This is a genomic window from Phytopseudomonas daroniae, assembly GCF_004327275.1.
Taxonomy (GTDB): domain Bacteria; phylum Pseudomonadota; class Gammaproteobacteria; order Pseudomonadales; family Pseudomonadaceae; genus Aquipseudomonas; species Aquipseudomonas daroniae.
This window is the reverse complement of record NZ_QJUJ01000003.1, coordinates 227,860-458,545: the sequence shown is the minus strand read 5'-3', so window position 1 is coordinate 458,545 and position 230,686 is coordinate 227,860. Positions and strand designations below refer to the sequence as shown.

General features: G+C 63.0%; 205 protein-coding genes, 1 other RNA gene, 1 pseudogene and 1 riboswitch (2 of these 208 running past the window's edge). Of the genes and pseudogenes, 111 read left to right on the top strand and 96 right to left on the bottom strand.

Features of this window, described 5'->3' with window-relative positions:
- The 6 genes from DNK10_RS10070 to DNK10_RS10045 form a co-directional block, all read right to left on the bottom strand.
- On the bottom strand, positions 1-113 hold the 5' end (the start) of the coding sequence (locus DNK10_RS10070; protein ID WP_131191446.1) for an FMN-dependent NADH-azoreductase. Its footprint begins 511 nt before the window's first position; only the first 113 of its 624 coding nucleotides appear in the window; its start codon is at positions 111-113; the stop codon falls past the left edge of the window.
- Positions 110-559, bottom strand: coding sequence for a GNAT family N-acetyltransferase (locus DNK10_RS10065; RefSeq protein ID WP_131191445.1), 450 nt, complete (start codon positions 557-559; stop codon positions 110-112). The genes DNK10_RS10070 and DNK10_RS10065 overlap by 4 nt, the downstream gene beginning before the upstream one ends.
- Before the next feature lie 345 nt (positions 560-904).
- Positions 905-2,818 carry an arginine decarboxylase gene (speA, locus tag DNK10_RS10060; protein WP_131191444.1) on the bottom strand — a complete coding sequence of 638 codons (1,914 nt, stop codon included), beginning with the start codon at positions 2,816-2,818 and terminating at the stop codon, positions 905-907.
- Positions 2,819-3,096: 278 nt separating this feature from the next.
- Positions 3,097-3,468 carry a translation initiation factor Sui1 gene (locus DNK10_RS10055; RefSeq protein WP_131191443.1) on the bottom strand — a complete coding sequence of 124 codons (372 nt, stop codon included), beginning with the start codon at positions 3,466-3,468 and terminating at the stop codon, positions 3,097-3,099.
- 111 nt (positions 3,469-3,579) lie between these two features.
- Complete coding sequence (locus DNK10_RS10050) at positions 3,580-4,119, bottom strand: NUDIX hydrolase (RefSeq protein WP_131191442.1); 540 nt, start codon at positions 4,117-4,119, stop codon at positions 3,580-3,582.
- A 3-nt stretch (positions 4,120-4,122) separates the two neighbouring features.
- A complete protein-coding gene (locus tag DNK10_RS10045) occupies positions 4,123-5,190 on the bottom strand; it encodes a DUF2333 family protein (RefSeq protein WP_131180925.1) in 1,068 nt (355 codons plus the stop codon).
- A gap of 350 nt (positions 5,191-5,540) precedes the next feature.
- Between DNK10_RS10045 and DNK10_RS10040 the strand changes: the two genes are divergently transcribed.
- The 14 genes from DNK10_RS10040 (at position 5,541) to DNK10_RS09975 (ending at position 25,157) form a co-directional block, all read left to right on the top strand.
- On the top strand, positions 5,541-7,154 hold the full coding sequence (locus DNK10_RS10040; protein ID WP_131191441.1) for a diguanylate cyclase: 1,614 nt from the start codon (positions 5,541-5,543) through the stop codon (positions 7,152-7,154).
- A 258-nt stretch (positions 7,155-7,412) separates the two neighbouring features.
- The gene (locus DNK10_RS10035) at positions 7,413-9,377 is read left to right on the top strand and encodes a methyl-accepting chemotaxis protein (protein ID WP_131191440.1); all 1,965 of its coding nucleotides are present in this window, start codon (positions 7,413-7,415) and stop codon (positions 9,375-9,377) included.
- 349 nt (positions 9,378-9,726) lie between these two features.
- Positions 9,727-11,502 (top strand): protein-disulfide reductase DsbD, encoded by a 1,776-nt coding sequence (locus DNK10_RS10030; RefSeq protein ID WP_165495980.1) that lies wholly within the window; start codon positions 9,727-9,729, stop codon positions 11,500-11,502.
- A gap of 120 nt (positions 11,503-11,622) precedes the next feature.
- On the top strand, positions 11,623-12,072 hold the full coding sequence (aroQ, locus tag DNK10_RS10025) for a type II 3-dehydroquinate dehydratase (protein ID WP_131180921.1): 450 nt from the start codon (positions 11,623-11,625) through the stop codon (positions 12,070-12,072).
- A 72-nt stretch (positions 12,073-12,144) separates the two neighbouring features.
- A complete protein-coding gene (gene accB, locus DNK10_RS10020; RefSeq protein WP_131191438.1) occupies positions 12,145-12,597 on the top strand; it encodes an acetyl-CoA carboxylase biotin carboxyl carrier protein in 453 nt (150 codons plus the stop codon).
- 17 nt (positions 12,598-12,614) lie between these two features.
- Positions 12,615-13,970, top strand: coding sequence for an acetyl-CoA carboxylase biotin carboxylase subunit (gene accC, locus DNK10_RS10015; protein ID WP_131180919.1), 1,356 nt, complete (start codon positions 12,615-12,617; stop codon positions 13,968-13,970).
- 148 nt (positions 13,971-14,118) lie between these two features.
- Positions 14,119-14,997: a 50S ribosomal protein L11 methyltransferase gene (gene prmA, locus DNK10_RS10010; protein WP_131191437.1), complete on the top strand. Its 879-nt coding sequence runs from the start codon at positions 14,119-14,121 to the stop codon at positions 14,995-14,997.
- 160 nt (positions 14,998-15,157) lie between these two features.
- Positions 15,158-16,549: a DUF3426 domain-containing protein gene (locus DNK10_RS10005; RefSeq protein WP_131191436.1), complete on the top strand. Its 1,392-nt coding sequence runs from the start codon at positions 15,158-15,160 to the stop codon at positions 16,547-16,549.
- A 202-nt stretch (positions 16,550-16,751) separates the two neighbouring features.
- Complete coding sequence (gene dusB / locus DNK10_RS10000) at positions 16,752-17,750, top strand: tRNA dihydrouridine synthase DusB (protein WP_131191435.1); 999 nt, start codon at positions 16,752-16,754, stop codon at positions 17,748-17,750.
- Positions 17,747-18,067, top strand: coding sequence for a DNA-binding transcriptional regulator Fis (gene fis / locus DNK10_RS09995; RefSeq protein ID WP_131180915.1), 321 nt, complete (start codon positions 17,747-17,749; stop codon positions 18,065-18,067). Before dusB ends, fis begins: the two co-directional genes overlap by 4 nt.
- Before the next feature lie 74 nt (positions 18,068-18,141).
- On the top strand, positions 18,142-19,746 hold the full coding sequence (purH, locus tag DNK10_RS09990) for a bifunctional phosphoribosylaminoimidazolecarboxamide formyltransferase/IMP cyclohydrolase (RefSeq protein WP_131191434.1): 1,605 nt from the start codon (positions 18,142-18,144) through the stop codon (positions 19,744-19,746).
- Between the two features lie 199 nt (positions 19,747-19,945).
- Complete coding sequence (purD, locus tag DNK10_RS09985; protein ID WP_131191433.1) at positions 19,946-21,235, top strand: phosphoribosylamine--glycine ligase; 1,290 nt, start codon at positions 19,946-19,948, stop codon at positions 21,233-21,235.
- 159 nt (positions 21,236-21,394) lie between these two features.
- Positions 21,395-24,184, top strand: coding sequence for a hybrid sensor histidine kinase/response regulator (locus DNK10_RS09980; RefSeq protein WP_131180912.1), 2,790 nt, complete (start codon positions 21,395-21,397; stop codon positions 24,182-24,184).
- Between the two features lie 88 nt (positions 24,185-24,272).
- Positions 24,273-25,157: a LysR family transcriptional regulator gene (locus DNK10_RS09975; RefSeq protein ID WP_131180911.1), complete on the top strand. Its 885-nt coding sequence runs from the start codon at positions 24,273-24,275 to the stop codon at positions 25,155-25,157.
- On the opposite strand, the gene DNK10_RS09970 is transcribed toward DNK10_RS09975, so the two are convergent.
- Both DNK10_RS09970 and DNK10_RS09965 read right to left on the bottom strand, forming a co-directional pair.
- A complete protein-coding gene (locus DNK10_RS09970) occupies positions 25,147-26,481 on the bottom strand; it encodes an NTP/NDP exchange transporter (protein ID WP_131191432.1) in 1,335 nt (444 codons plus the stop codon). The genes DNK10_RS09975 and DNK10_RS09970 overlap by 11 nt on opposite strands.
- A gap of 94 nt (positions 26,482-26,575) precedes the next feature.
- Positions 26,576-27,496, bottom strand: coding sequence for an aldo/keto reductase (locus DNK10_RS09965; RefSeq protein ID WP_131191431.1), 921 nt, complete (start codon positions 27,494-27,496; stop codon positions 26,576-26,578).
- Positions 27,497-27,625: 129 nt separating this feature from the next.
- On the opposite strand from DNK10_RS09965, the gene DNK10_RS09960 reads away from it, so the two are divergent.
- Entirely contained in the window at positions 27,626-28,579 is a 954-nt protein-coding gene (locus tag DNK10_RS09960) for a LysR family transcriptional regulator (RefSeq protein WP_131191430.1), read from the top strand.
- Here the strand turns inward: DNK10_RS09960 and DNK10_RS09955 are convergent.
- From DNK10_RS09955 to hslO, 3 genes are all read right to left on the bottom strand, one after another.
- Positions 28,543-30,468, bottom strand: coding sequence for a RecQ family ATP-dependent DNA helicase (locus DNK10_RS09955; RefSeq protein ID WP_131191429.1), 1,926 nt, complete (start codon positions 30,466-30,468; stop codon positions 28,543-28,545). The two genes, DNK10_RS09960 and DNK10_RS09955, sit on opposite strands and share 37 nt — an antisense overlap.
- 173 nt (positions 30,469-30,641) lie before the next feature.
- Positions 30,642-32,183 (bottom strand): phosphoenolpyruvate carboxykinase, encoded by a 1,542-nt coding sequence (locus DNK10_RS09950; RefSeq protein ID WP_131191428.1) that lies wholly within the window; start codon positions 32,181-32,183, stop codon positions 30,642-30,644.
- A 159-nt stretch (positions 32,184-32,342) separates the two neighbouring features.
- Complete coding sequence (gene hslO / locus DNK10_RS09945; RefSeq protein ID WP_131191427.1) at positions 32,343-33,230, bottom strand: Hsp33 family molecular chaperone HslO; 888 nt, start codon at positions 33,228-33,230, stop codon at positions 32,343-32,345.
- A 218-nt stretch (positions 33,231-33,448) separates the two neighbouring features.
- Here hslO and DNK10_RS09940 point away from each other — a divergent pair, with 218 nt between their 5' ends.
- The gene (locus DNK10_RS09940; protein ID WP_131191426.1) at positions 33,449-34,273 is read left to right on the top strand and encodes a phosphatase PAP2 family protein; all 825 of its coding nucleotides are present in this window, start codon (positions 33,449-33,451) and stop codon (positions 34,271-34,273) included.
- On the opposite strand, the gene DNK10_RS09935 is transcribed toward DNK10_RS09940, so the two are convergent.
- Positions 34,237-34,644 carry an RNA-binding S4 domain-containing protein gene (locus DNK10_RS09935; protein ID WP_131180903.1) on the bottom strand — a complete coding sequence of 136 codons (408 nt, stop codon included), beginning with the start codon at positions 34,642-34,644 and terminating at the stop codon, positions 34,237-34,239. The genes DNK10_RS09940 and DNK10_RS09935 overlap by 37 nt on opposite strands.
- Positions 34,645-34,778: 134 nt before the next feature.
- Here DNK10_RS09935 and rimB point away from each other — a divergent pair, with 134 nt between their 5' ends.
- The 3 genes from rimB to DNK10_RS09920 are packed head-to-tail and all read left to right on the top strand — an operon-like array spanning position 34,779 to position 37,041.
- Positions 34,779-35,246, top strand: coding sequence for a retropepsin-like aspartic endopeptidase RimB (gene rimB / locus DNK10_RS09930; RefSeq protein WP_131180902.1), 468 nt, complete (start codon positions 34,779-34,781; stop codon positions 35,244-35,246).
- The gene (gene rimK, locus DNK10_RS09925; protein ID WP_042554499.1) at positions 35,243-36,148 is read left to right on the top strand and encodes a 30S ribosomal protein S6--L-glutamate ligase; all 906 of its coding nucleotides are present in this window, start codon (positions 35,243-35,245) and stop codon (positions 36,146-36,148) included. The genes rimB and rimK overlap by 4 nt, the downstream gene beginning before the upstream one ends.
- The gene (locus tag DNK10_RS09920; protein WP_131191425.1) at positions 36,145-37,041 is read left to right on the top strand and encodes a S66 peptidase family protein; all 897 of its coding nucleotides are present in this window, start codon (positions 36,145-36,147) and stop codon (positions 37,039-37,041) included. The genes rimK and DNK10_RS09920 overlap by 4 nt, the downstream gene beginning before the upstream one ends.
- Positions 37,042-37,152: 111 nt before the next feature.
- Here DNK10_RS09920 and DNK10_RS09915 read toward each other — a convergent pair whose 3' ends face one another.
- Together DNK10_RS09915 and ompR are read right to left on the bottom strand one after the other, a co-directional pair.
- The gene (locus DNK10_RS09915; RefSeq protein ID WP_131180900.1) at positions 37,153-38,466 is read right to left on the bottom strand and encodes an ATP-binding protein; all 1,314 of its coding nucleotides are present in this window, start codon (positions 38,464-38,466) and stop codon (positions 37,153-37,155) included.
- Positions 38,467-38,545: 79 nt separating this feature from the next.
- A complete protein-coding gene (gene ompR / locus DNK10_RS09910) occupies positions 38,546-39,283 on the bottom strand; it encodes an osmolarity response regulator transcription factor OmpR (protein WP_131180899.1) in 738 nt (245 codons plus the stop codon).
- A 332-nt stretch (positions 39,284-39,615) separates the two neighbouring features.
- Between ompR and DNK10_RS09905 the strand changes: the two genes are divergently transcribed.
- The 4 genes from DNK10_RS09905 (at position 39,616) to rmf (ending at position 44,556) form a co-directional block, all read left to right on the top strand.
- Positions 39,616-41,955: a Tex family protein gene (locus DNK10_RS09905; RefSeq protein ID WP_131191424.1), complete on the top strand. Its 2,340-nt coding sequence runs from the start codon at positions 39,616-39,618 to the stop codon at positions 41,953-41,955.
- A 3-nt stretch (positions 41,956-41,958) separates the two neighbouring features.
- The gene (locus DNK10_RS09900; protein WP_131180897.1) at positions 41,959-42,348 is read left to right on the top strand and encodes a PaaI family thioesterase; all 390 of its coding nucleotides are present in this window, start codon (positions 41,959-41,961) and stop codon (positions 42,346-42,348) included.
- 231 nt (positions 42,349-42,579) lie between these two features.
- Positions 42,580-44,160, top strand: a complete 1,581-nt coding sequence (gene gshA / locus DNK10_RS09895) for a glutamate--cysteine ligase (RefSeq protein ID WP_131191423.1) — start codon at positions 42,580-42,582, stop codon at positions 44,158-44,160.
- A 153-nt stretch (positions 44,161-44,313) separates the two neighbouring features.
- Positions 44,314-44,556 carry a ribosome modulation factor gene (rmf, locus tag DNK10_RS09890; RefSeq protein WP_131191422.1) on the top strand — a complete coding sequence of 81 codons (243 nt, stop codon included), beginning with the start codon at positions 44,314-44,316 and terminating at the stop codon, positions 44,554-44,556.
- Positions 44,557-44,692: 136 nt separating this feature from the next.
- Here rmf and argA read toward each other — a convergent pair whose 3' ends face one another.
- The 4 genes from argA to DNK10_RS09870 form a co-directional block, all read right to left on the bottom strand.
- Positions 44,693-45,991, bottom strand: a complete 1,299-nt coding sequence (argA, locus tag DNK10_RS09885; RefSeq protein ID WP_131191421.1) for an amino-acid N-acetyltransferase — start codon at positions 45,989-45,991, stop codon at positions 44,693-44,695.
- Between the two features lie 117 nt (positions 45,992-46,108).
- Positions 46,109-47,257: an acetylornithine deacetylase gene (argE, locus tag DNK10_RS09880; RefSeq protein WP_131191420.1), complete on the bottom strand. Its 1,149-nt coding sequence runs from the start codon at positions 47,255-47,257 to the stop codon at positions 46,109-46,111.
- Positions 47,258-47,378: 121 nt separating this feature from the next.
- Positions 47,379-48,644: an inorganic phosphate transporter gene (locus DNK10_RS09875; protein WP_131191419.1), complete on the bottom strand. Its 1,266-nt coding sequence runs from the start codon at positions 48,642-48,644 to the stop codon at positions 47,379-47,381.
- A 37-nt stretch (positions 48,645-48,681) separates the two neighbouring features.
- Positions 48,682-49,362: a TIGR00153 family protein gene (locus DNK10_RS09870; protein ID WP_131182193.1), complete on the bottom strand. Its 681-nt coding sequence runs from the start codon at positions 49,360-49,362 to the stop codon at positions 48,682-48,684.
- Positions 49,363-49,661: 299 nt separating this feature from the next.
- On the opposite strand from DNK10_RS09870, the gene DNK10_RS09865 reads away from it, so the two are divergent.
- The 6 genes from DNK10_RS09865 (at position 49,662) to DNK10_RS09840 (ending at position 55,751) form a co-directional block, all read left to right on the top strand.
- Complete coding sequence (locus DNK10_RS09865) at positions 49,662-51,032, top strand: CYTH domain-containing protein (protein ID WP_131191418.1); 1,371 nt, start codon at positions 49,662-49,664, stop codon at positions 51,030-51,032.
- A 99-nt stretch (positions 51,033-51,131) separates the two neighbouring features.
- Entirely contained in the window at positions 51,132-51,869 is a 738-nt protein-coding gene (locus DNK10_RS09860) for a DUF502 domain-containing protein (RefSeq protein WP_131191417.1), read from the top strand.
- Positions 51,870-52,077: 208 nt separating this feature from the next.
- Positions 52,078-53,862, top strand: a complete 1,785-nt coding sequence (gene tfpB / locus DNK10_RS09855) for a type IV pilus assembly ATPase TfpB (RefSeq protein ID WP_131191416.1) — start codon at positions 52,078-52,080, stop codon at positions 53,860-53,862.
- Between the two features lie 92 nt (positions 53,863-53,954).
- Positions 53,955-54,878: an SPFH domain-containing protein gene (locus DNK10_RS09850; RefSeq protein ID WP_131191415.1), complete on the top strand. Its 924-nt coding sequence runs from the start codon at positions 53,955-53,957 to the stop codon at positions 54,876-54,878.
- A 3-nt stretch (positions 54,879-54,881) separates the two neighbouring features.
- Positions 54,882-55,334, top strand: coding sequence for an NfeD family protein (locus DNK10_RS09845; protein WP_131182189.1), 453 nt, complete (start codon positions 54,882-54,884; stop codon positions 55,332-55,334).
- A 114-nt stretch (positions 55,335-55,448) separates the two neighbouring features.
- Positions 55,449-55,751 (top strand): DUF2388 domain-containing protein, encoded by a 303-nt coding sequence (locus DNK10_RS09840; RefSeq protein WP_131182188.1) that lies wholly within the window; start codon positions 55,449-55,451, stop codon positions 55,749-55,751.
- A gap of 48 nt (positions 55,752-55,799) precedes the next feature.
- On the opposite strand, the gene gcvH is transcribed toward DNK10_RS09840, so the two are convergent.
- The 12 genes from gcvH to DNK10_RS09780 form a co-directional block, all read right to left on the bottom strand.
- A complete protein-coding gene (gcvH, locus tag DNK10_RS09835) occupies positions 55,800-56,183 on the bottom strand; it encodes a glycine cleavage system protein GcvH (protein WP_131182187.1) in 384 nt (127 codons plus the stop codon).
- Between the two features lie 113 nt (positions 56,184-56,296).
- A complete protein-coding gene (gene gcvT, locus DNK10_RS09830; RefSeq protein ID WP_131191414.1) occupies positions 56,297-57,391 on the bottom strand; it encodes a glycine cleavage system aminomethyltransferase GcvT in 1,095 nt (364 codons plus the stop codon).
- A 209-nt stretch (positions 57,392-57,600) separates the two neighbouring features.
- The gene (locus DNK10_RS09825) at positions 57,601-59,214 is read right to left on the bottom strand and encodes an ABC transporter permease (RefSeq protein WP_131191413.1); all 1,614 of its coding nucleotides are present in this window, start codon (positions 59,212-59,214) and stop codon (positions 57,601-57,603) included.
- A 108-nt stretch (positions 59,215-59,322) separates the two neighbouring features.
- Complete coding sequence (locus DNK10_RS09820; protein WP_131191412.1) at positions 59,323-60,324, bottom strand: extracellular solute-binding protein; 1,002 nt, start codon at positions 60,322-60,324, stop codon at positions 59,323-59,325.
- A gap of 139 nt (positions 60,325-60,463) precedes the next feature.
- The gene (locus tag DNK10_RS09815; protein ID WP_131191411.1) at positions 60,464-62,899 is read right to left on the bottom strand and encodes a TonB-dependent siderophore receptor; all 2,436 of its coding nucleotides are present in this window, start codon (positions 62,897-62,899) and stop codon (positions 60,464-60,466) included.
- Between the two features lie 116 nt (positions 62,900-63,015).
- Positions 63,016-63,951 (bottom strand): FecR domain-containing protein, encoded by a 936-nt coding sequence (locus DNK10_RS09810; RefSeq protein WP_131191410.1) that lies wholly within the window; start codon positions 63,949-63,951, stop codon positions 63,016-63,018.
- A gap of 3 nt (positions 63,952-63,954) precedes the next feature.
- The gene (locus DNK10_RS09805; RefSeq protein WP_131191409.1) at positions 63,955-64,455 is read right to left on the bottom strand and encodes a sigma-70 family RNA polymerase sigma factor; all 501 of its coding nucleotides are present in this window, start codon (positions 64,453-64,455) and stop codon (positions 63,955-63,957) included.
- A 434-nt stretch (positions 64,456-64,889) separates the two neighbouring features.
- Complete coding sequence (locus DNK10_RS09800) at positions 64,890-66,107, bottom strand: 2-octaprenyl-3-methyl-6-methoxy-1,4-benzoquinol hydroxylase (protein WP_165495973.1); 1,218 nt, start codon at positions 66,105-66,107, stop codon at positions 64,890-64,892.
- Positions 66,108-66,120: 13 nt separating this feature from the next.
- Positions 66,121-66,603: a DUF4442 domain-containing protein gene (locus tag DNK10_RS09795; RefSeq protein ID WP_131191407.1), complete on the bottom strand. Its 483-nt coding sequence runs from the start codon at positions 66,601-66,603 to the stop codon at positions 66,121-66,123.
- Positions 66,600-67,790, bottom strand: coding sequence for a 2-octaprenyl-6-methoxyphenyl hydroxylase (gene ubiH / locus DNK10_RS09790; protein ID WP_131191406.1), 1,191 nt, complete (start codon positions 67,788-67,790; stop codon positions 66,600-66,602). Before ubiH ends, DNK10_RS09795 begins: the two co-directional genes overlap by 4 nt.
- 4 nt (positions 67,791-67,794) lie before the next feature.
- Positions 67,795-69,129, bottom strand: a complete 1,335-nt coding sequence (gene pepP / locus DNK10_RS09785) for a Xaa-Pro aminopeptidase (protein WP_131191405.1) — start codon at positions 69,127-69,129, stop codon at positions 67,795-67,797.
- 39 nt (positions 69,130-69,168) lie between these two features.
- On the bottom strand, positions 69,169-69,723 hold the full coding sequence (locus tag DNK10_RS09780) for a YecA/YgfB family protein (RefSeq protein WP_131191404.1): 555 nt from the start codon (positions 69,721-69,723) through the stop codon (positions 69,169-69,171).
- Between the two features lie 145 nt (positions 69,724-69,868).
- Between DNK10_RS09780 and DNK10_RS09775 the strand changes: the two genes are divergently transcribed.
- The 4 genes from DNK10_RS09775 (at position 69,869) to DNK10_RS09760 (ending at position 71,313) form a co-directional block, all read left to right on the top strand.
- On the top strand, positions 69,869-70,078 hold the full coding sequence (locus DNK10_RS09775; protein ID WP_131182175.1) for a TIGR02449 family protein: 210 nt from the start codon (positions 69,869-69,871) through the stop codon (positions 70,076-70,078).
- Positions 70,075-70,389, top strand: coding sequence for a cell division protein ZapA (locus tag DNK10_RS09770; protein WP_131182174.1), 315 nt, complete (start codon positions 70,075-70,077; stop codon positions 70,387-70,389). Before DNK10_RS09775 ends, DNK10_RS09770 begins: the two co-directional genes overlap by 4 nt.
- Before the next feature lie 33 nt (positions 70,390-70,422).
- A non-coding RNA gene (gene ssrS, locus DNK10_RS09765) (6S RNA) lies at positions 70,423-70,601 on the top strand.
- 115 nt (positions 70,602-70,716) lie between these two features.
- Complete coding sequence (locus DNK10_RS09760; RefSeq protein ID WP_131182173.1) at positions 70,717-71,313, top strand: 5-formyltetrahydrofolate cyclo-ligase; 597 nt, start codon at positions 70,717-70,719, stop codon at positions 71,311-71,313.
- On the opposite strand, the gene DNK10_RS25850 is transcribed toward DNK10_RS09760, so the two are convergent.
- Positions 71,310-71,450, bottom strand: a complete 141-nt coding sequence (locus DNK10_RS25850) for a hypothetical protein (RefSeq protein WP_165493695.1) — start codon at positions 71,448-71,450, stop codon at positions 71,310-71,312. The two genes, DNK10_RS09760 and DNK10_RS25850, sit on opposite strands and share 4 nt — an antisense overlap.
- Before the next feature lie 124 nt (positions 71,451-71,574).
- Between DNK10_RS25850 and DNK10_RS09755 the strand changes: the two genes are divergently transcribed.
- Positions 71,575-72,024, top strand: coding sequence for an EVE domain-containing protein (locus tag DNK10_RS09755; protein WP_131182172.1), 450 nt, complete (start codon positions 71,575-71,577; stop codon positions 72,022-72,024).
- On the opposite strand, the gene DNK10_RS09750 is transcribed toward DNK10_RS09755, so the two are convergent.
- A complete protein-coding gene (locus tag DNK10_RS09750) occupies positions 72,025-72,438 on the bottom strand; it encodes a flagellar basal body-associated protein FliL (protein ID WP_131191403.1) in 414 nt (137 codons plus the stop codon).
- A gap of 142 nt (positions 72,439-72,580) precedes the next feature.
- On the opposite strand from DNK10_RS09750, the gene DNK10_RS09745 reads away from it, so the two are divergent.
- On the top strand, positions 72,581-73,558 hold the full coding sequence (locus DNK10_RS09745; RefSeq protein WP_131191402.1) for an NADPH:quinone oxidoreductase family protein: 978 nt from the start codon (positions 72,581-72,583) through the stop codon (positions 73,556-73,558).
- A gap of 82 nt (positions 73,559-73,640) precedes the next feature.
- Here the strand turns inward: DNK10_RS09745 and DNK10_RS09740 are convergent, their stop codons facing one another.
- The 4 genes from DNK10_RS09740 to trxA all read right to left on the bottom strand — a co-directional run bounded on the left by DNK10_RS09740 (position 73,641) and on the right by trxA (position 78,007).
- Positions 73,641-74,606: a CDP-6-deoxy-delta-3,4-glucoseen reductase gene (locus DNK10_RS09740; RefSeq protein WP_131191401.1), complete on the bottom strand. Its 966-nt coding sequence runs from the start codon at positions 74,604-74,606 to the stop codon at positions 73,641-73,643.
- Entirely contained in the window at positions 74,606-76,072 is a 1,467-nt protein-coding gene (gene ubiD / locus DNK10_RS09735) for a 4-hydroxy-3-polyprenylbenzoate decarboxylase (protein WP_131191400.1), read from the bottom strand. The genes DNK10_RS09740 and ubiD overlap by 1 nt, the downstream gene beginning before the upstream one ends.
- Positions 76,073-76,181: 109 nt before the next feature.
- Entirely contained in the window at positions 76,182-77,441 is a 1,260-nt protein-coding gene (gene rho, locus DNK10_RS09730; RefSeq protein ID WP_131182167.1) for a transcription termination factor Rho, read from the bottom strand.
- Between the two features lie 239 nt (positions 77,442-77,680).
- Positions 77,681-78,007, bottom strand: coding sequence for a thioredoxin TrxA (gene trxA / locus DNK10_RS09725; RefSeq protein WP_042552299.1), 327 nt, complete (start codon positions 78,005-78,007; stop codon positions 77,681-77,683).
- Between the two features lie 267 nt (positions 78,008-78,274).
- On the opposite strand from trxA, the gene ppx reads away from it, so the two are divergent.
- Positions 78,275-79,777, top strand: coding sequence for an exopolyphosphatase (gene ppx / locus DNK10_RS09720; protein WP_131182166.1), 1,503 nt, complete (start codon positions 78,275-78,277; stop codon positions 79,775-79,777).
- 34 nt (positions 79,778-79,811) lie between these two features.
- Here the strand turns inward: ppx and DNK10_RS09715 are convergent, their stop codons facing one another.
- Positions 79,812-80,111 carry a DUF2218 domain-containing protein gene (locus DNK10_RS09715; RefSeq protein ID WP_131191399.1) on the bottom strand — a complete coding sequence of 100 codons (300 nt, stop codon included), beginning with the start codon at positions 80,109-80,111 and terminating at the stop codon, positions 79,812-79,814.
- A gap of 95 nt (positions 80,112-80,206) precedes the next feature.
- Entirely contained in the window at positions 80,207-82,384 is a 2,178-nt protein-coding gene (locus DNK10_RS09710; RefSeq protein ID WP_279635832.1) for a TonB-dependent siderophore receptor, read from the bottom strand.
- Between the two features lie 404 nt (positions 82,385-82,788).
- Between DNK10_RS09710 and DNK10_RS09705 the strand changes: the two genes are divergently transcribed.
- The 5 genes from DNK10_RS09705 to DNK10_RS09685 all read left to right on the top strand — a co-directional run bounded on the left by DNK10_RS09705 (position 82,789) and on the right by DNK10_RS09685 (position 90,803).
- Positions 82,789-83,760: a helix-turn-helix transcriptional regulator gene (locus tag DNK10_RS09705; RefSeq protein WP_131182163.1), complete on the top strand. Its 972-nt coding sequence runs from the start codon at positions 82,789-82,791 to the stop codon at positions 83,758-83,760.
- A gap of 171 nt (positions 83,761-83,931) precedes the next feature.
- The gene (locus DNK10_RS09700) at positions 83,932-85,674 is read left to right on the top strand and encodes a potassium/proton antiporter (RefSeq protein ID WP_131191397.1); all 1,743 of its coding nucleotides are present in this window, start codon (positions 83,932-83,934) and stop codon (positions 85,672-85,674) included.
- Positions 85,675-85,742: 68 nt separating this feature from the next.
- Entirely contained in the window at positions 85,743-89,075 is a 3,333-nt protein-coding gene (gene mscK, locus DNK10_RS09695) for a mechanosensitive channel MscK (protein WP_165495972.1), read from the top strand.
- On the top strand, positions 89,072-90,535 hold the full coding sequence (gene selO / locus DNK10_RS09690) for a protein adenylyltransferase SelO (protein ID WP_131191395.1): 1,464 nt from the start codon (positions 89,072-89,074) through the stop codon (positions 90,533-90,535). The genes mscK and selO overlap by 4 nt, the downstream gene beginning before the upstream one ends.
- Positions 90,536-90,557: 22 nt before the next feature.
- The gene (locus DNK10_RS09685) at positions 90,558-90,803 is read left to right on the top strand and encodes a DUF6429 family protein (protein ID WP_131182159.1); all 246 of its coding nucleotides are present in this window, start codon (positions 90,558-90,560) and stop codon (positions 90,801-90,803) included.
- A gap of 253 nt (positions 90,804-91,056) precedes the next feature.
- Here the strand turns inward: DNK10_RS09685 and DNK10_RS09680 are convergent, their stop codons facing one another.
- Complete coding sequence (locus tag DNK10_RS09680) at positions 91,057-91,656, bottom strand: hypothetical protein (RefSeq protein ID WP_131191394.1); 600 nt, start codon at positions 91,654-91,656, stop codon at positions 91,057-91,059.
- A gap of 257 nt (positions 91,657-91,913) precedes the next feature.
- Entirely contained in the window at positions 91,914-92,159 is a 246-nt protein-coding gene (locus DNK10_RS09675; protein ID WP_131191393.1) for a type II toxin-antitoxin system CcdA family antitoxin, read from the bottom strand.
- Between the two features lie 168 nt (positions 92,160-92,327).
- Between DNK10_RS09675 and DNK10_RS09670 the strand changes: the two genes are divergently transcribed.
- Positions 92,328-94,547 (top strand): OsmC domain/YcaO domain-containing protein, encoded by a 2,220-nt coding sequence (locus DNK10_RS09670; protein WP_131191392.1) that lies wholly within the window; start codon positions 92,328-92,330, stop codon positions 94,545-94,547.
- 82 nt (positions 94,548-94,629) lie between these two features.
- Here the strand turns inward: DNK10_RS09670 and DNK10_RS09665 are convergent, their stop codons facing one another.
- Positions 94,630-96,102, bottom strand: coding sequence for an alpha/beta hydrolase (locus DNK10_RS09665; protein WP_131191391.1), 1,473 nt, complete (start codon positions 96,100-96,102; stop codon positions 94,630-94,632).
- Positions 96,103-96,326: 224 nt separating this feature from the next.
- On the opposite strand from DNK10_RS09665, the gene DNK10_RS09660 reads away from it, so the two are divergent.
- From DNK10_RS09660 to DNK10_RS09650, 3 genes are all read left to right on the top strand, one after another.
- Positions 96,327-97,304, top strand: a complete 978-nt coding sequence (locus tag DNK10_RS09660) for a sulfite exporter TauE/SafE family protein (RefSeq protein WP_131180112.1) — start codon at positions 96,327-96,329, stop codon at positions 97,302-97,304.
- A gap of 71 nt (positions 97,305-97,375) precedes the next feature.
- Entirely contained in the window at positions 97,376-97,810 is a 435-nt protein-coding gene (gene trxC / locus DNK10_RS09655; protein WP_131191390.1) for a thioredoxin TrxC, read from the top strand.
- 123 nt (positions 97,811-97,933) lie between these two features.
- The gene (locus DNK10_RS09650; protein ID WP_131191389.1) at positions 97,934-98,731 is read left to right on the top strand and encodes a universal stress protein; all 798 of its coding nucleotides are present in this window, start codon (positions 97,934-97,936) and stop codon (positions 98,729-98,731) included.
- 79 nt (positions 98,732-98,810) lie between these two features.
- On the opposite strand, the gene DNK10_RS09645 is transcribed toward DNK10_RS09650, so the two are convergent.
- Entirely contained in the window at positions 98,811-99,581 is a 771-nt protein-coding gene (locus DNK10_RS09645; RefSeq protein WP_131191388.1) for a ParA family protein, read from the bottom strand.
- Between the two features lie 284 nt (positions 99,582-99,865).
- Here DNK10_RS09645 and DNK10_RS09640 point away from each other — a divergent pair, with 284 nt between their 5' ends.
- From DNK10_RS09640 to DNK10_RS09535, 22 genes are all read left to right on the top strand, one after another.
- Complete coding sequence (locus tag DNK10_RS09640) at positions 99,866-100,579, top strand: beta-ketoacyl synthase chain length factor (RefSeq protein WP_131191387.1); 714 nt, start codon at positions 99,866-99,868, stop codon at positions 100,577-100,579.
- Positions 100,552-101,361 carry a lysophospholipid acyltransferase family protein gene (locus DNK10_RS09635; protein WP_131180107.1) on the top strand — a complete coding sequence of 270 codons (810 nt, stop codon included), beginning with the start codon at positions 100,552-100,554 and terminating at the stop codon, positions 101,359-101,361. Before DNK10_RS09640 ends, DNK10_RS09635 begins: the two co-directional genes overlap by 28 nt.
- Positions 101,342-101,602: a phosphopantetheine-binding protein gene (locus DNK10_RS09630; protein WP_131180106.1), complete on the top strand. Its 261-nt coding sequence runs from the start codon at positions 101,342-101,344 to the stop codon at positions 101,600-101,602. Before DNK10_RS09635 ends, DNK10_RS09630 begins: the two co-directional genes overlap by 20 nt.
- Positions 101,603-101,613: 11 nt before the next feature.
- Complete coding sequence (locus tag DNK10_RS09625; protein ID WP_131191386.1) at positions 101,614-101,871, top strand: acyl carrier protein; 258 nt, start codon at positions 101,614-101,616, stop codon at positions 101,869-101,871.
- Positions 101,868-102,413: a COG4648 family protein gene (locus DNK10_RS09620; RefSeq protein ID WP_131174380.1), complete on the top strand. Its 546-nt coding sequence runs from the start codon at positions 101,868-101,870 to the stop codon at positions 102,411-102,413. The genes DNK10_RS09625 and DNK10_RS09620 overlap by 4 nt, the downstream gene beginning before the upstream one ends.
- Entirely contained in the window at positions 102,410-104,068 is a 1,659-nt protein-coding gene (locus tag DNK10_RS09615; RefSeq protein WP_131191385.1) for an acyl-CoA synthetase family protein, read from the top strand. The genes DNK10_RS09620 and DNK10_RS09615 overlap by 4 nt, the downstream gene beginning before the upstream one ends.
- Positions 104,065-104,814 (top strand): glycosyltransferase family 2 protein, encoded by a 750-nt coding sequence (locus DNK10_RS09610; RefSeq protein ID WP_131191384.1) that lies wholly within the window; start codon positions 104,065-104,067, stop codon positions 104,812-104,814. Before DNK10_RS09615 ends, DNK10_RS09610 begins: the two co-directional genes overlap by 4 nt.
- A complete protein-coding gene (locus tag DNK10_RS09605; protein WP_131191383.1) occupies positions 104,814-105,749 on the top strand; it encodes an LpxL/LpxP family acyltransferase in 936 nt (311 codons plus the stop codon). The genes DNK10_RS09610 and DNK10_RS09605 overlap by 1 nt, the downstream gene beginning before the upstream one ends.
- Entirely contained in the window at positions 105,730-107,271 is a 1,542-nt protein-coding gene (locus DNK10_RS09600) for an HAL/PAL/TAL family ammonia-lyase (RefSeq protein ID WP_131191382.1), read from the top strand. The genes DNK10_RS09605 and DNK10_RS09600 overlap by 20 nt, the downstream gene beginning before the upstream one ends.
- 233 nt (positions 107,272-107,504) lie before the next feature.
- Positions 107,505-107,930, top strand: coding sequence for an acyl-CoA thioesterase (locus DNK10_RS09595; protein WP_131191381.1), 426 nt, complete (start codon positions 107,505-107,507; stop codon positions 107,928-107,930).
- Positions 107,927-108,535 (top strand): outer membrane lipoprotein carrier protein LolA, encoded by a 609-nt coding sequence (locus tag DNK10_RS09590; RefSeq protein ID WP_131180099.1) that lies wholly within the window; start codon positions 107,927-107,929, stop codon positions 108,533-108,535. Before DNK10_RS09595 ends, DNK10_RS09590 begins: the two co-directional genes overlap by 4 nt.
- Positions 108,525-110,867, top strand: coding sequence for an MMPL family transporter (locus tag DNK10_RS09585; protein ID WP_244216232.1), 2,343 nt, complete (start codon positions 108,525-108,527; stop codon positions 110,865-110,867). Before DNK10_RS09590 ends, DNK10_RS09585 begins: the two co-directional genes overlap by 11 nt.
- Positions 110,864-112,012, top strand: a complete 1,149-nt coding sequence (locus DNK10_RS09580; protein ID WP_131191380.1) for a sodium:proton antiporter — start codon at positions 110,864-110,866, stop codon at positions 112,010-112,012. Before DNK10_RS09585 ends, DNK10_RS09580 begins: the two co-directional genes overlap by 4 nt.
- Entirely contained in the window at positions 111,999-113,243 is a 1,245-nt protein-coding gene (locus DNK10_RS09575; RefSeq protein WP_131191379.1) for an NAD(P)/FAD-dependent oxidoreductase, read from the top strand. The genes DNK10_RS09580 and DNK10_RS09575 overlap by 14 nt, the downstream gene beginning before the upstream one ends.
- Before the next feature lie 10 nt (positions 113,244-113,253).
- On the top strand, positions 113,254-113,982 hold the full coding sequence (locus DNK10_RS09570; protein WP_131191539.1) for a class I SAM-dependent methyltransferase: 729 nt from the start codon (positions 113,254-113,256) through the stop codon (positions 113,980-113,982).
- Positions 113,979-114,461 (top strand): DUF3261 domain-containing protein, encoded by a 483-nt coding sequence (locus DNK10_RS09565; protein ID WP_131191378.1) that lies wholly within the window; start codon positions 113,979-113,981, stop codon positions 114,459-114,461. The genes DNK10_RS09570 and DNK10_RS09565 overlap by 4 nt, the downstream gene beginning before the upstream one ends.
- Positions 114,458-115,666, top strand: a complete 1,209-nt coding sequence (locus DNK10_RS09560; RefSeq protein ID WP_131191377.1) for a beta-ketoacyl-[acyl-carrier-protein] synthase family protein — start codon at positions 114,458-114,460, stop codon at positions 115,664-115,666. Before DNK10_RS09565 ends, DNK10_RS09560 begins: the two co-directional genes overlap by 4 nt.
- The gene (locus DNK10_RS09555; protein ID WP_131191376.1) at positions 115,663-116,133 is read left to right on the top strand and encodes a hotdog family protein; all 471 of its coding nucleotides are present in this window, start codon (positions 115,663-115,665) and stop codon (positions 116,131-116,133) included. Before DNK10_RS09560 ends, DNK10_RS09555 begins: the two co-directional genes overlap by 4 nt.
- Positions 116,130-116,858, top strand: coding sequence for a 3-oxoacyl-ACP reductase FabG (gene fabG / locus DNK10_RS09550; protein WP_131191375.1), 729 nt, complete (start codon positions 116,130-116,132; stop codon positions 116,856-116,858). Before DNK10_RS09555 ends, fabG begins: the two co-directional genes overlap by 4 nt.
- A gap of 19 nt (positions 116,859-116,877) precedes the next feature.
- The gene (locus DNK10_RS09545; RefSeq protein ID WP_131191374.1) at positions 116,878-118,104 is read left to right on the top strand and encodes a beta-ketoacyl-ACP synthase; all 1,227 of its coding nucleotides are present in this window, start codon (positions 116,878-116,880) and stop codon (positions 118,102-118,104) included.
- A 31-nt stretch (positions 118,105-118,135) separates the two neighbouring features.
- Complete coding sequence (locus tag DNK10_RS09540) at positions 118,136-118,537, top strand: hypothetical protein (protein ID WP_208738804.1); 402 nt, start codon at positions 118,136-118,138, stop codon at positions 118,535-118,537.
- A gap of 16 nt (positions 118,538-118,553) precedes the next feature.
- Positions 118,554-118,994 (top strand): excinuclease, encoded by a 441-nt coding sequence (locus tag DNK10_RS09535; RefSeq protein WP_131191372.1) that lies wholly within the window; start codon positions 118,554-118,556, stop codon positions 118,992-118,994.
- 568 nt (positions 118,995-119,562) lie between these two features.
- Here the strand turns inward: DNK10_RS09535 and DNK10_RS09530 are convergent.
- Entirely contained in the window at positions 119,563-120,117 is a 555-nt protein-coding gene (locus DNK10_RS09530) for a methyltransferase family protein (protein WP_131191371.1), read from the bottom strand.
- Between the two features lie 60 nt (positions 120,118-120,177).
- On the opposite strand from DNK10_RS09530, the gene DNK10_RS09525 reads away from it, so the two are divergent.
- The 6 genes from DNK10_RS09525 to DNK10_RS09500 are packed head-to-tail and all read left to right on the top strand — an operon-like array spanning position 120,178 to position 124,545.
- Positions 120,178-120,585 (top strand): hotdog family protein, encoded by a 408-nt coding sequence (locus DNK10_RS09525; protein ID WP_131191370.1) that lies wholly within the window; start codon positions 120,178-120,180, stop codon positions 120,583-120,585.
- Complete coding sequence (locus DNK10_RS09520) at positions 120,578-121,462, top strand: ABC transporter ATP-binding protein (RefSeq protein ID WP_131180090.1); 885 nt, start codon at positions 120,578-120,580, stop codon at positions 121,460-121,462. Before DNK10_RS09525 ends, DNK10_RS09520 begins: the two co-directional genes overlap by 8 nt.
- Entirely contained in the window at positions 121,459-122,646 is a 1,188-nt protein-coding gene (locus DNK10_RS09515; protein WP_131191369.1) for an ABC transporter permease, read from the top strand. Before DNK10_RS09520 ends, DNK10_RS09515 begins: the two co-directional genes overlap by 4 nt.
- Positions 122,628-122,894 carry an acyl carrier protein gene (locus tag DNK10_RS09510; RefSeq protein ID WP_131180088.1) on the top strand — a complete coding sequence of 89 codons (267 nt, stop codon included), beginning with the start codon at positions 122,628-122,630 and terminating at the stop codon, positions 122,892-122,894. Before DNK10_RS09515 ends, DNK10_RS09510 begins: the two co-directional genes overlap by 19 nt.
- On the top strand, positions 122,891-123,997 hold the full coding sequence (locus DNK10_RS09505; RefSeq protein WP_131191368.1) for a beta-ketoacyl synthase N-terminal-like domain-containing protein: 1,107 nt from the start codon (positions 122,891-122,893) through the stop codon (positions 123,995-123,997). Before DNK10_RS09510 ends, DNK10_RS09505 begins: the two co-directional genes overlap by 4 nt.
- On the top strand, positions 123,994-124,545 hold the full coding sequence (locus tag DNK10_RS09500; RefSeq protein WP_131191367.1) for a hypothetical protein: 552 nt from the start codon (positions 123,994-123,996) through the stop codon (positions 124,543-124,545). Before DNK10_RS09505 ends, DNK10_RS09500 begins: the two co-directional genes overlap by 4 nt.
- Before the next feature lie 146 nt (positions 124,546-124,691).
- Here the strand turns inward: DNK10_RS09500 and darH are convergent, their stop codons facing one another.
- The 4 genes from darH to DNK10_RS09480 are packed head-to-tail and all read right to left on the bottom strand — an operon-like array spanning position 124,692 to position 128,181.
- On the bottom strand, positions 124,692-125,693 hold the full coding sequence (gene darH / locus DNK10_RS09495; RefSeq protein ID WP_131191366.1) for a BtrH-related acyltransferase DarH: 1,002 nt from the start codon (positions 125,691-125,693) through the stop codon (positions 124,692-124,694).
- Positions 125,690-126,097 carry a DarG family dialkylresorcinol biosynthesis protein gene (locus DNK10_RS09490; protein WP_131191365.1) on the bottom strand — a complete coding sequence of 136 codons (408 nt, stop codon included), beginning with the start codon at positions 126,095-126,097 and terminating at the stop codon, positions 125,690-125,692. Before DNK10_RS09490 ends, darH begins: the two co-directional genes overlap by 4 nt.
- Positions 126,087-127,244, bottom strand: coding sequence for a beta-ketoacyl-ACP synthase III (locus tag DNK10_RS09485; protein WP_131191364.1), 1,158 nt, complete (start codon positions 127,242-127,244; stop codon positions 126,087-126,089). The genes DNK10_RS09490 and DNK10_RS09485 overlap by 11 nt, the downstream gene beginning before the upstream one ends.
- Before the next feature lie 19 nt (positions 127,245-127,263).
- Positions 127,264-128,181, bottom strand: coding sequence for a dialkylrecorsinol condensing enzyme (locus DNK10_RS09480; protein ID WP_131191363.1), 918 nt, complete (start codon positions 128,179-128,181; stop codon positions 127,264-127,266).
- Between the two features lie 82 nt (positions 128,182-128,263).
- On the opposite strand from DNK10_RS09480, the gene DNK10_RS09475 reads away from it, so the two are divergent.
- Both DNK10_RS09475 and DNK10_RS09470 read left to right on the top strand, forming a co-directional pair.
- Positions 128,264-128,671: a DUF2141 domain-containing protein gene (locus tag DNK10_RS09475; RefSeq protein WP_131191362.1), complete on the top strand. Its 408-nt coding sequence runs from the start codon at positions 128,264-128,266 to the stop codon at positions 128,669-128,671.
- Positions 128,672-128,726: 55 nt separating this feature from the next.
- Positions 128,727-129,008 (top strand): hypothetical protein, encoded by a 282-nt coding sequence (locus DNK10_RS09470; protein ID WP_131191361.1) that lies wholly within the window; start codon positions 128,727-128,729, stop codon positions 129,006-129,008.
- 96 nt (positions 129,009-129,104) lie between these two features.
- On the opposite strand, the gene DNK10_RS09465 is transcribed toward DNK10_RS09470, so the two are convergent.
- The 6 genes from DNK10_RS09465 to DNK10_RS09440 form a co-directional block, all read right to left on the bottom strand.
- On the bottom strand, positions 129,105-129,623 hold the full coding sequence (locus tag DNK10_RS09465) for a hypothetical protein (protein WP_131191360.1): 519 nt from the start codon (positions 129,621-129,623) through the stop codon (positions 129,105-129,107).
- A 22-nt stretch (positions 129,624-129,645) separates the two neighbouring features.
- Positions 129,646-130,713, bottom strand: coding sequence for a uroporphyrinogen decarboxylase (gene hemE, locus DNK10_RS09460; protein ID WP_131191359.1), 1,068 nt, complete (start codon positions 130,711-130,713; stop codon positions 129,646-129,648).
- A 118-nt stretch (positions 130,714-130,831) separates the two neighbouring features.
- A complete protein-coding gene (gene cynS / locus DNK10_RS09455; protein ID WP_131191358.1) occupies positions 130,832-131,272 on the bottom strand; it encodes a cyanase in 441 nt (146 codons plus the stop codon).
- Positions 131,265-132,173 carry an ABC transporter ATP-binding protein gene (locus tag DNK10_RS09450; protein ID WP_131191357.1) on the bottom strand — a complete coding sequence of 303 codons (909 nt, stop codon included), beginning with the start codon at positions 132,171-132,173 and terminating at the stop codon, positions 131,265-131,267. Before DNK10_RS09450 ends, cynS begins: the two co-directional genes overlap by 8 nt.
- A gap of 4 nt (positions 132,174-132,177) precedes the next feature.
- Entirely contained in the window at positions 132,178-133,014 is an 837-nt protein-coding gene (gene ntrB / locus DNK10_RS09445) for a nitrate ABC transporter permease (RefSeq protein ID WP_131191356.1), read from the bottom strand.
- A complete protein-coding gene (locus tag DNK10_RS09440) occupies positions 133,014-134,381 on the bottom strand; it encodes a CmpA/NrtA family ABC transporter substrate-binding protein (protein ID WP_131191355.1) in 1,368 nt (455 codons plus the stop codon). The genes ntrB and DNK10_RS09440 overlap by 1 nt, the downstream gene beginning before the upstream one ends.
- Positions 134,382-134,650: 269 nt before the next feature.
- On the opposite strand from DNK10_RS09440, the gene DNK10_RS09435 reads away from it, so the two are divergent.
- Entirely contained in the window at positions 134,651-136,579 is a 1,929-nt protein-coding gene (locus DNK10_RS09435; RefSeq protein WP_131191354.1) for a sigma 54-interacting transcriptional regulator, read from the top strand.
- On the opposite strand, the gene DNK10_RS09430 is transcribed toward DNK10_RS09435, so the two are convergent.
- The 11 genes from DNK10_RS09430 to DNK10_RS09380 all read right to left on the bottom strand — a co-directional run bounded on the left by DNK10_RS09430 (position 136,576) and on the right by DNK10_RS09380 (position 152,320).
- On the bottom strand, positions 136,576-137,676 hold the full coding sequence (locus DNK10_RS09430) for a glycerol dehydrogenase (protein ID WP_131191353.1): 1,101 nt from the start codon (positions 137,674-137,676) through the stop codon (positions 136,576-136,578). The two genes, DNK10_RS09435 and DNK10_RS09430, sit on opposite strands and share 4 nt — an antisense overlap.
- Positions 137,677-137,861: 185 nt before the next feature.
- On the bottom strand, positions 137,862-139,280 hold the full coding sequence (locus DNK10_RS09425; RefSeq protein ID WP_131191352.1) for an FAD-dependent oxidoreductase: 1,419 nt from the start codon (positions 139,278-139,280) through the stop codon (positions 137,862-137,864).
- A gap of 117 nt (positions 139,281-139,397) precedes the next feature.
- On the bottom strand, positions 139,398-143,846 hold the full coding sequence (gene gltB, locus DNK10_RS09420; RefSeq protein ID WP_131191351.1) for a glutamate synthase large subunit: 4,449 nt from the start codon (positions 143,844-143,846) through the stop codon (positions 139,398-139,400).
- Positions 143,847-144,078: 232 nt separating this feature from the next.
- Positions 144,079-145,665, bottom strand: coding sequence for an SPOR domain-containing protein (locus DNK10_RS09415; RefSeq protein ID WP_131191350.1), 1,587 nt, complete (start codon positions 145,663-145,665; stop codon positions 144,079-144,081).
- A gap of 7 nt (positions 145,666-145,672) precedes the next feature.
- The gene (aroB, locus tag DNK10_RS09410) at positions 145,673-146,779 is read right to left on the bottom strand and encodes a 3-dehydroquinate synthase (protein WP_131191349.1); all 1,107 of its coding nucleotides are present in this window, start codon (positions 146,777-146,779) and stop codon (positions 145,673-145,675) included.
- Between the two features lie 51 nt (positions 146,780-146,830).
- Entirely contained in the window at positions 146,831-147,349 is a 519-nt protein-coding gene (gene aroK / locus DNK10_RS09405; protein ID WP_131180067.1) for a shikimate kinase AroK, read from the bottom strand.
- A 3-nt stretch (positions 147,350-147,352) separates the two neighbouring features.
- Positions 147,353-149,494: a type IV pilus secretin PilQ gene (locus tag DNK10_RS09400; RefSeq protein ID WP_131191348.1), complete on the bottom strand. Its 2,142-nt coding sequence runs from the start codon at positions 149,492-149,494 to the stop codon at positions 147,353-147,355.
- Positions 149,495-149,548: 54 nt separating this feature from the next.
- Positions 149,549-150,067 (bottom strand): type 4a pilus biogenesis lipoprotein PilP, encoded by a 519-nt coding sequence (pilP, locus tag DNK10_RS09395; protein ID WP_131180065.1) that lies wholly within the window; start codon positions 150,065-150,067, stop codon positions 149,549-149,551.
- Positions 150,064-150,687 (bottom strand): type 4a pilus biogenesis protein PilO, encoded by a 624-nt coding sequence (gene pilO, locus DNK10_RS09390; RefSeq protein WP_131191347.1) that lies wholly within the window; start codon positions 150,685-150,687, stop codon positions 150,064-150,066. Before pilO ends, pilP begins: the two co-directional genes overlap by 4 nt.
- Positions 150,684-151,256, bottom strand: a complete 573-nt coding sequence (locus tag DNK10_RS09385) for a PilN domain-containing protein (RefSeq protein WP_131191346.1) — start codon at positions 151,254-151,256, stop codon at positions 150,684-150,686. Before DNK10_RS09385 ends, pilO begins: the two co-directional genes overlap by 4 nt.
- Positions 151,256-152,320, bottom strand: a complete 1,065-nt coding sequence (locus DNK10_RS09380) for a pilus assembly protein PilM (protein WP_131180062.1) — start codon at positions 152,318-152,320, stop codon at positions 151,256-151,258. The genes DNK10_RS09385 and DNK10_RS09380 overlap by 1 nt, the downstream gene beginning before the upstream one ends.
- 182 nt (positions 152,321-152,502) lie before the next feature.
- On the opposite strand from DNK10_RS09380, the gene DNK10_RS09375 reads away from it, so the two are divergent.
- Positions 152,503-154,941: a penicillin-binding protein 1A gene (locus tag DNK10_RS09375; protein WP_131191345.1), complete on the top strand. Its 2,439-nt coding sequence runs from the start codon at positions 152,503-152,505 to the stop codon at positions 154,939-154,941.
- 124 nt (positions 154,942-155,065) lie between these two features.
- Here DNK10_RS09375 and DNK10_RS09370 read toward each other — a convergent pair whose 3' ends face one another.
- The 4 genes from DNK10_RS09370 to rpmE form a co-directional block, all read right to left on the bottom strand.
- On the bottom strand, positions 155,066-156,334 hold the full coding sequence (locus tag DNK10_RS09370; RefSeq protein WP_131180060.1) for a malic enzyme-like NAD(P)-binding protein: 1,269 nt from the start codon (positions 156,332-156,334) through the stop codon (positions 155,066-155,068).
- A gap of 102 nt (positions 156,335-156,436) precedes the next feature.
- Entirely contained in the window at positions 156,437-157,873 is a 1,437-nt protein-coding gene (locus tag DNK10_RS09365) for a M48 family metalloprotease (RefSeq protein ID WP_131191538.1), read from the bottom strand.
- Entirely contained in the window at positions 157,873-158,670 is a 798-nt protein-coding gene (locus DNK10_RS09360) for a thermonuclease family protein (RefSeq protein ID WP_208738802.1), read from the bottom strand. Before DNK10_RS09360 ends, DNK10_RS09365 begins: the two co-directional genes overlap by 1 nt.
- Before the next feature lie 26 nt (positions 158,671-158,696).
- Positions 158,697-158,909 carry a 50S ribosomal protein L31 gene (gene rpmE / locus DNK10_RS09355; protein WP_042552353.1) on the bottom strand — a complete coding sequence of 71 codons (213 nt, stop codon included), beginning with the start codon at positions 158,907-158,909 and terminating at the stop codon, positions 158,697-158,699.
- A 166-nt stretch (positions 158,910-159,075) separates the two neighbouring features.
- Between rpmE and DNK10_RS09350 the strand changes: the two genes are divergently transcribed.
- From DNK10_RS09350 to DNK10_RS09340, 3 genes are all read left to right on the top strand, one after another.
- Positions 159,076-161,295 carry a primosomal protein N' gene (locus tag DNK10_RS09350; RefSeq protein WP_131191344.1) on the top strand — a complete coding sequence of 740 codons (2,220 nt, stop codon included), beginning with the start codon at positions 159,076-159,078 and terminating at the stop codon, positions 161,293-161,295.
- Positions 161,296-161,427: 132 nt separating this feature from the next.
- Positions 161,428-163,167 carry an arginine--tRNA ligase gene (argS, locus tag DNK10_RS09345; protein ID WP_131191343.1) on the top strand — a complete coding sequence of 580 codons (1,740 nt, stop codon included), beginning with the start codon at positions 161,428-161,430 and terminating at the stop codon, positions 163,165-163,167.
- On the top strand, positions 163,168-163,863 hold the full coding sequence (locus DNK10_RS09340) for an SPOR domain-containing protein (RefSeq protein WP_131180056.1): 696 nt from the start codon (positions 163,168-163,170) through the stop codon (positions 163,861-163,863). It abuts the gene before it with no gap.
- 299 nt (positions 163,864-164,162) lie between these two features.
- Here DNK10_RS09340 and fba read toward each other — a convergent pair whose 3' ends face one another.
- The 6 genes from fba to tkt all read right to left on the bottom strand — a co-directional run bounded on the left by fba (position 164,163) and on the right by tkt (position 170,374).
- Positions 164,163-165,227: a class II fructose-bisphosphate aldolase gene (gene fba / locus DNK10_RS09335; protein ID WP_131191342.1), complete on the bottom strand. Its 1,065-nt coding sequence runs from the start codon at positions 165,225-165,227 to the stop codon at positions 164,163-164,165.
- 165 nt (positions 165,228-165,392) lie between these two features.
- A complete protein-coding gene (locus DNK10_RS09330) occupies positions 165,393-165,722 on the bottom strand; it encodes an MliC family protein (RefSeq protein WP_131191341.1) in 330 nt (109 codons plus the stop codon).
- Positions 165,723-165,739: 17 nt separating this feature from the next.
- Positions 165,740-165,934 carry a hypothetical protein gene (locus DNK10_RS09325; RefSeq protein WP_131180053.1) on the bottom strand — a complete coding sequence of 65 codons (195 nt, stop codon included), beginning with the start codon at positions 165,932-165,934 and terminating at the stop codon, positions 165,740-165,742.
- Between the two features lie 75 nt (positions 165,935-166,009).
- Positions 166,010-167,188 (bottom strand): phosphoglycerate kinase, encoded by a 1,179-nt coding sequence (locus tag DNK10_RS09320; protein ID WP_131191340.1) that lies wholly within the window; start codon positions 167,186-167,188, stop codon positions 166,010-166,012.
- Positions 167,189-167,192: 4 nt separating this feature from the next.
- Positions 167,193-168,257 (bottom strand): erythrose-4-phosphate dehydrogenase, encoded by a 1,065-nt coding sequence (epd, locus tag DNK10_RS09315; protein ID WP_131180051.1) that lies wholly within the window; start codon positions 168,255-168,257, stop codon positions 167,193-167,195.
- 119 nt (positions 168,258-168,376) lie between these two features.
- Positions 168,377-170,374 (bottom strand): transketolase, encoded by a 1,998-nt coding sequence (gene tkt / locus DNK10_RS09310; RefSeq protein WP_131191339.1) that lies wholly within the window; start codon positions 170,372-170,374, stop codon positions 168,377-168,379.
- A gap of 270 nt (positions 170,375-170,644) precedes the next feature.
- Between tkt and DNK10_RS09305 the strand changes: the two genes are divergently transcribed.
- Together DNK10_RS09305 and metK are read left to right on the top strand one after the other, a co-directional pair.
- The gene (locus DNK10_RS09305; protein WP_131191338.1) at positions 170,645-171,673 is read left to right on the top strand and encodes an ArsR/SmtB family transcription factor; all 1,029 of its coding nucleotides are present in this window, start codon (positions 170,645-170,647) and stop codon (positions 171,671-171,673) included.
- On the top strand, positions 171,670-172,860 hold the full coding sequence (gene metK, locus DNK10_RS09300; RefSeq protein WP_131191337.1) for a methionine adenosyltransferase: 1,191 nt from the start codon (positions 171,670-171,672) through the stop codon (positions 172,858-172,860). Before DNK10_RS09305 ends, metK begins: the two co-directional genes overlap by 4 nt.
- Positions 172,861-172,960: 100 nt before the next feature.
- Here metK and DNK10_RS09295 read toward each other — a convergent pair whose 3' ends face one another.
- On the bottom strand, positions 172,961-173,293 hold the full coding sequence (locus DNK10_RS09295; RefSeq protein ID WP_131191336.1) for a hypothetical protein: 333 nt from the start codon (positions 173,291-173,293) through the stop codon (positions 172,961-172,963).
- 231 nt (positions 173,294-173,524) lie between these two features.
- Between DNK10_RS09295 and ligB the strand changes: the two genes are divergently transcribed.
- Positions 173,525-175,192: an NAD-dependent DNA ligase LigB gene (gene ligB, locus DNK10_RS09290; RefSeq protein WP_131191335.1), complete on the top strand. Its 1,668-nt coding sequence runs from the start codon at positions 173,525-173,527 to the stop codon at positions 175,190-175,192.
- A gap of 229 nt (positions 175,193-175,421) precedes the next feature.
- On the opposite strand, the gene DNK10_RS09285 is transcribed toward ligB, so the two are convergent.
- Positions 175,422-175,811 carry an acyl-CoA thioesterase gene (locus DNK10_RS09285; protein WP_131180045.1) on the bottom strand — a complete coding sequence of 130 codons (390 nt, stop codon included), beginning with the start codon at positions 175,809-175,811 and terminating at the stop codon, positions 175,422-175,424.
- 118 nt (positions 175,812-175,929) lie between these two features.
- Positions 175,930-176,316, bottom strand: coding sequence for an MAPEG family protein (locus tag DNK10_RS09280; RefSeq protein WP_131191334.1), 387 nt, complete (start codon positions 176,314-176,316; stop codon positions 175,930-175,932).
- Between the two features lie 157 nt (positions 176,317-176,473).
- Positions 176,474-176,556: riboswitch (S-adenosyl-L-homocysteine riboswitch) on the top strand.
- A gap of 22 nt (positions 176,557-176,578) precedes the next feature.
- Between DNK10_RS09280 and ahcY the strand changes: the two genes are divergently transcribed.
- From ahcY to ppnN, 3 genes are all read left to right on the top strand, one after another.
- Positions 176,579-177,973: an adenosylhomocysteinase gene (gene ahcY, locus DNK10_RS09275; RefSeq protein WP_131191333.1), complete on the top strand. Its 1,395-nt coding sequence runs from the start codon at positions 176,579-176,581 to the stop codon at positions 177,971-177,973.
- A gap of 56 nt (positions 177,974-178,029) precedes the next feature.
- The gene (metF, locus tag DNK10_RS09270; RefSeq protein WP_131191332.1) at positions 178,030-178,872 is read left to right on the top strand and encodes a methylenetetrahydrofolate reductase [NAD(P)H]; all 843 of its coding nucleotides are present in this window, start codon (positions 178,030-178,032) and stop codon (positions 178,870-178,872) included.
- A gap of 405 nt (positions 178,873-179,277) precedes the next feature.
- Complete coding sequence (gene ppnN, locus DNK10_RS09260; protein WP_131180041.1) at positions 179,278-180,651, top strand: nucleotide 5'-monophosphate nucleosidase PpnN; 1,374 nt, start codon at positions 179,278-179,280, stop codon at positions 180,649-180,651.
- 119 nt (positions 180,652-180,770) lie between these two features.
- On the opposite strand, the gene DNK10_RS09255 is transcribed toward ppnN, so the two are convergent.
- From DNK10_RS09255 to DNK10_RS09245, 3 genes are all read right to left on the bottom strand, one after another.
- On the bottom strand, positions 180,771-183,167 hold the full coding sequence (locus DNK10_RS09255) for a TonB-dependent siderophore receptor (protein WP_131191331.1): 2,397 nt from the start codon (positions 183,165-183,167) through the stop codon (positions 180,771-180,773).
- Between the two features lie 95 nt (positions 183,168-183,262).
- Positions 183,263-184,210, bottom strand: a complete 948-nt coding sequence (locus DNK10_RS09250) for a FecR domain-containing protein (RefSeq protein ID WP_131191330.1) — start codon at positions 184,208-184,210, stop codon at positions 183,263-183,265.
- Between the two features lie 2 nt (positions 184,211-184,212).
- A complete protein-coding gene (locus DNK10_RS09245) occupies positions 184,213-184,713 on the bottom strand; it encodes a sigma-70 family RNA polymerase sigma factor (protein ID WP_131180038.1) in 501 nt (166 codons plus the stop codon).
- A gap of 93 nt (positions 184,714-184,806) precedes the next feature.
- Between DNK10_RS09245 and DNK10_RS09240 the strand changes: the two genes are divergently transcribed.
- Positions 184,807-185,553 (top strand): siderophore-interacting protein, encoded by a 747-nt coding sequence (locus DNK10_RS09240; RefSeq protein WP_131191329.1) that lies wholly within the window; start codon positions 184,807-184,809, stop codon positions 185,551-185,553.
- Between the two features lie 252 nt (positions 185,554-185,805).
- Entirely contained in the window at positions 185,806-187,650 is a 1,845-nt protein-coding gene (gene rhlE2, locus DNK10_RS09235) for an RNA helicase RhlE2 (RefSeq protein ID WP_131191328.1), read from the top strand.
- Between the two features lie 332 nt (positions 187,651-187,982).
- Here rhlE2 and DNK10_RS09230 read toward each other — a convergent pair whose 3' ends face one another.
- Entirely contained in the window at positions 187,983-188,561 is a 579-nt protein-coding gene (locus DNK10_RS09230) for a YceI family protein (RefSeq protein ID WP_131180035.1), read from the bottom strand.
- Positions 188,562-188,622: 61 nt separating this feature from the next.
- Complete coding sequence (locus DNK10_RS09225; RefSeq protein ID WP_131180034.1) at positions 188,623-189,168, bottom strand: cytochrome b; 546 nt, start codon at positions 189,166-189,168, stop codon at positions 188,623-188,625.
- Between the two features lie 263 nt (positions 189,169-189,431).
- Between DNK10_RS09225 and DNK10_RS09220 the strand changes: the two genes are divergently transcribed.
- The 3 genes from DNK10_RS09220 (at position 189,432) to DNK10_RS09210 (ending at position 193,292) form a co-directional block, all read left to right on the top strand.
- Positions 189,432-190,838: an adenosylmethionine--8-amino-7-oxononanoate transaminase gene (locus tag DNK10_RS09220; protein WP_131180033.1), complete on the top strand. Its 1,407-nt coding sequence runs from the start codon at positions 189,432-189,434 to the stop codon at positions 190,836-190,838.
- 300 nt (positions 190,839-191,138) lie between these two features.
- Positions 191,139-192,443: an OprD family porin gene (locus DNK10_RS09215; protein ID WP_131180032.1), complete on the top strand. Its 1,305-nt coding sequence runs from the start codon at positions 191,139-191,141 to the stop codon at positions 192,441-192,443.
- 129 nt (positions 192,444-192,572) lie between these two features.
- A complete protein-coding gene (locus DNK10_RS09210) occupies positions 192,573-193,292 on the top strand; it encodes a 16S rRNA (uracil(1498)-N(3))-methyltransferase (RefSeq protein ID WP_131191327.1) in 720 nt (239 codons plus the stop codon).
- An 81-nt stretch (positions 193,293-193,373) separates the two neighbouring features.
- On the opposite strand, the pseudogene DNK10_RS09205 reads toward DNK10_RS09210, so the two are convergent.
- From DNK10_RS09205 to pilG, 9 genes and pseudogenes are all read right to left on the bottom strand, one after another.
- Positions 193,374-193,733 (bottom strand): annotated as a pseudogene (locus tag DNK10_RS09205) (ferritin-like domain-containing protein); the annotation flags it as partial.
- A gap of 184 nt (positions 193,734-193,917) precedes the next feature.
- The gene (locus DNK10_RS09200) at positions 193,918-194,388 is read right to left on the bottom strand and encodes a chemotaxis protein CheW (RefSeq protein ID WP_131180030.1); all 471 of its coding nucleotides are present in this window, start codon (positions 194,386-194,388) and stop codon (positions 193,918-193,920) included.
- Positions 194,389-194,434: 46 nt separating this feature from the next.
- Positions 194,435-195,454, bottom strand: a complete 1,020-nt coding sequence (locus DNK10_RS09195) for a chemotaxis protein CheB (RefSeq protein ID WP_131191326.1) — start codon at positions 195,452-195,454, stop codon at positions 194,435-194,437.
- Positions 195,451-202,854, bottom strand: a complete 7,404-nt coding sequence (locus DNK10_RS09190; RefSeq protein ID WP_131191325.1) for an Hpt domain-containing protein — start codon at positions 202,852-202,854, stop codon at positions 195,451-195,453. The genes DNK10_RS09195 and DNK10_RS09190 overlap by 4 nt, the downstream gene beginning before the upstream one ends.
- Before the next feature lie 14 nt (positions 202,855-202,868).
- Positions 202,869-203,717 (bottom strand): CheR family methyltransferase, encoded by an 849-nt coding sequence (locus DNK10_RS09185; RefSeq protein WP_131180116.1) that lies wholly within the window; start codon positions 203,715-203,717, stop codon positions 202,869-202,871.
- Between the two features lie 68 nt (positions 203,718-203,785).
- On the bottom strand, positions 203,786-205,834 hold the full coding sequence (locus DNK10_RS09180; protein ID WP_131191324.1) for a methyl-accepting chemotaxis protein: 2,049 nt from the start codon (positions 205,832-205,834) through the stop codon (positions 203,786-203,788).
- Between the two features lie 85 nt (positions 205,835-205,919).
- Positions 205,920-206,456: a chemotaxis protein CheW gene (locus DNK10_RS09175; protein WP_131191323.1), complete on the bottom strand. Its 537-nt coding sequence runs from the start codon at positions 206,454-206,456 to the stop codon at positions 205,920-205,922.
- A gap of 41 nt (positions 206,457-206,497) precedes the next feature.
- A complete protein-coding gene (gene pilH, locus DNK10_RS09170) occupies positions 206,498-206,863 on the bottom strand; it encodes a twitching motility response regulator PilH (protein ID WP_042552451.1) in 366 nt (121 codons plus the stop codon).
- Between the two features lie 49 nt (positions 206,864-206,912).
- On the bottom strand, positions 206,913-207,320 hold the full coding sequence (gene pilG, locus DNK10_RS09165) for a twitching motility response regulator PilG (protein WP_131180025.1): 408 nt from the start codon (positions 207,318-207,320) through the stop codon (positions 206,913-206,915).
- Between the two features lie 231 nt (positions 207,321-207,551).
- On the opposite strand from pilG, the gene gshB reads away from it, so the two are divergent.
- From gshB to DNK10_RS09130, 7 genes are all read left to right on the top strand, one after another.
- Positions 207,552-208,514 (top strand): glutathione synthase, encoded by a 963-nt coding sequence (gene gshB, locus DNK10_RS09160; RefSeq protein ID WP_131191322.1) that lies wholly within the window; start codon positions 207,552-207,554, stop codon positions 208,512-208,514.
- Between the two features lie 56 nt (positions 208,515-208,570).
- Positions 208,571-209,467: an energy transducer TonB gene (locus DNK10_RS09155; protein ID WP_131180023.1), complete on the top strand. Its 897-nt coding sequence runs from the start codon at positions 208,571-208,573 to the stop codon at positions 209,465-209,467.
- Between the two features lie 130 nt (positions 209,468-209,597).
- Positions 209,598-210,167 (top strand): YqgE/AlgH family protein, encoded by a 570-nt coding sequence (locus tag DNK10_RS09150; RefSeq protein WP_131191321.1) that lies wholly within the window; start codon positions 209,598-209,600, stop codon positions 210,165-210,167.
- A complete protein-coding gene (gene ruvX, locus DNK10_RS09145; protein WP_042552456.1) occupies positions 210,167-210,610 on the top strand; it encodes a Holliday junction resolvase RuvX in 444 nt (147 codons plus the stop codon). The genes DNK10_RS09150 and ruvX overlap by 1 nt, the downstream gene beginning before the upstream one ends.
- Before the next feature lie 27 nt (positions 210,611-210,637).
- The gene (gene pyrR / locus DNK10_RS09140; RefSeq protein ID WP_131180020.1) at positions 210,638-211,159 is read left to right on the top strand and encodes a bifunctional pyr operon transcriptional regulator/uracil phosphoribosyltransferase PyrR; all 522 of its coding nucleotides are present in this window, start codon (positions 210,638-210,640) and stop codon (positions 211,157-211,159) included.
- The gene (locus DNK10_RS09135; protein ID WP_131191320.1) at positions 211,156-212,160 is read left to right on the top strand and encodes an aspartate carbamoyltransferase catalytic subunit; all 1,005 of its coding nucleotides are present in this window, start codon (positions 211,156-211,158) and stop codon (positions 212,158-212,160) included. The genes pyrR and DNK10_RS09135 overlap by 4 nt, the downstream gene beginning before the upstream one ends.
- On the top strand, positions 212,160-213,431 hold the full coding sequence (locus DNK10_RS09130) for a dihydroorotase (RefSeq protein WP_131191319.1): 1,272 nt from the start codon (positions 212,160-212,162) through the stop codon (positions 213,429-213,431). The genes DNK10_RS09135 and DNK10_RS09130 overlap by 1 nt, the downstream gene beginning before the upstream one ends.
- A gap of 202 nt (positions 213,432-213,633) precedes the next feature.
- Here the strand turns inward: DNK10_RS09130 and DNK10_RS09125 are convergent, their stop codons facing one another.
- Positions 213,634-214,032 carry an NINE protein gene (locus DNK10_RS09125; protein WP_131180017.1) on the bottom strand — a complete coding sequence of 133 codons (399 nt, stop codon included), beginning with the start codon at positions 214,030-214,032 and terminating at the stop codon, positions 213,634-213,636.
- 138 nt (positions 214,033-214,170) lie between these two features.
- Here DNK10_RS09125 and DNK10_RS09120 point away from each other — a divergent pair, with 138 nt between their 5' ends.
- Positions 214,171-215,382 carry a putative DNA modification/repair radical SAM protein gene (locus tag DNK10_RS09120; RefSeq protein WP_131191318.1) on the top strand — a complete coding sequence of 404 codons (1,212 nt, stop codon included), beginning with the start codon at positions 214,171-214,173 and terminating at the stop codon, positions 215,380-215,382.
- Positions 215,382-216,263: a TIGR03915 family putative DNA repair protein gene (locus DNK10_RS09115; RefSeq protein ID WP_131191317.1), complete on the top strand. Its 882-nt coding sequence runs from the start codon at positions 215,382-215,384 to the stop codon at positions 216,261-216,263. The genes DNK10_RS09120 and DNK10_RS09115 overlap by 1 nt, the downstream gene beginning before the upstream one ends.
- On the opposite strand, the gene DNK10_RS09110 is transcribed toward DNK10_RS09115, so the two are convergent.
- Together DNK10_RS09110 and DNK10_RS09105 are read right to left on the bottom strand one after the other, a co-directional pair.
- Entirely contained in the window at positions 216,229-217,374 is a 1,146-nt protein-coding gene (locus tag DNK10_RS09110; protein WP_131180014.1) for a PilT/PilU family type 4a pilus ATPase, read from the bottom strand. The two genes, DNK10_RS09115 and DNK10_RS09110, sit on opposite strands and share 35 nt — an antisense overlap.
- A 99-nt stretch (positions 217,375-217,473) precedes the next feature.
- Positions 217,474-218,508 (bottom strand): type IV pilus twitching motility protein PilT, encoded by a 1,035-nt coding sequence (locus DNK10_RS09105; RefSeq protein ID WP_131180013.1) that lies wholly within the window; start codon positions 218,506-218,508, stop codon positions 217,474-217,476.
- Positions 218,509-218,644: 136 nt separating this feature from the next.
- Here DNK10_RS09105 and DNK10_RS09100 point away from each other — a divergent pair, with 136 nt between their 5' ends.
- From DNK10_RS09100 to DNK10_RS09050, 11 genes are all read left to right on the top strand, one after another.
- The gene (locus DNK10_RS09100) at positions 218,645-219,331 is read left to right on the top strand and encodes a YggS family pyridoxal phosphate-dependent enzyme (protein WP_131191316.1); all 687 of its coding nucleotides are present in this window, start codon (positions 218,645-218,647) and stop codon (positions 219,329-219,331) included.
- A gap of 37 nt (positions 219,332-219,368) precedes the next feature.
- The gene (gene proC, locus DNK10_RS09095; protein ID WP_131191315.1) at positions 219,369-220,187 is read left to right on the top strand and encodes a pyrroline-5-carboxylate reductase; all 819 of its coding nucleotides are present in this window, start codon (positions 219,369-219,371) and stop codon (positions 220,185-220,187) included.
- Positions 220,188-220,198: 11 nt separating this feature from the next.
- Positions 220,199-220,789: a YggT family protein gene (locus tag DNK10_RS09090; protein ID WP_131180010.1), complete on the top strand. Its 591-nt coding sequence runs from the start codon at positions 220,199-220,201 to the stop codon at positions 220,787-220,789.
- A gap of 291 nt (positions 220,790-221,080) precedes the next feature.
- Positions 221,081-221,377, top strand: coding sequence for a DUF167 domain-containing protein (locus DNK10_RS09085; RefSeq protein ID WP_131180009.1), 297 nt, complete (start codon positions 221,081-221,083; stop codon positions 221,375-221,377).
- A 108-nt stretch (positions 221,378-221,485) separates the two neighbouring features.
- On the top strand, positions 221,486-223,468 hold the full coding sequence (locus DNK10_RS09080) for a dynamin-like GTPase family protein (protein WP_131191314.1): 1,983 nt from the start codon (positions 221,486-221,488) through the stop codon (positions 223,466-223,468).
- A 139-nt stretch (positions 223,469-223,607) separates the two neighbouring features.
- A complete protein-coding gene (gene metX / locus DNK10_RS09075) occupies positions 223,608-224,747 on the top strand; it encodes a homoserine O-succinyltransferase MetX (protein ID WP_131180007.1) in 1,140 nt (379 codons plus the stop codon).
- A gap of 2 nt (positions 224,748-224,749) precedes the next feature.
- Entirely contained in the window at positions 224,750-225,370 is a 621-nt protein-coding gene (gene metW, locus DNK10_RS09070) for a methionine biosynthesis protein MetW (RefSeq protein ID WP_131180006.1), read from the top strand.
- A gap of 15 nt (positions 225,371-225,385) precedes the next feature.
- Positions 225,386-225,796, top strand: coding sequence for a DUF4426 domain-containing protein (locus tag DNK10_RS09065; RefSeq protein ID WP_131191313.1), 411 nt, complete (start codon positions 225,386-225,388; stop codon positions 225,794-225,796).
- Complete coding sequence (rdgB, locus tag DNK10_RS09060; protein ID WP_131191312.1) at positions 225,793-226,386, top strand: RdgB/HAM1 family non-canonical purine NTP pyrophosphatase; 594 nt, start codon at positions 225,793-225,795, stop codon at positions 226,384-226,386. Before DNK10_RS09065 ends, rdgB begins: the two co-directional genes overlap by 4 nt.
- A gap of 99 nt (positions 226,387-226,485) precedes the next feature.
- Positions 226,486-227,625 carry a radical SAM family heme chaperone HemW gene (hemW, locus tag DNK10_RS09055; protein ID WP_131191311.1) on the top strand — a complete coding sequence of 380 codons (1,140 nt, stop codon included), beginning with the start codon at positions 226,486-226,488 and terminating at the stop codon, positions 227,623-227,625.
- A 54-nt stretch (positions 227,626-227,679) separates the two neighbouring features.
- Positions 227,680-228,003, top strand: coding sequence for a DUF3392 domain-containing protein (locus DNK10_RS09050; RefSeq protein WP_131180002.1), 324 nt, complete (start codon positions 227,680-227,682; stop codon positions 228,001-228,003).
- A 260-nt stretch (positions 228,004-228,263) separates the two neighbouring features.
- On the opposite strand, the gene DNK10_RS09045 is transcribed toward DNK10_RS09050, so the two are convergent.
- Both DNK10_RS09045 and DNK10_RS09040 read right to left on the bottom strand, forming a co-directional pair.
- A complete protein-coding gene (locus DNK10_RS09045; protein ID WP_131191310.1) occupies positions 228,264-228,947 on the bottom strand; it encodes a TSCPD domain-containing protein in 684 nt (227 codons plus the stop codon).
- 10 nt (positions 228,948-228,957) lie between these two features.
- A protein-coding gene (locus tag DNK10_RS09040) for an adenosylcobalamin-dependent ribonucleoside-diphosphate reductase (RefSeq protein ID WP_131191309.1) crosses the window boundary here: on the bottom strand, positions 228,958-230,686 show its 3' portion. 413 nt of this gene lie beyond the right edge of the window; 1,729 of the gene's 2,142 nt are visible here — the last part of the coding sequence; its start codon lies off the right edge, out of view; its stop codon occupies positions 228,958-228,960.

Sequence of the window (230,686 nt, the reverse complement as noted above, 5' to 3'; positions counted from 1 at the left end):
CGCTCGATCACCTCGGCCGCGGGCCAGCGCCGGGCCACCAACTGACGGGCCAGCCGACTGCCGCTGGCGTTCTGCCGGTGCGGGCTGCATTCGAGCAACAGGATATGCTTCATGCGCGAACTCCCTTGAGCGATTGAACGAAGTGCATGCCGCGAGCCAGCAAGCCCTGTCGAAAATAGAAGCGCTGGGCCAGGGCATTGCCCAAACCGGTATCCAGAACCAGATGGGCATACCCCATATCGGTCGCCTCGGCGCGCACCGCCTCGATCAGCTGTTGGCCGACGCCGCTACGCTGCTCATCGGCGCGGGTGACCAGATCGTCGATATATACGAAGCGCCCGTAGAGGGTGTTTTCCTGCAGCCGGTAACCGGCCAGTGCGACCACCTCATCACCTCGCCAGGCGGCGAGCAGACGGTAGCCCTGATCGGCCTGGCGCAGCACCTGACGGACGAATGCCTGAGCGTCTTCGAGATGGGGACGGAGTTCACGCATGACCGGGAAACAGCCAAGGCATTGAACCTCGTCTTCCACGGCACGAAGGGTGATAGGGCTAGACATGTTGGCGTCCTCGAGAAGAGATGGACGCTACTTTAAAGCGGTGATGGCTCTGCCTATAGAGCCAAGATTGGTAAAAGCCACTGATCCATTAGTGAGATCCGGCAAACATGGCATTGCAAGACGACTACAGGTTGCAGGAGGCGCGGGACGCCTGGCCTTGCCGGCGATTGGCAACGCAATTTGCAGAACTGCCACCAGCGCATCGCTGGCAAGCGAAGTCGCGACGGTGTTCACGCGACCCCGTAGAAGCCGCGCCCTCGCGGCGATGCGTGACCATGACGCGGTTTCGCGGCATGGCCACAACCTCACCACCTCAAGGGCGGCGCTCCCATGGCTCAGCGGTTCTCAGTACGACAGGTACGAGGAGCGTGTCAGGCCCAGACGCAGGGCATCGAGGAACTGGGTACGCTCGCGCACGGTGATCCTGGCGCTGGCCACCTTGTCGCGGTAGTGGGTCATCAGCTCCTCGGGCGACAGGTGCACGTAGCGCAGCATGTCCTCGATGGTGTCGTGGGTTTCGATACCGGCGTGGTAGATGCTGCCGTCCTGGTTCTGGTAGATGTTCACCGAATCGGTGTCACCGAACAGGTTGTGCATGTCGCCGAGAATTTCCTGGTAGGCACCGACCAGGAAGATGCCCAGCACGTAGTCCTCGCCGTCGCGCAGCTCGTGCACCGGCAGGCTGGTCTCGATGGACTGCTCGTCGACGTACTGGTTGATCTTGCCGTCCGAGTCGCAGGTCAGATCCTGCAGCACGGCGCGGCGCAGCGGTTCTTCATCCAGGCGATTGAGCGGCAGGATCGGCAGGATCTGGCCGATGGCCCAGGTATCCGGCAGGCTCTGGAATACCGAAAAGTTGCAGATGTACTTGTCGGCCAGCTTGTCGTTGAGTTCGTCGAGCACCTGACGATGGGAGCGCTGGCGGGCCTTGAGCTGGTTGTACAGGCGGCGGCAGATGGCGAAGTAGCATTGCTCGGCCAGGGCCTTCTGCGGCAGATCGAGCTTGCCGGCGGAATACTGCGCAGCCACTTCGCTGACATAGTGGGTGGCGCGCCAGTAGGTTTCGGCGACCATTTCCGGGTCGCTGTCGTCGAGCAGGTCGATCAGTACCTGCAGCACTTCCGGGCGTTCCTGACCTGGATCGATGACGGGCACGTCATCGTTGTGACGCTCGACATCGGTCACCTGCACCAGCAGCACCGCATGGTGCGCGGTCATTGCCCGGCCGCTTTCCGAGAAGATGTGCGGGTGCGGGATTTCCTGGCGGTCGCAGAACTCCTTGAGCATGTCGACCACAGCGTCGGCGTAGTCTTCCATGTCGTAGTTGATGGAGCTGGCGTTGCGCGAGTGGGTGCCGTCGTAGTCCACCCCGAGGCCGCCGCCGACGTCGATGTGGTCGACCGGCAGGCCGAGCGCGCGCAGCTCACCGTAATAACGGATGGCTTCACGGAAGCCCTTGCGGTAGTCGGCGATGTTGGCGATCTGCGAGCCCATATGGAAATGCAGCAGACGGATGCCCTGATCCAGACCGGCCTTGCGGAAGCGCTCGACCACCGACAGCAGTTGCGCCGCCGACAGGCCGAACTTGGATTTCTCGCCACCGGTGTCGGCCCACTTGGAGGACGCCAGGGACGACAGGCGCACGCGCAGGCCGATTTGCGGTGCGACCTTGAGCTCCGCCGCCTCCTCGATCACCAAGGCGACTTCCGATTCCTTCTCGATCACGATGAACACGTTATGGCCGAGTTTCTGGCCGATCAGCGCAAGGCGGATGAACTCGCGATCCTTGTAACCGTTGCAGACGATGGTGCCACCCTTCGGCGCCAAGGCCAGCACGGCCAGCAGCTCCGGCTTGGAACCGGCTTCCAGACCGATGGAGACGTTCTCGGTGGCGATGATGTTTTCCACCACCGCTTCCTGCTGATTGACCTTGATCGGGTACAGCGCGGTGTAGCGATTGCCGTATTCCAGGCGCGCGATACTGGCGTCGAAGGCGCCGGTCAGCTTGCGCACGCGATCCTGCAGAATGTCCGGAAAGCGCACCAGCAAGGGCAGCGACAGGCCGCTCTGGCGCAGCTCGGCAACCTGTTCAAAGAGGTCGATGGGCGTGCTATCCGGCCCGTTGGGACGTACTTCGACGCGGCCCGCATCGTTGATCGAGAAATAACCCGCGCCCCAATGGCGGATGCCATAGACACTGCGGCTGTCGGCCACTGTCCATTGGCTTCCATCGTCCTTGCGTGTGCGTCGTGCGGCCATCGAGGTTTCCCCTGTAGCGAATGGGCTGATGCGGTCGAATAAGGTCGACCGAGCATAGAGCCTGGAAATGACGATTGCTCGGCAGTGGACTGGCCGAGCCATCGGTAAGTTTAGAAAGTTGCCTTTCCAGGCTGTGTGAAAACTACTGCGCTCGGTCATGCAGCGTTAAAAACCGGCTCAAAATGCTCATTTACAGCTCGTAAACTGCGCTTTTTCGCCGTTTTTTGCCTTGCCTGACCTTCGCTCGCTACGTTTTCACACAACCTGCTCGGCGGCAATCAGCCGCCGGATTTCTTGGCCTTGAAACCGCGTTTGAGCAGCTCGGCGAGCAGCAACTCCACGTGGTCACCCTGGATCTCGATCACCCCGTCCTTCAGAGAGCCGCCACAACCGCAGCGCTTCTTCAGCACCGATGCCAGCTCCTTGAGCGGCTCTTCGGCCAGCGGCACGCCGCTGATGGTGGTCACCGTCTTGCCACCGCGGCCTTTGGTCTCGCGGCGCACCCGGGCAATGCCATCGCCTTCCGGGATGGCCGTGCCCGAGCAGGTGCAGGCATCCACTGGCTGCCCACAATCAGGACAATGTCGCCCGGCGTCAGTGGAATACACCAGGCCACCGAGACCGGCGAATGAGGAGGTTTTCTTGGCCACCGCGTTTTTCCTCAGTGGATTGGCGAAGCGGCGCAGTTTAACGACAAAGCCGAGCCATGCTAAGAACCCAAATGCGCCATGGCCTGACGAATTGGCGACCGGCTGGTTCGATCAGGACGGGGAACTCGCCAGGTAAAGCTGCAGCGCCTGCAACGAATCCGGGCAATAGTCCCTGTGTCCGCTGTCCTGCAAGACCGCCTGGAGACTGATGAAGCGAGCGCTCGACACTTCTTCCGGCTGCAGAACCAGCGGCGCATCGGACACGGCGGAGAACACCGCGCCCCATAGCTGATTGTCCGCCCGGGCGAAACGAAAGCGCCCATGTTCACGCAGCGCAACCCCGAAGATCCCCAGTTCCTCAGCCAGCTCGCGAGCTGCCGAAGTGGCGTAATCCTCCCCCGCCGCCACCATGCCGCCCGCGGCCACGTCCCAGTAACCGGGGTAGATCGCCTTGCTCAGGGTGCGTTGGTGCACGCACAACTCACCAAGGCTGTTGAATAGCAGAATGAAGGTACCCCGGCCGATCAGACCACGGGCACGCAGCTCGGCACGGGGCAATTGGCCGAGCAGGCGATCCTGTTCGTCGACCCAGGCAACCAGTTCGGCGTCCGAGGCGGCGCGATGCGCCACCTCTGCGGCACTGATCGACATGCCTCAGCCCTGGGACAGCAGCTGACGCAGGTCGATCACCGCGGCGTTGGCACGCGAGATGTAGTTGGCCATGACCAGCGAGTGGTTGGCGAGGATGCCGTAACCACTGCCATTGAGCACCATGGGGCTCCACAGGGTGGCCTGGGCCGCCTCCAACTCACGGATGATCTGCCGTACGCTGACGGTGGCGTTCTTCTTCGCCAGCACATCGGCGAAGTCCACCTCGACGGCACGCAGCAGATGCGACAGTGCCCAGGCCTGACCGCGCGCTTCGTAGAACACGTTGTCGATCTGCAGCCACGGCGTTTCGTAGGCGCGCTCGGTGACTTCCGGCACTTCGCCCTGTCCCAGCTGATCGGCCTCGGTGACTTCGGTATTCAGGCGTACCTGGCCAACGCTGGCCGACAGCCGCTGCGACAGCGAGCCGAGGCGGGTGGCGACATCGCCGAACCAGTTGTTCAGGTTGTCGGCACGGGTATAGAAGCGCGCACCGCTCTGGCCAGGTTCGGACAGACGAGCCAGGTAGCGATCCAGGGATTTGAGGCCCTCGCGATACTCCGATTCGGCGGCCGGCAGCGCCCAGCTGCGATGGTCGAAGTTGAAACGCGGCTCGGCCCGGGCCAGATCGCCATCCTCGGTCGACTGCGACTGCGAACGGGCGAAGTCCTTGCGCAATGCACGGGAGAAATCACGCACCTGCACCAGCACGCCGTATTCCCAGCTCGGCATGTTGTCGAGCCACAGGCCCGGCGGAGCCAGATCGTTGGACAGATAACCGCCCGGCTTGTCGAGCAGGGTCTCGGCGACCTGCTTGAGCGTTTCCACCGTGGTGTAACCGCTGACCACCTGGCGCTGGCTGCTTTCGGCTGCCGCCTGCACGCGCTGCTGCACCGGGAACATGTCCGGCTCCTGACTCCAGTACCAGCCGACGATCAGCGCCACCAGCAGGTAAATACCCAGCAAGCCGGCAATGATCCCGCCGAGCCGACCTCCGGTGCGACGGCGTGATCCAACTGATGCGCCATCGTCAGCACTGTGCGTGCCAGAGGTGCGGTTCTTCCAATCGAGCATGGCGATTATCCTTTGATCTGCGACATACAGGGCTTCGACCACAGGGCGGTAGCAGGGTTGCGCTAATACTTGCGATCCAGCGAGTCCGTTATCGAGCCTACGCCGTTCACTATAAGGGAAGGCTGCCCCGCTGCGCAGCGTGACAACCTGTTCACGACGTGACAGTGGATGACAGGCTCCGGAACCATCACCTTGCCGGCCGGTCGGCATAAGGCTGCCTGGGCACCATCCCCCGGCGTGCGGGACGATTCACAGCATTGAGGGCAAAGGAATGGCAAAATAATCATCCGGTGATAGCATGGCGCCACCACTCGGTAGCGATTCGCCGCCACACGCAGATTAAAGGCCAAATGACCGAGCACGAAGATCCCAGCCGCGACCGGCTCAAGCAGCATTTTGCCCAGCGCGTCATCCACCAGGCCCGCCAGGTTCTGGAAGTCTGGCAGCGCCTGCAGCGCGCCGAATGGAACGACGCCGGCATGCAGGAGCTGCACGAGGCGGCGCAACTGCTGCAGCGCTATGCCGAGCGCTTCGATCAGACCGAGCACCGTGACCTGGCTCAGCGCATCGTCGCCTGCCTGAGCGCTGTGGTTGCCAACCGCGGGCGCCTCAACAGCGAGGTGATCAGCGAGCTCAATCAACAGATGCAGCGCCTGTCGCGTACCGGCCTGCGCCATGGCGACCGCTTCGAACAGACCGCCCTGCCGCCACTGCGCAAACCGGTTTATCTGGCCCTGCAACACCTGGAGCGCGCCGAGCGCCTGGCTCAGCAGCTGGAGTTCTTCGGCATGAACGCCCTGCCGCTGGACACCGCCAACGCCTTTCGCGCCGCCATGCTCGAACGCCACCCGGCGGCCATCCTCATGGAAATCGACTTTGCCGGCAGGGGCAACGGCCTGCTTCTGGCCCAAGGCGTACAGGAAGGGCTGCAGGAAAAAATCCCGCTGTTGTTCTACAGCCATGAAGACACCGACACCCCGACCCGCCTGGCCGCCGTGCGCGCCGGCGGCCGCGAGTTCTTCACCGGGACGCTGGACGCTTCCAGCCTGCTGGAACGCATCGAGGTGCTGACTCATGTCGCCCAGTACGAGCCCTATCGCGTGCTGATCGTCGATGACTCTCGTGCCCAGGCCACCCATACCGAGCGAGTGCTGAACAGTGCCGGCATCGTCACCCGCACCCTTACCGAACCGATCCAGGCCATGGCCGAACTGGCCGAGTTCCAGCCGGATCTGATCATCCTCGACATGTACATGCCCGCCTGTAGCGGCACCGAGCTGGCCAAGGTGATTCGCCACAACGACCGCTATGTCAGCGTGCCGATCATCTACCTGTCCGCCGAGGACGACCTCGACAAGCAGCTCGACGCCATGAGCGAAGGCGGCGACGACTTCCTCACCAAACCGATCAAGCCGCGCCACCTGATCGCCACCGTGCGCAACCGCGCCGACCGTGCACGCAACCTCAAGGCGCGCATGGTGCGCGACAGCCTCACCGGTCTGTTCAACCACACCCACACCCTGCAGTTGCTCGAAGATGCCCGTTTCCGTGCCCAGCGCGACGGACAACCGTTGAGCTTCGCCATGCTCGATATCGACTTCTTCAAGAAGGTCAATGACAACTATGGCCACCCCATGGGCGACCGGGTGATCAAGAGCCTGGCGCTATTTCTCAAGCAGCGGCTGCGCAAGAGCGACTGCATCGGCCGTTATGGCGGTGAGGAATTCGCCGTGGTGATGCCCAACACTGACGCACGCACGGCCGCCAAAGTGCTCGACGAAGTGCGCAGACGCTTCGCCGAAATCCATTACCCCGCACAGCCCCAGGATCTCAGTTGCACATTTAGCTGTGGCATCGCCGAACTGCGCGACGGCCTGGACAACAAGCACCTGTCACAGCGTGCTGACGAGGCGCTGTACCGCGCCAAGAATGGCGGCCGCAATCGTGTCGAGGTCTACGGCTGAGGTAACGGATCCGTCCTCAACAAGGCGGTAGCGGCCCTTCGTAGGGTGGATCGGGGCGCGTAGCTGACGCTCTACCTACGCGGCCCGACCCGTCCACCACTCCGCAATCGCAATGGTGGACAAAAAGAGCGTTGTCCACCCTACGGCCTGGCTTGATTCCCACAGCGTCATACCACTGTCATGAAGTCGCAATAACGTACCGACACCGCCGCACTGCATGGCGCAGTGCCATCACCGTTCAGTCGTCGGTCGAGTCCCATGCGCCTTAAATCGCTCACCAATCTCAATACCCTGCTGCTGGTCGGCGTCGGTATCGCCCTGGCCTGCACGCTATGGTGGTCACAACGGGCACTGGAGCGCCCTTATGTACTGATGGAGCAGTACCTGGGCCTTTCCCAACACTTTCAGCGTGAAGCCGCGGGCAACATCCTCGGTTACCTGGACAGCGGCGACGCCTTGCGCCACAGCGCCGCTCTGCAGAGCCTCGATGCCCTGCAGCAGAACGTCGCGCAGTTGCCTGCCGACCTCGCTGGTGACCTCGTGAACAGCCTGGGTGAGTTGAAAACCTTTGCCGCAGACGAATTGCTCGCCGCCGGCAAGCTGTCCGGTGATCCTCAGGGCCTGCTGATTCAGGCGGAGCGGGAGATGGCCGGCGTCCTGTCGCAGATCGCCCGATACGCCGACGAGGGTCAGGGCGAGACGGCGCAAGCCTATCGCCACCCACTGTTCGAAGCGTCCCAACATCTCGCACGCCTGGCTCTGGCCCGAGACAAGCTGGTCAGCAGCGGGCGTAGCGAACTGGCAGCGGACGTGGAACGTGAAGTGCAGTCATTGCAGGAGCAGGCAAAGGCTCTCGACGGCCTGGCGCTGCTCGGTGTCGCCGATGAAGCCACGTCTGGCGGCAGTGCCTTCGCCTCGCTGCTGGGCCTGGACAGCGATAGCCAGGAGGCCGAGGCGGAAGATCGCGGCATCGCCTTGAAACGTGAACTCAACAGCCTGCTTGGCCGCTACCCGGGGGAACTGGCGCGCACCCGTACCCTGATCGAACAGCGCGGCCAGCTGGCGGCCGCCACCCGCGCACGGCTGGATGCGGTGCAGCAGTCCTTCACCACGCTGGAACCGCAAGTGCGTGCCGAGCATGGCCGCATCCAAGGCGAAGTGCGCCTGATCCTCGGTGCCATGGTTGCGCTGATCCTGCTCATCGCGCTGATCATCGACACCCTGCAGCGCCGCCTCAGCCGCCTGCTCGAACGACTGGTGCCGGCACTCTCGGCCTGGGCCTCGGGCGACTTCAGCCGCGAGGTTCACCTGGCCACCAATACCCGCGAGCTGCGTGATATCGAGGAATCGCTGAATCGCCTGCGCGCCTATCTGGTCGATCTGGTCGGCACCATCCACCAGCACGCCGGGCAGGTCTCGGCCTCCAGCCGCACCCTGGCCGACCTCAGCGGCGGCCTGCACGACGGCGCCGAACGCCAGGCCAGCGATACCGCACAGATTCGCGACGCGCTCGGCGAACTGGAAGCGACCATCCTTCAGGTCGCCGACGATGCCAGCCAGACGGCAACCGCCAGCCGCGACGCCGACCGCGCCCTGGCGCAGGGCCAGCAGGTCATCGGCAACAGCCTGACCGGCCTGCATGCGCTGGTCGAGGAAGTACAGGGTAACGCCCAGGCCATCGAGCGCCTGGCCGAAGAGACGGGCACCATTGGCAGCGTGCTGACGGTTATCCACAGCATCGCCGAACAGACCAACCTGCTCGCCCTCAATGCCGCCATCGAAGCAGCTCGTGCTGGCGAGGCCGGTCGCGGCTTTGCCGTGGTGGCGGACGAAGTACGTTCGCTGTCACTGCGCACCAGCTCGGCCACTACACAGATTCAGGACGTGATCGGCCGCCTTCAGAAAGCCGCCAACGGATCCTTGGTGGCGATGCGCAGCCAGGTCGAACACGCCGAAGCCACGGCTGACCAGGCCCGCACTGCCGACGGCGCCCTGGATGAAATCGTCAGCGCGATCCGCACCATCACCAGCATGGCCGGGCGAATCGCCGACGCCACCGCCTACCAGGGCAGCGCGGTCAGCGAAATCCGTGACCATAGCGAACGCATCCACCAACTGGGCGGCGACAACCTGCAACGCATCGGCCAGGGCCGCGCCCAGAGCGGCGAATTGCAGGAATTGAGTGGGCAGTTGAATCAGGCGGTACAGGCGTTTCGCGTGTAGGGGGAGAAAAAAGCGATAGCGGCCGGTCGATGATTCGCGTTACACGAAGGATCAGGCCTTCGGCCCCGGATTACGCCTGCGGCTAATCCAGGCTACGTTCGCGCCATGGATCCCGTAAGCTGGATCGGGGCGCGTAGCCTAGCGAAGCGTAATCCGACATTTGGCCGGCACATCCGATACAAATTTCGACCGGCCGCTTCCTCCTTGAACCTTCCGCCTACGCGGCCTTATGCCGCAGCAGTCATCCGCCAGGCCAAGCATCTTCCGGCCAGCGCAACGGCCTCTTACAGCACGCCCCATGGCATGGCTCGCCGGCTCCGTTATCATGACGCGATTCACGCCGCACGAGATGCCCATGTCACGTTTCCTCTGCCTGCTGCTGTTGCTCGTCGTCCTGCCCGCCGGCGCTGGCGTTTTCGACAGCCGCCCGAACGCCGCACCTCTCGGCCAGCCGCTGAACAACAGCGCGGATTTTCTGCCCGTACGCGAGGCGTTCAAACTGAGCCTGGTGGACAGCTCGCCGAACTCGGCGACCCTGCGCTTCGTCGCGGCCGAGGGCTATTACCTGTATCGCCACCAGTTCAAGTTCAAGGTCGAGCCCGCCGAGCTGGCTGGCGTTCCCGTGGAACTGCCGGACGGCCTGCACAAGACCGACGAGTATTTCGGCGACGTGCAGGTGTTCTACGAAGTACTGGATATCGAGGTACCACTCAACAACCCGGACAATCGCCCGCTCAATCTGACCGTCACCTACCAGGGCTGCGCCGACAAGGGCCTGTGCTATCCGCCGGAAACCGAGACGCTGGCGATCAATGGTGGCGTTGCCAGCGCCGAAAGCGGCACGGTGCAGGCCAAGGCGGGCTGGAGCTGGGTCGATCTGGCGCTGATGTTCGCTGCGGGCCTGACGCTGACCTTCACCCCCTGCGTACTGCCCATGCTGCCGATCCTCTCCAGTGTAGTGCTGCGCGGACGCCCGAGCAAGGGACGTGGGCTGGCGCTGTCGCTGGCTTACGTACTGCCAATGGCCGCCTGCTATGCCGCACTCGGCGCGTTGATGGGCCTGTTCGGCGCCAAGCTCAACTTGCAGGCGATGCTGCAATCGCCGTGGATTCTGGTGCCGTTCGCGCTGTTCTTCGCGCTCTTCGCCGTGGCCATGTTCGGCGTATTCGAACTGCGCCTGCCAGCCTTCATCCGCGAGCGTCTGGATCGCAAGGCGGCGCAGACCCAGGGCGGCACTCTGGCAGGCGCCGCGACTCTGGGCGTGCTCTCCAGCCTGATCGTTTCACCGTGCATCACCGCACCGTTCACCGCCCTGCTGCTCTATATAAGCAGTACCGGCGATGCCGTGGGTGGCGCGCTGCAACTGTTCGCGCTGGGCCTGGGAATGGGCACCCCGCTGGTGATCTTTGCCGCGGGCGGTGGTGCGCTGCTACCCAAATCCGGCACCTGGATGATCGCTGTGCGCAATGCCTTTGGCGTGATGCTGCTGGCGGTGTCGGTCTGGCTGCTCGAGCGGGTGCTGCCCGGCAGCCTGGCATTGGCGCTCTGGGGGCTGCTGGCGGCGGGCGTCGCGCTGTTCCTCGGTGCCCTGGAATTCACCTCGAAAACCCCACGGGGCAAACTGGCGCAACTCGCCGGCCTGGCCTTGCTAGTCTATGCCCTGGCCGCCTGGACAGGCGCCCTGCAAGGCCGCGACGATCCGCTGCGCCCACTCGGCAGCGGCCCCACAGGCGGCCAGGCGAGCGCAGCCACAGCCGGCAGTTGGCAAACCGTCAGCACCCCGGCCGAGCTGGATGCTGCCCTGGCGCAGGCCAAAGGCACGGGCCAACCGCTGCTGCTGGACTGGTACGCCGACTGGTGCATCAGTTGCAAGAAGATCGAACGTGAAGTCTTCAACTCACCCCAGGTTGGCCCGCAATTGGCCGACTATCACCTGGTGCGTTTCGACATGACCGACAGCACCGCAGCCCAACGCGCGCTGCTCGACCGCTACCAGCTGTTCGGCCCGCCAGCGATCCAGCTGTTCGACGGCAGCGGCAAGGAATTGCAGGATCTGCGGGTGGTCGGCGAGATCGACGCCGCGGCGTTTTCCGAACGCCTGACCCTGGCACGAGAACGATTTTAGGCAATTCGGTCACATCTTCGGCGAAAGATGCGGACATCGTGCCGACTACTCCCGAAAACTGGACATCCCTACGGCAACTCTGGCAGAGTCCGCGCAGCTAAAAAGAAGGAAGCCCGGATCATGTCGACCCTACTGGTTTTGCACGGCCCCAATTTGAACCTGCTCGGTACCCGAGAGCCCGGCACCTATGGTGCCACGACCCTCGAGCAGATCAATCTCGACCTGGAGCAACGTGCTCGCGAGGCCGGCCATCATCTGCTGCATCTGCAGAGCAATGCCGAGTATGAGCTGATCGACCGTATTCACGCCGCCAGAGTCGAGGGCGTCGACTTCATCATCATCAACCCTGCCGCCTTCACTCACACCAGCGTCGCATTACGTGACGCGTTGCTGGCGGTGAGCATCCCATTCATCGAAGTACACCTCTCCAACGTGCACAAGCGCGAACCTTTCCGGCATCACTCCTATTTTTCCGACGTGGCGGTGGGCGTGATCTGCGGTCTCGGCGCCAGCGGTTATCGGCTGGCCCTTGAGGCGGCACTGGAAGGCCTGGCGAGCAAAAACACCTGAAACCGGCGCCATGACGCGGCGGTTCATTCGCACAACTTGAACGACCCTGACCAGACTGGGAGTTGAACACCTATGGATATTCGCAAAGTCAAAAAACTGATCGAGCTGCTGGAAGAGTCCGGCATCGACGAACTGGAAATCAAGGAAGGCGAAGAGTCCGTACGCATCAGCCGTCACGGCAAGCAACCGGCCTACGTCCAGCCTACCTATGCGCCAGCCCCTGCTCCAGTCGCTGCCGCTGCCGCCCCGGTTGCTGCCGAAGCCGCTGCACCGGCCGCTGCCAAGCTGAACGGCACCGTGGTGCGTTCGCCAATGGTCGGCACCTTCTACCGTGCCGCTTCGCCAACTTCGGGCAATTTCGTTGAAATCGGTTCGAGCGTGAAGAAAGGCGACATCCTCTGCATCGTCGAAGCGATGAAGATGATGAACCACATCGAGGCCGAAACCAGCGGCACGATCGAATCCATCCTGGTCGAGAACGGCCAGCCGGTGGAATACGATCAACCGCTGTTCACCATCGTCTGATGCGCGGGGAACCCGTAATGCAGAAGCTGGAAAAAGTCCTGATCGCCAACCGCGGCGAGATTGCCCTGCGCATCCTGCGTGCCTGCAAGGAACTGGGCATCAAGACCGTAGCGGTACATTCCACCGCCGACCGCGAACTGATGCACCTGGCCCTGGCCGACGAATCGGTATGCATCGGCCCGGCCCCCGGTAACCTGTCGTACCTGAACATCCCGGCGATCATCAGTGCCGCGGAAGTCACCGGCGCGACCGCCATCCACCCCGGTTACGGCTTCCTCGCGGAAAACGCCGATTTCGCCGAGCAGGTGGAAAACTCCGGTTTCGCCTTCATCGGCCCGAAAGCCGACACCATTCGCCTGATGGGCGACAAGGTCTCGGCCAAGCACGCCATGATCAAGGCCGGCGTACCGGTGGTTCCCGGCTCCGACGGCCCGCTGCCGGAAGACGAAGCGACCGCCCTGGCGATCGCCCGTGAGGTCGGATACCCGGTGATCATCAAGGCCGCTGGCGGCGGTGGTGGTCGCGGCATGCGCGTGGTGTGGAAAGAAGAAGACCTGATCAAGTCGGCCCGCCTGACACGCAGCGAAGCCGGTTCGGTGTTCGGCAACCCGATGGTTTACCTGGAGAAATTCCTCGGCAATCCGCGTCACGTGGAAGTCCAGGTACTCTCCGACGGCCAGGGCAACGCCATCCACCTCTATGACCGCGACTGCTCGCTGCAGCGCCGTCACCAGAAGGTGCTGGAAGAAGCCCCGGCCCCGCTGATCGACGAGCAGGCCCGCGCCGAAGTGCTGCAGCGCTGCGTCGATGCCTGCATCGAGATCGGTTACCGCGGCGCCGGCACCTTCGAGTTCCTCTACGAAGACGGTCGTTTCTACTTCATCGAGATGAACACCCGCGTGCAGGTCGAGCACCCGGTCACCGAAATGGTCACCGGTATCGACATCGTCAAGGAGATGCTCAGCATCGCCGCCGGCAACAAGCTGTCGTACAAGCAGGAAGATGTGAAGCTCCTCGGCCACGCCCTGGAGTGCCGCATCAACGCCGAGGATCCGGACAACTTCATGCCCTGCCCCGGCAAGGTGAAGCACTTCCACGCGCCAGGCGGTTTCGGCGTGCGGGTCGATTCGCACCTGTACAGCGGTTACACCGTGCCGCCGAACTACGACTCGCTGATCGGCAAGCTGATCACCTACGGCACCACCCGTGACGAGGCCCTGGCCCGCATGCGCAATGCCCTGGAAGAAATCGTGGTCGACGGCATCAAGACCAACGTGCCCCTGCACCGTGACCTGGTCGTGGACAAGGGTTTCTGCGAAGGCGGCGTGAATATCCACTACCTGGAAAAGAAACTGGGTATGGATAAGCACTAAAATCGAGCGGCAAGCTGCAAGTCTCAAGCAGCAAGCTGTACGATATGCGACACAAGAGAGCGGCCTAGGCCGCTCTTTCTTTTTCTTGCAGCTTGAAGGGGGCGGCCATCCGCCTTGAACTTGAAGCTGCTCCCGAAGAGAGCTTCCCATGCCCTGGTTACAACTGCGCCTCGCCATCACCCCCGAGCAGGCGCCGACCTATGAAGACGCCCTGCTGGAAGTCGGCGCGGTATCGGTGACCTTCATGGACGCCGAAGACCAGCCGATCTTCGAACCGGATCTGGGCACCACTCCGTTGTGGAGCAATACCCACCTGCTGGCGCTGTTCGAAGCGGATACCGATGCCGACGCCCTGAGCGCTCACCTGCAGTTGCTGACCGGCGGTGAATTGCCCGAGCATCATTTCGAGGCGATTGCCGACCAGGACTGGGAGCGCAGCTGGATGGACGGCTTCGCGCCGATGCGCTTCGGCCAGCGCCTATGGATCGTACCCAGCTGGCACGAAGCGCCCGAGCCGGACGCAGTGAACCTGCTGCTCGACCCGGGCCTGGCGTTCGGCACCGGCACCCACCCGACCACCTCGCTGTGCCTGCAGTGGCTCGACGGCCAGGAGCTGGACGGCTGCAGCGTACTCGACTTCGGCTGCGGCTCAGGGATTCTCGCCATCGCCGCCCTGCTGCTCGGCGCGCCACGGGCTGTCGGCACCGATATCGACCCTCAGGCTCTTGAAGCTTCGCGCGACAACGCCGGGCGCAACGGCATCGCCGACGCGCGCTTCCCGGTCTATCTGCCGGCCGACCTGCCTCAGGAGCCGGCGGATGTCGTGGTGGCCAACATTCTTGCCGGCCCGCTGGTCAGCCTGGCAGCGCAGATCACCCGCCTGGTGAAAAGCGGCGGCCGCCTGGCGCTGTCCGGCATCCTTGCCGAACAGGCCGAGGAAGTCCGCGCCGCCTACGAGGCCGACTTCCTGCTCGACCCGACCGCGACGCAGGATGGCTGGGTACGCATCAGCGGTGTACGCCGCTGATCAGAGAAGGTGACTGACTGGCCTCCCCCGGATTACGCGCCAATCCAGACTACGCAGGTCGCAACTGCCCGACGCCGCTGACGCCGAGTATTGGCTCGTCAGGCAGTTGAGTTAGACTACTCGCCCTGTTTTCGCCGCCATACCGGCCGCCGGACTCCGCATGACCGAAAGTTTCGTCACCCAATGCCCGAACTGCAGCACCAGCTTCCGCGTGAATCTGGCCCAGCTCGGTATTGCCCAGGGATCGGTGCGCTGCGGTGCCTGCCTGCAAGTGTTCAATGCGGCACGCCAGTTGCGCGAGCAGGGTCATAACATCCCGGACATGCGTGCAGCCGCGCCTGCGGCGCCCAAGGCACCACCTGCACCTGCACCTGCACCTGCACCTGCACCTGCACCTGCACCTGCACCGAGTATTGCGCCAGAAGCAGCCGTGCCGGCAAAGCCTGCCAGCAAGCTCGATGACGAAACCCTGTGGATTCATGACGACCTCGATCTCGACGATCTGGATCTCGATGAAGAACTGGCCAAGCTCGAAGCCCAGGAACAGCAGCTGTCTCGCCAGTTTCTGGAACTCGATCAACCATCGCGACAGACGCCACGTTTCGACCAGCCAGAAGAGGATGATGAGCCGGCTGATGACGAACGCTGGGCCGAAGCGCTGCTGCGCGACGATTCACCGGCCAGCAAACTGGAGCTCGAACCGCTCGTCGAGCAGCCGCCTCTGGACTCGTCAGACTTCGGTCAACCACCACCGCCAAGCACCAGCGAACCTGACGACGTGCCACCGATCCCGAAGACACCCGGCATTCGCGATCTGATCGACGCACCGAAAAAACGTACTGCCCCGCGCGAAGACGCCGAACCGACCTTCGGTCTCAGCGCGCAGCGCGATGGCGAACCCGTTGCCACCGAGCCCGCCAGCGAAGATGACGACCTGGATGAGCCGCAGCCGCCCAAGCAGAAGAATGCCGCGCGCGCGCGCTCACGCAGCGAACCGAACCTGCGCGACGACGCACTGTTCGAACTCGAAGAAGAGCCACTGCAGCTGGACTGGCGCCCACAGCGCAAACCCTGGGGGCGCTGGCTCGGCTGGGGCCTGCTCAACCTGCTGGCGGCTACCGCGCTGGTCGGTCAGTACGTGATTTATCACTACGCCGAGTTGGCACGTCAGGATCAGTACCGCCCGTGGTTCGAACAAGTCTGCCCGGTGATCGGCTGCAGCCTGCCGTCCAAGGTCGATATCGGGCAGATCAAGAGCAGTAACCTGGTGGTGCGCAGCCACCCGGAATTCAGCGGGGCGCTGGTCGTCGACGCGATCCTTTACAACCGCGCGCCCTTCTCCCAGCCATTTCCGCTGCTGGAGATGCGTTTCGCCGATCTTAATGGCCAGTTGATCGCCAGTCGCCGCTTCAAGCCCAGCGAGTACCTGGCGGGTGAGCTAGCCGGCCAGGCGGAAATGCCGCCGCAAACGCCGATCCATATCGCCCTCGACATCCTCGATCCCGGCGCCCGCGCCGTGAACTACAGCCTCAACTTCCACTCGCCGGAGTAGCCGCAGCCAGCCGATAGACGGCTGCCAGAAGGCAGCCGTCTGCAACGCACTCAGCAGACCGAGCGACCGGAGACCACAGGTCAACTGTTCAGATTTTGTTCAAAACGACCTTTATCCGGTCATTCAGAGCGGGTATGATCTCTACCCTTTTTCGCACTCTCCTACTGGCCTCAACAGCACGTCTCTTGAGCAGGGAAGCCCTATGTCGACGCTAAGCATCGGCCCCTATACATTGCCCAATCGACTGATCCTGGCCCCCATGGCCGGCGTCACCGATCAGCCGTTCCGACAGCTCTGCCGCCGTCTCGGCGCCGGCATGGTGGTGTCGGAAATGGTCACCAGCGATGTGCGCCTGTGGAATACGCGTAAATCGAGTCTGCGCATGATGCACAGCGGCGATCCAGAGCCCCGCTCCGTACAGATCGCCGGCGGTGATCCGCAGATGCTCGCCGAGGCAGCCCGCGCCAACGTGCAACTGGGCGCCCAGATCATCGACATCAACATGGGGTGTCCGGCCAAGAAGGTCTGCAACAAGGCCGCCGGCTCCGCCCTGCTCAAGGATCAACCACTGGTGCAGGCGATCCTCGAAGCGGTGGTGGCCGCGGTCGACGTCCCGGTCACGCTGAAGATCCGCACCGGCTGGGACAGACAGAACAAGAATGGTATCGAAGTGGCACGCATCGCCGAGCAATCCGGTATCGTCGCCCTCGCCGTACACGGCCGCACCCGCGCCGATCTGTACACTGGCGACGCCGAATACGACACCATCGCCACGATCAAGCAGGCCGTATCCATCCCGGTACTGGCCAATGGCGACATCGACTCACCGGAAAAGGCCGCCCATGTGCTGGCCGCTACCGGCGTCGATGGCCTGCTGATCGGCCGGGCGGCCCAGGGCCGCCCATGGATTTTCAGAGAAATAGAGCATTACCTGCGCACCGGTGCCCATTGCCCCGCCCCGGCGCTGACCGAAATTGAACGCATTCTGCTCGAGCACCTGGCCGCCCTGCATGCCTTCTATGGCGATGTGATGGGTGTGCGCATCGCCCGCAAGCACGTCGGCTGGTACCTCGCGACGCTGCCCGGCGCCCGCGAATTCCGAGCCGAGTTCAATCGTTTGGACAGCCAGGAGGCGCAGTGTGCAAGCGTTCGCCAGTTCTTCGGTGATCGCTACAACGACGACGAGGGGGTGGCCGCATGACAATGTTGAACGAGACTTTAGGAAGTGGGATTGCACCCGTGAGCGACAGCACCAGTTTGAAACAACACCTCAACACACCGAGCGAAGAAGGCCAGACCCTGCGCGGCAATGTCGAGAAAGCCCTGCACAACTACTTCGCTCACCTTGAAGGTGCGGACGTCACCGACGTCTACAACCTGGTGCTCACCGAAGTGGAAGCCCCGCTGCTGGAAACCGTCATGAATTACGTGAAGGGTAACCAGACCAAAGCCTCCGAGCTGCTCGGCCTGAACCGCGGCACCCTGCGCAAGAAGCTCAAGCAGTACGACCTGCTCTGACCCTGCATTCCCGAAAAGGGCGGCTCTAACGAAGCCGCCTTTTTTGCTAATACTCTGCTCTGATGGACTCTGAAATGACCGACCAGACCACCCGCCTCCCCATCCGCCGTGCGCTGATCAGCGTGTCTGACAAGACCGGCATCCTTGAATTCGCCCGCGAGCTCGTTGCCCTCAACGTGGAAATTCTCTCCACCGGCGGCACCTACAAGCTGCTCAAGGACAATGGCGTGGCGGCAGTGGAAGTGGCCGACTACACCGGTTTCCCGGAAATGATGGACGGCCGGGTGAAGACCCTGCACCCGAAAATCCACGGTGGCATCCTTGGCCGTCGCGCCCTCGACGGTGCGGTGATGGACGAGCACGGCATCAAGCCGATCGATCTGGTGGCAGTCAACCTGTACCCCTTCGCCGCCACCGTGGCCAAGCCTGGCTGTGACCTGGCCGATGCCATCGAGAACATCGACATCGGTGGCCCGACCATGGTGCGTTCCGCCGCCAAGAACCACAAAGACGTGGCCATCGTGGTCAATGCCGGCGACTACGCCGGTATCGTCGAGTCCCTGAAAGCCGGCGGCCTGAGCTACGCCCAGCGCTTCGACCTGGCCCTCAAGGCCTTCGAGCATACCGCCGCCTACGATGGCATGATCGCCAACTACCTGGGCACCATCGAGCAGAGCCGCGACACCCTGAGTACCTCCGACCGCAACCTGTTCCCACGCACGTTCAACACGCAGTTCATCAAGGCGCAAGACATGCGCTACGGCGAAAACCCGCACCAGAAAGCCGCTTTCTACGTCGAGCATGCCGACGAAGCCTGCGTGGCCACCGCCGTGCAGCTGCAGGGCAAGGAGCTGTCGTTCAACAACGTGGCCGACACCGACGCTGCGCTGGAATGCGTGAAGAGCTTCGTCAAACCGGCCTGTGTGATCGTCAAGCACGCCAACCCGTGCGGCGTGGCCGTGGTACCGGAAAACGAAGGCGGCATCCGCAAGGCCTACGACCTGGCTTATGCCACCGATACCGAATCGGCGTTCGGCGGCATCATCGCCTTCAACCGCGAGCTGGATGGCGAAACCGCCAAGGCCATCGTCGAACGTCAGTTCGTCGAAGTGATCATCGCCCCGAAAATCAGCGCCGCGGCCCGAGAAGTGGTTGCCGCCAAAGCCAACGTGCGTCTGCTCGAATGCGGTGAGTGGCCGGCCGAGCGCGCCGCGGGCTGGGACTACAAACGCGTCAACGGCGGCCTGCTGGTGCAGAGCCGTGATATCGGCATGATCTCGGCATCCGATCTGAAGATCGTCACCCAGCGCGCGCCGAGCGAGCAGGAAGTGCATGACCTGATCTTCGCCTGGAAAGTGGCCAAGTTCGTCAAATCCAACGCTATCGTCTACGCCAAGAATCGCCAGACCGTCGGTGTCGGCGCCGGCCAGATGAGCCGCGTCAACTCCGCCCGTATCGCCGCGATCAAGGCCGAACACGCCGGCCTGCCGGTTCCCGGCGCGGTGATGGCCTCCGACGCCTTCTTCCCGTTCCGCGACGGCATCGACAACGCCGCCAAGGCCGGTATCACCGCAGTGATCCAGCCAGGTGGTTCGATGCGTGACAACGAAGTGATCGCTGCCGCCGACGAGGCAGGGATTGCCATGGTGTTCACCGGCATGCGCCATTTCCGGCACTAAAATCGGCCGCACTGAAACCGGCATCTGCGTCGTTGCCCTGAGGTTCGCCAATGCTCATTGCCACTAGGCAACTCCGCTTGTCGAACCCCAGGGCGCCTAGCATCTACCGGCTTCATCGCGACCTCGAAATTCGTAGGGTGGATAACGCTTCGCTTATCCACCGCGCGGGCTCAAGGCCCGCCTCCAATGGGAGAGAGACATGAATGTACTGATCATCGGCAGCGGCGGTCGTGAACACGCCCTGGCCTGGAAAGTGGCACAGGACAAGCGCGTAGAGAAAGTCTTCGTCGCCCCGGGTAACGCCGGCACCGCCACCGAAGCCAAATGCGAGAACGTCGCCATCGACGTGTTGGACATCCAGGCACTGGCCGATTTCGCCGAAAAGAACGTGCAACTGACCATCGTTGGCCCGGAAGCGCCACTGGTCAAAGGCGTGGTCGACCTGTTCCGCACCCGCAAGCTGGATATCTTCGGCCCGACCGCCGCCGCGGCCCAGTTGGAAGGTTCCAAGGCCTTCACCAAGGATTTCCTGGCCCGCCAGAAGATTCCCACCGCCGACTACCAGAACTTCACCGAAGTAGAGCCAGCCCTGGCCTATCTGCGTGAGAAAGGCGCCCCTATCGTGATCAAGGCCGACGGCCTGGCCGCGGGCAAGGGCGTGATCGTCGCCATGACTCTGCAAGAGGCCGAAGACGCCGTGCGCGACATGCTCGCTGGCAACGCTTTCGGTGAAGCGGGCTCGCGCGTGGTGATCGAGGAGTTCCTCGACGGCGAGGAAGCCAGCTTCATCGTCATGGTCGACGGCGAGAACGTGCTGCCGATGGCCACCAGCCAGGATCACAAGCGTGTCGGCGACGCCGACAGCGGCCCGAACACCGGTGGCATGGGCGCCTACTCGCCAGCGCCAGTGGTCACTGCTGAAGTGCACAAGCGAGTGATGGACGAAGTCATCTATCCGACCGTGCGCGGCATGGCGAATGAAGGCAACGTATACACCGGCTTCCTGTATGCCGGCCTGATGATCGACAAAGCCGGCAAGCCCAAGGTCATCGAATTCAACTGCCGTTTCGGCGACCCGGAAACCCAGCCGATCATGGTACGTCTGGAGTCTTCCCTGGTGCTGCTGGTCGAAGCCGCGCTGGCCAAGGCGCTGGACAAGGTCGAAGCGACCTGGGATCCACGCCCGACCGTAGGCGTGGTACTGGCTGCCGGCGGTTACCCGGGCGATTACGCCAAAGGTGACGTGATCGAAGGCCTGGACGAAGCCGCCACGCTCGAAGGCAAGGTATTCCATGCCGGCACCGCGCTGAAAGATGGCCAGGTCGTCACTGCCGGCGGCCGCGTACTCTGTGCGACGGCCATCGGCGCCAGCGTCGCCGACGCCCAGCGGCAGGCTTATCAGCTGGCCGAGAAGATCCGCTGGAATGGCATGTTCCACCGCAACGATATCGGCTACCGCGCGATCGCCCGCGAGCGCGGCGAAAACTGATGTAACAAGACGGCGGCATCAATCGATGCCGCCTGTCGGCAATACCCAGAGGATCGCTGACCATCAGGGTGCTCTGGCTGTCAGGATAGCGTCTCGGTTCATAGTCTGCGCCACCACGGCTGGCTATAATTCAGCCGTATCACTCAAAGGGATTGCCACGTGCGACGGCTCAGGATTGCCATAGGTTTACTCGTTGGCCTGCTGTTGGCCGGTGCCTGCCTGTCGAGCACTGCAGCACCACAGCGGGTTACGACGCCTTATGCCAGTGGCTGGTCGGTATTCATCGACGACGGCGCACAGATGGATCTGAACGACGTGCGCAGCCGGCGCAACCAGTTCCTCCCCCTCGATAACCTCGCCTTTACCTATCCCCAGAGCCAGAAAGCCGTCTGGCTGCGTTTCGACGTGCCCGAACACCAGGCACCGTATTGGCTGTGGGTGTTCGCTCCGCGGGTGCAGTTCCTCGATTACTACCTGCTGCAAGGCACGCAAGTCGAGCAGAGCGTACATACCGGCGAGTCGATGCCGCTGAATTCACGGCCGCTGCCCTCGCGCGCCTACCTGATGTCCTTGCCCAACGACGGGCAGGCACGAGAAGTCTATGTGCGGATGACTTCCAACCACCCGCTGATGGCCTGGTTCAAGGTCATCGACGAGAGTGAACTGGTCAGCCTGGAAAAACCCGCCTACCTGTTTGGTGCGCTGCTCGGCGCCCTGCTGCTGGTGGTGGTCTACAACCTGATCCGCTTCGCCTACATGCGTTCGGCGTGCAGCCTCTGGCTGGCCGGCCTGCATGCCGGCCTGGCGGTCTGTGCGGCGGCGAATCTGGGCATGCTGGCGGCCTGGGTACCGAGCCTCGGTTACAACCAGTCGCTGATCGCCGATATCAGTGCTCTGATCGCCGCATTCTGCCTGTCATCGTTCGCCCTTGGCTTCTTCCGCAGTACGCCGATGCAGCGCAGCAAGCTCAACTGGGTGCTGCAGGGACATGCGCTGCTGACCCTGGGGCTGGGCCTGATCATTCTGATCAGCGGCCTGCTCTGGTACAGCGTGCTGGTGTACCTGACGGTGTTCCTCGGCACCCTGAGCGTGCTGCTGGTCAGCGGCGTGCACTGGCATAACGGTTACCAGTCGGCACGGTTGGTCGTCGGCGGCATGCTGGTATTCAACGTCGGCTTTGGCCTGTTCATCCCGATCCTGCTCGGCTTCGACCAGCTCGATCCCGGTTGGCTGGTAATCGGCGTCTTCACCATCGCCACCCTCAGCGGCGTGGTGCTCAGCGCAGCGCTGGCCGAGCATCAGCGGCAACTGCAGCGAGCCGCCTCGCGAGCGCGAACCGCACTGGCCGCCAATGATGCCGAACTGAGGGCCAAGGCCGAGTTCCTGGCCAAGATCAGCCACGAGATCCGTACCCCCATGAACGGCGTGCTGGGCATGACCGAGCTGCTGCTCGGTACGCCACTGTCGGCGAAGCAGCGCGACTACGTGCAGACCATTCACAGCTCCGGCAACGAACTGCTCAACCTGATCAACGAAATTCTCGACATCTCCAAACTGGAGTCCGGGCAGATCGAACTGGATGACGTGCAGTTCGACCTCAACGCCCTGACCGAAGACTGCCTGGACATCTTCCGCGCCAAGGCCGAACTACAAAAGATCGAGCTGATCAGCTTCATCCAGCCCCAGGTGCCGCGCATCGTCAGCGGCGACCCGACACGTCTGCGCCAGACCCTGCTGAGCCTGCTCGAAAACGCCTTCAAGCAGACCAGCGAAGGCGAGATTCTGCTGGTGGTGGCGCTCGATACCAGTGGCGAACAACCGCGCCTGCGCTTCGCCGTGCAGGACAGCGGTCACCCGCTCAATGCCAGCGAGCGCGACGCACTGCTCAACACGGAATTGCAGAGCCATGATTTCCTGTCTGCGACGCGCCTTGGCGGTCGCCTGGGCCTGATCATCGCCCGCCAGCTGATCCGCCTGATGGGCGGCGAGTTCGGTATCCAGAGCGGCGGCAACCAGGGCTCGACCCTGTGGCTGACCCTGCCGCTGGACAACGCCCGCCTGCAACAACCGGGCACCGATATCGACGGCACGCTGCAGGGCACCCGCCTGCTGGTGGTGGACGACAACGACACCTGCCGCAAGGTACTGCTGCAGCAGTGCAACGCCTGGGGCATGAACGTCAGCAGCGTGCCTTCGGGCAAGGAAGCCCTGGCGCTGCTGCGCACCAAGGCGCATATGCGCGAATACTTCGACGTGGTGCTGCTCGATCAGGAAATGCCCGGCATGAGCGGCATGCAACTGGCTGCGAAGATCAAGGAAGACCCGAGCCTGAACAACGACATCCTGATCATCATGCTGACCGGCATCAGCCATGCGCCGAGCAAGATCATCGCGCGCAATGCCGGTATCAAGCGTATCCTCGCCAAGCCTGTGGCGGGCTACACCCTCAAGGCCACTCTGGCTGATGAACTGGCCCAGCGTCGGCGTGGGCAAAGTGCCCCCATGGCTGCCAGCACCACGCCGCTGCTGGTGCCGGAAGACTTCCGCATCCTCGTCGCCGAAGACAACAGCATTTCCACCAAGGTGATCCGCGGCATGCTCGGCAAGCTCAACGTGCAGCCCGATACGGCGAGCAACGGTGAAGAAGCCCTGAGCGCGATGAAGGCGCAACGCTATGACCTGGTGCTGATGGACTGCGAAATGCCGGTGCTCGACGGCTTCTCCGCGACCGAACAACTGCGTGCCTGGGAAATCACCGAGCGCCGCCAGCGCACCCCGGTGGTGGCGCTGACCGCGCATATCCTCAATGAGCACAAGGAACGCGCACGGCTGGTCGGCATGGACGGCCACATGGCCAAGCCGGTGGAACTGTCGCAGCTGCGCAATCTGATCGAGTACTGGGTAAGCGAGCGCCAGGCCCAGCCTGAAGACGACACCATCCCGTCCTGAGCGGCCTGCTAGAATCCCGCTCGCGCCCTGACTGAAGAGCGCTCTCCGCGTGCCGCGACAGCGCCGCCTATGCCCCGACGAAGCGCCCATGGATATCAAGCAGCTCAAGTTTCTGATCGCCCTCGACGAGACCCGGCACTTCGGCCAGGCGGCCGCCCGCTGCCACGTTACACAGCCGACGCTGTCGATGCGCCTGCGCAACCTGGAAGACGAACTGGGCCTGGAACTGGTGCGGCGCGGGCAGCGTTTCGAAGGGTTCAGTGCCGAAGGAGAACGCATTCTCGCTTGGGCACGCAGCCTGATGGCTGCCCATGACGGCCTGTACGCCGAAGCGGCGGCCTGTCGCGGGCAACTGGTCGGCACCTTGCGCCTCGGCGTGGTGCCGCTATCCGGTTTCGATCCGATGGATCTGGTGCAGTTGTTCGCTGAGCAACATCCCGGGCTGCGCTTCCAGCTGTTCGCCCTGAGCAGCGACCAGATCCTCGAGCGCCTCGGCAGTAATCAGCTCGACCTCGGGCTGTCGTACCTCGACCGCCTCGACCGCGAGCATTTCGACAGCCTGGAACTGGCGGCGACGCGCATGGGCCTGCTGTACGACCGTCGGCACTACCAGTTCACGGAAACCACCCTGCGCTGGGAAAACCTGATCGACCTGCCACTGGGCCTGCTCTCTGCCGGCATGCACTTTCGCCAGTCGATCGACCACAGCTTCCGTTCACGCGGGCTGACGCCGCTGCCGAAACTGGAAACCGATGCCGTGCACCAGCTGCTGCAGGCCGTCAGTGCCGGCCTGTGCTGCTCGATCATGCCGCTGCAGAACGGCCTCGCCGAGTTCACCAACGACCTGGTGCTGACGCCCATCGAGGACGCCCACACACTGGCGCCCCTGGGCCTGATCATGCGTCGCAGCGCGCCACGCTCGGCACTGGCAGAGGCCTGCTTCGCCGAGGCACGCACGCTGATCAACGCGTGAGCGCAGGCTCGCTGTCCTCGCGTGGCGGCTGAACGCCGGTTTCACCGCGATCGGCACGACCGCCCAGGTACCAGCCGAGCACACCCCAGATGGCCGCACACAGCGCACCGATCACGGCGATCAACGCTACACCGTAACCGAGCATGTCGATCAGGCTCTTGGCCCAACCGCTGACGGCATCACCGCCGCGATAGACCACGGTGTCGATGAAGTTCTTGGCCTTGTACTTGCTCTCGGCATCCAGCGGCGCGAAGAGCATCTCCCGCCCCGGCCGCACGAATGCGTACTCACCGATGCGCCGCACGATCATCAACCCGGCCAGCACCGCGAAGGTCGGCGCCATGGCCAGGGCGAGAAAACCCACGCACACCAGTATCGGCACAGCTGCCAGCAGGGTGCGCACACCCAGGCGCTGGGCGACCCGGCCAGTGATGAACAGCTGTGCCAGCAGCGCGCCAACCTGCACCACGAAGTCGATCAAACCGAACACCCGCACCTGCTCGCTGCGATCTGGGAACAGCTCGGCCACAAGCCGCGCCTGCTCGAAATAGAGAAAGGTGGTGACCGTGGCGAGCAGGATGACGAAAGCGGAAATCCCCAGCAGGTAGGACGACCTGAACACCCGCGTCATGCCGCTGAACGGATTACCCGCTACCGGCCACCGCGGATTCTCCGCCCGGCTGGCACCCGGGCGCCCGGCACCAGCGCGCTCGCGCCAGCCCATCAGGTAATGCTTGAGCGCCAGAGCCCCGGCCAGCAGCAACGCGGCCAGCAACGCCAGGCCGCTGGCACCGATAGCGCCCACCAGCAGCGCACTGAATGCCGGCCCGGCCAGGCCTCCGACGCTGGCGCCTGCGGCGATGAAGGCGAACAGCCGCTTGGCCTGGGGCGAGTCGAACACATCGGCCATCAGGCTCCAGGCCACCGACACCACGAACAGGTTGTAGACCGAGATCCACACGTAGAACACCCGTGCCAACCATAGGCTCTCGGACATGACGCTGAACGCCACGGCGAAAGCCAGCAGGTTGAGACAGAAGAAGCCATAGACCCAGTCGATGAAATGGATGCGCGGCACCCTGGAATTGAGCCAGGCGAACAACGGCACGGCCAGCAGCATCACCACGAAGGTCGCGGTGAACAGCCACTGCAGGTTTTCCACGCCGGCCTGGATACCCATCGATTCACGGATCGGCCGCAGCATGAAATAGCCGCAGAACAGACAGAAAAACAGCGCGAAGCCCGACAGAGCGGCGACCAGCTCACCGGGCTGTGCATTGATCGCGCGGGTCACGCGCTGTGATAGAGAGGTGGCAAGGGTCATTAGTACTCCTCGGCAAGGCGGGAACGACGGCGCAGCCCAGGGAAACGCCAGCGTTTGCTATGGGGGCAGCATAGCCGCCCCGTTCCATGACGCCTCAGGCAAACAGCTCGACGATCCGCGCACGCTGTGCGGCATCCGGCAGTTGCCCTTGGCCTGCCAGCAGGTTGTCGAGCACATAGCGCGGGTTGGACGTGGCCGGGATCACCGTGGTGACCGCCGGGTTGGCCAGTACGAACTTGAGCATCACCTGGGCCCAGGAGGTCGCCCCCAACTCGCTCTGCAACCATTGCGGCACTTCCTTGCCGCGCACCTTGGCGAACAGTTCGCCGGCCTGGTAGGTGCGGTTGATCAGCGTGGCGATGCCCTTGTCGGCGCAATAGGGCAGCAGCCGCTGTTCGGCATTGCGCGCACCGATGGAGTAATTGAACTGGACGAAGTCCACCGGTTCCTTTTCCAGCGTCGCGAGCAGGTCATCGTGGGCCGACTCCAGGTAATGGGTCACGCCGACATAACGAATCCGCCCCTGCTCCTTGAGCTCGCGCAGCAGCCCCAGCTGGGTGGCGGTGTCCTGCAGGTTGTGTACCTGGATCAGGTCGATGCGCTCGGTCTGCAGGGCCTTGAAGCCGGCCTCGATCTGCTGCAGGCCGGCCTCGCGCCCGGTGGACGAGACCTTGGTCGCGAGAAACACCCGATCGCCGGTGCCGGTACGCTTGACCAGTTCGCCGGTGACCGCTTCCGAACGGCCATAGCTCGGCGCCGTATCGATCAGTGTGGCGCCGCCGTCGACGAAGGCCTTGACCACTTCCTGCAGCGGCGCCATGTCCGCCGATGCCGGATCGACGTCGAAGGTACGTGAGGTGCCCAGGCCGATTACCGGCAGGGTTTCGCCGGTCGCCGGAATGGCCCGCTTGAGCAGGGTGTCCGCGGCGAAACTGAACGAGGGAAACAAGGGCGCCATGCTGGCCATGGCGGCGAGGGCGCTGCTGCGCTGGATGAACTGGCGACGTGTTGGCATAGGGCCTCCTGGCGGGACAAGGATGCGGCCGGACTGGCCGCAACGGGTGAAAGGCGAGTATGGTCAGGGCTGCCCGCCCCATTCTCTCCAGAAACGATATGCATTGTTTCCCCATGGTTGACTAAGCCCATGCTCGAAGACCTCAGTGATCTGCGCCTGTTCGAACGTATCCTGCGTGCGGGCAACCTGTCGGCGGCCGCTCGGGAACTGGATCTTTCCCTTGCCGTGGTGAGCAAGCGCCTGGCGCGCCTGGAGGCCCGCGTCGGCGTGCGCCTGCTGCAGCGCACCACGCGGCGCCTGGCCCCGACGGAAGAAGGCCGGCTGTTCCATGCCCACTGTCGGCGCATTCTCGACGAGGTGGATGTCGCGGAAGCGATGCTCCTGCAACGCCGCGAACAGGTCGACGGATTGCTGCGCATCAGCGCGCCGTTCGGCTTCGGCCGTCGCCAGTTGATCCCGCTGATCGCAACATTCCGCAAACAATATCCGGAGCTGCGCATCCAGCTGAATTTCGGCGATGCCCTGGTCGACCTGCTCGAGCACGAGGTGGACATCGCTATCCGCTTCGGTATGCCTGCCGATTCCAGCCTGATCGCCCGGCAACTGGCGCCGAACAACCGGGTGCTCTGCGCCTCGCCGTCCTACCTGGACTGGCACGGCCGCCCGACGCATCCCGAGCAGTTGCACAAACACAGTTGCCTGCTGATCGGTGATCAGGAACGCATGCACTGGCGTTTCGAACAGGACGGCGTCCCGCTGCAGGTGCGGGTTCAGGCCAGCATTCTGTGCAACGACGGCGAAGCGGCCCACGCCTTGGCACTGCAGGGCCAGGGCATCGTCAGCAAATCCATCTGGGATGTGGCGGCCGACCTCAGGGCCGGGCGTCTGGAACGGGTGCTGCCACGCTACCGGCTACCGGACGCCCCTTTGCATGCGCTCTATCCGACCAGCCGCCAGCAGGTACCACGCGTACGGCGCTTCGTCGAGTTCCTCGGCGAGCGCCTGGAACAGAGCTGGCAGCAGGACATCGCCGAGTTGGCGGAGCGTCAGCTCGCGGCCAACCAGTCCCGCACGTCGGCGTAGGGATAATCCTCGAGCGCCGCGAAGCCGCTGATCTGCCGGGCCCTGAGCCGGGTGAACAGCGGGACGCTGATGCCGCACAGAAAACGCGCCAGACATTCGTTACTGGGCAATTCATCGCCACGGGCGCTCTGATACTTGCCGATGAACGCCCCACACAACTCATTGCGATCGCGGCCTGCCAGCGGCGCGAGCACAGGGGGTTCGGGCAAATGGGCGACCTGGCCGCGACAGACCGAACAATGCCCGCACTGGCGTGGCGCACGCTCATCACCGAAGTAGACCGCCAGGCGGTGACTCAGGCATTGCTCACTGGCGAACAGCTCGAGCATGGCCTGGATACGACGGATTTCGCTGGCTTCCTGGGCCAGGAAGTAATCATGCAGCTCGGTGGCCAACGCCTGAGTCTCGAAACCGGGCTGCAGTACGGCATAGACATCGGTCATCTGCTTGCTTTCCAGTTCGATCCAGCCGCGCTCCTGAAAGAAATCCAGCGCCTTGACCACTCTCGCCCGCTCCGCCTGATGACCGCGATACAACGCCTCGAAATCCACCGTGCACCAGGTACGCGCCCGCGTCGAGGCGTTGACTATGGCCTCGACGAACTGCCGCCGCTCCCCCTCGAAGCGCTCCAGCAAGGCCGTGGGTTCGATCAGGTACTTGAAGCGGTATTCAGCGAAGTACGCATAGCGCGGCGCGATGATGCCGCGCAGTTCCAGCTGCACGAGCAGCGTCTTGAGCGGCAGCTGGCGGATATTGCTGTGGTCGCTCAGCGCATTGATGGTCAGTTCCCACTGGCCATCCTCGGCGTTTGCACGAATCTCTTCGAGCACGCGGATGATGCCGTCGCGTTCCGGCGTATCGCCGTAGACGAAGTTTTCCAGCACATTGAGGCTGTCGCGATTGGCCAGTACCAGGCAGTCGGATGCCTCGCCATCGCGGCCGGCGCGACCGATCTCCTGGCTGTAGTTCTCCACCGACTTGGGCAGATCGAAATGCACCACGTTGCGAATGTCGCGTTTGTCGATGCCCATGCCGAAGGCGATGGTGGCGACGATGCAGTTGATGCGCCCGTCCATGAACTGACGCTGAATCGCCTCGCGCGCCTCATGCCCCATACCGGCGTGATAGGCGCTGGCGGTGATGCCACGCTGGCTAAGCTGCTCAGCCACTTGTTCCGCGGTCTTCTGCTGGGTGACGTAGACGATGCTCGGCTGGCCTTGTTTGGCGCCGAGCCACTCGACCAGCCGGCGCTGCTTGTCACGGCCAGCCACCGGCTCGACCAGCAGGTTCAAGTTGGCGCGATAGAAACCAGTGGTGACCACGTCATCCGCGGCGATGGAGAATTTCTTCTGCATATCGGCAATCACTGGCGGCGTCGCCGTGGCCGTCAGTAGCAGCACCTGGGCGATGCCGAACTGGCGCTGATAGTCCGGCAGCTTCAGGTAATCCGGGCGGAAGTTGTGGCCCCATTCGGAGATACAGTGGGCCTCGTCGACCACCAGCAGGGAAATCGGTACGCCGGCGATGAAATTGCGGAAACGCTCGTTCTTCAGGCGCTCGACCGAAATCATCAGGATTTTCAGCTCACCGGACTTGGCCTTGGCCATGGTTTCGCTGACCTGCTCCCGACTCTGCGCCGAATCGATACTGGCCGCACTGATGCCGTGCCGATGCAGGAAAGCGAGCTGATCCTGCATCAGCGCCAGCAGCGGCGAGACCACCACGGTCAGGTGCGGCAAATGCAACGCCGGCAACTGGTAGCACAGGGACTTGCCCGAGCCGGTTGGGAAGATCGCTGCGGCTGATCGGCCGGCAAGCACGGCACTGATCACCGCTTCCTGGCCAGGCCGCAATTGATTGAAACCGAAGACGCGCTGCAGGGTAGTCATAGCTGTCACTCCTTTGAATCAGCTGCAAGCTGCAAGCCTCAAGCTGCAAGAGAAAAGCCTGCGGCGTCGGCTTCGAGAGTGTAGCCAAGCCGCCCTTACTTGTGGCTTGCGGCTTGAAGCTTGCGGCTAAAAAAAGAAACCGCCCGAAGGCGGTTTCTTTTGCTCTGGCTCGCTTAGAGCTGCGGGCCGGCGTTCTTGATGGCATCGCTGACATCGAACTTGGTGAAGTTGTCGATGAACAGCTTGGCCAGGCCTTTGGCAGCCTCGTCGTAGGCATTCTGGTCAGCCCAGGTGTTGCGTGGGTTGAGCAGGTTGGTCTCGACGCCCGGAACGGCCTTCGGCACGCTCAGGTTGATGATCGGCAGTTGCTCGGTTTCGGTACCGATCAGTGCGCCGCTCTGGATCGCTGCGATCACACCACGAGTGGTCGGGATGTTGAAACGCTTGCCGACGCCGTAACCACCACCGGTCCAGCCGGTGTTGACCAGATAGACCTTGGAGCCGAACGCCTGGATGCGCTTGATCAGCAGCTCGGCGTAGACGCCAGCCGGACGCGGGAAGAACGGTGCGCCGAAGCAGGTGGAGAAGGTCGACTTGATGCCGCTGCCCGAACCCATTTCGGTGGAACCGACCAGTGCGGTGTAACCCGACAGGAAGTGATAGGCCGCCTGCTCTTCGTTGAGGATCGACACCGGCGGCAGTACGCCAGTCAGGTCACAGGTCAGGAAGATCACCGCATTCGGCTCGCCGCCGAGGTTCTTCTCGCTGCGCTTCTCGACGAATTCCAGCGGGTAGGCGGCACGGCTGTTCTGGGTCAGGCTGTCGTCGCTGTAGTCCGGCGAGCGCTGCTCGTCGAGCACCACGTTTTCCAGCACGGTACCGAACTTGATGGCTTTCCAGATCACCGGCTCGTTCTTCTCGGACAGGTCGATGCACTTGGCATAGCAACCGCCTTCGATGTTGAACACCACGCCGGTGCCCCAGCCGTGCTCGTCGTCACCGATCAGGTAACGGCTTTCATCGGCGGACAGGGTGGTCTTGCCAGTGCCGGACAGACCGAAGAACAGGGTCACGTCGCCTTCTTCGCCGATGTTGGCAGCGCAGTGCATCGGCAGCACGTCGGCGGCCGGCAGCAGGAAGTTCTGCACGCTGAACATGGCTTTCTTCATTTCACCGGCGTAGCGCATGCCAGCGATCAGCACCTTCTTCTTGGCGAAGTTGATGATCACGCAACCGTCGGAGTTGGTGCCGTCACGCTCAGGCACGCACTCGAAGTTGGCGACGTTGAGCACTTGCCATTCCTGCTTGGAGGACGGGTTGTACTGGGTCGGCTCGATGAACAGCTGACGGCCGAAGAGGTTCTGCCAGGCAGTGGCAGTGGTCATCTTGACGGGCAGGTAGTGAGCTTCGGCGGAGCCTACATGAACGTGGGAAACGAAGCTGTCCTGGGCATCGGAGAACGCCTGAACACGATCCCACAGGGCATCGAACTTGTCGGCCGGGAACTTGCGGTTGATCGGCCCCCAGCCGATGTCGGCCGAGGTGCTCGGCTCATCGACGATGAAGCGATCGACCGGAGAACGCCCGGTACGGTGGCCGGTGCGTACAACCAGAGCACCAGTGGACGCCAGTTCGCCCTCACCGCGACGAAGGGCTTCTTCGACCAGTTGAGCGGTGCTGATGTCGGTGTACACAGCGTTGTTGGCTTGCGTCATGTGAGTCCCCGTCGGCCGAACGGCCGAGTCTTCCAAACGTTTGTAGTCATGCACTGAGCAGGACTACAGCTAAAAAAGTGCGCGGATTATGCCAGAAAAGCGGACTGCGGGTGCAGCCCCCCAATCCAATCAGAACACCCTGCGCGTTGCTGGCGGCCCTCAGTGACGGGTGTCAGAGGGCTGCTGACTGCCTCCACCGGCGAACAACTGGGCGATGTCGGCGGCATCGAACCCATAGCGTTCGTTGCAGAATTGGCAGTCTATTTCCACGCGGCCGTGATGCTCGCCGAGCAGTAGCTCGGCATCGGCCTGCCCTAAACTGACCAGCGCTTTGGCCGAGCGTTCACGAGAGCAGCTACAACGGAACTGGATGAGGCGCGGATCGAACAGACGAACCGTCTCCTGGTGGTACAGGCGATGCAGCAGGGTTTCGTTGTCCAGGCCCAGCAATTCCTCGCTCTGCAGGGTATCGGCCAGGGTCACCAGGTGCTCCCAGCTGGCAGCGCGTTCTTCGTCATCGGTCAGACGATCGGCTGGCAGCTGCTGTAGCAGGAACCCGCGGGCACGCAGGCCGTCGGCACATAGCCAGAAGCGTGTGGCCAATTGCTCGGAGGTGGCGAAATAGTTGGTCAGGCAGTCGGCCAGAGTATCGCCGTCCAGGGAGACGATCCCCTGATAACGCTGGCCCTGTTTAGGATCCACGGTCATGGCCATCACGCCTTCGGGCATCAGTTGCAGCAGGCCGTCACCCTCGGTGATGCGCTCGGCTTCGTAGCGGGCGATGCCACGCACTTCGCCGTCACTGGAGCATTCCACCATCAGCAGCGGCACCGGACCTTCGGAACGCACCTGCAGCACCAGCAAACCGTCGAACTTCAGCGTACCGACCAGCAACGATGCGGCGGCCAGCAACTCCCCGAGCAATTGCGCCACCGGACGCGGATAATCGTGCTTGGCCAGCACCTGCCTGTAGCTGCCGGACAGCCCGACCAGTTCACCGCGCACATCGGTGTCGTCGAAAAGAAAGCGTTGGGTGAAGTCGGACATAACGAATCGCCTGCAGAAAGATGCGAGACAGGCCAAGGATTAGCGCCGGTTGGCCTGGGGGCCGGCAATTTTAGGCGCAAACGCGACGCTGACCAAGCTGAATGCGAAGAACGGCCAAGCCGCAGCCTCCTGAACACTGCCTGAACAAGAGCCTGAAAGGCACCAAGGCAGCGCGCAGGCTGCCTAGAATCGGTGGTTTTCTTCGAAAGCTCCCTGCCATGCATCTCGCTCTCAATGCCCAATGGCGCCCCCGCGCCCTGATCATCAGCCACCTGCTCATCGCCCTGCTGTTCGCCAGTTGGCTATGGCCGGTGACCCGCATCTACTGGAATCAGTTCGATCTGTGGCTGTTCCACCTGCTCAACGACCCGGTGCATGCCGGCGGCCTGTGGGCGCATATCTGGGCCATCGGCAGCATGCGCCCGGTGGACGCCGGCGTGGGCCTGGTGATGCTGGCAATCATGCTGCGCGCCGGCCTGGTGTTCCCGGCGGCCCAGGTGCGCACCGGGCTCTACGCCTTTCTGGTAGCACTGATCGTGATGCTGCTGATGCGCGTGCTGTTCGCCGACCTGGTCGAGTACATGGGCTGGCAACACGCCAGCCCCTCGCTGCTGGTGGAAGGCAGCGCCCGGCTCACCGAGCTGTTCCCGGCCTGGGAAGAACGCTGGGATCTGAAAGACAGTGCCAGCCGCAGCTTCCCTGGCGATCACGCTTCGGTGCTGATGATCTGGGCGATGTTCTGCAGTTTCTTCGTCAGCGGCTGGCGCCGGGCGCTGGTCTGGACGGTCGCGGTGATCGGCATGCTGCCACGCCTGGTGGCCGGCGCACACTGGGGTGCGGATGCCTTCGTCGGCGGCGTGCTGCTCAGCGTGCTGGGCATCGCCTGGAGCTGCTACACACCGCTGGCTTTCCGTGCCAGCGCGGTCATCGAGCGATTGACCTCCCCGCTGACACGCTGCCTGGCAAAGGTGCCATTGCTGAGGTCATTCAGCGTGATCGGCGGGAATCACTCCACCCAATCGCCGGAGCCGCCGCGCAGGTAGAACAACTGCCGGCGCTGCTTCTTGCTGGGTCGCCCGTCGGTCTGTACACCCAGGGCGCCAGCCTTGCGCTGCTCGGCGGCCCGCTCGCGGCGCACGATGCTCTCCCCGGTCTCGGCATACAGCGCCTGGGCCTCTGACGCGCCGCGACGCACCACCGACAGCGCCTGCACGATCACGGTACGCTCGTCGAAACCGGTACGAATCACATACTCATCGCCTACCTTCGGTTCCTTGCCCGGCTTGCAGCGCTCGCCACGGCAATGCACCTTGCCGCCCTCGATCGCAGCCTTGGCCAGCGCTCGCGTCTTGAAGAAGCGCGCGGCCCACAGCCATTTATCCAGGCGCACCTTGTTGTCGTCTTTGTCGCTCAAACATCTCTCCACAATGAATTCGCTACGCTTGCATGACATGGTAAAACGCATCTTCGCCAGGATGCGCTTGTCACATGCCATCACTACAATGCCGACCTTTATAGGCTCTGCGGGTCTGTTACGGAAGCCTCACCTTGAAGACATTCGACCACCTCAACGTGATCGGCCTGCGCGAATGGGTCAACCTGCCGGAGCTGGGCATCATCGGCCTGCGCGCCAAGATCGACACCGGCGCCAGCACCTCGAGCCTGCATGCCAGCGATATCCAGCCCTTCGAGCGCGACGGTGAACGCTGGGTAAGATTCACGGCCTATATTGGCACCCAGGTGCAGCGTCGCCATCGCTGCGAGGCGCGCCTGGTGGCGTTCAAGAGCATCAAGAGTTCCAATGGCCAGGCGCAGAGCCGCTACGTGATCCGCACCAGCCTGATGCTGGGCGATCTACTGTGGCCGGTGGAGTTCACCCTGGCCAGCCGCAAGACCATGCGTTATCGCATGTTGCTCGGTTCCAAGGCGCTGGTGGATGGCCAACTGGTGGTCAATCCGGCGCTCACTTACGTCCAAGACAAACCCGTGCTTCCCGACCCGAGCGTTGCCCAATGAAAATCGCTGTGCTGTCGCGCAATCCGCGCCTGTATTCCACCCGCCGCCTGGTCGAAGCCGGGCAGCAACGCGGCCATGAAATGGTGGTGATCGACACCCTGCGCGCCTACATGAACATCGCCAGCCACAAGCCGCAGATCCACTACCGCGGCAAACCGCTGGAAGGCTTCGATGCGGTGATCCCGCGTATCGGCGCCTCGGTGACCTTCTACGGCTGCGCCGTGCTGCGCCAGTTCGAGATGATGGGCGTGGTGCCGCTCAACGAATCGGTGGCCATCGCCCGTTCACGGGACAAGCTGCGTTCGCTGCAGTTGCTGTCGCGCCGCGGTATCGGCCTGCCGGTGACCGGTTTCGCCCACTCGCCGGACGATATTCCCGACCTGATCGACATGGTCAACGGCGCCCCGCTGGTGATCAAGGTGCTGGAAGGCACCCAGGGTATCGGCGTGGTGCTCTGTGAAACGGAAAAGGCCGCCGAATCGGTGATCGAGGCCTTCATGGGCCTCAAGCAGAACATCATGGTGCAGGAGTACATCAAGGAAGCAGGCGGCGCCGACATCCGCTGCTTCGTGGTAGGCGACAAGGTCATCGCCGCGATGAAGCGCCAGGCCAAACCGGGTGAATTCCGCTCCAACCTGCACCGCGGCGGCACCGCCAGCCTGATCAAGATCACACCGGAAGAGCGCATGACTGCCATCCGCGCGGCCAAGGTCATGGGCCTGTCGGTGGCCGGCGTCGACATCCTGCGCTCCAATCATGGCCCGCTGGTGATGGAAGTGAACTCCTCGCCCGGTCTGGAAGGCATCGAGGTGACCACCGGCAAGGACGTCGCCGGGATGATCATCCAGTTTCTGGAAAAGAACGGCGGCCCGAACCTGACTCGCACCAAGGGTAAAGGATGAGTACGCCATTCGCAGGCCGCCTGGCCCTGATCGCCCCCGCCTCGGCCATCGCCGAAGACGTATTCGAAGCGACCCTGGCGCAGCTCGAGGCGCTCGGCATCGACTACCATCTGGGCCGCCACGTGCGGGCTCGCCATCGCTACCTGGCCGGCACGCCGGCGCAGCGCCTGGAAGATCTGCACCAGGCCTTCACCCTAGCGGATATCGATGCGGTTTGGTGCCTGCGCGGCGGCTACGGCTGCGCGCAGTTGCTGCCGGGCATCGACTGGGCGCTGCTGCAGAACGCCAGCCCGCGCCCGCTGATCGGCTACTCCGACCTGTCGCTGCTGCTCGACGCCTTCGGGCGCCATGGCCTGCCGGCCATCCACGGCCCGGTCACCACCGCGCTGGGCCTGCAAACGCTGTCAGCGCCGACCGGCCAGCGCGAGCGCCTGGCCTCTATACGCTCGCTGTGGGATCTGCTGCAGGATCGCAGTCAGCCATTGCCGGTGCGGCATATCAGCGGCCCCGAGTCGCCCGTCGAGGGCACGCTGGTTGGCGGCAACCTCACCGCCCTGGCCAGCGGCTGCGGCACCATTGCCGGCATGCAACTGCCGGACAACGCCATCCTGATCCTCGAAGATGTCGGCGAACCTTACTACCGCCTGGAACGCAGCTTCTGGCAGCTGTTCGAAAGCTTCGGCGAGCAGCGCCCGGCGGCGGTATGCCTGGGCAGCTTCACCGATTGCCCACGGCGCGGCGTACAACACAGCATCGAGGAGATCATCGGCGGATACCTGGCACCGTTCGATATCCCGTTGTACGGCGATCTAGCCAGCGGCCACGGTGACGCCAACTTCGCCTGGCCCTATGGCCGGCTCGCACGGCTGCAGGGTGCAACCCTCAGCTGGTAGCGCTCGCCAGGAACAAACACGCGACGGTGTATCTATCCGCATCGGCAAGTCCGCCTCGCCCATGGGCATGTCCATGGGTAGTCCAGCCCGTGCGGGCTGGGCAACTGCATGTCATGCTGCGTCGCGCGGCAATAGCAGCCCCAACGGCAGACAGATACGTGCTTCCAACCCACCGCCAGTGCGGTTGCGCAATTCGACGCTGCCACCATGCAAGGAGGCGATGCGCTTGACGATGGCCAGGCCAAGCCCGGCACCCTGGCCGCCGCGGGCACGGTCGCCGCGGATGAACGGGTTGACGATATTACCCAGCTCGCTCGGGTCGATGCCGGTACCGCGATCCAGCACGCTGAGCACCACGTAGGGTGCGCTGTGGTCATCGGCCACCGATAGAACGATTTCCACGGCACTGCCGCCGTAACGCAGGGCGTTCTCGATCAGGTTGACGATCAGCCGCTTGATCGACACCCGGCGCAGCGGAAACGCCGGCACCGCTTCCAGAAACAGACTCACCTGCTCCTGTTTCTGGTTGTAGGGCGCCACCACTTCGCGGATCAGCTCGGGCAGATTCAATTCCTCCACCGGCTCGTCACGCCCGTCGCGTATGAAGGCCAGGAACTGATCGAGGATGGCGTCCATATCCTCGATATCGCGCACCATGTCGTCGGTCAGCTCGGAGTCATGATTGAGGAACTCCAGCGACAGGCGCAGCCGCGTCAGTGGTGTGCGCAGATCATGGGAAACACCGGCCAGCATCAGCTCACGCTCGCGCGCCGCCTGCTCGACATCCTCGGCCATCTGGTTGAAGGCGCGATACACCTCGGTCATCTCGCTCGGCGTATCGCTGACTGGCAAGCGCACGCTGCGCCCCTGGCCAAACTGCCGGGCCGCGAATACCAGTCGCTTGAGCGGTTCGCTGAGCTGACGCACGAAAATCCAGGCGGCCGCGGTGGACAGCAAGCCGATACCGAGGAACCAACCCAACACGCTCCAGATGCGCTGACCGCGCAGCGGATGGGGATAGAGCGGCACCCGCAGCCAGTCATCGCCCAATGTCGGCGCATGCACCCACAAGGCGGGTGGGCTCTTGGCCCGCACACGGGTTTCGGTATCCGGGCCGAGCTCGGACTGCATCTGCCGCTGGAAAATCTCGCTGTACGGCCAGTGTTCCTCGCTGGCCGGCACCTCGGTGCGCGGTACCCGCTTGAGCCCGGCGGCCGCGGCGATATTGGCCCGATCCTCCGCATCAGCCGCCCAGTAGGCACGCAACGTCAACGCTGCACCATGGCTGTACTGACGGTCGACCAGCACGTCCTCGTTCATCATCAGATAAACCAGGGTCAGCGCCTTGGAGAACAGCACGACGATCAGCACCAACCAGAGGGTGCGCGAGAAGAAACTTTGCGGGAACCACAGCGGAGCTTTCACCAGCGGCAAGCCTCAAGCGGCAAGCCACAAGAGGACTCAGAGCGGCTAGCTTGAAGCTTGAAGCTTGAAGCTTGAAGCTTCATTTGTTGCCGTCCGGCACGAACACGTAGCCCACGCCCCAGACGGTCTGGATGTAACGCGGCTTGGACGGATCCGGCTCGATCAGCCGACGCAGGCGGGATATCTGCACGTCGATGGAACGCTCCAGCGCATCCCACTCGCGGCCGCGGGCCAGGTTCATCAGCTTGTCGCGGGTCAGCGGTTCGCGGGCATGTTGCACCAACGCCTTGAGCACGGCGAACTCACCAGTGGTGAGCATGTGCACTTCCTCGCCCTTCTTCAGCTCGCGGGTTGCCAGAGACAGTTCGTAGTCACCGAAGGTGACGCTCTCGTCCTCGCTGCCCGGTGCGCCCGGCACCACCGGCGCCTGACGACGCAGTACGGCCTTGATCCGCGCCAACAGTTCACGCGGGTTGAACGGCTTGGCCAGGTAATCGTCGGCACCCAGTTCCAGACCCTGGATACGACTGCTCTCGTCACCCTTGGCGGTGAGCATGATGATCGGTACCTGGTTGTTCGAAGCACGCAGGCGACGGCAGGCGCTCAGGCCATCTTCGCCGGGTAGCATCAGGTCGAGTACCACCAGATTGAACAGTTCGCGCGACAGCAGACGATCCATCTGTTCGACGTTCTCCACCGCGCGTACGCGGTAGCCTTGTTCGTCGAAGAAACGCTCGAGCAGACGCCGCAGACGGGCATCGTCGTCGACAATCAGGATTTTCTCACCTTCGACCGGTTGTGCTGCAGTGCTGCTCATAGGGGCTCCTTGATCGAGAATCCGCGACGCGACGCGCCCGACTTCAACGCGGCATTATGGCTCAGAGGCCGTATAGACCACGTATTGTCCATTGTTAGCAGATTTTTCGCTGCTCGAAGTGCACTTCGCTCTCCTTTACGGTCTGACTGCAACTTGCGGCGGGTGGCATGCGCGTATCTTTGCGTGGCTATAATGCGCCGCTTTATAGTCCGGCCGATCATGAGCGAGGCCGGTTTTTATAGTGAAAGAACGTGTTCAGGATGCTGCGAGTCAGCCTTTATAGAGGGCTCAGCGGATCATGGACAGGTTTCTCAGGGTGGATTCTTCTTTCTATGCTCAGCATCAACAACCGTATCGCCGAAGAACTGGGCGTACGCCCGCAACAGGTCGCCGCCGCCGTCGCACTGCTCGACGAAGGCTCCACCGTGCCGTTCATCGCACGTTATCGCAAGGAAGTCACCGGTAGCCTCGACGATACCCAGCTGCGTAATCTGGAAGAGCGCCTGCGCTACCTGCGCGAACTCGACGATCGCCGCGCCAGCATCCTCGCCAGCATCGAGGAGCAGGGCAAACTGACTCCCGAGCTGACCCGCGAAATCAACCTCGCCGACACCAAGACCCGCCTCGAAGACCTTTACCTGCCCTACAAGCAGAAGCGTCGCACCAAGGGCCAGATCGCCCTGGAAGCCGGCCTTGGCGAGTTGGCCGATGCACTGTTCAACGACCCGAACCTGACCCCGGAAAGCGAAGCTGCCCGTTTCATCGACGCGGAAAAGGGCTTCGCCGACACCAAGGCGGTACTCGAAGGTGCCAAGTACATCCTCATGGAGCGCTTTGCCGAAGACGCCAGCCTGCTCAGCAGCCTGCGCGGTTTCCTCAAGGACAACGCCACTCTCAGCGCCCGCGTGATCGCCGGCAAGGAAGCGGAAGGCGCCAAGTTCCGCGACTACTTCGAGCATGACGAGAAACTCAAGAGCGCCCCTTCGCACCGCGCCCTGGCAATTTTCCGCGGTCGCAACGAAGGCATCCTCAGCGCCAGCCTCAAGATCGGCGAAGAACTTCCCGGCACCCTGCACCCTTGCGAGGGCATGATCGCCGAGCGTTTCGGCATTTCCAACCAGGGCCGCGCCGCTGACAAATGGCTCGGCGAAGTGGTGCGTTGGACCTGGAAGGTCAAGCTCTACACCCACCTGGAAACCGATCTGCTGGGTGAATTGCGTGAAGGCGCCGAGGACGAAGCCATCAGCGTTTTCGCCCGCAACCTGCATGACCTGCTGCTGGCCGCCCCGGCCGGCCCGCGCGCGACCCTTGGCCTCGACCCTGGCCTGCGCACCGGCTGCAAGGTCGCCGTGGTCGATGCCACCGGCAAGGTGCTGGATACCGCCACCGTCTACCCTCACGCGCCGCGCAACGACTGGGACGGCACCCTCAACGTGCTGGCCAGGCTGTGCGCCAAGCACGGTGTGGATCTGATCGCCATCGGCAACGGCACCGCCAGCCGCGAGACCGACAAGCTGGCCATCGAGCTGATCAAGAAATACCCGGGCCTGAAGATGACCAAGATCATGGTCAGCGAAGCCGGCGCTTCGGTGTACTCGGCTTCGGAACTGGCCGCCAGGGAATTCCCTGATCTCGATGTCTCCCTGCGTGGCGCCGTATCCATCGCCCGCCGCCTGCAGGATCCGCTGGCCGAGCTGGTCAAGATCGACCCGAAATCCATCGGCGTGGGCCAGTACCAGCACGACGTTTCCCAGCTGAAACTGGCACGCAGCCTGGACGCCGTGGTGGAAGACTGCGTGAACGCCGTTGGCGTGGACGTGAACACCGCCTCCAGCGCCCTGCTCGCGCGCATCTCCGGGCTCAATGCCACTCTCGCGCAGAACATCGTCGCCCACCGCGATGCCCACGGCGCGTTCAAGACCCGTGACGCGCTGAAGAAAGTCCCGCGCCTGGGCGACAAGACTTTCGAGCAGGCCGCCGGCTTCCTGCGCGTGATGAATGGCGACAACCCGCTGGATGCCTCCGCGGTGCACCCGGAAACCTACCCGCTGGTGCAGCGCATCGCCGTCGACACCGGTCGCGATATTCGCTCGCTGATCGGCGATGCCGGCTTCCTCAAGCGTCTGGATCCTAAGAAATTCACCGACGAGACGTTCGGCCTGGTAACCATCGGCGACATCCTCAGCGAACTGGAAAAGCCCGGCCGCGACCCGCGCCCCGAATTCAAGACCGCTGAGTTCCAGGAAGGCGTGGAAACCCTCAAGGATCTCGAGTTGGGGATGATCCTCGAAGGCGTGGTCACCAACGTGACCAACTTCGGCGCCTTCGTCGATATCGGCGTTCATCAGGACGGCCTGGTGCACATTTCCGCGCTGTCCGAGAAATTCATCAAGGATCCCCACGAAGCGGTCAAGGCTGGCGACGTGGTCAAGGTCAAGGTCATGGAAGTGGACATCCCGCGTAACCGCATCGCCCTGTCGATGCGCATGGGCGACACGCCCGGCGAGAAGGTAGAAGGCGTACGCAGTGGCGCACGCAGTAGTGGTCGCCAGGGTGGCGGCAAAGGTGGACAAACGCCACGCAGCGAACGTCACTCCGGGCAGGAAAAGCCAGCCCCGGCCAATGCCGCCATGGCGTCGCTATTCGCCAACGCCAAACAGTTGAGGAAATAAGCCATGAGCGAGCCCGTGGAAGAAATCGGCAAGAGCAGCGCCTTCGGGCGTCTGCTGGGCCTGCAGATCGTCAAGGCCGAAGGCGGCGAAGCGGTGATCGAGCTGAGCATGCACGACGGCCTGCGTAACCTGCACGGCAAGCTGCACGGCGGCGCGCTGTTCTCGCTGATCGACACCGCCATGGGCCAGGCCAGCCACAGCCTCAGTGACGGCGAGCCGACCAGCGTTACTCTGGAATGCAAGGTCAACTATATCCGCGGCGTCACCGAGGGCGGCCTGAGCTGCCGCGCCTGGGTGGTGCACGCCGGGCGCCGCACCCAGGTGATCGAAGCCGAAGTGCATCAGCACGACAAGCTGGTCGCCAAGGCTCAGGCCACCTTCGCCTGCCTGTGAGAGAGCCGCTGACGGCGTAGCGCACCGGTCTCGCCGGCAAACAGCCTGCCGGGCCGACAAGTCGATCTGGTATGACGCCATCACGCAAGACCCTGGGCATGACTGCAGCCCTTCGCCAAAGCTAGAATGCGCGCTCTTTCCGCCAGACGACCAACGTCAGCAATTCGCCCCCTTGTAGAGTGCAGAGTCCACCCCCATATTGGGGCGACCGCTGCGTGAAGGAATGCAATCTTGAGCGACCTGTTCTCCCGCCGTCTGGCCCTGCTCGGCGAGCACGCCAACCTTTCCCTGCTGTCCCAGTGCCTGCACGGCATCGAACGCGAGTGCCTGCGCGTCGATAGCGAAGGCGAGCTGGCGCTGAGCGGACATCCGGCCGCCCTGGGCTCGGCGCTCACCAATGCACAGATCACCACGGACTACTCCGAGTCGCTGCTCGAGTTCATCACCTCGACCGCCGTCGATCCGAGCGACACCCTGGCCGAGCTCGATCGCATCCATCGCTTCGTCTACAGCAAGCTCGACGGCGAGTACCTGTGGAGCCCATCGATGCCCGGCCCGCTGCCGGACGAAGAGAACATTCCGATCGCACGCTATGGTCACTCGCACATCGGTCAGCTCAAGTACGTCTACCGCCAGGGCCTGGCCCTGCGCTACGGCAAGACCATGCAGTGCATCGCCGGTATCCACTACAACTTCTCCCTGCCGGAGCAGTTGTGGGCGGTGCTGCAACAGGCCGAAGGCGATCAGCGCAGTGCCCGCGACTATCAGTCGTCGCGCTACATCGCACTGATCCGCAACTTCCGTCGTTACAGCTGGCTGCTGATGTACCTGTTCGGCGCATCACCCGCGCTGGACAAGAACTTCATGCGCGGCCGCCCGCACCAGTTGCAGGAGCTGGATGCCGACACCCTGTACCTGCCGTACGCCACCAGCCTGCGCATGAGCGACCTGGGTTACCAGAGCGAGGCCCAGGCCGGGCTGACGCCCTGCTACAACGACCTGGCCAGCTACACCGACAGCCTGCGCCAGGCGGTCGGCACGCCCTACCCGCCCTATGTCGACATCGGCACCAAGAAGGACGGTGAGTGGCTGCAGCTCAACACCAACATCCTGCAGATCGAAAACGAGTACTACTCCAACATCCGCCCGAAACGCGTGACCTACAGCGGCGAGCGTCCGATCCAGGCGCTGATGGCCCGAGGCGTGCAATACGTGGAAGCCCGCTGCCTGGACATCAACCCGTTCCTGCCGCTGGGTATCGACCTCACCGAGTCGCGCTTCCTCGACGCCTTCCTGCTGTTCTGCGCATTGCAGGACAGCCCGCAACTGAGCAATGGCGAGTGTGGCAGTTGCTCCGACAACTTCCTCAAGGTGGTCAAGGAAGGTCGTCGCCCCGGTCTGCATCTGCACCGCCAGGGCGGGCCGGTGGTACTGCAGAGCTGGGCTCATGAGCTGCTCGATGGCATCGAGGCCATCACCACGCTGCTCGACAGCAGCCAGGGCAGCGACGCACATGCCCACGCCCTGCAGGCGCAACGCGCGAAGATCGATGACGCCAGCCTGACGCCGTCGGCCCAGGTGCTGGCAGAGCTGCAAAAAGGCGAAAGCTTCGCGGCCTTCTCCTTGCGGCAGAGCAAGCGCCACGCCGAGCACTTCCGTGGGCAACCGTTGAGCGCCGAGCAACAGGGCGAATTCGAGCAGGCCGCACAGCGTTCGCTGCAGGAACAGGCAGAGCTCGAGGTTCATGAAGACGGCGACTTCGACAGCTTCGCCGCTGCCTATCAGGCGAGCATCCTGGCGCTGGCGGTCTGAAAAACGGCCGAGATCGGCCGGGATAGACCAGCCGCTCACGTCAACTGCGTCACAAAAAAAGCCAACGGTCATAAATCCGAGACCGGCGGCCCGGTTCTCTCGAGCGGATTTGGCTAGCATTGTTTGCAGGCACCCAATGCGAATCCAGCCCCCATGACCCACAGCGAAAAAGACCAGCACTGGAGCCTGGAAAGCCTCACCAAGGCTTACCAACAGGGCTACATGGCTGGTCTGGCAGGCCACTCGTCACAGACACAGCCTTTCGACGCCAGCGTTCCCGCTGCCGCCTGGGAAGCCGGCTGGGTGGATGGCGAAGGCCAGCGCCGGCTCAGCGAAGAGAAACTCAACCGAACACCCTCCGCCGACAATCCCTCCGCCAACAGAAAGCGCGCCTGATTCGACCCAGCGCGTAGGATGGGTACAACCCATCGGCGATTGATGAGTCGCACCTACGCGGCCCGCCCATCCACGGATTGCCTCGCTTGTGGCTTGTAGCTAATGGCTGCCCATTTAAAGCGACCCCGCACACTGCTCAGAGCGCCTTCTCGAATATCTTCGAATTACGCTGGAAGTTGTACAGCGATGCTCGCGCAGCAGGCATGCGTTCGACGCTGCTCGGCTCGAAACCGCGCTCGCGGAACCAGTGGGCCGTGCGGGTGGTGAGCACGAACAGGGTGTTGATGCCCAGTGCCTTGGCTCGTTCTTCGATGTGTTCGAGCAGTTCATCGCCGCGCCCGCCGTGACGGTACTCGGGGTTGACGGCCAGGCAGGCCAGCTCGCCACAGGTCGAATCGGGGATAGGGTAAAGCGCGGCGCAGGCGATGATCATGCCGTCGCGTTCGACGATGCTGAACTGGCCGATCTCGCGCTCCAGCACTTCCCGTGAACGGCGTACCAGAATGCCCTGTTCTTCCAGCGGGCTGATCAGCTCGATCAAGCCACCGACGTCGCCGATGTTGGCTTCGCGCAGCGATTCGAACTGTTCGGGGTCGACCAGGGTGCCGCCACCGTCGCGGGTGAACAGCTCGGTGAGCAGCGAGCCATCGCCCGTATAGCTGACGATATGGCTGCGCTTGACTCCACTGCGGCAGGCCTGCGCCGCGGCATCCAGCAGCTCGCCCTGATAATCGCTGCCCAGGCGCGAGACATGTGCCGGCACCTGCTGTGGCCGCAGTTCGCGGATCAGCTTGCCGTCGTCATCGAGCAGGCCCTGCTGGCTGCTGAACAGGATCAGCTTGTCGGCGGCCAGGTCGATGGCTGCGCGCATGGCCACGTCTTCGCAGGCCAGGTTGAAGATCTCGCCGGTCGGCGAATAGCCCAGCGGCGACAACAGCACGATATTGCGCTCATCGAGCTGGCGATTGATGCCCTTGCGATCGATGCGCCGCACTTCGCCGGTGTGGTGGTAATCGACGCCATCCAGCACGCCGATCGGTCGTGCGGTGACGTAATTACCGCTGCTTACCCGCAACCGCGAGCCCTGCATCGGCGAGGCGGCGATGTCCATGGACAGGCGCGCCTCGATGGCGATGCGCAACTGGCCGACCGCGTCGATCACACACTCCAGGGTCGGGCTGTCGGTGATACGCAGGTCACGATGGTAGTGCGGCGTCAGCCCACGGCCGAGCAGACGCGCCTCGATCTGCGGGCGCGAGCCATGTACCAGCACCAGACGCACGCCGAGGCTGTGCAACAGCACCAGGTCGTGAACGATATTGCCGAAATTGGGATGAGCGACCCCTTCGCCCGGCAGCATGACCACGAAGGTGCAGTCACGGTGAGCATTGATATAGGGCGAAGCGTGGCGAAGCCAGTTGACGTAGTCGTGCATGTGCAGCGGAACCCTGTGAAAACGAAGGAAGCATCAATGGGCGCGAAGCATCGGGCTTCGCAGACGGACTCGGTGCGTTATCGTCGTCGCAACGGCATCAGGGGGACGCTCCTCGTATCAGCTCGGGGTCAGGCAGTAATGCTGGATCAGCTGGCGCAGCAACTGCACTGTCGGTATCAGGCGGTCGGTGTCCAGGTATTCACCTGGCTGGTGCGCACAGTCGATATCGCCAGGGCCGAGCACCAGGGTCTCGCAACCAAGCTGCTGAAAATACGGTGCTTCGGTGCCAAAGGCTACCGCGGCTGCAGTATGCCCGGTCAGACGCTCGGCGAGACGCACGAGCTCCGCGTCGGCATTCTGCTCGTAGGGCGGCACGCTGGGGAACAAGGGCGCGAAGTCGATGCTCACCTGGTGCTGCTCGGCCAGGGGCTGCAGCTTCTGGCGAATCGCCGCACGCAACGCTTCCGGCTGCATGCCCGGCAGCGGGCGCAGATCGAACTCCAGGGAACACTGGCCACAAATGCGGTTGGGGTTGTCACCACCATGGATGCAGCCGAAATTGAGGGTCGGCTGCGGCACGCTGAATTGCGGATTGCGATATTCCTGCTGCCACTGCCGGCGCAGCTGCATCAGCTCGCCCATGACGTCGTGCATGGCATCCAGCGCACTGTGGCCCAGCGCCGGGTTGGAGGAATGACCGCTCTGCCCGAGGATGTCTATGCGCTCCATCATCACGCCTTTATGCAGACGGATCGGTTTGAGCCCGGTCGGCTCACCGATCACCGCAGCCCGCCCGAGTGGACGTCCAGCCTCGGCCAGGGCACGCGCACCGGACATCGAACTTTCTTCGTCGCAGGTGGCGAGAATGATCAGCGGCTGCTTGAACGGTTGATCCAGCAGGCCTTGCAGGGCCTCGATGATCAGCGCGAAAAAGCCCTTCATGTCGCACACGCCCAGGCCTATCCAGCGATCACCGGTATCGGTGAGCTTGAGCGGGTCGCTTTGCCACAAGGCTTCGTCGAAGGGAACGGTGTCGCTGTGCCCGGCCAGCACCAGGCCACCGGGGCCGCTGCCGTAGGTAGCGATCAGGTTGAACTTGCCTGGCTCGACCTGCTGCTTCTCACAGGTGAAACCCAGGTCACTCAGCCAGCCGGCCAACAGGTCGATGACCTGCAGGTTGGATTGATCCAGAGCGGGCTGCGTGCAACTGACCGATGGCGCGGCAATCAGCGCCGCGAAGCGATCCTTGAGGGTGAGAAATGACATGGCGGATCTCTCGGGTCGGTCGCCTCATCATAAACCAAGAGCAGCTTCAAGCTTCAAGCTTCAAGCCAGAGCATGCAGCGCTTCGGCTCCTACTTGCAGCTTGAAGCTTGCCGCTTGCAGCTCAAAGAAAGATCAGCATGAAGATTTCCAGATAGATGATCGCCAGCGCCGCACCGATGGGCAGCGTCACCACCCAGGAGGTGAAGATGCGACCGACCACTGCCAGGTTGAGGGCACCGATGCCCCGGGCCATGCCGATACCCAGTACCGCACCGACCAGCGTATGGGTGGTGGAGATCGGCAGACCGATACCCGATGCCGCGACCACGGTAGCGGCAGTGGCCAGCTCGGCGGCGAAACCACGGCTAGGCGTCAGCTCGGTGATGCCCTTGCCGATGGTGGCGATCACCTTCCAGCCGTAGGTGGCCAGACCGATAACGATACCCACGGCGCCCATCAGCAGCACCCAGCCAGGTACCGCGGACTGGCCACCGATGGCCATGTCGCCACCAGCCTCGATCACGCCGACCACCGCAGCCAGCGGGCCGACCGCGTTGGATACGTCACTGGCACCGTGGGCAAAGGCCATGGAGCAGGCGGTGAAGATCATCAGCACGGCGAATACACGCTCGACACTGGCGAAGTGGAAGTCCTTGTCGGCCTCCGGGTCGAGCCTGATGCGCCGCAGCAGGAGCATGCCGAGACCGGCCACCAGAATGCCGACCCCCGCCGAGAGCAGAATGCCCTCGCCGGTGGTGAAGTTCAGACCAACATGCTTGAGGCCCTTGGTGAAGGTCATCAGCGCCAGCATGAAGCCGGTGAGGAACATGTACACCGGCACCCAGCGCTTGGCGTTGCGAAACGGATCGTCGGTGTCGATGATCAGCCACTGCACGCTCATGAACAGGCCGAAGGCAAGCAGACCGGAAATGAACGGGGTGACCACCCAGCTGGAAACGATCGGTACCAGGCCACCCCAGTTGACCGCGTCGACCGACACGCTGACCGACGCGAAACCGATGATGGCGCCGACGATCGAGTGGGTGGTCGATACCGGCCAGCCACGCAGCGAGGCGATCAGCAGCCAGGTACCCGCGGACAACAGCGACGCCATCATGCCCAACACGAACATGTCGGCGGGAATCACCGATGCATCGACGATGCCGTTCTTGATGGTTTCGGTAACCTGGCCACCAGCCAGGTAGGCACCGCAGAATTCGAAGACCATGGCGACGAGGATCGCCTGTTTGATGGTCAGTGCCTTGGCGCCTACCGAGGTGCCCATGGCATTGGACACATCATTTGCACCGACACCCCACGCCATGAACAAACCAAAGCAGCAGGCCATCACGAGGAGTACGAAACCGTAGTCCGCGACAAGAGTCATAAAGAATTACCTGTAAACCCAGAAAGGATGCTGGCGCTTAGCGCGCCAGCAGTTGTTCCAGCCGGTTACCGACGCGCTCGGCGCGATCAGCGATATCACCGACCCAGTCGATGATCCGATAGAGGAACATCACATCGACTGCGGGAAGATCCTTTTCCAGTTTGAACAAGGTGCGGCGCACCTCGATCTGCTGGCGATCGGTTTCGTGCTCGATTTCCTCGAGTTCCTCGACCATGCGCTCGACCAGGGTGGCCTCACGACCGGCGAAACCGGCCTCGAGCAGCGAATCCAGCTCCTTCATTGCCTTCAGCGCCTGGGCGCTGGCATCCACGCAACGACTCACATACGCCAGCATCAGCGGCTGCAGATCGACAGGAATGGTCATACTGCGCCCGAGCATCAGCCCGGCGATATCCTTGGCCCGGTTGGCCACTTTGTCCTGGGTGCTGAGCAACTCCAGCAAGTCGGAACGAGGTACCGGCAGGAACAGACTCTTGGGCAGGTGCATGCGCACACTTTTCTTGAGCTTGTCCGCATCACGCTCCAGACGCACCATTTCCTGTTGCACCTGTTCGACCCGCGCCCAGTCCTCTGCCATCACGGCTTCGAAGAAGGGCACCAGGTTGGCCGCACACTCATGGGCCTTGGCGATGTGCTGCTGCATCGGCCCGATGGGTGAGCGGCCGAACAGGCTGCTGATGAACGGATTGCTTGGCATAGGGGTAACCCCTGTCTGTCAAAGAGGCGGCAAGTATACGGATGACACCTCAGGCAAGCCAGAGCGCGTCATCGTTCGGTCACAATGTCGTATTTCGTCACTTATTTTCTGCGAACGCCGGGGAAATACGCGAGAAGCTATGGACATGCATAGAGTAACTGCCCCGCTGTCGACAGCCAGAAGTCATCGCCGACCTGCATCCGCGGCGCTTTTCCACTACCCTGTACGGCCTAACGTGCCGGGCAGTGTCCCGCACCGTGCAACCCCCGCCGCCGTCGCCGCTTCGCCGAGCCCTCGCAATGAATAAAGAAACCGAAATCAAACTGCGCGCCAGTCGCGAAACCCTGGCCGCACTGCAAACCCACCCACTGCTGAAGAAACGCAGCAAGACTGGCTGGGAGACAAGCGAGCTGTTCAACCAGTATTTCGATACCGAGGCGCGCGACCTCGCCGGTGCCAAGGTCGCCCTGCGCCTGCGCAAGGATGGCGAGCAGATCATCCAGACGCTCAAGAGCCGTGGCCAGAGTGTGGCCGGGTTGTCCGAACGTAACGAGTGGGACTGGCACCTGGCCAAGGCCAAGCTGGATCTATCGAAACTCGATGACAGCTGCTGGCCGGCCAGCCTGGCGGAACTGGACAAGAAGCAGTTGAAGCCGCTCTTCACCACCGACTTCGTTCGTCAGCGCGCCGAAATCGCCTGGGGCCGCGGCAAGGCCCGGGTGGTTATCGAGGCTGCTCTGGATCTGGGCAAGGTGATTGCCGGCAAGCAGCAGGAAGAAATCTGCGAGCTGGAGCTGGAATTACGCCAGGGCGAACCTGAAGCGCTGCTGGAGCTGGCCGCCGAACTGGCTGCCGACCTGCCATTGATGCCCTGCGACATCAGCAAGGCCGAGCGTGGCTACCGCCTGTTCGACGAGGGCAGCTACAGCCTGCACCTGCCCACGCCGGAGCTGCAGCCCGAGCAGAGCCTGGACGATGCCGTCGCCGCCATTGGCTGGTTCCTGCTCGGCAGCAGCCAACGCCTGGCCGAGCAATACCGCCACAACGGCCACTGGCGTCTGCTGGTCGACTGGCTGAACTGCCTGGTGGATCTGCGCGCCCTGCTCGCTAGCCTCGGTCAGGCCGCACCACGCGCCAGCAGCAGCGAACTGCGCAAAGTACTCGACGCCCTCCTGGAGGACTGGCGCCCACGGGTGCTCGCCGGCCAGCAGGACGACGCCGCCCGCCAGGACGCCCCCGCGCAATTCGCTGCCGAACTGGCCCAGACCCGCTGGGGCCTGCTCTCGCTGAACGCTTCGCGCTGGTTGCTGGCCCGCAGTTGGACGGCATCGCGCAACAAGCGTGGTGATCGCCAGGGCGCCGCTGCCCTGCAAAGCTGGCTGCCCACCTTTATCGCGGAAGAAGGACGGGATCTGCAGCTCAAGCGCTATCAACAGCAACCTGAAGATCTCTCCGAGCAACTGCCACGCCTGGAACGCCTGCTGCTCTGGCTGCACCTGGCGCGCGATGTGCTCGAGGTTGCCGAGACCGACCGCCTGTTCGGCGAGCTGAACAAACTGGCCGAGCTGGCCAAGCGCCCGCTGGGCCCAGAAGAACTGGAGCCGCGCATGACCCAGGCGCAGATCATCATGAGCCTGAAGCCATGGAAGACTCTGCTGAAAAACGGCTGAGAACCTATCCACGATCTGCTGCGCGTTAAAAATAGGCTCTGATAAAATCCGGCAGGTAGCCCGCCTACCTGCCCCGCTCGAAGACAGGACGCCCCCTCGATGTTCAAACTCAGCCTGAAATCCGTCATCGCGACCTGGCTCACCGGTCTGCTGGCCTTGCTGCCACTGGCGTTGACCATGGTGGTGCTGGCCTGGATCGTCAGCCTGCTGAACAACCTGATCGGCCCTTCCACCGCCATCGGCCGGTTGTTCGCCACCCTCGGTACACCGTTCGCCAGCAACCCCTTCCTGGCCTACCTGCTCGGCAGCCTGGTACTGCTGATCAGTCTCTACCCGCTGGGCCTGGCGGTGAAGCTGGGCCTGCGCCGGCCACTCGGCTGGCTGATCGACGTGACCCTGCGTCGCACGCCACTGATCGGCAACTTCTACAACCTGGCCGACCGTTTCGTCGGGCTGCTGGACAAGAAGAACACCGACATCACCAGCATGCGACCCGTGTGGTGCTTCTTCGGTGGCGATGGTGTGGCCGTTCTGGCCTTGCAGCCCAGTTCGCAGCCGGTCGTGCTGGAAGGCCGCCCGCACTTCGCGATTCTCGTGCCTACCGCACCGATTCCCATCGGCGGCGGCTTGCTCTATGTCCCGGCTGAATGGGTGAAACCGGCCAATATGGGCGTGGACGCGCTGACCAGCATCTACGTTTCCATGGGCCTGACACCGCCGCCAGCACTGCCGGTGCAGAGCCTGGAAGACGACAGTGAAAAAGTTGACGATAAAGACGAGGCACCCAGACAGGAAGCGCTGGCGGTGACCACCGAACAGCAACCGCCGCGCGTATAGAGCCCGGCCAACTCGCGAACAAAGTCGAGTTTACTCGTAGGATGGGTGAAACCCATCGGCATATTGATGGGTTTCACCCATCCTACCTTCTCGGTCGAATATGAAACGCCTGCAAGCGATCCTCGGCAGAACGTGAATAGGGCCTTAGCCAGCACTCGCACAATCAGGCATGCTGACTTTCACCGCCGTCGACTATCCAGGAGCCCGCATGTCCAGCCTCTCCCCCAACGTCCCTGATCGCCTGCTGGATCTCAACGATCTGCTGCGCGAACTGGTCGCCCAGGGTAGAACCGCCCAGGAAAGTGCCGAACAGTGCCTGGCGATCCGCCGCAGTGGCGGCAACAACGAGCTGCATCCGCTGGAGTTCCTCGCCGCGCAACAGCTCGACGACCTGTCACGGCCGGGCAAGAAGCTCGATCTGGAAAGCCTGACCCAGTGGTTGGCGCAGCACGTGGGCCAGCCCTACCTGCGCATCGACCCGCTGAAGATCGACGCAGCGGCCGTGACCCCGCTGATGTCCTACGCCTTCGCCCAGCGCCACAAGATTCTGGCCGTCGCGGTGAATGCCGACTCGGTGACCATCGCCAGCGCCCAGCCTTTTCTGCACAGTTGGGAAGCCAATCTCACCCACGTGCTGAAGCGCTCGATCAAGCGCGTGGTGGCCAACCCGGCGGACATCCAGCGCTTTACCGTGGAGTTCTATCGCCTGGCCCGCTCGGTCAGCGGCGCCACCAACACGGACGCCAAGATCAGCAATGTCGGCAACTTCGAACAGTTGCTCAACCTCGGCGCCCAGGATCAGGAGCCGGACGCCAACGACGCCCACGTGGTCAATATCGTCGACTGGCTATTCCAGTACGCCTTCCAGCAGCGCGCCAGCGATATCCACATCGAGCCGCGCCGCGAACAGGGCAGCGTACGCTTTCGCATCGACGGCGTGCTGCACACCGTCTACCAGTTCCCCGCCCAGGTCACCATGGCCATCGTCAGCCGTCTGAAAACCCTGGGGAGGATGAACGTCGCCGAAAAGCGCAAACCCCAGGACGGTCGAGTGAAGACCAAGACGCCTGCGGGCAACGAGGTCGAGCTGCGCCTGTCGACCCTGCCGACCGCCTTCGGCGAGAAGATGGTGATGCGCATCTTCGACCCGGACGTGCTGCTGCGCGGCTTCGATCAACTGGGTTTCAGCCCGGACGACCTCAAGCGCTGGGAGAGCATGACCAGCCAGCCCAACGGCATCATCCTGGTCACCGGCCCTACCGGTTCGGGCAAGACCACCACGCTGTACACCACGCTCAAGCAGCTTGCGACCCCGGAAGTGAACGTCTGCACCATCGAAGACCCCATCGAAATGATCGAAGGCGCCTTCAACCAGATGCAGGTACAGCACAACATCGACCTGACTTTCGCCAGCGGCGTGCGTGCGCTGATGCGTCAGGATCCGGACATCATCATGGTCGGCGAGATCCGTGATCTGGAGACCGCCGAGATGGCCATCCAGGCCGCCCTCACCGGCCACCTGGTGCTGTCGACCCTGCACACCAACGACGCCCCCAGCGCCATCACCCGCCTGCTCGAACTGGGCGTGCCGCATTACCTGCTCAAGGCCACCCTGCTCGGCGTCATGGCCCAGCGCCTGGTACGTACGCTGTGTCCGCACTGCAAGGCACCTCTGGAGCTCGACGAGGCAGACTGGCAGGAACTGACCCGCCCCTGGAACGCACCGCTGCCAAGCGGCGCCCACCGTGCCGTGGGCTGCGTGGAATGCCGGGAAACCGGTTACCGCGGGCGCGCCGGGGTGTACGAGATCATGCTGCTGAACGACAGCCTCAAGCCATTGATCAGCGCCGACACCGACCTCACCCCTCTGCGCCGCCAGGCCTTCAAGGACGGCATGCGCAGCCTGCGCCTGTCCGGCGCGCAGAAAATCGCCGCTGGGCAGACTACCATTGAGGAAGTCCTGCGCGTCACTCCGCAGAGCGAACAGAAATAATACTCGCCACAACGTACACCTGCATCCAGGGCCAGCAGACACTGGCTTCTTCCGCTCACTGAGCGGTATCACCCAACAGGGATCTCGTTTTCATGGAAATCGGTACAGCAGTCATCTTTCTCTTCGTCGGCCTGGCATTCGCCGTCGTATTCATGGGCTTCAAGGTGGTGCCGCAAGGTTCCCAGTGGACGGTGGAACGCTTCGGCCGCTACACCACCACGCTCAAACCCGGCTTGAACATCATCGTCCCGGTGATGGATCGCATCGGCCGCAAGCTCAATGTCATGGAGAGCGTGCTGGATATTCCGCCCCAGGAAGTCATCACCGCCGACAACGCCACGGTGCAGATCGACGCAGTGTGCTTCTTTCAGGTGATCAATTCCGCCCAGGCCGCCTACGAGGTGAACAACCTCGAACATGCCATTCGCAATCTGCTGCAGACCAACATCCGTACCGTGCTCGGCTCCATGGAACTGGACGCCATGCTCAGCCAGCGTGATGGCATCAACGAGAAGCTGCTGAAAACCGTCGACGAAGCCACCGCGCCCTGGGGTATCAAGATCACCCGGATCGAGATCAAGGACATCAGCCCGCCTGCCGACCTGATGGCGGCCATGTCCGGGCAGATGAAAGCCGAGCGTATCAAGCGTGCACAAATTCTCGAGGCCGAAGGTCTGCGTGCCGCCGCCATTCTCACCGCGGAAGGCAAGAAGCAGGCGCAGATCCTCGAGGCCGAGGGCGAGCGGCAGGCGGCGTTTCTCGAGGCCGAAGCGCGCGAGCGTGCCGCCGCCGCGGAAGCCGAGGCGACCCGCGTGGTTTCGGTGGCCATCGCCGAAGGCAACGTGCAGGCGATCAACTACTTCGTCGCCCAGAAGTACATCGACGCCCTCGGCCGCCTGGCCAGCGCCGACAACAGCAAGGTCATCCTGATGCCACTGGAAGCCAGCCAGATGATCGGCGCGGTCGGTGGTATCGGCGAGATCGTCAAGGCCACTTTCACCGACAAGAAGGCCTGAGTCATGCTGGCTTATCTGCAGAACCTGACGTTCTGGGACTGGCTGGCACTCGGTACCGTGCTGCTGATTCTCGAGGTGTTCGGTGCCGGCGGTTACCTGCTGTGGATTGGCGTGGCCGCGGCCAGTGTCGGCGTATTGACCTACGTGATCCCCGATACGCCATGGGCACTGCAATTCATCCTGTTTGGCAGCCTGTCTGTATTGACCGCGGTGTTCTGGTGGAAGCGCCAGCGCAGTGCCGGCCAGAACTCCGAGCAGCCGGGCCTGAACAGCCGCGGCCAGGAGCTGCTGGGACGGCAGTTCGTGCTGCACGAAGCCATCGCGGGTGGTCGTGGCAAAATCAAGGCCGGAGACTCACTGTGGCTGGTGGTTGGCCCGGATATGCCGGTCGGCACCCTGGTCGAGGTCGTTGGCCAGGACGGTGTCCTGCTGAAAGTACGCGCGGCAGCCACCTAAACTGACTCACTCGCGGCATCTGCGCTGCATGCAGGCCGCTATCCGAGAATACGTGGAACCAGTCACGTGGCGACACACTCCTAAGCAGTAGGAAAATCAACAGGAGTTACTGCTATGCGCCGTTTAAGTTCCTTGCTGTTCGCTGGCCTGTTCCTGGCAGCATCCTCCCAGGCATTCTCCGCCAACCTGCGCGATATCCTGTCCTCGGGTGCGACCACTGCGTCGACCTATCTGACGTTCAAGGACAACAAGATGGTCATCCCCGCGCAGGATGATGCCAGCAGCTATATCGCCAGCAATGGCGAGATCCGTGGCCCGTATCTGGAAGCCGCATTGCAGAAGATCCGTGCGGATCATCCCGATCTGCAAGCCAGCGACCTGGAACTGGCGACTGCGATTCTCACTGCCCAGCAGTGATGAAGAAGCCGGCCCTCGGGCCGGCTTCTTCTATGCCGCGTCGACGGTTCAGCCGTCGATGCTCGCCTCGTAGCCGGCGCTGTCGAGCAGCTTCTCCAACTGGGCAGCATCGCTAGGCTGCAACTTGAAAAACCAACTGCCGTACGGGTCGTTGTTGACGCTTTCAGGGCTGTCAGCGAGCGCTTCATTGATAGCGATCACTTCACCACCGACCGGTGCGTAGATGTCGGAAGCGGCTTTTACCGATTCCACAACACCCGCTTCCTGGCCAGCGTCCAGTACCTTGCCGACTTCCGGCAACTCGATGAACACCACATCGCCCAGTGCTTCCTGAGCATGATCGGAAATGCCCACGGTTACGCTGCCGTCGGCCTCCAGGCGCGCCCACTCGTGGCTGGTGGCGTAACGCAGATCGGCGGGGATAGAGCTCATGTTGTCGTTCCTCATCAGACAGGACGGCGACCGCGCCGTCAGGGAAATTTACCAGGTGCGCGCAGGTCGCATCCAGTCAATCGCATCTGGCCGACCGCATCTGGCCGACCGCATCAGATCAGCACTTTGCCATGGCGTACGAAACTCGGCTGCACGATACGAAGCGGGTACCACTTGCCGCGGATTTCCACTTCGGCTCGATCACCCGTCTTGGCCGGTACACGAGCCAGCGCGATCGACTTGCCCAGTGTGGGAGAGAAGCTGCCACTGGTGATCTCGCCCTCGCCCACACCATCGACCCGCACCACCTGATGAGCGCGCAGCACGCCGCGTTCCTCGAGCACCACGCCAACCAGACGCGAGTGCGAACCTTCGTCGTACTGGCGCTGCAGCGCTTCGCGACCGATAAAGGCGCGCTCGGCCGGCTCCCAGGCCACCGTCCAGGCCAGGTTGGAGGCCAGCGGGGAAACCTGCTCGCTCATGTCCTGGCCATAGAGATTCATGCCGGCTTCCAGACGCAGGGTGTCACGCGCGCCCAGGCCGATCGGTGAAATGCCGGCGCCTACCAGGTCATTGAAAAAGGCCACCGCTTCACCAGCCGGCAACATGATTTCCAAACCGTCTTCACCGGTATAACCGGTACGAGCGATAAACCACTCGCCGTCAGGCAGCCCCTGGAAGGGCTTGAGTTCGTGGATCAGGCTGGCACGGGCCTGACTCACCAGTTCGGAGGTCTTGGCACGTGCCTTGGGGCCCTGGATGGCGAACATCGCCAGGTCGCTGCGCTCGCGCAGTTCCACACCGAACTCTGTGCTGTGCGCACGCATCCAGGCCAAGTCCTTGTCACGGGTGGCAGCGTTGACCACCAGCCGATAGGTCGGCGCACTGGATGCGTCGAGAAGGTAGACGATCAGATCGTCGATCACGCCGCCTTCCTCATTGAGCATGGCGCTGTACAGCGCCTTGCCCGGCACCTGCAGACGCGCCACATCGTTAGCGAGCAGATGCTGCAGGTAGCCCTGCGCTTCGCCACCCAGCACATCGATGACGGTCATGTGCGAGACATCGAAAACGCCGCAATCGCGACGCACCTGATGGTGCTCCTCGACTTGCGAGCCATAGTGCAGCGGCATGTCCCAGCCGCCGAAATCGACCATCTTCGCGCCGAGCGCGAGGTGTAGATCGTAAAGAGGTGTGCGCTGTCCCATGGGATCTCCTTCCGGGCGTTGCAAGGCTGTGGCGCGCACGGATAGGGCCATTCCAGATGACATGGAAGTGGCTGCATGGCGGGCCGCAGCGAATGGCGCGCATTGTAGCCGCATGGTCGGGGTCGGTCATCTTGGACATTGACAGGCCTTGTAACAAACCCGGCGGGATAGCCCACGGGACGGCCGGGCGCCTGCCTGGCGACCGTCTATCAGATTCGCTGAGCGGAGCGACGGATGAGAAAAATTACCGGCAACAGGCCGACCAGTATCAGCGTCAGAGCCGGCAACGCGGCGCGCGCCCACTCGCCTTCGCTGGTCATCTCGAAAATGCGCACGGCCAGGGTGTCCCAGCCGAACGGCCGCATCAGCAATGTGGCGGGCATTTCCTTGAGCACATCGACGAACACCAGCAGCGCCGCGGACAGGACGCCAGGCATCAGCAGCGGCAGATAAACGCGCAGGAACAGCAGCACACCACCAATCCCCAGACTGCGCGAAGCCTGTGGCAGCGACGGGCGAATCCGCGCCAGACTGTTTTCCAGCGGGCCATAGGCCACGGCAAGAAAGCGGATCAGGTAGGCCAGCAGCAACGCACCGAGGCTGCCGAGCAGCAGCGCCTTGCCGGAGCCGCCGAGCCATTTCGACAGTGGGATGACCACGCCATTATCCAGGGTGCTGAAGGCCAGCATGATCGCCACCGCCAGCATCGAGCCCGGCAAGGCGTAGCCGAGGTTGGCCAGGCCGACAGTGGCGCCCATCAACCGGGTCGGAGCCAGACGCCGGGCGAACGCCAGCAACAACGCCACAGCGACCGTGATCAGCGCCGCCATCGCGCCCAGGTACAGGGTGTGCAGAATCAACGCCAGGTAACGCTCATCCAGGTCAAAGCGCCCGCGCTGCCAGAACCACACCAGCAGTTGCAGCACCGGAATGACGAACGCACAGACGTATACCAGCAGGCACCAGCCGCTGGCCGCCAAGGCGCGCAATCCGGTGAGGCGATACAGCGCCCCGCTACGCGGTCGCTCGACGGAAGGCCGTACGGCCCCACGGGCGCGGCGCTCGCCATAGAGCACCAGCATCACCGCGAACAGCAGCAGGCAGGCCAGTTGCGCGGCGCTGGTCAGACTGTAGAAGCCGTACCAGGTCTTGTAGATGGCCGTGGTGAAGGTGTCGAAGTTGAATACCGACACGGCTCCGAAGTCGGCCAGGGTTTCCATCAGCGCCAGCGCCAGCCCCGCACCGATGGCGGGTCGCGCCATCGGCAGCGCGACACGCCAGAAGGCTTGCCAGGGCGTGTGCCCGAGCGTGCGAGCCGCTTCCATCAGCCCCTTGCCCTGGGCCAGAAAGGCGTTGCGCGCCAGCAGGTAGACGTAGGGGTAGAACACCAGCACCAGGACGATGATCACCCCAGCCGTTGAACGCACCCGCGGAAATCGCACAGCACTGCCAAACCACTCACGTAGCAGCGTCTGCACCGGGCCGGAGAAGTCCAGCAGGCCGACGAACACGAAGGCCAATACGTAGGCGGGAATGGCAAAGGGCAGCATCAGCGCCCAGTCCAGCCAGCGCCGGCCGGGAAATTCGCAGAGGCTGGTGAGCCAGGCCAGGCTCACCCCCAGCAAGGTCACCCCGACGCCCACGCCAAGCACCAACGTCAGGGTATTGCCGATCAACCGTGGCATCTGCGTCTGCCACAGATGCGACCAGATCTGCCGATCCACTTCGTGCCAGCTCGCCAACAGAACCAGCAATGGCATGAGCACCAACAGGGCCACGGCAAAGGCGATGGGATACCAGCGACGCTGGACTGAATGGGCCACGCAGACTCCTAGAAAGCGCAAAGCACGACGCCCCGGACAAGCCGGGGCGTCGGATTACAGGCACCTGGCAAGCGGATCAGCAGCTCGCTCAGACGCAGCGGTCAGCGATCAATTCCAGCCGGCGCGATCCATCAGCCGAATGGCTTCGGCCTGGCGCTTGCCCGCCACTTCCACGGCGATGCTGTCGGCCTTGAACTCACCCCAGGAAGCGACTTCCGCAGACGGTTTCACCGCCGGATTGGCCGGAAATTCCTTGTTGGCATCGGCGAAGATGTTCTGCGCCTCGGCACTGGTCATCCACTCGACCAGCTTCTGGGCGGCTTGCGGGTTCGGCGCGTTCTTGGTCAGGCCGATACCCGACAGGTTGACGTGCACACCGCGGTCTTCCTGGTTCGGCCAGAACAGCTTGGCCTTGAGATCCGGGTTCTGCTGGTGCAGGCGGCCGAAGTAGTAGGTATTGACCATGCCCACGTCACACTGGCCGGCGGCAACGGCATTGATCACCGAGTTGTCATCGGGGAATACGTCGGTGGCCAGGTTGTTGACCCAACCCTTGACGATCTCTTCGGCCTTGGCTTCGCCATGGGTATCGATCAGGGTCGCGGTGAGCGACTGGTTGTAGACCTTCTTGCTGGTACGCAGGCACAGACGGCCTTCCCAGTTCTTGTCGGCCAACGCTTCGTAGGTGGTCAGTTCGCCTTCCTTGACCCGCTCCGGCGCGAACACGATGGTTCGCGCGCGCAGCGACAACCCCGTCCAGGCACCGCTGCTGGCGCGGTACTGAGCGGGAATGTTGTCTTCGACGATGCTGGATTTCAGCGGCTGCAGAATGCCCATCTGCTCTGCCTGCCAGAGGTTGCCCGCGTCCACGGTGAGCAGCAAGTCCGCCGGCGTGTTCTCGCCCTCGGCCTTGATGCGTTCCATCAGCGGCGCTTCCTTGTCGGTGATGAACTTGACCGCGACGCCGGTCTTGGCGGTGTAGGCATCGAACACCGGCTTGATCAGTTCATCGATCCGAGAGGAATACACCACGACTTCATCGGCCGCCTGAACGGCGCTGGAAAGAGCACTCAGAGTGAATACGGCAAGCAGCGCGCGACGTACCGACATGGCAAAGACCTTATGGAAGTTGAAGGAGAGAGGATGATAGTGACTCTCATCTACAACGCCCATCGTAAGGTCATTGCCAGATATTACCGCTGCCGCTGAAGAGCATGCCACACGGGCCGCGTGGGCGCTCGCCGCGACATCAGTAGTTGTATTGCAGGCTGGTCATGACATTGCGCGGCGCACCATACAAACCTGCCGCCGTGGTGGTGAGATACTCCTTGTCGAACAGGTTATTGAGGTTCACCGATGCCGAGAGCGCTGGCGTGAGCTGGTACTTCGCCATGAGGTTGACCAGGGCGTAGCTGCTCTGCGTGGTGGCATAACTGAGGTCGTACCCGGTCTCGCTCTGCCAGTTCAGACCGCCGCCGACGGTGAGCTTGTCCAGTGCGCCCGGTAGCCGATAGCTGGTGAACAGCTTGACGCTGTTGCGCGGGATCTCGGTGACGATACGTTTGTCGTCGGCGTTGAAGCTGACGCTATAGGAGTAGCCACCCGTCAGTTGCCAGCCTTCGCTGAGCTCACCATTGACCTCCAACTCCACACCTTCGCTGGTCGTGCCATTTTCTGCCTTGTAGGCCTGGAAGCCATTGGGCTGCAGCAGGCTGCCGTCGGCCACCGCGAGGTTATCCTGCTCGACGCGGAATACCGCCAGGCTGCCATTGAGCCGCCCCTCGTAGAAGCCGGCCTTCAGGCCAAGCTCATACCCGGTGCCTTCCTGAGGATCCAGCGGCGTGCCGCTGACGTCGCGAATGTTCGCGTTCTGCGGATTGAAGATCTGCGTATAGCTGGCGTAGGCCGTCCAGGTGTCATTCAGGTCATAGACGAAGCCGGCATAGGGAATGACGATGCCGGTTTCGGTACGCTCCGCCTTGCTGCTGGCGCCCCCGTACAGCCAGCTTTTGCTTTCGCGATTCCAGTCCACCACCCGCGCGCCGAGGATCAGGCTGGCCGAATCGGTCAGGTGCCAGCGGGACGTCAGGTAGGCGGCGTACTGGGTTTCGGTCAGGTCGCTCTCACCGATCTTGTCGAACAGCGGTTTCGGCGCCTGACCGTTCCACCCGTAGATGTTGTCGATGCTGCCGGCATAACCGGAGCCCGGGCGCTGCCAGCCGCCGTAGTTGGCCGTTCCCCGCTCCTCGAGGCGCGACAGGGTCACCCCGCCGATCAATTCGTGCTCGCGGCCCAGCAGTGGGAAGAAGCCGGTGAGGTAGGCGTCGACATTGTCCTGTTCAGGCGTTGCCTGCCAGCGGGTCGGCATGATGTAGGCACCTGCGCCGGTGGCTCGCTCGATCTCACCATCCATGTAGCTGACCACGGTGTCGTAGTCGTTGCGCGCATGGCTATACTCCAGCTTGCCGCTCCAGCCATTGGCGAACTGCTGCTCGACGGAGGTGAACAGCGTGCTCTGCTGGCGATCGTAGTACGTCCAGTCAGGCGAGCTGTTGAACGAGCGCTTGATATCAGTTCTTCCGCCGTCGGTGGTGAACAGCGGAAAGCCGGTACGCATCGGTGCGTTGCTGTGGGTGGTCTGATGGCTGAAGCCCAGGGTCAGCAGGGTCGAGTCGCTCAAATCCAGCTCGGTGATGCCATAGACGGTGCTCAGCTCCTGGCTGAAGCGGTCGATCCAGGCGTGCTGATCCTTGTGATCGACGACGAAGCGCGCCCGCACGTTGCCACTCTCGGTCAGCGCACCGCCGACATCCACACCCAGACCATAACGATCCCAGCTACCGGCCTCTGCCGACAACTGAACCTGGGGTTCGATGCCGGGACGCTTGCGGATCAGGTTGATGGTCGCGGAAGGGTTGCCCAGGCCACTGACCAGCCCGGTGGCGCCACGCACCACCTCTACGCGGTCGTACATGGCGGTGTTCTGGGTGTAATTGTCCATGCTTGCCGACGTCGGCACCCCGTCGATCGCGAAGTTCCGGATGGGAAAACCACGCGACAGATAGGTAGTACTGTCTGCCCCCAGGCTTTCGCGGATCACGGTGATGCCCGTGGTGGCATCCAGGGCGTCGGTCAGGCTGTCGAGATTCTGGTCGTCCAGACGCTGACGGGTCAGCACCGTGACCGATTGTGGCGTCTCCTTGGGCGACAGGTTCAGGCGTGTCGAGCTGCTGGACGACTCGGTGGTGTAGGAGCCCGTGCCCTCGGTGGTCGCCCCCGGCGCCTTGCCGGAAATGCTCAGTGCGGACAGTTGCAGTCCTTGGCTCTGGCTGGTCGGCACCAACACATAGCTGCCGTTACCCTGACGCTGGGCCTGCAAACCACTGCCCTGAAGCAGACGGGCCAGCCCATCGTCCACGCCGTAATCGCCCTGCAGGCCCGGCGAGTCGAGCCCCTCGGTCTGCATGGCAGCGAATGAAAGCGTCACCCCAGCTACCGTCGCGAACTGGCTCAGGGCGGTACCCAGCGAGCCGGGAGCGATGCGGTAGCTCTGTACGGCGGCCTCCTGCGCCAGGGCGTGGCTCGGTAAAGCGCAGAGCAACGGCAGCGAGGCACAGGTCAAACCGAACAGGGCCAGGTGAACGGCGCGGGCCATCGGCTTGGCCGGCGAGAGAAAGCGGGGCATGGTCATTTCCTTGTCATGGGCTGGGCAGATCCGCGGTATTGCAAACCGCTTCATGTGCTTGGCCGAATGAGAATGAAAATCGGCAACCCAAAATGACTATTTTTTTGCTGACTGGATCAGACCGGCTCGATGCGCGCCCAATAGCGGCTCAGGTAACGCACCCGAATCGGCAGCGAAGCACCCAGGTTTTCCAGGATGATGTCGGTGTCGTCGATTCGAAAAGCCCCAGACAAGCGCAGGCTCGCCACCGTATCGGCGCAGCCCAGATAGCCGGGACGGTAGCGCCCCAGCTCGGCGACGAAGGCATCCAGGCGCCAGTCGATCACTGTCAGCATGCCTTGCGCCCAGGCGCCCGCTCCCGGCAGTAGGGCGCTGGGCGTACCGACCGCTGCAGCCTCGACATCGACCTGTTGGTTGGCAGCGAGACGTATGGCCCGATTCGGTTGCCCCGCCGCACGCACTTCGACCACATCCTCCAGCACCGCAATCTGAGTTCTGTCGCCCTCGCAGCGCACACTGAAACAAGTACCCAACGCCCGCACACTGCCTTGCGCGGTATGCACGACGAAGGGCCGTCCAGCCGGATCGGCAGCGGTGCGGACGAGTATCTCGCCGCGATGCAGCTGCACTTGACGCAGACGGGCGTCGAAGCGGATATCCACCGCCGTCGCGGTATTCAGATCCAGCACGCTGCCATCGCTCAGGTGCAGGTTTCGACGCTCACCGGTGGCCGTGCGCTGATCGGCGAGCCAGGCCTGCGTCGGCGCCAGGTCGAGGGACGCCCAACCCGCCGCCCCGGAGGCGAGCAGCAAGCCCAACGTTTTGAGTACCACGCGCCGCCGCGCACGCACGCCATCCAGCGCGGGTAGCGCAACGTCCGCCGGCAAGCCGCCGAGCTGATGCTGCAGGCGCTCTACCCGTGCCCACGCCTGGCGATGCCCAGGGTGCTGCGCCAGCCACTCACGGTGCGCCTGACGCTCGGCCTCGCTCGGCGGCGTGGCGTTGAGTTGCACGTACCAGGTAGCGGCGGCTTCCAGGGTCTGGCGATCCATCGCTCAGTCGTCCATCAGCAACAGACAGTGGGTCATGGCACAGATCATGTGTTTCTTCACCGTGGTCACCGACACGCCCAGGCGCTCGCCGGTAGCGACATAGCTGAGCCCTTCCAGTTGCACCGCCAGAAAAATGCGCCGCGTGCGCTCGCCAAGACCGTCGAGCATGGCGTCGACCGCCATCAGGGTTTCCAGGATCAGCAGGCGGGTTTCCGGCGAGATGTCCATCGGCTCGGGCCGTAACGCCAGCACATCGAGATAAGCCTGCTCGACGGCCTGGCGCCGGAACTTGTCGATCATCAGCGCACGGGCGATGGCGCTCAGGTAGGTACGTGGCTCGCGGATGGCCTGCACGTCCCGGGCGCTGAGCACGCGCAGGAAGGTATCCTGGGCCAGATCGGCGGCATCGCTGGCATTGCCCAGGCGTGCGCGCAGCCAGCCCTTGAGCCAGCCGTTGTGTTCGCTGTAGAGAAGATGCAACGCGGAATGATCCGGGCCGGACATGGCAGCACCAGGGCGCAAGATGATAATGCATCGCATTGTCTTGCAAGCCTTCCGCTGGATGCAAGCCGGGCATGGAGATTAACCCGTAGTAATAGACGGAGACGGCTCGAACAAAGGCAGCTCTGCGGCGGTGTAGCCAATTCCGCGATCGAATTTTGCTGGTAAAGCGAGGGGGACGGCGGCGATGACGATTACAAGACAGTAGCGGACGTTCGATGATCCGCGTCATAACGAAGGTTCAGGCCTTCGGCCCCGGATTACGCCTGCGGCTAATCCAGGCTACGTTCGTGCCATGGCCCCGTAGCGGACGTAGGGTGGATGACGCTCTTTTCATCCACCATCGCGATCGTAGAGCGGTGGACGGGTCGGGCCGCGTAGGTGAAGCGTCGTCCACAAATGGCCGCTACCGCTCTCCTTTCTCGCCGTTGCGCCACTCAGGCCCTGGCCAGATCCGGCAGATCGCCGCTCAGGCCCAATGCCTGGCGCACGAACAGCGCCTTGGCCTCATCCAGGCCATCGACCAGCCCCAGACCGGTATTACGCAGCCAGCGCAGCGCCAGGGCATCGCTCTGGAACAGGCGCTGGAAGCCTTCCATCGCCGCCATCATCGCCAGGTTGTGAGGCATACGTCGGCGCTCGTAGCGGCTCAGCACGCGCTCGTCGGCAAGCCGCTCGCCACGCCCGGCGGCCTGCCCCAGTACTTCGGCCAGCACCGCGGCGTCGAGAAAGCCGAGATTGACGCCCTGCCCGGCCAGCGGGTGGATGGTATGGGCGGCATCCCCGATCAGCGCCAGCCCAGGCTCGACATAACGCTTGGCGTGGCGCTGCCGCAGCGGAATGCACAGGCGTCGATCCACCTGCAGCACCTGGCCCAGGCGATACTCGAAAGCCTGCCCCAGGGCTGTGGAAAACTCATCGTCGCCCAGCGCCATCAGATGGGCCGCCTGCTCCGGCGTGGTCGACCAGACGATCGAGCACCAATGCTCGCCGTCGCGCTCGCCCAGGGGTAGAAAAGCCAGCGGGCCTTCGTCGGTGAAACGCTGCCAGGCGGTAGCCTGATGGGCACCGGCACAACGCACACTGGTGACGATGGCATGGTGCAGGTAATCCCATTCGCGGGTTTCGCAGCCCGCCAGGCGACGCACTGCCGAATTGGCACCGTCAGCCGCGATCAACAGCGGTGTACGCAATTCGCGGCCATCGGCCAGGGTCAGCAGCCAGTCATCCCCGGAGTGACGCAAGCGCTCCAGGCGCGCATTGGCGAGCAGACCGATATCGCTGTCATGCAGACGCTCGAGCAGGGCGTCCTGTACCACGCGGTTCTCGACGATATGGCCGAGGGTATCGGCATGCACACTGGCAGCACTGAAATGGATGCTGCCGGTGCCGCTGCCATCCCATACGCGCATCTCGCTGTAGGGGCAACTGCGCCGCGCCAGCACGCCCGGCCAGGCGCCGAGGCGCTCGAGAATACGCTGGCTGGCCATCGACAACGCGCTGACCCTTGGCTCGTACGCCAGACGGCCATCGAACGGCTCGACGCTCATCGGCCCGCCATCCAGCACCAGGCATTCCAGGCCCTGTTCGCGCAAGGCCAGGGCCAGGGCACTGCCGACCATTCCGGCACCGACGATGATCAGATCTGCACGCATTTCGTCCATTTCCTCAGGCTGCCTGCCGCAGGCGCGGCTTGAGCCGCACGTAGAGAGTCTTGTGTACCCGCGCCACCAGGGTGCCGTCGCCATCACGCACTTCCACCTGCAACTCGGGCAGGTACTTTTCACCCGCTGCGGTGCGCTCACGCACTTCGTCGATGAAGGCCTGGTCGATGGCGAACGACGCGAATACCGGGCCTTTGCCAGGCGCGATGAAATCGATGCTGGCAGCCTTGTCCCAGACCACATAATCGCGGCCCAGATTCTCCATCAGCATCAACATGTAGAACGGATCGGTCATCGAATACAGGCTGCCGCCGAACTGGGTGCCCACGTAATTGCGGTTGTACCAGCGCAGACGCATCTTCACCTCGACCTGGCGAAAGTCGGGCGCGATGCGCCGAACCCATACCCCAGCGCCCAGATAGGGCGGGTAGCAATTCATGACCCAGCGCAGCAGGCGAGCCTTGCGCGCCAGCCGGCGGGCATTCATTGCGACGTACCGCGAGTACCCATGCCCATGGCCTGACGCGCGAACCAGCGTTTGGCCGGCGGCAGCAACTCCAGACCGAGCAGGCCCAGGTTGCGGCCCGCGGCGAGCAACGGCTGGTCGGTGCTGAACAGCCGGGTGACCTGATCCGAGAAACCCACGGTGAAGGCCTGATCGCCAGCCTGAGCACTGGCATAACGCTGCAGAGTGGCCAGGTCGCCAAGCGGGGCGGAACTCGCCAGCACGGTATCGGCCAGGGCACGGACATCACGCAACGACAGGTTGAAGCCCTGCCCGGCAATCGGGTGCAGGCTATGAGCGGCGTTGCCCAGCACCACCAGATTGGCGCGCACCTGCTCGGCCGCTTCGACCAGCACCAGTGGATACGGTACCCGCGCCCCGACCTGGCGCAGCGCACCGAGGCGGTAACCGAAGGCTTCCTGCAATTGCGCGAGGAACGCTCGTTCATCCAGCTTCAGCAGCCGCTCGGCATCGCGGCTCGGGTGCGTCCACACCAGCGCACAACGATTGTCGGACAGCGGCAGCAGCGCCAGCGGCCCGGATTCGGTAAAACGTTCGAACGCTTCGCCATCATGGGGGCGCGCAGGTGTGATATTGGCGATCAGCGCGGTCTGGTCGTAGGGTCGCTGCTGCACCGTGATGCCCAACTGCTCGCGCAGCGACGAGCGCCCGCCATCGGCGAGTACGGCCAGGGAGCAGTCGATCAGGGTTTCGTCATCGAGGGTCAGGCGATAGCCATCCGGCAGCGCTTCCATCCGCTCGACATGGGCCGGGCAACGCCACTGGATCACCTCGGCATCCAGCGCCTGCCACAGGCAGTGGCCGAGCCAGGCGTTTTCCACCACGTAGCCCAGGGCAGGAACGCCCTCTTCCTCGGCACTCAGTCGTGCGGCAGCGAAGCGCCCGCGATCCGATACATGTATCTGGCGAATGGCCGTAGCCTGCTCGGCGAGCGCCGGCCACAGGCCGAGGCCTTCGTAGATCAGCCGCGAGCCGTAGGAAAGCGCCGTGGAGCGGGCATCGTAGCTTGGCTGGTAGCCTTCGCCGGGAGCGAATGGCTCGATCAGGGCAATTCGCCAACCGCGTTTACGCGCCTCGCCCTGCAGCGCCAGCGCCAGGCTGGCACCGACCAGTCCGCCGCCGATGATCGCCAGATCGACCCGCTGCATGGCCTCAGGCTACCTGCGCGCGGGCGGCAGCCATCAGTGCCTCGATCTCGTCGACGGCCTTGGGCACGTCGCCGGTGAGAATCTCGCAGCCCGTCTTGGTCACCACGACATCATCCTCGATGCGTACACCGATGCCGCGCCATTTCTTGGCGACGCTCTGGTTATCCACGGCGATGTAGATGCCCGGCTCGACGGTCATGGCCATGCCCACTTCGAGCACGCGCCATTCGCCGCCGACCTTGTATTCACCGACATCGTGCACGTCCATGCCCAGCCAGTGACCGGCGCGGTGCATGTAGAACGGCTTGTAGGCTTCCGCGGCGATCAGCTCATCGACATTGCCCTTGAGCAGGCCCAACTCGACCAGACCAGCGGTGATCACCCGTACCGTGGCTTCGTGGGCTTCGTTCCAGTGGCGGCCAGGGGCGATGTGCTTGAAGGCTTCCATATTGGCCGCCAACACGATCTCGTAGATGGCCTTCTGCTCGGGCGTGAACACGCCACTGACCGGGAAGGTACGGGTGATATCGCTGGCGTAGCAGTCGATCTCGCAACCGGCGTCGATCAACACCACGTCGCCGTCCTTGAGCAGGGCGTCGTTCTCGCGGTAATGCAGGATGCAGGCATTCCTGCCCGCCGCGACGATGGAGCCGTAGGCCGGCATCTTCGCGCCACCTTTGCGGAACTCGTAATCCAGCTCGGCTTCCAGGTGATATTCGTACAATCCGGCGCGGCTGGCCTGCATGGCGCGCACGTGGGCGCGGGCGGAAATCTGCGCCGCTTCGCGCATCACCTTCACTTCCCCGGCGGACTTGTACAGGCGCAGATCGTGCAACAGGTGATTGAGGGCGACGAATTCCTTCGGCGGCGTGGCGCCCTGGCGGGCCTTGGAGCGGATCACGTTGACCCACTCCATCAGGTGTCGGTCGAACTCCGGGTTGGTGCCCACCGCGTAGTAGACACGCTCACGACCTTCGATCAGGCCCGGCAGAATGTCGTCGATATCACCGATGGGAAAGGCATCGTCCGCGCCAAAGCGACTGATGGCCCCTTCCTGGCCGGCACGCAGGCCATCCCACAGCTCACGCTCGGGATCACGCTCGCGGCAGAACAGCACATATTCGCCGTGCTCGCGGCCCGGGATCAGGGCGATAACCGCCTCGGGCTCGGGGAAACCGGAAAGGTACTGGAAGTCGCTGTCCTGGCGGTATACGTGCTCAACATCGCGGTTACGGATGAACACCGGCGCCGCCGGCAGGATGGCGATGCTGTTGGGTTCCATCTGCGCCATCAGCGTCTTGCGTCGACGGGCGTATTCCGCTTTGGAGATGCTGGTCATGGGCAAGCTAGGTTCCGATCAGTCGAATGGAAGGCGGGATCAGTGCAGCGAGGGCTTTGGCGTTGGGGCAGCCGGCTTGGTGCACTCGGTGAACAGCAGCAAGGGCGCCACGCGCAGGTACTCCGTGACCTCCATGTAATCGTTCTCACCGTCCTCGGATTCGTCCAGCGCATTCTGCACCTGGGCGATGGCGGACAAATCCTGCAGCACTTCCATGGCTTCGGCGCTCAGCGCGGCGTCACCGGCGGTCAGACCGAAGCCACCGAGAAAGCCCTGGCACCACTGGCCCAGAGCCGCCGCTCGCTCGGCCAGCGGGGCCTCGTCGGAAGGCAGCAGCAAGACCACGGTGACATCGTCACCGGTCAATTCGCCGCGTACCATCTCCTGCAGGCCAATCAGCGCCTGACGGACGTTGTCCGGGGGCTCTGCACCGAGCAGCTCGGTGGCATCGGCCAGCCAGGGGCCGGCCTCGAAGCCGGCACCAGCACAACTGCGGCCCAGCAGCAGGCCGTGCAGTTCGGCAGGAGAAACAGAAGAGCCACCACTGGCAAGCAAGGTGGCGAATGCAGCGTAGGGAGAACTGGAAGTCGGCATCGATCACTAGGCGCCAAGAGGCGCAATCACTAGAATGGAGGCCTTGTATCCTAGCACCGGCAGACGCGCCAAGACCATCAGCGGGTTTGCACCTATCTGCCGCCGAGCCTATATATCCTGGACAACCCTGCCAAAGCGAGAGCCAATGGAAGACGCCGATCTACACGCCCTAACGGCCAAGCTGGAGTTGCTGATCCAGCGCGTCGAGCGACTCAAGGCACACAACCGCCTCTTGTTGGAGAGCGAACAGGCTTGGCGTGAAGAACGCGCTCATCTGATCGAAAAGAACGAAATGGCCCGGCATAAGGTCGAATCGATGATTTCGCGCCTCAAAGCCCTGGAGCAGGACTCATGACCCAATCGAATACCGTTACCGTCCAGATTCTGGACAAAGAATATTGCATCGCCTGTCCTGCAGATGAGCGGAGCAACCTGCAGAATGCCGCCCGTTACCTGGACGGCAAGATGCGTGAGATCCGCAGCGGCGGCAAAGTGATCGGTGCCGACCGCGTTGCCGTGATGGCCGCGCTGAACATCACCCATGATTTGCTGCACAAACAGCAGCACCTGGATCAGCAGGCCACCACGACCCGTGATCATGTGCGTGATCTGCTTGGCCGTGTCGACAATGCCCTGGCCGATGATGCCGATGGCCGTGGCGTCTGACCAACGGTCGTCACTTTGCGTTATACTGGCCGCGGCTCCCTGGAGTGTGCGCCAGTTGGTGATGTCCCTGAGCCGATACGCACAACCCTGGGGGTTGTCAGTTGAGGCCGGTGTGCATGTCCGCTCGACGGAAAGCCTTAAGGTTTCCTGCAACCTCCACCTTGAACTTTCGGGTTCAAGGGCTAAACCGACAGCGGCATGCTGGGGAGTCACAATTCATAGCCCGTTGCTGGCTTACGCTGGCAGTGGGCTTTTTATTGCCTGCCATTGCCGCGGGGCGTCGCAGGCGATGTCGGAAGTCGCTGCCGACAACTTTTCTGCCTGCCCATGATCGACGCCAACGACCTAACACGCCCCCAGCTGCGCCGCAAACTGCGCCAGCAACGTCGGGCGCTGACGCCAGCGGCACAGCGCAACGCCGCCCAGGCGCTGTATCGCCAGTTGGCCCAGCATCCGCTGTTTCGCCGCGCCCGACATATTGCACTGTACCTGGCCAACGACGGGGAAATCGATCCGCACCTGCTGATCGCTGCTGCTCACGCCCGCGGCAAGCAGGTCTATCTGCCCGTACTGAAATCCTGGCCGCGCACCAGCATGGTGTTTCAGCGCATCGACGTGCACGAGGGGCTGGCAGGCAACCGCTTCGGCATCCCTGAACCTCGGCGCGACAACAAGCGCCAGCGCAAGGTCTGGGCACTGGATCTGATTCTCCTGCCACTGGTGGGTTTCGATCGCCACGGCGGCCGACTCGGGATGGGCGGCGGTTTCTACGACCGCAGCCTTGCCTATCGCGCAAGGCGCAATAATTGGCACAAACCGACACTGCTGGGGCTGGCTCACGGTTGTCAGCAAGTCGATCGACTGCCCATGGCAAGCTGGGACATACCGCTGGATGCCACGGTTACCGATAGAGGCTGGTACTAACGCCCGCTGATACCCGGCTGAACGCTGGTCGACAGCTGAGAGCCTTGCTGCCACTGGCTTTGTGTATACCCGGTGGTCACCATGCCCAGGGTGAACACCACCACCAGCACCCACAATAGATCCGGTTTTCGCCTCATGTAACAACTCCCCACCGGAACAATCGTCCGGGACTGACAAGGTATATTTCAGCGATTATCCCTTCGCATTCGAGCGCAGCCGACAGGCACACGCTCACCGCCCTGATCCGAGAGAGCAAAGTTCATGCCCTATTGGCTGATGAAATCCGAACCCGACGAACTTTCCATCCACGACCTGCAGCAGCTAGGCAAGACGCGCTGGGATGGTGTGCGCAACTACCAGGCACGCAACTTCATCCGCAGCATGCAGGACGGTGATCAATTTCTTTTCTATCATTCGAGCTGCCCGCAGCCTGGGGTAGCCGGAATCGCCCGCATCGAAGGCAGCCCCTATCCAGACCCAGCCGCGCTGGATTCAAAGAGTCACTATTTCGATGCCAAGGCCAGCGCGGAAAAGAATCCCTGGACGGCCATCGACGTGGCATTCGTCGAGGCCTTCACGCGCGTCATCCCACTGGCCGAGTTGAAAGCTCAGGGTGCGTTACAGGAGTTGGCGTTGGTACAGAAGGGCAGCCGCTTATCGGTGATGCCCGTTACCGAAGCGCAGTGGACAGCGATCCTGCTGCTGCGCTGATCAGCCCTGCAGAATCAGGTTGTTGAACAGCAGATCCTCGACCAGCGGCCGGCCTTCTTCATCGCTGAGCACCTGCTGTACCTGCTTGAGGGCTTCCTGGCGCAGCGTTTCCTTGGCGTCGGGCGTAGCCAGGCTCTCTTCGGTCTGCTGGGAAAACAGCATCACCAGTTGATTACGGATCAGCGGCTCATGGTGGGTGACCTTGGCCTCGGCCTCGGCGCCGCTCACACGCAGAGAAATATCGGCCTTGTAGAACTTGAGTTTGGGGCCGACGCCGAAATTGCCGACCAGCGCTGGCGTCAGGCTGTGGTAGATCACCTGAGAGGCAGCGCCCTCACCTTCCTTCCTTTCCTCATTGGCGAAAGCCGGGATCGACAGCGCGCAGGCAAGCAAAAGCGTGATGAGGGTTTTCACAAGGCAATCTCCATTGGATTACCGACAAGCATAGCAACGCCTGCGACGGATCCCAATGCTTATGGAAGCCCATCAGGGCCAGCGATGCTCGTTGACCCTGGCGCCCCTCCTCCTAGACTGCGGGAAACAGGAGGTGATCACGATGAAAGCATTGCTGTGCAAGGCCTTCGGCCCCGCCGGAACCCTGGTACTGGAAGACATCGATAGCCCGTACCCGAAGGGTAACGAAGTATTGATCGAGGTTCAGGCCGCTGGCGTGAATTTTCCCGACACCCTGATCATCGAAGGCAAATACCAGTTCAAGCCGCCTTTGCCCTTTGCGCCCGGTGGCGAAGTGGCCGGCGTGATCAGTGCGGTTGGCGACAAGGTTACCCATCTGCAGGCCGGCGATCGGGTCATGGCGCTGACCGGCTGGGGCGGCTTCGCCGAGCAGGTCGCGGTGCCCGCCTACAACGTACTGCCGATGCCCGACAGCATGGATTTCATCAGCGCAGCAGCCTTCGGCATGACCTACGGCACCTCGATGCATGCACTCAAGCAGCGCGCCGGGCTGCTAGCAGGCGAAACCCTGTTGGTACTCGGTGCATCCGGGGGTGTTGGCCTGGCTGCGATCGAGATCGGCAAGGCCATGGGCGCCCGGGTAATCGCCGCCGCAAGCAGCGCCGCCAAGCTGGAAATCGCCAAACAGGCTGGCGCCGATGAGCTGATCGACTACGGCACGCAGAACCTCAAGGAGGAAGTGAAGCGCCTGACCAATGGCCAGGGCGCCGATGTGATCGTTGACCCGGTCGGCGGCGACCTGTTCGACCAGGCAGCGCGCAGCATCGCCTGGAACGGCCGCCTGCTGGTCGTCGGTTTCGCCAGCGGGCGCATCCCGGAGCTGCCGGTGAACCTGATGTTGCTCAAGGGCGCCGCGGTGGTTGGCGTGTTCTGGGGCGCCTTCGCGCAACGCCAGCCAGCCGAAAACGCCGCCAATTTCGGCCAGTTGTTCGCCTGGCATGCCGAGGGCAAGGTCAAGCCGCTGGTGTCGCAGACCTACCCCCTGGAGCGGGCCGGTGAGGCGATCACCGCCCTGTCCGAACGCCGGGCAGTGGGCAAGCTAGTGATCCAGGTGCGCTAAAGCAGCTACAAGCTACAAGCTACAAGCTACAAGACAAAGCATAGGTGCTCTTACTTGCAGCTTGTAGCTTGTGGCTTGCCGCTTATCTAGGCGCATAGGCGAATACGTCGGCGCGCATCTGGTGGGCATCCATCCCGGCCTCGACCAGTGCGTCCAGCGTTGCATATACCATGTTCGGCGAACCGCTGGCATAAACGTGCAGCGCGCCAAGATCGTCGAAATCTTCGCGGATCGCTTCGTGCAGCAGACCACAGCGGCCCTTCCAGCCACACTGGTCGCTGACCACTTGGTGCAGGAACAGATTGGGCAGCGCCTGCCACTCCTGCCAATGCGGCAAACTGTAGAAATCCTCCGGACGACGAGCCCCCCAGTACAGGTGTACCGGGTGTTCGAAGCCTCGGGAACGGCATTCCTCGATCAGGCTGTGCATCTGCGCCATGCCGGTGCCTGCGGCGATCAGCACCAGCGGGCCGTCCGGCAACTCGGCCAGGTGGGCATCGCCGAACGGCAGTTGCACCCGCGCCACACTCTCCTCGCGCAGTTGCTGCAGCAGGTTCAGGGCACTCGCTTCGCGGCCGAGGATATGCAGTTCGAGATCGCGACCTTCCTGGGACGCAGACGCCATGGAAAACGCCGACTTCTCGCCATCCCGACGCTCGATCAGCAGATACTGACCGGCGTGGTAGCGCGGCGGCTTGCCGGCCGGTGCACGCAGGCGCACGCGCCAGACGTCGCCACCAGCATCGATGCACGCCAGCACCTGACAGCCCAGGCTGCGTACCGCGAGTTCACCAGGCGCCAGCACGCCATCCCAATGCAGCACGCAGTCTTCCAGCGGTTCGGCGATGCAGGTGTACAGTTCGCCATGGTCGAGCTCGGCGCCGTCCTGGCGCACGCGCCCTTCGACCAGCAGCGCCATACACACGTGACAATTGCCATTACGGCAGCTTTGCGGGCAGGTGTAGCCGAGGCGTCGGGCGGCATCGAGGATGCGTTCGCCCGCTTCGACATCAAGAACCGCGCCGGACGGTTGCAGGGTGACCTTCATCAATCGATTCCCAACTGGCTCCAGATTTCATCGACACGATGCGTGACCGCATCGTCCTTGACGATCGCCCGTCCCCACTCGCGACTGGTCTCGCCCGGCCACTTGTGGGTGGCGTCGAGGCCCATCTTCGAGCCAAGACCGGAGATCGGCGAGGCGAAATCCAGATAGTCGATCGGCGTGTTCTCGATCATCACCGTGTCGCGTTTGGGATCCATGCGCGTGGTGATGGCCCAGATCACGTCGTTCCAGTCGCGGGCATCGATGTCGTCGTCGGTGACGATAACGAACTTGGTGTACATGAACTGTCGCAGGAACGACCACACGCCGAGCATCACGCGCTTGGCATGGCCGGGGTACTGCTTCTTCATGGTCACCACCGCCATGCGGTAGGAGCAGCCTTCCGGCGGCAGGTAGAAGTCGGTGATCTCGGGGAACTGCTTCTGCAGGATCGGCACGAACACTTCGTTCAGCGCCACGCCGAGAATCGCCGGCTCGTCCGGCGGTCGGCCGGTGTAGGTCGAGTGGTAGATCGGATCGCGACGGCGGGTGATGCGCTCGATGGTGAACACCGGGAAGGTGTCGACCTCGTTGTAGTAGCCGGTGTGATCGCCGTAAGGCCCTTCCGGCGCAGTCTCGCCCGGATGGATAACGCCTTCGAGGACGATTTCGGCACTGGCCGGCACCTGCAGGTCATTGCCGATGGCCTTGACCAGTTCGGTGCGATGGCCGCGCAGCAGGCCGGCGAAGGCGTATTCGGACAGGCTGTCGGGCACCGGCGTCACCGCGCCGAGAATGGTCGCCGGGTCAGCGCCCAAGGCCACGCAAACGGGATAGGGCTTACCCGGATGCTTCTCGCACCACTCGCGATAATCCAGCGCACCGCCACGATGGCTGAGCCAGCGCATGATCACCTTGTTGCGGCCAATGACCTGCTGGCGGTAGATACCGAGGTTCTGGCGTTCCTTGTTCGGCCCCTTGGTAATCGTCAGGCCCCAAGTGATCAGCGGCGCCACATCACCCGGCCAGCAATGCTGGATCGGCAGCTTACCGAGGTCGACGTCGTCGCCCTCCTCGATCACTTCGTGGCAGGGCGCATCCTTGAGTACCTTGGGCGCCATGCTGATGACCTTCTTGAAGATCGGCAGTTTGCTCCAGGCATCTTTCAGGCCCTTCGGCGGTTCGGGCTCCTTGAGGAACGCCAGCAGCTTGCCGATCTCACGCAGCTCCGACACCTCCTCCGCGCCCATGCCCAGCGCCACGCGCTTCGGCGTACCGAACAGGTTGCCGAGTACCGGCACGTCGTGGCCAGTGGGGTTCTCGAACAACAGAGCCGGGCCACCCTTGCGCAGGGTGCGGTCGCAGATCTCGGTCATTTCCAGGATCGGCGACACCGGCGCCTGAATGCGCTTGAGCTCGCCGCGCTCTTCCAGGCCGCGGATAAAGTCGCGCAGGTCGCGATACTGCATGCTGGAACCTCTCGAATCGGGGCGCAAAGTTTAGCGCCGAAGTCGGTCTTGCAGATACTACAGACAGACAAAAGCCGGGTTTCCCCGGCTTTTGGACTGCTACCAGACCTTACTTGCGCTTCATGGACATGAAGAACTCGTCGTTGGTTTTAGTAGCCTTGAGCTTGTCGATCAGGAACTCGATGGCGGCGATCTCGTCCATCGGGTGCAGCAGCTTGCGCAGAATCCACATGCGCTGCAGCTCGTCTTCGGCGGTCAGCAACTCTTCGCGACGGGTACCGGCGCGGTTGATGTTGATGGCCGGGAACACGCGCTTCTCGGCGATACGACGATCCAGGGGCAGCTCCATGTTGCCGGTACCCTTGAATTCTTCGTAGATCACTTCGTCCATCTTCGAGCCGGTTTCGACCAGCGCGGTAGCGATGATGGTCAGCGAACCACCTTCTTCGATGTTACGCGCGGCACCGAAGAAACGCTTCGGTTTCTCCAGGGCGTGGGCGTCGACACCACCGGTCAGTACCTTGCCGGAGCTCGGGATCACGGTGTTGTAGGCACGCGCCAGGCGGGTGATGGAGTCGAGCAGGATGACCACGTCCTTCTTGTGCTCGACCAGACGCTTGGCCTTTTCGATCACCATCTCGGCGACCTGCACGTGACGGGTCGGCGGCTCGTCGAAGGTCGACGCAACCACTTCGCCACGCACGGTGCGCTGCATCTCGGTCACTTCTTCCGGGCGCTCGTCGATCAGCAGAACGATCAGATGGCAATCGGGGTTGTTACGCGTGATGTTCGAGGCGATGTTCTGCAGCATGATGGTCTTGCCCGCTTTCGGCGGAGCGACGATCAGGCCGCGCTGGCCCTTGCCAATAGGTGCGCAGAGGTCGATCACACGGCCGGTGATGTCCTCGGTGGAGCCATTACCGGCCTCCATGACCAGGCGCTCGTTGGGGAACAGCGGCGTCAGGTTTTCGAACAGGATCTTGTTCTTGGCGTTCTCCGGACGGTCGTAGTTGATCGTATCGACCTTGAGCAACGCGAAGTAACGCTCGCCTTCTTTCGGCGGGCGGATCTTGCCGACGATGGTGTCACCGGTACGCAGGTTGAAGCGGCGGATCTGGCTCGGCGAGACGTAGATGTCATCCGGGCCGGCCAGGTAGGAGGCGTCCGCGCTGCGCAAAAAGCCGAAGCCGTCCTGGAGGATCTCCAGTACGCCATCACCGGAAATTTCCTCACCGCCTTTGGAATGTTTTTTCAACAGCGAGAAGATCACGTCCTGCTTGCGCGAACGGGCCATGTTCTCGATGCCCATTTGTTCGGCCATTTCCAGCAGTTCGGTAATTGGCTTTTGCTTGAGTTCAGTCAGATTCATATAGGAATGACGTAATCATATAAGGAGGGAATGGTAAGCATTGAGCTTGAGAGGCCGCAGCGCAGATAGGCGACAGGCGCCCGCTTTATTGTCGAATGTTCGATTAGGATGCGTTGGCAGCGGCGTGCAGGGGGTTGCTTAGGGAAAGCAACGGGCCTGAATGTAACATCGGCTTTACGAATGCGTCTAGCCTTTAGACAGAAAAAAGCCCCGTTGTCTACGGGGCTTTTCAGACGACCTTACAGGTTGGCGTCGATGAAAGCGGCCAACTGCGACTTGGACAGGGCGCCGACCTTGGTGGCCTCGACACTGCCGTTCTTGAACAGCATCAGGGTCGGGATGCCACGCACGCCGTACTTCGGCGGGGTGTCCTGGTTTTCGTCGATGTTCAGTTTGCAGATCTTCAGCTTGCCCTGGTATTCCTTGGAAATTTCGTCCAGAACCGGTGCAATCATCTTGCACGGGCCGCACCACTCAGCCCAGTAGTCGACCAGTACCGGGCCTTCTGCCTGGATGACATCCTGGTCAAAGCTGGCATCGCTGACGTTGGTGATGAATTCACTCATGGGAAGTCTCCGTGTTCGCAGGCAATAACGATAAAAGTGGCGACCATCATAGCCCGGCTAGCCTGACACAGGAAGGCGCTCGCCATTGAGCGTAACTATATCGGCTATCGATGGCGACGATGGAAAATGCCGCCTGGCAGACGGCTTGCCAGGCTTTGTCAGCTCTGCCTGTCAGCCTGGATCGGCATGCCTGCGACGGCGGTATGCGTTGGCGTGCGCGCCCTATCGTGGCACGATGACGGGGTTCTGCCTCGAGATTGATTGATCATGCCGCACTCCCATGCCGAGTCCTTTCCCCTGGTCGCCGCCATCGACCTGGGTTCCAACAGCTTCCACATGGTGCTGGCCAAAGCCGATCATGGCGAAATCCGCATCCTCGAGCGACTTGGCGACAAGGTGCAGTTGGCAGCCGGTATCGACGAGCATCGCCAGCTCAGCGAAGAGGCCATGCAACGCGGCCTCGACTGCCTGAGCCGCTTCGCCCAGTTGACCAACAGCCTGCCCCAGGGCGCGGTGCGCATCGTCGGCACCAACGCGTTGCGCGAAGCCCGCAACCGGGCCGAGTTCATCCGTCGCGCCGAGGCATTGCTCGGTCATCAGGTAGAAGTCATTTCCGGTCGCGAGGAAGCACGCCTGATCTACCTGGGCGTGTCGCACAGCATTGCCGATACGTCCGGTAAACGCCTGGTCACCGATATCGGCGGTGGCAGTACCGAGTTCATCATCGGTCAGCGTTTCGAGCCGTTGCTGCGCGAAAGCCTGCAGATGGGCTGCGTGAGTTACACCCAGCGTTATTTCAAGGACGGCAAGATCACCCCCGCACGCTACGCCCAGGCCTATACCGCCGCGCGTCTGGAAATCATGGGCATCGAGCACGCTCTACGCCGCATCGGCTGGCAGGATGCGGTGGGCGCATCAGGCACCATCAAGGCCATCGGCCTGACCATCCAGTCCGCGGGCTTGAGCAATGGCGAGGTCAATAGCGAAGGCCTGGCCTGGCTCAAACGCAAGGTATTCAAATGCGGCGATATCGAAAAGCTCGATCTGGACGGCCTCAAACCTGATCGTCGACCGATCTTCCCGGCAGGCCTGGCGATTCTCGAAGCCATCTTCGACGCCTGTGAGCTGAACCGCATGAGCCATTCCGAAGGTGCCCTGCGCGAAGGCGTACTCTACGACCTGCTTGGCCGCCACCAGCATGAAGACGTGCGCGAACGCACCCTGTCAGCCTTTATGGAGCGCTATCACGTCGACCAGGAACAGGCTGCCCGCGTCGAAGCCAAAGCGCTGTCCGCACTGGATAGAGTGGCCAAGGATTGGGAGCTGACCGACGACTGGCACCGCGAACTGCTCAGCTGGGCTGCCAAGGTGCATGAGGTTGGCCTGGACATCGCCCACTATCAGTACCACAAGCATGGCGCCTACCTGATCGAGCACTCGGACTTGTCCGGCTTCTCGCGCCAGGATCAGCAGATGCTCGCGCTGCTGGTGCGCGGCCACCGCCGCAATATCCCCAAGGACAAGCTCGCCGAATTCGGCGAGGAAGGTATAAAGCTGGTTCGCCTGTGCGTGCTGCTGCGTTTCGCCATCCTGTTCCACCACATTCGCGGCAGCCAGAACATGCCCACCGTGCGCTTGAAAGCCGGCCCCACCAGCCTGGCGATCCAGTTTCCCGATGGCTGGCTGGCCGCCAACCCGCTGACCCAGGCAGATTTCGAGAGCGAAGCCGAATGGCTCAAGCGTATCGATATAGCGCTGACCGTTCGCTGATTCCGTAGACGGGCAGCGCATCTGCGGTGCCCGCTCAGGCGTTTTCCTGCGGCCCCGCTCGCCAGTCGATCTGCAACGCTTCCTTGCTCGCAAAGCGCACCAGGTGGTCATCCACCACCGCGCGCATCTTCGCGACAGCCTCATCGTCCCGGGCCTGGCACTCGAAGCTGAGCGCCTGTTCATCGGCATACATCAGGCACAAACCGTAGGGAAATTCTGCCCGTGCCTCCCGGGCATCGAACTCGACAGTGATCTTGTGGCGGAAATGCTTGCACAGCTTGGTCATGTACAGGGAGGCCGAGGTCGTAGCCACGGTGCCGTGTAATCGGATCATGCAGAACTCTCACGCAATGGTGGTAGGCCGCTGGGCGGCGCTTATTGGGAATTGCGGACACGGCCCATGACCGTGCCCGCAAAGGCGAGTCGCCCTTAGAACGACGTACTTACACTGGTGTAAAACGTACGTCCTGGCTCGTTATAGGTATGGGCTCCAGCACCGTAGATGACGTTTGGCGAGTCGCCTGTGGATTGCGAATTGCCTTCGCGGTAGAGGCGCTTGTCGAACAGGTTGCTCACCCCGGCCGTAAGGCTGAGATGATCACTGAACGCATAGGTACCGCTGACGCCGGCAATCGCATAGGGAGAAATTTCACGGGTTTCCGACCCTGTGGCTGGCAGCCCCTGATAGGTCAGCTTCTTAGGCTGCTGCTTGCCGTAGTACACCGTGCTGGCCTGCAACGACAGCTTCTCGGTAGCCTGCCAGTCCAACGTGGAATTGATGGTATAGCGGGGAATGATCGACAGTCGGTCGCCAGTGTCCTTGTTCTGCGACTTGAGCATGTAGGTGAAGTTGTTGCTCCAGCTCAGGTCGCTCGACAAGGGTAACGTCAACGTGCCTTCAAGCCCTTCGACCACGGCACGGTCGACGTTGTGCCACTGAAAGATATCGGAGCCGGCGTAACTACCAGTACCACCACTGGCGGAGCCGATGGCGGTGGTACCCGCTTCGATCTTGTTGCGGTAGTCGTTACGGAACCAGGTAAGCCCGGCGATCAGACCGTCTTGCGAAAACTCCAGTCCCAGCTCTTTGTTCACGCTGGTTTCCGCCTTGAGATTTTCGTTGCCCATCAGGTAGCAGCTACCCCCCGCGCCCCAGCAGCCTTGCCCACGACTATAGAGCAGATAATCAGGGTTGCTCTGGTACAGGTTCGGCGCCTTGTAGGCTCGCGCGATACCTGCCTTGAAGGCCAGCGTATCTGTCAGCTTGTGCGACAGATTCAGCGCAGGGCTCCAGTTGCTGCCCGACTGACTGTGATGATCGAAGCGCAACCCCGGGGTCAACGTCGTTCCTGGGCGCACTTCGATGTTGTCCTCCCAGAACAGCGAGGCGATCCGCGCGGAAGAGTCGACACTGCGATCGGTTCCAGCTAGCCCTGGAACACTACCGCCTTCCGTGACCGTCTGAGTGTTGGAACTGGGGTCTTCCATGCGCTGCTCTGTCCATTCGGCGCCAAGCGTGAGCACATGCTCGAACATCCCCGAGAGTGGCAGATTCACTTCGCTGTGAGCCGTTAGGTTTTTCAGTTCGATGGTGTTACTGCCGACATTCGCAAAAATCCCTTCCGTCCCCCCTGCCAACCCTTCATTGAGGCGATCATTGCGAGTGTTCTCGTACTGCAGATAATTCAGCGTAGAGCCAAACGCCCAGTCACCTTCATGGGTAATGGAATAGCTCTGCCGATACAGCGTGTTGGTTTCGCGCGCCAACATGCTGCTCACCGTGCCGTTGGTATTGGTGTTCTGAGTGTCGCCGGTATAAATGTTGCCCTGGCGACTGAAGCCGGCTTCCAGCTTGACCGTCTGCTCGGGGGTCATGCGCCACTCGAGCAGACCGTTGACATCCCGATTCCGGGTACCTTCGCGTCCGGCTGGCAGGCTGCCGACATGCACCCCGGTGCGTAGCGACTCATGGCCTTCATTGATGTCCTGGTCATCCGAATCGGTCTTGTTGACGTTGCCGTACAGGCGGTAGGAGAGATTTTCCGCCAGCGGGCCACTGAGCCCGAACGTCATGCGGCGTGTCGCGCCTTCCTCCGAATGTTGCGGCATGTTGGCGTAGATCGTCGCCGTACCGGAGTGTTTGTCGGTCGGCTGCTTGGTAATGATATTGACGACCCCACCCGCTGCACCGCTGCCGTAGCGTGCCGCTGCCGGGCCACGCAAGACTTCTATGCGTTCGATCTGATCCGCAGGCACCCAATTGGTGTCACCGCGACTGTCACGCTCGCCGCGCCAACCCATACGCACGGAGTTGCGCGATGCAACGGGTTTGCCATCGATCAGGATCAGTGTGTTCTCCGGGCCCATGCCACGAATATCGATCTGTCGGTTATTGCCGCGCTGTCCACTGGTCGAGTTGCCGGTCAGATTGACGCCCGGCATGGTGCGGATGATCTCCGAAATATCATTGGTTGGCGGGCGCTTGCGGATGTCCTCGGCACTGATCACCGAGACGCCGGGCGCCTGCTTGAGTTCCTCCTGGGCGGTGGCGATGACCTTGGTTTCTTCCAGTTCCACGGCCTCATCGGCCTGCACGACGCCGGTCAACCCACTGGCCAGCAGCACCGCAGCGGCTAGCTGATTGCACGGCCAAGCTCCATAACGACGATTTCCCACGTATTTCTCCCCGAAACTGACGATGGCAGACAAAGACTATCGATTCTCATTTACAGAAGAGAATTTTTACATGTCGTTACAGGGAAAAGGTTTGCGCAAGCGAGAATGATGTTTGCGCAAACGCTGCTGCGACAAACGATCACTTAAGAATCATTTGCATTTAAGGACTGTACAGCAGTAGGCTTGCCCGGCGTTTCCGGCATGGGCGCCCGTGAATCCATCCCGTGTTCGCCGGATTGCCCCAGAGCATCCGCCAGTGCCTGGCTCGCCAAAAGCGAGCTGCCGGATTCGCGCCATTCTTCTGATGCCGCAGACACGCTCGCGCAGGTATGCACATGACCAGCCCGGATACCGTCGTACATCCCCAGGAATTGATCCGCCAGGTCAGCCCTGATCTGCGTCTGATCGAGAGCGAGCCCTGCAGGGGCGATCTGTTTCGCGGCAAGCTGCGCTGGCTACGCTTGCGCTCCGGGCTATCGCTGCACAGTTCCGACTGCCACGAGCTGCATAACTTCAGCACGCAGTTGCAGATCGAGCCGCGCCTGAATTTCGTCCTGTTTCTCGAAGGCCGCAGCGACGTACGTTACGGCGACCGCGACGTCAGCTTCGGCTCGGACAGATCGAGCGGCTGCGAGGGCGTCGCCGTTTCCCTGGCCGAGCCCGTGCTGTTTTCCCGCAAGGCGCGACGCGGCGCCCATATCCGCAAACTGGTGGTCAGCCTTTCGCCGGAATGGCTGGATAGCGGCGGGCTGGACGGCCAGCCCGAGCATGCCGCCATCACTCGTTTCAGTAACCAGCACATGGCCATGCGCCGCTGGCAACCGTCGGCGCGCCTGCAGACCCTGGCCGAGCAGATTCTCAACCCACCCGGTTATGGCGCGCTGCTCGACAACCTCTATCTGGAAAGCCGCAGCCTGGAGATCGCCAGCGAAGCCCTGGCCATGCTCAGCCAGCATCCGGTGACGCTGGCATCGGGCCTGCGCCCCCTGGAACATCAGCGCATCCGCCGGGTGATCGAACTGCTCGACAGTGGCCAGGCCGATGACTGGACGCTGGAAGCCATCGCCCGGGATGTCGGCGTCAATATCAACACCCTGCAGCGCCAGTTCCAGACGAGCCAGGGCATGACGCTGTTCGAATACCAGCGCGTGCGCAAACTGACCCAGGCCCGTGAAGCGCTGGAGCGCGAAGGTATCAGCGTCGCCCAGGCGGCCTGGCTGGCGGGCTATGGCAGCGCAGCGAACTTCGCCACCGCCTTCAAGCGCCAGTTCGGCCTCACCCCAAAGCAGGTTCGCTCGCGGCTCTGATCGCGCCCCTTCGCAGGCGTTACGCCCTGAAATGGCTGCGATCACTGCGCACGAAGCACCCGTTTTGCGTAGACGATGTCGATGCACATTGGAGTTGTAACTATTTTTGACAGCGGCGCCAGCGTGCAGGCTAGAATCGGGTTCGCCTCATGACCCGGGAGTCATACCGCCTTGGATGCCAGTACGATCAACAGCCTGCTTCTGGTCGGTGCCCTGATGGTCGGAGCGAGCATCATGGTCAGCTCGCTGTCCTCGCGCCTCGGCATCCCGATCCTAGTCATCATTCTCGCCGTTGGCATGGTGGCGGGCGTCGATGGTGGCGGCATCATCTTCAACAACTATCCGACCGCCTACCTGGTAGGCAATCTGGCCCTGGCCATCATCCTGCTCGACGGCGGCGTACGCACCCGTGTCGGCAGCTTCCGGGTGGCCTTGTGGCCGGCGTTGTCGCTGGCCACGGTCGGCGTGCTGATCACCACCGGGCTGACCGGCATGGCCGCGGCCTGGCTGTTCGACCTGAACCTGATGCAGGGCCTGCTGATCGGTGCCATCGTTGGCTCCACCGACGCTGCGGCAGTGTTCTCGCTGCTTGGCGGCAAGGGCCTCAACGAGCGGGTCAGCGCGACCCTGGAAATCGAATCCGGCAGTAACGACCCGATGGCGGTGTTCCTCACCGTGACCCTGATCGACATGCTCGCCAAGGGTCAGGGCGAATTCCACCTGAGCTTCCTCGGCCACCTGCTGCAGGAGTTCGGCATCGGTTCAGTGCTCGGCCTGGGCGGCGGCTGGCTGCTGCTGAAAATCATCAATCGCCTGCATCTTGCCCATGGCCTTTATCCGCTGTTGGTGGTCAGTGGCGGCCTGCTGGTCTTCGCGCTGACCAACACCCTGCATGGCAGTGGCTTCCTGGCCGTGTACCTGTGCGGCCTGGTGCTCGGTAACCGACCGATTCGTTCACGCCACGGCATTCTGCACATGCTCGACGGCATGGCCTGGCTGGCGCAGATCGGCATGTTCCTGGTGCTTGGCCTGCTGGTCACGCCTCACGATCTGCTGCCCATCGCCCTGCCCGCTCTGGGCCTGGCGCTGTGGATGATTCTCTTCGCTCGCCCGCTGTCGGTGATGGTCGGTCTGATCCCGTTCCGCGCCTTCCACAGCCGCGAGAAGGTGTTCATCGCCTGGGTCGGCCTGCGCGGTGCGGTGCCGATCATTCTTGCCGTATTCCCGATGATGGCCGGCCTGCCGAATGCCCAGCTGTACTTCAACCTGGCGTTCTTCATCGTGCTGGTCTCGCTGCTGCTGCAGGGCGCCAGCCTGCCGTGGGTGGCCAAGCTATTGAAAGTCACGGTGCCGCCGGATCCGGCACCGATTTCCCGCGCCGGCCTGGAGGTGCATCCAACCAGCCAGTGGGAGCTGTTCGTCTATCGCCTGGGCGCGGAGAAGTGGTGCATCGGCGCGCATCTGCGTGATTTGAAGATGCCCGAAGCCACTCGTGTCGCCGCCCTGTTCCGCAACCATCAATTGCTGCACCCGTCCGGCAGCACCGTGCTGGAAGCCGGCGACATGCTCTGTGTGATCGGCCATGAACATGACCTGCCAGTCCTCGGCAAATTGTTCAGCCAGGCGCCACAGCGCGGCATGGATCTGCGCTTCTTCGGCGATTTCGTGCTCGAAGGCGATGCGCAGCTGGAAGCGATTGCAGCGCTTTATGGTCTGTCCACAGAGGCGCTGGATCGCTCACTGCAGCTGGGCCGCTTTATCGCCCAGCAGATCGGCGGCGGGCCGGTGGTAGGCGACCAGGTCCAGTGGCAAGGGCTGACCTGGACAGTGGCCGAGATGGAGGGGAACAAGATCCGCAAGGTCGGCGTCAGATTCCCCGAAGGCGCCCGCCCGGGGCCAGGTCTATCGTTCTGACAGATCGCCGCGCGGGACTCTCTACCAGTCTGTAGACTCAGCAGGACTCCTCCCCCGCGATCATGACCATGCTCTCATTCCGTCGTTTTCTTGCCGTTTCCTTGCTGGGCCTCTGTCTGGCCCAGTCGCCCGTATGGGCCGATGCCAGCCCAACCAGCGCAGACGTCCAGCACAGCCTGGATACTCTCGCCGATCGCAAGCTGGTGGAACCGGAACAGTCGCTGGTGCGCCAGGCGCTGGAGAAAACCCTGGCATCACTCAACGCCGAAGCGGAAAGCCGGCAGAAACTGGTGGCCCTGGACAAGCAACTGGCCCAGGCGCCGCGCCAGACCCAGGACGCGCACCGCGAGCTGGAAAAGCTCAAGGCCAGCGAAGTGGTGCCCGTGGCCCAGCGCTACGCCAACAGCAGCGTTGCTCAGCTGGAGCAGATTCTCAGTGAGCGCAGCGCGCAGTTGAGCGACTGGCAGAAGCAGATCAACGACGCCAACACCCTGATCATCACCGCCCAGACGCGCCCGGAACGGGCCCAGGCGGAGATCAGCAGCAACCAGACGCGCACCCAGCAGATCAACAACCTGCTCAAGAACGGCCGCGAGGATGGCAAGCCGCTGACCGCCGAGCGCAGCAACCAACTCAAGGCCGAGCTGGCCCAGCTCGGCGCCCAGACCCAGTTGCGTCGCCAGGAAATGGCCGGCAACAGCGTGCTGCAGGATCTGGGCACGGCACAACGCGACTTGCTCGACGAACAGATCAAGCGCCTGGACGTCGAGCTGCAGGATCTGCAGACGCTGATCAACGAGAAGCGCCGCGACCAGTCCGAGCGCACCGTTGCCGAACAGTCCATCGAAGCCCAGAAGGTTGGTGGCTCGGACACCCTGCTGTCGCGGGAAAGTACGCTCAACGTCAAACTGTCCGACTACCTGCTGCGCGGCACCGACCGCCTCAACGAGCTGACCCAGCTCAACCTGCGCACCCAGCAGCAGCTCGACACCCTGAACCAGACGGATCAGGCCCTCGATGAGCAGATCAGCGTGCTGCAGGGTAGTTTGCTGCTGTCGAAAATTCTTTATAAACAGAAGCAGGCGCTACCCAAGCTCAAGCTCGATTCCGGGTTGGCCGATGAAATCGCCGATATCCGCCTCTATCAGTTCGAGCTCAACCAGCAACGCGAGCAGATCGCCAACCCCGGCGCCTATGTCGACAAGGTGTTGGCTACCCAACCGCCGGAAAGCGTGACACCGGAGCTGCGCAAATCCCTGCTGGATCTGATCGAGACGCGCCGCGCCCTGCACGACCGCCTCAACAATGAGCTCAACGCCCTACTCAACGAATCGATCACCCTGCAACTGAACCAGAAACAGCTGCAGGACACCGCCTCGGCACTGCGCGCGACCCTCGACGAGCAGATGTTCTGGATCCCCAGCAACAACCCGCTCGACCTCGACTGGTTCAAGAGCGTACCCACCCAGTTGCAGCGGCAGATCGCCGACCTGCCCTGGCTCGACAACCTGAGCCAGCTCGGCGCCGGGCTGATCGAGCGGCCACTGCTGTTCCTGCCGCTGCTGCTGGTGATAGGCCTGCTGCTGTACAAGCGCCGTTACCTGAGCCAGAAGCTCACCGACCTGCACAAGGACATCGGCCACTTCAAGCGCGACAGCCAGTTGCACACACCGGTGGCGATCTTCCTCAACGTATTGCTGGCATTGCCCGGCGCGCTGTTTCTGGCGCTGTGCGGTTTCGCCCTGCAGATGGACGCCCGCGGGCTCAACGTCAACCTCGGTTCGGCGTTCCTCGGTATGGCCCAGGCGTGGCTGGTGTTCTATACCGTTTACCGCATTTTCACGCCAGGCGGCGTGGCCGAACTGCACTTCCACTGGGCACGCTCTCACGTCGCCTACCTGCACCGGCAAATCCGCTGGCTCGGCTTGGTGGTCATGGCACTGGTGGCGGTGGTCACCGTGGCCGAGCACCAGCCGTCGAGCCTGTCCGACGACGTCATCGGCATCGCCGTGGTACTGACCTGCTACGGCCTGATGATCTGGCTGCTGCAGAAACTGCTGCTACGCGGCCCGGCGCGGGAAAACGCCTCGACCTTCCGCATGTTCATCGGCGTGCTGTTCAGCATGCTGCCCCTGGCGCTGTTTCTCGCCGTGTGCTTCGGCTACTACTACACCGCATTGAAACTCAGTGACCGCCTGATCGACACGCTGTACCTGCTGCTCATCTGGCTGGTGGTGGAGGCGGTGTTCGTGCGCGGCCTGGCCGTCGCCGCGCGGCGCCTGGCCTACCAGCGCGCCACCGCCAAACGCGAGGCGCAGACCGCAGAAGACAGCGAAGGCACGGAGATTCAGCTCGAGGTGCCGACCCTGGATATCGAACAGGTCAACCAGCAGTCCCTGCGTCTGATCCGCCTGGCTCTGCTTGGCACCTTCATCGCCGTCATGTACTGGGTATGGGCCGACCTGATCTCGGTGTTCGCCTACCTCGACAACATCACCCTCTACGAATACAACGGCAGCACCATCGTCGGCAGCGCCGCCTCGCTGATCCCGATCAGCCTGCTCGACGCCCTGTATGCGCTGATCATCGCGGCCATCACCATGGCGCTTGGGCGCAACCTGCCGGGCCTGCTGGAGGTGCTGGTACTGTCTCGCCTGCGCCTGGCCCAGGGCAGCGCCTACGCCACCACCACGCTGCTGTCCTACGTGATCTTCGGCACCGGCATCGTCGTCACCCTGTCGACCCTGGGAGTGAGCTGGAACAAGCTGCAGTGGCTGGTCGCGGCGTTGTCGGTGGGGATTGGTTTCGGCATGCAGGAAATCTTCGCCAACTTCATCTCCGGCCTGATCATCCTCTTCGAACGCCCGGTGCGCATCGGCGACCTGGTGACCATCGGCGGCGTCACCGGCACGGTGAAACGTATCCACATCCGCGCCACGCATATCATCGACAGCGATCGCAAGGAAGTGATCGTGCCGAACAAGACCTTCGTCACCAGCCAGTTGATCAACTGGACGCTGACCGATACGGTAACCCGCATCGTACTGACCTTCGTGGTCAACCGCGGTGCCGACCTGGAAAAGGTACGCACCCTGCTGCTGCAGGCCGCCCAGGAGAACTCGCGGGTAATGCGCGACCCGGCGCCTACCGCGCAACTGAGCCTGTACGCCCCCGGCGGCCTGACCCACGAGCTGAAGTTCTACGTCAAGGAACTCGGTGACCGCGGCGCCGCCACCGACGAACTCAACCGGCGCATCGACCAGCTGTTCGCCGATAACGAGATCAACCTGTCCAGCACGCCGAAGATGGACGTGGTTCTGAGCCGCGCCCAGGTACCTCATGACACCCTGAAGATCGAGGAGGCACAGCCGGTCGCAAAAGACAACGAGGCCAAACAGTGAAAACCCTCGACACCCTGACCTTCGACAACCGTTTCGCCGGGCTCGGCGACAGCTTTTCAACCCATGTGCTGCCCGAGCCCATCGCCGAGCCGCGCCTGGTAGTGGTCAGCCACGACGCCCTGGCGCTCCTCGACCTCGACCCGCAGGAAGCGCAGCGCGAGGTGTTCGCCGAGCTGTTCTCCGGCAACCAGCTGTGGAGCGATGCCGAGCCGCGGGCCATGGTCTATTCCGGCCACCAGTTCGGCGGCTACAGCCCGCGCCTCGGCGATGGCCGTGGCCTGCTGCTGGGTGAAGTGCTCAACCACGCGGGCGAGCACTGGGATCTGCACCTCAAGGGCGCCGGCATGACGCCGTACTCGCGCATGGGCGACGGCCGCGCCGTGCTGCGCAGCTCGATCCGCGAGTTCCTCGCCAGTGAAGCCCTGCATGCCCTCGGCGTACCCAGCTCACGCGCGCTGTGCGTTACCGGCTCCAGCACGCCAGTCTGGCGCGAGAAGCAGGAAACCGCGGCCATGCTGGTACGCCTGGCGCAGAGCCATATTCGCTTCGGCCATTTCGAATATTTCTATTACACGCGCCAGCACGACCAGCTCAAACAGCTCGCCGACCACGTGCTCGCCTGTCATTACCCGCAATGCCTGGAACAGCCACAGCCCTACGAAGCCTTGTTCCGCGCCGTGCTGGAGCGCACCGCCGAGTTGATCGCCCGCTGGCAGGCCTACGGTTTCTGCCACGGGGTGATGAACACCGACAACATGTCGATCCTCGGCATCACCTTCGACTTCGGCCCCTACGCCTTCCTCGACGACTTCGATGCCAACCACATCTGCAATCACTCCGACGACACCGGCCGCTACAGCTTCAGCAACCAGGTACCCATCGCCCACTGGAACCTCTCGGCTCTGGCCCAGGCACTGACGCCGCTGGTCGAAGTCGACACCCTGCGCGAAAACCTCGACCTGTTCCTGCCCCTGTACCAGGCTCACTACAACGACCTGATGCGCAAGCGCCTGGGCTTCACTACGGCCGAGGACGGAGACGAAGAACTGATCCAGCGCCTGCTGACATTGATGCAGGCAGGCAAATCCACGGACTACCACCTGTTCTTCCGCCACCTCGGCGAACAGGCACCAACCGATGCTCTCAACGTGGTACGTGATGACTTCGTCGACCTCAAGGGCTTCGATGCCTGGGGCGCCGACTACCTGGCCCGCTGCGCACGCGAAGGCAACGACCAGACTGCTCGCCAGGCACGCATGCACGCCGTCAACCCGCTCTACGTGCTACGCAACTACCTCGCCCAGGAAGCCATCGCCGCCGCCGAACAGGGCGACTATGCGCCCGTGCGCGAACTGCACGAAGTGCTGAACCGACCGTTCGAACAGCAGACTGGCAAGGAACGCTACGCCCAGCGCCCGCCGGACTGGGGCAAGCACCTGGAGATCAGTTGCTCATCGTGAAACCTGCAAAGGAGACAGAACCGTGGAATACGACCCAAAACGTATCGAAGAAACCGTACTGGCACTTCTTGCCACCTTCAGTTTCGACGGTGGACGATCTTGGAAAGGCTTCGATTTCGACGTGATGAACGCCCTGCACCAACAAGGTTTGATCGACGACCCACGAGGAAAAAACAAATCAGTATGGCTAACCGCAGAAGGCCTGGAAAAAGGCACCGCCATCGCTGACCGCTTGTTCGCAGCAGACGGCAAAGCAGATCGTCAATAGATGGCGGATCAACTCCGTAGGATGGATCGGGGCGCGAAGCGTAATCCGTCGTTTACCGCGAATCGGCTATATACGCTGATAGGCTGAACGCCTCACCTCGTGTGGGCCGCTCTGCTGTTCGGGGCGCGGTGATGCCACTTTCTTTCGGCGGATTACGCCTGCGGCTAATACGCCCTACGGGCTTCGGCGAGGCTGCGCCCCCTGTTCCATCCTACAAAAGCCACCCGTCATACTGGGATTATTGGAGACGAGGTTATTTTTTGCTTTTCAGTGCTTCCCGCAAGAATACCTGTTGAGCTCTTCTCAGCTGATCCTTAACACTAAGGGCAGCCTGTTCTTGCTGGTAAGGTGCAGCATTCTTGAAGATCGTGTCCGTGTAGCTTTCCCACTTGAGATATGCCTCATCAACTGCTGCCTTTACGACATCAGTGCTGGATGAAGGGATGTAGGATTGGTAGTAGTAACTTGAAATTATTCGACTGGTATTAGAGATGCATTCGACTAATTCCCTTTGGGTCTTCATGGTGTAATCGAAGGAAATGGGGATCTTGAGACTTCCACGCTTAAGCTCGCAGTAAAACAACCCTCCGTCTACCAACGATACGAGGTTTTCAGATGGCGTTGAATTGGAGCTTATCCTGCCCTTCAACTGATCTTCGTACGATAGTTTTGAGTGCGCGACCAGTCCGTCAATGTCGTCTTGCGTAGCTCCCCGTGCCTTCATATCTGCCACGGTTCGATCAAGAGCCTCCTGCTTGACCTGCTCATCCGTTTTGGGAATGTATGCTGGTTGTGAAACGCATCCAGTTAGCAAAGCTAAGGTAAAGGCTGCGCAAATCCATTTAGTTCGCATGACATTACTATCCAAAGCCGTTTCTAGGTGGGAGCAGTGGCTCAATGGCCTTCTGTAGTGGCAAAGATACATCAGACACCCACTTTCAGCGAGAGAAAGCCCCGTGCTAGAGCTAAGACGCAACATCATTGGGTTAGCTCACGAAGGCAAGGAGTTCTGCTATTTGAGGGCGCGGTGATGCCACTTTCTTTCGGCGGATTACGCCTGCGCCTGGGCTAACTCAGGTCTTACCGGGTTGTAGGCAACGAACAGAAGCGTCAGAAGCTCCGCAAATCGTCGCTGAACACGCCATTCGATTCCACGTGCCGATTGTAAGCAGCAATAGCCTGGCGATTCTCTGCCAGCCATCGCCCACGCTGCTTGTCCCTAAAAGCCTCGATCAGCGCCTCCTCCAGAACCGCAGATAAGTCGATGCTCAGGCCCCTGGCTTTGTTGAGTAAATCCCCATTTATTCTGACGCTAGCAGCTCGCTTGGCGGCATGAGAATCATAGATAGCGGACATAAGACTCCCCCGATGGTTTGTGACGCAGGCCAGTATGCGCGCTGGCAGCCCTGATTCCAGCAGACAGATCCTCGGAAGCCACTCAGCCGCCATCCCCACCCCGCACAAGACTTCCCACTGAAAACCCGGATAATGCCGGCCATTCGTTTTACTCGCTGGTGCTCGCGCATGGAAATCAAGGTCAACTTTCTCGACAACCTTCGACTTGAAGCCAAGTTCGATGACTTCACGGTGATCGCCGATCAGCCTATCCGCTACAAGGGCGATGGCTCGGCGCCGGGGCCGTTCGACTACTTCCTGGCTTCGTCGGCCTTGTGTGCGGCCTACTTCGTCAAGCTGTACTGCCAGACCCGTGACATTCCCACCGACAACATCCGCCTGTCGCAGAACAACATCGTCGACCCGGAAAACCGCTACGCGCAGATTTTCAAGATCCAGGTCGAGCTGCCCGCCGATATCTCCGACAAGGATCGCCAGGGCATCCTGCGCTCCATCGACCGCTGCACCGTGAAGAAGGTGGTGCAGGCCGGGCCGGAGTTCATCATCGAGGAAGTGGAGAATCTGGATGCCGATGCCCAGGCGCTGCTGATTCCGAGCAACGGTGCGCAAACCAGTACCTTCATTGCCGGCAAGGATCTGCCACTGGAGCAGACCATCGCCAATATGTCGGGCATCCTGGCCGACCTGGGCATGAAGATCGAGATCGCCTCGTGGCGCAATATCGTGCCCAACGTATGGTCGCTGCACATCCGCGATGCCAGCTCACCGATGTGCTTTACCAATGGCAAGGGTGCCACCAAGGAAGGCGCATTGGCGTCGGCACTGGGCGAATTCATCGAGCGGCTGCACTGCAACTTCTTCTACAACGATCAGTTCTGGGGCGAAGACATCGCCAGTGCGCCGTTCGTGCATTACCCGAACGAGCGCTGGTTCCAGCCGGGCCGCAAGGACGCACTGCCGGCGGAGATCCTCGACGAGTACTGCCTGAATATCTACAACCGCGATGGCGAATTGCGTGGCTCGCATCTGTTCGATACCAATTCCGGCAATGAAGAGCGCGGCATCGTTTCACTGCCGTTCGTGCGCCAGTCGGATGGCGAGGTGGTGTATTTCCCCTCCAACCTGATCGAGAACCTGTACCTCAGCAACGGCATGAGCGCCGGTAATACCCTGGCCGAAGCTCAGGTGCAGTGCCTGTCGGAGATCTTCGAGCGGGCGGTGAAGCGCGAGATCATCGAAGGTGAATTCGCGCTGCCGGATGTACCGGCGGATGTGCTGGCGAAATATCCCGCGATCCTCGCCGGTATCCAGGGCCTGGAAGCCCAGGGCTTTCCGGTGCTGGTGAAGGACGCGTCCCTGGGAGGCGAATTCCCGGTGATGTGCGTGACCCTGATGAACCCGCGCACCGGCGGCGTGTTCGCCTCGTTCGGCGCGCACCCCAGCTTTGAAGTCGCATTGGAACGCAGCCTCACCGAATTGCTGCAGGGTCGCAGTTTCGAAGGCCTCAACGATCTGCCCCAGCCTACTTTCGAAGGCCACGCGGTCACCGAGCCGAACAACTTCGTCGAGCACTTCATCGATTCCAGCGGCGTGGTCTCGTGGCGCTTCTTCAGTGCCAGGTCGGAGTATGAGTTCGTCGAGTGGGACTTCTCCGGCCAGGGCGGCTCCAGTGAAAAAGAAAGCGCCAATGCCCAGGAGGCCGCGACCCTGTTCGGCATCCTCGAAGGCATGGGCAAGGAGGCGTACATGGCGGTGTACGACGACCTGGGCGCCACGGCCTGCCGCATCCTGGTGCCGGGCTACTCGGAAATCTATCCGGTGGACGATCTGATCTGGGATAACACCAACAAGGCACTGTTCTTCCGCGCCGACATTCTCAACCTGCACCGTCTCGACGACGCCGAGCTGGAGTCGCTGGCCGAGCGTCTGGTGGAAAGCGAGCTGGATGATTACACCGATATCGCCACCCTGATCGGCATCGAGTTCGACGACAACACGGCCTGGGGCCAGTTGACGATCCTCGAGTTGAAGCTGCTGATCTATCTCGCCTTGCAGAAGACCGACGAGGCGAAAGAGGCGGTGGAAATGTTCCTGCAGTACAACGACAACACCGTCGAGCGCGGCCTGTTCTACCAGGCCGTCAATGCAGTGCTGGAAATGCAGCTCGATGAAGACCTGGAGCTGGCGGACTACGAAGCCAACTTCCGCCGCATGTTCGGCAACGAGCGGATGGACGCCGCCATCGGCTCGGTGGACGGCAGCGTACGCTTCTACGGCCTGACGCCGACGAGCATGAAGCTGGAAGGCCTCGACAGGCATCTGCGCCTGATCGATAGCTACAAGAAGCTGCATGCGGCCAGAGCCAGGGTAGCGGCGTTATCCAGCTAATCGTGTAGGGCTACTCGCGGGGCGAAGCGTAATCTGCGGTTTACTGCGTAATGGCTGGAACAGGTGGCGGATACGCCTTCGGCTAATACGCCCTACGCCTGGCCGCCTCAAGCCCCGCATGCTCGCGCAGGCGCTCGACCATATAGGGATAGAAGGGATTGGACGTCACCCGCTGTAGCGCCTCCATGCTGACCAGCAGCACGCCTCGTTCGCCGCGCACTGACAATGCACCGAGGTGCACGCCATAGTCTTCCGGTTCATCGGGCTGCAAACCGTACAACGAGTCGCTCAGCGGAAATGGCAGGGCGACGTGGGACAGGGAGAACACTTCACGGGGAAACGCCAGGCCGAGCGGCGTCACCTGCTCGTCCGACGCGCCGGCCTCGGTGATGCGGGCAGCAGCGCCCAGCGTTTGCGGCGAGGCATTGCCGACCAGCGTGGTTCGGTAATCGCGGGGCGCGGGTGGCAGCAGGTCGGTGGGCGACTTGGCGTGGGCACCGAGCAACGGCCCGAAGTCGACGAAACGATTGAGGTCGAACAGCACCAGCTCGCTGCCATTGTCGGACAGGTGACCATACAAGGCACCGACCACTGCGGGTGTGCTGACGGTGTAATCGACCAGCGACTGGAACGTCAGCAGCGGCGGCAGATCCTGCAGCGCTCCACGTTCGCTCAGCGTAGCGATCTGTTCCTGCAGCACCGTGGTGAACAGGTAGGACTGGCGCGCGGCGTTGAGGGCGAAGGAGTTGTACTTGAACGGGTTGTACTCGGGCAGCACGTCCAGCCAGGCGGCCTTGGCAAAAGCCGGGAAGACCGCCGGCAGCCCCGCCAGCCCGGCGAAGCGGGCATAGCCGGCCACGCCGATCATCGGCGAGATCAGCGTCAGGCGATCCGGCCGCGCCAGCTCATCGTTGCCGAGTGCATCGAGGGCGTACTTGAGGGCCAGGCCACCGCCTGCCGAATAGCCGACCAGATGCAGCGGATCACCGACGTCGGTCAGGCGCCTGGCTTCACGAACGGCCAGGCGCGTAGCCGCCAGCCAGTCCTGCCAGGTCACATCGGTCAGCGCGCCGGGCGTGGTGCCATGCCCCGGCAGACGCAGGCCTACGACGATGAAGCCGGCGTCGCGATACACCTTGGCGATATGCCGCAGGCTATAGGGTGAATCGCTCAGCCCGTGCAGCATGACCACCGCGCCTTTTGGCTTGCCACCGGGCTCCAGCACGTAGGAACGGTTCCAGTCCCACTCGAAGCGCGAGGCGTTCAGCGGACTGTCGGCGAAGTAGCGGTTATCCGGCACACGCTCGGCATCATCGAGGCGCTGGTAGACCTTGTCCGGTAGCGAGGCGAACAGTGCCTGCTCGGCCAGCAGATAATCCTGCCAACTCCCGGCATCCAGCTCGTCGGCGCTCAGCTCGTGGGGCACGAAGGTGTGCCAGGGGCTCAGGTCGGGCTTGCTCTGGGCATCGTAAATCCGCAAGGCGAAAAAGGTCAGGGCAGTCACAGCGACAACCAACCCGGTCAGGCGCACCCACTTCTTCACCACCGCCTTCATGCTTCAATCTCCCGAACCACAAACGATCCATGATAACCCTCGTTACGCACGAACGTTGGTGCGCAGTCTTGCTATAGCCGACCATTCAACATTTGCTTATCTATTAAACCGAATAGGCATATAGACCTTTCCAAAGGTTCTTAGACTCATCGACAAAAGCCGTCTATCGTCGGCGCCGCTTCAATACGCCTGTTCTACCACCCGCTGTCAGGCCTTTACACCGCATGAAAATTCGCAATCTCGATCTCAGCAACAGCCCGGTCAACGATGAACACCAGGCGCTGGGATTACCCCCCGTGGAAGACTTCGTTTCCCACCCGGACAACCACCCGATCCTGCGTGCCGCCATGTGGTTCGCCATCCTCACCCTGGCTGGCCTGCTGCTGTTTCTCGCCTGGCGCCTGTTCTTCGGCAATCATGAAAGCACCGGCCTGGAAATCATCGAGGATGCCCTGACCAGCCGCGCCTTCTGGAGCGCCGTGGCGGTCGGTTTCTTCGCTCAGGTCATCGACGGCGCACTGGGCATGGCCTATGGCATCACCGCCACGACCTTCCTGCTCAGCACCGGCGCCACACCTGCGGCGGCCAGTGCCAGCGTGCATATCGCCGAGGTGTTCACTACCGGCCTGTCGGGGATTTCCCATGCCAAGCTGGGTAACGTCAACAAGGCGCTTTTTCTGCGCCTGCTGCTGCCGGGCATGATCGGGGCGATTCTCGGCGCGGTGCTGATCACCACCTTTGACGGCGACGTGATGAAGCCTTTCATCTCCGCCTACCTGTTGCTGATGGGCCTGTACATCCTGCGCAAGGCCTATCGCCACGTGCGGTTGGTCAAGAAGGAGCCCAAACACGTCGGCAAGCTGGCCTTGTTCGGCGGCTTCGTCGACGCCGCCGGTGGCGGTGGCTGGGGCCCGGTGGTCACCAGCAGCCTGCTCGGCTCGGGCAGCGACCCGCGTACCACCATCGGCTCGGTCAATTTCGCCGAATTCTTCCTGACCATCACCAGCGCCACCTCCTTCATCCTCCTGGCCGGTCAGCCGGATACCTGGCTGATGGTCGCCGGCCTGGTCTTCGGCGGCATGTTCGCCGCGCCGCTGGCCGCGCTGCTGTGCAAGACGCTGTCGGCACGCACCCTGCTGACCATCGTCGGCTGCCTGATCACGCTGATCAGTGGGTACAACATCTACGCCAGTCTGACGTAACCTGCGCCTTGCGATGACGGGCCGCAGCCCATAGGCTGCCGGAAAGTTGCACGACTTTTCCGGAGCCTGTCATGAGCGATTCACCGATCATCCCCTGCCCCAGCTGCAGCAGCCTCAACCGCATACCCGCCGCACGCCTGGGCGAGGCGCCGCGCTGTGGCCATTGCAAGGCCGAGGTGTTGCCGGGGGTACCGTTCGACCTGAGCCAGGGCAACTTCGCCGCGCAGCTCAAGGGCGATCTGCCCTTGCTGGTGGATGTCTGGGCCTCATGGTGCGGGCCCTGTCGCAGCTTCGCGCCGACCTTCACGCAAGCGGCCAGCGAACTGCGCACCCGCTGCCGGCTGGGCAAACTGGACAGCGAAGCCAACCCGCAGTTGTCCACCCAGTTGGGTATCCGCTCGATTCCCAGCCTGATTCTGTTTCGTGACGGCAAGGAGGTGGCCCGGCAAAGCGGTGCTCTGCCCTTGCCGCAGTTGCTCGCCTGGCTGAACACCCAGGGAGTCTGATGAATCGCGAGCGAGCCGACTGACACCTGACCTTGCAAGAGGTCAAAAAGCAGGCTAATCCATGGAACACGATAGCCAGGCAAGCCACCGCATCGGTGGGGCATCGCCAGGCAGGAGAGCGCCATGTTCAAGCACATTCTGATTGCCCATGATCTGCGTGGTACCGCTGAACTGGCGCTACGCCGGGCCGCTCAACTGGCGCAGCAGCATGGCGCCCGCCTGAGCGTGCTGCATGTGCTCGATCCGGGCCAGAATGAACAGGCGCACGACCAGACCAGGCAGGCGCTGGACAGCAGCATCAGCCAATCTGCGCCGCCGGGCAGCACCCTGCACCTGCGCAGCGGCAAACCGTCGGAGGTGGTGCTCCAGCACCTGCAGGAAGGCGATTACGACCTGCTGGTACTCGGCGGTCACCTGGAACGCCACGAGTTCTTTTCCGGCACCAGCCTCGACCGCATCGCCCGCCATTGCCCGGTGCCACTCCTGCTGGTCGCCCATCCGAGCAAAGGCCCCTATCAGAAGGCCGTGGCTGCCATCGACTTTTCCTTGTGCGCCTGCAGCGCGCTGGCCGGAGCCTATGAACTGTTGCCCCAGGACGCCGAGCTGCACGCGGTACATGTTTTCGAGCCGGACAAGGGCACACCCGATCAGGTACGCAGCCAGGTGGAAATCCAGCATGCGCTGATCGACCAGTTGCTGCAGGACGAAGCGCAAAATCTGCCGCCGTCAGGGCCGCAGTTGAGCCATACGGTTCACGAGGGTGGCATCCTGCGTTGCCTGCAGGAACAGTTGAAAAGTCGCGACAGCGATCTGCTGGTGCTGGGCAGCCACGGCCGAGGTGCGCTGTCCCAGGCACTGCTCGGCAGCCTGGCCCAGCACTTCCTGCACAAGGCGCCCTGCGACGTGTTCGTGGTTCGCTAGCCTCGCAACCCGGGTATCGCTTCGCTCAACACCGGGTTACCCAAGCAAGCAGCAGCGCCCTAGCCCGGCAGCGCGGCAATCAAGCCTGCTGCAGCAGGTCGTGCAGTTCGACGTATTGCAGGGTCAGCTTGTGCCGCGGATCGAGGTAGATCAGCGGCGTGCAGGCCTGGTGTGATTCACGCATCTTCACCGAGCTCATCAGGTTCACCGGCAACACCGGCAAGCCTTCGGCGACCAGTTCGTCGAGCAGTTGCTGCGGCAGCGTAGCGCGCGGCTGGAACTGGTTGACCACGATGCCCTCCACTTCCAGCGCTTCGTTGTGATCCTCTTTCAACTCCTCGATTTCCCGCAGCAGGCCATACAGGGCATTGCGCGAGAAGGTATCGCAGTCGAAGGGAATCAATACGCGTTCGGCAGCGATCAACGCCGAAACCGTATAGAAATTCAGTGCTGGCGGGGTATCCAGGTAAATCTGCTCGTAGTCTTCGGAGAGTTCTTCGAGCAGTTTGCGCAGCTTGTTGATCTTGTGCTTCTGCTCCAGCTTGGGCTGCAGTTCTGCCAGCTCGGCAGTGGCGGTGATCACGTGCAGGTTGTCGAAGGGGGTTTCGTAGATATCGACCTTGCCCTTCTTGGAAAACGGCCCGCTGGAAAGCGTCTGCTTGAAGAAGTCGGCAATACCCATCGGGATGTCCTCACCGGTCAGACCGGTCAGGTAATGGGACGAGTTGGCCTGAGCATCCAGGTCGACCAGCAGCGTCCGGTAACCCTGAGAGGCGCTCACCGCCGCCAGGTTGCAGGCGATACTGGATTTACCCACTCCGCCCTTCTGATTGAAAATCACGCGCCGCATCCGTACCTCCTCTTTAGGTCTGTTGACGCTTCAACAACGCGGGTTGCGCTGAAAATATCAACAGGCCCCTAGTACATTGATACTAGGCATAGCCTGATGACAGTAGCGCGAAGCCGGGGAAACGCGTCATCCATCAGAAAACCGCTACTTAATGTTTGCGAGGCCAAGTCATCCCCCGGATAATGCCCGCGCAGCATCGCTTCCCATCGACAAGGCTCTTGTCGCACAGGACAGTCGCATAGACAAGGAAATGCCCGGCGGGCCAAGCAGAGTTTCATCTAGACATGCATTTCAGGATCGATCAATGGCGTGCCTGGGCTCCTGGCCTGGACAGTACGGATGACTGGCTCGCCTGGAGCAAGGCCCCCGAACGCCTGCACGATTGCGGCGAACAACCCGATGTCAGCTTCCTTCCGGCCCTGCAGCGCCGCCGTTTGAGCCGCCTGGCGCGCATGGTTTTCCAGGTCGCCTGGCCGCTTGCCGAGGGGCACCCGGCGCTGCCCCTGGTGTTCGTTTCGCGGCATGGCGAAACCCCGCGCAGCCTGGCCATTCTTCAAGACCTTGCAGTAGCAGAACCACTGTCGCCGACACAGTTCAGTCTTTCCGTGCACAACGCGATCATCGGCCAATGGTCGATCCTGCGCGGCGACACCAGCGAGATGACCGCCCTGGCCGGCGAAGGCGATGGCCTGGAGATGGCCATGCTGGAAGCCGCCACGCTCCTCGCCGATGGCGCCCCGGCGGTGTTGCTGGTGATCGGCGAAGAAGCACAGCCGGCGCTTTATGCGCCGTTCATCGACGACGTTCCGTTCCCCTACGCGCTGGCCTTGTTGCTGGTACCTGGTGACGATTGGAATTTGCAGCTACGCCCGGGCACAGGGCCACGCACCCAGTGGCCGCACCCGCTGAGCCTGATACAAGGTCTCTGCAACGGATGCACCACCCTCGAACACACCTGGAAAGAACGCCAATGGATCTGGTCACACAAAACCCCGTGAAGCGCTACAGCGCGCCCTACTGGTGGCGGCTGATCGCGACAGCGGCGAGCTTTACCCTGTTCGGCATCGGCGGCCTGTTGCTGCGTGTGCTGGTGTTCCCCGTGCTGTCGCTGCTGCCGGGCGATGCCGCAGCCCATCAGCGCCGTGCCAGGCAAGTGGTGAGCTGGAATTTCCGCACCTTCGTCAAATTCATGCACCGCAGCGGCGTACTCACCTATGAAGTCGAAGGCGCCGAACGCCTGGGCCGCCCCGGCCAGATGATCATCGCCAACCATCCCTCGCTGATCGATGTGGTGGTGACGATTGCCTTCACCCGCAACGCCAATTGCGTGGTGAAGCAAAGTCTGTGGAACAACCCCTGCATGCGCGGGCCGATCCGTGCCGCGGGCTACATCAGCAACAGCGGCAGCATGGACATGCTCGACGAAGCCGCCGATGCGCTTCAGCAGGGCCAGACCCTGATCATCTTTCCGGAAGGCACGCGCACCACGCCCGGCCGTGCGCCGGAGTTCCACCGTGGCGCCGCGGCCATCGCCTTGCGCGGCGCCAATGTGATCACCCCCGTGGTGATCAGCGTCACACCTACCACGCTGACCAAAGCGGAGCCCTGGTACCGGATTCCAGCGCGGCGTTTTCACGTCCGTCTGCGCGTGGGCCAGGACATCGATCCAGCGCGATTCGCTGCCATGGGCGCGGCACCGGTCGCATCGCGCAAACTCAACGACTATCTGCATCAGCACTTCATAAAGGAGCTCGCAAGAGATGAGCGCTCTACAGCTTGAGATCAAACAACTGATCATCGATTCCCTGGGACTCGAAGACACCACGCCTCAGGACATCGGCGACGACCTCACCCTGTTCGGTGAAGGCCTCGGCCTGGACTCGGTCGATGCTCTGGAGTTGGGCCTGGCGATCCAGAAGCGTTTCGGCATCAAGATCGACGCCGAATCCAAGGACACCCGCACCCACTTCGCCAACGTGACCAGCCTGGCAGCCTTCGTTGCCAGCCGCCAGGCAGCCTGAGGACGACCACCATGCAAACCCGTGACGAAATTTTCGCCACCTTGCACGACGCCTTGGTGGAGTTGTTCGAGCTGAGCCCCGAGCAGATCAGCCTGGACGCCAACCTCTACGAAGATCTGGAAATCGACAGCATCGACGCCGTCGACCTGATCGACCATATCAAGCGCCAGACCGGCAAGAAGATTGCCGCCGAAGCGTTCAAATCGGTGCGTACCGTCGGCGACGTGGTCGAAGCGGTGTATCAGTTGGTCAACGCGGATCCCGCATGAGCCGTTTGCTCGGCCTGCTGGTAGCCCTGGTCAGCGTGGCGTATCCGTTCGCCGTATATTTCGGCGCGGGCCACCTTTCACCTGGGTTGTTCGCCGGGCTGCTCGGTGGCTTGTGGCTGGCCCGCCTGCTCGCCAACCCGCGCGACAGCAATAGCCGCAGGATGACCGGCGTGGTTCTGGTCTTCTGCCTGCTGCTTGCCCTGGCTGACGAGCCGGCGTTGCTGCGCTGGTACCCGGTGCTGGTCAGCGCGCTGTTGCTGGCGCTGTTCGCCAGCAGCCTGAAGATCGGCATGCCGATGGCCGAGCGCCTGGCACGCCTGCGCGAGCCCGAGCTACCTGAAGTGGCCGTGCGCTACACCCGCCGAGTGACCGAGGTGTGGGCACTGTTTCTGCTCGCCAACGGCCTGGTGGTGGTCGCGCTGAATCTGTGGGCACCGCTGTCCTGGTGGGCGCTCTACACCGGGCTGATTTCCTACTGCCTGATGGGCCTGCTATTCGCCGGCGAATGGCTGGTACGTCAACGTGTAAGGAGATTCGCATGAACTGGCTGAGCCTCGAGAACCTACTGCTGGAGGCGGATGCCAGCCGTCAGATAACGCCGCAACTGAGCCACGCGCAACTGTGCCAGCGCGCGTTGAGCCTGGCCGGCCACTGGCAGGCCGCGGGCGTGCAGCGCGTTGCCCTGCATCTGGAGGATGCCGCCGAGCTGGCCATCGCCCTGCTCGCTGCCTGGCAGGCCGATATCCATGTGCTGCTACCGGCCGATGCCCAGCCGCAGACCCGCCAGCGCCTGGGCGCCCAGGTCGATCTGTGGCTGGAGCGGCTCGATGAGTCGATGACGGCAGTACCACTGGCTGCCCGCTCGCTCGACCTGGAGCGCTGCCGCCTGACCCTGTGCACATCCGGCTCCAGTGGCGAGCCCAAGCTTATCGACAAGAGCCTCGGGCAGCTGACCAACGAAGTGCAGGCGCTGGAAAATCTTTGGGGTGAAAGGCTCGGCGATGCACTGATCATCGGCAGTGTGGCCGCCCAGCACATCTACGGGCTGCTGTTCCGCGTGCTCTGGCCGCTGTGCGCGGGGCGCGCCTTTCTACCCAAGACGTTGCCCTTCCCCGAAGACCTGCAACTGGCCAGCCTGCCCCACCCGGCGTTTGCCTGGGTCACCAGCCCGGCGCTGCTCAAGCGCATGGGCGACAACCTCGACTGGTCGGCGCTGAGCCGCGTGCGTCAGGTGTTTTCCTCCGGCGGCGCCCTGCCGGCCGAGGCCGCTGCTTCGCTGCAACAGCGCCTGGATCAGTGGCCGACGGAAATCTACGGCAGCTCGGAAACCGGCGGCATCGCCTGGCGCCAGGGCGGCGAGCACTGGCAGCCGTTCGCTGACGTGCAGCTCGAGCTGAACGACGAGGGCGCGTTGCGCCTGAGCTCGCCCTATCTGCCTGCTGGCCACTGGGAACAGATGGCCGACGCCGTGCAGATCGAGGCCGAGGGCCGCTTCATCCTCGGCGCGCGCCTGGATCGCATCGTCAAGCTGGAAGAGAAACGTATCTCCCTGCCCCTGCTGGAACAGGCCCTGGCCCTGCACGGCTGGGTCAGCGAGGCGCGTCTCGGCGTGCTGCAGCAGGGCCGTGCCTTTCTCGGTGCGCTGGTCGCGCTGTCTCCCGAAGGCCTGCACGTGCTGCGTAATCAGGGCCGTCGCCACCTGACCGAGGGCCTGCGCCAGCACCTTGCCGACCATTGCGAGAGCATCGCCCTGCCGCGCCGCTGGCGCCTGCTGCCCCATTTGCCCTACAGCAGCCAGGGCAAACTGGGCCAGGCGCAGGTCAACGACCTGCTGGCCGCCGCCCGCCCCACACGAGTCGAGCCGAGCTGCGCGCGGGAAGAAGACGGCGAATGGCACCTGGAGCTGGACGTGCCTCTGGATCTGGCCCATTTCAGCGGCCACTTTCCAGGCACCCCGGTGCTACCGGGGGTGGTGCAGATCGACTGGGCCCAGCAGTTCGCGCGCGCCTTGATCAGCGACCTGCCGCCGCTGTTCGGCGGCATGGAAGTGCTCAAGTTCCAGCAACTGGTGCGTCCCGGCGACCGCCTGCAACTGACCCTGCGTTTCGACCGCGAGCGCAACAAGTTGTATTTCACCTTCCGCAACGGCGAGGCCAACTGCTCCTCCGGGCGCATCCTGCTCAAGGCCGCGCCATGACTGCGATTGCAGCCGTTCATCGCCCCTGCGCACTGATCCCGGTGTACAACCATGAGCACGCCCTGCCCGCGGTGGTCGCCGCCTTGCTCGAGGCCGGCCTGCCTTGCGTGCTGGTCGACGATGCCTCCAGCCCGGGCTGCGCGGCGGTGATCGACAGGCTCGCCAGCGAGGCCGGTACCTATTTGCTGCGCCTGCCCCACAATCAGGGCAAGGGTGGTGCGGTAATGGCCGGCCTGCGCGAGGCGCAGCGCCTGGGCTTCAGTCATGCGCTGCAGGTGGATGCCGATGGCCAGCACGATCTGCAGGCGGTTCAGGCCTTCCTCGACGAGTCCCGCGATCATCCCGAGGCGATCGTCTGCGGCTACCCGCAGTACGACGCCAGCGTGCCCAAGGGCCGCCTGTATGCGCGCTACCTGACTCACGTCTGGGTGTGGATCAACAGCCTGTCGCTGCAGATCCGCGACTCCATGTGCGGCTTCCGGGTCTACCCGCTGGCCGCCAGCGTGGCGCTGATCGACTCGGCGAAACTGGGCACGCGCATGGACTTCGATTCGGAGATTCTCGTGCGTCTGTCCTGGCGCGGGCAGCCCATGCGCTGGCTACCGACCTGCGTGCATTACCCTGCGGACGGCGTCTCGCATTTCCGCCTGTGGCAGGACAACGTGCTGATCTCGAAAATGCATGCGCGGCTGTTCTTCGGCATGCTTTGCCGCGCGCCCTGGCTGCTCTATCGGCGGTGGCGCTGATGAATCGGAGCAGGCACTGGGCCGAGCAGCGCGAGCGCGGCAGTTTCGCCCTGATGAAATTCACCGCCCTGGCCTCGCGCTACCTGGGGCGCCGTGCCCTGAGCCCGTTGCTGTACCTGATCGTCGGCTATTTCTTCCTGTTCGGCGCCAGGGCACGGCGCAGCGTTCGCCAGTACCAGAACAACCTGGCGAGATGGAGCGCCCGCCCGGCATTGCGCCCGACTCACCGCTCGGTGTTCGCCCAGTTCATGGCCTTCGCCGACAGCCTGCTGGACAAGCTGGACGTGTGGAGCGGCCGCCTGCACTTCGCCGACATCGAGCTGATCGACCCCCACGGCCTGCACGGCCAGATGAGCGGCAGCCGTGGGCAACTGCTGGTCGGCGCCCACCTGGGCAATCTCGAAGTGTGCCGCGCTCTGGCCGAACTGGGCGCCCAGGTACGCATGAACGTGCTCGTTCATACCCGGCATGCCGAGCAGTTCAATCGCCTGCTCAAGGAAACCGGTGCCGACAACCTGCGGCTGATTCAGGTCAGCGAATTGGATCCGGCGGTGATGATGCGTCTGGCCGATCACCTGGAGCGCGGCGAATGGCTGGCGATTGCCGGCGATCGCGTGCCGCTGCACGGCGAGCGCACCGTCAACGTGGAGTTTCTCGGCCAGTCGGCGCCCCTGCCCCAGGGCCCCTGGCTGCTCGCCGGGCTGTTGCAGTGCCCGGTCAACCTGATCGACTGCCTGAAGATCGATGGCCGCTACCAGATCATGCTGCAACCCTTTACCGACTCCGTGCAGTGGAAACGCAGCGAGCGCGAGGCGGTGATCCAGGGCTGGGCGCAACGCTACGCCGATCACCTTGCCCAACGCTGCCTGCAAGCCCCGCAGCAGTGGTTCAACTTCTATCCGTTCTGGAACGAACATGACAACCCATCAGCCTGAAACGGTGACCTTCGGCGCTCAGCCGCTGCGTCTTGAACAGATCGTCGGCCTGGCCCAGCGCACGGCGCGTGGCGCCCTGGACACGAGTGCCGAATGGCGTGAGCGCATCGGCCGCGGCGCACGCTTCGTCGACAGCCTGCTGGATCGTGAAGGCATGATCTACGGCATCACCACCGGCTACGGCGACTCCTGCGTGGTGGCAGTGCCGCTGCACCAGGTCGAGGCGCTGCCCCGTCATCTGTACACCTTCCACGGCTGCGGCCTGGGCAAGCTGCTCGACGAGCCGGCCACCCGCGCGGTGCTGGCGGCTCGCTTGCAGTCGCTGTGCCAGGGCATGTCCGGGGTTCGCCTGGAACTGCTGGAGCGCCTGCAGGCATTCATCGAACACGACGTGCTGCCGCTGATCCCGGAAGAAGGTTCGGTAGGCGCCAGCGGCGACCTGACGCCACTGTCCTACATTGCCGCGACGCTGTGCGGCGAGCGCGAGGTGATGTACCGCGGCGAGCGGCGCAGTGCCGCTGACGTGCACGCCGAACTGGGCTGGACGCCGCTGGTGCTGCGCCCCAAGGAAGCCCTGGCACTGATGAACGGCACTGCGGTAATGACCGCCCTGGCCTGCCAGGCTTATGCCCGCGCCGATTACCTGCTCAAGCTGGCGACGCGCATTACCGCGCTCAATGTGATCGCCCTGCAGGGCAATCCCGAACACTTCGACGAGCGCCTGTTCGCCGCCAAACCGCATCCGGGCCAGAATCAGGTCGCCGCCTGGATTCGCCAGGATCTGGCCATCGACGCGCCGACCGCGCCGCTGCATCGCCTGCAGGATCGCTACTCCATCCGCTGCGCACCGCACGTGCTTGGCGTGCTGGCCGACAGCCTGGGGCTGCTGCGCCAGTTCATCGAAACCGAGCTGAACAGCGCCAACGACAACCCGCTGATCGACCCCGATGAGGAGCGCGTGCTGCACGGCGGGCACTTCTACGGCGGGCATATCGCCTTCGCCATGGACAGCCTGAAGAACCTGATCGGCAACCTCGCCGACCTGCTCGACCGCCAGCTCGCCCTGCTGGTCGACACCCGCTACAACCACGGCCTGCCGAGCAACCTGTCCGGCGCCCCGGCCGAAACGGCGATGATCAACCATGGTTTCAAGGCCGTGCAGATCGGCGCCAGCGCCTGGACCGCCGAGGCGTTGAAGAACACCATGCCGGCCAGCGTGTTCTCGCGCTCCACCGAATGCCACAACCAGGACAAGGTGAGCATGGGCACCATCGCCGCCCGCGACGCCCTGCGCAGCCTGGAACTGGCCGAGCAGGTCGCCGCGGCCACGTTGCTCGCTGCCAACCAGGGCGTGTGGCTGCGCCAGCGCGCCGAAGCGACCGTCCTGCCGGCAGCCCTGGCGGACATGCACGGGCAACTCGCCGAAGACTTCCCGCCGCTGATCGAAGATCGCGCCCTGGAAGGCGAGCTGCGCCTGTGCCTGCAACGTATCCGTGCCCAGCACTGGAGCCTCTATGCGTAACCCATGCTTTGCAGGAGCCATGCTGGCGATAACGACGTTGAAATCTGCTTCGGTGTTGCCGCGCGAATCGCTTTCGCTGGCAAGCCAGCTCCTACAAGGTGCGCAACGCGACCGTACACACCTGACACGTGTAGGAGCCGGCTTGCCGGCGATAACGACGTTGAAATCCGCTTCGGTGTTGCCGCGCGAATCGCTTTCGCTGGCAAGCCAGCGCCTACAGGGACGAAGCCATCATGCGTAGCAAAGGCGTGCTGCAGGCCGAGGTGGAAATCCTCGTGCCGTTCTTCGACGTGGACATGATGGAAATCGTCTGGCACGGCCACTACGTCAAGTACTTCGAACAGGCACGCTGTGCCCTGCTCGACCGCCTCGACCACGGCTACCCGCAGATGCGTGACAGCGGTTACGCCTGGCCGGTGATCGATCTGCAGCTGCGCTACATCCGCGGCGCCCAATTCGGCCAGCGCATCACCGTGTGCGCGGATCTGGTCGAATGGGAAAACCGCCTGAAGATCCACTACCTGATCAGCGACAGCACCAGTGGCGAACGCATGACCCGCGGCAGCAGTGTGCAGGTAGCCGTGGAAATCGCCAGCCGGGAAATGCAGTTGGCTTCACCGCAGGTATTCATCGATGCCGTGCAACGGGTGATCGGATGATCGCCATGGCGCGCTTCGCCCTGCTGCTCGGCCTGGCGCTGGCGACCCTGAACAGCCAGGCCGAGACACTGACCCTCGACGGGCTCAGCAAGCAGCTGTCGCAGCACGCCGTGGTGCGTGGGCCGTTCATCCAGGAAAAACACCTGCGCGCCCTGCCCCAGCCGCTGGCCAGCAGTGGCGACTTCGTGCTCGCCGCCGATGCCGGCCTGCTCTGGAAGCTGCGCAAACCACTTCAGCAGGACTACCGCATCGACGCCACCGGCATCGCCCGGCGCACCGTCGACGGTTGGCAGATGCAACCGGGACGCGACGTCGCCGCGCAGCAGAGCCGCCTGTTTCTCGACGTGCTCAAGGGCAACCACAGCGGCCTGGCGCGGGATTTCGACCTGCAGCTGAGCGGCGACGCCAAGGCCTGGACGCTGAGCCTGTCGCCGACCTCGCTGCTGCTCAAGCAGGTGTTCAGCCGCATCGACATCAGCGGTGGCGAGCTGGTCGAGCGTATCGAATTACACGAAACCCAGGGCGACCGCACGCTGATGCGCATGCCCGCGAGTGTCGTGGATGATGCCCTGAGCGAGCAGGAGCGTAGCGACTTTGCCCGCTGAACCGAGAAACGCGCTCATCGAGCGCCGACTGCCGCGGCTGTTCGCCGTATTGCTGTTGGCGCTGCTGGCGCTGACCGCCTGGCAGTGGCGCAATGGCCCGCCGGTGGCTGCCAGCATGCTCGCCCTGCTGCCCAGCGGCGCCGGCGATGCGCGGCTGCAACAGGCCGAAGCGCGTATGCAGGAGCCGATTCAGCACGACGTGCTGGTGCTGGTCGGCCACCCCGAGCGCGAGCGTGCCGTCGACCTGGCTGCCACCCTGGGTCAGCAATGGCGCGACAGCGGCCACTTCGAACAGGTGCGCTGGAGACTCGACAGCGACCTCGACGCCCTGCGCCAGCATCTGCGCGACAACCGCCTGAACCTGCTCCCCGCGGCCGACCGTCAGTTGCTGATCGAGCAGCCGGAAATCTTCATCCAGCAACGCGCTGCCGGGCTGTTCGATCCGTTCGCGTCCTTCAGCCTGCTACCGCCGGAACAGGACTGGTTCGGCCTGGGCGGACGTGCTCAGCAGGCGCTCAATTTTGGCGGCCGGGTACAGCCGGATCTGGCCAGTGGCACCCTGCTGGTTCAGGAATCCGGCATGAGCTGGGCCGTGCTGCACCTGCGCAGCCACGGCGACGCCTTCGATATGCAGGCACCACTGGCCATCGCACACAGTATCGAAGCCGCGCGTTCCACTGCCGAGGCAGCCGGCGGCCAGTTGCTTGCCACCGGCGGCGTACTGTACGCCGCGGCGGGCCAGAACAAAGCCATGAGCGAGATGACCCTGATTGGCGGTGCCGCCAGCCTCGGCACCCTGCTGCTATTGCTGCTGGCCTTCCGGCGCCCGCGGGTGCTGCTCAGCCTGCTGCCGATCGGCGTGGCCCTGCTCACTGGTTCTGCCGCCTGCGTACTGCTGTTCGGCCAGATCAACGCCTTGACCCTGGTGCTTGGCGCCAGCCTGATCGGCGTTGCCGCCGACTACCCGCTGCATTACCTGAGCAAGAGCTGGGGCCACACCGAGTGGCGCAGCTGGAGCGCGTTGCGCAGTACCCTGCCGGGCCTCAGCCTGAGCCTGGGTACCAACCTGATCGGTTACCTGGCGCTGGCCTTCACGCCGTTCCCGGCCCTGACGCAGATCGCTGCGTTCTCCGCTGCCGGCCTGATCGGTGCCTATCTCTGCTCGGTCTGCCTGCTCCCCGCCTGGCTGGATGGCATGCAGCTGCGCCCGGCTCCGCGCCTGCTGGCCGTGGCCACGCGCCTGCTGAGCTGGCACAGCCGCATACAGAAAGGCAGCGGCAATTTCTGGCTACTCGGCCTGTTCCTGCTGTTCTGCGCGGGCGGTATCTGGCAGTTGCACAGCCAGAACGATCTGCGCCAGTGGCTGGGCAAGGATCCGGCGCTGTTCGCCCAGTCGCAGCGCATCGTGCAGCTCACCGGGCAGCAGCCCACCAGCCAGTTCTTTCTGGTACGTGCGGCCGATGAGGCGCAACTGCTGCAGCGTCAGCACGCCCTCGGCATACGTCTCGACACACTGGTGAAGAGCGATCAGCTGCGCAGCTACCTGTCGCTCAACCAACTGATAGTGCCCGCCGCCCAGTTGCAGTCGCTACGCACTGCCCTGGCAGAACTGCCAACGCATTGGCAAGCGCTGCTCGACCTGGGCGTACCGGCCGCCGCGTTGCAGACCGAGCTGCAGCAACTGCTGGAACAGCCACAAGCGGATCTGGATCAAGCCCTCGCCAACCCGCTGGCCGAGCCCTGGCGCACACTATGGCTGGGCCGCGATGAAAATGGCGTTGCCGCCATCGTCAGCCTGCAGGGGCAGACCGACAGCGCACTGCTGCAAACCGCCGCCGACGGGCTCGACGGCGTGCAACTGGTCGACCGCCTGGGCGAGTTGAACAACCTGTTCGCCGCCACCCAGATCAGCGCCGCCGAACTCAAGCTGGTGTCGTGCCTGGCGATCGTGCTGCTGCTGTGCATACCCTTCGGCATCGGCGGTGCCTTGCGTGTGGTCTGCCTGCCGCTGCTGGCAGCACTCGCCGCGCTGGCCTGCCTGGGCTGGCTGGGCCAGCCGCTGACCCTGTTCAGCCTGTTCGGCCTGCTGCTGATCACCGCCATCGGCGTCGATTACGCCATCCTGATGCGCGAGAATATCGGCGGCCCCGCCGTCAGCCTGCTCGGCACGCTGCTCTCGGCAGTCTCCAGCTGGCTGTCGTTCGGCCTGCTGCTGATCAGCCAGACGCCCGCCATCGCCAACTTCGGCCTGGCCATCAGCCTTGGCCTGATGTTCTGTTTCCTGCTGTCGCCCTGGGCCGCCACGCGGCCTGACAAGGAGGTCATCGCGTGACCGTGCTCGGTTTCTGGCTGCTGGCTCTGGCGGTCTACGCCCTCGTGGGCATCGTCGCCGGTCGCCGGCTGATTCCCATCGTCGGCCAGTTGCTGGTCGCCAGCCTGGCGATACCCGCGCTGCTGCTCGGCTGGGTCGAGCCGCACCTGCAACTGGGCGCCGCGGATCTGCTCGCGCCGACCTGGCTGAACCTGCTCTACGGCCTGTGCTTCGCCCTGCTGCTGGGCTACATCCTCAGCGACGTGATCGACCTCGAACTCAGCCCGGCGTGCCTGAAGATCGCCCTGCCGAGCTTTCTGATTCCGATGCTCGCGGGCCTGGTCTGCGCGCTGTGGGTGTTGCCTGGGGAGCGTAGCTGGCTGAGCGCCGTGGGCATCGGCCTGCTGTTTTCCATCACGGCGATCCCGGTGCTCTATCTGTTCCTGCAGAGCATCGACTATCCGCCCGCAGCGACCAAACGCCTGCTGCACGCGGCGATCCTGATGGACTTCATGTGCTGGAGCCTGTTCGGCCTGGCCCAGGGCAGCAGCCATCCGGAAAGCCTGCTGTGGCCGCTGCTGGCCGCCGCCCTGCCGCTGCTGTTGCAGGTGATGAAGTTGCGTCATCCGCTGTTCTACAGCCTGCCGTTCTTTGCCCTGATGCTGCTGTTGCACAGCCTCAAGCTCAACGCCCTGGTGTTCGGCATCGCCTACATGTTGTGCCTGTCCTGGATCGGCCAGCCATTGCGCCTGCCACTGCCGGAGCACCTGTGGAAACTGCTGATGAACGGCCTGGCCGTTCCGCTGATCCTCACCTGCGGCGTTTTGCGCGTGGACTTCCACGGCATCGATGAGCACTACTCCTGGCTGTCGGTCGGCGTGCTGCTGGTGGTACCGGTGGTCAGCAAAGTGCTGGGAAGCTGGCTTGGCCTGCACTGGGCGGAGCCGGCCGCCTCGGCGCAGATCAAGTGGCGCGAAAGCCTGCTGCTGAATATTCGTGGCCTGACCGAAATCGTGTTTCTCAACCTGCTCCTGCAATTGCAGCTGATCGATGCAATGGTCTATTTCGGCCTGCTGCTGATGAGCCTGTTCTCCACTCTGCTGCCAGCCCTGCTGGGCCGGCGCGCTTATACAAGCGAGGCGAAAAGCCGCTATGAAGTCTCCTGAAGTCCAACAGCATCAGATCGTCGTAGTCGGTGCCGGCCCATCCGGTGCCATCGCCGCCGCCATCCTCAAGCGCAAGGGCCACGAGGTGCTGATTCTCGAACGCCAGCGTTTCCCGCGCTTCTCGATCGGCGAGAGTCTGCTGTCGCATTGCCTGGACTTCGTCGAAGAGGCCGGCATGCTCGACGCTGTGCGCGCCGCAGGCTTTCAGATCAAGCACGGCGCGGCCTTCGCCTGGGGCGACCGCTACACCGACTTCGACTTCCGCGAGACCTTCACGCCGAGCTTCGGCTCGACCTTCCAGGTGCAACGCGCCACCTTCGACAAGGTGCTGGCCGACGAAGCCGAGCGCCAGGGCGTGACCATCCGCTACGAAGAAGAAATCGTCGCGGTGGACTTCAGCGGCGAACAACCCTTGCTGTCGGTGCGTCGTCTCGCGGACGGCCACGAGTACCAGGTGTGCTGCACCTTCGTGCTCGACGCCAGTGGCTATGGCCGCCTGCTGCCGCGCCTGCTCGACCTCGAACTGCCGTCCAACCTGCCGATGCGCAAGGCGCTGTTCACGCATATCGAAGACCGTATCGATCACCCGGACTTCGACCGCGAGAAGATCCTCATCACCACCCACCCGACGCTGCGCGATGTGTGGTTCTGGACGATCCCGTTCAGCAACGGCCGCTGCTCCCTCGGCGTGGTCGGCCTGGCCGAGCGCTTCGACGGCTACCCGCAAGACATGGACGCCGCCCTCAAGCAGTTCGTCGAGGAAACCCCGAGCCTGACCAAGGTACTGGGCAATGCCGTGTGGGATACCCCGGTGCGCGAAATCAAGGGCTACTCGGCCAACGTCAAGACCCTGCATGGCCCCGGCTTCGCCCTGCTGGGCAACGCCGCCGAGTTCCTCGACCCGGTGTTCTCCTCCGGCGTGACCATCGCCATGCGCTCGGCGAGCATGGCCGCCAACCTGCTGCACCGCCAGTTGAGCGGCGAAAGCGTGGACTGGGAACTGGACTTCGCCACCCCGCTCAAACGCGGCGTCGACACCTTCCGTGTCTACGTGGAAGGCTGGTACGACGGCAGCTTCCAGGACGTGATCTATTACCCCAATGCCTCACCCGAGATCCGTAGCATGATCAGCTCCATCCTCGCCGGCTATGCCTGGGACGAGCGCAACCCCTACGTGGCCGAACCTCGGCGACGCCTGCGGGTACTGGCGGAGTTGTGCGCCAGTGTCTGAGAACGCTTCGATGAACCGCGCCGCGGCCACCTATGTCGAGGAAACCGGTTTCGGTTTCTGGTTCCTGCGCAGCCATGTGTGGCAGCACCATGTGCTACGCGTGGCCGTCGAAGATCTGCACAAGCTGATCAGCGGCCCGCTGCCGAGCGCTTCGCTGGTGCTGGATGCCGGTTGTGGCCAGGGCAAATCGTTCTCCCTGCTGCAGCGGGCCTTTCAGCCCGCACGCATCATCGGCCTGGATGCCGACCCGCACAGCCTCGACTGCTCGCGCGCCGAAGCGCAGCGGCTGGGACTGGACGTGCAGCTGATCGCCAGTGATTGCGCGGCGATCCAGCTGCCCGACGCCTGCGTCGACATCCTCTTCTGTCACCAGACCTTCCATCATCTGGTCGAACAGGAGCAGGCCCTGGCCGAATTCTGGCGCGTGCTCAAGCCCGGCGGCCTGCTGCTGTTCGCCGAGTCGACCAAGTACTACATCGATACCTGGGTGATCCGCTGGCTGTTCCGCCACCCGATGGAGGTGCAGAAGAGCGCCGAACAATACCTGGGCATGCTGCGTGACCAAGGCTTCGAGTTCAGCGAACGCAACGTGTCCTATCCCTACCTGTGGTGGAGCCGTTCGCAGGATTTCGGCCTGCTGGAACGCTGGGGCATTCGCCGGCCCAAGCCCTTTGGCCAGCGCAATGAGACCCTGGTCAATGCGGCGGTGCGCAAACCCTTCGAGCAGACGCCGACATGAACAAGCTGTTGCTGCTCGCCTGCGTGCTGTTGCTGACGGCCTGTGCCGCCCACACGCCGCTGCCCGCGTCTTCGCCAACGCTGGTTCAGCCGCTACCGATATCGCTGCAGGTAAGCACGGCCGATGGTCAAGTCTGGCTGCTGGTGATCCAGGCCGAAGGCAGCGCACTGCGCTGGTCGCTGTTCGACCCGCTCGGCGTGCCCCTGGCTCGACAGTCCCTGATCGCCGGCGCCTGGCACAATGACGGCCTGCTGCCGCCCAACGGCGACGCCCGCGAACTGTTCGCCGCCCTGCTGTTCGCCCTCACCCCGACCGATGAATTGGCGCGCAACTACGATCAGGCTAACTGGCAGCAGCAAGGCACTGACAATCGCCAGCTCGCGCCGCACTGGCGTATCCATTACCAGGCGCCGCTGGTCATCGAACTGGATAACGGCAAGCAGCACTACCGGGTGAGCCCACTGGAGATGCAACCATGATCGCTCGACTCGACGCCCTCGGCGTGGTCTGCGCCCTCGGTCAGGGCAAGCAGGCGGTGGCTGATGCCCTGTTCGCCGGCGACACCAGTGGCATGCGGAGCCAGGCCGGCTGGATACCCGAGCGCAGCGTGACCGTCGGCGCTGTCGAGGCGCCTCTACCGGAGATGCCCGCCGGCCAGGAACACGCCCTCAGCCGCAACAACCGGCTGCTGCTGGCCGCGGCCCTGGAAATCCACGACGAGATCCAGGCTGCCATTGCCCGCCATGGCGCCGGGCGCATCGCCGTGATGCTCGGCACCAGCACCTCGGGTATCGCCGAGGCGGGCGAGCATATCGCCGAATACGTGAACAGCGGCGTCCTGCCTGCCGAGTACCACTACAGCCGTCAGGAAATCGTGGCGCCTGCCACTTTTCTCGCCGACTGGCTGGGGCTGAGCGGGCCGGTGTATTGCCAATCCACCGCCTGCACCTCCAGCGCCCGCGCCCTGCTCAGCGCCCAACGCCTGCTGCAACTGGGTGCTTGCGATGCGGTGCTGTGCGGCGGCGTCGACAGCCTCTGCAAGCTGACCCTGAACGGCTTCGCCAGCCTCGAAGCGGTATCCGACGAACGCTGCAATCCGTTCTCGGTCAACCGCCACGGGATCAATATTGGCGAAGCGGCGGCACTGTTTCTGATGACCCGCGCGGACTCGGGCGATAATGCCCCAGGCATCGCCCTGCTCGGCGGCGGCGCCAGCTCCGACGCCCACCATATCTCTGCGCCGCACCCCCAGGGCATCGGCGCCCAGCAGGCCATGCACAAGGCGCTGAGCGCTGCGGGCCTCGCGGCCGAGCAGATCAGCTATCTGAACCTGCATGGCACCGCCACCACCCATAACGACGCCATGGAAAGCCTGGCGGTGCAGGCGCTGTTCCCCGAGGGCGTGGCCTGTTCGTCGAGCAAAGCCCTGACCGGCCACACCCTCGGTGCCGCCGGGGCGCTGGAAGCGGCGTTCTGCTGGCTGACCCTGAGCCACTACAATACCGCCGGTAAGCTGCCCGTGCATGTCTGGGATGGCCAGGCAGACCCGCAGCTGCCACGCCTGAACCTGGTCGAGGCGAACGTCCATGACCAGCTACCAACGGGTGGCCGCCGTTACCTGATGAGCAATTCGTTCGCCTTTGGCGGCAACAACCTGTCATTGATTCTGGGAGACCTGCCGTGAGTGTCTGGCCCGTCGCCGAGCTGGTGCCCCACGCTGGCGACATGATTCTGATCGACGAGGTGCTGGCGTTCAGCGCCGAGCATATCGAGACCTGCCTGGTGGTACGCCCGGGCGGGCTGTTCAGCGATGCGGACGGCAGCCTGCCCGCGTCGGTCGGCATCGAGCTGATGGCCCAGAGCGTAGCCGCCTTCGCCGGTTGTCACGCACGCCGGGAAGGCCGTCCGGTGGAACTCGGCTTCCTGCTCGGCACGCGCAATTTCACCTGCAACGTGGATCGCTTTCCGGCCGGCAGTACCCTGCACATCAACGCCACACGCTCGCTGCAGGACGACAACGGCATGTGCGTGTTCGAATGCCGCCTGCAAGGCCCGGACATTCTCGTCGAGGCCCGCCTGAACGTGTTTCAGCCCCGCGATGTGGCCACCTATATTCAGGAACCCCCCATTTCTCAGGAGCCGTCCGCATGAGCGAGACCATTCTGGTCACCGGATCGAGCCGCGGTATCGGCCGCGCCATCGCCCTGCGCCTGGCGCGCGCCGGTTTCGACCTCGTACTGCACTGCCGTTCGCGCCGCGATGAAGCCGAAGCCGTGCAGGCACAGATCGAAGCCCTTGGGCAGAGCGCCCGCATCCTGCAGTTCGACGTGGCCGACCGCGATGCCTGCCGCAACGCCCTGGAGGCTGACGTGGAAACCCACGGCGCCTACTACGGTGTCGTATGCAACGCCGGCCTGACCCGCGATGGCGCCTTCCCGGCGCTCAGCGGAGAGGACTGGGATGTGGTGCTGCGCACAAATCTGGATGGTTTCTACAACGTCCTGCAGCCGCTGACCATGCCCATGGTGCGCCGCCGCCAGCCAGGGCGTATCGTCTGCATCACCTCGGTTTCCGGGTTGATCGGCAATCGCGGCCAGGTCAATTACAGCGCCTCCAAAGCCGGTATCATCGGCGCCGCCAAGGCGCTGGCCATCGAGCTGGGCAAGCGCAGGATCACCGTCAACTGCGTGGCGCCGGGGCTGATCGATACGGAGATTCTCGACGAGCACGTACCGCTCGAGGAGATTCTCAAGATGATTCCCGCCGCGCGCATGGGCACCCCGGAAGAAGTGGCTGGCGCGGTGAATTTTCTGATGTCCGAAGAGGCGGCTTATATCACCCGCCAGGTAATCGCCGTGAATGGCGGTCTGTGTTGATCAAGAGCGAAGTGGCACGATGAAGCGCGTAGTCGTTACCGGCATGGCCGGCATTACCTCCCTGGGCGATAGCTGGGACAGTATCTCGGCGAATTTCCGCGCCAATCGCAGCGGCATTCGCGTCATGCACGAGTGGGATCGTTTCAGCGAACTGAACACCCGCCTGGGCGGCCCGGTGGACGACTTCGTCGTGCCCGGCCACTGGACGCGCAAGCAACTGCGCAGCATGGGCCGCGTATCACGGCTGTCGGTCTACGCCGCCGAGCGCGCCCTGGCGCATGCCGGACTGCTCGGCGACGCGACTATCGGTGACGGACGCATGGGCGTGGCCTGCGGTTCGTCCACCGGCAGTACCGAGGAAATCAAGGCGTTCGGCAACATGCTGCTCAACTCGGTCGCCGACGGCCTCAATGCCAACTCCTACATACGCATGATGCCGCACACCACGGCAGCCAATATCAGCATCTTCTTCGGTCTTACCGGTCGATTGATTCCGACCTCCAGCGCCTGCACCAGCGGCAGCCAGGGCATCGGCTATGCCTACGAGGCGATCAAGTTCGGGCGCCTGCCGCTGATGCTCGCCGGTGGCGCCGAGGAGCTGTGCCCGACCGAGGCCATGGTCTTCGATGCGCTCTACGCCACCAGCCTGAAGAACGACGCGCCGCACACCAGCCCGCGCCCCTACGACAACGGTCGCGACGGCCTGGTGATCGGTGAGGGCGCCGGCATGCTGGTACTCGAAGAACTCGAGCATGCGCTCGCCCGCGGTGCCACCATCCATGCCGAAATCGTCGGCTTCGGCTGCAACGCCGACGGCCAGCACGCCACCAAGCCGGTACAGGCCACCATGCGCCGCGCCATGGAACTCGCGCTGGAAGATGCCGCGCTGGCAGCGGACGCCATCGGTTACGTCAATGGCCATGGCACCGCTACCGAGCAGGGTGACGTGGCGGAAACCCAGGCCACCAGCAACCTGTTCGGCGCGAAGATGCCGATCAGCTCGCAGAAGAGCTACCTCGGCCATACCCTCGGCGCCTGCGGCGCGCTGGAATCCTGGTTCAGCATCGAAATGCTCAACAGCGACAGCTACGTGCATACGCTCAACCTGGATCAGGTCGACCCGGCGTGCGGCGAACTGGACTATCTGCGCGGCGAATTCCGCGAGATGAGCCATGAATACGTGATGAACAACAATTTCGCCTTCGGCGGGGTCAATACATCGCTGATTTTCCGCCGCTGGCACTAAGCAGATTTTTCACTGACAAGGACCATGGATGATGTCTCGTTTCAACCGCCTTGCCCTGCTCGCCCTTCTGCTGCTGGGCATCGCCGCCTGCACCTCGAAGCCTGTGGTGAACATCGAAAACAGCGCACCGCCTGCTGCGGCCAAGAGCCAGGATGACATGCGTCGGGCGATCTTCACCGCCCTGCAACGCCGTCAGTGGACGGTCGAACGCGCCGATCAGGGGCAGATCCTGGCATCGATCACCCGTCGCAGCCACCAGGCGCAAATCACCATTCCCTATACCGCATCGACTTACTCGATCCGCTACCGCGACAGTCACAACCTCGACTACCGCAAAGGCAAGATCCATCGCAATTACAACAAGTGGATCCAGAATCTGGATCTCAGCATCCAGCAGGAATTGAGCAGCCCCTCACCCTATTTGCCCCAGTGAACTCAAGGAGATACCCATGAAAGCGAAAGTCTGGACCACTGCTGCACTTCTCACCGTCGCCCTGCTGCCTGCCATCAGCCAGGCCCGTGACACCGCCCATTTCCTGGACTTCCAGTCGGTGATCAATGAAGCCACCCAAGCCGGCCGTCTGGACGGTTCGGTGAAGTTCTACCTGAACAAAACGCCGGCTGGCGCCAAGATCATCAATGCCAACGTCACCACCAACCAGAAGACCAATGCCTTCGGTAAAAGTGACGAGGAAGCCTGCAGCTGGGTTCTGCAATCGGCGCTGATCAAGTTGCAGAATTCCGCCAAGGCCGCTGGCGCCAACGCCGTGGTCGACCTGGCCAGCTACTACAAGAGCAAGGAATACCGCGACAACAGCAAATACGAATGCCACGCTGGTGCCATCATGGCCGGCGTGGCGTTGAAGGGTAAGTACGCCAGCGTCAAGTAAGCGCTGCCCGGTCGTAGCAAACCAAGCCGCCTGTGGGCGGCTTTTTCATATCAACCTGGACTACGAGGCTTATCAACGCGTCTACCGCCGGCCCATGATCGAAAGCCAGCCACCAGGCCGTTGAGCGCCAAGCTCAGAGCCTGTTCACTATCTAGCGAGCTAGAGCCATACAAGGACTAGTGTCGCATCACGGATCAAGTGTCGTATCCAAGCGAACGGGCTGAGCAGGCGTAGGGTGGATGACGCTCTTTTCATCCACCATTGTGATCGCAAAACGGTGGACGGGTCGGGCCGCGTAGGCAAAGCGTCAGCTACGCGCCCCGATCCACCCTACGAGTGGCCGCATCGCCTTATGGCTACCATCGCCCATCACGCGTGTTCCGTTCACCACCTCACGGACATCGAACACCTAGGCCGACACATAACCGTTGCCGCGACACTAGGCGTCCCCGCAAAACAGGCGAGGACGCGGAGTTTACGAGCTGTAAATGGGCAGTCCGACCGGGCTGGCGATCCAGCCTGTTTTTAACGCGATAAGGCCGACTCGCAGCAGATCGTGAACAAGCCCTCAGAAAATGAACGGAATGAACATCCGACTGCGCGCCATGTAGTCGCGGTAGGCATCGCCGAAATAAGCCTGGCACTCGCGCTCTTCACACCTGGCGGCCAGCCATAGCAGCACGCTGGACAGCACTCCCAGCACCAGAGTCACGGCCGTCGGCTGCTTCCAGGCGATGCCCCAGGCCAGTAGCAGCAACGAGCAATACATCGGATGGCGGATGTAGCGGAAGATGCCGCTGGTGACCAGCCTCGACGTGCGCTCGAAGGCGAACAGCTCATCATCCTGACGCCGCTCGTCGGCACGCCCGAAGCGACGCATCTGGTACACGCCCGCGAACAACACCAGCAGTGAAGCCGTCAGCAGCACCCAGGAAATACGCTGATGGGTGGCGGCGCGGTTCTCGAACCAGAACGGCGCATTGAGCACCAGCAATACCAGCATCACCTCCCAGGCGATGAAGCGATAAAAACCATGGCTGCGCGGGTTACCCAGCGACCGCCAGGAAATACCCGTCAGGACGATGCTCAGCACCACGAAAACCAGTAATTGCCAGACCCCCACCACATTCCTCCCCAATCGCCCTCTGTTACACTGCTGCGCTCGCACGCCCAGATGCTCGCCATGGATCGCACCCAACTGCACACACTGCTGCCGCACCAGGGCAAGGCGCTCTGGCTGGACTCGCTGCTCGAACACGACGCCAGCAGCATCCGCGGCCTGAGTGGCTGGCACCACCTCGACAGCCTGGGCGAAAACGCTTCGCCTTGCCTGCTGTTCGAAGCCGCCGCGCAACTGTGCGCTGCACATGGTGCCCTATACGGCGACGATGACGCCATCGAAATGGCCCTCGTCGGCAAGCTCTCGCACCTGCAATTGCATCACCAGCCGACACAGCGCGACGGCCAATTGCTGATCAGCGCGGCCCAGGAAACGCTGAGCCCGGCGGGCGCCCTGTATGGTTTCAGCGTGCACGCCGATGGATGCCTGCTGCTCGATGGCAAACTCCTGCTGGTGCTCGTCCGTGCTTGAGCTCAACGACCTCGGCTATTGCTACCCCGAAGCCCGCCAGCCGGCGCTGCAAGGTATCGATCTGCACCTGCAGGCAGGGCAATGCCTGGGCCTGCTCGGCAGCAACGGCGCCGGAAAGACCACCCTGCTGTCGCTGCTCAGTGGCGTGCTGCAGCCGCTGAGCGGGCAGATCGTCTGGCAAGGCGAGCGGCGCCTCGGTCTGGTGCCGCAGCAACTGGCGTTCTATGCCGGGCTGAAGGTGAAGGAAAACCTCGAACTGTTTGCCGATCTTTATGAACTGCGCGGCCCTGAACGTCGCCAGCGTCTGGATCGCTGCATCGCCAGTACGGCCCTGGAAGACAAGCTCGAACGCCGCGCCGAACGCCTGTCTGGCGGCGAACAGCGGCGCCTCAACTTCGCCATCGGCCTGCTGCAACCAGCAGAGCTGTATCTGTTCGATGAAGCCACCGTGGGCGTCGACGCCACTAGCCGACAGATGCTGCTCGAGGCCGTCCAGCAGTTGGTCGCCGAAGGCAAGACCGTGATCTACACCAGCCATTACCTCGACGAGGTGGAGCGTGTGGCGGATCGCATCCTGCTGCTCCATGAAGGCCGCGTGCAACTGGATATCGACAAGCACCAACTGCTCGGCGATCAACCGGGCCTGCTCCTGGAATGGCCCGAACGCGCACCTGAAGCGCTGCTGCCGCTGCTCGATGGGCTGGGCCTGAATGTCGAGCATTTGCCCAACGGCGTACGCATCGCCTCGCTGAACGTGGTGCAGTTGCTGGCGATCATCCGCTGCATCGCCGAGCAAGCGCAGGCGCCAAGTCTGCTGCGCTTTGGGCGCCCGTCTCTGGAGCAGCTCTACCTGCACCTCAATGGAGGTCGGCTATGAGACTGCGCGCCCTGGTTCGCAAGGAAATCCTCCTGTTGCTGCGCGATCCACACGCGCTGGCGGTGCTGTTCATCATGCCGACGCTGTTTCTGGTGATCATGGCCGGGGCCATGTCCAGCTACCTGCAGGATCGCCTCCCACCCCTGCAGTTGGTGCTCGAAGCAGCACAGCAGAGCGATTCCAGCCGCTTCTTCCAGAGTGCGCTGCAGGCGCAATTACCCGACAGCCAGTTGCTTGCCAGCGGCCCGCCGGAGATGGCACGCATCAGCCTGGCCGCCGACTTCGACGACAGGCTGCTGGATACGCCTCACCAAGGCCCGGCGCTGAGCTTCCCCGCCCAGTTCGATCGCCTCTCGCGCCAGCGCCTGCACGGCGCCGTGACCATCGCCCTCGCGCAAACCCGACTGCTCGCCTACTTGCAGGACAGCGGCGCGCTGGATGAAAACCTTACTCCGGCCGAACAGCTCGAACTGATCCAGCAACGTACCGAGAGCCATATCGACGAGCAGGAGCGCCTGGCCAGCGGCGACCTGAGCAACCAGGCCAATGCCACGCAGATGAGCGTACCGGCCTGGCTGATCTTCGGCATGTTCTTCGTCGTGCTGCCAATGGCCGGCAGCTTCCAGCGCGAGCAACAGAGCGGCGCGCTGCTGCGTTTTCGTTGCCTGGGCCTGGGACTCGGAACCCTGGCGCTGAGCAAGATGCTGCCTTACCTGGCCATCAACCTGTTGCAGTTCGTGCTGCTCCTGGGCATCGGCATGCACGGCCTGCCGCTGCTCGGGCTGCCAGCGCTGGAACTGAATGGCAGCCTGGCGGCTTACGCACTTGTGGCGGCAAGCATCGCCCTGGCCACCAGTTGCCTCGGCCTGCTGCTGGCGGCACTGGCACGCAGCAGTGAACAAGCGCTTTTGCTTGGCGGCGGGATCAATATAATCCTCGCGGCCATCGGCGGCATCATGGTGCCCAAGAGCGTGATGCCGGAGGCCATGCGCCAACTGGCGGAAGTATCCCCGATGAGCTGGGCGCTCGACGCCTTTCTCACTCTGCTGGTGGGCCACGGCTCACTCAACGACGTAGCCCCCTGGTGCGGGCGCCTGCTGCTGTTCGCAGCACTGGCGGGCGCCAGCGGCTTGTTCCTGTTCCACAAACGAGTACAGCAAACGCAATGGACGACACACTACTAGAAGAAAAGCTCAAGCAATTGCTGATTCGAGAGTGCGACAAGGAAGACGACATCGACTGGCAGAGCATCGACAACGACGAGCCGCTGTTCGGCCAGCAGAGCCGTATCCAGATGGATAGCCTGGACGCGCTGCAGGTCTCGCTGGCACTGCAACAGCATTATGGCGTGCGCATCGAAGGTGCCAAGGACGGCCGACGCATCCTGGGCAGCATCGCCAGCATCGCGGCCTTCATCAGGCAGAAGCAGTGACGCCCGTCTATCTTCAGCATGGCGCTCTGCACAGTGCACTCGGCGCCGATCTGCGCGCGGCCAGTGAGGCTCTGCAGCGTGGCGTGCTACCTGACGCGGATACCTTCGTATTGCACGAACTGCAGCAGCCGCGCCCTTACCTGAGCGTGCCGGCGGGCGAGAGCCGGGATCAGCATTTCGACCGTTTGATCCGCGAGACACTTGGCGAGGATGCCAGTGCGCTGGACGACTGCCTGCTGATCGTCGCCAGCACCAGCCTGGATATCAACGAGCTGGAAGAGCGCGTGGGCCAGGACGGCGGCTTCCACCCCGATCACTCGACCTCCCTCGACCTGATCGCCGAGCAACTCCGCGAGCGCTGGGGCTTCGCCGATACCTTTACCCTGAACACCGCGTGCACCAGCGCCGCCAACGGCCTGCTGTATGGCGCCCGCCTGCTCGGCGCGAACCTTTACCGCCGCGCCCTGGTGCTGGCCTTCGAGACGCCCAGCGCGGTAGCTCAGCAAGGCTTCGGCGCACTGGATCTGATCTCCGCCAGTGGCCACTATCGTCCCTTCCACCCTCAGCGCGATGGCCTGATTCTCGGCGAGGCCTACGTGGCCACGCTGCTGGCGCTGGAGCCTGGCCCTGCTCCTTTGGCCAGGCTGCTCGGCGGTTTCAGCGCCTGCGACACCAGCAATCTGACCACCACCCGCGAAGATGGCAGCCATATCGACTGGGTGATGCGCGAAGCCCTGCGCAGTGCTGGCACGAGCGCCGAGCGGATCGGTCTGGTGAAACTGCACGGCACCGCCACCGGCGCCAACGATCGCGCCGAGAGCAACGGCGTGCGCCTGCTGTTCGGCGCTGCGCTGCCGCCGATGTGCGTGCTCAAGCCCTGGCTCGGCCATACCCTGGGCGCCTGCGGCCTCGCTGAAACCCTGCTGCTGGTGCACAACCTCGCGCATCTGCCGACGTGCGATTACACCGACGAAGCCCTGCTTCCACTGCCGGCCGGGCCGCTCGCCATCGCCAATGACAGCCTGCTGCTGGCCAACTTCTTCGGCTTCGGCGGCAACAACGCCAGTCTGGTGCTGCAGCGCTGCACGGGAGAAGCATCATGAGCGCAGCCATCGCCGCCTGCAGCGTTCGCGGCAACGCCAGCTGCTCCGATAAGGATCTGAAAGCCGCCCTGGGTGAATGGCTGAACAGCCCGCCGCGGCGCATCGATCGGCTGATTCTCCAGGCCCTGCTGTGCACCGCCCCTCTCAAGGCGCAGGTGCGTCGAGATTGCGGTCTGTATCTCGCATCACGCTACCCGGCACGGGTAACCATGGGTTCACTGCTCGACGCGGTGTGCGTCCGCCAGCTTCAGCCCAAGCCCTTCGAATTCGTCAACAGCGTCAGCAATGCTGCCGGCTTCCATGTCGCGGCCCAACTGGGGCTGGAGGGGCCGAACCTGTTTATCGGCGCCGGCCCACGCGCCTGGAAACAGCTGCAGGCATTGGCCGGACTGGATCTGGCCGACGGCCTGGTCAGCCAGGCGCTGCTGGTGCTGATCGACGAGAACGACGAGTTCGTAGCCCAGGCGGTGCTGATCAATGGGCTGAGCAAAGCGGCAGATTTTGCCGAGCTAACGGCGGGGATCGACGTGCTGCTGTTGCAGCTATAAAAAGCGACTGCTGTGTGGCGCAAGCGGACGGTCGTAGGATGGGTGAAACCCATCGGAAATTGATGGGTTTCACCCATCCTACGGGCTGGTGGATGAAAAGAGCGTCATCCACCCTACGTCCGCTTACGCCTTACTGCAGCCCTGGCTCAACCCTTGCGCCTGGCCCAGGCCCCGAGTTCTTTCATCAAGACACGTTCCTGGCTGGCAATGCCGCGCAGCCTGTCGGCGATCGGCCTGAAATCCGGCGCTTCTCCTTTGCTACGGCTGGCCCGCACGCACGCCGAGGCGAACTGGCGCCAGTCATCGCCCACCGCAGTCATGCGCACCGAGGCCTCTTGCAGCGTGGCATCACCGATCTTCTCGCCGGCCTCTTGCAGAAAGCTCGCGTACATGAAGCGGAAGCCCGCGCCACCGGTGCCGATTTCTTCCTGCATGCGCACGATATGGGTGAGGTACAAACGATTGTACTTGGCCTGCGCCGGATCGAGCGCCTCGACGCGCTTGGCCAGGTGCCCGATGCCGCGAATGCCGATCCACGGCAATGGCATGCCATCGAGAATGCGCGAGGTGGACAACACACTCTTGCGAATCAGCCGCTCCCAATCCTGATCGGGCGACACATCGTCCAGGTAATACATCAGTCCCTTGGCCGCCAGTGCACCCTTGGCGAAACGCGCCTTCTGCAGATCCTCGGCAGCGCAACGCACCGGCGTCTCGAACACCGGATCGCTGAGCAAGTATTCGTTACCCTCGCGCCCATAGGCCAGCAGGTTGTGGGCATTGAAGTGAAAGCGCATCTCTGGTGGGAAATACGGCAGCCAGAACACCGAGCTTTGCAAACCGGCCAGACGGCCACTGTCGAGCGCAGCGTCCAGGGCAACGCGCCCTTGCTCGGGATTGGAGAAGGTACGACTGGTCAGGCGCACGCCCAGACGCTTGCTCAGGGTCTTGATCAGGTGACGGGGCGGCATGCGGTAGGCAATCAGCGGCATGCCGCCGAGCTTGACGATCGGCAGGTAGGCAAAAGCCAGGCCGGATGCCAGGCCGAACGCCATGGGCTCACTCATCGGCAGGCCGGCATGGGTCAGCAGGCTGGCCATGACGCCGCTTTCGCAGTGGGCGCTCTGGCGGTGCTCGAACGCGCTCATGGCAGTTCTCTCTGGTAGCGACGCAACTCGTCGACGGACAGGCCGAAGGCTTCGGCATAACGAGCCAGCAGCGCGGTGCTCAGGCGCCGGTAGATCTCCGGACGAAAATGCCGGCGCACGCGCCATTGCCAGAGCCCGGCTATCTGCGCCAGCGCCGGCTCATCCATGCGGTAGTGGTACATCAGGTGTTTCAGCGGCGACAGCTCGCCGCGACGCCAGGCCGCTTCGGCCTCGGCCGCCTGGGCCTCGAGCTCGGCCACCGCCAGCTGCGTGGCATAGGCTTCGGGCTCCCAGCCATCGCTCTGGGTACCCTGGTAATGGCCGCTGGCATCCACGGCATAGACCAGTTTGCTGTGGCCGCCATAGGTGGAGCTGTGATCCTGAGGAACCTCGTCAAGCTTCATGGCCGACCACCGTGAGATGCATGAAGGCACTGGAGAAACGCCCGCTTTCCGGCACGTAGCACAGCAGCTTCTGGCCGCTGCGCAGGCGCCCGCCGTTGAACAGCTCGTCGAGGATGATGAAGATCGACGCCGCGCCGGTGTTGCCCTTGCTGGTCAGGTTGGTGAACCAGCGCTCAGTGGGAATCGGCAGGTCGACATTGGCCAGGCCCACGGCCAGGCGTTCGCGGAAGAATTCCGAAGAGTAATGCGGCAGGAACCAGTCGATATCCGCCACGCGCAGCTCACGGCGCGTCATGATCCGCCGCAGCGCCTCTTCCACGGTGTACTTGACGATGTTTTCGTTGAGCAGTTTGACGTCCTGCTTGATCGCCATTACCGACTGCCGCGCGCGCTCATCGGCGTCGTAACGGCTCCAGCCACGCAGGCTGCCGTCTTGCATATCGGCGCCGGCGTACATGCAGGCCGGCATCCGGTCGGCGAACGAGAGGATATCCAGCCAGTCGATGCGCAGGCTCAACCCGCTGGTGTTGGGACGATCCTGCAACAGCACGGCGCCAGCGCCGTCAGACAGCATCCAGCGCAGGAAATCCTTCTCGAAGGCGATTTCCGGATGCGTCTCCAGCTCGTCGACGCGGCTCTCATACTCGGCATTGAAGTTGCGCGCCTGCATCAGCGTCGACGCCACTTCGGAGCCGCAAGCCACGGCGTTGCGGCTTTCGCCACTGGCCACGCTCATCCAGGCGTACTTCAGCGCGGTCATCCCGCACAGGCAGATGCCCGCCGTGGTCACCACCTCGCAAGGCGGGTTGCCCAGTTCGCCGTGCACCATCACGCCGTGGCCGGGCATCATCTGGTCGGGCGAGGAGGTGCTGGCGACCAGGCAATCCAGGCTGTCCAGCGCGAAGCCCGCGCCTGCCAGCCCACGAATCGCCTCGGCGCTGAGCTGCGCATTGCTCATGCTCGGCTCGCCGCTGCGTGGGTCGATGACGTAGTGGCGCTGCTGGATGCCGTTACGGCGCAAAACCAGCTTGCGCGCGCGCGACGGCTTGCCACCGACCATGCCGAGACGAGCTTCCATTTGCTCGTTGTCGACCGGGTCATGGGGCAGGCAAGCACTGATGCGGTTGATGAATACGGGGGTTACCACGGAATTACCTCGAACCACTTCACTCGCCGGACGGGCCGGCGAAGTAGGCCTTTTCACGCTGGATTCGCGCCTTGAACAGCGGGGCCAACACTTTTTTCAACAGGGCACTGATCGGCACCACGGTCAGAATCAGGCAGATCAGGAACACGATGTACACCACCAGCCCGGCGCCACGGCGCTTGCTCTGCTGCGGGCCGAGGGCGGAAAGCAGCCGGCTCCACAGGGTGAAGCTGCGATTGCCGACCTTTTCGCTGGCGATCAGCTTTTCATCCACCTTCACCGCACCCAGGCCGCTGAGCATCGGCTGCTCGATGGGCTGCTCGTCAGCCAGCAGGCGGCGCGCCATGGCATCGCCGAAGCGGCTGGCATCGGCCATTTCCGTCTCGTCGATACCGGCGCGCGGCACCCAGCTGTAAGGTTTCTGTCGACCGGTGAACATCCACAACGGAGTGGCCAGGAAACTCGCCGCCGTGCCGCAGGCATCGGTCAGCACCACATTGTCGACCAGTTTTGCGCCCAACGCCTGCAGGCGCGTCTTGACCTTTTCCTGGGCCATCAGCCACATATTGCGGCAGCCGATCAGGGTCACCACGGGCGTATCCTGCAACAGCCGCGCGGCCTCGGGCGTCGCGAGAAAACTGGTGAACGGCAACGACGGCGACAGAAACCACACCTGATAGGCGAGAATCACCAGGTCGTAATCCTTGTCGGCATCGATTGCCAGCGGCAACAGGGGCTGCGGCTGCATCAGCACGGTTTCCGGGAAGATCCGGAAGAAGCCGAGAAAGGGCCACGGAAAGGGAAAAGGCTTGGCCGGCTCCAGCGCCAGGAAATCCACCTGGATGCCGTCACTCGCCTGCAGGGGCGCACAGACCGATTGCACCAGGCGGTTCAATTGGCCAGTCTGTGAGAAGTGAACGACTAGAACCTGACGCATTTAAAGCGAATCCCTGCAAAATGGGCGGATTATGCCACAGAGAATTCTTCAAATCGTAACCAAAGGCTGTACGGTCTGCGTAGTGGTTCTCCTGCTCGGGTCTTTATCGGCACAGGCGGGCGATCTGCTGATACGCGTGGAGGACAACCAGAGCGCCGCCACGCTGTACCTGGCCTTGGTGGCCGCCGATCAGGAAAGCTGGGAGCCGATGCTGCGTGAGCTGCAGGGCGAAGGGGAGCAACTGATCCTCAAGGACGTGCCGCCCGGACGCTTCGCCCTGCAATTGTTTCAGGACAGCAACGGTAACGGTCGCCTCGACCTCAGCCCACGAGGAATTCCCCTCGAGCCAGTCGGGTTTTCCAGCAACCCGTCACTGTTCAAGGGCAAGCCCAAGCCAAAGGACGCTCAGTTCGAGCACGGTGAAGACGACACCCTGATCAGCGTACGCCTACGCCAGCCCCGGGCAGACAGCAGACCTGCCGCCCTGTGAGCGAGCAGCCTTAGCGGCGCATGCGAGGCGCACTCTGCTACCCCGCCGCCGAGGGATGCCTTCAACGACCAGCGTTGCACCGAAGCGCTGGAGCAGGTGCGACTGCACGGCTGCCGGCAAACTGGCGCACAGCGACCACTGGGAAAACGCCTGCCGCCCCGGCGAACAGCAACGCCTGGCCTTCGCCCACCTGCTGCTGCACCGCCCCGACTACCGGTTCCTCGACGAAGCCACCTTGGCACTGGACAACGCCAACGAAGACAACCTCTGCCTGCTGCTGGCCGAACACCACGATCATCAGCGTGGCGCACCACCAGAACCAGGAGCGTTACCATGACAGAACGTTGTGGTTGGAAGGAAAGTGGACGGCATGGGTCAAGCCAATGGACTTGCGAAAAGATCGGGATCTCGGCTGGGAATCGGCCAAATCCGACTACGAGATCAACCGCGCAATGTTCTTCCTGGAACCCTTGACGAAATAGCGGCGCCCCTGGACATCCTCGACATAGAGCTTCTCGGCTTCCAGCACACTATCTCCAGAGCAATTGCATAAGTGGAAACCATAATCTTCCCGATGGATCAGCATCTCGAATACCTCTCCTTCGGCAAGACGCAGGGCGGAATGCTGAGCCAGCATAGCCTTATCGATCCACACGCCAAGCTGACCTCCACTCTCCTCAGGCGGTTGTATCGGCCGCAATGTGCTGGCCCACTCCCCCTCTCGGCTTGACTTCACCAGGTAGGCGAGCATCACCGGCCGCCTTCCTACATTGACGACACGAATACGCAGGCTTGGATCGGGCTCCAGGCTTCGGGAGTGGTCGTAGTAGATGGACGAATAGGCCTTTATCCGAGCCCGATCCCGCACGACGTTGTATAGGCTGACTCCCATGCTGACGCAGGAAACCAGCAAGGCCAGAAGCGCGATGAAGATACCGGTATCGAAGGACATGCAAGCGCCCCCTCTCGAACGGTCAGCGGTGATACGCCGCCGACAGCTCGTGCACGGCCTCGAGGAAGGCGCCGGCATGGGCCGGATCGACTTCCGGGGTGATGCCGTGCCCCAGGTTGAACACGTGACCGCTGCCAGTGCCGTAACTGGCGAGAATGCGCGCGACCTCGGCGCGAATCGCCGCAGGCTTGGCATACAGCACCGTGGGATCCATGTTGCCTTGCAGCGCCACCTGGGCGCCGACGCGGCTGCGCGCTTCGCCGATGTCACAGCTCCAGTCCAGCCCCAGCGCGTCGGCACCGGTAGCCGCCATCGACTCCAGCCACAACCCGCCATTCTTGGTGAACAGGATCACCGGGATCTTGCGCCCGTCATGCTCGCGGATCAGGCCGTCGACGATCTTCTGCATGTAAGCCAGGGAGAACGTCTGGTAAGCCGCTGACGACAGGTTGCCGCCCCAGGTGTCGAAGATCTGCACTGCTTGCGCGCCCGCGCGAATCTGCCCGTTGAGATAGGCCGTGACCGACTGCGCCAGCTTGTCGAGCAGCGCGTGCATGGCCTGCGGGTTGTCGTAGAGCATGGCCTTGATTTTGCGGAAGTCTTTCGACGAGCCGCCCTCGACCATATAGGTCGCCAGCGTCCACGGGCTGCCCGAGAAACCGATCAGCGGCACCCGGCCACCCAGTGCCGACTTGATGGTACGTACCGCATCCATCACGTAACCGAGATCCTTTTCCGGATCGGGGATCGGTAGCGCGTCGACATCCGCGGCGTTGCTGATCACCTTGCGAAAGCGCGGCCCCTCGCCGGTCTCGAAATACAGCCCCTGGCCCATGGCATGGGGAATGGTGAGGATGTCGGAGAACAGGATCGCCGCGTCCAGCTGCGGATAACGATCCAGCGGCTGCAGGGTGACTTCGCAGGCGAACTCGGGGTTCATCATCAGGCCCATGAAGTCACCGGCCCTGGCGCGACTGGCCCGATACTCCGGCAGATAACGACCGGCCTGACGCATCATCCACACCGGCGTGACGTCGACGGGTTGCTTGAGCAGGGCACGCAGGAAACGGTCGTTCTTCAGGGCAGTCATGGCGGTTCCCGAACACAAGTAATCGATAAAAAAGTGCGGGCATTCTCGCAGAGCGCAAAAAAAAAGGCACGGCGAGTGCCGTGCCTTTCGTCCATCGCGACGATATGCCGCGACTCTGTCACCAGCTTCTGTAGGGTAGAAACTTACCGTTGAGGACGATCTGCACACGGTCGCCCTTCGGGTCGGCGACGCGGGAAATGTCCATGCTGAAGTCGATGGCGCTCATGATGCCGTCGCCGAACTCCTCGTGGATCAGTTCCTTGATGGTCTCGCCGTAGACGTTGATCATCTCGTAGAAGCGATAGATCAGCGGATCGGTGGGGATGGCCTTGTCCCAATGCTTGTGCGGGAAGGCCTGCAGCGCGGCGGAGACCTCCTCGGGCAGCTCGAGCATTTCACACAGAGCGTCGGCCTGGGCCTTGGGCATGCTGTTCATGCCCAGGCAAGCCGAGGTCGTCCACACCGGCGACATGCCGATACCCTGGCCGAGAGCCGCCCAGTCCAGGCCAAGGCGTTCCCTGGCGGCGGTGATGGTGGTGCGCATCTGTTGCTTATCCATGGTGAAGCTCCTTCACGGGGGTCAGTGGTACAACCCTGGCGGCAGCGGCCGGCTCGTCCAGGGCGGGGTTGATCTCGGGCGGAAAGCCCTGCTCGTCGGCGACAGTGCGCCCGCGCAGCTCGTGCGAGCGGTTCACCAGAAAATCCACCAGGTGGTTGCGGATGCGGTAGTACGCCGGGTGGTGGATGACCTGGTCGCGCTGGCGTGGCCGTGGCAGGTCGATGCGCACCGATTCGGCGATGCGCGCCTGCGGGCCGTTGGTCATCAGCAGGATGCGGTCGGAGAGCAGAATCGCCTCGTCGACGTCATGGGTGATCATGAACACCGTCTGCTTGGTGGCGCTCCAGATCTTGAGCAGCTCGTCCTGGATCACCCCGCGGGTCAGGGCATCCAGCGCACCGAAGGGTTCGTCGAGCAGCAACAGTTGCGGCTGGGTGGCGAAGGCGCGGGCAATGCTCACGCGCTGGCGCATGCCGCCGGACAGCTGCGCCGGCTTACGCGCCTCGGAGCCGCCCAGACCGACCATTTCCAGGTACTTGCGGCTGTGCGCACGGCGCTGTTCCTTCGACCAGCCGGGAAAGCGCGCGCGTACGCCGAACTCGACGTTCTCCAGCGCACTGAGCCAGGGCAGCAGGCTGTAGTTCTGGAACACCACACCGCGTTCGAGGCTGGGGCCGGCGACTTCCTTGCCGGCCATCTCCAGCGTGCCTTCGCTGAAGCTGTCCAGCCCGGCCAACGCATTGAGGATGGTGGATTTGCCGCAACCGGAATGGCCGATGATGCAGACGAACTCACCCTGATCGAGACCGAAGCTGACGTCTTCGAATACCGTCAGCGGCTCGCTGCCGGGCTGCGGGAAACGCTTGGCCAGGCGGCGGGCATCGAGAAAATAGCGGGACATGACATCACTCCTGATAGCTGACGAGACGGGCGACGCTGCCCAGCAGAAGGTCGAGCAGCATGCCGACCACGCCGATCATCAGGATCGAGAAGATCACGCTGGCCAGGTTCAGGTTGTTCCACTCGTTCCACACGTAGTAACCGATGCCGGTGCCACCGACGAGCATCTCGGCGGCGACGATCACCAACCAGGCGATGCCCACCGAGATACGCATGCCGGTGAGGATGGTCGGCAGCGCGGCGGGCAGGATCACGCTGAACGCGGTGCGCAGCGGCCCCAGTTCATGGGTGCGGGCGACGTTGATCCAGTCACGGCGTACACCGGCGACACCGAACGCGGTGTTGAGCAGCATCGGCCATACCGAGCAGATGAAGATCACGAAGATCGCCGAGGTCTGCGAATCCTTGATCACGAACAGCGCCAGCGGCATCCAGGCCAGCGGCGAGATCGGTCGCAGGATCTGGATGAAGGGATTGAGCGCGCGATACATCAGTGGCGACATGCCGATGACGAAGCCGACCGGAATCGCCACCAGCGCCGCCAGCAGATAGCCGGTCAGCACCCGGTACAGCGAATGCGCGAGCTGGATGCCGATGCCCTTGTCGTTCGGCCCGTTGTCATAGAACGGCTGACTCAACTCGGCATAGGCATGCGCCAGCACCACCGAAGGCGGCGGCACCCGCGCTTCCTGCTCGGCCTCGCCCATCAGCATGGCGTATTCGTCATCGGCGCTCACCGCCACGCTAGCCGGCGCCCGGCAGAGCACCTCCCAGACGGCGAGCAGCAGTACCAGCAGCAGTGCAGAGAGAATCGCCGCGCGCAGGGAAATGGACGCTTTCATCACGACCTCCGCATGGCAAAGCTGGCCAGGTAACCTTCCGGGTCTGCCGGATCGAACGGCTTGCCCATCACGCTGAAGGACTTGTAGGCATCCGCCGGCACCGGCAGACCGAGGTCGCTCATCACCTTGCCGGCATCGGCCGCGAGGAATACCCGCTCGGCGATGTTGCGGTAATCGACATCACCCTGCAGGTAACCCCAGCGCTTCATCTGGGTGAGAATCCACACCGCCATCGACTGCCAGGGGAAGGGGTCGAAGTCGATACGCTGCGGCTCGTCATGGATATTGCCCAGGCCATCGGCGTAGCGTCCGCTGAGCACCTGCTGCACCACCGGCACCGGCTGGTTGAGGTAATTACGGGTAGAGATCGCCTCGGCCACTTCCTTGCGATTCTCGGCCTTGGAGGAATACTGCGTGGCGTCGATCAGCGCATGCAGCAGCGCGCCATAGGTATTGGGATTCTCGCTGGCGAAGCGCTGGCTGCAGGCGAAGGCGCAGCACGGGTGGCCCGGCCACAGCTCCTTGGTCAGCAGATGGATGAAGCCGACCTTCTCCCACACCGCGCGCTGGTTGAACGGATCCGGCGAGAGGAAACCGTCGAGGTTGCCGGCACGCAGGTTGGCGACCATCTCCGGTGGCGGCACCACGCGGATCTGGATGTCGCGATCCGGATCCAGGCCATGCTCGGCGACGTAATAGCGCAGCAGGAAGTTGTGCATCGAGTACTCGAACGGCACACCGAAACGCATGCCCTTCCACAGCTTCGGATCGCGCTTGTCCTGATGCTGCATGCCCAGCACGATGGCCTGGCCGTTGATGTTCTCCAGCGCCGGCATGACGAAAGGCGTCTGCGTCGAACCCAGGCCAAGAGTGATGGCCAGCGGCATCGGCGAGAGCATGTGCGAGGCGTCGTACTCGCCGGCCAGCGACTTGTCGCGCGCCACGGCCCAGCCCGCGGTCTTCACCGTTTCCACGTCCAGCCCGTACTTGGCGTAGAAGCCCATCGGCTCGGCCATGATGATCGGCGTGGCGCAGGTAATGGGCACGAAGCCGATCTTCAGGCGCGTTTTCTCCAGCGGGCCGAGGCTGTCCTTGACCGCGGCCTTGACCGCATCCAGCGGGATCAGGCTGCCAAGGATCGCCGCCGCGACGCCGCCGCCGATCAGCCCCATGAAACTGCGCCGGGAGCACTCGTCATGGCCGAACATGCCACGCACGATGGCATTCTCCACGGCGCGATCGAGCATTTCCTCGCTGCTCGAAGGCAGCGCGCTGGCACTGGGCGTGCAGCGCTGACAGGCACACCCGGCGGCGTGGGACAGCTCGCTGTCGGGGCTGAATGGATCGTCCAGGCTGTTGACGCTCATCGTGATCACTCCTGCGATGGCCTGCCCCAAATTGGTGAGGCGGGCACTGACTGGGCTGGGCCATTGGCGGCAGGTTCATATCAGCTATTGCAGGAGCTGTACCAGCTCGAATAATCACATAAGAGATTGATAAATAATAATTTTTATAGGTTTTAAAAATAACGAAATATCGTAATAAACGATATTTCGTCACAGCAAAAAACGACTATTCGTCAAATGGCACGACCCTTGATAGAACCTGAGCAAGGTAAAGCCATACGGACACCACCATGCCCGACCCAACCACGGCGAGCACATTGCTGCTGCGCCATATGCAAAGCGCCAGCCTGGTCATCGACCCGACGAGCGATCGCATCCTGCATGCCAACCCTGCCTGCAGCGAGTTGCTCGGCTGGCCGATGAACGCGTTGCTCACGCAACGCGCCAGCCGCCTCTGGGCTCACGACCTGGGCTCTCTGGTGACCTTCACCGAGGAGGTGCAGGTACGCGGCCATGCCTGGCGCGACGGCCTGGGCCTGCTGCGCCGGGATGGCGAACGATTGGAGGTGGAAATCAGTGGGAGCCGTCTGCAGCATGATGGCGCCACCCTGCTCGGCCTGCTGATTCAGGAACGCCGTCGGCTCGACGCCCTGCGCGGGCTGGCCGAAGCCGAACGTTATCAGCGCCAGGGCTTGCTGGAGTGGCAGGGGGTCGAACGCATCTTCCGCCAGTTCGAACGGCAGAACCATCTGATCCTCGGCGCTGCCGGCGAGGGCATCTACGGCGTCAACCGTGACGGCGAAACCACCTTCGTCAATCCCGCCGCCGAACGTATTCTCGGCTGGCGCGGCGAAGACCTGATCGGCCACAACATTCACGATCTCATCCACCACCACCATCCGGATGGCAGCGCCTACGACGGCCACACCTGCCCCATCTACGCCGCGTTCAACGACGGCGAGGTGCATCAGGTGGCGGACGAGGTGTTCTGGAACAAGGACGGCAAACCGATCCCGGTGGAATACACCAGCACGCCGCTACGCGACGACGGCGAACTGGTCGGTGCGGTGGTGGTGTTCCGCGACATCAGCGAGCGTCTGGAGACCGAGCGCAGGCTGCGCCAGGCGCTGAGCGAGGTGCAACAGCTCAAGCAGCGCCTGGAGCTGGAGAACGCCTACCTGCAGGAAGAGATTCGTGGCGAATACGCCCAGCACGATCTGGTTGGGCGCAGCGCAGCGATGCAGCAGGTGATCCACCAGATCGAGCTGGTCGCCCCCACCGGCGCCAACGTGCTGATCACCGGCGAATCGGGCACCGGCAAGGAACTGATCGCCCGCGCCATCCACGACAACAGTGGCCGCAGCCGTCGGCCACTGATTCGGGTGAACTGCGCCGCAGTGCCACGCGAGCTGTTCGAGAGCGAGTTCTTCGGCCATATCCGCGGCGCCTTCACCGGCGCGCTGAACGATCGGGTCGGGCGTTTCGAACTGGCCGATGGCGGCACGCTGTTTCTCGACGAAGTCGGCGAAATCCCTCTGGAGCTGCAAAGCAAGCTGCTGCGCGTACTGCAGGAACAGCAACTGGAACGGGTCGGCGATACGCGCACGCGTCAGGTCGACGTACGGGTGATCGCCGCCACCAACCGCGACCTGCGCCAGGAGGTGCGCGCCGGGCGTTTCCGCGAAGACCTGTACTTTCGCCTGAATGTCTTTCCCATCGAGTCGGCACCGCTGCGTCAACGCCCGGAGGATATCCCGCCCCTGGCGCAACATTTTCTCGAGCGCGTCTGCCGTCAGTTGAATCGTCCGCAGCCCAGCCTGCGTCTGGCCGATATCCAGCACCTGCAGGCCTACTCCTGGCCGGGCAACATCCGTGAGTTGGAGAATCTGATCGAGCGCGCCGTGATCATCTCACCCGGCACGCGCTTACGCCTGGATCTGCCCAGCGAAAGTCCGGATGAGCTACCGGGGCCCCCGCCGAGAGAACAGGACACGCGCATCCTCACACAAGGCGAGCTACGCCGACAAACGCGCGACAACCTGATCACCGCGCTCAGCGCCTGTGCCGGCAAGATAGCCGGCGCTCAAGGCGCGGCTCGCCTCCTTGATCTCAAGCCCACTACCTTGCGCTCGCGCCTGGATAGTTTCGCCATTGACCCTCGCGACTATCGTCCACAACCGGCCCGGCGCCGCGAGTACATCGCCACCGATCAAACCTAGCGTAGCAGCGCCTTGCACCGATACCCTTGCGCATCGGCGGTGCGCATGGCAGCGAGCACGCTTGCTGCATCCACCGCGAAGGGTTCGTTGTGGATACTTTCACCCGCTGCACAGGCGAGCTCGGCGACGCGCAACAGGTCGGCATCGCTGACCTCGGGCAGGCCGATGTCGGCCAGCGTGACCGGCAGGCCAACGGCGAGGCAGAAATCGTAGACCTCATCGATCAGCGCCGGCGCGCTATCGCGCAACATCAGCATGCTCAGCACGCCGAAGGTGACTTTCTCGCCATGCCAGTAGGCATGCGTACCTTCAAGGGCCGTGAAGCCATTGTGAATCGCGTGGGCAGCGGCCAGGCCGCCACTCTCGAAACCCAGGCCGGAAAGCAGCGTATTGGCCTCGATGACATGCTCCAGCGCGGGCGTCACCACCTGCTGGCGACAAGCCTGCAGTGCCAGGGGCCCGTACTCCAGCAACGTGTCGTAGCAGAAGCGCGCCAGCGCATGGGCCGTACGCGGCCCCTGGCGGCCGGTCATGTTCGCGGCGCCACTGATGCGGCAATCCTCGGCCTCGAACCAGGTAGCCAGGGCATCGCCCATACCGGAAACCAGGAAGCGCACCGGCGCCTGGGCGATCACCTGGCTGTCAACCAGCACCAGATCCGGGTTACGCGGTAGCACCAGATAACGCTTGAAGGCGCCCTCGGCGGTGTAGATCACCGACAGCGCGCTGCACGGCGCATCGCTGGAGGCCAGAGTCGGCGCCACCGCTACGGGCAGACCCAGCTCATGGGCGAGGGCCTTGGCAGTGTCCAGCGCCTTGCCGCCGCCCATGCCGAGGATCACCTCGGGTTTGCCCTGTTGCGCCAACGCTACCAGCCGGGCGATTTCCTCGTCACTGCACTCACCGGCAAAACGCACGCGCTGACAATCGAGATGACCAGCGCAGGTCTTTTCCAGCAGATCGCCCAGATGATCGTCGGCGAAGGGGTCGAGCAACGCCAACGCCTTGCCGCCGAAGCGCGACAGTTCGACACCGAGTTGCTCGAGCGCACCGCGGCCCTGCACATAACGGGATGGAAAGATGGCAGTAGTCAGCATGGGAACCTCCAGAGAAAACCCTGGAGGTACTGTAAAGGCGCGATGAACGCGGCGTATTGCCTCAGGTCAGCTAAGAACCGGTTCAAAATCTGCTGCGCGTCGGCACTGCTGCGTTAAAAACAGGCTCTAGAGGGCCAGAAACGACGAGGCCGGCATACTGCCGGCCTCGTCGGAAGGCGTACTGCTCAGACACCGAGGTAGTCGAGAATCCCTTCCGCCGCATTGCGGCCTTCGTAGATGGCCGTTACCACCAGGTCGGAACCGCGCACCATGTCACCACCGGCGAACACCTTCGGATTGCTGGTCTGGTGCTTGAAGGTGGCCTTTTCCGGCGCGACCACACGACCCTGGGTGTCGATACGGATATCGAACTCCTCGAACCAGGGCGCCGGGCTCGGGCGGAACCCGAAGGCGATCAGCACCGCTTCCGCCGGGATGATCTCTTCGGAACCCGGGATCGGCTCGGGGCTGCGACGGCCACGGGCATCCGGCTCGCCGAGACGGGTCTCGACCACCTTCACGCCTTCGACCTTGTCCTCGCCGACGATGGCGATGGGCTGGCGGTTGAAGAGGAACTTCACGCCCTCTTCCTTGGCATTCTTCACTTCCTTGCGCGAGCCCGGCATGTTCGCTTCGTCACGGCGATAGGCGCAGGTCACGGCCTTGGCACCCTGGCGGATCGAGGTACGGTTGCAGTCCATCGCGGTGTCACCACCGCCGAGAACCACGACGCGCTTGCCCCTCATGTCGACGAAGTCTTCCGGCGCTTTCTCGAAACCGAGGTTGCGATTGACGTTGGCGATCAGGAAATCCAGCGCATCGTGTACGCCCGGCAGATCTTCGCCCGGGAAACCGCCCTTCATGTAGGTGTAGGTACCCATGCCCATGAACACGGCATCGTACTCATCCAGCAGTTGCTGGAGAGTGATGTCCTTGCCCACGTCGGTGTTCAGGCGAAACTCGATGCCCATGCCGGTGAAAACTTCGCGACGATTGCTCAGCACGCTCTTTTCCAGCTTGAACTCGGGAATGCCGAAGGTCAGCAGACCGCCGATTTCCGGGTTCTTGTCGAACACCACGGGGGTCACGCCGTTGCGCACCAGAACATCGGCACAGCCCAGGCCTGCGGGGCCGGCACCGATCACCGCGACACGCTTGCCGGTCGGTTTGACCTTGGACATGTCCGGACGCCAGCCCATGGCGAAGGCGGTGTCGGTGATGTACTTCTCCACCGAACCGATGGTCACTGCGCCGAAGCCGTCGTTGAGGGTGCAGGCACCTTCGCACAGGCGATCCTGCGGGCACACGCGGCCACAGACTTCCGGCAGGGTGTTGGTCTGGTGGCTGAGCTCGGCAGCGGCCAGAATGTTGCCCTCGGAGACCAGCTTCAACCAGTTGGGGATGAAGTTGTGTACAGGGCACTTCCACTCGCAGTATGGGTTGCCGCAGCCCAGGCAGCGGTGCGCCTGGTCGCCGGCCTGGGCCGGCTTGAAGGTGTCGTAGATCTCGACGAATTCTTTCTTGCGCTGACGCAGCAGCTTCTTCTTCGGGTCTTTGCGCCCGACCTCGATGAACTGGAAGTCGTTATTCAGACGTTCAGCCATGTCATAAACCTCTTAACAGCGGCGGCAAGCTTCAAGCTGCAAGCCGCAAGACAATCACGGTGGCCGGCATGCCTCTGCTCCTAACTTGCAGCTTGAGGCTTGCCACTTGCAGCTGTTTTATTGCGGGTTGGCTCGGATGCTGGAGAGCAGCGACTTGAGGTTCGCGGCCTTCGGCTTCACCAGCCAGAACTTGCGCAGGTAGTCGTCCAGGTTCTCCAGCAGATTACGGCCCCACTCGCTCGATGTCTCTTCGACGTACTCGGCCAACACACGCTCCAGGTGGCTACGGTAAGCCTCCATGGACTCGTTGTTGATCCGCTGGATTTCCACCAGCTCGTGGTTGACCCGGTCATAGAAGCTGTTGTCCAGGTCGAGCACATAGGCGAAACCACCGGTCATGCCGGAGCCGAAGTTGTAGCCGGTCTTGCCCAGCACGCAGACGAAACCGCCGGTCATGTACTCGCAGCAGTGGTCACCCACACCTTCCACCACCGCGTGGGCGCCGGAGTTGCGTACCGCGAAACGCTCACCGGCGGTACCGGCCGCGAACAGCTTGCCGCCGGTAGCGCCGTACAGGCAGGTGTTGCCGATGATGGCGCTTTCCTGGGTTTTGAACGGGCTGCCCTTCGGCGGCACGACCACCAGCTTGCCAGCGGTCATGCCCTTGCCGACGTAATCGTTGGCATCGCCTTCGAGGTACAGGTTCAGGCCGCCGGCGTTCCACACGCCAAAGCTCTGCCCGGCAGTACCTTTGAAACGGAAGGTGATCGGCGCCTTGACCATGCCCTGGTTGCCATGCACCCGAGCGATTTCGCCGGATATGCGAGCACCGATGGAGCGGTCGCAGTTGCAGATGTCCAGTTCGTACTCGCCACCGCTGGCGCTGTCGATCGCCGACTTGGCCATGGACAGCATCTCTTCGGCCAGCAGGCCCTGGTCGAACGGCGGGTTGCGGTCGACCTCACAGAACTGCGGCTTGTCCGCGGGAATGTGATCGCTGCCGAGCAACGGGGTCAGATCCAGGTGGTTCTGCTTGGCGGTTTCGCCCGGCAGGATTTCCAGCAGATCGGTACGCCCGATCAGCTCGCCCAGACTGCGCACGCCCAGCTTGGCCAGCCACTCGCGGGTTTCTTCGGCAACGTAGGTGAAGAAATTCACCACCATGTCGACGGTGCCGATGAAGTGATCCTTGCGCAGCTTGTCGTTCTGCGTGGCCACGCCGGTGGCGCAGTTGTTCAGGTGGCAGATGCGCAGGTATTTGCAGCCCAGGGCAACCATTGGCGCGGTACCGAAGCCGAAGCTTTCGGCGCCGAGGATGGCGGCCTTGATCACGTCCAGGCCGGTTTTCAGGCCACCGTCGGTCTGCACCCGCACCTTGCCGCGCAGGTCGTTGCCGCGCAGGGTCTGGTGGGTTTCCGCCAGGCCCAGTTCCCACGGCGCGCCGGCGTACTTGATCGACGTCAGCGGCGAAGCGCCGGTGCCGCCGTCGTAACCGGAAATGGTGATCAGGTCGGCGTAGGCCTTGGCGACACCGGCCGCGATGGTGCCGACGCCCGCTTCGGATACCAGCTTGACCGACACCAGGGCACTGGGGTTGACCTGCTTGAGGTCATAGATCAGCTGAGCCAGATCTTCGATCGAATAGATATCGTGGTGCGGCGGCGGCGAAATCAGCGTCACACCCGGTACCGCATAGCGCAGTTTGGCGATCAGGCCGTTGACCTTGCCACCCGGCAACTGGCCGCCTTCGCCCGGCTTGGCACCCTGAGCCACCTTGATCTGCAGCACTTCGGCATTGACCAGGTATTCCGGGGTGACCCCGAAACGGCCCGTGGCGATCTGCTTGATCTTGGAGCTCTTGATGGTGCCGTAGCGCGCCGGGTCTTCACCGCCCTCACCGGAGTTGGAGCGCGCACCGAGGCGGTTCATCGCTTCGGCCAGGGCTTCGTGAGCCTCCGGCGACAGCGCGCCCAGGGAGATACCGGCGGCATCGAAACGCTTGAAGATCGACTCCAGCGGCTCGACTTCGTCCAGAGCCAGCGGCGTATCGGCCAGCTTGACCTGCAACAGGTCGCGCAGCATCGACACCGGGCGGGTATCCACCAGCTTGGTGTATTCCTTGAAGGTTTCGTAGCTGCCCTGCTTCACCGCCGCCTGCAGGGTGTTGACCACATCCGGGTTGTAGGCGTGGTACTCGCCACCGTATACGAACTTCAGCAGGCCGCCCTGCTGGATCGCCTTGCGGTTGTTCCAGGCTTCGCCCGCCAGTGCCTTCTGCTCGGCTTCCAGGTCGACGAAACGCGCGCCCTTGAGGCGGCTCGGCACACCACGGAAGCACAGGCCGGTGACCTCGTCGGCCAGGCCGACCGCTTCGAACAGCTGAGCACCGCGGTAGGAGCCGACGGTGGAGATGCCCATCTTCGAGAGGATCTTCAGCAGGCCCTTGGAAATGCCCTTGCGGTAATACTTGAAGACTTCGTACAGATCGCCCAGCACTTCACCGGTACGGATCAGATCGCCCAGCACTTCATAGGCCAGGAACGGATACACCGCCGAAGCGCCGAAACCGATCAGCACCGCGTAATGATGAGGGTCACGGGCGGTGGCGGTTTCCACCAGGATGTTGCAGTCGCAACGCAGACCGGTCTCGGTCAGACGGTGGTGCACCGCACCGGTGACCAGCGCGGCATGAGCCGGCAGCTTGCCCGGCGCGATGTGACGGTCGCTCAGTACCAGCAGCACCTTGCCGGCGCGCACGGCTTCCTCGGCCTGATCGGCCATGTTGCGCACGGCCGCTTCCAGGCCGATCGACTCGTCGTAGTTGAGGTCGATGATCTGCCGCTCGAAACCTGGGCGCTCCAGGTTCATCAGGGTGCGCCATTTGGCCGGGGAGATCACCGGCGAGCTGAGGATCACCCGCGAGGCGTGTTCCGGCGACTCGTCGAAGATGTTGCGCTCGGCACCGAGGCAGATCTCCAGCGACATGACGATAGCTTCGCGCAGCGGGTCGATCGGCGGGTTGGTGACCTGCGCGAACTGCTGGCGGAAATAGTCGTACGGCGAGCGCACGCGCTGGCTCAGCACGGCCATCGGCGTATCGTCGCCCATGGAGCCGACCGCTTCCTGGCCCTGCTCGGCGAGCGGACGCAGCACCTGGTCACGCTCCTCGAAGGTGACCTGGAACATCTTCATGTACTGCTTGAGCTGATCCGCCTCGTAGAAGGCCGAACCATGGTCGTTGTCTTCCATGGTCGCCTGGATACGCAGCGCGCTCTTGCGCAGCCACTGCTTGTAGGGGTGGCGGGACTTGAGGCGATTGTCGATGTCGTCGGTGGTCAGCACCTGACCGGTTTCGGTATCGACGGCAAGGATCTGACCCGGCCCGACACGGCCCTTGGCGACCACGTCTTCGGGCTGGTAATTCCACACGCCGATTTCCGAGGCCAGGGTGATGTAACCATTGGTGGTGGTCACCCAACGCGCCGGGCGCAGGCCGTTGCGGTCGAGCAGGCACACGGCGTGGCGGCCATCGGTCAGCACTACGCCGGCCGGGCCATCCCAGGGCTCCATGTGCATGGAGTTGTATTCGTAGAACGCCCGCAGGTCGGCGTCCATGGTTTCGACGTTCTGCCAGGCTGGCGGAATGATCATGCGCACGCCGCGGAACAGGTCGATGCCGCCAGTGACCATCAGCTCGAGCATGTTGTCCATGCTCGAGGAGTCGGAGCCCACGCGGTTGACCAGCGGGCCGAGCTCTTCGAGGGCAGGAATCTGACCATTCTCGAACTTGGTACGGCGTGCCTGTGCCCAGTTACGGTTACCGGTGATGGTGTTGATCTCGCCATTGTGGGCGAGGAAACGGAACGGCTGAGCCAGCGGCCACTTCGGCAGGGTGTTGGTGGAGAAGCGCTGGTGGAACACACAGATCGCGGTCTGCAGGCGCTCGTCACCCAGATCCGGGTAGAACTGCTGCAGGTCGGCCGGCATCATCAGGCCTTTATAGATGATGGTCTTGTGCGAGAAGCTGCAGATGTAGTGATCGCTGTCCGCGGCATTGGCCACCGAAGAGCGGCGACGGGCGCAGAACAGCTTGATGGCGAAGTCCTGATCGCTCAGGCCATCGGCGCTGATGAATACCTGCTCGATCTGCGGCAGGCGCTCCAGGGCCAGGCGGCCGAGTACGCTGGTATCGATCGGCACCTTGCGCCAGCCGACCAGGGTCAGGCCGGCGGCCTGGATCTCGCGATTCATGTTGTCGCGGGCAGCGCTGGCCTTGGTTTCGTCCTGATTGAGAAAGACCATGCCCACGGCATACTGCTTGGGCAGTTCGACGCCGAAGGTGTCCTTGGCGACGGCGCGCAGGAACAGATCGGGCTTTTGAATCAGCAAACCACAGCCATCACCCGTCTTGCCGTCGGCATTGATGCCGCCACGGTGGGTCATGCAGGTCAGTGCTTCTATCGCCGTCTGCAACAGGTGATGGCTGGCCTCACCCTGCATGTGCGCGATCAGGCCGAAGCCGCAGTTATCCTTGAACTCATCAGGATGGTATAGACCTGCTTTCATAGGGAACTCTCACCAGACTGCCTTACTCGGCATTTTTCTTTCTAATTCAATCAATTACCCTGCGCGCAGGTCGATGCGCCCGGCTTTACGCAGGCAAACGGAGGCCATTGTACATAGCGGGATAAGCGTCACAAAGAACAATGTGACGAAAAACCGGAATAAAATGTCGCAAAAATGAAAGAGAGCCCGTCACATGGGCAGATGACTGCCCCCAGTGACGGGCCTGACTCTGTCAGGGCGCCATCTCTTGAGTGACACTGGCGAAGGTTTTCGGCCAGGGCTTACCGGCCTGAACCTTGGCCGGCAGGGTCTTCACGGCTGCCTGGGCAGCATCGCGGCTGGCAAAACTACCATAAGTGATGACGAAAAGCGGCTTGCCCTGGTGCATCTTCTTGAAATACCGGTATTGCGCGCCATTCTGGCTGACGAAGGAACGCGCACTGCTTTCCGTACTGGTACCAAGAATCTGCAGGGTGTAGTGGCTCTTGGTCTGTGCCGCATACCAGCCACTGTCTTGCGCTGCGCTGGCCGTCGCAGGCGCCTGAGCTGCAGGCGTCGGCCTGGACGCTGGTGCCGGCGGTGACACTGGCTTGGGCTGTTCAACAGGCTTGGGTTGCTGCGCGACCGGCTGGGACGCTTGGGGAGCCGGCGTGGCGGGCGGGGTCGGCTGCGACGCCACCGGAGGAACGGTCACCGGCGTGCTTGTCACTGGCTCGGGCAACTCGACATTGGCCTCACCGTCCGTTTCTCCCGCAGCCTGCGCCAGCGGCTGACGAATCACCGGTTGCGACTGCCCGACCAGGGGCAAGGGCAGCGGCTGATTGCCACCGGCAAACTCGATGGCCGGACGACCATCGGCGCCCTGTTCGGCACCAGGCTGGGTCGCCTGCGCTTCGGGTTGCTGTTGCGGCTGCTGCGAAGCGCCAATAGGCAGTTGCGCTTGAGGGGCCGGAGCATCCGTGGAATCCGAGCGCCCCTGCATCAGCAAGGCCGCGACCACACCGATACCAATCACACCCAACGCCAGCAGATGTTTTTTCGGCAGATTGAAGGAGAAACCGCCACCCTTCGCCGCCCCACGGCGCGACGCCATGGCATCGATCAGGACATCACGTGCCACCCGGTTGATTTCACCCGGCCAGCCACCGGAACGCTCGTGGATCAGTTCGATCTGCTCATCGGAAAACAGCTCGATGCCCTGAGCAGCGCCGTCCAGACGCAGCGCCAGATACTCGCGCGTCTCATCCTCGGTGTAGGGCTGCAGCTCGATGACGTGGAACACTTCCTCTGCATCGGCCAAGGCATCCAGGCGCGAGATGAGATCGCTATCGGCAAACAGAAAGACATGGGGGCGCCCTTCCGAATCACCCTGAGCCAGCACCAGCAAAGCCTCCAGCGCAGCCTCACTGAGCTCTTCGGCATCATCGATCAGCAGGTAAACTTCCTGCCCCGTCAGCGACAGCTGGCCAACCTGGGCCAGCAACGACGCGCGATCCGTCTGCTGGGTATTGAGACCCTGAGCGATATGGCGCATCAATGTCGCCGGGTCGGCAGCCCCCTGAGCGGAAACCACCACGTTGTGCACGGCCTGTTTGTTGGTGCTGGCGACCAGCGCCTGCCGCAACAGGGTCTTGCCACTGCCCTCGGGCCCCGTCACCACCAGCAGCAGTTGACTGTAGCGAGCCAGGTGGTGCAATTGCCCAAGCACGGGCTTGCGCTGCGCCGGGAAGAACTTGAAGCCCGGCACCCGCGCCGCGAAGGGATCGTGGGTGAACTGGTAGTGGTCGAGAAACGCTTCGTCGGCGTGCAAACTGGTCATTGAATACTCACTGATTGTTAAGCCGAGCCACCAGCGCCGGGTAGTCGGCGGCCAGAGTGGCATTCAAGATGTCTCGCGGGTAATCACTGGTCACTACCGCTTCGCCCAGCGAACGCAGCAGCACCAGGCGCAACTGGCCATCCAGTACTTTCTTGTCGACAGCCATGTGCTCAAGAAAATCCGCAGGGGTCATTTCCTGCGGCGGCACGACAGGCAGGCCTGCCGCCAGAAACAGGCGAATGCCCCGGTCGCGTTCATCGGCAGTGATCCAGCCCAGGCGATGAGACATCTCCAGGGCCATCGCCGTTCCCGCGGCTACCGCTTCACCGTGCAACCAGACGCCATAGCCCATATGGGTCTCGATGGCGTGACCGAAGGTATGCCCGAGATTCAGGGTAGCGCGTACGCCGGTTTCCCGTTCGTCGGCCCCGACCACACGCGCCTTGGCTGCACAGGAGCGCTCGATGGCCAGAGTCAATGCCACCTGATCCAGGCCGCGCAACGCAGCCATGTTCTTCTCGAGCCAACCGAGAAAAGCCTCGTCACAGATCAGGCCATACTTGATCACTTCAGCCAGCCCTGCCGACAACTCGCGTGGCGGTAGAGTATCCAGGCTGCGCGTATCGATCAGCACCGCCTGAGGCTGATAGAAGGCCCCGACCATGTTCTTGCCGAGTGGATGGTTGATACCGGTCTTGCCGCCTACCGAAGAATCGACCTGGGACAGCAGCGTCGTAGGGATCTGGATGAAGTTCACGCCACGCTGATAGCAGGCCGCCGCGAACCCGGCCATATCGCCGATTACACCGCCACCCAGCGCGATGACCGTGGTACGACGATCATGTCGCGCCCCGAGCAACCCGTCGAAGATGGCCTGCAGGGTTTCCCAGTTCTTGAAGGCTTCACCATCGGGCAGCACGATCGAGGTGACGCGATAATCCGCAAGAGTCGCTTCCAGCGCAGCCAGATACAAGGGTGCGATAGTCTGGTTGGTGACGATTGCCACCTGGCGACCCACGATATGCGGCGCCAGCAGATCGGCACGACCGAGCAGGTCAGCACCGATATGAATGGGGTAGCTGCGCTCGGCGAGATCGACATGAAGTGTTTGCATGGAGCCCCCAATTGAAAAAGGACTCTAGGATAACGCAGTTCGGCCCAGTCATTAACGGGGCGCTAGCGCTTCCAGCCGCTCGAGAATTTCCTGAACCACCATACGCGGTGGGCGCTCATCGGTTTCGATGATCACATCGGCGATTTCCCGATACAGCGGATCACGAATGGCGAGCAGATCCGCCAGCACCTGCCCAGGATTGGGCGCGCGCAGCAATGGACGATTTCGATCACGTGCAGTGCGGTCGATCTGTTGCTCGACGGAGGCATGCAGATAGACCACTCGCCCGCCAGCTCTCAGCGCTTGCCGGTTCTGCGGTCGCAGCACTGCGCCGCCCCCGGTAGCCAACACCAGACCATCGGATTCGCAAAGCGAGCAGATCACCGCCTGTTCGCGCTCACGAAAGCCCTGTTCACCCTCGACATCGAAAATCCAGGGAATGTCGGCACCGGTACGCTGTTCGATCTCCTTGTCGGAGTCCTTGAATGGCAACCGCAACTCTTTGGCAAGCAAACGCCCGATGGTGCTCTTCCCAGCTCCCATCGGGCCAACAAGGATCAAATTACGCACAAATTACCGACTCACGGCCACCGCTTGACTGTTCATGATGCGCGGGGTGATGAAAATCAGCAACTCGGTCTTGTTGTCGGTAACGATATCACGGCGGAACAGACGCCCCAGGTAAGGCACGTCGCCCAAGAACGGAACCTTGCTCACAGCCTTGCTTTGCGTGTTCTCGAACACGCCACCAATCACGATGGTCTCGCCGTCGGCGACCAGCACCTTGGCGTTGACTTCGTTCTTGTTGATCGGCGGCGCGCCACCATTGATCGCCCGCTGGTAATCAGCAGAATCCTTGGTCACTTTCACTTCCATGATGATGCGATTGTCAGGAGTGATCTGCGGCGTGACTTCCAAGGATAGTGCGGCTTCCTTGAAGGAGGTACTGGTCGCGCCGCTGGAGCTGGCTTCCTGATAGGGGATTTCCTGGCCTTTGAGGATTTTCGCGGTCTCTTTGTCCGAAGTAACCACCTTGGGCTGGGAGACGATCTCGCCATTGCCCGAACTTTCCATCGCCGAAAGCTGAAGATCCAGTACGACGTTGTTGCTCAGGAAACCGATACCAATACCTGAAGTGCTACCGGCCACCCCCATATCGACGAAAGGCAAGCGGGCCAGCCCATCCTCCAACGTCGTGCTGCCAACCTGATCGGTTCCCACGGTCAGACGTTGACCAGTGTCCGGGTCAAAGGCCTGAACCCCATCCTTACCACTTACATCCCACCCACCGCGTCTCGCACCACCGCCCCAGCGGACACCCAGCGCCTTGTCATAGTTGACATTGGCTTCGACGATTCGCGCCTCGATCATTACCTGGCGCACCGCCACATCCAGCTGAGCCACGATGCGGCGCAGCTCGTCCAGACGCTCCTGAGTCTGATAGGCGATGATGCTGTTGGTACGCTCGTCGACGGTGATGGAACCCCGATCGTCAGCCGCGCCACCATCGGCACTGGTCACCGACTGGAACAGCTTGGCCATATCCGCAGCCTTGGCATAGTTGACCTGGATCAGCTCACGGCGCAGGGGTGCCAACTCGGCGATCTGCTTCTGCGACTCCAGCTCCTGGCGCTCACGAGCGGATATCTCTGCAGCCGGCGCTACCAGCAGTACGTTGCCAACCTGACGCTTGTCCAGGCCCTTGGTTTTCAGCACCAGATCCAGCGCCTGATCCCACGGCACATTCTGCAGACGCAGGGTAATGTTGCCGGCCACCGTGTCACTGGCGACCAGGTTGAGATCCGTGAAGTCGGCGATCAACTGCAGCACCGAACGCACGTCGATGTCCTGGAAGTTGAGCGACAGTTTCTCGCCCGAGTAGGCAAACCGCTCAGCCTGGCGTTTCTCGGCATCTTCCTGAGTCAACGGCTTGACGCTAAGGGTCAGCTTGTTCTCGGTCTGATAAGCCAGGTAGTCGTAAGCACCGACTGGCTCGATAACGATGCTCGCATCGTCACCTGTGCCGCTGGCACTGACGAACTGCACCGGCGTGGCGAAGTCCTTGACGTCAAGACGAACGCGCAGGGCTTCGGGCAATTGAGTTCGGTTGAAATTCAGGATGATCTTGCCACCGCGCTCCTGAATATCGGGGCTCACCGAGGCATCCGACAGATCGATGACGACGTTGCCTTCACCCTGCTCACCACGCTGGAAATCAACACTGCGGATCGCCTTGCTCACCGCGCCGAACACCTTGGGTGCGGCCGGAGTTGCGGCAGGCGTGGCAGCGGCCGGTGCAGGTTGGGCCGTTGCTGGAGCAGCGGCTGTCGTGGCGACACCGGTTCCAACCTGCACGAACAGGTCGTTGCCTTCAGTACGGGTGTTATAGGGCGCCAGATTGGTCAAGTTGATGATCAGACGGGTGCGATCCTTGGCCTCGACAACGGTCACGCTACGCGCATTGCCCATCCCCAGCTCGCGGTTCTTCACCCCCAGCTTGTTGGTGACCCCAGGCAGATCCAGCGCGATACGGGCTGGCTGCTCGATGGTATAGCCACGCGGCGCCGTTACCGGCTCGTCGAATGACAGTTTCAGCTCGACACGGTCGCCCGGCAGAGCAGCAACATCCAGCGCCTGCAGGTTGGCTGCCAGGGCTGCGGGAGAGAGCAAAATCGCCAGCAGCGAAACGCTGAGACGTGAAAAAGAGCTGTTCATGCTTGGATTCCGTTTGGCAGACCGGTTTTTTCTGTTCATGGTTTACCTCGCTCCTCAGGAGCGCTCCTTCAGAGTGAGGGTACGGGGGCGCTCGAGCCAGCCACCATCACCGTCAGGGACGATTTCGACCACGTCGATCTTGGCACTGTCGATGGATATGATCCGGCCCTCATTGCGTCCCAGGTAATCCCCGACCTTGACGCGATGAACGCCACCGGCACCATTGACCAAGGCGAACGAGCCATGGTCATTTGCCAGCGTACCCACCATTTCGAAGAGTTCGATATTGAACCCTTCGAGAAACTGCTTGACCCGGGTTTCATCCGGTTTGATTTCCTTGCTTCCCTTCGCCCGGTTGACCAGGTCGATCTTCACGGGTGGCTGGAACGGAGCACGCAGGGCAGCAGCACTGTAGGTGAAACTCTCATAGGGTTCGGGCTGAGGGAGCGGCTCGATCTGACCTTTCGGTCGAGCCCGCACCTCATCCATGTAGGCCTGAAGATCACTGAAATCACCGCCACCACAGCCCCCCAGGCTAAGCAGTAGCAAGCTCGACAGGAAGACGCGCTTCATGGCTGTGCTCCCTTATCGTTGTAGCGATAGGTTTTCGCCAGGATGCTCATGCGCAACTTGGAGGTGCTGCCTTGCTCTGCTGGAACCATCTCGAAATCATGAAGCGTCACGATACGCGGCTGACTGGCGACACCACTGACGAAGGTAGCCAGGTCATGGTAGCCACCAACCACCTTAATCTGGATGGGCAACTCGATGTAGAACTGCTGAGTGACTTCCGGTAGCAACTTGATCTCCTCGAACTCCAGACCGCTGTCCAAGCCGGTTCGAGTGATATCCTCCAGCAGCCCTGGTACCTCGGTATCACTGGGCAGCTGCTTGAGCAGGGCGCCGAACGACACTTCGGCTTCGTTCATCTGTTCGCGATAGGCCTCCAGGTTGGCAGCCTGAAAAGCCTTGGTGGAGAACTGCTGCTTGAGCGTCTCCTCTTCCATGTGCAACCGTTCCAGATTGGCTTGCAAATCCTTCAGGTGGAAGTTGTAACCGAGCGCCAGAACCAGTACCACGGCCAGGATGCCGGCAATGACTTTAACGGCTGCCGGCCAAGAACCGATGTTGTTGAGATCGAGGTCATTGACGTCGATCTTGCGCAAGCTCGCCAGGGACTCACTCAGGCTCATGGTTTGACCTCCGATTCTTCCTTGGCAGGCCGCGACTGCTGCACGGTCAACTGGAAGGTATTGGCCTGATCCACCGCGCCAGCGGTAACGGCCTTGACCTCGGTCAAGTTGGGTACTGCCAGCCAGTCGGAGGCATCCATATCACGCATCAGTTTGGAAACACGACTGTTCGATTCGGCTGCGCCAACAATCGCGATAGTCTTGCCGGTCATCTTCACCCCGGTGAAATACACGCCATCGGGCAGGGTTCGCACCAACTGATCGAATACACGACCAATAATCGGGCGATTGCCCTGTAAATCCTGAATGATCTTCATGCGTTCGAGCAGCTGTTGGCGGCGCGTACGCAACTCACTGATTTCGGCTATTCGCGTATCCAGCACAGCGATTTCCTTGCGCACATAAGCATTGCGCGCCTGCTGGTTCTCGATCTCACCGCTGAGGTACTGATCACCCAAAAAGACTACAGCCGCGGCAGCCACCAACAGGCCACCAAGGCAAACCAGGAAGCGCTGCTTGCGCTCTTCGCGCAGCTGCTCACGCCAGGGAAGGAGGTTAATCCGCGCCATCAGTCGAAACTCCTCATCGCCAGGCCGCAGGCAATCATCAGTGCCGGCGCATCACTGGCCAGCGCACCCGCGTTGACCTTGCCACTCAGGGCCATGTCCGCGAACGGATTGGCGACCAAGGTCTGGGTACCGATCTTCTGTTGAATGAGGCGATCGAGATCCGGAATCGAGGCCGTACCGCCCGCCAACAGGATGTAGTCGACATCGTTGTACTGGCCAGCGGCAAAGAAGAACTGCAGTGAACGGGAGACCTGTTGCACCAGGGCATCCTTGAACGGCTGCAGCACTTCACTTTCGTAGTCATCGGGCAAGCCGCCCTGCTTTTTCGCGAGGCCTGCCTCGTCGACGGAAAGACCGTAGCGACGCTGAATTTCTTCAGTCAGTTGCCGACCACCGAACAACTGTTCGCGGGTATAGATGGTGCGCCCGTTGTGCAGCACGCTCAGGGTGGTCATGGTCGCGCCGATGTCGACTACCGCCACGGTCAGCTCATCGTGCACACCGCCGAGCTGTTCGGAAAGCAGGTTGTAGGCACGCTCCAGAGCGTAGGCTTCGACATCCACCACCTTGGCGGTCAGCCCGGCCAGCGCAAGGGCGGCCTCGCGAACTTCGACGTTTTCCTTGCGGCAGGCGGCCAGCAGCACTTCGACCCGCTCCGAACTACGCGGAGAAACACCCTGGACTTCGAAATCGATAGCCACTTCTTCCAGCGGATAAGGAATGTACTGATCAGCTTCCAACTTCAGCTGATTTTCCAGTTCGTCGTCCGACATACCCGCTTCCATCTCAACGGTCTTGGTGATGACCGCGGATCCGGCGACCGCAACAGCGACCGTGCGCACATTGCTCTTGGCCTTGGCCAGCACGCGCGATAGCGCCTGACCGACACCCTCGAGTTCGGCAATATTTTTTTCGACGACAGCATTGGCGGGGAGCGGCTCGACAGCATAAGCCTCTACCTTGTAGCGGCTTCCTGAGCGACTCAATTCGAGGAGCTTGACGGAGGTCGAACTTATATCGATCCCCAAAAGCGTATTCGCTTTCTTACTGAAGAGCCCTAGCACGACCGATTTCCTATTGACATCCGTAACTTACGGATGATTTATGTTTTTCCACATTAAATAACAGACTTGACAGAAGCGCAAATGGCTCCCCAGCAAAAAAAACGCTTATAATGTGATCAGTTTTTATCTTTTCGCTTTTGTCTTGCGCTTAATTCATTCTTTTATCTGGAAATCTAAAAATCTTGATGCGTTTGCTGAAGTTTTTCTGCTGGTCCGTTATCGCCGTTTTTTGTGCGCTATTACTCAGTCTAAGCGGCGCTTTCCTCTACCTGAGCCCGACCTTGCCGTCTGTCGACGCGCTACGCAGCATAGAGCTACAAATCCCGCTGCGCGTCTACAGCAGCGACGGGAAGTTGATCGCAGAATTCGGAGAAATGCGCCGCTCGCCCATCGCCTTCGCCGATATTCCGCCTGACTTCACCAGTGCACTGCTCGCCGCCGAGGACGACAACTTCGCAAACCATTATGGCGTTGATCTTACAAGCCTGATGCGCGCTGCCACGCAATTATTGAAAACCGGGCAAATTCAGTCGGGCGGCAGCACGATCACCATGCAGGTGGCGAAAAACTTCTTCCTCACCAGTGAGCGCAGCTTCTCGCGCAAGATCACCGAAATCCTCCTGGCCCTGCAGATCGAACGCGAGCTGAGCAAGAACGAAATCCTCGAGCTGTACGTCAACAAGATCTACCTGGGCCATCGAGCTTATGGCATCGAAGCCGCTGCCCAAGTCTATTACGGCAAATCCATCCGAGACTTGAGCCTGTCCCAGCTTGCGACGATAGCCGGTCTTCCCAAGGCGCCTTCGGCCTTCAACCCGCTGACCAATCCAACTCGCGCCAAAGAACGTCGTGACTGGATCCTCGGCCGCATGCATCGGCTGGGTCGCATCGATCAGGCCCGCTACGAAACTGCGCTCGCCGAGCCGATGGACGCCAGCTACCACGTGCCGACACCGGAAGTACCGGCGCCCTACGTGGCCGAAATGGCACGTGCCGAGATGGTCGGCCGCTATGGCAGCGATGCTTACACCCAGGGCTTCAACGTCACCACCACGGTGCCCAGCGATCTCCAGCAGATGGCCAACAAAGCCCTGCGTGACGGCCTGATCGAGTACGACCAGCGCCACGGCTACCGCGGCCCGGAAAGTCGGCTGCCCGGCATGACCCGGGAAACCTGGCAGACTGAGCTGAACAAACAGGGCACACGTGGCGGGCTGGATCCCGCCATCGTTACCCAGGTCGAGAAAAGCGGCATTCTGGTGCTGACCCGTCGTGGCACCGAAGAAGCCGTGTCCTGGGACAGCATGAAATGGGCTCGGCCTTTCCTCAACACCAACAGCCTGGGGCCACGGCCACAGCAACCGGCCGACGTGGTGCAGATCGGCGATCTGATTCGCGTGCAGCGCCAGGACGACGAGACCCTGCGCTTCGCGCAGCTACCCAGCGCACAAAGCGCTCTGGTTTCGCTCGACCCACAGAACGGTGCGATTCGTGCGCTGGTCGGCGGCTTCTCCTTCGAGCAGAGCAACTACAACCGCGCCGTCCAGGCCAAACGCCAGCCGGGTTCGAGCTTCAAGCCGTTCATCTATAGCGCTGCGCTGGACAATGGCTACACCGCCTCCAGCCTGGTCAACGACGCCCCCATCGTTTTCGTCGACGATTACATGGATCAGGTCTGGCGCCCGAAGAATGACAACAACACCTTCCTCGGCCCCATCCGTTTGCGCGAGGCGCTGTACAAGTCGCGCAACCTGGTGTCGATTCGTCTGCTGCAGGCCATGGGCATAGAGCCGACACTGCGCTATATCGAGCGCTTTGGCTTCAACCGCCAGGATCTGCCACGCAACCTGTCCCTGGCGCTCGGCACTGCCAACCTCACACCGATGGAGATCGCCGTCGGCTGGACGACGTTCGCCAACGGCGGGCACAAGGTTCAGCCGTATCTGATCCAGCGCATCGACAATCGCCACGGTGATCCGCTGTTCATCGCCAACCCGCCGACCGTGCCCAACAGTGTGCAACCCGAAGTGCCGCCACCGGTCAGCGAGGAAGGTGTGATGAGTACGGCGCAGGCGACTCCGGAACAGTTGCCGGAGCCACCAGAGCCAGCGGCAGCCGAGCGCGTTCTCGACGAGCGCACCGCTTACATCATGAACAGCATGCTGCAGGATGTGATCAAGCGCGGTACCGGACGCAGGGCCATGGCATTGGGACGAACCGACCTGGCAGGCAAGACCGGTACCACCAACGAATCCAAGGACAGCTGGTTCTCCGGTTACAACGCCGATTACGTGACGACCGTGTGGGCGGGTTTCGATCAGCCGGAAAGCCTCGGTCGCAACGAGTACGGCGGCACCGTGGCCCTGCCGATCTGGATGAGTTACATGGCCGCCGCACTCAAGGATAGGCCCAGCCACGCACCGAGCGAGCCGGACGGCATCCTCACCCTGCGCGTCGATCCGCACAGTGGGCGTGCTGCGGCGCCAGGTACGCCTGATGCCTACTTCGAGCTGTTCAAGAGCGAAGACTCGCCACCGCCGATGAACGAGTTCGACCCGGGCATGGGCGCGCCAGGAAGCCCGCTGCCTGCCGACGAGACCGCGCCGATCGATCTGTTCTAAGCGGCAAGTTGCAAGCCTCAAGCGGCAAGAATGGCTCGGTGACACGGGCATGCTGCTTGAAGATTGAAGTGGCTCCAATAAAAAACCCGCCGAAGCGGGTTTTTTTATGTCACCAACTGATCGATCAACCGTTGAACACGTCGTTGACCGACTGCAGCGGGTAGTGCTTCGGATACGGCAGAGTCGCCACACCGCTTTCGATGGCAGCCTTGGCCACTGCATCGCAGACCACGGTGATCAGACGGGCATCCATCGGCTTCGGAATGATGTACTCACGACCGAATTCCAGAGCGATGCCGCCGTAGGCGTCGCAGACTTCCTGCGGTACCGGCAGCTTGGCCAGTTCGCGCAGGGCGTTGGCGGCGGCGATCTTCATCTCTTCGTTGATACGGCTGGCACGAACGTCCAGTGCGCCACGGAAGATGAACGGGAAACCCAGAACGTTGTTGACCTGGTTCGGGTAATCGGAGCGACCGGTAGCCATGATCACGTCGTTACGGGTGGCATGCGCCAGCTCCGGAGCGATCTCCGGATCGGGGTTGGAGCAGGCGAACACGATCGGGTTGGGCGCCATCAGCTTGAGGCCTTCGGCGCTCAGCAGATCCGGACCGGACAGGCCGACGAATACGTCAGCACCGGTCAGGGCGTCATCCAGAGTGCGCTTGCTGGTCTCGGTGGCGAATACCGCCTTGTACTGGTTGAGATCATCACGGCCCGCGTGGATCACACCCTTGCGGTCGATCATGAAGATGTTCTCGACCTTGGCCCCCATGCTCACCAGCAGCTTCATGCAGGAGATGGCCGCAGCGCCGGCACCCAGGCAGACTATCTTGGCTTCCGGCAGGGTCTTGCCAGCGATCTCCAGGGCGTTGAGCATGCCGGCCGCGGTCACGATCGCGGTACCGTGCTGGTCATCGTGGAAAACCGGGATGTCGCACTGCTCGATCAGGGCGCGCTCGATCTCGAAGCACTCGGGTGCCTTGATATCTTCCAGATTGATGCCGCCGAAGGTGATGGAGATACGCTTGACGGTGTCGATGAAGGCCTGCGGGCTCTCGGCATCGACTTCGATGTCGAACACGTCGACACCGGCGAAACGCTTGAACAGGACACCCTTGCCTTCCATGACCGGCTTGGAGGCCAGCGGGCCGAGATCGCCCAGGCCGAGGATCGCGGTGCCGTCGGAAATGACTGCTACCAGGTTGCCTTTACCGGTGTAACGGTAGGCAAGCTCCGGATCGCGAGCGATCTCACGCACCGGCTCGGCCACACCCGGGCTGTAGGCCAGAGAGAGATCACGGGCAGTGGCGGTAGGCTTGGTGAGTTCGACGCTCAACTTACCTGGACGGGGCTTCTCATGGTATTCGAGAGCGGCAGTTTTCAGATCAGACATAGTGGCATTTCCGCTTTTTTGGGCTATTGACTGGCAGGCGGCCGAGGATACGCAAGTTGCAGGGGCCTGCACAAGACTATGCAGTCAGCCTGCAAACGTGTCTCAGCGAACCGTCTTCAACCAATCACCAGGACGGGGCTCGCCCTGTGGATAAAGATTGTTGAGCAGGCGTAGGCTGCCTTCGGCATCGCCGGAAAGGCCGCTTTCCGTCGCCAGGGCCTTGAGTGTCTGGCCCTTTTCCACGCGTACCAGTTGCAGCCGCAACGGCTCGGCCAGTTTACGCTCGGCGGCCTGCAAGGGTCGGAAACTCTTGATCGCAGCGACGAACTGCGCATCGTCCTCCGCTCGCAATGCGCGACCTTTGACCGCGCCGACGAACAGATACGCCTTGCCACCCTTGAGAATAGCCGCTACCCGGCGCGGCGCACTGCCGTCGATCAAGCCCATGTGCCCCTGCAAGCCTGCCTGCTGCAGCGGCGTTTCGTCACGCAGGCGATTACCGCCGATACGCTGACGCAGCAGGGTCGCGGCATCGAACTGACGGGGATTGTCTTCCAGGGTCATGGCGACGAAGACCTGCTCGTCCGCCGAATGGCCGATCAATGCCTGTGGCTGGTTGATGATGCTCCAGCCCGTGGCGAAGGCCAGCGTGAAGTCGAGGTCACGGTGATAGAAGCGCTCACCACGACGGATGCCGCTCTCGGCCGAATCGCCGAAGGGTAGGTTCTGCAGGCGCTGCAGAAAAGCCTCGCGGTTGACCTCCTGCTGCCCGGAAACCAACGCCTGCGCCGGGCCGATCACTTGCTGCAGACGCCGATCGTTATCCGGATGGGTATCGAACAGGCCGTGGTAGCCACTGACCGGCTGCTCCTCGCCGCGCCTGGCAGCCTGATCGCGGGCGAAATCCTCCTGCAACTTGAGCACCTTGACCACTTCGATCATCGCCTGCGGGTCATAGCCGCCACGCGCCAGGTATTGTGCTCCCAGGCCATCGGCCTCCAGCTCCATATCGCGACCATAACCGCGTACGAACGCCGTGCCCAGGGCACCAGTCACATCCCCTGCCGCTCCGACGCCGGTACCCATCGCCACGGCCTGACCGAGAATGCTCCAGGCCGTCGACTGGCTCTGCTGGCGTACACCATGGCGCGCCGTCACGTGCCCGACCTCATGCCCTAGCACGGCCGCCAGCTCAGCTTCCGAACCGAGATAGGCGAGCAGGCCGCGGTGAATATAGATGTAGCCGCCCGGCAGGGCGAAGGCGTTGATGTCCGGGCTGTCGATCACCGTGAAACGGTAGTCCAGCTGACCACGATGGCTGTACCGTGCCACCCGCTCGCCCACACTTTGCACGTAGGCCTGCAGCGCCTCGTCGGCGTAGCGCGGGTATTGCTGAAGAATCTGCTGATGGGCATCGCGCCCGAGCGCCAGCTCCTGGGCCTCGCTCATCATCACGAAATCGTTGCGCCCGGTGGCGGGGTTCACCGCACAGCCTACAAGTGGCGCCAGAATCGACAGCATGAAAAACAGACGAAGCATCATCGCAATACCTCCAGCATGGCGCCGTGGGTCAACGGCAACATCCAGCGTGCCTGGCCAGCCTTGAGGCCGCCACTTCGAGAACGATCGATCATCCAGCCCCGTGCCTCGATGCGCTTGCCTTGCAGGTCACGCAGCAGCGACGGATCGAATGTATCCAGCACCTGCGGGGCGATACGCAACACCACGGAATGGCCCAGCTCGATCCATACACCACCCCGGTTGCGTTCGACCCGCTGCACCTGGCCTTCGAGCAAGGCAAACCCAGCGCTGCGCACGGCCCGTGCTGGCAAAGGTTGCAGTTGCGCCCAAAGCCCTGCCCGTGCGCCACGCGCCTGGCGCTCGGCCTCACGATGGCAAGCGACAAGCGCTACATTGGGCGCGACGGCCACCACCTGGCCGAAACCCTCGGCCAGCATCTGCGCTTCCAGATTATCGCCGCTGCTGCCGTAGAGATGAGCCAGGGTTCGGCCGTAACGATCCCGTCTCTGCTCGCCCACCTGCACCCCTACTCGTCCGCCATTGGCGGCGACCAGTTGGCTAAGGCGATCCCGTGCGGCCTCGGCGAAAGGTTCTGCTGGCCGTCCCTTGCGCGCCAGCTCCGGGCTGTTGAGGCCGATCAACCGAACACTGCGACCATCCGTCAGGCGCAGGGTGTCACCATCCACCACGCGCTGCACCTTGATCTGCGCCAGCTTGCCTGGTGACGGGCAGAAGGCTTGCGCCGGCAGGCAAACGACAGAAACGAAAAAGGCGCCCACGAGGGACGCCTTCTTCAATAGTGCGAAAACAGCCATGGGGGCTTTCTTCGCTGCTCGGTCGCTTACTTGGCGCCGAACACACCGAAACGCTGCTTGAAGCGATCGATACGGCCGCCAGCGTCCAGCACTTTCTGCTTGCCGGTGTAGAACGGGTGGCACTCGGAGCACACGTCCAGGCTCAGCGGTTTGGCCAGCGTGGAGCGAGTCTTGATGACGTTGCCGCAACTGCAGGTAGCGTCGATGGCAACGTATTCCGGATGGATATCGGCTTTCATGAATTCTTCCTCAGGTCTTGTGCCGCCACCAGACTGGATGTCGGGTACCGCACGTAGGTTGGCCGCGGATCATACCAGAGCAAACCTGCGATGCAAGCCACAGGCTCTGCCGGTCGTCGCCAGGGGGCATGCTAATATCGCGCCTCGCCTGCCTGGAGCCCTCCGCGTGCCCGACGCCATCCTGCGACTCGCCCTGCCCTCGCCGCTGCGCCGCCTGTTCGACTACCTCGCCCCGCCTGGCGTGTCGACTCGTGACCTGCGTCCTGGCGCGCGGCTGCGCGTACCGTTCGGCCGTCGCGAGATGATCGGCATTCTGGTGGAAGTCAGCGAGCACAGCGAGGTACCGGCCGACAAACTCAAGCCCGCCCTGCAACTGCTCGACCTGCAGGCGCCCATGCCGCCAGCACTGCTGCGCCTGTGCCAGTGGACGGCGCAGTATTACCAGCACAGCCTCGGCGACACCCTCAGTTGGGCATTGCCAGTGCTACTGCGCCAGGGCGAGCCGGCCGAGGCGCGCCAGGAGCGTTTCTGGCTGATCGCCAAGGACGCCCACCTGGATGACCCACGTCTGGCTCGCGCGCCCCGTCAGCGCGATGCGCTGAAGACCATCGCCCAACATCCCCACGGCGTCGCCCATCAGTTGCTCAGCCAGTTGCAGATCAACCGCGACAGCCTGCAACTGCTGCAGGAGAAAGGCCTGGTACGCGTCGAAGTCCGCCGCCTGAGCAGCCCCGAGCGCCACGCCAACTGGCTGGCCCAGCCCGAGCTGCCCCTCAACGCCGAGCAGCGCGCCGCGGCCGAGGCGGTACGCGCCGGCTTCGACAGCTTCAATGCGTTTCTTCTCGCTGGTGTCACCGGCAGCGGCAAGACCGAGGTCTACCTGCAACTGATCCGCGAAACCCTGGAGGCCGGCAAGCAGGCGCTGGTGCTGATTCCCGAGATCAACCTGGGCCCGCAGACCCTGGCGCGCTTCGAGCGCCGCTTCAACGCGCGTATCGCCCTGCTGCACTCGGCGGTCAACGACCGCGAGCGCCTGGACGCCTGGCTGGCCGCTCGCGATGGCGAGGCCGACATCATCATCGGCACACGCTCGGCACTGTTCACGCCGATGAAGCGGCCGGGCCTGATCATCATCGACGAAGAACACGACGCGTCCTATAAACAGCAGGAAGGCCTGCGCTACCACGCCCGCGACCTGGCCGTGGTGCGCGCCCATCAGGAGAACGTACCGATCGTTCTCGGCTCGGCCACTCCCTCGCTGGAGAGCCTGCACAACGCCCACAGCGGCCGCTACGCCCTGCTGCGCATGAATCAGCGTGCCGGTGGTGCCCATCCGCCACGCTTCCTGCGCCTGGACATCAAGAGTCGTCCGCTCGACGCCGGCATGTCGCCGCCGCTGCAGCAGGCCATCGCCCAGACCCTGGCCGCCGGCCAGCAGGTACTGGTGTTTCTCAATCGCCGCGGCTTCGCACCGACCCTGCTGTGCCACGAATGCGGCTGGCTGTCGCAATGCCCACGTTGCGACGCGCGCATGACCGTGCATCAGCGCAGCCGCGAGCTGCGCTGCCACCATTGCGGCCATGCCGAACGCCAGCCAAGCAACTGCCCGAGCTGCAACAACGTCGACCTGCGCCCGGTCGGAGCCGGCACCGAGAGGGCCGAAGAACGCCTGGAGATCCTCTTCCCCGAGGTACCGGTGCTACGGGTAGATCGCGACAGCACCTCGCGCAAGGAAGCCATGACCACCCTGTTCAACACCGTGCAGCGTGGTGAGCCGTGCATCCTGGTCGGCACCCAGATGCTCGCCAAGGGTCACCACTTCCCACGGGTGACCCTGGTGGCCATCCTCGACGCCGACGGCGGCCTGTTTTCGGCGGACTTCCGCGCCAGCGAGCGCATGGCTCAGTTGATCGTCCAGGTGGCTGGTCGTGCCGGGCGTGCGGAGGAGCCGGGCAAGGTGATCATCCAGAGCCACCTGGCCGACCACCCGCTGCTGGTGCAACTGACCGAGCAGGGCTACTTCGCCTTCGCCGACCAGGCCCTCAGCGAACGTCGTGCCGCCGGTCTGCCGCCGTTCTGCCACCTGGCTCTGCTGCGCGCCGAAGCGCACAAGCCCGGCCAGGCCGAAGGCTTCCTCGATGAAGCCTGCAACGAGGCCGAACAATTGCTGGGCGAGTTGAACCTGACAGGAATCGAGTTGCTCGGCCCAGTGCCAGCCCCCATGGAGCGACGCGCCGGCCGCTACCGCGCCCAGCTGCTGCTGCAAGGCAACGCCCGCGCGCCCCTGCACAAACTGCTCGCCCACTGGCTGCTGGTGCTGGAGAGTCTGCCCAGTGGGCGTGCCGTGCGCTGGTCGCTGGATGTCGATCCGATCGATCTATTCTGAGCAGCAGCGCTCGCTGCCGAAACACCCCGCAGCCGTTATGGCTTGAAGCGGCGCCCTTGCCCCGTCGATAATGCGGGGTTTTCAACCCACGCTTTCGAGCGGCGCCGCATCTCGCGGCCGAATGAGCAGACCATGAAAGACAGTATTCGCCACCTGATCCAGCAAGCCCTGACCCGCCTGACCGCCGAAGGCGTGCTGCCCGAAGGCCTGAGCCCGACGATCCAGGTGGAGAACACCAGGGACAAGACCCACGGCGACTTCGCCAGCAACATCGCCATGATGCTGGCCAAACCGGCGGCGATGAAGCCGCGCGACCTGGCGCAGAAGCTGATCGATGCCCTGCCCGCCGATACGCAGATCACCAAGGTCGAGATCGCCGGCCCGGGTTTCCTCAACTTCTTCCAGAACAACGACTCCCTGGCCGAGCGCCTGGAAGCCGCGCTGGCCGACGATCACCTTGGCGTGCGCAAGAGCGGTGCCGCCGAGCGCGTGGTCGTCGATCTGTCCTCGCCGAACCTGGCCAAGGAAATGCACGTCGGCCACCTGCGCTCGACCATCATCGGCGATGCCGTGGCGCGAGTGCTGGAGTTCCTCGGCGACGAAGTGATCCGCCAGAACCACGTCGGCGACTGGGGCACCCAGTTCGGCATGCTGCTGGCCTTCATGGAGGAAAACCCGGCTGCTGCGGAAAGCGAGCTGGCCGACCTCGAAGGCTTCTATCGCGCCGCCAAGAAGCGCTTCGATGACTCCGCCGAATTCGCCGAACGCGCCCGCGCCCTGGTCGTCCAGCTGCAAGCTGGCGAGCCGGAATGCATGCGCCTGTGGCACCGTTTCAACAGCATTTCCCTGAGCCATTGCCAGAAGGCCTACGACCGCCTGGGCGTCAAACTGACCCCGGCCGACGTCAAGGGCGAAAGCGCCTACAACGCCGAGCTGCCAGGCGTGATCGAGGCACTGCGCGAGAAAGGCCTGCTGACCGAGGACAATGGCGCCCAGTGCGTCTTCCTCGACGACTACAAGAACGCCGAAGGCAACCCGCTGCCGGTGATCGTGCAGAAGGCCGGCGGCGGCTACCTCTACTCGACCACCGACCTGGCCGCCATGCGTTACCGCAGCCAGGTGCTCAAGGCCGACCGCGCCCTGTACTTCGTCGATCAGCGCCAGGCCCTGCATTTCCAGATGGCCTTCGAAGTGGCGCGCCGCGCCGGCTTCGTGCACGACGGCATGCAGCTCGAACACATGGGCTTCGGCACCATGAACGGCGCCGATGGCCGCCCGTTCAAGACCCGCGACGGCGGTACGGTAAAGCTCATCGATCTGCTCGACGAGGCCGAGGCGCGCGCCTACGAGCTGGTCAAGGCGAAGAACGCCGAACTGGGCGAAGACGAGCTGCGCCAGATCGCCCGCGCCGTGGGCATCGGTGCGGTGAAGTACGCCGACCTGTCCAAGCACCGTACCAGCGACTACAGCTTCAACTTCGAGTTGATGCTCAGCTTCGAGGGCAATACCGCACCATACCTGCTCTACGCCTACACCCGGGTAGCGAGCATCTTCCGCAAGCTGGGCAAAGGCTTCGAACAAGTCGATGGCCGCATCGAACTTCAAGCGCCCCAGGAAATCGAACTGGCCGGCAAACTGGCACAGTTCGGAGAAGTGCTGACCAACGTCGCCGACAAGGGCACGCCGCACCTGCTGTGTGCCTACCTGTATGACGTCGCCGGGCTGTTCTCCAGTTTTTACGAGCATTGCCCGGTACTGAGCGCCGAGGACGAGGCCACTCGCCAGAGCCGCCTGCGCCTCGCCGCACTGACCGGTCGTACCCTCAAGCAAGGCCTGCAACTGCTCGGCCTGGAAACTCTGGAGCGCATGTAAGTGGCAACCCGCAAGAAGCCCGCACCCAAACGCGGTGCCAGCCGTTACAAGGCCCCGAGCAAACGCCCGGTACCGGGCTGGATCTGGCTGGCCTGCGGGCTGGTGGTTGGCGTGTTCGCCATGCTGCTGTTCAACCTGCAGCCAGGCAGCGATGCAATCAAGCGTGACAAGCCCCAGCCGGAGCGCGCCAGCACCTCGCCCAAACCGACGCCGTCGGCCACCAGCCAGGAGCCGGGCAAGCCCAAGTACGACTTCTACACGCTGCTGCCGGAGTCGGAAGTCATCGTGCCGCCGGACGCCGTACCGCCGCCCCCCACGCGGACACCGCCTGCCGTAACACCCGAGGAAGCGGCGAAGATCGACGCCGCCCGCGCCCTGGCTGCACTGAATGGCGAAACACCACCGCCAGCCCCGCCAGTGGCGACGGCGCCTCCCGCCGTGCAGGCGCCGCTGAGCACGCAGTTCTTCCTGCAGGCCGGCTCGTTCCGCCGCAAGGACGACGCCGAGAGCGTGCGTGCGCAAATCACCCTGCTCGGCCAGAACGTACGCGTGGAGTCCGGCACGGTGCGCGACGAAACCTGGCACCGCGTGCTGGTCGGCCCGTTCGCCAACCGCGAACAGTTGGCCCGGTCGCAGAAAGCCCTGGCCGCTAACGGCTTCAGCAATCTCCTGTTGCAACAGCGCCAGAGCCGCTAAGACCCGCATGGCTCCCCGATGATCAGTCGGGAACTATCGCCTCTTGAGAAGCTTGTAGTCGAGAGACAAGGGTGGGCCAGGCGGCGATCCGCCTCAGCCCACCGCTTGCAATACCGCTACAGCAGGATGGGTGAACCCCATCAATCGCTGATGGGTTTCACCTGCGCGGATCGACCCATTCTAAGAATGGCCGTTCTCACCTTTCAGTCGTCTGCCCCTGGCGAACATCCAGGCACAAAAAAGCCGCTTACCCTGCAAAGAGTAAACGGCTTCGTTATACCGATGCTCGCGATGACCGATCAGTTGACCTTGGCGGCCAGCTCACCCTTGGCGTAGCGCTGGAACATGCCTTCCAGGGAGATCGGTTTGATCTTCGAGGCGTTGCCGGCGGTGCCGAAGGCTTCGTAGCGAGCGATACAGATATCACGCATGGCGGTGATGGTATGGGCAAAGTACTTGCGCGGGTCGAACTCGCTCGGGTGCTCGGCCAGGAAGCGGCGGATGGCACCGGTGGAGGCCAGGCGCAGGTCGGTGTCGATGTTGACCTTGCGCACGCCATACTTGATGCCTTCGACGATTTCCTCGACCGGCACGCCGTAGGTTTCCTTGATCTCGCCACCGTGCTCGTTGATGATCGCCAGCCAATCCTGCGGCACCGAGCTGGAACCATGCATCACCAGGTGGGTGTTGGGGATGCGCTTGTGGATTTCCTTGATGCGCTCGATCGACAGCACGTCGCCGGTTGGTGGCTTGGTGAACTTGTAGGCGCCGTGGCTGGTGCCGATGGCGATGGCCAGGGCGTCGACCTGGGTCTTCTTGACGAAGTCGGCGGCTTCTTCCGGGTCGGTCAGCAGTTGGCTGTGATCCAGCACGCCTTCGGCGCCGACACCGTCTTCTTCACCAGCCTGGCCGGTTTCCAGGCTGCCCAGGCAGCCCAGCTCACCTTCTACCGACACGCCGCAGGCGTGGGCGAAAGCCACGGTCTGCTGAGTCACGCGGACGTTGTAGTCGTAGTCGGACGGCGTCTTGCCGTCTTCCTTCAGCGAGCCGTCCATCATCACCGAGCTGAAGCCCAGCTGGATCGAGCGCTGGCAGATGTCCGGGCTGGTGCCGTGATCCTGGTGCATGCACACCGGGATATGCGGGAATTCTTCGATGGCGGCGAGGATCAGATGACGCAGGAAAGGCGCACCGGCGTACTTGCGGGCACCTGCGGAAGCCTGGACGATGACCGGCGAATCGGTCTTGTCGGCAGCTTCCATGATGGCGCGCATCTGCTCCAGGTTGTTGACGTTGAAAGCCGGCACGCCGTAGCCGAATTCGGCGGCGTGGTCGAGCATCTGGCGCATGCTGATAAGTGCCATGTTTTGCTATCTCCCGATAGGGCTCGTTAATCGTGCAAGCCTGCCGCAGTGGCAGGCGCTATTCAAGTACTGCTACAGCGCTAAGCTACAAGCTTCAAGCCGCAAGAAAGAGCCGACGTATCCAACCCCCACTTGCAGCTTGTGGCTTGCAGCTTGTCACTGCCTTCAGGGCGCCTTGCAGCCACGCCCGAGCAAATCATCATTGGCGGTACGATAGATCAGGCCTTCCTCACCCTTGGTATGGAGGGACAGCGTACCGTCGCTGTACAACACGCCGGAACCGGCAGGCTCCTGGCTCAAACGATGAACGATATCGCTGCCGCCCATACGCACATCGACTTTCTCGTGGGTACTGTCGGCATAACGCCAGAACACTTCGGCCTGACTGTCGCACACCCAGCGGTTCCACTCCTGACTGTCGGCGTAGTCCTTGCCGGCACAACCGGCGAGCACGAACAGACCGAGCAACGCGGCGGCGCCTTTATAACGATTCATCGCACTCTCCTTGTCACTTAGCAGTTCTGCTCGCCCACGGGCGGCGTCGGATCACCGGTACTCTGTCCTTCGATGCGCGGCTCGTCACGCGTGGTCGGCAGATCGATTTCTGCCGGACTCAACACTCTGCACGCTTCATCACGCGGCGATCCGCCACCGGCACAACCACCCAGGACGGCACATAAGGTCAATACCACGGCTACGTTACGCATCGGTCACTCCTTGCAGGCTGATTTCCATACAAGGGTAGTGACCGCCTGCAGCAGCCAAGGTTTAGCCGAATTGCCTTACTTGGCTGCGCGTTGCTGCAGCACTTCCACTGCCGGCAGCACCTTGCCTTCGACGAACTCGAGGAAAGCGCCGCCACCGGTGGAAATATAGGAAATGCGCGAAGCCACATCGTATTTGTCGATGGCCGCCAGGGTGTCACCACCACCGGCGATGGAGAACGCCGGGCTTTCGGCGATGGCCAGGGCCAGGGCCTTGGTGCCTTCACCGAACTGATCGAATTCGAATACGCCGACCGGGCCGTTCCACAGGATGGTCTTCGAGGCCTTGAGCAGATCGGCGAACTGCGCTGCGGTCTGTGGGCCGATGTCGAGGATCATGTCGTCGTCGGCCACATCGGCCACCGCCTTGACGGTAGCGGTCGCGGCTTCGGAAAACTCCTTGGCGACCACCACATCCACTGGCAGCGGCACGCTGACCTTGGCGGCGATGGCCTTGGCGGTATCGACCAGGTCGGCTTCGTACAGCGACTTGCCCACCGGGTAACCGGCTGCGGCGAGGAAGGTGTTGGCAATGCCGCCGCCAACGATCAGTTGATCGCAGATGCTGCTCAGGCTGTTCAGGACGTCCAGCTTGGTCGATACCTTGGAGCCGGCGACGATCGCCGCCATCGGCTGAGCCGGTGCGCCCAGGGCCTTGCCCAGTGCATCCAGTTCGGCAGCCAGCAGCGGGCCGGCGGCAGCGACCCTGGCGAACTTGGCCACGCCATGGGTCGAGCCCTCGGCGCGGTGGGCGGTACCGAAGGCATCCATGACGAACACGTCGCACAGGCCGGCGTATTGCTGGGCCAGCTCGTCGGCGTTGTTCTTTTCGCCCTTGTTGAAGCGTACGTTCTCGAACAGCACCAGATCACCGGCTTTCAGTTCGACGCCATTCAGGTAATCCTTGATCAGCGGCACTTCACGACCCAGGGCCTTGCTCAGGTAGTCGGCCACAGGCGCCAGGCTGTTCTCTTCGCTGAATTCGCCCTCGGTAGGACGTCCCAGGTGCGAACAGATCATCACCGCGGCGCCCTTCTCCAGGGCCAGTTTGATGGTCGGCAGCGCCGCGAGGATGCGCGCATCGCTCTTCACCACGCCATCCTTGACCGGCACATTGAGGTCTTCGCGGATCAGCACGCGTTTACCTTGCAGGTCGAGGTCGGCCATTTTCGTGATGTTTACGGAAGCTGCGGTCATTGAGTCAGTCCTTAACAGGGGCTGTTGAAAGGGAAGCGGCGGCATCGAGAAAATGCACGGCCATGTCGAGCATACGGTTGGCGAAGCCCCACTCGTTATCGAACCAGGCCAGCAGATTGACCAGGCGCGGCCCGGAAACCCGCGTCTGACTGCCGTCGACGATGGCCGAATGGGGATCATGATTGAAGTCGCAACTGGCGTGCGGTAACTCGGTGTACGCCAGCAGACCTTGCAGCGGCCCCTGTTCGGCGGCCTGACGCAAGATCCGATTGATCTCTTCGGCACTGGTATCGCGGGCGGTCTGCAAGGTGATATCCAGGCAGGACACGTTGACCGTCGGCACCCGAATGGCTTTGGCCTGAATTCGCCCGGCAAGTTCCGGAAGCAGCCGTTCGATGCCTCGGGCCAGGCCCGTGGAAACCGGAATCACCGACTGAAACGCCGAGCGCGTACGGCGCAGATCTTCGTCGTGATAGGCGTCGATTACCGGTTGGTCGTTCATCGCCGAGTGGATGGTGGTGATCGAGATGTACTCCAGCCCGATCGCCTCGTTGAGCACTTTGAGCAGCGGCACCCCGCAGTTGGTGGTGCAGGACGCATTCGACACCAGGCGTTCGGCGCCACTCAGGCGCTGCTGGTTGACGCCGTAAACCACGGTGGCATCGACATCGCTCTCGCTGGCCATCGGCTGCGACAGCAATACCCGCCGCGCGCCCGCCTGCAGAAAACGCTCGGCCTGCTCGCGCGTGGTGTATTGCCCCGAGCATTCGAGCAGCAGGTCGATATCCAGCGCCGCCCAGTCGACACCCTCCGGCTCGCGCTGGCGTAAGACACGCACGCGCTCGCCGTTGATGTGCAGGCAATCGCCAACTACCTTCACCTCACCGGGAAAACGCCCGTGGGTGGAGTCGAAGCGGGTCAGGTATTCGATGCTGGCCTGGTCGGCCAGATCGTTGAGTGCGACGATTTCCAGGCGCGCCTCGCCGGCACGTTCGTGCAGGGCACGCAACACGCAACGACCGATGCGGCCGTATCCGTTCAGAGCGACGCGGTAAGGGCGATAGGACATCGGAGATCTCGGATGAACCCGTAGGGTGGATCGCGCTTTATCGATCCACCGGGCGCTGTAACGGTGGATGAAAACGCATCGGCTGCGCGCCCCGATCCACCCTACGGCGTCGTTCTCACTTAAGCGTCGAACAGTTCTTCGGCGGTGCCGATGATGTTCTCGACGGTGAAACCGAAGTGCTCGAACAGCTCGCCGGCCGGGGCCGACTCACCGTAGGTTTCCATGCCGATGACGCGACCTTCGAGGCCGACGTACTTGTACCAGAAGTCCGCATGGGCCGCCTCGATGGCGATCCGCGACGTGACCTGCAGTGGCAGCACCGACTGCTTGTAGCCGGCGTCCTGCTGGTCGAAGACGTTGGTCGAGGGCATCGACACCACACGTACCTTGCGGCCCTGCTCGCTCAGCTTGTCGGCAGCCTGGATGGCCAGGCCGACTTCCGAACCGGTGGCGATCAGGATCAGCTCCGGCTCGCCGGCGCAGTCCTTGAGCACGTAACCGCCGCGGCTGATGGCGCTCTCGGTTTCGTGGTCACGCAGGTTATGCGGCAGGTTCTGTCGCGAGAAGATCAGCGCGCTCGGGCCATCCTTGCGCTCGACCGCATGCTTCCAGGCCACCGCGGCTTCGACGGTATCCGCCGGGCGCCAGGTATCCAGGTTCGGCGTGGTGCGCAGGCTGGTCAGTTGCTCGACCGGCTGGTGAGTCGGGCCGTCTTCGCCCAGGCCGATGGAATCGTGGGTGAACACGTAGAGCACGCGCAGCTTCATCAGCGCGGACATGCGCACGGCATTGCGGGCGTATTCCATGAACATCAGGAAAGTTGCGCCGTAAGGCACCAGGCCGCCATGCAGGGCGACGCCGTTCATGATCGCGCTCATGCCGAATTCGCGCACGCCGTAGTACATGTAGTTGCCCGAGGCATCCTCGGCGACCACCGGCTTGCAGCCCTTCCACAGGGTCAGGTTGGAACCGGCCAGGTCGGCGGAGCCGCCGAGCAGTTCCGGCAGCAGCGGGCCGAAGGCATTCAGGCAGTTCTGGCTGGCCTTGCGGCTGGCGATGGTTTCACCCTTCTCGGCCACGGCGCGGATGAACTCGCTGGCCTTGGCGGAGAAATCGGCAGGCAGATCACCGGCCATACGGCGGACGAACTCGTTGGCCAGTTCCGGGTAGACAGCGGAATAGGCAGCGAAGCGCTGATCCCACTCGGCTTCGGCGGCCAGACCGGCTTCCTTGGCATCCCACTCGGCATAGATGTCGGCCGGGATTTCGAACGGCGCGTGGTTCCAGTTCAGGGCAGCGCGAGTCAGAGCGATTTCGTCATGACCCAGCGCGGCGCCGTGAGATTCCTCTTTGCCCTGCTTGTTCGGCGAACCGAAACCGATGATGGTCTTGCAGCAGATCAGGGTCGGCTGCTCGCTCTTGCGCGCGGTATCGATGGCCATCTTGATTTCGTCGGCATCGTGGCCGTCGACGTTGCGGATCACCTGCCAGCCGTAGGCTTCGAAGCGTGCCGGCGTATCGTCGGTGAACCAGCCGTGCACTTCGCCATCGATGGAGATGCCGTTGTCGTCATAGAAAGCAATCAGCTTGCCCAGGCCCAGGGTGCCGGCCAGCGAGCAGACTTCGTGGCTGATGCCTTCCATCATGCAACCGTCGCCCAGGAAAGCGTAGGTGTAGTGATCGACGATGCTGTGGCCGTCGCGGTTGAACTGCGCCGCCATGATTTTTTCCGCCAGGGCGAAGCCCACGGCATTGGCGATGCCCTGACCGAGCGGACCGGTGGTGGTCTCGACGCCCGGCGCATAACCGTATTCCGGGTGACCCGGCGTGCGGCTGTGCAATTGACGGAAGTTCTTCAGGTCATCGATGGACAGGTCGTAGCCGGTCAGGTGCAACAGCGAATAGATCAGCATCGAGCCGTGGCCGTTGGACAGCACGAAGCGGTCACGGTCGGCGAATTTCGGGTTGGCCGGGTTGTGTTTCAGGTAGTCACGCCACAGCACTTCGGCGATATCCGCCATGCCCATCGGGGCACCGGGGTGGCCGCTGTTGGCTTTTTGCACGGCATCCATGCTCAGGGCACGAATGGCATTGGCACGCTCACGACGGCTGGGCATCGCTGAATCTCCTGCGGGGTGGCTGCCGGGGCAGCTAGGTCGGAAAAAGGCGGCCATTTTCGCCCAGCCACCCCCCGCGGGGCAATCACAGATGGTCGTTAGTCGAACGATTCCGGCGGATTTCCGGGAGAAAACCGTCCTGCCAGGCGAATGGGGCCTGATCAAGACCGTTCGGCAGCGATTCAAATACAACCTCGGCAGACACCAATATCAAAACTTTTTGATATTGGCCTTGCTGCACGAAAAATGACCGACTAGACTGCGCAACCTATGACTCTGCGTGCCTCCCAGCTCGATTTCGAGCCCGCCGACGCTCTTTCCGCCCTGTGCAAGGCCGCGGGCGATCCCCTGCGCCTGAACGTCCTGCGCGCCCTGGCCAATGATTCGTTCGGCGTGCTGGAACTGGCGCAGATATTCGCGATCGGCCAGTCGGGCATCAGCCATCACCTCAAGGTGCTGGCCCAGGCAGGGCTCGTGGCGACACGCCGGGAAGGCAATGCGATCTTCTATCGTCGCGCCCTGGCTCACGCAGAAACCGTTGGCGGCACACTGCATGGCGCCCTCCTCCAGGAAGTCGACCGGTTGACCCTGCCGGTACAGGTGCGCGAACGCATCGCCCAGGTGCATCAGCAGCGAGCCACTGCCAGCCAGGACTTCTTCGCGCGCAGCGCCGAACGCTTCCAGGCCCAGCAGGATCTGATCGCCGGGCTGCCGCAATACCGCGACAGCGTGCTGGCACTGCTCGACTCACTGGATTTCGCCACGACCGCCCACGCGCTGGAAATCGGCCCCGGCGATGGTGGTTTCCTGCCCGAGCTGGCGAGCCGCTTCGAACAGGTCACCGCCCTGGACAACAGCCCGGCCATGCTCGAACTGGCGCGCCAGCGCTGCGAGAAGGACGGTCTGGGCAACGTCCAGCTGCAGTTGGCCGACGCCTTGCTCGACGATTACCCCAGCGCCGACTGCGTGGTACTGAACATGGTGTTGCATCATTTTGCTGCGCCGGCCCAGGCACTGCGCAAACTCGCCAGCCAGGTCAACAGTGGCGGCAGCCTGCTGATCACCGAACTGTGCAGTCACAACCAGGGCTGGGCCCGCGATACCTGCGGCGATCTCTGGCTAGGCTTCGAACAGGACGACTTGGCCCACTGGGCCGTCTCCGCCGGACTGACCCCAGGCGAAAGCCTGTACGTCGGCCTGCGCAATGGCTTTCAAATTCAGGTGCGGCACTTCCAGCGCACTCCCCCACTCACGCACGTGGCCGACAGGCCCTCACTCGCCAGGACAACCGATAGATGAGCGAATACTCCCTGTTTACCTCCGAGTCCGTGTCCGAAGGTCATCCGGACAAGATCGCCGACCAGATTTCCGATGCCGTTCTCGACGCCATCATCACCCAGGACAAACACGCCCGCGTGGCCGTCGAAACGCTGGTCAAGACCGGTGTGGCGATCATCGCCGGCGAAGTCACCACCAGCGCCTGGGTCGACCTGGAGCAGATCGTTCGCGACGTGATCTGCAACATCGGCTACACCAGCTCCGACGTCGGCTTCGACGGCGCTACCTGCGGCGTGATGAACATCATTGGCAAACAGTCCCCGGACATCAATCAGGGCGTTGACCGCGCCAAGCCGGAAGACCAGGGTGCTGGCGACCAGGGCCTGATGTTCGGTTACGCCAGCAACGAAACCGACGTGCTGATGCCTGCGCCGATCCGCTTCTCCCACGCTCTGGTGGAGCGCCAGGCCGAGGCCCGCAAATCCGGCCTGCTGCCGTGGCTGCGCCCGGACGCCAAGAGCCAGGTCACCTGCCGTTACGAGAACGGCAAGGTAGTCGGCATCGATGCAGTGGTGCTGTCCACCCAACACAACCCGGATGTCAGCCTGAGCGATCTGCGTGAAGCGGTGATGGAGCTGGTCATCAAGCACTCCCTGCCAGCCGAGCTACTGCACAAGGACACCCAGTTTCACATCAACCCGACCGGTAACTTCGTGATCGGCGGGCCAGTGGGCGACTGCGGCCTGACTGGCCGCAAGATCATCGTCGACAGCTACGGCGGCATGGCCCGCCACGGTGGTGGCGCCTTCTCCGGCAAGGATCCTTCCAAGGTCGACCGCAGCGCCGCTTATGCCGGTCGCTACGTGGCCAAGAACATCGTTGCCGCCGGCCTGGCCGAGCGCTGTGAGATCCAGGTGTCCTACGCCATCGGCGTAGCCCAGCCGACCTCCATCTCGATCAATACCTTCGGCACCAACAAGGTGGCGGACGAGACCATCATCAAACTGGTGCGTGACGTGTTCGACCTGCGTCCTTACGCCATCACCAAGATGCTCGACCTGCTGCACCCGATGTATCAGCCGACCGCCGCTTACGGCCACTTTGGCCGCGAGCCGCAGCAATTGACCGTGGGTGACGACAACTTCACCAGCTTCACCTGGGAAAGGACCGACAAGGCCGCCGAGCTGCGCGCTGCTGCCGGCCTCTGACGCCCCGAGATGCCCGGCGAGAGCCGGGCAACGAGCACAAAAAAGCCTCCGTGGGCGCGATGTCCACGGAGGCTTTTTCACACCTGCAAGGCAGGTTTTCTTATTGCTGCTTACCGAACAGCGAGCCCAGCCCTTTCAGGGTTTCGGCAGCGGCGGTAATACCGTCAGCAGTCGAATCACCCTGGGCTTGCGGCGCGGCCTGCGCGGAAGCGGTGGCATTGGCACCCAACTGGTCACAGCTACCGTCGACCTGAGCAACGGTGTCGTTGACGGACTGGTTACCCAGCAGACCGGCCAGCTGTTTGACCTGAGCGATCTTCTCGGCATTGGCCGAAAGCTTCTGCTGGCATTTGAGCTGAGCATCTTCAGCGGCGTGAGCGAAGGAGCTGGCGAGAGCCAGGGCAGCAGAGCAGAACAGGATAGAAAGACGCATGAGACTCTAGACCTTCAGAAATGAGGCCCGGCTATGCCGTTCCCGCCGCCGGGCAAGTCCATTTGATGTGCGGGGTGTGAAACCTTATCACTGCCTTTGCTGTATCGACAAACTCATGCTTTCGGAAATGTCGTCCAGTCCCCATTTCGCCTCGGGAAAACCGGCAGTTGCGGCCTGCAGGTTCTGCGACTAGCCTGCAGAAATCATCGCCCGAGCAAGGATGCTCCGCCCATGAAATGCTGGATAGCTGCCGCCCTTCCCGCCCTGCTGGTCGCGCTTGCCCACGCCGACACATGCCCTGAACCGACAACCGCACACGATCGCCAACTCAGTGAGCTCGCCACCCGGGTGGCCCAATGGGACGATGCCTACCATCGCCAGGGTCGCTCGCTGGTCAGCGATGAACTCTACGACCAGGCCCGCGCCCGCCTGGAGCATTGGCAAAGCTGCCTGAGCGACACGCCCACGGCCAACCCACTGAGCGGCGCGGGTGGCCCGGTGCGGCATCCGGTCACCCAGACCGGCCTGCGCAAGCTGACGGATGAACGCGCAGTGACGCGCTGGATGGCCTCACGCCAGGCCTTGTGGATTCAACCCAAGGTCGACGGTGTGGCAATCACACTGGTTTACAGAGGCGGCCACCTGCAGCAGGTGATCAGCCGCGGGGACGGCAATACGGGCCAGGACTGGACGTCGCAGGCCAGCCGGATCGCCGCCATTCCCAAGCGCCTCACCGATAACAGTGAAATCGTGCTGCAAGGCGAGCTGTACCTGCAGCGCCCGGAGCATATTCAGGCCAAACACGGCGGCGCTTCGGCACGCAGTACGGTCGCGGGGTTGATGGCACGCCAGGATATGCAGGTCACCCAGGCGAACGGTATCGGGTTGTTCGTCTGGGACTGGCCCAATGGCCCGGCCGATATGCAGGAGCGTCTCGATCACCTGGAGCGACTGGGCTTTCACGACAGCCGCCACTACAGCCAGCCGGTCAGCAGCATTGCCGAAGCCCGGCAATGGCGCGAGCGCTGGTACCGCGCCCCACTGCCATTCGCCACCGATGGCGTGGTGCTACGCCAAGGCCAGCGTCCCTCCGGCGAACGCTGGCGGGCCGAGCCACCACACTGGGCTGCCGCCTGGAAATACCCGGCCAGCGAGGCCCTGGCGCTGGTCGAAAAGGTCGAGTTCAGCATCGGCCGCAGTGGCCGAATTACTCCGCTGCTGCGTTTGCATCCGGTGAAGCTGGACGACCGCACCATTCGCGTCGTCAGCGTCGGTTCACTGGAACGCTGGCAGCAACTGGATATCCGCCCGGGCGACCAGGTCGCCATTCGCCTTGCCGGACAAACCATCCCGCAACTGGACAGCGTGATAGTGCAAACGGCAACCCGCCCAGAACTCGACATTCCGCGTCGTGACGATTACCACCCGCTGAGCTGCCTGCGAGCATCCGACAGTTGCGCCAGCCAGTTCCAAGCCCGCCTGAACTGGCTCAGCAGCAAGCAGGCACTGAATCTGCCCGGTATCGGTGCCGGCACGTGGGAGAAACTACTACAGGCCCAACATATCGACAGCCTGCTCGACTGGCTTGAGCTCAGTGAAGAGCAGTTGCTCACGGTGCCAGGCATCGGCCAACAGAGCGCCGCCACTCTCAACCGTCGCTTTGCCGAAGCCCGGCAACGGCCTTTCAGAGACTGGCTTCGCGCCCTGGGCACGCCGATCGACCCGGATAACCTGGCCGCCAACGACTGGGCGCAGCTACAACAGCGCAACCTGGCCGAGTGGCAGAAGCTACCGGGGATCGGCCCAACCCGAGCCGCTCGGTTGCAGGCGTTTTTTCAGCACGAGGAGGTCGTAGCCCTGGCAGACCGCTTGCGCCTGGCTGGCGTCGAGGGCTTCTGAATCAGTAAGCATTGAAGGTCAGTCGCCCACACTGCCTGCCGTCCATCTCTTCACTACCGGTAAGCAAGTACCTGACGCCGAGCTTCCGGCGATTCGGGATCGACATCTGCGCAGGCGCTGAGTAGCAGGCACGTCAACAACAGGAAGGAAAGCGTACGTCATCGGTTTCGGGAAAATCCTGTATCACCAGTGCTGCACCAGCGGCCAAGACCTGTCGTTGTCGCAAGGCTCACTCCTTGAACTGATCCCTGATGTAGGTGATTTCGGTTTTGCCATGGGGTGCTGGCTGACCGCTTTCGTCGACATTGACGAAGACCATCTTGTCGATGGTAAGGATGCTCTTGCGGGTGATCTTGTTGCGCACTTCGCAGCGCATGGTGAGCGAGGTGCGGCCAAAGTCGGTCGCGGTGATACCCAGCTCGATGATGTCGCTCTGCCGCGCCGAGCTGGCGAAGTTGATCTCCGAAATCAGCTTGGTCACCACGCGCTGGCTGCCAAGCTGGATGATGGCGTAGATCGCCGCCTCTTCATCGATCCATTTCAACAGGCTGCCACCGAACAGGGTGCCATTGGGGTTTAGGTCTTCGGGCTTTACCCACTTGCGTGTGTGGAAGTTCATACGTACTCCTTGTACATCGCTATCGATTCGCGAGTCATGATCGCAAAGGGCGATCCCCTTGTCGCGGCAGGTGCTTCAATCGGTTCGATAAAGAAAGACCATGCCCACGATCAAACACTCAGGCCGCCACCACGAACAGGCTGACGATGATGCCCATGCCGACGAACCAGATCAGCGAACGCAGCGACGCCCAGTCAGCCAGGTAGCAGATCAGATACAGCACCCGACTGACGATGAAAACGACCGCGAGCGTATCCAGAGTCGCTTGCGCCGCGCCGCCGGCCAGGTGAGCGATGATCACCGCGGCGGCGAAGGTCGGCGTGGTTTCGAAACCATTGAGCTGAGCGCTGTTGGCGCGGGCCGCGCGGCCTTTCAGCGTACCGAGGAATGCCCGTGGATGATGGTTGTTTCTCGGCGTGAAACCGCCTCCCAGAGCCTTGGCCGCTACAGTGCCGAGATAGGGCAGGAAGACGGCGATCAGGACGCACCAATAGGCGAGTGTCATGGCAATTTTCCAACAGAGATGAAAGGAGACTGTAGCCTGCCGGTAACCCGTGCACGAATACCCGCTACATCTCGACGGAAAACCTTGGGCTCGCGTGCCGGCGCCGCTATAATCGCCGGGTTTCACGCACCCGGCACAGCCCGGTCGTGCCCGCCACCTGTCCGAGGGGCGCTGCAGCAGGGTTGACCTGTCAGGCTCGGATGGGGCGTTAACCAAACGCATCAACGGCGCCCATTCGCAGACAACGAATGGAGAGCTTTGTATGAGCGCTGCTTTTACCGACTATAAAGTCGCTGATATTTCCCTGGCCGACTGGGGCCGCAAAGAGCTGATCATCGCCGAATCCGAGATGCCGGCACTGATGGGCCTGCGCCGCAAATATGCCGGAGAGCAACCGCTGAAAGGCGCGAAGATCCTCGGCTGCATCCACATGACCATCCAGACCGGCGTACTCATCGAGACGCTGACCGCCCTGGGTGCCGAAGTGCGCTGGTCGTCGTGCAACATCTTCTCCACCCAGGATCAGGCCGCTGCCGCCATCGCCGCCGCCGGTACTCCTGTATTCGCCTGGAAGGGTGAAACCGAAGAAGAGTACGAGTGGTGCATCGAGCAGACCATCCTCAAGGACGGCCAGCCGTGGGACGCCAACATGGTGCTCGACGACGGCGGTGACCTGACCCAGATCCTGCATGACAAGTACCCACAGGTGCTGGAGAACGTCCACGGCATCACCGAGGAAACCACCACCGGCGTGCACCGCCTGCTCGACATGCTCAAGGCCGGCACCCTGAAAGTCCCGGCGATCAACGTCAACGACGCGGTCACCAAGAGCAAGAACGACAACAAGTACGGCTGCCGTCACAGCCTCAACGATGCCATCAAGCGCGGCACCGACCACCTGCTGTCGGGCAAGCAGGCGCTGGTCATCGGCTACGGCGACGTGGGCAAGGGTTCGGCTGCTTCGCTGCGTCAGGAAGGCATGATCGTCAAGGTTTCCGAGATCGACCCGATCTGCGCCATGCAGGCCTGCATGGATGGTTATGAACTCGTTTCGCCATACATCGACGGCCGCAATGACGGCACCGACGCCAGCATCGACAAGGCCCTGCTGGGCAAGATCGACCTGATCGTCACCACCACCGGCAACGCCAACGTCTGCGACGCCGGCATGCTCAAGGCGCTGAAAGCGCGCGCCGTGGTCTGCAACATCGGCCACTTCGACAACGAGATCGACACTGCCTTCATGCGCAAGAACTGGGCGTGGGAAGAGGTCAAACCGCAGGTGCACAAGATCCACCGCACCGGCGCCGGCCAGTTCGACCCGCGCAATGACGACTACCTGATCCTGCTGGCCGAAGGCCGTCTGGTGAACCTGGGCAACGCCACGGGCCACCCGAGCCGCATCATGGACGGTTCCTTCGCCAACCAAGTGCTGGCGCAGATCCACCTGTTCAACGGCAAGTTCGCCAGGCTGCCGGCTGGCGACAAACCTTCGCGCATCACCGTCGAAGTACTGCCGAAGAAGCTGGACGAGGAAGTGGCGCTGGAAATGGTGAAAGGCTTCGGTGGCGTGGTTACCCAACTGACTCCCAAGCAAGCCGAGTACATCGGTGTCACCGTCGAAGGCCCGTTCAAGCCGGACAGCTACCGCTACTGATAGGCGGTGCAGACCGCAGGCAACCTGCCTGCGGTCTGCAGCCTGAAGGAATTGCCATGTCTCAGAAACGCCCCAATGTCAGTTTCGAGTTCTTCCCGACGAAGACCGATGCCGGACACGAAAAACTGCTGAATACCGCTCGGGAGCTGGCCGGCTACAACCCGGACTTCTTCTCCTGCACCTACGGCGCAGGCGGCTCCACCCGCGACCGAACGCTGAATACCGTGCTGCAACTCGACGGCGAAGTGAAGGTGCCGACCGCACCGCACCTGTCCTGTGTCGGCGACAGCAAGGCCGAGCTGATCGAGCTGCTCAATCTCTACAAGAGTAAGGGCATCACCCGTATCGTCGCCCTGCGTGGCGACCTGCCTTCGGGCATGGGCATGTCCAGCGGCGAACTGCGCCATGCCAATGACCTGGTCGAGCTGATCCGTCACGAAACCGGTGATCACTTCCATATCGAAGTGGCTGCCTACCCGGAGATGCACCCACAGGCACGCAACTTCGAAGACGATATCGCCAACTTCGTGCGCAAGGCCAAGGCCGGCGCCAGCAGTGCGATCACTCAGTATTTCTTCAACGCCGACTGCTACTTCTACTTCGTCGAACGTGTGCGCAAACTGGGCGTCGACATCCCGGTGATACCGGGCATCATGCCGATCACCAACTACAGCAAACTGGCGCGCTTCTCCGACGCCTGCGGCGCCGAGCTGCCACGCTGGGTACGCAAGCAACTGGAGGCTTATGGTGACGACACCGACAGCATCCAGCGCTTCGGTGAAGAGATGATCACCGGCATGTGCGAACGCCTGCTCGAAGGCGGCGCACCGGGCCTGCACTTCTATACCCTCAACCAGGCCGCCCCCAGCCTGGCGGTGTGGAAGAACCTGCAAGGCTGATTGCCAGGGCCGCGAAAGTCAGAACTTTCGCGGCCCGCGTCTTTCCCAAGAACCTGTTCACAATCTGCTGCGCGTCGGCCCTGCTGCGTTAAAAACAGGCTCGGAATGCTCATTTACATCAGTAAACTCCGCTTCCTCGCCTGTTTTTGCCTTGCATGACTCTAGCTCGCTAGATCGTAAACAGGTTCTAACAGTCTGCTGAAAAGTCGGGCGAGGCAGCGGCAACGCCATCGCTTTCAACAGCCTGTTAACTCGGTACCCGTTGACCCGGAGTCCTCCGCTGGTCGACAGTACAGCGCCATTATCCGGACGCCCCATCATGGGTCACTATTACCGGGACTGAATTCTTTACCGCGCGATCAGCCAGGATCGGCTCGAGTTGTCGCGCTACCACGGGATGCCTGCATGCTCACTCGCCAGAAAATCAACGCCTCGGTCTCGCCCAAGGGCAGCCTGGAAACCCTCTCCCAGCGTGAAGTCCAGCAACTTCGCGAAACCGGATCCGGTAGCGTCTACGCCTTGTTCCGTCAGTGCGCCCTGGCGATTCTCAACACCGGCTCGCACAGCGACAACGCCAAGACGATCCTCGAGGCCTACCCGGACTTCGAAGTGAAGATCCACCAGCAGGATCGCGGCATTCGCCTGGAGCTGATCAACGCTCCAGCCGATGCTTTCGTCGACGGGGAGATGATCGCCAGTACCCGCGAGATGCTGTTCAGCGCCCTGCGCGACATCGTCTACACCCAGAGCGAGCTGGAAAACAAACGTGTCGACGTGGACAGCTCCAGCGGCCTGACCGACTACGTCTTCCACCTGCTGCGCAATGCCCGCACCCTGCGTGCCGGCGCCGAGCCGAAGATGGTGGTGTGCTGGGGCGGCCACTCGATCAGCACCGAAGAATACAAGTACACCAAGAAGGTCGGCCACGAGCTGGGCCTGCGCGCTCTGGACGTGTGCACCGGCTGCGGCCCGGGCGTAATGAAAGGGCCGATGAAAGGTGCCACTATTTCTCACGCCAAACAGCGCATCATCGGCGCCCGCTACCTGGGCCTGACCGAGCCGGGCATCATCGCCGCCGAAGCACCGAACCCGATCGTCAACGAACTGGTGATTCTGCCGGATATCGAAAAGCGCCTGGAGGCCTTCGTCCGCGTCGGCCACGGCATCATCATCTTCCCCGGTGGCGCGGGCACGGCCGAAGAGTTTCTTTACCTGCTCGGCATCCTCATGCATCCGGACAACGCCGAGCTGCCCTTCCCGCTCGTGCTGACCGGGCCGAAGAGCGCCGAGCCCTACCTGCAGCAGCTGCATGCCTTCATTGGCGAGACCCTCGGTGTCGAGGCGCAGAACCGCTACGTGCTGATCCCCAACGACCCAACTGAAGTGGCCCGCCATATGGCGGCTGGCATCAAGGCGGTGGAGCAGTTCCGCCGCGAGCGTAACGATGCCTTCCACTTCAACTGGCTGCTGAAGATCGATGAGAGCTTCCAGCACCCCTTCGAGCCGACCCACGAAGCCATGGCCAGCCTCAACCTGACCCGCGAGCAGCCGGTACACGAGCTGGCCGCCAACCTGCGCCGCGCCTTCTCCGGCATCGTCGCGGGCAACGTCAAGGACAAGGGCATCCGCCTGATCGAGGAGCATGGACCCTACGAACTGCGCGGTGAAAAAAGCATCATGCAGCCTCTGGATCGCCTGCTGCAGTCCTTCGTCGAGCAGCACCGCATGAAACTGCCCGGCGGCACTGCCTACGAGCCGTGCTATCGGGTAGTCAGCTGACAGCGGCATAAGACCGTAGGGTGGACAACGCGAAGCTTGTCCACCGCTGAGCGGTCAGCCAGCCCGTAACCTGGATGAACGAAACGTTACTCCAAGCCGAAAACCGCGCGCGATCGAGCTCAGAAGTCGTAGCGCGCACTCAGGTTGAAATTGCGCGGCTCACCCCAGGTATAGAACAGCCCCTGAGCGTTGAAGTTGGTCACGCCGGAGAAGTACTGCTTGTCGAAGAGGTTGTTGACGTTGGCGCTGACACTCAGTTGCTCGCTGACCTGGTAACGACTCATCAGATCGAACAACCAGTAGGCCTCCTGCTGCAGCCTGGCCTGGTCTCGGCTGGTGGAAATGCCGCTCTGCCAGCGAGTCGCGGCGCCGACGGTCAGCCCCTGCAGGGCACCATCTTCGAAGGCATAGGTGTTACCCAGCTTGAACTGGTGCTGTGGATTGCTGCTGGCGCTATCCAGCGTGCTGCTGTTCATCACGTAGCTGCCCTGCGCCTGCCAGCCGGGTGCCAGCTCCCCGGACAACTCCACCTCGTAGCCGCGCGTTATGGCGCCGGCCACGGCGCGGTAGGCGGTTTCGCCAGAGGGCGTCAGACCCACCACTTCGGCTTCGTTGTCCACCCGCATCCAGAAGTGGGCGATACTGGCATTCAAACGCCTGTCGAAGAACTCGCCCTTGGCGCCGACCTCGTAGGTCAGCCCCTCCTTGGGCGGCAACGAGCTTTCGTTCATGTCCTTGCTGCTTTGCGCCTCGAAGATGCTGGCGTAGCTGGCATAGAGGGAAACATGGGGGCTGACATCCACGACCAGACCGGCGTAGGGTGTCACCACGCCGGTTTCACGCATGTCGTAGTTGTACCAGCTGATATCGGTGACATCCTTCTGCTGGTAGTCGGTGGTGCGCACACCGACGATCAGCTTGACCGGGTCGGCCAGGCTGAAACGGGCGGCACTGTAGGCATAGCGGCGTTTGCGGCTGAACCGGTCATCCGAATAGGTCAGGCTGCCCCAGTCGATCTGCGGAATGGCGCCGCCGCCCTGGGCATATTCGATGCCAAGCGCACCGAGCGACACGTTGCTGCCCGCACCGCGCAGCAGGGTCGTGCGGTTCTTCGACAGGCCAGCACCCACCAGCAGGTCATGCTCACGGCCGAACAGCTGGAACGGCCCCTGCAGATCGAGGCTGACGCTCTCGTTGCGATCCTCGATGTCCTTGTAGGCGCCGTACTGAACCTGGCCGGGCAAGGCGAAGCGCAGCGAGCCGATGAGCATCTCGGGCGTCTCGATGCGCTCTTGAGCGACCTGCAGCTTGGCCGTCCAGCCATTGGCGAAACTGTGCTCCAGGCGCGCGAACAGGTTCAGCGAATCCTGTTCGTAACCGGCCCAGGGCGCCCCGATGTTGAAGGATCGCGACATACGTGGCACCGCGTTACCGTTGCCGTCGAAGGCCTGGATTGGCGTGGTGCCGGCCGCGCCGCGCAGCTCGCGCTGTTTGTAGGTGACGCTTACGCCGAGCAGAGTATCGGGCGTGAGATCGTACTCCAGCGTACCGTAGAACAGCGAATTGCGGTTCGTACGGTGGTCGAGGAAGCTGTTGCCATCCTTGTAAGCGGCGACCATGCGTCCACGCAGGCTACCATCGGCACTCAGCGGGCCGGACACATCGGCGTCGCTGCGATAGGTATCCCAGCTGCCAGCGCCAGCCCGCACGTTGGCCTGGAAATCAGCGGTAGGTCGCTTGCGGATCAGGTTGATCGTGGCGCCATAGGCACCGTCACCATTGATCAGCCCGGACGAGCCCTTGAGCACCTCGATACGGTCGATTTCCGCCATGTCGTCCAGGGAATACATGATGTGGCTGTTCCAGCCCCAGCCGCTGGTGAGCTGACGATTGCCGTCGGTCTGCAGGTTGACGCTGGAGCCACGCACAGTGAAGTTGGTCATCTCGGCCTGGCGCTCCACCGTCACACCTGGCGTTTGCGCCATCACGTCGGCCAGGGTCTCCAGCTTGAAGTCGTCCATCCGTTGGCGCGTCATCACGGTGACCGACTGCGGTGTTTCGCGCAGGCTGAGGTTCAGGCCGGTGGCGGTGCTACTCGGGCCTACCTGGGTGTAGCTGCCGGTGCCTTCGGTCGAGGAATCATGGATCGAGGTGCTGCTGACATTCGTCGCCCCCAGCTCCAGTGCACCGCTCTCTGCCCGAGGGCTCAGCACGTAGATGCCATCACCATGTCGCAGCGCCCGCAGACCGGAACCGGCCAGCAAGGCGGCAAGCCCTTCCTCGATGCTGAACTGGCCATGTAACCCTGGGGCACTCAGGCCTCGGGTCAGTTCGGGCGCGAACTGCAGGGTCACACCGGCTTCGGCAGCGAAACGGTTGAGCGCCTGGGTCAGGCTGCCTGCCTCGATCTGATAATGAGCTGGCTGCTGGGCGAGCGCACTCGATGAGTGAGCGCCCAGGGCAGCGGCCAGCAGGGAAAGCGCCAGCAACTGCCGGGCTCCTTTGGTGTGTTTCATCGCATCGACATCCTGTGTTGTGAGCAGATTTATCTGTTCAGGACTGACGAGACGAAAAAAGGGGCCAACAATGTTTCGTATTCGCATCGAGATGCTCAGCGGGCGCTTACCGTTACCCAGTAACGCGTGCGCTGCTCGACCCGCACCGGCAACGTGTGCGGCAAGGCAGCGAGAATGGCGTCGATATTGCTCAGCTGGAAAGTGCCGCTGATGCGCAGATTCGCCACCTCGGGCGCATGACGCAGCCAACCGGAGCGGTGGCGATTCAGTTCGCCGAGAAAATCCTCCAGTGGCATGTCATCGGCGATCAATTGCCCACGCGTCCAGCCGACGGCATCTTCGTTGACTGCGCTGATCAGGCCAGGGCCTTGCCCACCGAAGCTCACCTGCTGCCCGGCAGTGAGCGTCAGGCTGCCTCCTCGCTGCTGGTCGATGCGTACCACACCGTCGAACACCGCGAGCCGGGTCAGACCCTGCTCCTCCAGGCGCCGAACGGAGAAACGTGTGCCGAGCGCCTGCATCATCCCCTGGTCGGTTTCGACGCGCAGCGGTCGAAAGCCGACATGCTGCGCATCGGCACCGCTGTCGACGAGAACCTCACCCTGGCGCAATACGATCAGTCGCTGCTCCCGGTCGAAACGTACATCGATGGCGCTGCCGCTGTTGAGGTGAACCTGACTGCCGTCCTCCAGCACCAGACGGCGACGCTCGCCGACGCCGGTACGCTGGTCGGCGAGCCATGGCTGGCGATCACTCAACCGATAGGAGGCATAGCCGAGCGGCGCAGCCGCCGCCAGCAACAGCAGGCTCTTCAGCGCCCGACGCCGTTCACGACCCAGGGTGTTCATCGCCAGCGCGGGTGGCAGCAGGCCGAGCCGGTTCTGGACCTGGCGCACGCGCTGCCAGGCCCGCTCATGCTCGGGGTTGGCCTGGCGCCAGCGCTCACAGTCGCGCAGTTGCTGCTCGGCCGCTTCGCCACTGTGCAGAAGCATCAACCAGTGTGCGGCCTGGCGAGCGACCTCGTGATCGATTCCGGCGTCCATGCTCACTCCACGTACAGCACACAGGCCTCGAAGGCCTGGGCCATGTAGCGCTTGACCGAGCGCTCGCCAATGTCCAGGCGCCGGGCGATCTGCGCGTAGTTCAGGCCTTCGAGCTGGGACAGCAGGAACACCTGGCGCACCAGCGGACGCAAACGGGCGAGCAGTCGGTCGACCTGCTCCAGGGTTTCCTGAATCAGCACCAGCTCCTCGGCGGACAGCGCCACCTCTTCAGGCCAGGCGGCCAGGGCCTCCAGGTAGGCGCGCTCCAGCGACTGGCGGCGAAAATGATCATGTACCAGATGGCGACCGATGGTCGCCAGATAAGCGCGCGGGCGCTGCAAATCCGGCAGTGCACCAGCCTTGTGCTGGACGCTGAGCAGGCGCACGAACACGTCCTGGGCAAAATCGGCAGCCTGGCTGGAATTGCCGACTCGCCGGTACAGCCAGCCCTGCAGCCAGGAACTGTGCTCGCGGTACAACCCGCCCACGATGTCGTCGCTCATCCGTTACCCCCATGCTGGAAGGCGAAGACATTAAGTGATAATAATTCTCACATCAATCGGCAGCGATCACTGCCGTCGCAACAGGAGAATTCAATGCCACGCCCTGCTCCCCGCACCCTGCGGGTCATTTCATCCGCTCCAGTCACCCCGCACATGCTGCGCATCACCCTGGGCGGCGCGGAAATAGACAGTTTCCCCGCCGATCAGGAAAGCGCCTACATCAAACTGATCTTCCCCGCCCCGGACAGCGACAGAACACTGATGCGCACCTACACCGTGCGCCACCAACGCTCTGACCAGTTCGACGTCGACTTCGTGCTGCACCATGACGCTGGCCCCGCTGCCGAATGGGCGAAGAACGCCAGGCCGGGCGACAGCATCGTGGTTGGCGGCCCCGGCCCGAAGAAGCTGGTGGACAACAGTGCCGACTGGTTCCTCATCGTCGGCGATATGACCGCACTGCCGGCAATCAGCGTCAACCTCGAACAATTGCCGGCCGACGCCCGCGGCCATGCCGTGATCGAGGTGATCGACGAACGCGACATCCAGCCGCTACGCCACCCGGATGGCATCCGCCTGCATTGGCTGGTCAACCCGCACCCCGGCGAAGACAGCCAGTTACTGGTCAACCAGGTACGCCAACTGGACTGGCTACCGGGCCAGCCAAGCATCTGGGCCGCCTGCGAGTTCACTGCCATGCGCGCCCTGCGTCAGCATTTCAGGGAGGAGCGCCAGGTCGAGCGCAAGAGTCTGTATATCTCCAGCTACTGGAAGCTCGGCAGCAGCGAAGATCAGCACAAACTGGCCAAACGCGAGGATGCCGACGCCCTGGGCGAATGACCCATATCGCCACTCGTTCTGGATACCGGCGGATACCCGTATCCAGGCAGGTGGCCGAGGTGTACGGAAGCCGGTCGGCGGCAAGTTGTGCCCATTGCCCGCAATCCTGTTACACTCGGGCCTTCCCGCCAGGCTTGCGCCCGGATGCTGCCCCCAGAGGCCAGCAGTACCGGACGGGATTGCGCGCCCCACGTGCGATTCAAGCCAGGCACTACACCTATAGGGCCACGCCCTCACCAGACAGGATTGCACATGTCCTTTGCCTCCCTCGGTCTCTCCGAGGCTTTGGTCCGCGCGGTCGAAGCCGCCGGCTACACCCAGCCCACTCCGGTGCAACAGCGGGCCATCCCCGCCGCGTTGCAAGGTCGCGACCTGATGGTGGCGGCCCAGACGGGTACAGGTAAGACAGGCGGTTTCGCCCTGCCGATTCTCGAGCGACTGTTCCCCAACGGTCACCCGGATCGCGAACAGCGCCACGGCCCGAAACAGCCACGCGTGCTGGTGCTTACGCCCACCCGCGAACTCGCCGCCCAGGTGCACGACAGCTTCAAGCTGTATGCCCGCGATTTGAAATTCGTCAGCGCCTGCATCTTCGGCGGCGTTGGCATGAACCCGCAGATACAAGCCCTGGCCAAGGGTGTCGACGTGCTGGTGGCATGCCCGGGCCGCCTGCTCGACCTGGCCAACCAGCGCGCCATCGACCTCTCGCACGTGGAAATCCTCGTGCTCGACGAAGCCGACCGCATGCTCGACATGGGCTTTATCCATGACGTGAAGAAGGTGCTCGCCAAACTGCCCTCCAAACGGCAGAACCTGCTGTTCTCGGCAACCTTCTCGAAAGACATCACCGATCTGGCCGGCAAGCTGCTGCACAACCCGGAACGCATCGAAGTCACGCCGCCGAACACCACGGTCGAGCGCATTGAGCAGCGCGTATTCCGCCTGCAGGCCAGTCACAAACGCGCCCTGCTCGCGCACCTGATCACCGCTGGCGCCTGGGAACAGGTATTGGTGTTCACCCGTACCAAGCATGGCGCCAACCGCCTGGCCGAGTACCTGGACAAGCATGGCCTGCCGGCCGTGGCGATTCATGGCAACAAGAGCCAGAACGCCCGTACCAAGGCCCTGGCCGACTTCAAGGCGAACAAGGTGCGCATCCTGGTCGCCACCGACATCGCCGCCCGCGGCCTGGATATCGACCAGTTGCCACACGTGGTCAACTTCGAGTTGCCCAACATCGAGGAAGACTACGTGCACCGTATCGGCCGTACCGGCCGTGCCGGGCGCAGCGGTGAGGCGATTTCCCTGGTCGCGCCGGACGAGGAGAAGCTGCTCAAGGGCATCGAGCGGATGACCAAGCAGAAGATCCAGGACGGCGATCTGCTGGGCTTCGATGCCAGCAAGGTCGAGGCCGAGCGCCCGGAAGTGCGCGAGCCGCAGAAACCACGCCCGCCACGCGGCGCCAAGCCGGATGGCGAACGCCACGGCGGCGGCCGCAAGGACAAGGGCAAGGATGGCGGCAAAGCCAAGACCCAGAACAAAGCCAGGCCCGCTCGTGAGCAACAAGCGCGTGGTTCGGCCAGTGCCAACGCGCCAACCGTGCCTACGTTGCCTCCGGATCGCGCGCCGGACGAGTTCCGCGATGACGAGATCGACAATTTCGGTAACCGTGTCGACTACGTAAGCCCGAACCAGAACAATGGTCAGGGCCGTGGTCGTCGTCCCGGTACCGCCGGTAGCGGCCCAAGCGCCAGCAACGGTGTTGGCCAGGGCCCTCGTGGTCAGGGTAAAGGCCCGCGTAGCGGCGGTGCAGGTGCGGGCAAACGTCAGGGCCAAGGCCAGGGCGCTGGCAAGGGTCGTGGCGGTGCGGGCAGCCGTGGTCGCGGCCAGCAGCGCGATACCACTACCTCGCTCAACCGTGATGAACTGCCGCGTCAGGAACCTGCCGTACGCAGCAACCGCGACAAGCAGCCGGTCATCGTGCACAAGACTTCGCGCAGCGACCGCCTGCCGACGCCTGAGCAGCTCGATCAGCTACAAAGCAGCCGCCCACGCGGCGAGAAGCCAGCCCTGCTGACGCGCAACCGCGACAGCTGAGCATTGGCTCATTGAAAACGCCGGCCAAGTGCCTAATGCCGATCAGATAAGGTTTTGTATGGAGCCGGGGGCACCTACAGATGAGCGGCAAACCGCCGCCCGTGTAGGAGCGTCGTCCTCGGCGCGATACGATGGTGGCCATCCTGCAAAATCCGCGGCGTGCTCACTATTCGCCGCGGGGTCGCGGCTCCTACAGGGCCAGGACAAACCGCCGTTTTGCGGGCCAAACGCTTAACTGACTGGCATTAGGCCAAGTGCCGGCGTTTTCATGTGCGAAGCCCGGAAACGACAACGCCGGCTGGGAGCCGGCGTTGTCGTAACTCGCGTCAGGCTTACTTGCGCACACCTTCCACGGAGATGATCAGCTCGACTTCCTGCGCAGCAGGGCCCAGATCCTTCTCGATGCCGAAGTCTTTCAGCTTCAGCTTGGTGCTGCCTTCGAAACCAGCGCGATAACCGCCCCACGGGTCGTCGCCCTGACCAATGAACTTGGCAGCGATCACCACCGGATTGGTCACGCCATTGAGGGTCAGGTTGCCGGTGATGTCTGCTGCGCCTTCACCGGTGGACTTGACCGCGGTCGACTCGAAGGTCGCGGTCGGGTTCTTGCTGACGTTGAGGAAGTCGGCGCTACGGATGTGTTTGTCGCGCTCGGCGTGGTTGGTATCGACGCTTTCGGTCTTCAGGGTAACGTTGACCTTGCTGGCCTCCGGGTTCTTCTCATCGAAGCTGAAGCTGCCGTCGAAATCCTTGAACGTACCGTACAGCCAGCTATAGCCCAGATGGCTGATCTTGAAATTGACGAAGGCGTGCTGGCCTTGCTTGTCGATAGCGTAATCGGCAGCCATTGCATTGCCTGCACTCAGCAGTGCGGTACCCAGCGCCAGTGCAGCGAAAGTCTTCTTCAACATGGGAACTCCTTGTGAGATGAAATGGACGGCGTAGCGGTGCAACGCCGAAACAGCTGGAGGATCAACGCCCGAAGATACGCACCAGAGTACGATCACGGTCGATGAAATGGTGCTTCAGTGCAGCCAGACCATGCAGGACGGCAAAAATCACGATAGCCCAGGCCAGGTACTCATGGATCAAGCCGGCGACATCGCTCTGGTTGGGAATACTGGTCACGCTTGCCGGCACGTCGAACAGACCGAAAACGCTGATGGCCCGGCCATCGGCCGTGGAGATCAGGTAACCGGAGATCATCAGCACGAACAGGCCGAGGTAGAGAAAGCCGTGGCCCAGCTTGCTGGCGATCCGCGTCAGCCGGCCATGCTCAGGCAGCGCTGGCGGCGGCGGGCTGATCCAGCGCCACAGCAAACGGGCTGCCATGACAATGAACAGCAGGATGCCGATGCTTTTGTGGATGTTCGGCGCGGTCTGGTACCAGCCGCTGTAGTAGCTCAACCCGACCATCCAGTAGCCGAGGCCGAACAGACCGAATACGGCAATGGCGACCAGCCAATGCAGGGAAATGCTGACAAAACCGTAACGAAACGCCGAATTACGCCACTGCATGGCCTGATCCCGGAAAGTGAGTGGAGAGAGATTAGCAACAAACCTATCGACTAAAAGCAGAAATTACTGCTTTGAAATATCGAGAAAAACGATATCTCGAATGGCATATTGCAGCCAAATCGCATTAGTGAAATCTGCCATCACAGAGTTCAACGGCTCGTCGTAAGCGGTCGATTTCAATGGATCAGCGGAAGGCGCGATCACAAAACGAAGACCCGGTTCATCTGATAGGCTTGCCCGCTGATGATTGGGAGAACACCTTGATGAGCCTGAACCACCACTGGATGCAGCGTGACCTGGAAGTCCTCTGGCACCCTTGTACACAGATGAAGGATCACGAGCGCCTGCCGCTGATTCCAATCCGCCGCGGCGAAGGCGTCTGGCTGGAAGACTTCGAAGGCAAGCGCTACCTCGATGCGGTCAGCTCCTGGTGGGTCAACGTCTTCGGCCATGCCAACCCGCGTATCGGCGAGCGCATCAAGGAGCAGGTCGATACGCTCGAACACGTGATGCTGGCCGGCTTCAGCCATCAGCCGGTGGTCGAGCTGTCCGAGCGCCTGGTGCGTATCACCCCGCCAGGGCTGAACCGGGTGTTCTACGCCGACAACGGCTCCTCGGGCATCGAGGTGGCGCTGAAGATGAGCTTCCACTACTGGCTCAATAGCGGAAAAGCGGCGAAAAAGCGCTTCATCACCCTGAGCAACAGCTACCACGGCGAAACCGTGGCAGCGATGTCGGTAGGCGACGTGGCGCTGTTCACCGACACCTACAAGGCATTGCTGCTCGACACCCTCAAGGTACCCAGCCCGGATTGCTACCTGCGCCCGGACGGCGTGACCTGGGAAGACCACTCGCGCACCCTGTTCGCCCTGATGGAACAGACCCTGGCCGAACACCATCACGAAGTCGCAGCCGTGATCGTCGAACCACTGATCCAGGGCGCTGGCGGCATGCGCATGTACCACCCGATCTACCTGACCCTGCTGCGCGAAGCCTGCGATCGCTATGGCGTGCACCTGATCCATGACGAGATCGCCGTTGGCTTTGGCCGCACCGGAACGATGTTCGCCTGTGAGCAGGCCGGCATCACGCCGGATTTTCTGGTGCTGTCGAAGGCACTCACCGGCGGCTACCTGCCGATGGCGGCCGTACTGACCACCGACGATGTCTACAGCGCCTTCTACGACGATTACGCCACCCTGCGCGCCTTCCTTCACTCGCATACCTACACCGGCAACCCGCTGGCCTGCGCGGCGGCCCTGGCGACCCTGGATATCTTCGAGGAAGACGGCGTGATCGAGGCCAACAAGGCACTCGCCAGCCGCATGGCCAGCGCCACCGCACACTTGACGGATCATCCGCACGTGGCCGAGGTGCGCCAGACCGGCATGGCCCTGGCCATCGAGATGGTGCAGGACAAGGCCGGCAAGGTCGCCTACCCCTGGCAGGAGCGACGCGGCCTGCAGGTGTACCAGCACGCCCTGACTCGCGGCGCGTTGCTGCGCCCGCTGGGCAGCGTGGTGTATTTCCTGCCGCCCTACGTGATCACCGAGGAACAGATCGATTTTCTCGCCGAAGTCGCCAGCGAGGGCATCGATCTGGCCACCCGTACATCGATCAGCGTGGCCACCGGTGATAACCGCTACCCAGGCTTTCGCGATCCGGGCTGAGTGCGTGGCGGCAAGGATGCCCAACACGCCGGTGCACAACAGATATCCATCAAGCCGGAACAACGTCAGCATGTTGCTGCTGATCGTGTTTGCTCACTGAATCGGTCGGATTCAGACGCCTGATTGTCGCTCTCACTTATCATCCATATCCACGCGCCCTTACCATAGGCTGAGGCATGGTCTCGCTGGGCCAGGGCTCGCAACTTTTAACCAGCGGACAAGCCCGCCTGAATCATTAAATAAGGAACGACACTCTTTTTCTGCCGCCAACGATAGCTAAAAGCAAATGGAGAGCAAGCAATGTCATTCAGCAAAAAATCATTTCTGGCACTAGCCATAGCTGCGACTACGGGCTCCCCTATGGTCATGGCCAGTCAGGCCGAAAGCCAGGGCTTTATCGAAGACAGCCATCTGGACTTCCTGACCCGCAACCTGTACTGGCACCATGACGGCCATGGTGGCGGTGCCGACAACCGAGAGTGGGGCCAGGGCTTTCGCCTCGATTACACATCCGGCTACACCCAGGGCACCGTGGGTTTTGGCGTGGATCTGAGTACCTATGCGCTGATCAAGCTGGATGGCGGCCGAGGCTACTCGGGCAGAGCCGGGGTACTGGTGCCGGACGGCGAGGGTAGCCGTGACGAGGCCAGCTCGGCGGGGGCGGCGGTGAAGATGCGCCTATCCAACACCGAATTGAAATATGGCAACAACCTGCGTCCCTACAACCCGGTATTCGCGCCGGCCGACGCCCGCCTGGTACCCAGTACCGCCACCGGCTTCTGGCTGACGAGCAGCGAACTGGAAGGCCTAGCTCTGGAAGCGGGCCACTTCACCGCAGCCAAGGACTTTAACAGCACCAACAACGACGACGACTTCTACGCGGCTTACGCGGGCGTGAGTACCGACACGGTGGACTTCGTCGGCGGCAATTACACGATCAACGACAACCTCAGCGTCAGCCTCTACGGCGCCGAGTACAAGGACATCTGGCGCCAGTACTATGCCAACGCCAACTACACCTACGCACTGACCGACGAGCAGAGCCTGAACTTCGACTTCAACATCTATCGCTCGGATGACGAAGGCCGCAAGTTGGCTGGTGAAATCGATGTCACGGCCTGGTCGTTCGCCGCGGCCTATACCATCGGCGCGCACACCTTCAAACTGACTCACCAGCAAATCGACGGCGACCAGCCGTTCGACTACCTGGGAATGGGCCCGGGCACCTACCATGACTCCATCTACCTGGCCAACTCCTCGCAACTGGTCGATTTCAACGGCCCGAACGAGAAGTCCTGGGGTCTGTTCTACGACCTCGATTTCACCAGCTACGGGGTACCCGGCCTGAGCTTCCACGCACGCTATATCCGCGGTACCGACGTCGATGGCAGCAAGATGGATCAGAACAGCCCCTATGCCTATTACGCCGACGGCGAAGACCACTGGGAGCGCGACCTCGCCGTTGGCTATGTCGTGCAGAGCGGTTCGGTCAAGGATCTGTCGGTGCGTCTGCGCCAGGCCACTCACCGCATCGGCAATGGCAAGTCGGACGTTTCCTCCGACCAGGTTCGCCTGATCGTCGAATACCCACTGAATATCTTCTGATACGACCTGGCCGGGGGCATCCCGGCCAGCCACACGGCAACAGCACTGTAAACGGCGGCAGCCCTGCAGAAAAAACACCACGCGGTTATGCTTGCCAACCCTAAGTCCTAAGTCATACCCGTTACCGCCATGCGCCTCTCCCGTTTCTTTATCGACGCCCCTCTGTCCCTCGGCCAGCACCAGTTGCCGGTAGCCCAGGCCCATTACATCGGCCGTGTGCTGCGGCATGCCGCGGGCGACGTGGTGCAGCTGTTCGATGGCAGCGGGCAGGAATTTCGCGGCGAGTTGATCGAAGTCGGCAAGAAAGCGGTGCGCGTCGAGTTGCGCGAGCAGTTCGACGGTCAGGCCGAATCGCCCCTGCACATTCACCTTGGCCAGGGGCTTTCCCGCGGCGAACGCATGGATTGGGCGATCCAGAAAGCCACCGAGCTCGGAGCCCAGGTCATCAGCCCGATCGTCAGCGCTCGCTGCGAGGTACGCCTGAAGGATGAACGCGCCGACAAGCGCATGGCACACTGGCGCCAGGTAGCGATCAGCGCCTGCGAACAATGCGGGCGCTCGGTGATCCCGATGATCCACGCGCCCATCACCCTGGACGACTGGCTGCAACAGAGCGAAGCCGAGCTGAAGCTGGTGCTGCACCCGGTTGCCGAACCGCTGACCAGCCACGCCAAACCGCAATCGCTGGCCTTTCTGATCGGCCCGGAAGGCGGCCTCAGCGATGCTGAAGTCGAACAGGCTCAAGCCGCCGGCTTCCATGCTGCGCGTCTCGGGCCGCGGGTGCTGCGTACGGAAACGGCACCCGTGGCAGGGCTGGCGATCGCGCAGCACCTCTGGGGCGATTTCTGAGCACTGACTCAGTAAACGCGTTCACTTCAGAAATCCATCGAAAGCCGGCTGCTTCTTCGACAACCTAGCCCAGCCGAGCACCTAAAGGTCTTCGCGAATATCGGCCATATCGTTGGCGTGTTCTTCTTCCTGGGCGAGGATCTCTTCGAAGATTCGCCGAGTAGTGGGATCGTCGTTGCCGATAAAGGCGATGATCTCGCGGTAGCTGTCGATGGCGATGCGCTCGGCCACCAGATTCTCGGTGACCATTTCCTTGAGTGACGCACCGGTGACGTATTCGGCGTGGGAGCGCGCTGTCAGCGTGGACGGGTCGAAATCGGGTTCGCCACCGAGCTGGGTGATGCGCTCGGCCAGTTGATCCGAATGCTACAACTCCTGCTGAGCGTGTTCGAGAAACTCAGCGGACGCGACGCTCGCCTTGAGCCCGTTCGCCATATGCCAGGGCACGTTGACGCAGAATGCTGATATCGGTGAGCGGGGTGGCCATGTCTTTTCTCCATCGGCTAACGGTTGAATGCGCTGGTTCTAGCGACCGGCGACACTCAGTTGGGAGTCATGGCGAAAGAGAAAAGCTTGGCCTGTTACAAGATGCTACCAGGCCAGGCCCGCCCGAAGGCGAGCAGGTTCAGATCAGCTCGGCATCGGCAAGCAGTTGCTCCAGCCCTTCCAGATCAGGGATGCGCAGCACTGTGTCATCCACCTTCACCGCGGCCAGCTCCAAAGACGCCAACGGCACATCGGCTCGCGGCAGATCCTCGGCGACCCGCAGAGAACGCGGAATGCCCTGTACCAGCAAGGCAATGAACTTGACGTTCGGGCGCCCGCCCAGGGCATTGAGAATGGCGATACGGGCGCCATCACCAGCTACCGCCTGGCCACCGGACGCGGCCTCGAACGACAGCAGGGGCAGGCTCAGGTCACGCCAGGCCACCTGACCGAGAAACCAGTCGGGCAGGCCAGGCATTGCTGGCGGGGCGCGATAGGGAATCAGCTCGGCCACGGCCACGTTGGGCAGCAGCAACGTGCGATCGGCCAGCGGCACGACCAGACCGGTCAGGCTGCTGACGCTGTTCTGGGTAACGACGGCTTGGCTCATGAAAAAGTCCTGTTATGCAGCGAAATCAATGAAGGGAAGCCGCGGCCTATCGGCACTGCTCGGCAAGATGGTCGACCAGTGCAGCAGCCAGCTCTCGCGGGTCGGCACTGAAGCTGCTGTAGCCGCCCTCGCGCAGGCTGTCGGGCATGCTCGAGCAGACGCAGCTGTCAGCGCGCTGTGTCCAGATCATGCCGCCCTGGCGCTTCACATAGGCGGCTGCCGCGCTGCCATCGCTGCCCATGCCGCTGAAGGCGATAACGCCACTACCCGCCGCAAAGCGCTGCGCCAGATTGAGCATCATCTGGTCGATCGATGGGCTGTAGGGTTCTGGCCAGGGTCGGGCAGTGACCTGCATGGCCCCGTCATCGCTGAAAGCCAGCTCGTTGCTGACCGGCACCACGACCACCTCACCGCAGCGCACGCTGTCGCCATCGCGCACCGTGCCAACACGCCACTGACTGTGACGGCCGACGGCCTGGGGCAGCGTCGTCTCGAAGCTGGGGTCGATATGCTGCGCGTAAATGAAACCTACCGGCAGGCCGCCGGGCAAGGCATCGAGAAAGGCCTTCACCGCCGCCGGACCGCCAAGGGACGCCGCCAGCAGCCAGATCTGCCTCGCCGGCTCGCCCGCTTGCAGTGGCGTATTGGCCAGCACCGCAGGCAACTCGACGCGCCCAGGGCGCTGAACTTCGGCGAGCAGACCATCCAGGCCGGCACCCACTGCCAAAGCGGGATCACCCACCAGTTTTTTCAGTTTGCCGACCAGGCGTCGCTCCCAGCGCGGGTAGTTCTCGGAACTGCGCTCGGGCGCATGCCCCTCGCCAAACAGCACCGGCACCCTGGAATCCTCCATCAGCGCATCGATCAACGGCAAATCATCGGACTGCACCAGGTCGACCAGCCACAGCTCGGCCTCGCAGGCCTGCAGCGCCGCATCGTCGAGCCGCGCCGGATCACTGTTGAGCACCACCTGATAACCATTGCTGCTCAGCGCCTGCTGCAGCACATGGCGCTGCAGCGAGGTGTCGGCGATCACCGCGATACGCGCCGCGCCGCGCTCGCTCATGGCCGCTTCGTCCACTTTTCGATGGCGCTCAGCAGCAGCGATTCCTGATAAGGCTTGCCGAGGTATTCGTTGACGCCGATGCTCATCGCACGTTCACGGTGCTTCTCACCGGTACGCGAGGTAATCATGATGATCGGCAGATCCTTCAGGCCCTCGTCGTGGCGGATCAGGTTGGCAACCTCGAAGCCGTCCATCCGCGGCATCTCGATATCCAGCAACATGATATCGGGGCGATGCTCCTGAAGTTGCGCGATAGCGTCGACCCCGTCCTTGGCGGTCAGCACGTTCATGCCGTTGCGCTCCAGCAGGCGACTGGTGACCTTGCGTACGGTCACCGAGTCGTCGACCACCATGACCAGCGTCGGGCGCTCGACCTCGACTTCAGGCGCCGCGCCAGCGTCGGCGGACAGCCGTGGCCGAACCTGATACTGCAGATGCGCATGCAGCTCGCGGATGGTCGCCAGCAGATCGAGAATCACCACCACGCGACCGTCGCCAAGGATGGTCGCACCGGAAATACCATGCACCGCGGCGAACTGCGGCCCCAGGCTCTTCACCACGATCTCCCGCGAGCCGGCCAGGGAGTCCACCTGCACGGCCATCGCGTGTTCGCTGGAACGCACCAGGATCACCGGCAGCGGCAGGCTCTGGCCAACCAGTTTGGGATGCTGGCCGTTGTTCAGCAGATCCCCCAGGTAACGCAGCTCGTAGACCTGGCCGGCGTACTCGAAGCGCGGCGCGTCCGGCCCGTAGTATTCCTCCAGCTCGTAAGGCGAAACCCGCACGATGCCTTCGATGGTGTTCAGCGGGATGGCGTACAGATCCTCGCCGGAGAGCACCATCAACGCGCGGTTGACCGACACGGTGAACGGCAGACGGATGCGGAACGTGGTGCCCTGGCCAGCGGTGGAATCGATGCTCATGGAGCCGCCGAGCTGCTTGACCTCGGCGTTGACCACGTCCATACCGACGCCACGCCCGGAAATTTGCGTAACCTTCTCGGCCGTGGAGAAACCGGCCTCGAGGATGAACTGCAGAATTTCGTGCTCGCTGAGGTCGGCACCGGCATCCATCAGGCCACGCTCGATGGCCTTGCGACGGACTGCGTCCAGGTTGATCCCGGCACCGTCGTCGCTGAGGGTCAGTACGATGTCGCCGCCTTCGCGGGCCAGACCCAGGCGGATGCTGCCCTGCTCCGGCTTGCCGGCCTCACGGCGTGCGGCGAGACCTTCGATGCCGTGGTCGACGGCGTTGCGCAGCATGTGTTCGAGCGGCGCGACGATACGTTCGAGCACCGTACGATCCATCTCGCCGTCAGCGTTGCCGACGATGAATTCGACCTGCTTGCCCAGCTCGCTGGCGACCTGCCGAACGATACGACGCAGGCGTGGTACCAGACGATCGAAAGGCACCATGCGCGTACGCATCAGGCCTTCTTGCAGCTCGGTGTTGACCCGCGCCTGTTGCAGCAGCAGGGTTTCCGCATCGCGGTTACGCGAGGCCAGGGTTTCCTTCAGATCCAGCAAGTCGGAAGCCGACTCGAAGAGCGCACGCGACAGCTGCTGCAGCTGCGAATGGCGATCCATCTCCAGCGGGTCGAAGTCCTCGTAGCCGGCGCGCTCGGCCTCGGCCTGATAGCGGCTGAGGATCTGCGCCTGGGTCTCGGTATCGAGGCGCCGCAACTGATCGCGCACCCGGTCGATGGTGGCTTCCATCTCGCTCAGGGTGAAACCGAAATCGCTGACCTGCTGCTCGACGCGACCGCGGAAAATCGAGGTTTCACCCGCCAGGTTGACCAGGCCCTCGAGCAGATCCGCCGGCACCTTGACCAGCTCTTGCGGCGCACGGCGGGCAGCGGCCTCTTCAGCGGCCACCTCGGCGCGCTGTACGAAAGGCAGCACACGGTGCTGCGCTTGCACGGCCGGCTGCTCGCTGGCGGCGACGATGGAGGTGACCGCACGAACGGGAACCTGCTCCGGCTCGACCGGACGCTCGTCCAGCGGCTGTTGCTGCAGGCGCTGACGCAACTCGTCGACACTCTTCTGCAAACCTTCGAAACCGGACTGCACGTCGAGGTACAGGCTTTCTGGCCAGGGTGCGCCCTGCGCCTGAGCTTCAGTCAGGTGCTGCTCCAGATCGTGGCTCTGGTCACCCAGGTGTTTCTGACCTGCCAGACGTGCACCGCCCTTCAGGGTATGCAGCACGCGCAGCAGCTCATCGATGGCACCGACGTCGTCACGACGCTCTTCCCAGCGGCCAATGCCGGCTTCCATGGTCTCGAGCAGGTCGTCGGCTTCTTCGAGGAAGATATCGAGAATATCCGCCTCGGCGTCGAACGCCTCTTCGTGCACGGCACGCAGCGGAACAGCCGTGGGCATGCTCAGTTGTTCGTCGGGGTTGGCGCGCAGCCGGCGAATGGTTTCGATCAGTTCGTCGCCGCCGGGTACTGGACGATGGGCGCGCACCGCATCGAGCATCTCCGCCAAGCGGTCGTGGCAAGCCTGGAGCAATTCGAACAGCATCTGGCTGGCGCGCAGACGGCCGTTGCCGAGATCCTCGTAGAGGAATTCCAGTTCGTGAGCCAGGTCGCCGATCTCACGGATCTCAGCCATCCGCGCGCCACCCTTGAGGGTGTGCAGATCGCGCTGCAGCGACTCCAGATCGAGGCTGTTGTCGACGTCATCCATCCAGTGAGATAGCGCCGCACCGGCACTGTCGATGATGTCGAAACCTTCTTCGAGAAAGATTTCCACCAGCTCGGGATCACGGTCATCGTCCACCGGCGCCTGTTGCTGCAGTTGGGTCGGCGTGGTGTATTCGCTCACACTCAGCGGTTCGACGAGCGGCTCTTCAAAAGACGCTACTTCAGCCAGCGGAGCGCTGTCCGGCTGTGGCTCCGTTACCTCGGGCAACTCGGCGGGCTGCGGAGCATCCGCTTCTACGGGCTGCTCATCCTGTCCACCACGCTGGCGGAACAGGCGAATCGTCGCGACCAGCTCATCCGCATGTTGTGCGGGCTGACGACCCTGCAGGCTGTTGAGCATGGCCACCAGAAGAGCATGGCCCTGCTGCAGGCTGCCGGTGACGAAGGAGGATACGTCGTAACGACGATCCATCAGGCCTTCGTAAAGCGCTTCCAGCTCATGGGCCAGCTCGCTGATCGGAGCGATCCCGGCCATGTTCGCACCGCCCTTGAGGGTGTGCAGGTCACGTTGCAGCGAGGACAGCGCGGTACGGTTGTCCGGCTCCGCCAACCAGCGCTCCAGGGCGAGACCGGCGCTGTCGAGAATGTCCACGGCCTCTTCGAGGAAGATGGACACCAGTTCGTCGTCGGCTGCGTCTACAGGTTGTGCGGATTGGCTGGCATCATCATTGGCCGCGTCGGCGACCAGCGACTGTTCCAGGGTACGGGTCGCTTCATCCAGGTCGACCACTTGCAGGCCAGGCACGTCACCCGACAGCAGTGCCAACTTGGCAGGATCCAGTGCTTCGTCCAGCAGCGCGCGCAGCGCGGCGACTCGCTCGGCACTGGCACTGACTTCCAGGCCGGCAGCGACCTGATCCATCATGCTGACCAGCGCTTCATGGGCCTGCTCGGCCTCATCGAAGAAACGCTCGCTGACAGCCAGGCGACCCTCTTCCACCGCGCCGTAGAGATCGAGCAATACTTCGCACAGCTCGTCGATCTGCGGTAATTCGGCCATCTCCGCACCGCGGCCCAGGGTCGTCAACTCTTCCAGCAGTGCGCTGAGTTCCTGACGTTCGGACGGATGCTCGCGCCAGCGGTGCAGCAGGTCTTCGGCGTCCAGCAGGATGTCCATGCCTTCGGCGAGGAAGATGCTGATCAACTGCGGGTCGCGGCTTTCGCCCTGTACGTCCTGGCGCTGGCTCTCGGCATGTTCGAGGCGCTTGTCATGCAGCTGTTGCACGCGCTCCAGGTACTCATCGGCACCGGGAAGCGGCTGCAACGGATCGCTTTCCAGTTGCGCCAGGCCCTGACGGAACAGCGCCTGGGCTTCGACCAGTACTTCGGCCTCGGCCAGATCCAGCGGTAGCAGGTTGGCCTTGAACTCCTTGACCATCTTCTCCAGCGGCGCAGCGACCTCGGCCATCGGCAGGATGCCGGCCATATAGGCACTGCCCTTGAGCGTGTGCAGGGCGCGCTGCAAGTCGTCGGTCACCGGCTGTGGCAGTTCTCGGGCGCAGTCATCGAGAAAGGCGGACAGGGTCTCGAGGTGGGTTTCCGCTTCGTTGCGGAAAATCTCCAGCAACTGCGGATCCAGCCCCTCGCTCTCTTCGGCAACGGGCACGGCAGCCTCGATCTCGCCCGCGGGCTCAGCTACCGCGGCAGCCGGGGCGTCATGCTTTGGGAGACTCAGCCCCTTGGCCAGCGCATGCGCGTCGGCGGCAAGGTGGTCGACGTCATCACGCTGGCGTTGAGCCTGAGCGGCGAACTCATCGACCAGCTCCGGCATCAGGGCGACGACCTGCTCGATTACCTGCTGTACCTCGGCATCCGGCTGGATGCTGCGGTCGAGCACGCGGTTGAGCATGTTCTCGATCGACCAGGCCAGCTCGCCGATAACCAGCGCGCGCACCATGCGACCACTGCCCTTGAGGGTGTGGAAGGCGCGGCGCACTTCGGTCAGCGCGTCCTTGTCCTCGGTATCGGCGCACCAGCGCGGCAGGAATTCGGCGATGGTTTCCAGCACTTCGCCTGCTTCTTCGATAAAGACTTCACGCAGTTCTTCGTCGATCGGTTCTTCGTCGGCAGGAGGCGGCAGCAGGCTAGGTGGCACGTCCAGCGCTGGCGGATTGATCGCCTGCACCGGAGCGGCCATCACGTCGGCCATGGAAATGGCTTTCTCCGCAGCCGGCTCTTCAAGCACAGCTGGCTCGGGCATGCCGGGCAATTCGACTTCCGGCAGTTGCAGATCGGCCAGGTCGATCTCGTCCCACTGCACGTCGCTGTCTGCATCGAAGTTCAGGGACTCCAGCTGCCCGGGCTGGTTCTCAAAGCCCTCGGCAGGTAGATCCAGAGTCGGCAATTCGCTCGCCGAACGCTCGATATCAACCAGGTCGAGACGGGGTTCCAGCTCCTCGAGCGACCACAGCGTGTCATCTTCAGCGTCTTGCGACTGCTCCGGATCGGGCGCATGCGATGCGCCCGCAGGTTCAGCGTCGAGATCGAATGACCAGTCGTCATCGGCCTGCGAGGGTGCCTGCTCCGCTACGGCGGGCGCGTCGAGCTGGCCAAGGTCGAGGGGTTCGGCCGAGGGCGGCGATGGGTCATCCAGCGCCAGCGGCTCGAAGGTATCCGGTTTGTCGGCGGGCAGATCACTGTCGTCCAGCGTCCAGCTGTCGTCTGCTACCGATGCGCTCGCATCGGCGTAGGGGTCATCGCTCAGCTCGCCAAGGTCGATGACCTCTGGAATGGATGACGGCGACGCCTCGGGCTCTGCGTAAAGGAGCGCTTGCGGCTGCTCGTCATCAGCCTGCGGCCAGCTGTCGTCGGTCTGAAAGCTGGTATCGGATTCACTGAGTTCGAGTCGCGTCTCGCCAGATGGCTGCGCCTCGATGCTCAGCGGCTCCACGGATTCGGTTTCGACAGCACTAGCGAGAGCGGGCGCGGACAGCACGTCGATATCGTGCAGCGGATCGTCCAGCGGTGCCGGTTTTTCGTCGACCGGCGCGGCATCGAGAATCGATGGTTTTTCCTGCAGCGGATAGCCAAGCGCAGCGAGGCTTTCTTCGGCGACATCGAGAATCAGGTCGCCCTGGGTCGCGTGATCCTCGGAGAGGCGCTCCAGGTAATACTCGACGCTGGTGATGGCATCGGCCAGGGTGTCGAGGTTCTGCCAGTTGGGTACAGCCTTGCGGGCCAGCAGCTGCTCCTGGATGTAGCTGTTGCAGGCATTGAGCAGTGCGGCGGCGCGATCCAGAGGGATCATCGCCAGCCCGCCACGCACCTGGGTCAGCAGCCCCGGCACACGGGCCAGGTGCTCGTGATTCCACTGCGAGGCGATGAATTCGATGATCGCGTCCTTGGCCTGTTCCAGGCCATTGCGCGCTTCCTTGATCACCAGTTGGTGAATCTGCCCCACATCGGTGGTGGGCAGGTGGCTTTCCTCGCGCCTGGCGTTGTCGTTCTGGCCGACCATGCCGGTCAGCGTCGCTTCGACGTACAGCAGTGCGCCGGCGACATCCATCAACACCGCATCGCTGGGTTCCTGAGTACCTTGAGCCAGGGCGCGCACCATGTCGAGCTGGTCGACGATGACCTTGCGCGGCTGAGCGAAACCGAGCACGGCGAGGGTGTCGGCGATCTGCTTGAGCGGTACCAGCAGGGCTTCCATATCTGCGACCTGGGTACGATCACTGCGCACGAACAGATCGAGGCTGTCCTTGACCCGTACCAGCTCCTCGCACAGGGCGCCGACTACCGAGCGCATCGCATCGCGATCCGGACCGGCCAGACGGGCACGCTCCTCATCGACGACATCGTGGTCAGGCAGCGCCTCGTCAAGGCTGTAGCGGTCGCGCAGCACGCGATTGCGCGGCGACTGCGCCGATGCCTTGGCGACGTAGAACAGCAGGTTCTTGGTGAGTTCGTCCGGCGCGGGCTGGTTGATGCCGTCGGCGCCCTGTTCGGTCAGGCGTTTGAGTTCCTTGTCGACCTGGCGCAACAACGTGCGCACGGACGTACCGTTGGCCACGCTGCCATTGGACAGCCCTTCGACCATGCCCGAGGCGATCTGCCAGAGCGACTCCAGCGGCGAGTCCTTGCACAAGGTTTCCAGGCGCGCGAAAACCCGCGCCATGTAGCCAAGGTTGGTGCCCAGATCCTGCTGGCGGATCACGCCAACCAGCGCGACCTGGAGCATCTGCCGCAGCTTGCGCAACAAAACGGGCAGCTCGGCGGTGCGCAACTGGGTCAGCGACTCCGGCGACAGGGCGTCAGCTCGGGCGGACAGATCAGGAGAGAACAGGCTGGTTTCCGACAGCAACTTCTCGCCCCGCGCGGCGCGCAGGTCGTTGAGCAGCGGCAGTACCACCATCGGCAGGTCGCGGCGGGCGGTCTGGATGCGATCCAGGTAGACCGGCAGTTGCAGGATCGCCTGCATCAGCACTTCCAGCGCTTCGCCCTGGTTGGCCACACGACCGTCGATCAGCGCCTGGGACAGGTGCTCCATTTCCTCGGCAAGCAATGCCGCGCCGAAGAATTCGACCATCTGCAGAGTGCCATGAACCTGATGCACATAGGTCTGGCAGAAGCGCATGCGTGTCGAATCCTGCGGATTCTCGACGAACGCCTCCAGAGCCTGTCGCGCCTGCTTCAGGGTTTCTGCGATTTCACCCTTGACCCACTCCAGGGCGACATAGTCGTGCCGATCACCCATACACACTCCGTCTCTTAGCCCTTGCGGGTATACGCCAGCACTCGCTCATCGGCCACCGGAAGCATATCCGGGTGCTGCCAACCGACCACCTCGCCCACTCCGACCACCAGCAAGCCACCAGGCGCCAGGCACTCGGCCAGGCGGTTGAGGATCTCGCGGCGCCGCCAGCGGCGAAAATAAATCAGCAAGTTCTGGCAAAAAATAACGTCCATGCCGGTCATTGGCGCTTTGTCCAACTCCAGCACATTGAGCTTGGCGCAACACACTCGCGCGGCAAGCCCTGGTACCACCTTGAAACGTCCATCGGCCTGCTGCAGGAAGTAACGTTCGCGCAGGCTTTCATCCATCTGTTGCAACCGGCGCACGTCATACAGACCGTCACGCGCCTTGCTCAGGGCACTGCGGCTGATATCGGTGCCGGTGACGCCGAACAGCCCTTCAGAGCCCAGCACTTCACTGGCACCAATGGCCAGCGAGTAGGGTTCCTCGCCGCTGGAGCAACCCACGCTCCATATCGCCAGAGGCTCGTCCAGTCCCTGTTCGCCACGACGGGCGACATAGGCCTGATAAACCTCGAACGATGGCGGATGCCGGTAAAAGCGGGTTTCCTGTACCGTCAGCCGATCCAGCAGATTCGCCCATTCCACCGCCCCGCGCGGGCCGTCGGTGACCTGCCGGTAATAACTGGCGTAATCACCGACACCCAATTCGCGCATGCGGGCGCTGAGGTTGGTCTGCAGGAAAATCCGGCGCTGCTCGTTGAGCACCATGCCGAGCCGCGACTCCAGCAACTGCTGCCAGTCGCGGAACTCCGTGGCGGACATGTCCGCCAGCGGTTGCAGGGCCCAGACGCCTGACTGCATGTCGTGCACCTCGCTCACGCCTGCGTCTGCCACGCAGCACATCGTTCAATGCGCCGCCCGGCAGCCGGTCAGGCCTGCTCGCCGTCTTGTGGCAGGGTAAAACCGGATACCGAATGACGCATTTCACTGGCCATCTTGGCCAGGGTACCAATGCTCTTGGCGGTGGCCGTGGTACCGGACGACGTCTGCGAGGTGATCTCCTGAATCACGTTCATGGTGTTGGAGATGTGACCCGCGGACGACGCCTGCTGACGTGCAGCGTTGGAAATGTTCTGGATGAGGGCCGCGAGGGTCTTCGATACCTTCTCGATCTCTTCCAGTGCCACACCCGCATCCTGGGCCAGTCGAGCACCACGTACCACCTCGGAGGTGGTCTGTTCCATGGAGATAACGGCTTCGTTGGTGTCCGTCTGAATGGTTTTTACCAGTGCCTCGATCTGCTTGGTCGCGCCCGAGGAACGTTCCGCGAGGCGCTGTACCTCGTCCGCTACCACGGCGAAGCCTCGGCCTGCGTCACCGGCCATGGAGGCCTGGATCGCGGCGTTCAGTGCGAGGATGTTGGTCTGGTCGGCGATGTCGTTGATGAGGCTTACGATGTCACCGATCTCCTGGGACGATTCACCGAGGCGTTTGATCCGCTTCGAGGTGTCCTGGATCTGCTCACGGATGTTATCCATGCCGGTGATGGTGTTGTGTACGACTTCGTTGCCCTTGTTGGCGATGGCTACGGAACGTTCCGCTACCGCGGAGGACTCCGAGGCGTTCGCCGATACCTGATCGATCGACACGGCCATTTCGTTGATCGCCGCGGAGGCACCGGCGATTTCCTGGGCCTGGTGCTCGGAAGCCTCGGCCAGGTGCATCGCCGTGGCCTGGGTTTCCTGGGCCGCGCCCGCTACCTGAACGGCGGTCAGGTTGATCGTGGCTACCAGGTCGCGCAGCTGGTCGATGGAGTAGTTGATGGAGTCGGCGATGGCACCGGTGAAGTCCTCGGTTACCGTCGCGGCCACGGTCAAGTCACCGTCGGCGAGGTCGGCGATCTCATCGAGCAGACGCAGAATCGCGGTCTGGTTACGTTCGTTCTTCTCGGCGGTTTCGGCGAGACGGCGGTTGGTCTCGCGCACCATCACCAGACCGATGATCAGAATCGAACCCAGTGCCAACGCACCCAGCACGTAGCCGGCGATGGTGTTCAGCGCACGACCGGCAGCCAGGCCTTCGAAACCCTCGGACAGGGCAGAGGCTTTGTCCAGCAGGGTTTGCGACAGGGTGAAGATGGTGTTGGCCGATTCACGAACCTGGAACAGTTCCGGCGAGGTTTCGAGGATTTCGTCCACGGAACCGGAAACGAATTCGAACAGTTCGGAAATTTCCGCCAGACGCTCGAGCGCTTCCGGGTCGCTTACCCTGGCGATTTCCATCGCCGCATTACCTTCCTGCATGGCGCTCAGTACGCGACCGAACAGGCTGGCGTCACGACCGAACATGTCGGCGGCCTGTACCGAATCCTGGTCACCGGCCAGAACCTTGTTCACCGAACCGAGAATCCGCTCGGCAAGCAGCGACTGCCGCTGGGCAACCGAAACCTGGGCAGCCGGCGCACCGCTTTCCAGCAGAATGTCGACCACTTCTTCGTACTCGACCTGCAGCTGCGGGATGGTTTCCGCCAGCGTGGCAGCAACCTGGTGCAGCGACAGAACGGTCTGCTCGGCGGCCAGGATGGCATCGGCATTCTGCCGCAGGCCGTCCCAGTCTTGCTGCACGGCAGCAATCTGTGCCTGAACCGCTGCAGGCGCTGCGGGCAGGCTGCTTTGCTCGTTACCATCGGTCAGGTAGGCCCAGCGCTCCTGGAAGTCGTTACGCGCGTCGCGCAGCAGGGCGAAGGCGGCGGGCGTGCCCGTGGCAGCTTCGGTGGCATCCTTGGCGATACGCTGGGACAGTACGCGCAGTTCACCCGCGTGACCGATGTACTCGGTGTCGTAGTTACTTTGCGTATTAACGTACGCAAAGTTGGCGAACAGCATCACGATCGAGATGATCAGGACAACGAACAGCCCTGCCACGAGGGCGCCAATACGTGTCCCCGCCAGCACATTGTTTGAGGTTACTTTTTTCATTATCTGGCCCCCGCCTGGACCCTACCGCACTTCGAATTCCATATAACGTCAGAAGGCTGGCTACGCCGCCTCCACCGAAAAGCTCTCAATACGCAACGTCGATAAACCCAGGAGCCTGTGCCAGCGCGTGTGGGCTGAACACCAGCCAGGGCTGCTCGCGCTGGAACACACCATGAATGAACGGCTGGATGGACGCTTCGAGCGGTGGCAACTGCTCGGAGAAGGTATCCACCGCGAAGTGCTGCATACCGAACACCTCGTCGACCGTGAGGCCGGCGAAGACATCCTGATGGTCGACTACCAGCACGCGCCGTTGCTTGCGCAGCGGCGACAGCTCGCTACCGAAGAAGCCGCACAGATCCATCACCGGCAGCAATCGCCCGCGCACGTTGGCCACGCCCTTTACCCAGCTCTTCACGCCGGGCAGCAAGGTGTGCCGTGGTTCGTGCAGTACTTCACCGACCTCTCCCATCGGTGCGACGAACAGCCGTTCGCCCATGCGAAAACCAATACCGCTCCAGGTCTGCACCGCCACCTGCTGCGATGGCAGACCAGCCGCCACCGCACGACAACGTTGCTCGATGCCGAGAAGAATCTGAAAAGGAGTGCGTGCCTCAGACATGCCTGCCGTGACCTTCTTCTTATGTCGCGCGCTGTCCGGGCTCAGCCGGCCAGCACCGCGTTCAGGGTTTTCAGCAGAGTGGCTTCGTCCACCGGTTTGGTCAGGTAATCCTTCGCGCCCTGGCGTTTGCCCCAGACCTTGTCGGTTTCCTGATCCTTGGTGGTGACGATGATCACCGGAATGTGGTTGGTCTCGGCATCCTTGGTCAGTTGCCGGGTTGCCTGGAAGCCGTTGAGGCCAGGCATGACGATGTCCATCAATACCGCATCGGGCTTTTCCTGGCGCGCCAGGGCAACACCATCAGCACCGTTTTCGGCCTTGAGTACCTGATGCCCGTGCTTTTCCAGCATGGCGGTCAGTTTGTACATTTCGGTCGGCGAGTCATCAACAATCAGAATTCGAGCCATGATGTTTCCCAATACATAAAGAAGAGGCGTTAGTGGCGTCAGCCGGACGTCAGGATGCTTGCTCGACCGGAGAGAAATCCGGTACGTGGGCCTTGATCGCGCCGAGCAGCTCTTCCTTGCTGAAGGGTTTGGTCAGGTATTGATCAGAACCAACGATGCGCCCCTTGGCCTTGTCGAACAGGCCATCCTTGGACGACAGCATGATAACTGGCGTGGACTTGAAGGCACTGTTGTTCTTGATCAGGGCGCAGGTCTGATAGCCATCGAGACGCGGCATCATGATGTCGACGAAAATGATGTTCGGATGGGTGTCGGCGATCTTCGCCAGGGCATCGAAGCCGTCCACCGCAGTGATCACCTCGCAACCCACCTTTTTCAGCAAGGTTTCCGCTGTACGACGAATCGTTTTCGAGTCGTCGATCACCATCACCCTCAAACCTTCGGAATGTTGTTCCATGTCTGCCCTGCCACCACTTCGGTGAGTCGTTGTGTACGCCATTTCCAGTGTGCCGGAAGCCCTAAGATCAATGGGCCCGGCCCATCGCTGGGCCTTTTTAGCACACTCTCTTCATGCAAGCCATCGGCCCGGTTCCCCTTGACCACCGGCCCTGTCAGCGCCAACCTTGGCGCCCACCCCCGCTACCTTTGCGGCGTTTTTTTTGCTACCGCCCTTCACGGAGATACCTCAATGAGCGTTCGGCTCGGCATCGTCATGGATCCCATCGCGCAGATCGCCTACAAGAAGGACAGCTCGCTGGCCATGCTGTTGGCTGCCCAGGCTCGCGGCTGGAGCCTCTTCTATATGGAACAGAAGGATCTCTACCAAGCCGCTGGTGTTGCCCGGGGCCGCACGCGCGCCCTTCAGGTATTTGCCGATCCGCAGCGCTGGTTCGAGCTCGGCGAGGAGCAGGATCTGCCACTGGCCGAACTGGATGTGATCCTGATGCGCAAGGATCCGCCCTTCGATAACGAATTCGTCTACTCAACTTACCTGCTCGAGCAGGCCGAAGAAGCCGGCACACTGGTGGTCAACCGACCGCAAAGCCTGCGCGACTGCAACGAGAAACTCTTCGCCACCCGCTTTCCGACACTTACGCCGGAGACGATTGTCAGCCGAAGGTCTGACATTCTGCGTGATTTTGCGCGACAGCACCGTGACATCATTCTCAAACCCCTCGATGGCATGGGTGGTTCGATGATCTTTCGTCACCGCGAAGGCGACCCGAATCTTTCGGTGATCCTCGAAGTCCTCACTGCCCACGGCAGCCAGCAGATCATGGCGCAGCGCTACCTGCCAGCCATCCTCGACGGCGACAAGCGCATCCTGATGATCGACGGCGAGCCGGTGCCGTATTGCCTGGCACGCATTCCCGCCAGCGGCGAAACCCGCGGCAACCTGGCCGCCGGCGGCCGCGGCGAAGCCCGCCCGCTCACCGATCGGGATCGCGAGATCGCCGCTGCGGTCGGCCCCAGCCTGCGCGAACGCGGCCTGCTGTTCGTTGGCCTCGACGTGATCGGCGACCACCTCACCGAGATCAACGTCACCAGCCCTACCTGCATCCGCGAGATCGATTCGGCCTTCGATACGCGCATCGGCGAACAGTTGATGGACAAGATTGCCGAAAAGCTCAATGCGCGGAGTGCTTCATAGACTTTTCGCGGACGCCTCGGCAGACTGCGCGGCAATCCTGAACCGACAGAATCGCGATGAACGCAGCAACCACCCCACCCGATATCACGTCCTCCGGCGTTCGTCCGGCGGATCGCCTGGGGTTTACCCTGTTCCTCGCGGCGGCGCTGCATGCCGCGCTGATCCTCGGCCTGGGCTTCACGTTCGTCGAGCCCGGGCAGATCAGCAAAACCCTGGAAATCACCCTGTCCACCTTCAAGAGCGATGAAAAGCCCAAGGAGGCGGACTTCCTTGCCCAGGACAACCAGCAGGGCAGCGGCACCCTGGAAAAGAAGGCAGCGCCGACCACCACCGAACAGGCGCCGTTCCAGGACACCGAAGTGCGCAAGGTGACGCCAGCGGCCGCTCCGCCACCGCCCGCGGTCAAGCCGGAAGCGCCCAAGGCGGTCGTCACCAGCAAAGCGCCCCAGGCCCAGAAGGCGCCGGCCAAGCCCGAGGAAACCAAACCCACGCCACCGGCCCCCGCAGCACCCACCTTCGACAGCGCTCAGCTGTCCGCCGAGATCGCCAGCCTGGAAGCGGAGCTGGCCAATGAAGTGCAGCAGTACGCCAAAAGGCCGAAGATCCATCGCCTCAACGCCGCCTCGACCATGCGCGACAAGGGTGCCTGGTACAAGGACGAGTGGCGCAAGAAGGTCGAACGCATCGGCAACCTCAACTACCCGGACGATGCGCGACGCCGACAAATCTACGGTAGCCTGAGGCTGCTGGTATCGATCAACCGTGACGGCAGCCTGTACGAAGTACTGGTGCTGGAATCGTCTGGCGAGCAGGTGCTCGACCAGGCCGCCATGCGTATCGTCCGCCTGGCCGCGCCCTACGCGCCATTCGCCGGCGACCTGGCGGACATCGACCGCCTGGAAATCATCCGTACCTGGCGCTTCGAGCGCGGCGACCGCCTGTCGAGCAACTGAAGTGCCTCAAGCCTCAAGCCTCAAGCCTCAAGCCTCAAGAATTCGGCCGGTGAGGCGAGCGGACGATCAATCGCGTTTCGCTCTCACTTGCAGCTTGTAGCTTGAGCCTTGCAGCTTCAAACTAGCGTCCATGAAAGACGCTACCCCGAGCATCCTCAAACATCACTTTCTGATCGCCATGCCGCATATGGCCGATCCGAACTTCGCGCACACCGTAATCTATCTGATCGAGCATAACGATCAGGGCGCCATGGGGTTGGTTATCAACCGTCCCAACGGCTTGAACCTGGCCGATGTGCTCGAACAGTTGCGTCCCGACAGCGAGCCTTCCGTGCTCTGCCAGAGCCTGCCGATCTTCAGCGGTGGCCCGGTGCAGACGGATCGCGGCTTCGTGCTGCACCCCAGTGGTCCGCAGTTCCAGGCGACCCTCGACCTGGGCGACCTGGGTCTGTCAACCTCTCAGGATGTGCTGTTCGCCATCTCGCAAGGCGAAGGCCCGGCCCGACACCTGATCGCCCTCGGTTATGCCGGTTGGGGTGCCGGCCAACTGGAAGAAGAGCTGGCCGACAACGTCTGGCTGACCTGCCCGGCGGCTCAGGCGATCCTCTTCGAGACGCCATACGACCAGCGCCTTGGCGCCGCCGCCGCCCTGCTCGGCATCAACCTCAACCTGCTCACCGCCCAGGCGGGGCACGCCTGATGGCCGAGGCGAGCAGCAAACCGCTGCGCCTGCTGCTCGGTTTCGATTACGGCACCAAACAGATCGGCGTCGCCGTGGGCCAGCCCATCACCGGTTCTGCCCGCGAGCTGTGCATCCTCAAGGCACAGAACGGCGTGCCGGACTGGCAGAAGGTCGAAGCGCTGATCCGCGAGTGGCAGCCTGACGCCCTGGTCGTCGGCCTGCCGCTGAACATGGACGGTACGCCCAGCGACATGAGCGAGCGCGCGGAGAAGTTCGCCCGCCGCCTGAACGGCCGCTTCAACCTGCCGGTTTTCACCCACGACGAACGCCTGACCACCTACGCCGCCAAGGGCGAACGCCTGCAACAGGGCCAGACCGGCGGTTATCGCCAGCGCCCGGTAGACGCCCTGGCCGCCGCCTTGCTGTTGCAGGGCTGGCTGGAAGAAAACAGCCCGGGCTGACCCAGCCACGGCCACAAGGAGCTTTCGATGAGCCTACCCAACCCCGCCGAGCTGCTGCCGCAGATGGCGTCCTCGCTGATCAGCCACCTGAACCGGCGGCAGATCCTCACGCCGCGCTTCATCGGTATCCGCACCGGCGGCGTATGGGTCGCCCAGGCGCTGCTGGAGCAACTGGGCCGCGATGAGCCGCTGGGTATCCTCGACGTCTCCTTCTACCGCGACGACTTCACCCAGAACGGCCTGCACCCCCAGGTACAGCCCTCCGAGCTGCCGTTCGAGATCGAAGGCCAGCACCTGGTGCTGATCGACGACGTGCTGATGAGCGGGCGCACCATCCGCGCCGCCCTCAACGAATTGTTCGACTACGGCCGACCGGCCAGCGTGACCCTGGTCAGCTTGCTCGATCTGGATGCCCGCGAACTGCCGATCCGCCCGGATGTAGTCGGCGCGACCCTGTCGCTGGCGGCCGATCAGCGGGTAAAATTGTCCGGCCCCGCCCCCTTTACCCTCGAACTTCAGACGCTTTCCGACCAAGGCCGTCCGCAATGACCCCAATCGATGCCAAGCGCCCGCTGCAACTGAACGACCAAGGCCAATTGCGCCACTTCCTGTCCCTCGACGGCCTGCCCCGCGAGCTGCTGACGGAAATCCTCGATACCGCCGATTCCTTTCTCGAGGTCGGCGCCCGGGCGGTGAAGAAAGTCCCGCTACTGCGCGGCAAGACGGTGTGCAACGTGTTCTTCGAGAACTCCACGCGCACCCGCACCACCTTCGAACTGGCCGCCCAGCGCCTGTCGGCTGACGTGATCAGCCTGAACGTGTCGACCAGCTCGACCAGCAAGGGCGAGACGCTGTTCGACACCCTGCGCAACCTGGAAGCCATGGCCGCCGACATCTTCGTGGTGCGCCACGCCGATTCCGGCGCCGCGCATTTCATCGCCGAGCACGTGTGCCCCAACCTGGCGATCATCAACGGTGGCGACGGCCGCCATGCGCATCCGACCCAGGGCATGCTCGACATGCTCACCATCCGCCGCCACAAGGGCGGCTTCGAGAATCTCTCGGTGGCCATCGTCGGCGACATCCTGCATTCGCGGGTAGCACGCTCGAACATGCTCGCGCTGAAGACCCTCGGCTGCCCGGACATCCGCGTGATCGCACCGAAAACCCTGCTGCCCGTGGGGATCGAGCAATACGGCGTGAAGGTCTACAGCGACATGAGCGAAGGCCTCAAGGATGTCGATGTGGTGATCATGCTGCGTCTGCAGCGTGAGCGCATGACGGGCGGCCTGCTGCCCAGCGAAGGGGAATTCTATCGCCTGTTCGGCCTGACCGAGCAACGCCTCAGGCTGGCCAAGCCGGATGCCCTGGTCATGCATCCGGGGCCGATCAACCGCGGGGTCGAGATCGAGTCGGCCGTCGCCGACGGGCCGCAATCGGTGATCCTCAATCAGGTCACCTACGGCATCGCCATCCGCATGGCCGTGCTGTCCATGGCCATGAGCGGCCAGAACGCGCAACGACAACTCAACTCCGAGGAGCAGAACTGATGCGTACCCGTATCCTCGGCGCCCGCGTCATCGACCCGAACAGCGGTTTCGATCAGGTCGCGGATCTCTATGTGCAAGGCGGCAAGCTGAGCGCCATCGGCCAGGCGCCTGCGGGCTTCGAGGCCGATCAGACGCTGGATGCCCAGGGCCTCATCGCCGCGCCCGGCCTGGTCGACCTGTCCGTCGCCCTGCGCGAGCCCGGCTACAGCCGCAAAGGCAGCATCGCCAGTGAAACCCTGGCGGCCGCTGCCGGCGGTGTCACCAGCCTGTGCTGCCCACCCATCACCAAACCGGTGCTGGATACCTCGGCGGTTGCCGAGTTGATCCTCGACCGCGCCCGCGAGGCAGGCCATACCAAGGTGTTTCCCATCGGCGCCCTGAGCAAGGGGCTCGATGGCGAACAGCTTGCAGAGCTGGTCGCGCTGCGCGATGCCGGCTGCGTGGCGTTCGGCAACGGCCTGAACAACTTCCGCAACGCACGTACCCTGCGCCGCGCGCTTGAATACGCGGCGACCTTCGACCTCACGGTAATCATTCACTCCCAGGATCATGACCTCGCCGAAGGCGGCCTGGCTCACGAAGGCGCCACGGCCAGCTTCCTCGGCCTGTCGGGCATTCCGGAAACCGCCGAGACGGTGGCCCTGGCCCGTGATCTGCTGCTGGTCGAGCAGAGCGGCGTCCGTGCCCACTTCAGCCAGCTCACCAGCGCGCGTGGCGCACAATTGATCGCCGACGCGCAGGCGCGTGGCCTGCCGGTCACTGCCGACGTGGCGCTGTATCAGTTGATTCTCACCGATGAAGCCTTGATCGACTTCTCCAGCCTCTACCACGTGCAACCACCGCTGCGTACCCGCTTTGATCGCGACGGTCTGCGCGAAGCGGTGAAGAGCGGGGTGATCAGCGCCATCTCCAGCCATCACCAGCCCCACGAGCGCGACGCCAAGCTGGCGCCTTTCGGCGAGACCGAGCCCGGCATGAGTGGCGTTCAGTTGCTGCTGCCGCTGGCCATGACCCTGGTGCAGGACGGCCTGCTCGACCTGCCCACCCTGCTCGCTCGCCTCAGCAGCGGCCCGGCCCAGGCCCTGCGCCTGCCAGTTGGTCAACTGCAGGTCGGCGGCGCTGCGGATATCCTGCTCTTCGATCCCCAAGCCTCCACCGTGGCCGGCGAAACCTGGCACTCCAAGGGCCGCAACAGCCCCTTCCTCGGTCACTGCCTGCCAGGCCAGGTGCGCTACACGCTGGTCGATGGGCATATCAGTTACGAGGGCTGAGCCCCATGCGCCTGACGCCTGAGCCTACCGAGTCGCGATCACGAGCGACGGCTGCAAGGCGTTAGCGGACGTAGGGTGGATCGGGGCGCGTAGCTGACGATCTTTTCATCCACCAGCCCGTAGGATGGGTGAAACCCATCAATTTCCGATGGGTTTCACCCATCCTACGACCGTCCGCTTCCGCCTTGTAGCGCCCCCTGATCTAGCCCTCCCGCGCATTCTTGATCGATACCTGGTTATTCAGCGTCCAGAAATCGTAAAGCACGCCGACCAGAAACAGCCCGCCGGTAAACAGATACAGGATGCCGGTGATCCACTTGCCCTGGTACATGCGGTGCACACCGAAGATGCCGAGGAAGGTCAGCAGGATCCAGGCGATATTGAAATCGGTCTTGCCCGCGGTGAAACGCAGATCCGCTTCACGATCCATGGCCGGGATCAGGAACAGGTCGATGATCCAGCCAATGAACAGCAGACCCAGGGTAAAAAACCAGATGGTGCCGGTTACCGGCTTGCCGTAATAGAAACGGTGAGCGCCGAGAAAACCGAAAATCCATAACAGGTAGCCGATGATCTTGCTGTGAGTGTCAGGGCGCTGCATCGAGGCCTCCAGAGAAATGCTCCAAGTGCTTGGATCAATAACGACGCCACAGGTTTCCCAAAACAGCGACGAGACGATCTTGCATGCAAATCAGGCTTGCAGAATACTGTACATAAATACAGTTATCGAATCTTGCCCATGGAACTGATCGACAAGCTTACGGTACTCGCTGACGCCGCCAAATATGATGTTTCCTGCGCCAGCAGCGGCGCGCCCAAGCGCAGCTCCAAAGGCCAGAGCGGCATGGGCGCCACGGACGGCATGGGCATCTGTCACAGCTTCACGCCGGACGGGCGCTGTGTCGCCCTGCTGAAGGTGCTGCTGACCAACTTCTGTCTGTACGACTGCCAGTACTGCGTCAATCGCCGCTCCAGCGACGTACCCCGCGCGCGCTTCACACCCGAGGAAGTGGTCACGCTGACCCTGGATTTCTACCGGCGCAACTGCATCAGCGGGCTGTTTCTCAGTTCCGGCATCATCCGCTCGGCCGACTACACCATGGAGCAACTGGTACGGGTGGCCAAGCTGCTGCGCGAAGAACACGAGTTTCGCGGCTACATCCACCTCAAGACCATTCCTGATGCGTCGCCGGAACTGATCGCCGAGGCAGGCCGCTACGCCGACCGTCTCAGCGTCAATATCGAGCTGCCCACCGAAAGCAGCCTGATCCGCCTCGCGCCGGAGAAAAGCGTGGCGCCGATCAAACAGGCCATGGGCACCATTCGTGACGGCGTCGAGGAGGCGGACAGCGAAAAACGTGCGCCAGCCTTTGCCCCGGCCGGACAAAGCACGCAGATGATCGTCGGCGCCGACGCCACCGACGACAGCACCATCCTGCACACCGCCCAGTCGCTGTATGGCGATTTCCGCCTCAAGCGCGTCTACTACTCGGCGTTCAGTCCGATTCCACAGAGCCCCAAGAGCGTGCCCTTCGAGGCGCCGCCACTGCTGCGCGAGCACCGCTTGTACCAGGCGGACTTCCTGATGCGCGGTTACGGTTTCAAAGCCGCCGAACTGCTCGATGGCCCCGGCAACCTGGCCCTGGATATCGACCCCAAGCTGGCCTGGGCCCTGAACAACCGCCAGCACTTTCCCGTCGACCTGAATCGCGCCGACGTGACCCTGATCGCCCGCATCCCCGGCATCGGCGTGCTCAGCGCCCAGCGCCTGGTCGCCTTGCGTCGGCAGAAACGCATCCGTTTCGAGGATGTCGGCCGTCTGCGTTGTGCCCTGGAGAAAGCCAAACCTTTCATCGTCACCCAGGATTACCGCCCACTTCAGGCCACTCGCGAATCCTTGCTGCTGCGCCAGCAACTGAGCGAGGCGCCCCGGCAGATGGGGCTGTGGTGATGCACCAGGTTCGCTTCGATGGCAGCTTCGCTGGCTGGCGCGACGCCGCCCGTACGCAACTGCAGCGCGGCCTGGCACCGCACCAACTGAGCTGGGTGCAGGACAGCCAGGAAAATCAGGATCTGTTCGCTCAGCTGGGTGCGCCTCAACCGGCCGCGACCGCCGATCGCCCGGTACGCGTACCCCGTGTCCTGCTCGATCAGCTGGAAAGCGCCGCGCGCTTTCGCTGCGCTCAGCGCTGGGCGCTGCTGTACCGTATTCTCTGGCGCGTCGCCCAGGGCGATCAGGCCGCCATGCTGGCGGGTGATATCGATGGCAGCGAGCTGCATATGCGCCTCAAGGCGGTACGCCGGGAAGCCCATCACCTGCATGCGTTCCTGCGCTTCAAACCTCGGGATGCGGCTGCCGGAGGCCCGCAGCTGGTGGCCTGGCACGAGCCGGCGCACGACATCCTGGCCAGTGCCAGCATGCACTTCGCCGAGCGCCTGGGCCGGCAGACCTGGATGATCGCGACCCCCGACGATGGCGTGTATTGGGATGGCGATAACCTGCACTACGCCACCCCCTGCCCGCCTGAATGGCAGCAGCTGGCACAGGGCACCGATGATCGCAACGAAGCGATGTGGCTGGCGTATTACGGCAGCACCTTCAACCCGGCGCGGCTCAATCGCAGCGTGCTGGAAACCAATATGCCGGTACGCTTCTGGCGCAACCTGCCGGAAGGCCCGTTGATTCCAAGGCTGATGAGCCAGACCAGGGCAGGCGCCCAGGCCGACGGCCAGGCCCAGGCGGTGGCGACGAAAAGCGGCAAGCGCATTCAGCGCCCGCCGCTTCGCCAGGATGAGGTCAGAGCAAGCGCCGGCCCGGATCCTCGTCGGTGATTTCCAGAGCCAGGCCCTGGGACATGCTGGTCAGATGCTCGCCATCGGTTTCCGAGCCAAGCTTGATCATCAGGCGCAGGTCATTCGCCGAGTCGGCGTACAGCAAGGCGTCTTCGTAGGTGATCTCGCCCTGGCTGTAGAGGTTGTACAGCGCCTGGTCGAAGGTCTGCATGCCATGCTCGGTGGAGCGTTTCATCAGGCTCTTGAGCTCGTGCACCTCGCCCTTGCGAATCAGGTCGGCAGCCAGCGGGGTATTGATCAGCACCTCGATTACCGCGCGGCGACCCTTGCCGTCCGGCGTGGGGATCAGTTGCTGGGCGACGATGGCCTTGAGGTTCAGCGACAGATCCATCCACACCTGATTCTGCCGATCCGCCGGGAAGAAGTTGATGATCCGATCCAGCGCCTGGTTGGCGTTGTTGGCGTGCAGGGTGGCCAGGCACAGGTGGCCGGTTTCCGCGAAGGCCACGGCGTGATCCATGGTTTCGCGGGTTCGCACCTCACCGATCAGGATCACGTCCGGCGCCTGGCGCAGGGTGTTCTTCAGCGCCACCTCGAAGGAGTCGGTGTCGATGCCCACTTCACGCTGGGTAACGATGCAGCTCTGGTGCTGGTGGATGTACTCGATCGGGTCTTCGATGGAGATGATATGACCACTGCTGTTCTTGTTGCGGTAACCGATCATCGCCGCCAGCGAGGTGGATTTACCGGTACCCGTAGCGCCCACGAACAACACCAGACCGCGCTTGGTCAACGCCAGTTTCTTGAGGATCTCCGGCAGCTTGAGGTCATCCAGCGTCGGGATGTTGGTCTCGATACGGCGCAGCACCATGCCAGCCAGGTTGCGCTGGTAGAAGGCGCTGACGCGGAAGCGGCCGATACCCCGGGCACTGATGGCGAAATTGCACTCGTGGTTCTCGGCGAAATCCCGGCGTTGCTGCTCGGTCATCACCGCGTGCACGGTTTCGCGGGTCATCTCCGGCGATAGCGGGGTCTTGGTCACCGGCATGATCTTGCCGTTGACCTTCATCGACGGCGGCACGCCAGCGGTGATGAACAGATCGGAGCCGCCTTTTTCGACCATCAGGCGCAACAGTTTTTCAAATTCCATGGGTGCCTACCTACATGCGCTGGAGCGACGTTCAGCTACCAGGCGAGTGTTTCGCCGGTGACCAGGTGCACGGGCGATCGATGGATCGCCCGGCATGACTCAGAAGTTTTCAGGTGTCTTGGCCTTCTCTCGGGCACTTTCGCGGCTGACCAGTCCTTTGGAGACGAGCGTTTTCAGGCACGAATCCAGGGTTTGCATACCCAGTGCGCCGCCGGTCTGGATGGCCGAGTACATTTGCGCCACCTTGTCCTCACGGATCAGGTTACGAATCGCCGGAGTGCCGATCATGATTTCGTGGGCTGCCACGCGACCGCCGCCGATCTTCTTCAGCAGGGTCTGGGAAATGACCGCCTGCAACGACTCGGAAAGCATCGATCGCACCATGGACTTCTCCTCCGCGGGGAACACGTCGACCACACGGTCGATGGTCTTGGCCGCCGAGGTGGTGTGCAGGGTGCCGAACACCAGGTGACCGGTTTCCGCGGCGGTCAGCGCCAGGCGGATGGTTTCCAGGTCACGCATCTCGCCCACCAGGATGATGTCCGGGTCTTCCCGCAGCGCGGAGCGCAGGGCCTCGGAGAAGCCCAGGGTGTCGCGGTGCACCTCACGCTGGTTGATCAGGCACTTCTTCGATTCGTGAACGAATTCGATAGGGTCTTCGACGGTGAGAATGTGGTGGTACTTGTTGCTGTTGATGTAGTCGAGCATCGCCGCCAGAGTAGTCGACTTGCCCGAACCGGTCGGCCCGGTCACCAGCACCAGCCCGCGCGGCACGTCGGAGACCTTCTTGAAGATCTCGCCCATGCCCAGGTCTTCCATGCTCAGCACCTTGGAAGGAATGGTACGGAACACCGCACCGCTGCCACGGTTCTGGTTGAAGGCGTTGACCCGGAAGCGCGCCACGCCAGGCACTTCGAACGAAAAGTCGGTCTCGAGGAATTCCTCGAAATCCTTGCGCTGCTTGTCGTTCATGATGTCGTAGATCAACGCGTGCACCTGTTTGTGATCCAGGGCTGGCAAATTGATCCGGCGCACATCGCCGTCGACCCGAATCATCGGCGGCAGGCCTGCCGAGAGGTGCAGATCCGACGCGCCTTGCTTGGCGCTGAAGGCAAGCAGCTCGGTGATATCCATGGGACTCCCTAATGACGGTAGAATGCCGCGTAACTCAGGATAGGGGTCTTGGGGGATCGCCATACGGCTGCGTGAGCACGCCCTTTGGAGACCACCGTCAAGCCCGCAAGAAACGCTCAGGCGGCAGGCGCAGGTAATGTCCACGATAGTAGAGAATATTGCAAAGGTCGGTGTGCGTATCCGTGAGGCGGCGCAAGCCTCGCAGCGAGATTTCGCCACTATAGGCCTGTTGGCGGTGAGCAAGACCAAGCCTGCCGACGCCATCCGCGAGGCCCAGGCGGCCGGCCTGCATGATTTCGGCGAGAACTATCTGCAGGAAGCTCTCGACAAGCAGGTGCAGTTGGCCGACCTGCCGCTGACCTGGCATTTCATCGGTCCCATCCAATCGAACAAGACCCGTCCCATCGCCGAGCACTTCGCCTGGGTGCATTCGGTGGATCGTCTGAAGATCGCCGAACGCCTGAGCGACCAGCGCCCGCCCGAGCTGCAACCGCTGAACATCTGCCTGCAGGTCAATATCAGCGGCGAGGACAGCAAGTCCGGCTGCCAGCCCGACGAACTGGCGGCACTGGCACAGGCGGTTACACAACTGCCCAACCTGCGTTTGCGCGGATTGATGACAATTCCCGAGCCCACCGATGATGCCCGCGAGCAGCGTGCGGCATTCGCCCGCTTGCGCGCGCTGCGGGACGGCCTGAACCTCGATCTCGACACCCTGTCCATGGGCATGAGCCACGACCTGGAAGCGGCCATCGCCGAAGGCGCGACCTGGGTGCGCATCGGTACGGCGCTGTTCGGCGAACGTGACTACAGCAAGACCTGAATCACCCGATCTCGACTCTCTAGATAGGAACCTCACCATGACCACTCCCCGCATCGCCTTTATCGGTGCCGGCAACATGGCTGCCAGCCTGATCGGCGGCATGCTCGCCCAGGGGCTGCCGGCCAGCGCGATCCGCGCCAGCGACCGCGGCGCCGAGCAGCGCGAGAAGATCACCCGGGAACATGGCATCGACGTACTGGCCAGCAATGCCGAGGCCTGCCGCGATGCCGACGTGATCGTCCTGGCGGTCAAACCCCAGGTGATGAAGGACGTGTGCCTCGACCTGGCGCCGCACCTGCAGTCCGGTCAGTTGATCGTGTCCATCGCCGCCGGCATCACCAGCACCAGCCTGGAAAGCTGGCTCGGCCCGCGCGCCGTGGTGCGCTGCATGCCCAACACGCCGTCGCTGCTGCGCCTGGGCGCCAGCGGCCTGTATGCCAACGCGCGAGTCAGCGCCGAACAGCGCCAGCAGGCTGAACGACTGCTCAGCGCCGTCGGCCTGGCCGTGTGGCTGGACGAGGAAAAACTGATCGATGCGGTGACCGCCGTATCCGGCAGCGGCCCGGCCTATTTCTTCCTGCTGATCGAGGCGATGACCGCCAGCGGCGAAAAGCTCGGCCTGCCCCGCGAGGTCGCCGCCAAACTGACGTTGCAGACGGCCCTGGGCGCCGCGCAAATGGCGCTGAACAGCGATGTGGACGCCACCGAGCTGCGCCGCCGCGTGACCTCACCGGCTGGCACCACCGAAGCGGCCATCAAGACATTCCAGGCCGGCGGCTTCGAAGCGCTGGTCGAGCAGGCCGTCAAGGCCGCCGACCACCGCTCGGCCGAACTGGCCGAACAACTGGGTCAATAAGGAGACAATCAATGATCGGCCTGAACACCGCAGCCGTTTACATCCTGCAGACCATCGGCAGCTTCTACCTGCTGATCGTGCTGCTGCGCTTCATCCTGCAACTGGTACGAGCAGACTTCTACAACCCGCTCAGCCAGTTCATCGTGCGCGCCACCCATCCGCTGCTCAAACCGCTGCGCCGCATAATCCCCAGCCTCGGCGGCCTCGACCTGGCGTCGCTGGTGCTGGCGCTGATCGTGCAGTTCGTGCTCATGGCGCTGACCCTGATGCTGATGGGCGTGGGCGTCGGCGATCCGCTGCTGATTCTGGTCTGGTCGATCATTGGCGTTACCGCCCTGCTGCTCAAGGTGTTCTTCTTCGCCCTGATCATCAGCGTGATCCTCTCCTGGGTCGCCCAGGGCAGCCACAACCCCGCCGCCCTGCTGGTCAATCAGATCTGCGAACCACTGCTGATGCCGATCCGCCGCATCCTGCCCAACCTCGGTGGCCTGGATCTGTCGCCCATCGTGGCGTTCCTGATCCTCAACCTGATCGACATGCTGGTAATCCGCAACCTAGCAGTCAGCACCGGCATGTTCAGCGGCCTGAGCCTGGCGATCTGAGCCTATTCACGATCTAGCGAGCCAGAGTCAAGGGTTGCCTGACAGACCGCTACAAGGCAGAAGCAGTAGGATGGGTGCAACCCATCGGCAATTGATGGGTTGCACCCATCCTACGGGCTGACAGACCGCTACAAGGCGATAGCGGCCGTTCGTAGGGTGGACGACGCTTCACCCGTCCACCGCTCTGCAATCGCGATGGTGGATGAAAAGAGCGTCATCCACCCTACGGCTGCTACCGCCTTGATACGTCTGCATGCGACGCGCGGAAGATAGTGAACAGGTTCTAAGCCCATGGGTTTCCATCGCTGGGACGGCGACGCGCTGATCCTCGACTGTCATCTTCAGCCCAAGGCGAGCAACGATGCCTTCGCCGGGCTGCACGGTGAGCGCCTGAAAATCCGCCTCACCGCCCCGCCGGTGGACGGCAAGGCCAATGCGCACCTGCTGGCCTTCCTGGCCGATGCCTTCGGCGTCGCCAAGAGCCAGGTCACCCTGGAAAGCGGCCAGCAGAGCCGCCAGAAGCGTGTGCGCATCCAGGCTCCCAAGCGGCTGCCAACCGAGCTCGATCTGACCGTTCGCCCCACCTGAGCGACCATCAGTACCATCGCCACGCGCGCCCCATTGACGCCGACGCCACCCTTCGCATAATGCTCTGCAGCCCGCATCGTCGCCCGATGCCCTGTCAGGGAATCCCCCATGAGCATGGAACGCCTCAGTGAACAGGTAGATGCCTACGTCGCCTGGAAGCGCGAACTGGTTCTCGAGATCACCCGCTACCGCAGTTGGCTGGCCCACAACCGGCTGAGCAGTGAAGGCGTCGAAGCGCGCCTGGAACGGGCACTGCGCCTGCTGCGCACCGACCACATCACCCTGGCCTTCGTCGGCGAGTTTTCCCGCGGCAAGACCGAGCTGATCAACAGCCTGTTCTTCTCCGAATACGGCCAGCGCATGCTGCCCTCCCAGGCCGGGCGCACCACCATGTGCCCCACGGAAATCCTTTTCGATCCAGGCGCCGAACGCCCCTACATCCGCCTGCTGCCGATCGAGACGCGCATCGCCGAGGCCAGCGTGGCGCAGTTCAAACGCACGCCCCGCCATTGGGTGAATATCCCGTTGGACACCAGCGACCCGGACAACATGGCCAAGGCCTTCGCCCAGGTGGCGGCCAGCAAGACCATGGCGGTGGAGAAAGCCATCGGCCTGGGGTTTCACCCGGACAACCTGGAGTCCACCGACACGTCCGGCCAGGTGTTGGTGCCGGCCTGGCGCCATGCCATCGTCAGCTTCGATCACCCGCTGCTGCGCCAGGGCCTGCGCATCCTCGACACGCCGGGCCTGAACGCCCTGGGTTGCGAGCCGGAACTGACCCTGTCGATGCTACCCAACGCCCAGGCGATCATCTTTCTGCTGTCCGCCGACACCGGGGTCACCGCCAGCGACCTGGACATCTGGCAACAGCACATCCAGCCCCTCGACGAAGAAACCCAGAGCTGCCTGTTCGCCGTGCTGAACAAGATCGATGTGCTCTGGGACGACCTTGCCGGCGATGCCTTCGTCGCCACCGCCATCGAGCGGGTGCGTATGCAGGCAGCCTGCCACCTGGGCATCGACAGCGAAGACATTTTGCCGCTCTCGGCCAAGCAGGCGCTGCTCGCCAAGGTGCGCAAGGATTCTGCATTGCTCGCCCGCAGCCAGATGGCCAGCCTGGAGTCGCTGCTCTGCGAGCGCATCGTGGCGCAGAAGGAACGCCTGCTCGAAGAGCGCGTGGTACACCAGGTGCTGACCATGCTCAACAACAGCCAGCACGTGCTCGGCCTGCGCCTGAGCAAGGTCAACGAACAGCTGGAGCTGCTCGACGAACGCCGCCAGGACAACGGACAGATGCTGCTGGAGCTGACCGCCCGTACCAAGGAAGACCACAGCGTGCATCACAAGCGCCTGGTTGCCCTGAAAACCAACCAGCGCCTGATGCGCAACCAGGGCGAACGCCTGAAGGCCGCAGCGAAGCCAGAGAAACTCGACGTTCACCTCAACCTGCTACGCCGCCAGCTCAACGGCAGTTGGACGACGTTGGGCATCAATCAGTCCATCCTGCAGTTCTTCACCGCCGTCGAGGACGACCTGCACAGCCTGTCTCACGATGCCGAAATGGCTAACCGCATGGTCGACGCCATCTACCGCCGGCACAATGAAGAGAATCCGCTGCAGGCCGTCGACGCGCCGAGCTTCGAGCTGGCACGCTATATACGCGAGCTGCGCCATCTGCAGAAAAAGGCCGACCGCTTCCGCCTGCGTCTCAAGACCCTGCTGACCGAGCAACGCAGCCTCAGCCGGCGCTTCTTCGCCACCCTGGTGCAGGAAGTCATCGGCATGCACCGCCGCCTGCGCCGTGACGCCGAGCAGTGGGCCGACGAAGCCCTGATGCCGCTGATGCAGCACACCCTGGAGCACAAGCAGTTACTGGAAGGCCACATGCTGCGCCTCAAGACCCTGGCACAGGACACCCAGCACGGCCGCCAACGCCGCCAGCAACTGGCGCAGTATGGCGAGGAGCTGAAACAGCAACTGGCTCAGGCCAGCGACATGCTGCGCAGCATGCGCCGCCCCGCGCCGATCCAGCGTCAGGGCAAGGTGGTGGCGCTGTCCGCCATGCCGCGCCCGCAAGGCAACGCAGACTAGGCAGTAACTCGCGCTCAGCAAGAATCGCCACATAACGCGATGCCCGGGCATCGCGGCGTGCGCTTTCCTTGCCGCTGACCAGCGCGCTCTTTAGACTGCTGCACTTTCCTACGTACCTTTCATTATCCGAGCAGGATCGATGCCGACTGTTTTTCCTCAAGACTCCGTTGGCCTGGTCACGCCGCAGATCGCCCATTTCGCCGAGCCCCTGGCCCTGGCCTGCGGGCGCAGCCTGGCCGACTACCAACTGACCTACGAAACCTATGGTGAGCTGAATGCCAGCGCCAGCAATGCGGTGCTGATCTGCCACGCGCTGTCCGGCCACCATCACGCCGCCGGTTACCACAGCGTGGACGACCGCAAGCCGGGCTGGTGGGATAGCTGCATCGGCCCCGGCAAGCCGCTGGACACCAACCGCTTCTTCGTCGTCAGCCTCAATAACCTGGGCGGCTGCAACGGCTCGACCGGCCCGTCCGACATCAACCCGGCGACCGGCAAGCCCTTCGGCGCCGACTTCCCGGTGATGACCGTGGAAGACTGGGTCAACAGCCAGGCACGTCTGGCCGATCTGCTGGGCATCCAGCAATGGGCCGCGGTGGTCGGCGGCAGCCTTGGCGGCATGCAGGCCATGCAGTGGACGATCAGCTACCCGGAGCGCGTGCGGCACTGCCTGGCCATCGCCTCGGCACCCAAGCTCTCGGCGCAGAACATCGCCTTCAACGAGGTCGCCCGGCAGGCCATCCTCACCGACCCGGAATTCCACGGCGGGCACTTCCAGGATCAGGGCGTGATCCCCAAGCGCGGCCTGATGCTGGCGCGCATGGTCGGCCACATCACCTACCTGTCCGATGACGCCATGGGCGAGAAATTCGGCCGCGGCCTGAAGAACGAGAAGCTCAACTACGACTTCCACAGCGTGGAATTCCAGGTCGAGAGCTACCTGCGCTATCAGGGCGAGGAGTTCTCCGGGCGTTTCGATGCCAACACCTATCTGCTGATGACCAAGGCGCTGGACTATTTCGACCCGGCCGCCGAGCACGATGGCGACCTGGCCAAGACCCTTGGCCAGGTCAAGGCGGACTTCTGCGTGATCTCGTTCACCACCGACTGGCGCTTCTCGCCGGCACGCTCGCGAGAAATCGTCGATGCCCTGCTCGCCGCACGCAAGAACGTCTGTTACCTGGAAATCGACGCGCCCCAGGGCCACGATGCCTTCCTCATGCCGATTCCGCGCTACCTGCAGGGCTTCGGCAGCTACATGAAACGGATCGAGGTGTAAGCATGCGAGCCGACCTAGAGATCATCCAGGAATGGATTCCCGCCGGTAGCCGCGTCCTCGACCTTGGTTGCGGCGATGGCGAGTTGCTGGCCTGGCTGAGCGCCAACAAGCAGGTCAGCGGTTATGGCCTGGAAATCGACCCGGAAAAGATCGCCCAGTGCATCGTCAAGGGGGTCAACGTCATCGAGCAGAACCTCGACGAAGGCCTCGGCAACTTCGCCAGCGACAGCTTCGACGTGGTGGTCATGACCCAGTCGCTGCAGGCGCTGCATTTCCCCGACAAGGTACTGGCGGAGATGCTGCGCGTCGGCAAGACCTGCATCATCACCTTCCCCAACTTCGGCCACTGGCGCTGCCGCTGGTACCTGGCCAGCAAAGGCCGCATGCCGGTGTCGGACTTCCTGCCCTACACCTGGTACAACACGCCGAACATCCACTTCTGCACCTTCGAGGACTTCGAGCGCCTGTGCCATCAGCAGAGCGCCCGGGTACTCGAGCGCCTGGCGGTCGACCATGAACACCGGCATGGCTGGGCCAGCCGCGCCTGGCCCAACCTGTTGGGCGAGATCGGCATCTACCGCATCAGCGGGCACAATGCGCGCGACGTGCGCATCGCCAACTGAGCAGCGGAGCCGCCCATGCGCATCCTGCTGATCGCTCTGTGCCTGAGCCTGAGCCTGAGCCTGCCGGCCAGCGCCGCCGAGCGGATGCAGCGCCTGGGCGATCTCGAGGTGCACTACAGCGCCTTCAACGCCAGCTACCTGCAGCCACAGATCGCCCGGGCCAGTGGCCTGGTGCGCAGCGGCCAGCAGGGCGTGCTGAACGTCAGCGTGCTGCGGGCGGGCAAATCCAGCCCGGCCAGGGTCAGCGGTGAAGTGAAGAGCGTGCTTGGCCACGGCCAGACACTGACGCTCATCGAGCAGCGCGAGGGCGAATTCGTCTCGTACCTGGCGCAGTTTCCCATCACCTCGCGCGAGGTGCTGCTGTTCAACCTGCAGGTGAACGGCCAGCGCCTGGACTTCAACCAGGAACTCTTTCCGGAGCCATGATGCCTTTCCCAGAACTCGTCCTCGCCAGCCACAACGCCGGCAAACTCAAGGAACTCCAGGCCATGCTCGGCGACAGCGTACGCCTGCGCTCGATCGGTGAATTCAGCCAGGTGGAGCCGGAAGAAACCGGCCTGTCGTTCGTCGAGAACGCCATCCTCAAGGCACGCAATGCCTCGCGCCTGTCCGGCCTGCCAGCCCTGGCCGACGACTCCGGCCTGGCGGTCGACCATCTGGGCGGCGCACCGGGCATCTACTCCGCCCGCTACGCCGATGGCCTGGGGGATGCCGCCAACAACGCCAAACTGCTGGCCGCGCTCAAGGACGTGCCGGACGCCGAGCGCAGCGCCCAGTTCGTCTGCTGCCTGGCCCTGGTGCGGCACGCCGACGATCCACTGCCGATCCTCTGCGAAGGCTTGTGGCACGGCAGCATCCTGCATGAAGCCCGTGGCGAACATGGCTTCGGCTACGACCCGCTGTTCTGGGTCGAAGAACGCCAGTGCTCCAGCGCCGAGCTGTCACCCACGGACAAGAACAGCCTCAGCCACCGCGCCATTGCCATGCGTATGCTCAAGCAGCGCCTGGGCTTGTAACGGCGTCGCCCGAGGGGCGTTTCGTCCGCGAACATTGGAGCTTTGCCCAAGTCGTGCCACGATAGCGCCCCGCAATCACCCTGCCGTGACCCAACGCCTGTGTTCCAGCTGCCCCCCCTGGCCCTGTACGTCCATATCCCCTGGTGCGTGCGCAAGTGCCCCTACTGCGACTTCAACTCCCACGCCGCCGGCCCCAACCTGCCGGAAGAGGCCTACGTCGACGCCCTGCTCGCCGATCTCGACAGCGACCTGCAGCAGGCTCATGGCCGCCCGCTGACCTCGATCTTCTTCGGCGGCGGCACGCCAAGCCTGTTCTCCGCGAAGGCCCTTGGTCGTCTGCTGGAAGGCGTGGAGCGGCGCATCCCGTTCGCCAGCGACATCGAAATCACCCTCGAAGCCAATCCGGGAACCTTCGAACAGGACAAGTTCGCCGCCTACCGACGCCTGGGCATCAATCGGCTGTCGATCGGCGTGCAGAGCTTCCAGGCAGAAAAACTCAAGGCCCTGGGGCGCATCCATGATGGCGATGAAGCGATCCGCGCCGCCGACATGGCCCGTGCTGCCGGTTTCGATAACTTCAACCTGGATCTGATGCACGGCCTCCCGGATCAGTCCCTAGACGACGCGCTGGGCGATCTGCGCATCGCCATCGCCCAGGCACCCACGCACCTGTCCTGGTATCAGTTGACGGTGGAGCCGAACACGGTGTTCTGGAACCAGCCGCCGGTGCTGCCGGAAGACGACACCCTGTGGGACATTCAGGAAGCCGGCCAGGCCCTGCTCGCCGAACATGGCTACGGCCAGTACGAAGTCTCGGCCTATGCCCAGCCCGGCCGCGCCGCTCGCCATAACCTGAATTACTGGACGTTCGGCGACTTCATCGGCATTGGTGCCGGCGCCCACGGCAAGCTGAGCACACCAGACGGTCGCATCAGCCGCACCTGGAAAACCCGCCTGCCCAAGGACTACCTCGACCCTGCCAAGCACTACAGTGCTGGCGAGCGCCTCCTCAGCGCCGAGGAGCTGCCGTTCGAGCTCCTGATGAACGTACTGCGCCTGAGCGATGGCTGCGCCGCCGAACTGTTCAGCCAACGAACCGGCCTGCCGCTGCAGCAACTGGCCGTAGCGCGCGAGCAAGCGGAACGCCGCGGCCTGCTGCAAAAGGATCCGGCTCGCCTCACGGCGACCCGCGAGGGCCAGTTGTTTCTCAATGACCTGCTGCAGTATTTTCTGCCGTAAGCGTCGAGCGAGGGCGCACCCGGCGCCGGCCCTCTCAACTCACAAGGAGCCCCTATGGATTTGCTGCTGGATATGATCGCTACCGTTTCGCGCTGGAGCCGCGGTCACCTCTACGAGATATCCCTGGCACTGATGGCCACCCTGCTCGTGCTGTTCGGCCCTGGCATCAATGCCTGGGTGCAACGCAGCATCAGCGGCCTCAACTTCATTCTGCGCACGCTGATCTTCGTGCTGGTCTGCGCAATCGGCTACGGCCTGGTGATGGTCTACCTCACGCCTCTGCTGGCCCAGGGCCTCGGCCACTTCAACAATTACACCCTGGCGCCGGTGCTGCTCCTGGTGTTCTTCCTGATCGGCGTGCTGGCGGATCGCAGCTGAAAGCCGCCGAGGCATCAGCAGGGATGTCCCAGTCGATCACATCGACATCGTGATCCTGATGGACACCCAGCACCGTAGGGCGGATCGGGGCGCGCAGCCTAGCCGAAGGCGTAATCCGCCGAACGAACCCGACACCTACGCGGATACCAAACACAACGACGCTCTTTGCTACAGACGTTGATCCGCTCTACTGCGTTGCCGGATCGTATCGCACCGCCGGGTTGCCCGGTAGCGCCCCTTGCCACGGCTGCAGGCGGCTATTATCCGCACTTGCTGTCCCCGCAGTTCAGGCAGGTCAGGCAACCGTCCAGTTGCACCAGCGCCATGGTGTGGCACTTGCCACACAGCGCGGCGCCCGGCGGGTAGCCGGTGTCCGCCGGGCTGGCGGTGCTCGCCTTGAATTCCGCCTTCTTCTGCTCGATGAAGGCCTTCTGGTGCTCGTCGAGGCGCTCGGAGTCGATCAGGCCGATCTTGCGCAGGTGGATTTCGATCACATCGCCGATCTCGGCGACCAGGGAAGGCATGAACTTGCCGCCCTTCTTGAAATAGCCGCCCTTGGGATCGAACACCGCCTTGAGTTCCTCGGCGAGGAAGGTGCAATCGCCACCCTTGCGGAACACCGCCGAGGCGATGCGCGTAAGGGCGACGATCCACTGGAAGTGATCCATGTTCTTCGAGTTGATGAAGATCTCGAACGGATGACGCTGCTCATGCTCGGTGCCCTGGTTGAGCACGATGTCGTTGATGGTGACGTACAGCGCATGCTCGGACAGCGGCGTCTTGATCTTGTAGGTCGAGCCTTCCAGCGCCTCGGGGCGCAGGACCTTCTCGTGCATCAGCTCGATTTCCTGCGGCGCCGGGCCGGTATCGGCGGTGACCTGTTCCGGCTTGACCACTTCGTAGCCGACGATCTTGCTGTCGATGCGGATTGTCTTGTTGCTCATCGGCACGTCCTCAGAATTTTCCGTAATAGCCTTCTTTGAGGGCATCGAACAGATTGGCGGCGCTGTGGATCTCGCCGTCGTATTCGATTTCCTCGTTACCCTTGGCCTCGACGATCTGGCCGTCGGCAAGGGTGAAGCGGTAGGTGGTGGCAGCCAGATCGGCCTCCTTGACCAGCACGCCCTGGAAGGCTTCGGGGTTGAAGCGGAAGGTGGTGCAGCCCTTCAGGCCCTGCTGGTGGGCGTACACGTAGATGTCCTTGAACGACTCGTAGGGGTAGTCGCTGGGTACGTTGGCGGTCTTGGAAATGGAACTGTCGACCCACTTCTGCGCCGCCGCCTGGATATCCACGTGCTGCTTCGGCGTGACGTCGTCGGCGGTGATGAAATAGTCCGGCAGGCCGTTGCCGGGCGCCGCCTCGGCATCGATGAAGTGCCGGTAGGCGAGCAGTTCGGACGAATAGACGTCGACCTTTTCCTTGGACTTCTTGCCTTCGCGGATCACGTTGCGGAAGTAGTGGTGGGCGAAGCTCGGCTCGATGCCGTTGCTGGTGTTGTTGGCCAGCGACAGCGAAATGGTGCCGGTCGGTGCGATGGAACTGTGGTGGCTGAAGCGGCTGCCCGTCTCGGCCAGCTGTTCGATCAGTTGCGGTGCGACTTCACCGATGCGCTGCATGTAGCGCGAGTACCTGGCCCAGAGCACACGCCCCTTGAGCGTATCCCCGGGCTTGATGCCGTCCACGGCCATTTCCGGGCGCTTGGCAAGCATTTCGGCGCTGACGACGAAGTCCTCGTCCATCAACGGAGCCGCCCCCTTCTCCCGTGCCAGCTCCAGGCCGGCTTCCCAGCCGACCACGGCCATGTGCTTGGCAACTTCCTCGGTGAACGCCAGCGACTGCACATCGCCGTACTGCATCTTGAGCATGGTCAGGGTCGAGCCCAGGCCGAGGAAGCCCATGCCATGGCGGCGCTTACGCTGGATTTCACGGCGCTGCTGCTCCAGCGGCAGGCCGTTGATCTCCACCACGTTGTCCAGCATGCGGGTGAAGATGCGCACCACGTCCTTGTACTCGTCCCAGTCGAAACGCGCCCGCTCGGTGAACGGATCGCGCACGAACTGGGTCAGGTTGACCGAACCGAGCAGACACGCGCCATAGGGCGGCAGCGGCTGCTCGCCGCAAGGGTTGGTGGCGCGGATGTCCTCGCAGAACCAGTTGTTGTTCATCTCGTTGACGCGGTCGATGAGGATGAAGCCCGGCTCGGCGAAGTCGTAGGTGGAACTCATGATCATGTCCCACAGACGCTGCGCCTTGATCACCTTGTACACCCGACAGGCGGTCAGGCCCTGGTCGTTGCTGATGTAGGGGCCCTTCTGCGGCCAGTCGCGCCAGATCACCTGGCTGGCGTCGGTGGTGTCGATGCCGTCTTCCTCGACCTCCTTCTGGCTCAGCGGGAAGGCCAGCGGCCAGTCGGCGTTGGCCTGCACGGCGGCCATGAATTCGTCGGTGATCAGCAGGCTCAGGTTGAACTGGCGCAGGCGGCCGTCTTCGCGCTTGGCGCGGATGAAATCGGCGACGTCCGGATGGCCCACGTCGAAGGTGGCCATCTGCGCCCCACGGCGCCCGCCGGCGGACGACACGGTGAAGCACATCTTGTCGTAGATATCCATGAACGACAGCGGCCCCGAAGTGTACGAGCCGGCCCCGGAGACATAGGCACCGCGCGGGCGCAGGGTGGAGAAC

What these genes read in the sequence shown, in the direction of transcription:
- pilP (WP_131180065.1), bottom strand. Translation starts at nt 150,067, where the DNA reads ATGAAGCGCGTCTTCCTGTCGAGCTTGCTACTGCTTAGCCTGGGGGGC.
- DNK10_RS09050 (WP_131180002.1), top strand. Translation starts at nt 227,680, where the DNA reads ATGGATTTGCTGCTGGATATGATCGCTACCGTTTCGCGCTGGAGCCGC.
- ompR (WP_131180899.1), bottom strand. Translation starts at nt 39,283, where the DNA reads ATGAGCAGCACTGCAGCACAACCGGTCGAAGGTGAGAAAATCCTGATT.
- DNK10_RS09665 (WP_131191391.1), bottom strand. Translation starts at nt 96,102, where the DNA reads ATGAAGGCGGTGGTGAAGAAGTGGGTGCGCCTGACCGGGTTGGTTGTC.
- DNK10_RS09850 (WP_131191415.1), top strand. Translation starts at nt 53,955, where the DNA reads ATGGAAATCGGTACAGCAGTCATCTTTCTCTTCGTCGGCCTGGCATTC.
- DNK10_RS09860 (WP_131191417.1), top strand. Translation starts at nt 51,132, where the DNA reads ATGTTCAAACTCAGCCTGAAATCCGTCATCGCGACCTGGCTCACCGGT.
- DNK10_RS09105 (WP_131180013.1), bottom strand. Translation starts at nt 218,508, where the DNA reads ATGGATATCACCGAGCTGCTTGCCTTCAGCGCCAAGCAAGGCGCGTCG.
- DNK10_RS09200 (WP_131180030.1), bottom strand. Translation starts at nt 194,388, where the DNA reads ATGAGCCAAGCCGTCGTTACCCAGAACAGCGTCAGCAGCCTGACCGGT.
- DNK10_RS09195 (WP_131191326.1), bottom strand. Translation starts at nt 195,454, where the DNA reads ATGAGCGAGCGCGGCGCGGCGCGTATCGCGGTGATCGCCGACACCTCG.
- DNK10_RS09110 (WP_131180014.1), bottom strand. Translation starts at nt 217,374, where the DNA reads ATGGAATTTGAAAAACTGTTGCGCCTGATGGTCGAAAAAGGCGGCTCC.
- accC (WP_131180919.1), top strand. Translation starts at nt 12,615, where the DNA reads ATGCAGAAGCTGGAAAAAGTCCTGATCGCCAACCGCGGCGAGATTGCC.
- DNK10_RS09470 (WP_131191361.1), top strand. Translation starts at nt 128,727, where the DNA reads ATGCCTTCAACGACCAGCGTTGCACCGAAGCGCTGGAGCAGGTGCGAC.
- DNK10_RS09490 (WP_131191365.1), bottom strand. Translation starts at nt 126,097, where the DNA reads ATGAAGCTTGACGAGGTTCCTCAGGATCACAGCTCCACCTATGGCGGC.
- DNK10_RS09675 (WP_131191393.1), bottom strand. Translation starts at nt 92,159, where the DNA reads ATGTCCGCTATCTATGATTCTCATGCCGCCAAGCGAGCTGCTAGCGTC.
- DNK10_RS09220 (WP_131180033.1), top strand. Translation starts at nt 189,432, where the DNA reads ATGAGCCTGAACCACCACTGGATGCAGCGTGACCTGGAAGTCCTCTGG.
- metW (WP_131180006.1), top strand. Translation starts at nt 224,750, where the DNA reads ATGCGAGCCGACCTAGAGATCATCCAGGAATGGATTCCCGCCGGTAGC.
- DNK10_RS10030 (WP_165495980.1), top strand. Translation starts at nt 9,727, where the DNA reads ATGCCCATGTCACGTTTCCTCTGCCTGCTGCTGTTGCTCGTCGTCCTG.
- DNK10_RS09865 (WP_131191418.1), top strand. Translation starts at nt 49,662, where the DNA reads ATGAATAAAGAAACCGAAATCAAACTGCGCGCCAGTCGCGAAACCCTG.
- DNK10_RS09240 (WP_131191329.1), top strand. Translation starts at nt 184,807, where the DNA reads ATGCCACGCCCTGCTCCCCGCACCCTGCGGGTCATTTCATCCGCTCCA.
- DNK10_RS09150 (WP_131191321.1), top strand. Translation starts at nt 209,598, where the DNA reads ATGAAAGACGCTACCCCGAGCATCCTCAAACATCACTTTCTGATCGCC.
- ahcY (WP_131191333.1), top strand. Translation starts at nt 176,579, where the DNA reads ATGAGCGCTGCTTTTACCGACTATAAAGTCGCTGATATTTCCCTGGCC.
- DNK10_RS09920 (WP_131191425.1), top strand. Translation starts at nt 36,145, where the DNA reads ATGAGTACGCCATTCGCAGGCCGCCTGGCCCTGATCGCCCCCGCCTCG.
- fis (WP_131180915.1), top strand. Translation starts at nt 17,747, where the DNA reads ATGACAATGTTGAACGAGACTTTAGGAAGTGGGATTGCACCCGTGAGC.
- ubiH (WP_131191406.1), bottom strand. Translation starts at nt 67,790, where the DNA reads ATGCAGCGGGTCGATCTGGCGATCATCGGCGGCGGACTGGTCGGTGCC.
- DNK10_RS09365 (WP_131191538.1), bottom strand. Translation starts at nt 157,873, where the DNA reads ATGCTTCGTCTGTTTTTCATGCTGTCGATTCTGGCGCCACTTGTAGGC.
- DNK10_RS09640 (WP_131191387.1), top strand. Translation starts at nt 99,866, where the DNA reads ATGCATTTCAGGATCGATCAATGGCGTGCCTGGGCTCCTGGCCTGGAC.
- DNK10_RS09085 (WP_131180009.1), top strand. Translation starts at nt 221,081, where the DNA reads ATGGGTTTCCATCGCTGGGACGGCGACGCGCTGATCCTCGACTGTCAT.
- epd (WP_131180051.1), bottom strand. Translation starts at nt 168,257, where the DNA reads ATGTCCTATCGCCCTTACCGCGTCGCTCTGAACGGATACGGCCGCATC.
- DNK10_RS09605 (WP_131191383.1), top strand. Translation starts at nt 104,814, where the DNA reads ATGAATCGGAGCAGGCACTGGGCCGAGCAGCGCGAGCGCGGCAGTTTC.
- argA (WP_131191421.1), bottom strand. Translation starts at nt 45,991, where the DNA reads ATGCACGACTACGTCAACTGGCTTCGCCACGCTTCGCCCTATATCAAT.
- darH (WP_131191366.1), bottom strand. Translation starts at nt 125,693, where the DNA reads ATGAGCGCGTTCGAGCACCGCCAGAGCGCCCACTGCGAAAGCGGCGTC.
- fba (WP_131191342.1), bottom strand. Translation starts at nt 165,227, where the DNA reads ATGGCACTTATCAGCATGCGCCAGATGCTCGACCACGCCGCCGAATTC.
- DNK10_RS09780 (WP_131191404.1), bottom strand. Translation starts at nt 69,723, where the DNA reads ATGCCGACTTCCAGTTCTCCCTACGCTGCATTCGCCACCTTGCTTGCC.
- DNK10_RS09955 (WP_131191429.1), bottom strand. Translation starts at nt 30,468, where the DNA reads ATGACTACCCTGCAGCGCGTCTTCGGTTTCAATCAATTGCGGCCTGGC.
- gcvH (WP_131182187.1), bottom strand. Translation starts at nt 56,183, where the DNA reads ATGAGCTCTATCCCCGCCGATCTGCGTTACGCCACCAGCCACGAGTGG.
- proC (WP_131191315.1), top strand. Translation starts at nt 219,369, where the DNA reads ATGACCACTCCCCGCATCGCCTTTATCGGTGCCGGCAACATGGCTGCC.
- DNK10_RS09815 (WP_131191411.1), bottom strand. Translation starts at nt 62,899, where the DNA reads ATGCCCCGCTTTCTCTCGCCGGCCAAGCCGATGGCCCGCGCCGTTCAC.
- DNK10_RS09570 (WP_131191539.1), top strand. Translation starts at nt 113,254, where the DNA reads ATGAACCGCGCCGCGGCCACCTATGTCGAGGAAACCGGTTTCGGTTTC.
- DNK10_RS09250 (WP_131191330.1), bottom strand. Translation starts at nt 184,210, where the DNA reads ATGGACGCCGGAATCGATCACGAGGTCGCTCGCCAGGCCGCACACTGG.
- DNK10_RS09795 (WP_131191407.1), bottom strand. Translation starts at nt 66,603, where the DNA reads ATGAATGCCCGCCGGCTGGCGCGCAAGGCTCGCCTGCTGCGCTGGGTC.
- purH (WP_131191434.1), top strand. Translation starts at nt 18,142, where the DNA reads ATGACCGACCAGACCACCCGCCTCCCCATCCGCCGTGCGCTGATCAGC.
- DNK10_RS09450 (WP_131191357.1), bottom strand. Translation starts at nt 132,173, where the DNA reads ATGTCCCGCTATTTTCTCGATGCCCGCCGCCTGGCCAAGCGTTTCCCG.
- DNK10_RS09400 (WP_131191348.1), bottom strand. Translation starts at nt 149,494, where the DNA reads ATGAACAGCTCTTTTTCACGTCTCAGCGTTTCGCTGCTGGCGATTTTG.
- DNK10_RS09805 (WP_131191409.1), bottom strand. Translation starts at nt 64,455, where the DNA reads ATGTCCGGCCCGGATCATTCCGCGTTGCATCTTCTCTACAGCGAACAC.
- DNK10_RS10050 (WP_131191442.1), bottom strand. Translation starts at nt 4,119, where the DNA reads ATGTCGATCAGTGCCGCAGAGGTGGCGCATCGCGCCGCCTCGGACGCC.
- DNK10_RS09845 (WP_131182189.1), top strand. Translation starts at nt 54,882, where the DNA reads ATGCTGGCTTATCTGCAGAACCTGACGTTCTGGGACTGGCTGGCACTC.
- DNK10_RS09155 (WP_131180023.1), top strand. Translation starts at nt 208,571, where the DNA reads ATGAACGCAGCAACCACCCCACCCGATATCACGTCCTCCGGCGTTCGT.
- argS (WP_131191343.1), top strand. Translation starts at nt 161,428, where the DNA reads ATGAAAGACAGTATTCGCCACCTGATCCAGCAAGCCCTGACCCGCCTG.
- DNK10_RS09870 (WP_131182193.1), bottom strand. Translation starts at nt 49,362, where the DNA reads ATGCCAAGCAATCCGTTCATCAGCAGCCTGTTCGGCCGCTCACCCATC.
- DNK10_RS09630 (WP_131180106.1), top strand. Translation starts at nt 101,342, where the DNA reads ATGAGCGCTCTACAGCTTGAGATCAAACAACTGATCATCGATTCCCTG.
- DNK10_RS09125 (WP_131180017.1), bottom strand. Translation starts at nt 214,032, where the DNA reads ATGCAGCGCCCTGACACTCACAGCAAGATCATCGGCTACCTGTTATGG.
- DNK10_RS09620 (WP_131174380.1), top strand. Translation starts at nt 101,868, where the DNA reads ATGAGCCGTTTGCTCGGCCTGCTGGTAGCCCTGGTCAGCGTGGCGTAT.
- mscK (WP_165495972.1), top strand. Translation starts at nt 85,743, where the DNA reads ATGCTCTCATTCCGTCGTTTTCTTGCCGTTTCCTTGCTGGGCCTCTGT.
- DNK10_RS09045 (WP_131191310.1), bottom strand. Translation starts at nt 228,947, where the DNA reads ATGAGCAACAAGACAATCCGCATCGACAGCAAGATCGTCGGCTACGAA.
- DNK10_RS09525 (WP_131191370.1), top strand. Translation starts at nt 120,178, where the DNA reads ATGGATCGCACCCAACTGCACACACTGCTGCCGCACCAGGGCAAGGCG.
- DNK10_RS09810 (WP_131191410.1), bottom strand. Translation starts at nt 63,951, where the DNA reads ATGGATCGCCAGACCCTGGAAGCCGCCGCTACCTGGTACGTGCAACTC.
- DNK10_RS09330 (WP_131191341.1), bottom strand. Translation starts at nt 165,722, where the DNA reads ATGAATCGTTATAAAGGCGCCGCCGCGTTGCTCGGTCTGTTCGTGCTC.
- metK (WP_131191337.1), top strand. Translation starts at nt 171,670, where the DNA reads ATGAGCGAATACTCCCTGTTTACCTCCGAGTCCGTGTCCGAAGGTCAT.
- DNK10_RS09820 (WP_131191412.1), bottom strand. Translation starts at nt 60,324, where the DNA reads ATGTCGGTACGTCGCGCGCTGCTTGCCGTATTCACTCTGAGTGCTCTT.
- DNK10_RS09480 (WP_131191363.1), bottom strand. Translation starts at nt 128,181, where the DNA reads ATGCGTCAGGTTCTAGTCGTTCACTTCTCACAGACTGGCCAATTGAAC.
- hemE (WP_131191359.1), bottom strand. Translation starts at nt 130,713, where the DNA reads ATGACTGCCCTGAAGAACGACCGTTTCCTGCGTGCCCTGCTCAAGCAA.
- DNK10_RS09370 (WP_131180060.1), bottom strand. Translation starts at nt 156,334, where the DNA reads ATGTCTGATCTGAAAACTGCCGCTCTCGAATACCATGAGAAGCCCCGT.
- DNK10_RS09615 (WP_131191385.1), top strand. Translation starts at nt 102,410, where the DNA reads ATGAACTGGCTGAGCCTCGAGAACCTACTGCTGGAGGCGGATGCCAGC.
- prmA (WP_131191437.1), top strand. Translation starts at nt 14,119, where the DNA reads ATGCCCTGGTTACAACTGCGCCTCGCCATCACCCCCGAGCAGGCGCCG.
- gshB (WP_131191322.1), top strand. Translation starts at nt 207,552, where the DNA reads ATGAGCGTTCGGCTCGGCATCGTCATGGATCCCATCGCGCAGATCGCC.
- DNK10_RS09180 (WP_131191324.1), bottom strand. Translation starts at nt 205,834, where the DNA reads ATGAAAAAAGTAACCTCAAACAATGTGCTGGCGGGGACACGTATTGGC.
- DNK10_RS09660 (WP_131180112.1), top strand. Translation starts at nt 96,327, where the DNA reads ATGAAAATTCGCAATCTCGATCTCAGCAACAGCCCGGTCAACGATGAA.
- DNK10_RS09385 (WP_131191346.1), bottom strand. Translation starts at nt 151,256, where the DNA reads ATGGCGCGGATTAACCTCCTTCCCTGGCGTGAGCAGCTGCGCGAAGAG.
- DNK10_RS09425 (WP_131191352.1), bottom strand. Translation starts at nt 139,280, where the DNA reads ATGGCTGAACGTCTGAATAACGACTTCCAGTTCATCGAGGTCGGGCGC.
- DNK10_RS09120 (WP_131191318.1), top strand. Translation starts at nt 214,171, where the DNA reads ATGGAACTGATCGACAAGCTTACGGTACTCGCTGACGCCGCCAAATAT.
- dusB (WP_131191435.1), top strand. Translation starts at nt 16,752, where the DNA reads ATGTCGACGCTAAGCATCGGCCCCTATACATTGCCCAATCGACTGATC.
- DNK10_RS09305 (WP_131191338.1), top strand. Translation starts at nt 170,645, where the DNA reads ATGACTCTGCGTGCCTCCCAGCTCGATTTCGAGCCCGCCGACGCTCTT.
- DNK10_RS09280 (WP_131191334.1), bottom strand. Translation starts at nt 176,316, where the DNA reads ATGACACTCGCCTATTGGTGCGTCCTGATCGCCGTCTTCCTGCCCTAT.
- DNK10_RS09740 (WP_131191401.1), bottom strand. Translation starts at nt 74,606, where the DNA reads ATGAAGGTCACCCTGCAACCGTCCGGCGCGGTTCTTGATGTCGAAGCG.
- DNK10_RS09775 (WP_131182175.1), top strand. Translation starts at nt 69,869, where the DNA reads ATGGAAGACGCCGATCTACACGCCCTAACGGCCAAGCTGGAGTTGCTG.
- DNK10_RS09295 (WP_131191336.1), bottom strand. Translation starts at nt 173,293, where the DNA reads ATGCGTCTTTCTATCCTGTTCTGCTCTGCTGCCCTGGCTCTCGCCAGC.
- DNK10_RS09500 (WP_131191367.1), top strand. Translation starts at nt 123,994, where the DNA reads ATGAGCGCAGCCATCGCCGCCTGCAGCGTTCGCGGCAACGCCAGCTGC.
- DNK10_RS09415 (WP_131191350.1), bottom strand. Translation starts at nt 145,665, where the DNA reads ATGACCAGTTTGCACGCCGACGAAGCGTTTCTCGACCACTACCAGTTC.
- DNK10_RS09215 (WP_131180032.1), top strand. Translation starts at nt 191,139, where the DNA reads ATGTCATTCAGCAAAAAATCATTTCTGGCACTAGCCATAGCTGCGACT.
- DNK10_RS09645 (WP_131191388.1), bottom strand. Translation starts at nt 99,581, where the DNA reads ATGCGGCGCGTGATTTTCAATCAGAAGGGCGGAGTGGGTAAATCCAGT.
- DNK10_RS09770 (WP_131182174.1), top strand. Translation starts at nt 70,075, where the DNA reads ATGACCCAATCGAATACCGTTACCGTCCAGATTCTGGACAAAGAATAT.
- ppnN (WP_131180041.1), top strand. Translation starts at nt 179,278, where the DNA reads ATGCTCACTCGCCAGAAAATCAACGCCTCGGTCTCGCCCAAGGGCAGC.
- DNK10_RS10040 (WP_131191441.1), top strand. Translation starts at nt 5,541, where the DNA reads ATGACCGAGCACGAAGATCCCAGCCGCGACCGGCTCAAGCAGCATTTT.
- tfpB (WP_131191416.1), top strand. Translation starts at nt 52,078, where the DNA reads ATGTCCAGCCTCTCCCCCAACGTCCCTGATCGCCTGCTGGATCTCAAC.
- DNK10_RS09600 (WP_131191382.1), top strand. Translation starts at nt 105,730, where the DNA reads ATGACAACCCATCAGCCTGAAACGGTGACCTTCGGCGCTCAGCCGCTG.
- DNK10_RS09940 (WP_131191426.1), top strand. Translation starts at nt 33,449, where the DNA reads ATGCATCTCGCTCTCAATGCCCAATGGCGCCCCCGCGCCCTGATCATC.
- DNK10_RS09225 (WP_131180034.1), bottom strand. Translation starts at nt 189,168, where the DNA reads ATGCAGTGGCGTAATTCGGCGTTTCGTTACGGTTTTGTCAGCATTTCC.
- DNK10_RS09960 (WP_131191430.1), top strand. Translation starts at nt 27,626, where the DNA reads ATGCTCGAAGACCTCAGTGATCTGCGCCTGTTCGAACGTATCCTGCGT.
- DNK10_RS09965 (WP_131191431.1), bottom strand. Translation starts at nt 27,496, where the DNA reads ATGCCAACACGTCGCCAGTTCATCCAGCGCAGCAGCGCCCTCGCCGCC.
- DNK10_RS09560 (WP_131191377.1), top strand. Translation starts at nt 114,458, where the DNA reads ATGATCGCTCGACTCGACGCCCTCGGCGTGGTCTGCGCCCTCGGTCAG.
- hslO (WP_131191427.1), bottom strand. Translation starts at nt 33,230, where the DNA reads ATGTCCGACTTCACCCAACGCTTTCTTTTCGACGACACCGATGTGCGC.
- DNK10_RS09100 (WP_131191316.1), top strand. Translation starts at nt 218,645, where the DNA reads ATGTCCACGATAGTAGAGAATATTGCAAAGGTCGGTGTGCGTATCCGT.
- DNK10_RS09575 (WP_131191379.1), top strand. Translation starts at nt 111,999, where the DNA reads ATGAAGTCTCCTGAAGTCCAACAGCATCAGATCGTCGTAGTCGGTGCC.
- rho (WP_131182167.1), bottom strand. Translation starts at nt 77,441, where the DNA reads ATGAATCTGACTGAACTCAAGCAAAAGCCAATTACCGAACTGCTGGAA.
- DNK10_RS09970 (WP_131191432.1), bottom strand. Translation starts at nt 26,481, where the DNA reads ATGACCCTTGCCACCTCTCTATCACAGCGCGTGACCCGCGCGATCAAT.
- DNK10_RS09565 (WP_131191378.1), top strand. Translation starts at nt 113,979, where the DNA reads ATGAACAAGCTGTTGCTGCTCGCCTGCGTGCTGTTGCTGACGGCCTGT.
- gcvT (WP_131191414.1), bottom strand. Translation starts at nt 57,391, where the DNA reads ATGGGACAGCGCACACCTCTTTACGATCTACACCTCGCGCTCGGCGCG.
- DNK10_RS09190 (WP_131191325.1), bottom strand. Translation starts at nt 202,854, where the DNA reads ATGGGTGATCGGCACGACTATGTCGCCCTGGAGTGGGTCAAGGGTGAA.
- DNK10_RS09080 (WP_131191314.1), top strand. Translation starts at nt 221,486, where the DNA reads ATGAGCATGGAACGCCTCAGTGAACAGGTAGATGCCTACGTCGCCTGG.
- DNK10_RS09510 (WP_131180088.1), top strand. Translation starts at nt 122,628, where the DNA reads ATGGACGACACACTACTAGAAGAAAAGCTCAAGCAATTGCTGATTCGA.
- ligB (WP_131191335.1), top strand. Translation starts at nt 173,525, where the DNA reads ATGAAATGCTGGATAGCTGCCGCCCTTCCCGCCCTGCTGGTCGCGCTT.
- DNK10_RS09540 (WP_208738804.1), top strand. Translation starts at nt 118,136, where the DNA reads ATGTCTCGTTTCAACCGCCTTGCCCTGCTCGCCCTTCTGCTGCTGGGC.
- pilG (WP_131180025.1), bottom strand. Translation starts at nt 207,320, where the DNA reads ATGGAACAACATTCCGAAGGTTTGAGGGTGATGGTGATCGACGACTCG.
- DNK10_RS09545 (WP_131191374.1), top strand. Translation starts at nt 116,878, where the DNA reads ATGAAGCGCGTAGTCGTTACCGGCATGGCCGGCATTACCTCCCTGGGC.
- DNK10_RS09245 (WP_131180038.1), bottom strand. Translation starts at nt 184,713, where the DNA reads ATGAGCGACGACATCGTGGGCGGGTTGTACCGCGAGCACAGTTCCTGG.
- speA (WP_131191444.1), bottom strand. Translation starts at nt 2,818, where the DNA reads ATGGCCGCACGACGCACACGCAAGGACGATGGAAGCCAATGGACAGTG.
- DNK10_RS09230 (WP_131180035.1), bottom strand. Translation starts at nt 188,561, where the DNA reads ATGTTGAAGAAGACTTTCGCTGCACTGGCGCTGGGTACCGCACTGCTG.
- DNK10_RS25850 (WP_165493695.1), bottom strand. Translation starts at nt 71,450, where the DNA reads ATGAGGCGAAAACCGGATCTATTGTGGGTGCTGGTGGTGGTGTTCACC.
- DNK10_RS09900 (WP_131180897.1), top strand. Translation starts at nt 41,959, where the DNA reads ATGAGCGAGCCCGTGGAAGAAATCGGCAAGAGCAGCGCCTTCGGGCGT.
- DNK10_RS09130 (WP_131191319.1), top strand. Translation starts at nt 212,160, where the DNA reads ATGCGTACCCGTATCCTCGGCGCCCGCGTCATCGACCCGAACAGCGGT.
- DNK10_RS09595 (WP_131191381.1), top strand. Translation starts at nt 107,505, where the DNA reads ATGCGTAGCAAAGGCGTGCTGCAGGCCGAGGTGGAAATCCTCGTGCCG.
- DNK10_RS09875 (WP_131191419.1), bottom strand. Translation starts at nt 48,644, where the DNA reads ATGACTCTTGTCGCGGACTACGGTTTCGTACTCCTCGTGATGGCCTGC.
- DNK10_RS09670 (WP_131191392.1), top strand. Translation starts at nt 92,328, where the DNA reads ATGGAAATCAAGGTCAACTTTCTCGACAACCTTCGACTTGAAGCCAAG.
- DNK10_RS09610 (WP_131191384.1), top strand. Translation starts at nt 104,065, where the DNA reads ATGACTGCGATTGCAGCCGTTCATCGCCCCTGCGCACTGATCCCGGTG.
- DNK10_RS09135 (WP_131191320.1), top strand. Translation starts at nt 211,156, where the DNA reads ATGACCCCAATCGATGCCAAGCGCCCGCTGCAACTGAACGACCAAGGC.
- pilH (WP_042552451.1), bottom strand. Translation starts at nt 206,863, where the DNA reads ATGGCTCGAATTCTGATTGTTGATGACTCGCCGACCGAAATGTACAAA.
- purD (WP_131191433.1), top strand. Translation starts at nt 19,946, where the DNA reads ATGAATGTACTGATCATCGGCAGCGGCGGTCGTGAACACGCCCTGGCC.
- DNK10_RS09210 (WP_131191327.1), top strand. Translation starts at nt 192,573, where the DNA reads ATGCGCCTCTCCCGTTTCTTTATCGACGCCCCTCTGTCCCTCGGCCAG.
- DNK10_RS09650 (WP_131191389.1), top strand. Translation starts at nt 97,934, where the DNA reads ATGTTCAAGCACATTCTGATTGCCCATGATCTGCGTGGTACCGCTGAA.
- DNK10_RS09635 (WP_131180107.1), top strand. Translation starts at nt 100,552, where the DNA reads ATGGATCTGGTCACACAAAACCCCGTGAAGCGCTACAGCGCGCCCTAC.
- trxA (WP_042552299.1), bottom strand. Translation starts at nt 78,007, where the DNA reads ATGAGTGAATTCATCACCAACGTCAGCGATGCCAGCTTTGACCAGGAT.
- pyrR (WP_131180020.1), top strand. Translation starts at nt 210,638, where the DNA reads ATGAGCCTACCCAACCCCGCCGAGCTGCTGCCGCAGATGGCGTCCTCG.
- DNK10_RS09430 (WP_131191353.1), bottom strand. Translation starts at nt 137,676, where the DNA reads ATGCTGACTACTGCCATCTTTCCATCCCGTTATGTGCAGGGCCGCGGT.
- DNK10_RS09535 (WP_131191372.1), top strand. Translation starts at nt 118,554, where the DNA reads ATGAAAGCGAAAGTCTGGACCACTGCTGCACTTCTCACCGTCGCCCTG.
- trxC (WP_131191390.1), top strand. Translation starts at nt 97,376, where the DNA reads ATGAGCGATTCACCGATCATCCCCTGCCCCAGCTGCAGCAGCCTCAAC.
- DNK10_RS09285 (WP_131180045.1), bottom strand. Translation starts at nt 175,811, where the DNA reads ATGAACTTCCACACACGCAAGTGGGTAAAGCCCGAAGACCTAAACCCC.
- rmf (WP_131191422.1), top strand. Translation starts at nt 44,314, where the DNA reads ATGACCCACAGCGAAAAAGACCAGCACTGGAGCCTGGAAAGCCTCACC.
- DNK10_RS09755 (WP_131182172.1), top strand. Translation starts at nt 71,575, where the DNA reads ATGCCCTATTGGCTGATGAAATCCGAACCCGACGAACTTTCCATCCAC.
- DNK10_RS09435 (WP_131191354.1), top strand. Translation starts at nt 134,651, where the DNA reads ATGCCCGACCCAACCACGGCGAGCACATTGCTGCTGCGCCATATGCAA.
- DNK10_RS09065 (WP_131191313.1), top strand. Translation starts at nt 225,386, where the DNA reads ATGCGCATCCTGCTGATCGCTCTGTGCCTGAGCCTGAGCCTGAGCCTG.
- gltB (WP_131191351.1), bottom strand. Translation starts at nt 143,846, where the DNA reads ATGAAAGCAGGTCTATACCATCCTGATGAGTTCAAGGATAACTGCGGC.
- DNK10_RS09255 (WP_131191331.1), bottom strand. Translation starts at nt 183,167, where the DNA reads ATGAAACACACCAAAGGAGCCCGGCAGTTGCTGGCGCTTTCCCTGCTG.
- ubiD (WP_131191400.1), bottom strand. Translation starts at nt 76,072, where the DNA reads ATGCAGTATCGCGACCTGCGCGACTTTATCCGCGGCCTGGAAGAGCGC.
- argE (WP_131191420.1), bottom strand. Translation starts at nt 47,257, where the DNA reads ATGTCATTTCTCACCCTCAAGGATCGCTTCGCGGCGCTGATTGCCGCG.
- DNK10_RS09590 (WP_131180099.1), top strand. Translation starts at nt 107,927, where the DNA reads ATGATCGCCATGGCGCGCTTCGCCCTGCTGCTCGGCCTGGCGCTGGCG.
- metX (WP_131180007.1), top strand. Translation starts at nt 223,608, where the DNA reads ATGCCGACTGTTTTTCCTCAAGACTCCGTTGGCCTGGTCACGCCGCAG.
- accB (WP_131191438.1), top strand. Translation starts at nt 12,145, where the DNA reads ATGGATATTCGCAAAGTCAAAAAACTGATCGAGCTGCTGGAAGAGTCC.
- DNK10_RS09975 (WP_131180911.1), top strand. Translation starts at nt 24,273, where the DNA reads ATGGATATCAAGCAGCTCAAGTTTCTGATCGCCCTCGACGAGACCCGG.
- pilO (WP_131191347.1), bottom strand. Translation starts at nt 150,687, where the DNA reads ATGAGCCTGAGTGAGTCCCTGGCGAGCTTGCGCAAGATCGACGTCAAT.
- DNK10_RS09905 (WP_131191424.1), top strand. Translation starts at nt 39,616, where the DNA reads ATGCTCAGCATCAACAACCGTATCGCCGAAGAACTGGGCGTACGCCCG.
- aroQ (WP_131180921.1), top strand. Translation starts at nt 11,623, where the DNA reads ATGTCGACCCTACTGGTTTTGCACGGCCCCAATTTGAACCTGCTCGGT.
- DNK10_RS09325 (WP_131180053.1), bottom strand. Translation starts at nt 165,934, where the DNA reads ATGCGTAACGTAGCCGTGGTATTGACCTTATGTGCCGTCCTGGGTGGT.
- metF (WP_131191332.1), top strand. Translation starts at nt 178,030, where the DNA reads ATGTCTCAGAAACGCCCCAATGTCAGTTTCGAGTTCTTCCCGACGAAG.
- DNK10_RS09515 (WP_131191369.1), top strand. Translation starts at nt 121,459, where the DNA reads ATGAGACTGCGCGCCCTGGTTCGCAAGGAAATCCTCCTGTTGCTGCGC.
- DNK10_RS09840 (WP_131182188.1), top strand. Translation starts at nt 55,449, where the DNA reads ATGCGCCGTTTAAGTTCCTTGCTGTTCGCTGGCCTGTTCCTGGCAGCA.
- DNK10_RS10065 (WP_131191445.1), bottom strand. Translation starts at nt 559, where the DNA reads ATGTCTAGCCCTATCACCCTTCGTGCCGTGGAAGACGAGGTTCAATGC.
- cynS (WP_131191358.1), bottom strand. Translation starts at nt 131,272, where the DNA reads ATGGATAAGCAACAGATGCGCACCACCATCACCGCCGCCAGGGAACGC.
- rpmE (WP_042552353.1), bottom strand. Translation starts at nt 158,909, where the DNA reads ATGAAAGCCGATATCCATCCGGAATACGTTGCCATCGACGCTACCTGC.
- aroB (WP_131191349.1), bottom strand. Translation starts at nt 146,779, where the DNA reads ATGCAAACACTTCATGTCGATCTCGCCGAGCGCAGCTACCCCATTCAT.
- DNK10_RS10005 (WP_131191436.1), top strand. Translation starts at nt 15,158, where the DNA reads ATGACCGAAAGTTTCGTCACCCAATGCCCGAACTGCAGCACCAGCTTC.
- DNK10_RS09465 (WP_131191360.1), bottom strand. Translation starts at nt 129,623, where the DNA reads ATGTCCTTCGATACCGGTATCTTCATCGCGCTTCTGGCCTTGCTGGTT.
- DNK10_RS09950 (WP_131191428.1), bottom strand. Translation starts at nt 32,183, where the DNA reads ATGACGCAAGCCAACAACGCTGTGTACACCGACATCAGCACCGCTCAA.
- pepP (WP_131191405.1), bottom strand. Translation starts at nt 69,129, where the DNA reads ATGACCAGCATCTCCAAAGCGGAATACGCCCGTCGACGCAAGACGCTG.
- DNK10_RS09705 (WP_131182163.1), top strand. Translation starts at nt 82,789, where the DNA reads ATGACCAGCCCGGATACCGTCGTACATCCCCAGGAATTGATCCGCCAG.
- DNK10_RS09185 (WP_131180116.1), bottom strand. Translation starts at nt 203,717, where the DNA reads ATGCAGTCAGGCGTCTGGGCCCTGCAACCGCTGGCGGACATGTCCGCC.
- tkt (WP_131191339.1), bottom strand. Translation starts at nt 170,374, where the DNA reads ATGCCCAGCCGTCGTGAGCGTGCCAATGCCATTCGTGCCCTGAGCATG.
- ntrB (WP_131191356.1), bottom strand. Translation starts at nt 133,014, where the DNA reads ATGAAAGCGTCCATTTCCCTGCGCGCGGCGATTCTCTCTGCACTGCTG.
- rimK (WP_042554499.1), top strand. Translation starts at nt 35,243, where the DNA reads ATGAAAATCGCTGTGCTGTCGCGCAATCCGCGCCTGTATTCCACCCGC.
- DNK10_RS10045 (WP_131180925.1), bottom strand. Translation starts at nt 5,190, where the DNA reads ATGCTCGATTGGAAGAACCGCACCTCTGGCACGCACAGTGCTGACGAT.
- rdgB (WP_131191312.1), top strand. Translation starts at nt 225,793, where the DNA reads ATGATGCCTTTCCCAGAACTCGTCCTCGCCAGCCACAACGCCGGCAAA.
- DNK10_RS09115 (WP_131191317.1), top strand. Translation starts at nt 215,382, where the DNA reads ATGCACCAGGTTCGCTTCGATGGCAGCTTCGCTGGCTGGCGCGACGCC.
- DNK10_RS09360 (WP_208738802.1), bottom strand. Translation starts at nt 158,670, where the DNA reads ATGGCTGTTTTCGCACTATTGAAGAAGGCGTCCCTCGTGGGCGCCTTT.
- DNK10_RS09715 (WP_131191399.1), bottom strand. Translation starts at nt 80,111, where the DNA reads ATGATCCGATTACACGGCACCGTGGCTACGACCTCGGCCTCCCTGTAC.
- DNK10_RS09440 (WP_131191355.1), bottom strand. Translation starts at nt 134,381, where the DNA reads ATGAGCGTCAACAGCCTGGACGATCCATTCAGCCCCGACAGCGAGCTG.
- DNK10_RS09175 (WP_131191323.1), bottom strand. Translation starts at nt 206,456, where the DNA reads ATGTCTGAGGCACGCACTCCTTTTCAGATTCTTCTCGGCATCGAGCAA.
- ruvX (WP_042552456.1), top strand. Translation starts at nt 210,167, where the DNA reads ATGGCCGAGGCGAGCAGCAAACCGCTGCGCCTGCTGCTCGGTTTCGAT.
- rhlE2 (WP_131191328.1), top strand. Translation starts at nt 185,806, where the DNA reads ATGTCCTTTGCCTCCCTCGGTCTCTCCGAGGCTTTGGTCCGCGCGGTC.
- DNK10_RS09760 (WP_131182173.1), top strand. Translation starts at nt 70,717, where the DNA reads ATGATCGACGCCAACGACCTAACACGCCCCCAGCTGCGCCGCAAACTG.
- DNK10_RS09090 (WP_131180010.1), top strand. Translation starts at nt 220,199, where the DNA reads ATGATCGGCCTGAACACCGCAGCCGTTTACATCCTGCAGACCATCGGC.
- DNK10_RS09625 (WP_131191386.1), top strand. Translation starts at nt 101,614, where the DNA reads ATGCAAACCCGTGACGAAATTTTCGCCACCTTGCACGACGCCTTGGTG.
- ppx (WP_131182166.1), top strand. Translation starts at nt 78,275, where the DNA reads ATGCCGCACTCCCATGCCGAGTCCTTTCCCCTGGTCGCCGCCATCGAC.
- DNK10_RS10035 (WP_131191440.1), top strand. Translation starts at nt 7,413, where the DNA reads ATGCGCCTTAAATCGCTCACCAATCTCAATACCCTGCTGCTGGTCGGC.
- DNK10_RS09680 (WP_131191394.1), bottom strand. Translation starts at nt 91,656, where the DNA reads ATGCGAACTAAATGGATTTGCGCAGCCTTTACCTTAGCTTTGCTAACT.
- DNK10_RS09800 (WP_165495973.1), bottom strand. Translation starts at nt 66,107, where the DNA reads ATGCGTGCAGATCTGATCATCGTCGGTGCCGGAATGGTCGGCAGTGCC.
- DNK10_RS09745 (WP_131191402.1), top strand. Translation starts at nt 72,581, where the DNA reads ATGAAAGCATTGCTGTGCAAGGCCTTCGGCCCCGCCGGAACCCTGGTA.
- fabG (WP_131191375.1), top strand. Translation starts at nt 116,130, where the DNA reads ATGAGCGAGACCATTCTGGTCACCGGATCGAGCCGCGGTATCGGCCGC.
- DNK10_RS09320 (WP_131191340.1), bottom strand. Translation starts at nt 167,188, where the DNA reads ATGACCGCAGCTTCCGTAAACATCACGAAAATGGCCGACCTCGACCTG.